Raw genomic sequence first — 228,065 nt, forward strand, 5'->3', positions numbered from 1 at the left:
GCGCGATGGGCATCTCCACCACCAGCATGTACGCGGCCTTCGGCAACAAGGAGGAGCTGTTCCGCAAGGTCCTGGAGCGCTACAGCGAGGGCCCGAGCGCCTACTTCACCCGGGCCCTGGAGGAGCCGACGGCGTTCGGCGTCGCGACCGGTGTCCTGACCGGCACCATCCGCACCACCACGCGCCCCTCCCATCCGCAGGGGTGCCTGGGCGTACAGGGCGCCCTGACGGCGAGCGACGGCGGGCGCGAGGTCCGCGACCTGCTGGCCGCCTGGCGCAACGACAGCCACACGTCGATCCGGGACCGCTTCCGGCGGGCCGTCGACGAGGGTGACCTGCCGCCCCGGACGGATCCGGACGTGCTGGCGCGCTGCCTCACCACGTTCGCCTTCGGCATCGCCGTGCAGGCCGCGAGCGGTGTCTGCCGCGACGAGCTGCGGGAGGCGGCCGACGCCTTCCTGCGCGGTTGGCCGCAGGCCTGACGCGCCGGGGGGCCGGCGAAGCCCGACGCCGGATCAGTTCGTGAAGCGGTTCACCTTTTCCGGGTGGATGACCAGGCGCACCTGTTCCACCGCCAGCATCCCGGCGAGGTCCTCGGCCCGGCCCGGGTCGTCGACGTCCCAGTAGCGGGCGGCCAGCCGGGCCGCCAACTCGTGGGCTCCGCCCGTCTCCAGCGTGGTGCGTCCGGCGACCGAGACCCAGCGCTCGCGCTCGCCGACCGGGGAGGCGACGAGGAGGGAGGCCCGGGGATCCCGGCGCAGGCGCCGCACCTTGACCGTCTCCGGGCCCGTGAACAGCTGGACGGTGCCCTCGTCGGTGACCTCGAACCACACCGGGCGCGGCTGGGGCGGGACCGGGCCGGCGGCCACGGTGAGGAACCCGTACAGGGGGCGCCGGAGGAAGTCGAGGTCCTCGGGGGTCAGCAGACCGGTGCCGGTGCTCATCACTTCCCCTTCGGCCGGTCGCGGCCATCGCGGCCGGGAGCGGGCGACGCGTGCGATTCCACGATGCCCTCGACGATGCCCAGCAGCCGTTCCCCCACCCGGTCGATGCTTCCGTTCTGCGTGCTGACCTGCGCGCCTTCCAGGAGGAAGGTGATGTGGGCCGCGGTCTGTTCGGGGTCCGCCATACCGGCCTCCACACACATGGCGGTCAGCCTGCACGTCTGCCGGGCCTTGTGCTCCTCGATCACCTGCCGTGCGGGGTGGGCGCGGTCGGGGAGTTCGGCGAGGGAGTTGATGAAGGGGCAGCCCCGGTGCGAGATCGCCGGGAGTCCCTCGGCGATGAAGCGGGCCAGGCCCATGATCTGCTCCTTCGGCCGGCCGGGACGGTCGGCCTCGACGCGGTCGAAGGCGGCCTGGTAGTCGGCGGCGACGATCCGCAGCCACTCCGCCACCAGGGCGTCCTTGGTCGCGAAGTGCCGGTAGACCGCCATCTTGGTGGTCTCGGCCTTGTCGGCGATGGCCTGGACGCTCACGCGACGGATCCCCTCGCTCTGGAAGAGCTCCTCGGCCGCGTCGAGGATGCGCTCGCGAGGGGGCAGCTTCGCCACCCTGCTCGGCCTTCTGACGGTCGATGTCATGACTCCTCCGCGGCGTCCGTTCGGCTGGGAACCCTCTCACCTCCTGCTACGGTACCAGTCCGTCCCGGACGATACCGTTGGGTATCGTCCGGGACTGTCCGGTACCGAACTCTCCTGTGGAGTGACGATGGAAGTGAACGAGTACGCGCGTCTCGACGCGGTCGGCCTCGCGCGGCTGGTGGCCCGCGGCGAGGTCACCCCCGCCGAACTCGAGGCGGCCGCCCGCGAGGCCACGATCGAGGTCAACGGGCGGCTCAACGCCGTCGTGGAGACCTGGCCCACCGACGACGAGCCGGTTCCGGGAGGTACGACGCTGGCCGGGGTGCCCTTCCTGATCAAGGACATCGGGGTCACCATGGCCGGGAGGCGCTCGGAACTGGGCAGCCGGCTCGCGGCCGGGAACGTCGCCCCCGCCGACTCCTTCCTGATGCGGCGCTTCCGCCGCGCCGGCCTCGTGACGTTCGGCCGTACCGCGACGCCGGAACTGGCCTACAGCATCACCACGGAGCCCGCGCTGTACGGTCCGACCCGCAACCCGTGGGACCTGGAGCGCAGCGCGGGCGGCTCCAGCGGGGGTGCGGGCGCGGCCGTCGCCGCCGGGATCGTGCCGCTCGCCCACGCCACCGACGCCGCCGGCTCGCTGCGGATTCCCGCCGCCTGCAACGGGCTCTTCGGCCTGAAGCCCACCCGCGGCCGCGTCTCCCTGGGCCCCGACGCCGACGAGACCTTCAACGGCCTCGCCGTGCAGGGCGGCGTGAGCCGGACCGTCCGTGACAGCGCGGCGCTGCTCGACCGCATCCTCGGACCGGAACCCGGCGACCCCTACGCCGCCCGACAGCCCTCCCGCCCCTACCTGGAGGAAGTGACCCGCGCACCGGGCGTGCTGCGGATCGGCGTCCTCACCCAGGCCTGGGGCGGCCGTCGCACCGCCCCGCCGGTGACCGACGCGCTCACCCGCACCGTGCGGCTGCTCGAATCGCTCGGCCACAAGGTGGAGGAGGCCACGGTCGGTCTCGGAGCGGACTGGGAGGAGTTCCTGTCGGCCACCGCCCGGCTGTTCACGGCCAACCTCGCCGCCACGGTCTCCGCCGTGGCCACCGCCTTCGGACGCCCGGCCGACACCTCCACCCTCGAGCCGGCCACCCTCACGGGTTACCACCACGGACAGCGGGTCAGCGGCCCCGAACTCGTCGCCGCCCTCGCGATACGCAACGCGGTCGCTCGGAGCCTGGGGCGGTACTTCGCCGGCCACGACGTCCTCCTCACCCCCACCCTCCCGGAGCTTCCGATGCCGCTGGGCACGTACGCCGAGGGTGGGGCGGCGCTGGACGGAGCCGGCTGGATCGACCGGCTCAACGACCGTTCGCCGTTCACCCTGGCCTTCAACGTGTCCGGCAACCCGGCCATGTCCGTGCCGCTGACCGCCGACCCCGTCACGGGGCTGCCGATCGGCATGCAGTTCGCCGCCGATCACGGACGCGAGGACCTGCTCTTCCGCCTCGCGGGGCAACTCGAACGGGCCCGGCCGTGGGCGGACCGCACCCCCGCGGTCCGGGCCGGACGCCGTCCCGGAGGCGGCACCTCCCTGTGACCCCGACCGCCCCGCGGGCTACGGGCGGCCCGGGGCCCGCCGCACCCGGTTCCCGGCGTGCCGGAGGCAGGAGGCGACCACGACCAACGGCCACAGCGACTGGACGCCGGTCACGACCCGCTCCGCGATGCCGACGTCGCCCTGCCGGTGCATCTCGATCAGGAACCACGCCCCACCGACCGCCATCAGGGCCGTCACCGTGATCGAGGGCATGAGACGCAGCGCCCACGGGGCGGCCGAACCACCGTTGGCGGCGAGGACCGGCCACACCGCCAGCAGGGTGAATCCGACGACCGCCACCGCGCCGTGACGCAGGGATCCCCCGCTGCTCGGCGCGGGAAGCACCACCACACCCAGGGCGGCGAGACCACCGCCGGCCAGTGCCACCCGGCCGGCGGTGGCGGCGGCCCGCAGCCCCCAGGCGGTCAGCAGATGGCAGGCCCCCAGGGCGAGGAACGCCGCCGACATCACCCAGAATCCCGGGGCTCCGTAGGCTCCCAGGACGCTGATCGTCTGGGAGACGGGGTCGTAGGCGGGCCCTTCGAACAGCGCCGCGCCCGTCCAGCCTCCGATCAGCAGGACGGGCGCGCACCCTGAGGTGAGCAGGACCCATCTGGGGACAACTCGCATCAAACAAGATTAAAGCGGAACCTGGAGGCATGGCCAGGCGTCCCGTGGTGGTGGGCCGGCCGTCGCCCGGCGGCGGTCGGCGGGTCCGTGCGGACGGCGAGATACTCGGACTGGCGTACGGCCTGCGGGATGTCGAGGAGTTTCTGCGGCGGGCCGGTCTGGAGGACGTCGACGCGGAGACCTCGGACCTGATCGAATGGCGCGGCGGTGGTCCGGAGGTCTGGTCGGTACGGACGTAGCGACCCTCACGGCGAGGAGAGAGCCATCACCACACACGCGGGCAAGGTGATCTGCGACATCACGGTCACGGCCGACGGGTACTCGGCCGGGCACGGCCAGAGTGAGGAACGCCCGTTCGGTGACGACGGCGGGGACGGCACGGGCGAGAGGCTGCACGCCTGGATGTTCGACACGCCCGACGAGAACAGGGCCGAGCTGGACCGGATGGCCGCCGCCAGGGCGTTCATCATGGGACGCAACATGTTCGGGCCCGTGCGGGGCGAGTGGGACCGGCCGTGGAACGGCTGGTGGGGCGACGATCCGCCGTTCCACGCCCCGGTGTTCGTCCTCACCCACCACGCGCGCGAGCCGCAGGCGATGGCCGGGGGCACGACGTACCACTTCGTCACCGACGGGATCGAGTCGGCGCTGGCCCGGGCGCGGGCGGCGGCGGACGGCGGCGACGTGCAGGTCCAGGGCGGGGCCACCACCGTCAACCAGTACCTCGCGGCCGGCCTGATCGAGGAGTTGAGGCTGCACGTCGTGCCGTTCACGCTCGGCGCCGGCACCCGGCTCTTCGAAGGTGTCCCGCCGCTCCGGCTGGAGCAGGTGGCCGCGCGCGCGGCGACCCAGGTCACGCACGTGACCTACCGCGTGCGCTCCTGACGCGGAGGGCCTCCGGCCGGGTGGGGTTCCCGGCCGGAGGCGTGGCGCTCGGCCCCGTCCGGTCCCGCGTCGCACACCGGCCGGCGACGGGGCGTCAGTCCTCGCCCTCCAGATCGCCCTCGGTCTCCAGGTACACCTGCCGCAGGGCTTCCAGGACGGCCGGGTCGGGCTTCTCCCACATGCCGCGCGACTCCGCCTCCAGCAGGCGCTCGGCGATACCGTGCAGGGCCCAGGGGTTGGCCTGCTGGAGGAACTCGCGGTTGGCGGGGTCCAGGACGTACGCCTCGGTGAGCTTGTCGTACATCCAGTCCGCGATCACGCCCGTGGTGGCGTCGTAGCCGAAGAGGTAGTCGACGGTGGCGGCGAGTTCGAAGGCTCCCTTGTAACCGTGGCGGCGCATCGCCTCGATCCACTTGGGGTTGACCACGCGGGCGCGGAAGACGCGGGAGGTCTCCTCCACCAGGGTGCGGGTGCGGACCGTCTCCGGGCGGGTGGAGTCGCCGATGTACGCCTCGGGCGCGGTGCCGCGCAGGGCGCGGACGGTGGCGACCATGCCTCCGTGGTACTGGAAGTAGTCGTCGGAGTCGGCGATGTCGTGCTCGCGGGTGTCCGTGTTCTTGGCCGCCACCGCGATCCGCTTGTACGCCGTCTCCATCTCGTCGCGCGCCGGGCGGCCGTCGAGTTCACGGCCGTAGGCGTAGCCGCCCCAGACGCTGTAGACCTCGGCGAGGTCGGCGTCGGTGCGCCAGTCGCGGGAGTCGATGAGCTGGAGCAGCCCCGCCCCGTAGGTGCCGGGGCGGGAGCCGAAGATACGGGTGGTGGCGCGGCGTTCGTCGCCGTGTTCGGCGAGGTCGGCCTGGACGTGGGCGCGGACGTGGTTGGCCTCGGCCGGTTCGTCCAGGGAGGCGGCGAGGCGCACCGCGTCGTCGAGGAGGCCCACGGTGTGCGGGAACGCGTCGCGGAAGAAGCCGGAGATGCGCAGGGTGACGTCGATGCGCGGCCGGCCCAGTTCCTCGTGGGGGATGGCTTCGAGGCCGGTGACGCGGCGGGAGGCGTCGTCCCAGACGGGGCGCACGCCGAGCAGCGCGAGGACCTCGGCGACGTCGTCGCCGGCGGTGCGCATGGCGCTGGTGCCCCACAGGGACAGGCCGACGGAGGTGGGCCATTCGCCGTTGTCGGTGCGGTAGCGCTCCAGGAGGCTGTCGGCGAGGGCCTGGCCGGTCTCCCACGCGAGGCGGGAGGGTACGGCCTTGGGGTCGACGGAGTAGAAGTTGCGGCCGGTCGGCAGGACGTTGACCAGGCCGCGCAGGGGTGAGCCGGACGGTCCCGCGGGGACGAAGCCGCCGTTCAGGGCGTGCACGGCGTGGTCGATCTCGGCGGTGGTGGCGGCGAGCCGGGGGACGACCTCGCGGGCGGCGAACTCCAGTACCGCGGCGACCTGTTCGCCGTGCTCGGACGGTACGGCGGCGGGGTCCCAGCCGGCGTCGTCCATGGCCTGCACGAGTGCGCGGGCCTGCTCCTCGGCGGCGTCGGCCGTGGTGCGGGTGGCGGCGGACTCGTCGAGGCCGAGGGCTTCGCGCAGGCCGGGCAGGGCGGTGGTGCCGCCCCAGATCTGGCGGGCGCGCAGGATGGCGAGGACGAGGTTGACGCGGTCGGCGCCGGCCGGCGGGTTGCCGAGGACGTGCAGGCCGTCCCGGATCTGGGCGTCCTTGACCTCGCAGAGCCAGCCGTCGACGTGCAGCAGGAAGTCGTCGAAGCCGTCGTCGTCCGGGCGGTCCTGCATGCCGAGGTCGTGGTCGAGCTTGGCGGCCTGGATCAGGGTCCAGATCTGGGCGCGGATCGCCGGGAGCTTCGCCGGGTCCATGGAGGCGATCTGGGCGTACTCGTCGAGGAGTTGCTCCAGGCGCGCGATGTCGCCGTAGGAGTCGGCGCGGGCCATCGGCGGCACGAGGTGGTCGACGAGGGTGGCGTGGACGCGGCGCTTGGCCTGGGTGCCCTCGCCGGGGTCGTTGACGAGGAAGGGGTAGATCAGCGGCAGGTCGCCGAGGGCGGCGTCGGGGCCGCAGGCGGCGGAGAGGCCGGCGTTCTTGCCGGGCAGCCACTCCAGGTTGCCGTGCTTGCCCAGGTGGATCATCGCGTCGGCGCCGAAGCCGCCGTCCTCGGCCCGTGCGGCGATCCAGCGGTAGGCGGCGAGGTAGTGGTGGGAGGGCGGCAGGTCGGGGTCGTGGTAGATGGCGATGGGGTTCTCGCCGAAGCCGCGGGGCGGCTGGATGAGGATCAGCAGGTTGCCGCGGCGCAGTGCCGCGAGCACGATGTCGCCCTCCGGGTTGCGGCTGCGGTCGACGAACATCTCGCCCGGCGCCGGGCCCCAGTGCTCCTCGACGGCGGTGCGCAGTTCCCCGGGCAGGGTGGCGTACCAGCGCTTGTAGTCGGCGGCCGGGATGCGGACCGGGTTGCGGGCGAGCTGTTCCTCGGTGAGCCAGTCCTGGTCGTGGCCGCCGGCCTCGATGAGCGCGCGGATCAGTTCGTCGCCGTCGCCGGACGCGAGGCCCGGGACCTCGGCGTCGGCGCCGAAGTCGTAGCCCTCCTCGCGCAGTCGGCGCAGCAGGGCGACGGCGCTGGCGGGGGTGTCCAGGCCGACGGCGTTGCCGATGCGGGAGTGCTTGGTCGGGTAGGCGGACAGGACCAGGGCCAGGCGCTTGTCGGCGGCCGGGATGTGCCGCAGGCGGGCGTGGCGTACGGCGATGCCGGCGACGCGGGCGGCGCGTTCGGGGTCGGCGACGTAGGCGGGGAGGCCGTCCTCGTCGATCTCCTTGAAGGAGAACGGCACGGTGATCAGGCGGCCGTCGAACTCGGGGACGGCGATCTGGCTGGCGGCGTCCAGCGGGGAGACGCCCTCGTCGTTGGCCTCCCAGTCGGCGCGGGAGCCGGTCAGGCACAGGGCCTGGAGGATGGGGACGTCGAGGGTGGTGAGCGCGCCGGCGTCCCAGGACTCGTCGTCACCGCCCGCGGACGCCTCGGCGGGCTTGGTGCCGCCGGCCGCGAGGACGGTGGTGACGATCACGTCGGCGGCCCGCAGGTCCTCGATCAATTCGGGCTCGGGGGCGCGCAGAGAGGCCACGTACCGGGGCAGCGGCCGTCCGCCCGCGTTCTCGACGGCGTCGCACAGGGCGTGCACGAAGTCCGTGTTGCCGCTCATGTGGTGGGCGCGGTAGTAGAGCACGGCCACGGTCGGGCCGTCCGCGTCCGGGCGCGGCGCACGCTCCAGCGGGCCCCAGGTGGGGGCGGGCGTCGGCGGGTCGAAGCCGTGACCGGTGAGCAGCACGGTGTCGGACAGGAACCGGGCGAGCTGCTCCAGGTTGGCGGGGCCGCCGTGGGCGAGGTAGGCGTGCGCCTCCGCGGCGAGGCCGACGGGGACGGTGGAGGCCTCCATCAGCTGGGCGTCCGGGGCCTGTTCGCCGCTGAGCACCACGACGGGGCGGCCGTCGGCGAGGAGCAGGTCGAGACCCTCGCGCCAGGCACGCACTCCGCCGAGGAGGCGCACGACGACCAGTCCGACGCCGTCCAGCAGGGCGGGCAGGTCGTCGAGCGGGAGGCGGGCGGGGTTGGCGAACCGGTAGGTGACCGGACCGGTGGCGGCGCGGGCGCTCAGCAGGTCGGTGTCGGACGTCGACAGGAGCAGGATGCTGGGGTGCGAGGCGCGCTCCCCGGACGAATGCGGCATGCGGCGTCTGCCCTTCCTCGGGGTCCGCGCCCCGGGCGGTGAGAGACGGCGGGAGTTCCTGACTCGTCCGGCCCCTCAGGGTGGCCGGACTCACAGTGGCGGGACCGCGCCGGATTCACACCGGCTTCCTCCCCTGTCGCCGTCTGGCGGTGGGCCGATCGGGTGATCGGTCCAGGAGCATAGTAAGGGTCCGGCCGGGAAGGGCGGGGGCTGCCACCGGTGTGATGGTCGGTATGCTCGCCGCCATGTCCTCGGCGCTCCCTTCCACGTCCTCCCAGGCCACAGCGGTCTCACGGGACCGGGGTGACGCCTGCCCGGGGACGCTGAGGCTGCACGCCGCCGACGACGGTGCCCTCGCCCGGGTACGGATACCCGGCGGGGTGCTGAACATCGTCCAGGCCGAGGCGCTGGCGGACGCGGCCCGGCGGCTGGGCGACGGGGACCTGCATCTGACGTCCCGGGGCAACGTGCAGCTGCGGGGGCTGCGCGACGGCTGCGGCGGTGAGCTCGCCGGCTTGCTGGACGCGGCCGGGCTGTTGCCCTCGCCGGGGCACGAACGGGTGCGCAACGTCGTCGCGTCACCGCTGTCCGGCCTCGACGGGCGCGGTCTGCGGGACGTACGGCCCTGGCTGTCGGCCCTGGACGCCGCGTTGTGCGCGAGCGACCGGGCGCGGGAGCTGTCGGGCCGGTTCCTGTTCGCGCTCGACGACGGGCGCGGGGACGTGACCGGGCTCGGCGCCGACGTCACCGTGCGGGCGGCCGGCGACGACGACGCGCTGGTCTCGCTGGGCTCGGTGGACGACGCCTGGCGGGTGGCCTCGGGCGAGGCGCCCCGGGTGGCGCTGCTGGCGGCCGAGGCCTTCCTCGACGTCGCGCGCGAGTCCGGGGCGCGGGTGTGGCGGGTGGACGAACTCGCCGTACCGGCCCGTGTCCTGACGCGTGTGCTGGACCGCCGTCTGTCCGAGGCGGGAGTCGCCCACGTCAAGGAGCGGACGGACACGACCCGTACGGACGGGCCTCCTCCCGGGCTCGTCGGGGACGCCCTGTGCGTGCACGTCCCGCTGGGCCGTCTCACCGCCCCGCAGTGGCGGGAGTTGGCCCGCGTCGCCGCCCCGACGCGGGACGCCGAACTGCGGTTGACGCCGTGGCGCGGCGTCGTCGTACCCGTCCGGGGCCTGGGCACGACGGACACCGCCGACGCCCTCGGCCGCCTCTCCGCCGCCGGCCTCGTGACCGACGCCGCCTCCCCCTGGCCGCGCGTCGGTGCCTGCATCGGCCGTCCGGGGTGCGGGAAGTCCCACGCCGACGTGCGGGCGGACGCGGCCGACGGCCTGTCCGCCGCGGGCCGTTCCCCGCTCCCCCTGTACTGGTCCGGCTGCGAACGCCGTTGCGGACACCCGCGGGGCGAGCGGATCGACCTGGTCGCCGTCCCCGAGGGCGGCTACCGCCTCACCGCCGGCGCACCTGGCGGACCGACACGCACCACGGTCCTGACGGACCCCTCCCATCTCGCCACCGCACTGGCGGCGATCACCCCATGAGCCGTACGACGACCGAGAGCAGCGGGAAGAGCACCGTGACCACGCACGCATACGAGAAGGACGGAGCGGCCATCTACCGCCAGTCCTTCGCCACGATCCGGGCGGAGGCGGACCTCACGGGCCTGCCCGCCGACGTCAGCCGGGTCGCCGTCCGGATGATCCACGCCTGCGGCATGGTCGACCTGGTGCGCGACATCGGCCACACGCCCACGGTCGTGGCCCGCGCCCGCGAGGCCCTGCTGGCCGGTGCGCCGATCCTCTGCGACGTGCAGATGGTGGCCAGCGGTGTGACCCGCAAGCGGCTGCCCGCGGACAACGAGGTGCTGTGCACCCTCTCCGACCCGGCCGTCCCGAAGCTGGCGGCGGAGCTGGGCACCACGCGCAGCGCCGCCGCGCTGGAGCTGTGGCGCGACCGTCTGGAGGGCTCCGTGGTCGCCGTCGGCAACGCGCCCACCGCCCTCTTCCGGCTCCTGGAGATGATCGAGGAGGGGGCGCCGAGGCCCGCGGCCGTCATCGGCGTGCCCGTCGGCTTCATCGGCGCCGCCGAGTCCAAGGACGCCTTGGCCGCCCACCCCTCGGGCCTGGAGCACCTGGTCGTCCGGGGCCGTCGCGGAGGCAGCGCCATCGCCGCCGCCGCACTCAACGCGATCGCGAGCGAGGAAGAATGAGCGGCAAGCTGTACGGGGTCGGACTCGGTCCCGGCGACCCGTCCCTGATGACCGTGCGCGCGGTCGAGGCCATCGCCGAGGCGGACGTGATCGCGTATCACAGCGCCCGGCACGGACGCTCCATCGCCCGTTCCATCGCGGAGCGGCACCTGCGCGCCGACCACGTCGAGGAACGGCTGGTCTACCCGCTCACCGTCGAGACCACCGACCACCCGGGCGGCTACCAGGGCGCCATGGACGACTTCTACGCCGAGGCCTCGGCGCGGCTCGCCGCCCACCTCGACGCGGGCCGCACGGTCGCCGTCCTCGCGGAGGGCGACCCGCTCTTCTACGGCTCCTACATGCACATGCACAAGCGGCTCGCCGACCGGTACGACACCGAGGTGATCCCCGGTGTGACGTCCGTGTCCGCCGCCGCGGCCCGGCTGGGCACGCCGCTCGTCGAGGGCGAGGAGGTGCTGACCATCCTGCCGGGCACGTTGCCCGAGGAGGAGCTGACGGCCCGGCTCGCCTCGACGGATTCGGCCGTGGTGATGAAGCTGGGCCGTACCTTCTCCAAGGTGCGCCGCGCGCTGGAGGGGTCGGGCCGGCTCCCGGAGGCGCGGTACGTCGAGCGGGCCACGATGGCGGGAGAGCGTCTCGCGGAGCTGGCCGACGTCGAGGCCGAGTCGGTGCCCTACTTCTCGGTGGCCGTGCTGCCGAGCCAGGTGGACGCCGAGCCGCCGGTGCCGGAGCCGGGTGCCGTCGGGGAGGTCGTGGTCGTGGGGACCGGACCGGCCGGCCCGTTGTGGCTGACGCCCGAGACGCGGGGCGCGCTCGCCGCCGCCGACGACCTGGTCGGGTACACCACCTACCTGGACCGTGTCCCGGTCCGGACGGGTCAGCGGCGCCACGGATCGGACAACAAGGTGGAGGCCGAGCGCGCGGAGTTCGCGCTGGGGCTCGCCCGGCGGGGGCGCCGGGTCGCCGTCGTGTCCGGCGGCGATCCCGGGGTGTTCGCCATGGCCACGGCCGTGCTGGAGGCCGCCTCGGCCGAGGAGCACGCGGACGTTCCGGTGCGGGTGCTGCCCGGCGTGACCGCGGCCAACGCCGCCGCCGCCCGTGCGGGGGCGCCGCTCGGGCACGACTACGCCGCCCTCTCGCTGTCCGACCGGCTCAAGCCCTGGGAGGTCATCGCCGAGCGGCTGCGGGCCGCGGCCGGGGCCGACCTGGTGCTGGCGCTGTACAACCCGGGTTCCGGCAGCCGGACCTGGCAGGTCGGCAAGGCCCGCGAGCTGCTCCTCGAGCACCGGGCGCCGGACACGCCCGTCGTGGTCGCCCGGGACGTGGGCGGCTCCGGCGAGCGGGTGCGGATCGTACGGCTGGCGGAGCTGGACCCGGCCGAGGTCGACATGCGCACGATCCTGCTGGTCGGCTCGTCCCAGACGCGGGTGGTGCGGCGCGGCGACGGCGAAGAGGTCGTGTGGACGCCCCGCCGCTACCCGGAGACGTGAGGGGCGCCCGGCGGCCGGCGCCTCGCGTGTGCCTCCCGGACCCACCGCGCCGCCTCCCCGGGCCCGCTCACGACCGGCACGCCCTCGGGCACCGGGGGCCTGCGCACCACGACCACCGGCACCCCGGCCTCACGGGCGGCCGCCAGCTTCGGCGCGGTGGCCTCTCCCCCGCTGTCCTTGGTGACGAGGACGTCGATCCGGTGCCGGCGCAGCAGCTCGCGTTCGCCGTCGAGGGTGAACGGGCCGCGGTCGAGCAGTACCTCCGTGCGGGGCGGACGCGGTGCGCCGGGCGCGTCGACCGACCGCACGAGGAACCACAGGTCGCGCAGACCGGCGAAGGCGGCGAGACCCATGCGGCCGGTGGTGAGGAAGACCCTGCCGCCGAGCGCGGGGAGCAGCGCGGCGGCCTCCGCGAGGGAGCCGGCCTCGTGCCAGTCGTCCCCGGCCACCGGCGCCCAGCCTGGGCGGCGCAGGGCGAGCAGGGGAACCCCGGCGGTGGCGGCGGCCCGCGCGGCGTTGAAGCTGATGGTGCCGGCGAACGGGTGGGTGGCGTCGACGAGCAGGTCGACGGTGTGCTCGCCGAGCCAGACGGCGAGTCCTTCGGCTCCGCCGTAGCCGCCGACGCGCACCTCGCCGGGCGGCATCCGGGGTGCGGCCACCCGTCCGGCAAGGGAGTTCGTCACCCGGAGCCCCGGCAGGTGTTCGGCCGCCAGGAGTTCGGCGAGCCCGCGGGCCTCCGTGGTGCCGCCGAGGATCAGTACGTGCACGGCAGGGTCGTTCCCTTTCTGCGGTTTCGTCCCTCTATCGGGACACGAGTGAGCGGGACATGAGCGGCGAGGCCAGGGGCGGTCGCGGCGCCCAACTCAAGCACACCGGTCTGCGGCCCGGCTGGACCACGGGTGCCTGCGCGACGGCGGCGACGACCGCCGCGTACACGGCGCTGCTGGCGGGTGACTTCCCCGACCCGGTGACCATCACGCTGCCCAGGGGCCAGACGCCGTCCTTCGCCCTCGCGGCCGAGGAGCTGACGGAAGGCTGTGCGATGGCGGGGATCGTGAAGGACGCGGGCGACGATCCGGACGTCACGCACGGGGCGCTGGTCCGGGCGACGGTGCGGCATCTGCCCGCCGGGTCCGGAGTCGTCTTCCGCGCCGGGCCGGGCGTGGGCACGGTCACCCGCCCCGGCCTGCCGCTGCCGGTCGGCGAACCCGCCGTCAACCCCGTGCCCCGGCAGATGATGCGCGAGCACGTCGCACGCGTCGCCGAGCGGTACGGCGCCGGCGGCGACGTCGAGGTCACCGTCTCCGTCGACGACGGCGAGGAGATCGCCCGCTCCACCTGGAACCCCCGGCTCGGCATCCTCGGCGGCCTCTCCGTCCTGGGCACCACCGGAATCGTCGTGCCGTACTCGTGCTCGGCGTGGATCGACTCGATCCGGCGCGGGGTGGACGTGGCCCGTGCGGCGGGGCGTACGCATGTCGCGGGGTGCACCGGCTCCACCTCGGAGCGGACGGTCGTCGAGGAGTACGGGCTGCCCGAGGACGCGCTGCTGGACATGGGCGACTTCGCGGGCGCGGTACTGAAGTACGTGCGCCGTCATCCCGTGGACCGCCTGACGGTGTGCGGCGGTTTCGCGAAGCTCTCCAAGCTCGCCGCCGGCCACCTCGATCTGCACTCCGGGCGCTCCCAGGTCGACAAGGGCTTCCTCGCCGGGCTCGCCCGGCGCGGCGGCGCCGACGAGGCCCTGGCCGCCGAGGTGGCGGCGGCCAACACCGGGCTCGCCGCCCTCCAGCTGTGCCGGGCGGCCGGGGTTCCGCTGGGCGACCTGGTCGCGAGGGCGGCCCGGGACCAGGCGCTGGCCGTGCTGCGCGGGGCGCCGGTCGCGGTCGACGTGATCTGCGTCGACCGCGCGGGGACGGTGGTCGGCCGCAGCGGGGTGGCCTGAACGCGGGGCAGGGGGCTACCCGTCCGCGTGGCCGGTCGCGTCCCGCACCGGGCCGACCCGCAGGCGGTTGCCGTCCGGGTCCCGGAGGGCGAGTTCACGTCCCCAGGGCTGCTCCTCGGGCACGACGCCGAACTCGGCGGCGACCGCGTCGAGGCCGGCGACTCGCAGGTACACCAGGGTGTCCGGGCGCGCGTCGCCCTCGTGCTCCGACAGATGGAGCCGGACCCGCCCGCGGGCGACCTCCGTGTACACGGGGAATCCCGGTTCGAAGCGGTGCTCCCACTGCTGGACGAAGCCCAGCCGGGCGTACCAGCGCACCGCCGCGGCGGCGTCGCGCACCCGCAGGACCGGGATGACCTCTTCGGAGGGTGCCGCGGACTCAGCAGACATGCCGGTCCCGCTCCGTCGAGTACAGGTGGCTGTCGCGGAACTGCTCCGCGCCGAGCGTCCGCCCGACCATGATGACGGCCGTGCGCAGCACCCCCGCCTCCTTCACCTTCCCGGCGATCTCGTCGAGCGTGCCGCGCAGGACCAGCTCGTCGGGGCGGGAGGCGTACGCGACGACGGCGGCGGGGCAGTCGGCGCCGTAGTGCGGCAGCAGCTCGTCCACCACGCGGTCCACGTACCGGGCGGCGAGGTGCAGCACGATCAGCGCTCCGCTGCGGCCCAGGGTGGCGAGGTCCTCGCCCTCGGGCATGGCCGTGGCCTGCTGGGCGACGCGGGTCAGGATGACCGTCTGCCCGACCGTCGGCACGGTCAGCTCCCGCTTCAGGGCGGCCGCCGCCGCGGCGAAGGCGGGAACGCCCGGGACCACCTCGTACGGCACCCCGGCCGCGTCCAGCCGCCGCATCTGCTCCGCGACCGCGCTGAACACGGAGGGGTCCCCGGAGTGCAGCCGGGCGACGTCGTGGCCCTCCGCGTGCGCGCGGACCAGTTCGGCCGTGATCTCGTCCAGGGTGAGCTGCGCGGTGTCCACCAGCCTCGCGTCCGCGGGGCACTCCGCGAGCAGTTCGCGCGGCACCAGGCTGCCCGCGTACAGGCAGACCCGGCAGGCGGCGAGCGTCCGGGCGCCGCGCACCGTGATCAGGTCGGCGGCGCCGGGGCCGGCACCGATGAAGTACACGGTCATGTGTCTGCTCCTGCGGATGGTTCGACGGTCTTCTCCACGGTCCACTGGGTGACCGGCATCGCCTGCCGCCACCCGGTGAAGCCGCCCACGGGGACGGCGTGCGCCACGGCCAGGCGGACCAGTTCGCCGCCGTGGCGGCGGTGGGCGTCGGCGAGCAGCGCCTCGGATTCCAGCGTCACGGTGTTGGCCACCATGCGGCCGCCGTCCGGCAGCGCGTCCCAGCAGGCGGCCAGCAGTCCGGGGGCGGTGAGGCCGCCGCCGACGAAGACCGCGTCCGGCCGGGGCAGCCCGGCCAGCGCCTCGGGGGCGGCTCCGGTGACCACTTGGAGGCCCGGCACGCCGAGCCGTTCGGCGTTGCGGGTGATGCGCTCGGCGCGGGCCGGGTCCCGTTCGACGGTGATCGCCCGGCAGGAGGGGTGCGTGCGCATCCACTCGACGGCGATCGAGCCGGAGCCGCCGCCGACGTCCCACAGGAGTTCGCCGGGTGCGGGGGCCAGCGCGCCGAGGGTGGCGGCCCGGATGTGCCGTTTGGTGAGCTGCCCGTCGTGCTCGTAGGCCGCGTCCGGCAGGCCCGGCACCGCGCCCAGGCGCAGGGCGTCCGGGGCCCGGCGGCACTCGACGGCGACGATGTTGAGGGGGTCGCCCGGAGGGTGCGGCGGGGACCAGTCCTCGGCGGTGGCCGGCGTCGTCGTGCGCTCCCGCGCGCCGCCGAGCTGTTCCAGCACCCGCATCCGGCTCGGGCCGAAGCCGCGGTCCCTGAGCAGGGCGGCGACCTCGTCCGGGGTGGTGGCGTCCGCGCTGAGCACGAGGAGGCGCCGGCCGTCGTGCAGGGCGGCGGCGAGGCGGGCCGCGGGCCGTCCCACGAGCGTGACGACCTCGACGTCCTCCAGGGGCCAGCCGAGACGGGCGCAGGCGTGGGAGACGGACGAGGGGTGCGGCAGGACGCGCACGGCGCCGGGCCCGAGTTCTTCGGTGAGGGCGCGGCCGATGCCGTAGAACATGGGGTCGCCGCTGGCCAGGACGGCGATGCGCCGGCCGGCGTGCGCGGCGAGGAGGCCGGGGACCGCGGGCCGCAGCGGGGAGGGCCAGGCGACCCGTTCCCCGGTGCACTCCGGGGGCAGCAGATCGAGTTGGCGTGCGCCGCCGATCACGACGTCCGCGTCGAGCAGGGTCCCTCGCGCGGCGTCCGCGAGCCCTTCCCAGCCGTCGGCGCCGATCCCGACGACGGCCGGTGCGGGGGTCTGGGCGGTGGTCACTGCTGAGTACCTCGGGGTCCGGGAGAGGCGGCAGACGCGCTCTGCCGAGGAGGCACTCTACGGGGCGCCCACCTGCGCCGGGCCGCTCGGGTGCACATCACCCGTGCACATCGGCCCCTTCTTATTGCACAATGTTCGCAACAGCTTGTTCAACGCAGGAAGGGGTGGGTGCCGTGCTCGTCCCCATACGTGCCGGCCGGGTGCCGGCCGTCGACCGGGCGGCGCGAGCGGGGGATCCTCGCGCCGCCCTCCTCCCCCTCCACCGCCGGTGACCGCCCGATGACCTCCGGCATCCGTGTCCACCGCGGACCCGGCGTGCTCGCCCACACCGAAGCGCTCCGTTCGGTGTACGTCGACGCGTTCTGCGCGCCGCCCTGGAACGAGGACGAGGAGAGGGCGACGGGGTTCGCGGCGCGGCTGCGGGTGGACGTGGGCCGGCCCGGGTTCACCGCGGCGACCGCCGTGCGGGGCGGGGAGGTCGTCGGTTTCGCCACCGCGTGGACGACCCCGGCGCCCTTCCCCACCGACCGCTGCCACCCGCAGGCCGCCGCGGCCCTGGGCGCCGGCCGCACCGCCGACTGGCTGTGCGGCGCCCGGGGGATCGACGAACTGGCCGTCCGCCGAACCGACCGCGGCTCCGGTCTCGCGGGCCGCCTGCTCGACGCGGTGACCGAGGACGCGCCCGGGGGACGCGCCTGGCTGCTGACGTCGGTCCGCGGCGGACGGGCCCTCGCCTTCTACCGCCGCCGGGGCTGGACCCGGGTGACCCACCCCTCCCCCGACGGCCGGGGCATCGTCGTGCTCCTCGGCCCGCGCCATCCGGCCCGTTTCTCGGCGCCGCTTCCCCTCTGAGCAACCCGGCCACACGTCGGTCCAGGCGCCGCCTGACTGGTCGCACATGCGTGAGTGATGAAAACTGACGCTATGGACCGCTCGCCACGGCGGAGCATCGCCGGCCAGGTCTTTCTGCTGCAGGTCGGCACAGCGGTGCTGCTCATCGTCACCGCGGTGGTGCTCCTTGTGTTCCAGGCGCAGCGCGACAGCACCGACGACGCCCGCCGCACCGCCCTGGGCGTCGCGGAGTCCTTCGCCAGGGCCCCGGGCACGGCGGCGGCCATCACCGGGGCCGGCCCCACGGCGGTGCTCCAGCCCCGTACCGAGGCCGTCGCCGAGTCCTCCGACGTCGACTACGTCGTGGTCTTCGACGACGAGGGCATCCGCCTGACCCACCCCGACCCGGGACTGATCGGCAAGCGCGTCACCGGCCCGCCCGGACTGCTGGAGGAAGTCCTCGGCGGTGGGTCGGTCACCCGTACGTTCGACACGGTGGTGGGCCCGACGGTGAACGCCGACGCCCCCGTGCGGGACGCGGACGGCCGCGTGGTGGGCGGTGTGGCCGTGGGCATCACGATCACGAACGTCAACGAGTCGGCCAACCGGCAACTGCCCGCTCTGCTGATCGCGGGCGCCGCCTCCCTCGCGCTGGCCCTCGGTGCCGGAGCCCTCGTGAGCCGGCGGCTGCGGCGGCAGACCCACGGTCTCGGACCGGTCGAGATCACCCGCATGTACGAACACCACGACACCGTGCTGCACACCATTCGGGAGGGTGTGCTGATCGTCGACGGCGACCGTCTGGTACTCGCCAACGACGAGGCCCGGCGCCTCCTCGGCCTTCCCGAGACGTGCGAGGGGCTCCCCCTCGACCGCCTCGGACTGGAGCCGGGGATCGTCGAGCTGCTCACCTCGGGCGCCACCCGCACGGACGAGATGCACACGGCCGGGGACCGGCTCCTGGCGGTCAGCCTGCGCCGGTTGGACCGGGACGGCGCGGCCTCCGGATCCGTGGCCACGCTGAGGGACACGACCGAGTTGCACCGGGAGCGGAGCAGGGCGGAGCGCGCCCACAAGCGGCTGGAACTCCTGTACGACGCGAGTGCCCGGATCGGCACCACACTCGACGTGGTGCGCACCGCCGAGGAACTGGCGGAGGCGTCGACGCCCCGGTGCGCCGACTTCGTCACCGTCGAACTGCTGGAAGCGGTGACGCGGGGCGAGGAGGCCGCCCCGGGCGACCTGATCATGCACCGCGTGGTCCTGCACGGCGTCCGCGACGACGCACCGCTGATCCCGGTCGGCGAGGCGATGACCATTCGCCCCGGTACTCCCGCGACGACGGGCCTCGCCTCCGGACACGCCGTTCTCGTCGCGGACCTGAGCGCGCAGGCCGGCTGGCAGCTACAGGATCCCGACCGCGCGCCCAGGGTCCTGGCCTACGGCATCCACTCACTGATCTCCGTTCCCCTGCGCGCCCGGGGCGTCGCGCTCGGCGTGGCCAACTTCTGGCGCGGTGCGGGCTCCGAGCCGTTCACCCGGGAGGACCTGTCCATCACCGAGGAACTGGCGTCGCGGGCCGCGGTCGCCATCGACAACGCGAGGCGCTACCACCGCGAGCACACCGTCGCGGTGGCTCTCCAGCGCAGCCTGCTGCCGCACGGACTGCCGGTGCAGAACGCCGTCGACATCGCCTACCGCTACCTGCCGGCGCAGGCGGGCGTGGGCGGCGACTGGTTCGACGTGATCCCGCTGTCCGGCGCGCGGATCGCCCTCGTGGTGGGCGATGTCGCCGGTCACGGCCTGCACGCCGCGGCCACCATGGGCCGGCTGCGGACCGCCGTGCAGAACTTCGCCGGTCTGGACATGGCTCCCGACGAACTCCTCGGCCACCTCGACGAACTGGTGACCGGCCTCGACCGGGACCGCGCCGAGACGAGCAGCGGTTCGGACATCGTCGGTGCCACCTGTCTCTACGCCGTGTACGACCCGGTCTCCGGTGACTGCACCATGGCCCGCGCCGGGCATCCGCCGCCGGCCGTCGTCCGCCCGGACGGCAGCGTGGACTTCCCCGAGCTGCCGCCCGGCCCTCCGCTGGGCCTCGGCGGCCTGCCCTTCACCCCGGCCGAGTTCCGGCTCCCCGAGGGCAGCCGGCTAGTCCTGTTCACCAACGGGCTGGTGACGGGCCGGGGCCGGGACATCGAGGCGGGCCTCGACCAGCTCCGCGGGCGGCTCGCCGGTGCGGACCGGACGCCGGACGAGACCTGTGCCGTGCTGCTGGACGCGCTGCTCCCCGACCGCCCCGACGACGACATCGTCCTCCTGGTGGCCCGGACCCGGGCCTTCCCCGCCGACCGGGTCGCCGAGTGGCACGTGCCGCGCGACCCCGCGGCCGTCGCCGGCGTCCGGGCCGACGCGACGCGCCGGCTCGCCGAGTGGGGCCTCGAGGAGACGGCGTTCACCACCGAGCTGATCCTCAGCGAGCTGGTCACCAACGCCATCCGGCACGCGGCCGAACCGGTGCGCGTCCGGCTGCTGTTGGACCGCAGCCTGATCTGCGAGGTCTCCGACGGCAGCAGCACGGCACCCCACCTGCGCATGGCCGCCACCACCGACGAGGGAGGCCGCGGCCTGTTCCTCGTCGCCCAGTGCGCCACGCGCTGGGGCACCCGGTACCACGCGCAGGGCAAGGTCATCTGGACCGAACAGTCCCTGAACGCCCTCGACCCGGACGGCCCCTGACCGCCCCCCCTCAGTCCGCCAGGCAGCAGTCGCCGCACTTCGAGCCGTTCGGCGCGCGGTAGTAGAGACAGCAACTACGGCGCCGGAACGTGAGATCCGGTCCGGTGATCTCTCCAGTGCCCACGAGCCGTCCGGTGTTCAGCAGCTCCGTGGTGAGGCCGGTGAGCGGCTCGCGCAGCGCGGGGTGCGCCGCCAGCAGCGCGCGGGCCGCCTCGACGAGCGCCGAGGCGGCGTTGCCGTCCAGCAGCCGTGGCGCGACCTTGACGCGGAGCCCTTCGGCCAGCGCTTCCAGGTGGGCCGTCACCTGCCGGTACACCGCGAGGGCGGCGGACGGACGTGCCGTCCTGCCGCGCAGGCCGGCGGGACGGGGCATGCGCAGGGCCGGGCCGTCGTCGGCCCGCTCCAGCCGGCTCAGGTCGAGGACGATGCCGTGCAGGAGTACGCAGGCCAGGGCGGGCGACCAGAGGCGTGCCGCGTGACCCAGGTGGGCGATGGACACGCCAATCCGCGCTTCGGGCGCCCGGTGGCGGTGCGCGACGGCCTCGGCGAGGTCGGTGAAACCCCGCGCGTAGGAGTGGCCGACCGGATGCCAGCCCGCATCCGCACCGCCGACGCGCAGGACGAAGAAGCCCCCGAGGGCGGCCACGTCGTGCAGGGCGGCGGTGACATCGGCGGGTGAGGCCTGAACGTTTCGGGACACCGGTCGCTCCTCGTGAGCGCCGAGTCAGGCGGCCGGGCCGCGGCGCGGGGGCGTGATGGCGTACAGGTCGAGGATGTCGGGCCGCGGTGCGACACCGGGGCCGCCGGCGCGGACCCAGTCGGCGATGTCCTCGGTGGCGTCGGGGTCGTTGACCAGTCCCAGCCAGACCGGACGGGCGCCGGCGGCGCGGCCCGCCGCGGAGGGCTGGACGACGATCACGTTGGCCTGTTCGCACACGTCGAGGCAGTCCGACACCCGCACGGGCACCAGGGCCCGCAGACGCGCCGTCTGCGCCGCGTGATCGACGCCGATGATCTTGGGGGTGCCGCAGCAGCAGTCCCGGCAGACGACGACGCGGGCGGGCGTCGGGTCCGCGGGTGCGCCGGGCGTCGCTCCGGCCGGGCCGGTGTGGGCGGGCATACGGCATCGTCCCTCTCCCCGGGGAGATCCGCCCCGGTGGTCCGTCGAGGAGGCGACCGCGTGAGTCTCCTGGCTCTCGGGTCGTCGCTCGCCCCACCCCTTCCCACCCGGTACGGGCAGTGGTCGTGTGGGGGCTCGCTCGCCGATCACAGTGGCGGGACCGCGCCGGATTCACACCGGCTTCCTCGGGCCGCCGTCGCCCAATTGCTCCGGGCATCCTCGCATCCCGGCCCCGGAGCTGTCAGCGGGGCCCCGCTCCGCGCACGGGCACCGCGTGCCCGCTGAACACCCGCGCTTTGCGCCCTGCCCAAAGGAACGTAATATCGCCAGGTCATAGCCGCGACGGGAGACAGGAAGCCGGTGCGAATCCGGCACGGTCCCGCCACTGTGACCGGGCGTCACGCCCTCGACCTGCCCCGCGCCCACCGGCCGGGCAGCCGGGGGCCGAAGGCCCGGGAGTCAGGACACTGACCTGTCGCGGGCCCGATCCGAGGAGCGCGGACTCCCCAGGAGGCTTACGTGTCAGCCCTGTTCTCCCCTGCCCGACGCCGCCGGAGCCTGCGCGGCACGGCCGCGGCGCTCGCCCTGTCGGCGGCCCTGGTGACCGCCGGATGCGGCTCGTCCGGCGGCGCCGACGACTCCGGCCACGACGGTTCGGCATCGGCGTCGTCCCCCGCGGGATTCCCCGTCACCATCGACAACTGCGGTGTGAGGACGACGTACGACAAGCCGCCGTCCCGGGTGGTCACCATCCATCAGCACCCCGCGGAGCTGATGCTCGCGCTCGGTCTGAAGGACCGCATGGCCGGCACCGCCTTCCCCGACTCGGCCGTCCTGCCGGAGCTGCGGAAGGACTACGAGGCGATACCCGAACTCGCCGAGCGGGAACCGTCGTTCGAGAAGATCCTCGACACCGAGCCCGACTTGGTCTACGGCGGCTACGGCAGCGCCTTCGCCGAGAACGAGGGCCGCTCCCGCAAGGCCTTCGCCGACGCGGGCATCGACACCTACCTCAACCGCGAGTACTGCGGCAAGCAGAGGGTGACGATGAAGGACACCTACGCCGAGATCCGTACCGTCGCGAGCATCTTCGGCGTCCCCGACCGGGCCGACAAGCTGATCGCGGACCTGAAGAGCCGCGTCGCCAAGGCGTCCGCCGCGGTGAAGGGCGAACCGGAGGTGCCGGTCTTCGTCTACGACAGCGGCGACAAGAGCGCCTTCACCGCGGGCGGCAAGGGCCTGGGCACCGACCTGATCCGGCTGGCCGGCGGCAAGAACGTCTTCGGCGACCTCGACGAGGTGTTCGGCGACGTCTCCTGGGAACAGGTCGTCGAGCGCAGGCCCGAGGTCATCGCGATCTACGACTACGCCGGAGCCGGCAGCGTCGAGCAGAAGAAGAAGTTCCTGCTCTCCCAGCCGGCCCTCGCCGACGTCCCCGCCGTCAGGAACAAGCGGTTCGTCGTCCTGCCGCTGACCGCGACCCTGGTCGGCATCCGGTCGGCGTACGCGGTCGGTGACCTCGCCCGCGGACTGCACCGCGAGAGCTTCCGGTGACGGGCACCGCCACCAAGGCGGTAGCCGAACCGGATCCCTCGGCCGCCCGGTCGCGCCGGGCGGGGCGTACGACGATGGCGGGGACGTCACTCGCGCTGGCGGCCCTGCTGTTGGCGTCCGTGACGGCCGGACTGGCCATCGGCTCGGTCCAGGTGCCACCCGGCCAGGTGTGGGGAATCGTGACGCACGCCCTGGGCGCCGACTTCACCCACCCGGACTGGTCCCGCGCGCGGGAGACCATCGTCCTCGACGTACGGGCGCCGCGCGTCCTGCTGGGAGCGGTGACCGGTGCGGGTCTCGCGATGGTGGGCACCGCCCTTCAGGCGCTGGTCCGCAACCCGCTCGCCGAGCCGTACCTGCTCGGCGTCTCCTCCGGCGCCTCCCTCGGCGCGGTCTCGGTCATCGTCTTCGGCGTCGGCTTCCTCGGCCCCCTGTCGCTGTCCGCCGCCGCGTTCGCCGGCGCCCTCGGCGCACTGGTGCTCGTGTACGCCACCGCCCGCACCGGCGGGCGCATCACCTCGACGCGCCTGGTCCTGTCCGGGGTGGCGGTCGCGGCGGTGCTCACGGCCGTCCTCGACCTGCTGCTGCTCACCACCGACCGCGGCAACGAGGCCCGGGCGGTGCTCGCCTGGACCCTGGGCGGTCTCGGCGGCGTCACCTGGCAGACCCTGTGGTTGCCGGGACTGGCGGTGCTGCTGGGCATCGGCGTGCTCCTGGTGCAGGCCCGCAACCTCAACCTGCTGCTGGCCGGTGAGGAGGCGGCGACGACGATGGGCCTGGACGTCGCCCGCTTCCGGGCCCGCATGTTCGTGCTGCTGTCCCTGGTCACCGGCGTACTCGTCGCGGCGTCCGGCCCGATCGGCTTCGTCGGCCTGATCCTCCCGCACGTGGTACGGCTGTTCGTCGGCGGCGACCACCGCAGGGTGCTGCCCACGGCCGCGCTCGCCGGAGCGGTCTTCCTGATCTGGGCCGACATCGCCGCACGCACCGTCGCCGCGCCCATGGAGATCCCGGTCGGCGTGCTCACCGCGCTGTGCGGCGGGCCGTTCTTCCTGTGGCTGATGCGCCGGGACGCCCGGCGCGGCACCGACCGAGGAGGGGCATGAGCGCCGCCACCGACCTGTCCGTCGAGGGCGTCACCCTCACCGCCGGAGCCCGCCTCCTGGTGCGCGACGTCTCGCTGACCGCCTCGGCGGGCGAGGTGATCGGCCTGGTCGGTCCCAACGGCAGCGGCAAGTCCAGCCTGCTGAGGGCCGTCTACCGCGTCCTGCGCCCGGACACCGGCACGGTCCGCGTCGACGGCGCCGATACCTGGTCGATGCCCGCGCGGCGACTCGCGCGCACGGTGGCGGCGGTGGTGCAGGACTCGGCCGCGGACTTCGACCTCGCCGTCCGGGAGGTCGTGGCCATGGGCCGCACGCCGCACAAGCGGATGCTGGCCGGCGACACGGCGGAGGACGCCGCCGTCATCGACGACGCCCTCGCCGCGGTGGACGCCGGCCGGCTGGCCGACCGCCCCTTCGACCGGCTCTCCGGCGGCGAGCGCCAGCGGGTCCTCATCGCCCGCGCCCTCGCCCAGCGGCCCGCCCTGCTGGTCCTCGACGAGCCGACCAACCACCTCGACATCCGCCATCAGCTGGACGTCCTCGGCGTGCTGCGCCGGCTGCCGGCGACCGTGCTGCTCGCCCTGCACGACCTCAACCTGGCCGCGTACTACTGCGACCGCCTCCACGTCCTGTGCGAGGGGGAGGTCGTGGCCTCGGGACCGCCGGCCGAGGTGCTCACGCCGTCGCTGCTCGCCGACGTGTACGGGGTCGTGGGAGAGGTGAGCGTGCATCCGCGTACGGGCGCGCCCCAGGTGACGTTCGTGCCCGGCGAGCGTCCGCGCTGACGCGCCGGGCCTCGTCGCGGGCGGGCCGCGTCAGTTGTTCACGTCCTGCTCGAAGTCGTCGGCGCAGGCGTCCCGTTCGCTCTGCGAATCGGCGTGCTGGACGCAGTCGTCGAAGTCCTTGAACTCGTCCGAGTTGAGGATGGACGCACCGATCGCGATGATCACCACGGAGGCGATCAGACCGAGTCCGCCGAGTACGGCTCCGACGATGGACATCCCACGGCGCGGCGCCCGTCCGCCGCGTGCCCGGCGCGCGCCGATGATGCCGAAGATCAGGGCCAGCAGGCCGAGCAGGGCCCCGCCTATGACGGTCCAGAAGAGCAGGACGGCCAGGATGCCGAGGGCGAGGGCGGCGACCGCCATGCCGTTGGAGCGTCTCATGCCGGCGTCGTGGTGCGTCTGGTGGGCGTCGCCGGAGGATGCGGGGTGTTGGGGAAACGACATGTCGTCACTCTCATCTCTGGTTCCGTCCGGTTGAGTTGCCGTACGTGCCGGATGCCCCGATGTCGGTGGCGGATGCCTTCGAGCCCGGCTTGGGGCGTCACACGGTCGGGTGACACCGCCGCGGGCGGCCGGTGGTCCGTGGCCGAAGGCCTCTTCCGAAGCGGACCGGCACGCCAGACTGGATACGTGCTGAGCAATCTCCCTGAGATACCGACCGGTTTCGTCGGCCGCGCGAACGAACTGGACCGCCTGGACGAGGCGTTGCGTGAGCCGCGCCTGGTGACCCTCACGGGGGTGGGCGGGGTCGGCAAGAGCCGGCTCGCCCTCCAGGCCGCGGACCGCGTGCGCGACGCGGGCGGCCGGGCGGTCGCGTGGGCCGACCTCTGGCCGCTGCCCGACGACCGGCTGCTCACCGCGACCGTCGCGGACGCCCTCGACTTCTCCGACCACACGGCGATCGACCCGGTCGACGCGCTGGGCCGATGGCTGGCCGACCAGCAGCGCCTGCTCGTGCTGGACTCCTGTGAGCACGTCACGAGCGGCTGCCGCGACCTGGTCGACCGGCTGCTGCGGGCCAGTCCGGGGCTGACGGTGCTGGCGACCAGCCGGGAGCCGCTCGGGCTGACCGGTGAGCGGGTCATGGAGGTCGACCCGCTCCCCGCCGAGACGGACGCGGTGCGACTCCTGTGCGACCGGGCCGCCGCGCTCGGCGTCGCCCTGGACGGCACGACGGATCTGCTCGCCGCGGGCCGCCTGTGCCGGTGGCTGCAAGGCATCCCGCTCGCCGTGGAGCTGGTGGCGGGCCAGTTGGCCGGCCAGAGCATCGAACAGGTCGAGGAGACGCTGCTCTCGCGCCTGGACCTCGCCGCGGACCGGAGTGCCGGACCGCCCCGGCACCGCGCGGTGCGCACCACCGTGGGCTGGAGCCACGAGCTGTGCACCCCGGCGGAGCGCCTGCTGTGGGCGCGGCTGTCGGTGTTCCGCGGCCCGGTCGACGGCGACACCGTGCTCGCCGTCTGCGGCGGCGGGCCGCTCACGCCGCCGCTGCTGGCGTCGGCACTCCAGGGCCTGGAGCGCAGGTCGGTCGTGACCGTGCGGGGCGGCCGGCACCGCATGCTCGACACGGTCCGCGAGTACGGGCGGATGTGGCTCGACGAACTGGGCGAGGCACGGCAGGTGTCCGAGCGGCACGCCCGGTTCTTCCTGGAGCAGGCGCGCCTCGCCGACGCGGGCTGGCTGGGCCCGGACCAGACCCACTGGTACCGGTGGACGGAGGACGCTCACGCCGATCTGTGTGCCGCGCTCGACCACTACCTCGCCACGCGCTCCCGCGCGGCCGTCGAACTGACCGGCCTGCTCGGGTTCTTCTGGAGCTGCTGCGGCCATCTCCCGGAGGCCGCCGGCTATCTGGAGGACGCCCTCGCCCTGCCCGGGGCGCCCGGCCCGGCGCGGGTCCGGGCGCTGTGGGCGCTGGGCGTCGCCCAGGTCCTGCGCGGGGACATCCGGGCCGCCGTCGACCTGGCGGAGGCCTGCGGCCGGGAGGCCGAGCAGGTGGAGGACGCGGACGGCCGGCTGCGGGCGGCGTACCTGGTGGGCCTCATCCATCTGCTCACGGGGCGCCCCATGGCCGCCGGGCACACGGCGGACCTGACGCTGGGGCGGTCGGCGGGGGTCACGACCCCGGGCGCGATGATGTGCCGCCTGGTCCGGGTCTTCGCCCTCACCGGCCAGGGCTTCCTGGACCGGGCGCGGGAGGAGGCCGAGTCCCTGCGCGCGCACTGCGTCGCGCTCGGGGAGTGGTGGACCCGCGCCTACACCGACTACCAGCTGGCCCTCATCTCGCTCTTCCAGGACCGTGCGCCGCAGGCGGTCGCATACGCCCGTTCGATGCTGGACGGCAAGCGGCGCATCGGTGACGGCTTCGGGCTGGCACTGGGCCTGGACGTGCTGGCGGCGGCACTCGCGGCCGCCGGCTCCGCCGAGCCCGCGGCGCGGGCCTACGCGGTCGGCGAGACCCTCTGGAGTTCGGTCGGGCACCCCCAGCGCGGCACGCCGGAACTGGGCGCGGTGCGCGACCACTACGAGAGCACGGTCCGCTCGGTGCTCGGCGACGAGGGGTACGAGACCGTGATGCAGCGCAGCGTGGGCCGCGAACCGCAGGAGGTGCTGGCCGAACTCCTGGGGTCGTCCTTCCGGGGGTGACGGCGGCCGGTCCGTGCGGTCGACCGGCATCCGAGGGGGCGGCGGCTACGAACCATGGGTGAGGGCCGTGCGGCCCCACGGCTCCCGTCGTCCGGCCAGGCGGTGAACGCGTCAGGCGGACGGCTCCCGACCGCGTGCGCTCCCCGCTGGGATGCCCCAGTGTCGTGCAGAGCGCGGAGGAGCGGGAATGGACGACGGAGCCGAGACGGGCGCGGGACGGTCATCCGGCGAGAGCCGGGCGGACGAGCTGCTCACCCGTGCCGCCGCCGGCGACGAACAGGCGTTCGCCGGGGTCTACGACGCCCTGGCGCCGGCGGTGATGGGACTGGTCTTCCGGGTTCTGAGAGACGAGGCGCAGGCGGAGGAGGTGACCCAGGACGTGATGGTGGAGGTGTGGCGTACCGCCGACCGCTTCCGCCCGGAACGGGGCGCCGCCCGGAACTGGGTGCTGACCGTCGCGCACCGGCGGGCCGTGGACCGGGTGCGGTCCGTGGTCTCGGGCCGTGCCCGCGAACTGCGCACCGGCGCCGCGGAACTCGACCGGCCCTTCGACGCCGTCGCCGAGGAGGTCGAGGAGCGGGAGGAGCACCGCACGGTCTTCCGCTGCCTGGCGGAGCTGTCCCGGAAGCTGCGGCTGCCCCTGGTGCTGGCCTACTACGAGGGCCTGACCTACGCGGAGGTGGCCGATTCCCTCGCCGCCCCCGCCGGCACCATCAAGTCACGGATGCGTGAGGGGCTGCGGCGCCTGCGCGAGTGTGTGGAGACGGGAACATGACCGCGGGCGGCGGCGACCCGCATCTCGACGTCGGTGCCTACACGCTGCACGCCCTGCCTCCCGGCGAGGAGGCCGCGTTCGAGAACCACCTGGCGAGCTGCGCGGCCTGCCGGGAGGAGGCCGCCGAACTGGCGGCGACGGCGGCACTGCTGGCCGCGGCGGAGCTGCGCGCGCCCTCCCCGGAGGTGCGGCGGCGCGTGCTCGCGCAGATCGGGACCGTACGTCAGGAGGGACGTGTCGCCCCCGACCGCGACCTGACCGAGACCGAGGCCGAGGCTCCGGCGGCGCGGCGGCGACGCAGGGGGCAACGCGTGCTGGGGTTCGCCCTCGCGGCGTCCGTCGCGGCCGCCGCGGCGCTCGGGGGGATCGCCTGGTGGCAGCACTCGGAAGCGGACACGGCCCGAGAACAGGTCCACGAGGCCGAGGCCGGCGCCGAGGCTCTCGCCAGTGTGCTGGCCGCTTCCGACGCCACCATCAGCACGACGACGCTGTCGGACGGCGCGACGGCGAGCGTGGTGACCTCGCGCGGCGAGGGCGAGGCCGCGTTCATCGCGGCCGGCCTCCCGCCGCTCAGCGGCGACCAGGTCTACGAACTCTGGTACGGAAGGGGGGACGAGCACTGGCCCGCCGGTCTGCTGCCCGGCACGGGCGGGGACGTGGCGCACGTGATGGAGGGGCCGCTCCGCCAGGCGACCGCGGTCGGTATCACGGTGGAACCCGCGGGCGGCTCACCACAGCCCACCACCAAGCCTCTCGGCGTCATCGCCCTCCCCGCGTGACCCGCGTGACCCGCGACGACGTCTGCTCCGGGGAGAGGGCGTCGTCGCCGTAGAGGGCCTGTACCCAGTTGCTCTGGTAGACGGTGTCGAGGTAGCGCTCACCGAGGTCCGGTGCGATGGCCACGGGGGTGACGCCGGGCGTCCCGTGCCGGGCGAGCCAGTTCGCCGCGCCGCTGACCACGGTGCCGGTGGAACCGCCGAAGAGGAAACCGCGCCGCGCCAGACTCCGGCAGGTGCGGATGGTGTCGACCTCGTCGACGCGCACCGCCTCGTCCACGTACGCCTCGTCGAGGAGCGGCGGCCGGGTGCTCATGCCCAGGCCCGGGATCATCCGGCGGCCCGGCGGGTCCCCGAAGATGGCGGAGCCGACACTGTCCACGGCGACGATCCGCACCGGCCGGTGCCAGGAGCGGAACCAGCGGGCGCACCCCATGAGGGTGCCGGTGGTCCCGACGCCGATGAAGAGCACGTCCAGACGCGGGAACCGGCGGGCGATGGCGGGAGCGGTCCGGAAGTAGTGGGCCCGCCAGTTGTCGGCGTTGGTGTACTGACTCAGCCAGACGTAGTGCGCGTCCGCGGCGCACAGGGCCCGCACGTGGGCCAGCCGCGCGCCCAGCAGGCCCCCGGTGGCGTGCTCGTCGGAGACCACGTGCACCTGGCTGCCCAGGGCTTCCATCATCAGCCGGGTGGTCAGGTTGCAGCGGGAGTCCGTCACGCAGACGAAGCGGTATCCCTTGCTCGCCGCGATCATGCTCAGCGCCACGCCGAGATTGCCGGAGGAGGACTCCACCAGGACGGAGTCCGGGGAGAGCGTTCCGCTGCGTTCGGCGGACTCCACCATCTCGGTGGCGGCCTTCAGCTTGATGGAGCCGGCGAAATTGAAGCCTTCGCACTTGAGGAAGAGCCGGTGCCCGAGCATCGGGGCGAGGTCGACGTAGAGGTCTTCCTCGTTGAAGGACTGGGGGGCGGTGATGACTGGCACGATGCTCTCCTCGGAGGTGTCCGTGGGTCGGCGGGACGGCCTCAGCCGTGCCGCCTCAGTTCGTGGAAGAAGTCGTCGATGATCCGCAGCTCCCCGGACCGCGCCACCTCGTCGTAGACGAACTTGCCGACGGCCAGGTCGAGCACTCCGAGACCGAACGGCGAGAAGACCACCGGCCGGTCGGCCGGAACGGTGACCCGGCCGGCCATCACGTCGTCGAGCGTGCCGTGCAGGAAGGCGCGGCTGCCGGTGAGACGTTCGGTCAGGTGGGGCGAGGTCGAGGCCCGGAGGCAGTGGTCGATGTCGTCGACGACGTTGGTGGCGGAGAGGAGCACCTGGGGGGCCAGGTCGCGCAGGGAGACGTGGAGCACCACCGGGTTGTGGCGGAACCAGGACGGCTCGTCGATGTGCGGCCGGTCGGCGACGGTGGCGAAGACGATCAGGTCGCTGGTGCGGACGAGTTCCTCGGCGCCGCGGTGCACCGTGACCCGGCCGGCGGCGCCGGACTGCTCCAGGTAGGTCCGGAAGCCGGCGGCGCTCTCGGCCGACACGTCGTGCACGCCGACGGCGTCGAACGACCAGCCCGTGGCCGCGAGGTAGGTGTGGATGTACCGGGCGATCAGGCCCGCTCCGACGAAGCCCACCCGGGCGGGGCGGACTCGTCCCCGGCTCAGCCGGTCGGCGGCCGACGCGGCGGACGCGGCGGTCCGGGAGGCGCTGATGATCGAACTCTCCAGACAGGCCAAGGGGTAGCCGGTGTCGTGGTCGTTGAGGACCAGGACGGCCGACGCCCTGGGGAAGCCGGAGGGGACGTTGGTGGGGAAGCTCGATATCCACTTGATGCCGTCCACGCCGTGGTCGCCGCCCAGGGAGGCGGGCAGCGCGATGATCCGCGCGGTGGGCCGGTCGGTGAACCGGAGGAAGGAGGACGGCGGGTTGACGGTGCGGCCGGCGCCGTGCAGGCGGTAGGTCTCCTCCACGACGTCCACCACGGCCTTCTCCTGTCCCCGCAGGGCCTCCTGGACCTGACGGCCGGGGATGACGGCGAAGGGCGGCACGGACGGTGTGTCCGTGAGCGCGGTCGCGGCTGTGCCGGGTCGTACGGTGGTCATGACGCTGTCCCTTCGGATCCTCGGGCGTCCGGCGCTACGGGGTCGCCCATCGCCACCAGCACCTCGCGCGGTCCCTCGTACGCCTCCCGGCTGTGCGCGGTACGGATGTTGTCCACGACCATCAGGTCCCCGGCCTGCCAGGGCCGGCGTACCGTGTGCGCCTCGTAGGTCTTGTTGATCTGCTCCACGACGTCCGGGGGCACCGGCTCGCCGTTGCCGTACAGGGTGTTGAAGGGGAGACCGTCGGGCCCGTACTCCTCCACGAGGAACTCCCGGACCTCGGAGGCCATGGTCCACTCGTTGAGGAACGCGATCTGGTTGAACCAGCAGCGCAGACCGGAGACCGGGTGGCGGACCACGGCGCCGCGGTGCTGCCGGGTGCGCAGCGAACCGTCCGGCTGCCAGGACCAGTCGATGGCGTGGGCGCGGCAGTACGCCTCGACCCCGGCCCGGTCGTCGGTGCCGAAGGACTGCTCGGGCGAGGTGCCGATCTCGTCGTGGTAGGCCCGGGTGAGCATCCAGCCCTCGCGCTCGAACCGGTCGGCCACCTCGGGTGGCAGCGACCGCAGTACGGCGGCCGAGTCGGCCACGGCGGTGGCCCCGCCCGCGGTGGGCGGCCGGAGGCAGGCGAACAGCAGGAGTCCGGGGCAGCGGACCGCGTAGCTCATCTCGTGGTGCATGCACATCGGTTGGTTCTGCGGCCATGCCGACGACGAGTAGACGCCCTCCGCGTGGCGTTCGCGGGCGGCGAAGCCCTCCCGTTCGGTCGTCGGACGGGCGGCCAGCCGGCCGAGGACCGCCTCGACACCGGCCGGGTCGCGCAGGCCGAGACCGCGGACGGTGAGCGCGCCGTGCTCGGCAACGAGGCCGCGCAGGGTGTCCCGGTGCTCGGCCACCCAGGACGCGGGGTCGGCCGAGTCCGGGGCCTGAAGGACCGGCGGTGCGTCGCTGTCCGGCACCGGGGGGACCCCGGTGGGCGGGGCCTGCGTCGGGGCGGCCGGGTGCTTGCGGAACAGGGCGGACAGCATGGGTTCCTCCTTCGGAGGTGTCTCTTCAGGTCCCGGCCGCCGGTGCGGCGGATCCCGCGCCGGTCCGGGTGTCGAGCAGGCGGGCCAGCTCGGCGAGTGCCGGGTGGCCGGTGAGGTCGCGCAGGGAGATCGCCCGGTCGAGGGCGACGGCGAGCCGCACCGCGGACAGGGAGGTGCCGCCCAGCGCGAAGAAGTCGTCGCCCCGGCCGATCCGGTCGGGTGGCAGGCCGAGCACGTCGGCCCAGGCCGCCGCGAGCCGTTCCTCGGTGGGGGTGCGCGGGGTCCGGTCGTCGTGGCCCGGGGCGCCGGGTTCCTCGGCGAGTGCGGCCAGCGCCTTGCGGTCGGTCTTGCCGTTGGGGGTGAGCGGCAGGCTCTCCACCAGGTGGAAGGAGGCCGGGACCATGTACGCGGGCAGCAGGTTCGCGAGCCGCTCGCGCAGGCCGTCGGCGGACACGCGCTGGTCGCCCGCGCAGAAGGCCGCCAGCTGACGGCCGTGCCCCTCGGCGCCGGTCACGACGACGGCGCAGTCCCGGACCCCGGCAACCCGCAGCAGCGCGTTCTCCACCTCGCCGGGTTCGACGCGGAATCCGCGGATCTTCACCTGCGCGTCCGCACGGCCGAGGAATTCCAGCTTTCCGTCGGGCCGCCAGCGGCCGATGTCGCCGCCCAGGTAGAGGCGTTCACCCGGGCGGTGCGGGTCGGGCAGGTAGGCGGCGCGGGTGCGCTCCGGGTCGTTGACGTAGCCGCGGCCGACGCACACGCCGGAGAAGGCGATGGTGCCGGGGGCTCCGAGCGGGACGGGGTCGAGGTGGTCGTCGACGACGTAGACGCGCACGTTCTGGACGGGGCGGCCCAGGGGGGTCCGGCCGGTGGCGGGCGGCTCGTCCATCACCTCGTGGTTGGTGTCGTCCGACGTCTCGGTCAGTCCGTAGGCGTTGACCAGGCGGACACCGGGCCCGGAGCCGAACCACCGCCGGACGAGTCCGCCCTTCAGCTCCTCGCCGGTGACCGACACGCACCGCAGGTCGGGCAGTTCGCGGGGGCGGCGTTCCAGCGCGCTCAGGACGACGTCGAGGTAGGAGGGGACGAGCTGGAGGACGCCGACCCGGCCCTCGGCGATCGTGTCGAGGAAGCGGTCGGCGTCCAGGATCGCGTCCTGGCCGACCAGCAGCGTGCGTCCACCGGTCAGCAGACCGGCCAGCAGTTGCCACAGGGAGATGTCGAAGCACTGCGACGCCGTCTGCGCCACCACCGTGCCCTCGCCGATGCCCAGGTCGTCGATCTTGGCGTGGAGATGGTTGAGCAGGCCCGCGTGCTCGCACATCGCGCCCTTGGGTTCCCCGGTGGAGCCCGATGTGAAGAAGACGTAGGCGAGCCCGTCGGCCGGTACGCGCACGCCGGGGGCGGTCCCGTCGGCGGGCCGCTCGATGACGTCCGGGACGAGCAGGGCGCGGGTGCGGGGCAGGCCGGTGAGGGCCCGGTCCAGGTGGGCCGTGCTGTCCGGTTCGGTGAGGACGAGGCGGCAGCCGGCGCGGCCGAGCACGGTGGTCATGCGGTCGGGCGGGTGGTGCGGGTCGACGGGCAGGTAGGCGGCCCCGGCCTTGAGGACGGCGAGGACGGCGGCGGCCCAGTTCAGGTCGCGCTCGGTCGCCACCGCGACCACGTCCTCGGGGCGCACCCCCTCCGCGAGCAGGGCGTGTGCCAGCCGGTTGGCGCGGGTGTCCAGCTCCCGGTACGTCCAGTGCCGGTCGCGGTGCACGACGGCGACGGCCTCGGGGTGGATCCGTGCGCGCTCCTCGAACAGTTCGTGGACGCGGCGGTCGGGCAGGTCCCTGCGCGGCCCGGCGAGTCCGTCGAACTGGCGGCGGACCTCGTCCGGGGAGAGCAGGGTCCGCCGGTCGTGGGGGGTGCCGGGGTCGGCGGCGATCTGTTCGAGGGCGGCCAGGTGGTAGCCGCCGATCCGGTCGGCGCAGTCCGCGTCCAGCGCGTCGGTGCGGTACCGCAGGCGCAGTACGCGCCGGCCGTCCCGCTCCCCCGCCGTGACGGCGAGGACGGTGCCGTCGGGGAGGGCCGTGGACGCGTCGCCGGCCGGGTCGAGGACGACCTCGAAGCCGGGCGCGGGCGCCGGCCGGGTGGTGGGCGTCGGCGCCGCCCGCCGGGCCGCGTGCACGAGGTCGCCCCAGGTGCCGGGGCGGATCGTCAGTTCCCAGGGCAGCGGTCCGGAGCCGGACGTCAGGTGCCCGGCACGGACGGTGCGGTCGCCGGAGAGCAGCGACAGCACCTTGGCGTGCGCGGCCAGCACGATCGCAGTGAGCGGTACGCCGAGTTCACCGGCCCGCCGGCGCAGCGCCGCCGTCAGGGCGTCGGGGAGGGTGACGGTGTGCTCGGCCGTGCCGGGCACGGGCGTGCGCGTCCAGCGCGGCAGGGACGTTGTGCCGGTGCCGGCCTGCGCCTCGGGGACGGGGGCGTGCCGTTCGGTCGTCGCGGTCGCCATCACGTTTCGCCTCCGTCGCCGTGGGCCGCCGGGCGGGCCGGATTGCCCGTCCAGCGGGCGTGGGCGGGCACGGTCTCGCCCTTCATCAGGAACACGTCCGCCGCCAGTTCCGCGCCGTCGCCGACCGTCACGCCGTAGTGCACGAAGGCGCCGACGCCGAGGGTGCAGCCGGAACCGATCGCGCTGCGGTCCGACTTGAAGGTGCCGTCCTCCTGCGAGTGGCACTGCACGACGCTTCCGGCGTTGAGGGTGCAGTCGTCGCCGATGGTGACCATCTGGCGTTCGGTCAGGCTGCAACCGTCGTCGAAGACCCGGGCGCCGACCCGGACACCGAGCATGCGCCACAGGACGCTCTTGAACGGGGTGCCGTTGAGGATCCGGAAGTACGTCTCCGAGGGGATCTTCCAGTAGCGTTCCCGCAGCCAGAACCGGGGGTCGTAGATCGAGCAGAACAGCGGTCCCGGGGGATGCAGGGCGACGACGGCCCGCTCCACCAGGACGAAGTACACGAGGGCGAAGGGCAGCAGGAGGGCGTTGGCCAGCGCGACGACCACCGTGCCCCACTGCGGGTACAGGCTCGCCGCCGAGGCGTAGAGCAGGCTGACGCAGAAGAAGAACAGCCAGCCCGTGAACAGGTGACAGGCCATCGTCGTCGCGTTGTGGCGGTTCTTGGCCGCCAGGCGGCGGCGCAGCCCGTCGCCCTCCTTCAGCTCGTCGAAGGTGCTGTCCCGCGGCACCGAACGCGGGATCTCGAAGGAGGGGGAGCCGAGCAGGCCGACGTCGTGCCGCAGCGGCCCGTCGAGGGGGATGTTCACCTTGGTCGCCAGGAGGCAGTTGTCGCCGGTCCTGCCGTCCGGCGGGTAGGCGATCCGGTTGCCGAGGAAGTTGTGCGCGCCGACGGCGGTCCGCCTCAGCCGGAACGAGGAGCCGGAGTACTCGGCGTTCATCAGCGAGAGGCCGTCGGCGACCATGGTGCCGGTGCCGACCACGCTGACGAAGGGGCTCTCGTGCTTGACCTGGGTGCCGAAGTTCGAGCCGGTCTGCTCGATCCGGCACAGGTCGTACCCGATCCAGCGCAGGTAGTGCACGATGCTCGTGCTGTCGCCGAACAGCCGGGTGAGTGACTTCCGGTTGCTGATCAGGGCCGTCGCCCGGTGCAGGCCGTGGTGCATGCCGTAGAGCGGGTACGTCCGGCCGGGGACGACCCACCGGCTCACCAGGCGCGGGACGGTCCCCACGACCAGGATCGCGAGGAGCACGGCACCGAAGAAGGCCGCGGACGTGACCACCAGCAGGTCGGCGTAGAACACCCAGTTGACCGGTGTCACCGGTCCCTGGCCCGGCACCGAGGCACCCTCCAGGACGCGGGAGCCCAGTACGTCGACCAGCCCCACCGCGACCGGCAGGTAGACCAGCAGCGCGGTCAGGAGGAGGACGGTTCCGTAGCCGGCGCGCCGTGCGGTGCCGCAGGGGGCGGGCTCCACCCGGCGGAAGTCCGGTCCGCCGGGCTGCGCGGGTGACCCGTACCAGCGCTCGCCGTCCGGGACCGCCTGGCCGGTGTGGAGCGAGGAGGCGTGGCCCAGCTGGGAGCCGCGCCCGAGTGAGGTGCCGATGTCCAGCACGGTCGCCTCACCGACGACCGCGTCGGGGCCGAGGGCGACGGGACCCGTCTCGATCACGCCGTCGGTGGCGCGGTAGCAGCTGAGCAGCGAGTCCTTGCGGACGACCGTGCCGGCGCCGATCGTCAGCAGATCGGTGCACACGGGCAGGCCGCGCGAAAGGAACGTCACTCCTTTGCCGACGCGCGCCCCGAGCGCCCTCAGGTACAGGGGGAACAGCGGCGTGCCGGCGAACAGGGCGAGGGGGCTCGTCCGGATCAGCGTCCTGACCAGCCAGAAGCGGACGTAGACGAGGCTCCAGACCCGGAACCGGGTCGGCTGCCACCGGCCGACGAGCAGCCACTTCGCGATCACCGGGAGGGCGGACAGGACGACGAGGAGCACGGCGCCGAACGCCACGGACCTCAGGTACGTGTCGAGCAGACCACTTCCGGCGGAGATCCAGTCGTAGCCGAGAGTGGTGACGACCGCGAGCAGCCCCGCGTAGCCGAAGTAGCTCAGGACCTGGAGTACGCCGCAGAGCAGGTGGTGGGGCCGGCCGGCCGGTGGCGGCTCCGGTGCCACCGGCGCCTCGGACACGGTCGTCGCCGGCTCGGGAGCCGGCGTCGGCGGGTGCGCGAGCGCCGCGGTCAGGGCGCCGACGCTCGGGTGCCGGTAGATGTCGCGCATCGACACGGACGGCAGGTCCGGCCGCTTCCTGACCCGGGCGCAGAAGTGGGCCATCACCAGGGAGTCGGCGCCGAGGTCGTTGAAGAAGTGACTGTCGGGGTGCACCTCCGCGACGTGCACCACGTCGGCGAGCAGCCTGGCGAACGTCTCCTGTGTACGGTCGGCCGAGGAATCCGCGGACTCTCCGGGAAGGTGGGCGGGGGCCGTCCCCCGCACCTCTAGCCGCTGTCCCGTCATGAGGGCTCCCTGGGCCGCTGCCTGTCGGACGTCTTGCCGTCTGCCAGGTATTCGTCGCCGGGAGGGAGAGGTATGAGGGGAGCGCGGGTTTTCTTGCCCGGAGAGGTCCGCGGTCGCTCGGTGCGCGTTCGGTCAGGGTGCCCAGGGGGCCGCGATGCTCCACGTCGCGTCGGCCGTGAGGGTCTGCGGGCGGTTGTAGGTGCCCGGGGCGCCGCTTCCGGAGGCGATGTACACCGCGGACTCGAAGTGCCGTAGATAGGAGCCCGGGATGTTGATCGATTCGAAGGTGACGCCCGGACCGCCGATTCCGGGGCGGGCGCAGAAGGTGGCGTCCTGCCGGAAGAGGGCCGAGCCGTCGTCGGTCGCGGTGCGGGCCCGGCTGTCGGCGTGGCGCAGGAACCGGCCCGGGTAGTTCACCGACTCGAAGGAGTAGCACGACGAGTCAGCGAGCCCGCGCCGCAGGGTCCAGGTGGCGTCCTGTTTGAGCAGGCCGGAGCTGTTGGCGTCGACGATCTCCGTGTGGGCGAGGCTGTCGGCGTGCCTGAGGTACCGGTTGGTGTGGCCCCACGTGGTCACCCGCAGGGACTGGCGCCGGTCGGTGGGCAGCAGGACGGAGCTGCGCCACAGTGCCGGCTCCCCGGCGTTCCAGGTGGCGTCCGCGGCGAAGGACGTGCTGGTGTCCCACGGGTTCGGGCCGCCGCCGCGGGCCAGGTACACCTGGTCGGCGTAGTGGCGCAGGTAGCTGCCCGGCTGGTTGGACGCCTCGAAGGAGACGCCGCCCGCGGCCAGGCCCGGCCGGGAGCACCAGGTGGCGTCGGCGGCGAACGGGCCGCCGGTGTCGGAGTCGATGCGGACCCTGCTGTCGGCGTGCCGCAGATAGCGGCCCGGCTGGTTGACCGACTCGAAGGAGAAGCAGCGCGGGTCGGCCAGCCCCGCGACGGTGCGGAAGGAAGCGTCCTGGCGCGCGCCGTCCGCGGAACCGGTGCTCAGCACGTCGGTGCGGGCCACCGAGTCGGCGTGCCGCAGGTAGCGGTCGGTGTGGCCGGACGTGGTCACCCTGAACGAGCGGACGTGGCCGAGGGTGAGTCCGGCCGGGGCGTTGAGGTTGCGGGAGGCGTCGAGGAGCGCCGTGTGGGCCTGGCGCACCTGCCCGGTGTCGACCTTCTGCACGCGCCGGTCGTAGGTGAGCAGGCCGTTGTACTCGCCCTCCACGTCGGTGATCTCGGTGTAGACGTAGGCGGACAGCCCCTTGGTGGTCATGAGCTGCCGGACGTCGCGGACCATGCCGGTGTAGCGGTCGTTGAGCTGCTCGCTGCTGCCGACCTGCTCGTAGGCGAAGAACTGGCCGTTGGGGCTGTACTCGTGGCCGGGCGTGCGCAGTCCGATGCCGCCGAACTCGCCGAGCACCGAGACGCGGGTGTCGGAGGGGCGCGGTGCGTCGGGGCCGGTGTAGACGTGCCAGTCGATGATGTCGCCGGTGCCCGGGTCGCCCCTGGAGTCGCAGCAGTTGTAGCCGCTGTGCGGGTTCATCAGCCGGGCCGGGTCCTGGTTCTCCAGAGCGGTGGTGACGCGCCGGGTGGCGGCGAGGTCCCATTCGCCCCAGCCCTCGTTGAACGGGACGTAGGTGACGACGGCCGGTGAGAAGCGGTGTTCGTCGACGATCTCGCGCGCCTCGGTCTCGAACTGCGCGGTCTGCGCCGGGGTCCGGGCGTGGTCGAAGGCCGGTGTGGACGGGATGTCCTGCCACACCAGCAGCCCGAGCCGGTCGGCGTGGTAGTACCAGCGGGCCGGCTCGACCTTGATGTGCTTGCGGACCATGTTGAAGCCGAGTTCCTTGTGCTTGCGCAGGTCGAAGGCGAGAGCGTCGTCGGTGGGCGCGGTGTAGAGACCGTCGGGCCAGAAGCCCTGGTCGAGGGTGCCGATCTGGAAGACGAACTCACCGTTGAGCGTGGGGCGCATGACCCCGTCGATCTTCTTGGTGCCGATCTCGCGCATGCCGAAGTAGCTGGTGACGGTGTCCACCGCGGCGCCCGAGGCATTGCGCAGGGTGACCCGCAGGTCGTACAGGAAGGGGTCGTCGGGCGACCAGCGGCGGGCGTCGGGGACGGGTACGGAGAACTCGGTGAAGCCGCCGGTGGCGCGGCCCACGACGGCCGTGCCGTTCATCGCCTCGGCCAGCACGGTGTGGCCGTCGACGTTGCCCCGGGTGAAGACGCGGACCCGGGCGGTGTTGTCCGACAGGCTGGGCCGGATGTCGACGGAGTAGACCGACGACACGGGTGTGGGCTCCATCCAGACGGTCTGCCAAATCCCGGAGGTGGGCGTGTAGAAGATGCCGCCGGGGTTGTTCACCTGCTTGCCGACGGTCTGCTTCTCGCCGCGCCCGTCGGTCGGGTCGTAGACGCGCACGATCAGTTCGTTGGCGCCGCTCCTGAGCTGCGGGGTGATGTCGGCCTCGAAGCGGTCGTAGCCGCCCTTGTGGGAGGTGACCCGGGTGCCGTTGACCCAGACGGTGGCCTCGTGGTCGACGGCCCCGAAGTGGAGTTGCACCCGTCTCCCGTTCCAGCTCTGCGGGACGGTGAAGGACCGCTTGTAGAACATCAGGTCCCGGTTGTCGTTGCGCATGATGCCGGACAGGGCCGACTCCACCGGGTAGGGCACCAGGATGCGTTCGGGCAGGGTCTGGCCGATCGGCGGTGCGGCGTCGCGGTCGACGTTGCCCGCGCCGTCGGCCGGCGGGTTGAGGAACTCCCACTCCCCGTTGAGCGACTGCCACTCGGGCCGCGTCATCTGGGGTCTCGGGTACTCGGGCAGGGGGTTGGTGGTGGACACCTGGCCGGTCCACGGAGTCGAGAGCGGAGGTGTCTTGGGCATGACAACCGCAGAAGCGGTGCCGCCGAGCAGTACGGCACTTCCGGTCAACATCAGCAGAGCCGCCAGACAGGCGATGAGACGTCGCATCGAACTCCTCCTGAGCGCAGGGGCACACGTGGGTGAGCGACTGAGACGCGGGGAACGTAGCACGGAAACAGACTTCAACGAAGTCCCTCAGTAAGAGCTAGAAACAAACATTTTCCTTCAGCGAGAGCCAGGGCGTCACTCCTGTTTACATCGATGTACACGCGGCTCTACCCTGGCGCGGATTTCGTCCTCGCGGGAAGGAAGACCGTCGTGATCCTCCGCCTGTACCACCTCCTCCGGCGCGCCCGTACCCGGGCCGCGCTCTGTCTGATGACCGGCGTCCTCGGCCTGTCCCTGGCCGTTCCCGCCACCGCCGGCACACCGCAGGTGTCCGGCCGGTCCCCGGCCGCCTCCCCCGCCGCCACGGGAACGCCGTTGCGTGACGGCACCGGTCTCTACCCGCGCGCCGTCCGGCTCGGGCACAACGGCGCGGCCAACGGGCGCGTCCTCGCGAGCGTCGTCACCTTCGACGGCAACAACGGCGTCGGCGCCATCCACGAGAGCACCGACCAGGGTGCGAGCTTCCGCGAGGTCGGCCGGGTCGTCGACCCGGACTCCGCGGCGGGCCAGGGCCTGTGCTGCGCCACGCTCTTCGAACTGCCCCGGCAGGTGGGCGGGTTGCGGGCCGGCACGCTGCTGTGGGCCTCGTCGGCCGGTCAGGACGAGCAGGACCGCCGGATGGCGCTCAGAATCTGGCGGAGCGACGACGTGGGGCGCACCTGGTCCTACCTCTCCTCCTGTGCCGTCGCCGGCGGCACCGGCGGCCTGTGGGAACCCGAGTTCTCGGTGGCCGCGGACGGCGCGCTGGTCTGCCACTACGCGGACGAGACGGACCCCGGGCACAGTCAGAAGCTGGTCGCCGCGCGCAGCTACGACGGCGTCCACTGGCAGGGCCACCACGACACCGTGGCGAGCGGAGTGTCAGCGGACCGGCCGGGCATGCCGATGGTGCGGCAACTGCCCGACGGCAGCTACTTCATGAGCTTCGAGATCTGCAACCCCGGCGGCCAGTACCAGTGCGTGGTCCACTTCCGGACCTCGGCGGACGGGTGGAACTGGGGCGACCCCGCCTTCCTCGGGTACCGGCCGGAGACGGTGGACGGCAAGTACCTCCGCGCCGCGCCCACCGTCGCCTGGGCACCCTCCCCGGACGGCGCTCCGAACGGACGGCTGCTGCTGATCGCGCAGCGGCTGCTCAACAAGGACGGTACGCCCGCGGCGGACAGCGGCCGCACCATCCTCGCCAACACGGAGAACGGCAGCGGGCCCTGGTACGAGATCGAGGCGCCGGTCGCGGTGGAGGCGCCGGAGGTCAACTACTGCCAGAACTACAGCTCGCCGCTGCTGCCCTCGGCGGACGGCCGGCGGGTGCTGGAGATCGCCACCGACTGGGACGGCTCGGTGTGCAAGCCGTACTTCGCCACCGGGAGTCTCACCGGCACCGGTGACGCGGCGGGCGTCGTGGACGGCGCGCTCCACCGGCTGGTGAACGCGAACAGCGGGCACTGCCTCGACGTCGCGGCCGACTCGCGGGAGCCCGGGGGCAACGTCCAGCAGTGGACGTGCAACGGGCTCGGTCCGCAGGACTGGACCCTGCGCGCCCGCGGCGGCGGCCACTTCACGCTGACCGGCCGGAACAGCGGCCACTGCCTGGACGTGGAGAACGGCTCCACCGCACCGGGCGCGAACGTCCGGCAGTGGCACTGCAACGGGTCGGCCGCCCAGGACTGGCGGCTGGAGAACGCGGGCCGGGGCTACTACCGGCTGGTCGCCCGCGCGGGCGGCCGGTGCCTGGACGTGGCCGAGGGCTCCCGGGCACCGGGCGGCAACGTCCAGCAGTGGACCTGCAACGGCCTCCAGCCGCAGCTCTGGCGGCTGCTGCGGGTCTGACCGGCGCGGATCACGGTGTGGCCCGCCGGGCGGTGCTGCCCCGCACCACCAGTTGGGTGGGGAGTTCGAGCCGGAGCCGCTCGGCGGGCTCGCCGTCGATGATGCGCAGCAGGGTGTGGGCGGCCATCGAGGCCATGTCCTGCAACGGCTGGCGGACCGTGGTCAGCGGCGGGTGGGTCCAGCGGGCCACGGGGAGGTCGTCGAAGCCGACGAGCCCGACGTCGTCCGGGATGGCGTAACCGCGTTCGCGCAGCGCCTCGAAGGCGCCGAGGGCCTGGAGGTCGCTGGCGGCGAAGAGGGCGGTGGGCGGCTCCTCCCCGGCGGCCACGGCCGCGTCCAGCAGGCGGGCCGTCTCGGCGCGGCCGGAGGTGTCGTTGAACTCCCCGTGCGGCACCCAGCCCGCCGGCACCGGGAGTTCGGCCGACTCCATGGTGGCGCGGAAGCCGTCGGCGCGCGCCCTGCTGCACAGCACGTGCCGAGGGCCGGCCAGGTGGGCGATCCGGGTGTGGCCGAGGTCGATGAGGTGCCGGGTGGCGCTCACCGCGCCCGCCCAGTTGGTGGCGCCGACGGTGGGGACCAGCGCGTCCACGCTGCCGACGGGGTCGAGCAGGACGAACGGGACCTCCAGCGCGGCCAGCCGTTTGCGCTGCTGCGGGGTGAGGTCGGAGACGACGAGGATCGCCCCGTTGCTGCGTCGGGCGGCGAGCTGGTCGATCCACTCCCGGGTGTCGGAGCTGCGTCCGTGCACCGCCGACAGGACCATGCTCGCCCCGGCCTCATGGAGCACCTCGTCGACCCCGCGGATGATCTCCACCGACCAGAGGCTGTCGAGTTCGTTGAGGACGAGGTCGACGACGGCGCCACGGCGGCGGGTGGGACGGCGCTGGTATCCGAGGTGTTCCATGACCGCCTCGACGCGGTCCTTGGTGTCCGTGGAGATGTCGGAGCGCCCGTGCAGGACCTTGGAGACGGTGGACACGGACACCCCCGCCTCGGACGCGATCATGCTCAGGGTGACCCGGGCCCGGGCGTCGGGCTTCTCCGCCGTCATGCGAGTGTCATTCGAGGTGTCCGTTCCGCTGGGTGGTGCGTACTCCGCCACTCCGGGGGCCGCCACGCAGGAGTCTGCCACGGTCCCTCCGCCGGGCTCACCTCGCCTCGTCGGGGCCGGGCGGGGTGTGCCGGTACTCCGCCCAGGCGAAGTCGGCGGTCATCCGGGCACCGGTGAGGTCCTGGGCGCACAGCCCGGCGAAGGCTCCGGTGAACCCCCACGCCGTGAAGTGTCCGGTCGACGGGTCGCCGAGGGTCGCGCTCTCGTCGGAGAGCCGGGTGACGTCGAGGTCGGGACCGGTCCGGCGCCAGCCCGTCGCCCGGCTGCCGCGCCAGGCGAAGGCGCCCTGCGCCCCGCGGACCGTCAGCCGCAGGTCCACGGCGCCGGGCGGTACCGCCACCGGGGGTGCGGGCTCGAAGTACCGGCCGTGGGCGCACAGTCCGACGCGCAGCACCCGGCCGAGGTTCTCGTCCCAGGTCAGGTGCAGATAGTGCCAGAGGGTCGAGTTGTAGTAGTGGACGATGCCCGCCATCTGGAGCGGTGAGCGCGGTGCGGCCTCGAGTCGGGCCGAGAAGACGAAGTCCTTGGCCTGCTGGCGCCGCGCCACCAGGCTCTGGCCGTGGGTGGAGCCGAGTGACTGGCCGCCGCGCAGCCGCAGGTGGCCCGGGCGTTGGGTCAGGTTCAGCCAGGAGGGGTCCGGATGGCGGCGCAGGGTTGCCCAGGGGACGGCGAGACGCGGCCGGTCGAAGTCGTCCCGGACGGGTGGGCGGGGTGCGGGGGCCGGGGGCAGGGCGGGTCCGGGCACGACGGTGCGCGGCAGTGGGCCGCCCCGGTCTCCGGTGGGCGGTTCGCCGTCCAGGCGCGGCCAGCCGTCGGCCGTCCACACGACACGCTGGATGGCCGTCTCCCGGCCGAGTACGCACGGGCCGAGCGGGCCGAGCGGCCGCGCCAGGAGGTGGGCGAGGTACCACTCGCCGTCCGGGGTCGTGACGAGGCTGCCGTGTCCGGCCTTCTGGAGGGGCAGCCGGTCGTGTCCGGCGGAGGTGAGGAGAGGGCCGGCCGGGTCGGCCTCGTAGGGGCCGGTCAGGTTTCTGGCGCGGGCGACGGTCACGGCGTGCGACCAGGAGGTGCCGCCCTCCGCGGTCATCAGGTAGTACCAGCCGTCCCGTCGGTAGACGTGCGGGCCCTCGGTGTGGGCGAGCCGGGTGCCGCCGAAGATCCGGTGCAGCGGGCCGGTGACCCGGCGCTCCCCGCGGTCCCACTCCTGGAGGAGGATGCCCGCGAAGGGGTGGCGGCCGGGACGGTGGTCCCACTCCATCCACAGCGCCCAGCTGCGTCCGTCGCCGTCCGGGCCGTCGTCGTGGAAGAGGGACGGGTCGAAGCCGTGCGAGGGGAAGGGCGCCGGGTCGGACCAGGGTCCGTCGAGGGCGGGGGCGGTGATGACATGGTTGCGTACGTCCTTGAAGGCACCGGAGAGGTTGGTGACGTCGCTGTAGACGAGGTGGAAGAGTCCGTCGCTGTGGGTCAGGCAGGGCGCCCAGACGCCGCCGGAGTCGGGCCGGCCGGCCAGGTCGATCAGGCGTTCCTCGCGCAGGATGCCGCCGAGCGAACGCCAGTTGACGAGGTCGCGGGAGTGGTGGACGGCGACCCCGGGGAGCCATTCGAAGGTGGAGGTGGCGATGTAGTAGTCGTCGCCGACGCGCAGGATCGACGGGTCGGGGTGGAAGCCGGGCAGGACGGGGTTGACGATGTCGGGGCCTCGCCGCCCGTCGGGCGTTCGGCTCTCGGACCGGTCCTGGCCGGGAGCGGTGGGCACGGCAGTCATGTGTTCTCCGGGGATGAGGGGTGCGTCAGCCCTTGACGGCGCCGGCCATCACGCCGGAGACGATGCGCCGGGCGAGCAGGGTGAAGGCCGCGAGGACGGGCAGGACGGAGACGACGACGCCGGCGAGCATCAGGGTGTAGTCCGTGTAGTAGCCGGCGGCCAGCTGGTTGAGGGCGATCTGCACGGTGCCGTTCTCCGGCGGCAGGGCGATCAGCGGCCAGAAGTAGTCGTTCCAGGCGAACATGAAGGTGAACATGGCGAGGACCGTCGCCGTCGTCCGCACCCCGGGCACCACCACGTGCCAGTACGTGCGCAGGAGTCCGGCGCCGTCCATGCGGGCGGCCTCGATCAGTTCGTCGGGGATGTTCTCCTCGACGGCCTGGCGCATCCAGAAGACGCCCACGGCGGAGACCAGCGCGGGCACGATCAGCGCGGACAGCTTGCCGTACAGGCCCATGTCGGTGACGAGCATGTACAGCGGGATGATGCCGAGCTGGGTCGGGACCATGACGGTGATCACCACACAGACCAGCAACGGGTTGCGGCCCCGGAAGCGGAGCTTGGCGAAGGCGAAGCCGGCCAGGGAGGAGAGCAGGACGTTGCTGACGGCGGTGGTGCCGGCGACGGCGAAGGAGTTGCCGAGGGCCTGCCAGAAGGCGGACAGCTCGAAGACGCGCTGGATGTTCTCGATCAGGTGGCCGCCGGGCACCAGGGGCGGTGTGGAGCCGGCGAGGACGGAGTTGTCGTCGTGCGAGGCGACGACGACGCTCCAGTAGAGGGGGAAGACGGAGGCGGCGGTGATCGCCGCCAGGAGGGCGTAGGCGAGGGGTCCGGCCTTGTCGAGCCTGCCCGGTCCGCGCTTCGGGACGGTCCGCAGGGCGCGGCGGCGGGCGGTGGCACCCGGACCGGGTGCCGGGACTCGGGGTGGGGTGGTGACGGCCATTGGGTCTCCAGGTTGCCGGGGCGGCGGTCAGCCGCGCTCGGAGCGGCGTGCCAGCAGGAAGTTCACGGCGGCGACGACCGCGATGACGAGGAAGAGCACCCAGGAGACGGCCGAGGCGTATCCGGCGTCGTTGTTGATGAAGCCGTACTTGTACAGCATCAGCGTGAGCGTCTGGAACTGGTGCTCGGCGCCGCCCTCCGCGTTGCCCTGCTGGTCGAACAGGAAGGGCTCGGCGAAGAGTTGCAGGCCGCCGATGGTGGAGATGACGACGGTGAAGACGACGGTCGGCCGGATGGCCGGCAGGGTGACCTTCCGGAAGGTGAGCAGGCGGCCGGCGCCGTCGATCTGCGCGGACTCGTACAGGTCGCGCGGTACGGCCTGCATGGCCGCGAGGTAGATCAGGGCGTTGTAGCCCGTCCAGCGCCACATGACCATGAAACTGATGGCGAGGTGCGAACTCCACGTGTCCGCGGTCCAGTCGATCGGGTCGCCGATCAGTCCCGTGCCCTCCAGGACCCAGTTGACGATGCCGAAGTCCCGCCCGAAGAGCTGCGAGAACACCAGGGCGACGGCCACCACGGAGACGTACTGGGGCACCAGGACCAGGGCCCGCCACACGCTCTGTGCGCGCAGGTGGCGGTCGAGGAGCCAGGCGACGCCCAGGGCCGCGAGCAGCTGCGGCACCGTGGAGAGCACGAAGATGCTGAGCGTGTTGAAGGTGGCCGTGTAGAAGTCCGAGTCCTCCAGCAGCCGGCTGAAGTTCGCGAGACCGACCCACTCCCCCGCGCCGGCGAGGCGGTCCCAGTCGTGCAGGGACACCCAGAACGTCTGGAGCAGCGGATAGAGCCCGAAGACACCGAAGACGAGGAAGAAGGGGGCGATGAACAGGTAGGGGAGCAGATGGCGCTCGGGGCGGATGCGACGAGAGGGCTTCGCCCTGGCGGGCGGGTCTGTGGTGGTGGTGGCCTGGAGCGCCATGCTGGTCTCCGAAACGGGGAGGGGCTGGAGGGCTGGGGAGGAAGGTGGCGGCGCGCTGGGGGCGGCGCCGCCCGTCCGACGTCAGCGGATGTTCTTGGCGGCTTCGTCGAGCGCCTTCTCCCACGCCTCCTCCGGGTCCGCCTTGCCCTGTTCGACGAGCTGGAGTGCGTTGCCGAACGGGATGCGGGCCTGCTGGTCCTTGGTGCCGCGGTAGTTGGGCTTGAGGCTCTTGGCGGACGACGCGAAGATCTCGCCCGTCGGGGCTTCGTTGAAGTACTCGGACTTCGTGCCCCGCACCTCGGGGTCCTCCAGGACGGGGACGAGTGAGGGCAGCGCGCCGACCGGGCCGGTGAAGATCTTCTTCTGTGCGGCGGCCGAGGTGAGGAAGCCGGCCAGTTCGGCGGCCTCCTCGGCGTGCTTGCTCTGCTTGGGCACGGTCAGGAAGGAGCCTCCCCAGTTGCCGCCGCCGCCCGGCACCGCGGCGATGTCCCACTTCCCGGCGCCCGCCTCGCCGGCCGCGGTCGCGATCTGTCCGGTCATCCAGGCGGGACAGGTCATGGTGGCCATCCGGCCCTGCTTGATGCCTGCGTTCCACTGCTGGCTGAAGGGCTGGAGGTTGGCCGACTGCTCGTCCGCCGTCGCCTCGGCGCTCGCCATGAAGAACTCACGGACCTTGGGGTTCGTCTCCCCCACGTACTGGTCCCGGGCGTCGAAGAAACCGAACTCGGTCTGGTTCATCATCGCCGTGAAGATGTTGCCCGAACTGTCGAACCAGGCCTTGTCCTTCACCCGGTCCTGGAACTTCTCCCCGGTGGCGAAGTAGGCGTCCCAGGTGGGCCAGAGCTTCCCGACCTCCGTGCGGTCCGTGGGCAGCCCGGCCTTCTCGAACAGGTCCTTGCGGTAGCAGATGGCGAGGCTGCCGACGTCGGTGCCGTACCCCATGACGAAGCCGGGCGTGCCGAGCGTGCCCTGCTCCCACTTCCAGTCCAGGTACTCGTCCTCGCGGTCCAGGGCGCCGAAGTCGGCGAGGTTGGTGAACTTGTCCTTCACCGCCCGGAACTTGGGCAGGTAGCCCTCCTCGATCGCGACCACGTCGGCGGCACCGCTGCCGGAGGCGATCTGGGTCGAGAGCTGGTTGTGGTGCTGGTCGAACTGGGAGATGCGTTCCTTGACGTCGACGTCGGGGTGGGTGCGCTCGTACTCCTCGATGAGGGGCTTGTAGCCGAAGTCGCTGAACGTGGCGACGGTCAGGGTGAGTTTGCCGTCGGCCGTGTCGGAGCCCGAGCCGCAGGCGGAGAGGGCGAGGAGAGCGGTGGCGGCGGAGAGCGCGGCGGCGGTTCTGCGGGCACGCGTACGGCCCATGGTGGTCCTCCGGAGCAGGGGGCGTGGATGAGTGGCAACAAGGTCGCCGCCCCCGAAAACAAAGTCAATAGTTTCGCGAAAACTTTAGTACTGGTCCGGTCGACCTGCGAGTTTTCCCCAACTGCGGTGGTGTTCTGCAAAGTTTCGTAGCGCCAGGCCCGCGAGCTGCCCGGTTCTACGAAAATTTCGCAGCCGGTTGACCCGGCCCCGCGCCCACCGCACCATGCGAGCGCCGTGACCCTACGAAGCGGAGACACACATGACACACAAGAGACGGGCGTTCGGCGCGGGAGTCGCCGCCGCCGTCCTGCTCGCCCTGACCGGGCTGCCCTCGGCCGCCGCGGCGGATCCGGCCCCGTCGGCCCGCGCCGACGGCAAGGTCATGCTGGTGATGGGCCAGGACAGCGACACGCTCAGCGACTACCGCGCGGACGTGCTGGACGACCCGGCGCTCGGGGCACCGGATCCCGGTGGCGTGACGCTGTACACCAACCTGGTCCTGGGCGGCTCCCCCGAAGCGCTGGCCGGGATGACCGGACCGGCCGACTGGGGCGCCGGGACGGTCGACTTCGCCCGGACGATGCGTGAGTACCCGGACGCGACCGTCGCCGTCGGCCTGTACCTCTCCGACGCCACCTCCGGCTGCACCAACCAGCCGCTGCGCGCCATCATCGGCCGCGACGACGCGGACGTCACCGCCGGGAACCCGAACCTCGTCACGCGGTACCGCGCCAAGGTCGACGAGATGATCAACCGGTTCAAGGGCTACGACCGGGACATCCTGCTGCGCATCGGCTACGAGTTCGACGGCCCCTGGAACTGCTACAACTCCGAGTTCTACAAGGACGCCTTCCGCTACATCAAGGGACGCGTCGACTCCCTCGGCGCCACCCGGGTCGCCACCGTGTGGCAGAGCGCCGCATGGCCGGTGAACACCCACCCGGACCATCCCGAGTGGAACTACGTCGTGACCGACCCCGGCCACCTGGACGACTGGTATCCCGGTGACCAGTACGTCGACTGGGTCGGACTGTCCTCGTTCTACAACTCCCGTTCAGTGCGCACCCAGTGGGGCTGCGGGACGTACGACACCGATCCGGTCGGCCTCCAGGACCGGCTCCTCGACTTCGCCCGCGCGCACGGCAAGCCCGCCATGGTGTCGGAGGCCGCGCCGCAGGGCGCCCGCACCGGCGCCGGGACCACGAGCTGCATCTTCCGCAACAGCCCGGCGCCTTCCAGTGGCCAGGCGATCTGGGACGGCTGGCACGCCGGCTACTTCGACTGGGTGGAACGCAACAAGGACGTCATCCGCGCCGCGGCCTACATCAACACCGACTGGGACGCGCAGACCCAGTGGCAGTGCGCGAGCGGCGCGCAGGCCGGCGGTCCCGGCTGCGTCAACGGCAACTGGGGCGACTCGCGCGTGCAGGCCGACCCCACCGTGCTCGCCCGATTCCTCGACGAGATCAGGAAGCCGACATGGACGCACAACGAGTGAGAACCGTCCTGCGGTCCCTGACCGCCGCCGCGCTCGCGGGCCTTCTGTTCCTGCCCGTGGGCACCGGATCCGCCCGGGCCGCGGAGGCAGCACCCACCGCGGCCGCGCCGCCCGAACTGCTCCTCGGCCAGTCCACCCGGGGTGCCTGGGACGACTTCCACACCTTCGGGCAGAACGCCGACGGCGGCTCCGTCTACTACGAGCTGCGCGGCGGCGACTGGGTGAACCCCGCCCACCGCGCGTACGCCACCCTCCTCGCCGAGCAGGGGAAGACCGTCCAGGTCGGCATCAGCTGGAAGGACAACCCACCCGGCTTCGAGGGCGGCGACGAGAACGCGAAGGCGGCACGGTCCCGGGCGGTCACCGCCGAGCTGGCCGCCGGCGGCCACACGGCCTCCCTCGACCGTCTGCTGGCCTTCACCGACGCCCACCCCGGGGCCCGCTTCAAGCTGCGGCTGGACTACGAGGTGAGCAGCTTCTACCACTGCACCGACGCGAGCTGCTCCTCGTACAAGAACGCCTTCAACCGCCTCGCGGCCCATCTCGACAGCCGGTCCACCGCGCACAACCTGGAGTACGTCTTCCACCCGGTGCGCGGCGAGTTCGAGACGATGTACCCGGGGGACGCCGCGGTCGACTGGATGGGCGTCTCGGTCTTCGCCCACGAACTGTGCCTGCCCATCTACGACCGGGGCCCCCTGTACAACGGCACTCCGCCGCAGAACTACGACGTGGCCGCCAAGCAGTGCCGCAACGCGTACATCGGCACCGACACGCACGGCAACCCGGCCGCCGTGTGGCGGAACTTCGACCACGACGCCAACGTGCTGAAGCTGCTGAAGTTCGCCAAGGACCACGGCAGGCCGGTCGTGGTCTCCGAGGCGGGCCTGATGAACTTCACGGCCGACGGCACCTCCACCGACGGCCTGGAGCAGCAGACCGGTGACCTGTGGGTGAAACGCCTGTTCTCCCTCATGAACTACCGGGGCCCGATCCCCAACATGTCCGGGACGCACGACCTGACCGGGGTGATCCGCTCGATCGCCTACATCGACCTGGACTTCCGTTACGGCTGGGACGGCATCGACGACGGGAGTTTCGACTTCCCGCCGGACACCACCTGGTTCGTCGACGGGAGGCTCTCCCGGTACGGCGCGGCGAAGGCCTCGTTCTGCCAGGGCCTGGCCGCGAACGGGTTCACCGCGCGCTGCCGGTGACGCGGTGACCGGGCGGGTGGGCCGCGGTCCGCCCGCCTTCGCCCGGGGTCACCGCCTCCCGCGGCGGGGAGCCTTCGCCGCCGCGGGCAGCACCCGGGCGCCGTCCGCCGTACTCGGCAGGGCGCTCCGCGCGGCCGCCTCCTCCCTGGCCGCCTGCTCGGGGTGTCTCGCCGCCCAGTAGGGGTTGTCGTGCGAGAGCTTGCTGGAGACCCGGCCGTACATGCCGAACGTGGCGATGAACAGTCCCATGACGAAACTGAAGATCACGTTGCTCATGCCGAAGCCCAGGACGTTGGCCGGACGGTCCAGCACGAAGATGTGCGCGAAGCCGCTCAGGAAGAAGAGCGCGCCAACCACGATGTTGAGGGTGGAGGCGACGTTGCCGCCGATCACCGCCCCGCCGAGCAGCGCAAGTCCCACCACGGTGGAGATGACGCTGAGGGCGACGTTCGTGGTCATTCCGGCGACCATGCCGCCCCCCGTGTCGAAGGGGCTGAGCGCGTCGGCGAAACCGAGGGCGGCGAAGGCCAGCAGGACGAGACCGCAGAATCCGGCACCGTAGCGGTAGACGCTCGCGAGGTGGTGATCGACGGGCAGTTCCTCTCGTAGCTTCATGCACCTGTTTCGCCGCCCGCGCCCGGGTCGGATGCGCCGGCGCGCCGTTCACCCGGGTGGAGCAGAGGGCTCGCCGCGTCCGCCCGTCGCGACGGGCGCGGTCGTGCCGATGCCCCCATGATCTCGTATCAGGGACGAATCGGAGTGAGCGCCGGAAGGAAGCGGTCATGGGAAGCACCGTGCACTGGCTCTTCGGGGACCAGCTCGGGCCGCACTTCCTCGCGCCGGGCGAACACGGGCCCGGCCGGGACACACCGCTGCTGATGGTGGAGGCCCGGTCGGTGTTCCGGCGGCGCCGCTTCCACCGGGCCAAGGCGCACCTGGTGCTCTCCGCCATGCGGCACCGGGCCGCCGAGCTGGGCGACCGGGTGGCCTATGTGCGGGCCGACACCTACCGGGAGGGTCTCGACCGGGCCGCCCGCGGCCGACCGGTCACCGTCCACCACCCGACCTCGTACGCCGCCCTCCGGCTGGTGCGCTCCCTCTCCCGGGTCACCGTCGGCCCGGCACGGGGCTTCCTGGTCCCGGCGGACGACTTCGCCGCGTGGGCGGACGGGCACGGTGGCGGGCGGCTGCGGCAGGAGGACTTCTACCGCTGGGTGCGCCGGCGGCACGAGCTGCTGATGGACGCCGACAGCCCGGCGGGCGGTCGCTGGAACTTCGACCACGACAACCGGCGGCCGCCCCCGCGCGAGGCCGACACCCTGCCGGTTCCCGCGCCCTACCGGCCGCGCGAGGACGAGATCGACGAGGAGGTCCGCCACGACCTCGACCGGTGGGAGAAGGACGGCGACGTCTCCTTCGTCGGCCGCGACGGGCCGCGGCTGTTCCCCGCCACCCGTACCGAGGCCCGGGCGGCGCTCAAACGCTTCCTGGCGCGTCGGCTGGGCAGCTTCGGGCCGTACGAGGACGCCATGCTCGCCGCCGACCCCGTGATGAGCCACAGCCTGCTGTCGTCCTCGCTCAACCTCGGCCTGCTCGACCCCGTGGAATGCGTGGAGCGCGCGGAGGCGGAGTGGCGCGCCGGCCGGGCGCCGCTGGGCAGCGTGGAGGGATTCGTCCGGCAGATCGCCGGCTGGCGCGAGTACGTGTGGCAGCTGTACTGGTACTTCGGTGAGGAGTACCGGCGGTCCAACGAACTGCGCCACACCGCCCCGCTCCCCGACTGGTGGAACGAGCTGGACGCGGACGCGGTGCGGGCGCGCTGCCTGCACACGGTGCTGGCGCAGGTACGGGACACGGGGTGGACCCACCACATCCCCCGGCTGATGGTCCTCGGCAGCCACGCCCTCCAGCGCGGCTGGGATCCCGCCGCGGTGACGGACTGGTTCCACCGCTGCTTCGTGGACGGCTACGACTGGGTCATGGTGCCCAACGTCGTCGGCATGTCCCAGTACGCCGACGGCGGCCGGATGACGACCAAGCCCTACACGTCGGGCGGCGCCTACCTGCACCGGATGAGCGACCTGTGCGGACCGTGCCGCTACCGGCCGGGCGACCGGACCGGCGAGCACGCCTGCCCCTACACCGCGGGCTACTGGACCTTCCTCGACCGGCACCGGGAGCGGCTCGGCCACAACCACCGCACCGCCCGTCCGGTGCGACAGCTGGACCGGCTCACCGACCTGGCCGACGTGCGCCGCCAGGAACGGGCCCGCGGCGACGCGCCTCCCTGAGCGACGGCCGTGAGCGACGGGCGGGAGTCCGGCGCATCCGTTCGGGCCCGCCCGGCGGAAGCATGGGTGTGCAAATGACCGAGAGCGACAAGGGGTTGTGCATGCTGGGACCGCCGTCCACGGTGACCGAGCCGGTCAGACCGGCCGACGGCCCGCTCACGGCTCGTGACGCCGTCCGGGCGGCCGAGGCGGAACTCGGCACCGTCCTCGACGCCAGGCTGCGGCAGGCACGCGAGGTCGATCCGGTGTACGCCCGCGACGTCGCCGAGCGCGTCGCCGCCTTCGTGCGGCGCGGCGGCAAGCGGCTGCGCACGGCGTTCGCGTGGTGCGGGTGGCGGGCCGTCGGCGGAGCCGGGGACGTCACGCCGGTCCTGCGCACGGGCGCGGCCCTGGAACTCGTCCAGGCGTGCGCGCTCGTCCACGACGACGTGATGGACGGATCACCGCTGCGCCGCGGCGCGCCCGCCGTGCACGTCGACCTCGCCCGCACGCACCTCGCCGCGGGGATGAGCGGTTCCGCCGACGCCTTCGGCGCGTCCGCCGCCGTGCTCGTCGGCGATCTGGCCCTGGCGTGGGCGGACGACCTGCTGACCGAGACGGCGCTCCGCTCGCCCCACGGTTCACGGCTGCACCAGGAGTGGCAGGAGATGCGCGGCGAGATGGTCGCCGGCCAGTACCGGGACCTGCACGCGCAGGCCACCGGGGCGTCGGGCGTCGACACGGCGCTGAGCGTCGCCACCCTCAAGAGCGCCCTGTACACGGTCGAGCGCCCGCTGGCGCTGGGTGCGGTCCTCAACGGTGCCGAGGGGCCCGCCCTGGACGCGCTGCGGGCGGCCGGACGGTGTGCCGGGCTCGCCTTCCAGCTCCGTGACGACCTGCTCGGCGCCTTTGGCGACCCGGCGGTGACCGGCAAACCGGCCGACGAGGACCTGCGCACGCGCAAGCTGACGTGTCTGCTCGCGGTCGGCCGCAGGGCCGCCGAGACCGGCGGCGATTCGGACGCAGCCGACGCGCTCGCCCCGGGGGCGCGGCCCGGCCCGGACGACGAGGTGCGCCGGATGCGCGACGCGCTGGAGCGGACCGGGGCGCGGGCCGTCGTCGAGGCGACCATCGCGGAGCTGGCGGCGAGGAGTCTGCGGCACTTCGCCCGGACCGGCGCCGAGCCCGCCGTGCGCCGTGAGTTCACCGCCCTGGTCGAGCGGGCGTCCGGCGTCGTCGCGGGGCGCACCACCGGGGAGGCCGCGTGAGGACGGTGACAGGCCCGACGGATCACGTGGTCGTGGTGGGCGCCGGCCTCTCCGGGCTGGCCTGCGCCCTGCACCTGCTGGGCGCGGGTCGCCGGGTGACGGTCGTCGAACGGGACGACCTGCCGGGCGGCCGGGCGGGACGGGTGAGCCTGGGCGGCTACGAGATCGACACGGGGCCCACGGTGCTGACCATGCCGCACCTGGCCGACGAGGCGTTCGCCGCCGTGGGCGACCGCCTCGACCGCCATGTCGAGCTGACGCCGCTGCATCCGGCGTACCGGGCGGCCTTCGCCGACGGGAGCGCCCTCGACGTCCACACCGACGGCGACGCGATGGAGGCGGAGGTCAGGCGGTTCGCGGGTCCGGCCGAGGCGGCCGGCTACCGCGGGCTGCGGGACTGGCTGGAGCGGCTGTACCGGGCGCAGATGCGGCGCTTCATCGACACGAACTTCGACTCGCCCTTCCAGCTGCTCCACCCCGACCTGGCCCGGCTGGCGGCGCTGGGCGGCTTCGGGCGGCTGGACCGGCGGATCGGCCGGTTCATCGCCGACCCGCGGCTGCGCCGGGTCTTCTCCTTCCAGGCGCTGTACGCCGGTGTGGCCCCGGCCCGGGCCCTCGCGGCGTACGCGGTGATCGCCTACATGGACACCGTGGCCGGCGTCTGGTTCCCCAAGGGCGGCATGCACGCGCTGCCCCGCGGGATGGCGGACGCGGCGGGCGCGGCGGGGGCCGGGTTCCGCTGGTCGTCCGAGGTGACGTCGCTGGAGCGGTCGGCGGGCCGGGTGCGGGCGGTGCGGCTGGCCTCCGGGGAACGGATCCCGTGCGACGCCGTGGTGCTGACCTGCGAACTGCCCGCCGCGCACCGGCTGCTGGGGCGCACGCCGAGGCGTCCGGTGCGGCTGCGGCACTCCCCCTCGGCGGTCGTCCTGCACGCCGGAACCGACCGGACGTGGCCCGGTCTCGCCCACCACACGCTGTCCTTCGGCGGCGCCTGGGAGGCCACCTTCGACGAACTGACGCGCACGGGGCGGCTGATGAGCGACCCGTCCCTGCTGATCACCCGGCCGACGACGCACGACCCGGGCCTCGCACCGCCGGGCCGGCACCTCCACTACGTCCTCGCACCGTGCCCGAACACCGACGTCGGGCCCTCGGCCGCCGAGTGGCGGGACCTGGGGCCCCGCTACCGGGACGGCCTGGTCGCCGAGCTGGAGCGGCGGGGACTGGACGGCTTCGCGGCCGGTGTCCAGGAGGAGTTGCTGGTCACCCCGCTGGACTGGGCGGCGCGGGGGCACGCGGCGGGCAGCCCCTTCTCGGTCTCCCACACCTTCGCCCAGACCGGCCCGTTCCGCCCCCGCAACCTGGTGCGCGGCGTGGACAACGTCGTACTGGCGGGCTGCGGTACCACCCCGGGCGTCGGCGTGCCGACCGTGCTGATCAGCGGCAAGCTCGCCGCAGCGCGGGTCACCGGCGGGGCCCGTACCGCCGCCCGTACCGTGCGCCCCCGTCCGGCGCCACGAGCCGAGCGTTCCGATGCCACCCCGACCGCGGAAGGCTCCCATGGCCCGTCGTGAACTGGATGCCGCGCACATCACCGATCCCGGGCTGCGCGCCGACTACACCCTGTGCAGACGGCTCAACGCCCGCCACGGCAAGACCTACTTCCTGGCCACCCGGCTGCTTCCGCTGGAGCGCCGCGCCCGCGTGCACGCGCTGTACGGCTTCGCCCGGTGGGCCGACGACATCGTCGACGACCTGGACCGGCACCGCACACCGGCGGAGCGCGACCGGCTGCTGCGGGTGCTGGAGAGCGACCTCGCGCACGGGCTGCGGACCGGTGAGGGGACCGAGCCCGTGGTCCGCGCGGTCGCCGACACCGCCGCTCGGCACGGCATCGAGCACTCGCTGTTCGCCGACTTCCTCGTGTCGATGCGCAGCGATCTGCACGTCACGGACTACCCGACCTACGCCGACCTGCGGGCCTACATGCACGGCTCGGCCGCGGTGATCGGCCTCCAGATGCTGCCGGTGCTGGGCACGGTCGTCCCCCGCGAGGAGGCCGCCCCGCACGCGGCCGACCTCGGGGTCGCCTTCCAGCTCACCAACTTCCTGCGGGACGTCGGCGAGGACCTGGACCGGGGCCGCGTGTACCTGCCGGCCGACCTGCTCGCCGCGCACGGTGTGGACCGGCCGCTGCTGGAGTGGAGCCGCCGCACGGGACGCCGGGACCCGCGGGTCCGCGCGGCGCTCGTCGCCGCCGAGGCCATGACGCGGCAGGTGTACCGGGCGGCGGAGCCGGGCATCGCCATGCTCGATCCACGGGTGCGCCCCTGCATCCGCACCGCGTTCACGCTCTACGGCGGGATTCTCGACGCGATCGCGGAGCAGGACTACACCGTGGTGCACCGCCGTGCCGTGGTCTCGCGCGGGCGTCGCGCGGCCACGGCCGCCGCCGGAGTGGTGGGCGTCGTACGCGCCCGCCGACGTGCCCGCGGCACGCACCCGGCGCCGCGGACGGGCGACGCGTCGCCCCGGACGAAAGGACCCGTGCAGTGAGTGACCGAGCGGACCGGGCGGGCTGGACCCCGCCGCTGCGGCGGCGCGGCCGGTCGGCCTGGGCGGCCCAGACGCCGACCTGGCGGGAGGCGCGCCCGGCACTGATCGACGACGCCCTCAAACGGGCCTCGGCGCGTCCCTCGGGCAACTGGTTCGTCGTCGGTGCCTCCCGGGACGTGCGCACCGGTGGCCGCCCCTGTGGCCGAACCGTGGGCGGCACCGAGGTGGTGCTGTGGCGGTCGGACACCGGTGAGCTGCGCGCGGGGCCCGGGGCGTGCCCGCATCTGGGCGCGCCGCTGCGGGAGAGCCGCGTGGTGTGCGGGACGCTGGTGTGCCACTGGCACGGACTGGCCCTGGACGGCGGGCCGTTCGCGGGGTGGGAGCCGTTCCCGGTCCACGACGACGGTGTCCTGGTGTGGGTCCGGCTGGACGCGGTCGGCGGCGAGGAGCCGACGGAACGTCCCGTGGTCCCGGAGCGGCCCGCGCCGGGTGGCGGGGTGGACGCCGTCTTCACGGCCGTCGGGGGGTGCGAGCCGCAGGACGTGGTCGCCAACCGGCTCGATCCGTGGCACGGCTCGTGGTTCCACCCGTACTCGTTCGTGGATCTGACGGTGGCCCGGCCGCCGCTGGGCGACGCGGACGACGCCTTCGTGGTGGACGTGTCGTTCCGGGTGACGGGCCGTCTGGTGGTGCCGGTCCGGGCGGAGTTCACCGCACCGGAGCCGCGTACGGTCGTCATGCGGATCACGGAGGGTGAGGGGTCCACGTCCGTCGTGGAGACCCATGCCACGCCACTGACCGCCGAGGGGGCCGCGCGTCCGCGGACCGCCGTCGTCGAAGCGGTCGTCGCGGCCTCCGGTCGGCGGGGCTTCGCACTCGCCCGGGCCGCCGCGCCGGTGCTGCGGCCCTTGATGCGCCGGACGGCCGGGCGGCTGTGGCGCGACGACCTCGCCTACGCGGAGCGGCGGTGGGCGCTGCGCAGCACGGGCCGGTTCCCGGGCTGAGCGCGGCGGTTCCCGGCCCGGCCCAGTGCCCGCAGTACGGGTGACCGGCCGGCCCGGGGCACCGTCCACAGCACCTGACCCCCCACTCCCCAGCCGGCGAGGAGCGCTCCGGCCGCCAGGAACCCGGTGGTGGCCGCGCGTTCCATCAGGGCGACGGGCAGGTCGCAGCGGATGGCGTCGCCCGCCAGCGTCACGTTCGGGTGGGGGGTCACGACGGTGGGCCGCCGGGAGTGGGAACCGACCGGGAACAGGGGGCAGTCCGCGCGCCATTCGTGCCGGGCGTCGACGATCCGGGCCCTCCGTGTCTCGGGGTAGACCCGGCGGAGGCTGTCGAGGAGGCGGTCCTGCACGGTCTCGCGGTGTGCGTGGGCGGGGACCGCGTAGGCGTGCAGTTCCACCACCGAGCCTCCGGTCCGGGCGGCCCAGCGGGCGGCCTCGCCCTCGTAGCGCTCCAGCACGCTGATGTTGTCCAGTCCGTCGTAGCCGCTGGTGCCGAGGAACCCGGCGCGGTCGGCGTGGACCGGCCGGTCCAGCCAGAGCCGGGAGACGAGGAAGGGCGGTGCGGTGCCGAGCGAGGCGATGTCCTCGCGCCAGGCCGGGGTGCCGAGCCCGGATGACGCGGCGGTCAGTCCGCGCAGGGCTCCGGGGTCGAGGGCGAGCACGGCGGCGTCGTACCGGTCCAGGGCGTCGTCGGTGCGCACCTCCACTCCCCCGTCGTCGTCCGGGTGGACGCCGCGCACGGGGGTGCCGGTGCGGAGGTCGGTCCCGAGGCGCTGGAGGTAGTCGCCGAGCGGGTCCCACAGCGCCTGGGGGAAGGGCTCGTCCGGCACGTCGAAGAGCAGGCCCTCGGCCGAGCCGAGGAAGTAGATGTGGAACATCAGCAGCAGTTCCGCGGCGGACAGTTCCCGCGGGTCCGCGAAGAAGCTGCGGGAGAACACCTCGAAGGCCAGATGGTGCGCGGCCTCGGGGAAGCGGACGCGTTCGAGGAACTCCGTGGCGCTCGTGGAGTCGAAACGGTCGTAGACCTCGGGCACGCGGACGTCGAGGAGCGGCAGGGCGGCCCCGGCGTCCATGGCGGCGAGGTCGCGCCAGCCGAAGGTGGGGCTCAGGGCGACGAAGCCGAGCGCGCTGAGCGGCGGGGTGCGCGGGACACGGGCGAAGCTGTCGGTCAGCCCGCCGCTGTGCCGCAGCGGGTAGTCGGGCAGGGGGCGCAGCCGGTCGAGTCCGGGGTCGGTCCGGCGCAGCAGGCCACGCAGGTTGTAGTACTGGCGGAAGAAGGCGTGGAAGCCGCGGCTCATGGTGGCCCCGGACCCGTCGGCGAGGCGGGTGGGCCGGCCCGCGAGCCGTCCGCCGAGTGTGTCCTCGCGTTCGTACAGGGTCACGCGGGCGCCGCGTTCGGCCAGCAGGGTGGCGGCGGCCAGTCCGGCGATTCCCCCGCCCACCACGGCGACCGCCGGGGCGTCCCCGGGGTCGAGGCGGTCCCGGCCCGGCGCGGGCATCACGATCTCGGCCTTGCGGTCGCGTCCGCGCCGGGCCGCCGGCCGGCCGGCGCTCATCGGGCCACCTCCACCGGTGGGGCGGCGGCACCGTTGCGGGCCAGGAAGGTGTGCACGAGGCCGGTCTGCCACCCGGCGACCGGGGCCGCGCGCACGCCGGTGAACCCGGCGTCGGTGAGGCGCGCCGTGAAGGCGGGAGCGGTGTCGAAGTGGACGACGCTGTGCCACAGGTGCCGGTACAGGGCGCGGTCGCCGCTCAGGGTGCCCGCGGGAATGATCATGCCCTGGCAGACGGCGTTCCACAGGGCGTGGTGGGTGGCCGAACCGCTGAGGCTGTACTCGTGCACGGCGAGCCGGCCGCCCGGCCGCAACAGGGTGCGGACCGCTGCCAGGACAGCGTCCGGGTCGGTGACGTTACGGAAGAGGTAGGCGGCGAAGACCGCGTCGTACGGTCCCTCGTCGGTCGTGACGACTTCCTCGGCGGTCAGGTGCCGGAAGCGGACGCGGGCCGGCCAGGGTTTGGCGAGGGCGCGCCGCAGCATCCCCGCCGAGGCGTCGACGGCGGTGATCCGGGCGCGGGGTGCGGCCCGCAGCAGGGCCCGGGTGGAGGTGCCGGTGCCGCAGCCGAGGTCCAGGACGTGCAGGCCGGCGCCGGCGCGGGGCAGCCGGAGCCGGCGCGCGGAGCGCAGGAGGTCGGTGCGGTAGCCGGGGTTGAGGGCGGTGAGCCGGTCGTAGGTGCGCGAGGCGTGGTCGAAGGCGCGTGCCAGGTCGTGGTCGCGCAGGAGTGTCATGGGTGGTTGTCTCCGGTTCGTGGGGTGCCGTGCCGGCGCCGGGGCAGGAAGGGGAGTTCGAGGGCGGTGCGGAGCATCGGACCCACGGGGGTGCGCAGGCCGATGCCCCATTCCTCCCACGGGGTGGTGTCGCCGTCGAGGAAGCGCAGCAGCCGGTGCGGCGGGATTCGCCGGAAGAGGCCGGTGAAGAAGTCGGGGCCGTTGATCCGGCCGGTGTCCAGGGCCCGCAGCAGCACCGCGTCCATGGCGAGGGCGCGCCGCCCGTGCGGAGGCGGCACCAGGGCGCGGCCCTGGTGCAGGGCCGCGGCGATCGCGCGGCTCTGCCGTTGGACGGCGGCGAAGGTGTATCCGGTCGCGGGCCGGGTGGCGCCGCCCGCGGTGCCGATCCGGAACACGGCGGGGCCCACCCGGCGGGCGAAGCGCGCGTCGGTCATCGGGATGACCCCCTGCTCCGCCGACTCCACGGTGAACACCCCGAGTTTCAGGACGTCGTGGGTGTAGTGGGCCAGCGCCGCCTCGTACGCCCCGGTGGTCAGCGGGGTCCGGGAGAACTCGGTGTACTCGACGAGCGCGCGGTCCGGTGCCAGGGGCAGTACGTAGCCGAAGGCGAGGCCGTGCGGGGGTTGCGGGACGCGGAAGTCCATGAGGTCGGCCACGCCGGGGTCGAACCGGTGCGCGTCGGTGCGCACGAACCAGCCCCGGAAGTGCTGCGCCAGCCGGGTCCGGGCCGGGGGCAGGGCGGGCCGGGGGCGGGAGTCGAACACATGGCGTGCGCGGAGCAGCCGGGATCCGCCGCCGGGGGTGGTGCAGCGTACCTCCGCCGTGCCGTCGGCGGCGTTGCGCACCGTGTCGGCCGTCGCGCGCAGGACGCGTACGCCGGGAGAACGCGCCAGCCGCGCGTGCACCAGCCGTTCGAAGTCCGTGGAGCGGAGCATGCGGTAGCGCAGGGGTGCCGGGTCGACGGTGACGGCGCGGCCGTCGCCGCCGTGGACGCGCAGGTGGGACCAGGAGGCGCCGACCGCCGCGCCGAAGTCGCCGGCTCCGTGGGTGCCATGAGGGTCGTCGGTGTCCTGATCCCAGTAGCACCAGGTCCGTTCGGGGGGTCGCAGCGGGCCGTCCGGGGCCTCCACGAGGGTGACGGTCGGGGAGGCGGGGGCCGTCAGCCGGAGCGCGAGGCTGAGTCCGGCCGCACCGCCGCCGACGATGACGACGTCCGACGTCAGGTCGGGCGCGGGGGCGGGCCGGCTCACCTGGTGCGCCGTTCGACGACGGGCGTTCCGTCCGGGTCGGTGCGGACCAGTTCGGCGTCCGCCTCCAGCGCGTCGGCGACGGCCGCCACGACCCGGTGCGGGTCGCCTCCGGCCGGCAACGGCGGGGCCGTGCCCGCGACGGGCCGGTCGGCGAAGCCCGTGTCGAGGTGCCCCGGCCGGACCTCCAGGACCGTGATGCCGCCGGTCCGCACCTCGCGGCGGGCCGCGTCGAGCCAGGTGCTCAGCGCCGCCTTGGAGGCGCTGTAGTCGGCCATGCCCGCCTGAGGGCGCCGCGCGACGACTCCGGTGAAGGCGGCGATCGCCGAGCCGGGACCCAGGACGGTGAACGATGCGCGGAAGAAGGCGGCGGGCGCGAGGACGTTGACGGCCGTCAGGTGCTCCGCGATCTCGTCGCCGACCTCCGCCGCCGGACCGAAGGCCACCGACCCGAAGGCGGTGACGACGGCGTCCAGTCCGCCCAGTTCCTTCGCCGCGCCGTCGACCGCGCGGGCGCAGGACGCGGGGTCGTAGGCGTCGAACGTGACGGTCGGGGCGCCCGGATGGGCCCGGGCGGCCGACGCGAGCCGCGCGGGGTCGCGTCCCGCCAGTGCCGGCCGCGCTCCCCGGGCCCGGAGTTCGGCGGTGAGGGCACCGCCGAGGACGCCGGTGGCACCGGCCACCAGCACGCGCGCGCCGTCGAGGTTCACTGTCCACTTCCGATCGCAGGGTCGGGGCGGCGGTCCCGCCCCTCGTCGGTGTCGTCCGGGTATTCCGTGTCACGGCCCGTGATGGATGCGGCGGGTGCCGTCCGGTCGGCGCTCAGTCGCCGGCCCGGTCGGCGAGCAGTTCCCGGGCGGCCCGGGTGCCCGAGGCGAGGGCGCCCTGCACGCTGCCGGTCGCGCGGTGGTCGCCGCAGACGTAGCGGCCGTCGGTCGCACGCGTCGTACGGCTCGTCGGCCACGGCGGCGTCATCGCGGGCAGTGCTCCCCGGACGGTGTACGTGGCGACCGGTGTCCAGTCGCCGGTGTCGGTGCCGTACAGCTCGGCCAGGCGGCGCAGCACGGTCCCGTCCGCTCCGGGGCGGTCGGGGCCGAGCACGGAGGTGGAGACCAGCGAGGTGCCCGGGGGTGCGTAGGCGGGCGCGGCCTCGGTCAGCACGCAGGTGTTCAGTACCGCGCCGGTGCCGTCCACCACCAGGGTGGGTTCGGCCAGGGGGGTGCGGGGCGCGGCGTGGTAGTAGGTGGTGACGGTACGGGTCTCCGGGACCTCCTGGCCCGGCAGCAGACGTGCCGCCGTGGCCGCGTCGGTCGCCACCACCACGGAGGGCGCCCGCAGTTCCCGTCCGTCCGCCAGGAGTACTCCGGACGCGGTGACCGCCTCGACGGGCGTCTCCAGCCGGAGGACCCCTTCGGGCAGGCCGTCGGCCAACTGCGCGGGGACGGCGCCGATCCCACCGGCGGGCAGACAGAGGGTCCCCCTGACCATGCTGCGCCAGACCAGGTGGAAGAAGCGTGCGGAGGTCTCCAGCCGGTCCTCCAGGAACACCCCGGACAGGAAGGGCCGCAGGATGTCGGTGACCACCGCGTCGGAGACTCCGGCGCGGGACAGGGCGTCGGCGGTGGACCGGTCGGCGCCCCGTTTCAGCAGACCGGCGGGGAGCAGGGTGTCCCGGGCGGTGAGCGCGGCGAGGGCGGCCAGGTCACGGGCGTCCAGCACCCTCCCGGGCAGCAGCGTTCCCGCCGCCCGGGGACGCCGGGTCGGATCGGCGAGGCGGACGGCGCCCGCCGGGGTGTGCGCGAGGATGCCGGGGGTGAACGGCCCCAGGCGCAGGGCGCGCAGGTCGAGGCGCCTCTTGACCTGCGGGTATGAGGTGTTGAACACCTGGAACCCGCGGTCGAGCAGGAACCCGTCCCGCCGGTCCGTGCGCATCCGTCCGCCGACCGCGTCGGAAGCCTCCAGCAGCGCCACCCGCCGGCCGGCCCGGCACAGGTCGAGGGCGCAGGCCAGACCGGCGAGCCCCGCTCCGACGACGACCGTGTCCGGGGTCCCGTGGTGGTGAGTCGTCATGCGCGCCCCTCCTTCGACAGCGGCCTCCGCCGGCCGGGAGACCGGATCCACCCGAGCACGTTCCGCCCGGTGAGGCCAGGCGGCACCGCCGTCGGGTACCCGAGAGGACGAGCGACGTCACCTGTGTACGACCGACTCCACCACCGCGACGGCCTCCGACAGGCCCGGCGGGTGCGGCAGCCCCGGTGAGGTCTGCCCGGCCCAGCCGGGGCCGAGCGTCAGCACCACGGGTTTCCTGCGGGCGCCGCGCACGCCCCACTCGATCGCCGAGACGTGCTGGGCGAGCGGCCGGCTGGCCGTGGTGCGGGACTGCGCCCACAGCCCCACCGCGGCCGGGCCGGTCCTGCGGACGGCGGTCACGAGCGACTCGACGGGCAGGGCGCCGCCGAACATGCGGACCGGCAGGCCCCGTTCGGCCAGCGCGGCGGCCAGGACCTCCAGGGGCAGCGTGTGGTTCTCCGCGGGCACGCAGGCGAGCACCGTGGTGGCGCCGGGCCGGTCGGCGACCACGGGCGGTGCGTGGCGGCGCAGGGCGCCGGAGACGTGCCAGGACAGGAAGTGCTCGACCTCGACGTACCGCTCGCCCGCGGTCTCCCACTTGCGTCCGACGGCCTGGAGCGTCGGCATGATCACCTCCGTCCAGGCGGCGACCAGGCCGTGCTCCTCGATCGCGTCCTCCAGCAGTTTGTCGAGGGCGGCGGCGTCGAGTCGCAGGGCCGAGCGGGCGATGCCCTTGCACTCCTGGCGTACGTCGCCGAGCCGCATGCCGGTGCCGGCGCGGCTGCGTTCCGGAGACGGCGGCCGGGGAGCGGGCCGGCGCGGGGGCGTGTCGGGGGCGGCTTCGCCGAGGGCCAGGCGGGCGGCTTCGGCGGGCGGCAGCCCGGTCGCGGTCAGCGCGCACATCCGTTCCAGCCGGGCGAGGTCGCCGGCGGTCCAGCGGCGGTGCCGGCCGCCGGTGTGCGCGGCGGGACCGAGCCCGTAGCGGCGGTCCCACGACCGGACGGTGGTCGGCGCCACCCCGAGGCGCCGTGCCACCTCGCCGGTGGTCAGCCCGCCACCGCTCCGGGCATCCGCCCCGGCATCCGTCTCATCGTCCCTGTCCAGACCCACATCTCCACCTTACGACGCACAAACGACGCATGTTGTGTGCGTCGTTCGCTCTCACAAGACTGCTTTCCAAGCGCTGCTGCCAACGAATCCCACACCGTCCGGAACCCGCCGCGCGGGTGGCTCTCCGCCTCGGACAGCGCAGACGGCAGGAGGAACAGATCATGAGCACGAAAGCGCGACACTCCGACGCCCCCGCCGGTCCGCCGGCGAGCCCGCCGGACGAGGAGGAGCTGGCCCGTGGTCTGTGCGCGTCCGACGAGGTCGCCTTCGCGGCCGTCTACCGGCGCTGGGGCTCCCTCGTCCACACCCTGGCCAGCCGCTCGCTCGGCGACCCCCACGAGGCCGAGGACGTGACGCAGCAGGTGTTCATCGGCGCCTGGCGCGGACGAGCGGGTTACCGCCCGGAGCGGGGGCCGCTCGGCGGCTGGCTGGTCGGCATCACGCGCCGCAAGATCGTCGACGCCCTGGCGGCCAGGACGCGCCGCCTCGCCCTGGTCGAATCGGTGGCGTACGACGCCGACGGGCACCGCCACGACGCGGGCGTGGACGAGGTCCTGGACCGGGTGCTGCTGGTCGACGCGTTGTCGCGGCTGCCCCGCGGCCAGCGCGAGGTCCTGTGCATGGCCTTCTACGAGGACCTCACCCAGGCCCAGATCGCCGAGCGCACCGGCACGCCGCTGGGCACCGTCAAGAGCCACACCCGCCGCGGTCTGCACCGGCTGCGCGAGGGGATCGAGCAGGGCCGCGCCGACGAGCGGGCGGCGGCCCGCGAAGAGAAACCGCACCCCATGGCGCATCCGTCGTGACGCCCGTGCCCGAACCAGATACGAGCCATCGACGAGACCGCCCAGAAGGGCGCCACTCGAAGAAGGGATGATCCTCATGGCTTCCCGAATCCCGCTCATCCTCGGCGCGTCGGCCGGAGCCTGCGCCCTGGCCCTCACCGCCGCCGCACCCGCCCTGTCCGCACCCGCGGGCGGCGGTGACGACTCGGCCATGGTGTCCGTCTTCCACGGCGTCCCGGGACTCGACGTCGACGTCTACGCCAACGGTGACAAGCTGCTCAGCGACTTCAAGCCCGGCACGGTGACCGACCCGCAGTCCTTGAAGGCGGGCACCTACGACATCCAGGTCTTCGAGGCCGGCCAGGGCCCCGACGGCACCCCGGCCATCGAGAAGGAGGTCAACGTACCCGCCGGCGGGAACGCCACCATCGCCGCGCACCTGTCCGCCGACGGCACACCCCAGCTGACGGCCTTCACCAACGACGTCTCCGCGGTCGACGACGGCCAGTCGCGGCTGACGGTACGCCACGTCGCCGCCGCGCCCGCCGTGGACGTCCGCGCGGACGGTCAGCCCGTGTTCAAGGGGTTGGAGAACCCGAAGCAGGACACCGCCGTGGTCGACGCCGGCACGGTCTCCGCCGATGTGGTGCTCGCCGGCACCGACACCGTGGCGATCGGCCCGGCCGACCTGAACCTCAAGAGCGGCACGAGCAACGTCGCCTACGCCTGGGGCAGCGCGGCCGACAAGAACCTGGCACTGGCGACCCAGACGCTCGACACCACGGGGGCCTCACCGAGCGCCGGCTCCTCGGGCGCCAACGCCGCCGGCCTCGGCCCGAACTCCTCGGAGCAGTGGCTGGCCTGGGCGGGCGTGACGGGCCTGGTCACCCTGACCGGCGTCCTGGTGATCCGCCGGGCCGCGGAGCACCGTGGGTGAACCGGCCCCGGCACACCGGCAGGAGGGCAGCGGTGCCACATGTGGACCCCGCGCATCTGGTGGAACTGGCACTCGGAAACGACGTCACGCACGACGACGTCGGCGCCCTCCGGCACCTCGCCGCGTGCGGGCGCTGCCGGGAGGAACTGCACCTCATGACCCGGGTCGTCATGGCGGCCCGCGGAGTCGAGGAGCCGGACCTCCCGAGCGCCCCTCCGGCACATGTGTGGCAGCGGATCACCCAGGGCCTGTCCGAGCCGGACGAACCCACCTCACCGGCACCCGCGGACGAGGGACGTCACCCGCACACGGCATCGGCCACGCCGCACCGCGACCGACCCCGCACCCACGGGCGCCGCGCGGCCGGAGCCGCACTCGGGCTCCTCGCCGGGGCGGCGGCCGTTCGGTGGTGGCGCAAGCGGTGAGCGCGCCTCCGCGGCCGGGGCCACGCGCCCGCCGGTCATCAGCCGAGCAGCAGCGCGTCATCGATGTCTCCCGCGTCCCCACCCCGCGCAGGGGCAGGCCGACGGAACCGGTGCACCGCCCCTGAGCGAGCGGTTCGCGAGCGCCCGGAGAACGTACTCCGGGCAGGCACTCGCCGGGACCGGGAAACGTCGGAGATCATGAAGCATGCGACCGGACGACTGGCACGTCACCGAAGACCTCGACGAATTCCTCGCCCGCGCCGGAGACTTCCTGCGCTCACGCCCCGCCCTGCACACCACTCCGCTGACCACGCTGGAGAAGATGCGCACCCGGGAAGCGAAGGTGTTCGGCACCGAACCCGTCGTGTTCGGCCTGCTGGAGGCGGCGGGCGAGGTCCACGCGGCCTTCTACCGCCTCCCGTCCCGGCGCCTCACCCTCACCGCCCTCTCCCCCGAGCAGGCCGAGGTCCTCGCCTCCCACCTGGCGGGCCTCGGTCTCTCCGTCACCGGTGTCACCGCGGACCACGACACCGCCACCGCGTTCGCCGAGGCCTGGCAGCGGCACACCGGCGCCGCGTCCGCGCACAGCTGGCGGGGCCGGCTCCACCGCCTCGGCACGCTCACCCCACCGGAGCCGCCGCCGGCGGGCCGGGGCCGGGCGGTGGACGAGGCGGAGCACGAGCACCTCATGGGCTGGTGCCGCGAGTTCGCCGCGGACGTCGGGGAAACCGTCTCCATAGACGCCGCCTCCTGGGCCGGCACCCGCTTCGCCGAGAAGCGGTACACCTACTGGGAGGCACCGGACGGCACACCCGTCTCCATGGCGGGCGTCAACCCGCTGGTCGGCGGCCAGGTCCGCATCGACCCCGTCTACACCCCGGCCCGGCTCCGGGGCCGCGGCTACGCCGGCGCCGTGACCGTCGAGGTCACCCGGGCCGCGCTGACCGCGGGCGCGACGGACGTCGTCCTGTTCACCAACCCCGCCAACCTCACCAGCAACGCCCTCTACCGGCGCATCGGATACCTGCCGTACGCCGACTTCACCAGCTACGACCTCTCCCTCCCGGACGCCCCCGCACCCCGCCTCCGCCGGGACGGGTGAACGCACGACCATTGACACACCTCTCCGGGCCGTTCAAGGATGACCTTCGTTGACAACGTTGTCGCCTGGTGAAGAAGGACCATGATGGGCCCCGTTTCCCTCCCTGTCGGCCGCAGGCTCCTGCTCCAACTGCTCGGCGCGAGCGGCGCCGCGGCCGCGCTCCAGCCGGTGCTGAGCACGTCCCCGGCCGCCGCCGCCTCCGGCCCGGCCGCGGCCAGGTCCGTCGATCCGCCCGACGAGGTCGCCGCCACGTACCACCGCGTCCTGCTGAGGCACACCCGCTGGTCCGAGACGCAGTGGGACGAGGCCAAGGGGACCTACACGGACGAGTACTTCGGCTTCGCCGTCGTCCTCGGACACGCCGTGCTGCTGACGCACGGGAGCTTCGACGAGCACGAGGCCGGCGTCGACCGGGAGACCCTCAGGCGCCGGACCCTGGCGACCCTGCGCCACTTCGCCGCCTCCAACCGGCTCACCGGCGGCACCGAGTGGGGCCGCACCCTGTTCTTCGACACCACGTTCCAGTCGTACTTCATCCTCGCCGCGCGCCTGCTCTGGGACGAGCTGGACGCGGGCACCCGCGCCGCCGTCGACACCATCACCCGCGAACAGGCGGCGTACACCCACTCCCTGGGCACCGGCGACGACCCGGCCTCCGGGGACTGGACGCCCAACGGCCTCCAGGGCGGCCACGTCGGTGACACCAAGCTGGAGGAGATGGGCCTGTACGCGCAGACCCTCGCCCCGGCACTGGCCTGGGCACCGGACGACCGGCGCCGGGCCGACTGGGCCACCGACTACGGAACCTGGTCGCGCAACGAGGGCGGGCTGCCCGCCGCCGACCTGGCCAACCCGGCGCGCGTGGACGGCGTCCCGGTCTCGCGCAACACCGCGCACAACACGTACGACACGTTCATCGTGGAGAACCACGGCTCGTTCGGGCCGCACTACCAGGCGGAGATGTGGCGCACCTCGGGCCGCAACGCCGCGCACTTCCTCGCGGCGGGCCAGCCGCTGCCCGAGGTCCTGACCAGGCAGCCCAACGCGGAACCGCTGTGGCGCACGCTGCTGGGTGTCATGTCGAACGCGGGCGAGCCGCTGATGCCCATGGTGAACGACCGGGAGCACCTGTACGGCAGGGACGTGATCCCGCTCGCCTTCCTCTCCCGGGTGGCCGGGGACCGGGCGGCGGCCCGCGCGGAGGCGGACCTGGCCGAGCGGCTGGAGGCGTACCAGAAGTATCCGCCGGAGTACCGGCTCGCGAAGTTCTCGGGCGAGCCCAAGTACGAGCCGGAGGCACGCGCGGAACTCGCGATCAGCTACCTGTTGCACGTGTGGCCGACCGCCGGCCGCGGGGTGCGCCCGATGTCGCGCGAGGAGCTGTTCGCGCACGCGGCGGGCGTCACCGACTTCGGGACCGGACCGGGTCTGGTCTCCCACCAGTCCCCCGCCGCCTGGGCGGGCGTGGTGACGAAGCCCGGGTTCGTCAAGTTCGGCTGGCAGCCGGGGCACGACGACTGGCTGTTCCGGCTCAGCGGCGCCACCCCGATGTTCCTGCCCTCGACGGCCGCGCAGGTCACCGGCAGGCAGGTGCGGGTGCACACCGCCCTGCGCGACGGGTTCGACGGCAGCGCCACGGTGCTGCGGCTGGGCGAGGGCTTCGCGGGGTACACGACACTCCCTTCGGGCGCTGTCGTCTACGCCTCCGACGGGGCGGGAGCGGGCGGTTCGCGGCTGGAGGTGCACAACCTCACGATGCCCGGTGTGGCCGGCCTGGACGGCAGCCGCACCTACCGGTTCGCGGAGGGTTCGGCCACGGTCCGCGCGCAGGACGCCTCGCCCGAGGCGAAGGGACGCGTGGACGAACTGGCCTTCCCGGCCGCGACGGTGCGCCACGTCAGGATGCTGGGCGTGCGGCCCGACCCGACGTACGGGTACTCGCTGTACGCCGTCGAGGTCCGCGCCGGTGACGGCACCGACGACCTCGCGCGCGGCAGGGCCGCGACGGCCTCCTCCCAGTCGGCCGGCATGACCGCCGACCTGGCGGCGGACGGCGACGCCGGCACCCGCTGGGCGGTCTCCCGCGAGGACAGGAAGCGCGCGGACAGCTGGTGGGCGGTGGACCTCGGCGCCGCCCGCGCGGTCGACCGGGTCACCCTGCGCTGGGAGGCGGCCGCCGGACGCTCCTACCTGATACAGGGCTCGTCCGACGGCGAGCGGTGGACGGACCTGGCCACCGGACCGGCCCCGGCGCTGCGCAGCGAGGGCGGCTGGCTCGACATCGACGGCCGCGCCGGTCTGGTCGTCCGTGGCGGCGACGGCGGGCACACGGTGGCGGTGTACGGCGACACGATCGTGCCGGCCGAAGGGGCGCGGGACGCCGTCGTGATCGAGGGGCACTGCGGTGCGTCCCCCGCCGAGTTGCGCGCGCTGGCGGGCCGGCCGGCCCCCGTCGCCGAGGACGCCCGGGTCCGCGCGGCCCTCGTGGACGATCACCTGAGCCTGTTCAACCTCTCGGCGGACCCGGTCGACACCGGGGTCGAGGTGCCGCAGGAGGGGCGCCACCGGCACGTGTACGAGGGCGAGCAGACGATCACCCGGCAGGGCATCGGCTACACGGCGCACCTGGACGCGGCCTCCGCGCTGCTGCTCCCGCCCCGGTTCACGCTCGTCCCGCTCTCCGGCGGGAGCCTGCCGCCCGGGCTGCGGGTCAGGGTGAGTGACGGGGCGACCCTGCACCTGTCGGGCCCCCGCTGCCGGGTGCGGATCGAGGCCCAGGGGCGCAGCACCGTCACGTCCGTGCGCACCGGGCACGAGGTCCGTGTCACGCTACGCGGCGCGCGGCCCTTCCCCCACGACGACCACGCCCTGGGCCGGAACACCTTCCCGACCAATCCGCTGCCGCCGGGGATGTCCGGCCCGGGTGCCGCCGTGGACGGTGCCCCCGACACGGTGTGGCGGCCGGGCCGGGACGGCCGCATGGTGGTCGACCTCGGCGCGAACACCGAGGTGCGCCGGGTGGAGGCGGAGTGGACGACCGGTTCGGCCCCGGCGGCCCGCGTGGAGTTCAGCACCGACGGTGTGCGGTACCGGCGGGTGGGGACGCTGACCGGTCACGGGCGGGTGCGCGCGGTCGCGTACCGGGGCTCGGCCCGCTACGTCGCGGTGACGGTGGACGGCACGCCCCGCGCCGACGAAGGGCTGGTGCGGCTCTCCGTGAACTGAGGAGGACCGGGTGACGGAATGACGCCCGGCAAGGCCGTGCCGACCCCCTTCGGGTGAAGCCTGGCCACGACCGTCGTGTGACCATCACGCGATTCACTCGTTTGAGAGATCAGCAACAGCAGATCCTCGGTCGTGGAGGGCACCGCTTATGCCCGTCAGTCGGTTCCGTGAGAGAAGTCGCTCGGTTCAAGGGCGTGTGCAGAGAGCCGAGTCCGTGCTGGTCGAGCAGTACGGCGGCCTGGTACGCCTGGCGTACCTGGTGCTGCCGGCCTCGTTGGGCAGGCACCGCAGGGTCCTCAGGGCCCACTCCCTCGCCCAGCGGGCACTGCCCCGGACCGGCGGCGGAGCACGGCCGGCGCCCGCTGTGCCTGCTCCGCGCGACGGTGCCGAGCGGGTCGCGGCCCACATCGGCAACGATCTGCGCGTCGCGGTCCTGCGCGCCGCGCTCAAGGACGGGCGGCGCGCGGACAGCTGGGCGGGCCGGGCGACGGCGGTGTGGCCGCCGCGCCGGCTGCCCATCGTGCTGGGGCTGCGGCTGTTCCCCCGGTCGGGCAACGCCGACGACATGGCCCTGGGCCGGGTTCTGTCCGGCGCGGAACCGGCCGCCCGGGGCGCGTTCGTCCTGCGGCACGTGGACGGGCTGTCCGAGCCGGAGGTCCTGGAGGTGCTGCGGGCCGCCGGCGTCGGGGATCCGGCCGGGGCCCTGGACGCCGCGGACCGGCTCGGCCCCGGCAACGGTGCGGCGGCGCGTGCGCTGTCGGCCGCGGGACCCAGCGAGTTCGACGCGTGCACGGTGCGGGCGCAGCCGACGGACCTGCTGCGCCGCAGGCGGCGGACGCGGCTGGCGGGCGCGGTGGTGCTCGCCGCACTCGTCACCGCGACGGCGCTCGTCGCCACCGGCCAGGACACCGAGGGCTCCGCCGTGGCGGGGTCCGACGCCGCACGGTCCGCCCACGCGCCCGCCGCACAGGACCTGCGCCGCACGGACCCCGCGCTGTGGGCGGACACCTCACGGGTGGACTTCACCGCCTGGCCGGCCCGCGGCGACCGGACCGACGACACGGCGCTGCTCACCCGGGCCCTGGAGACCTGGTCGAACCCGTCACGCGGGGACACGGACGTGTCCTTCGCTCCGGGCACACCTGCGGACCCTCCGCCCGGCGCCCCGCAACTGCTCTACGCGGGCGAGGTGGACGCCCGCACGGTCGTCCTCCTCCACGACGGCCGACGGCTGGCCCGGTACACGGAGCCGGACGCCTCCGGTGGTGAGCCCGCCGCCCTCTCCGTGGCGCGGGCCGACGACGCGGACGTCACCACCGCCGCCGCGGTCGCCGTGACGGAACGCGACGGAGCGGCCCGGTACCTGCTGGCCCCGTGGATCGCCGAGGCCGGCACCCGTGACCTGCTGCGCCCCGACGACGCCGCCCGCGACCTCGACGTCTCGGCCGCCGGTGTCACCGAGCCCGTGCCGGCGACACCGGCGGGCGGGTCCTGCGAGCGGCGCACGGTGCTGCAACTGCGGTCGTCCTCCCGCATCGTCGAGGACCACTCGTTCCTCCTGGCCGACCGGGGCGGCCTCTCCCCCGTGCACCTCACCTACACGCCGCTGCCCGGTGCCGGCACACCCCCGGCCCGACAGCCCAGGGAGGCCACCGGGAGCGCCGCCCTGGTGGCCTGGTCCCGGCTGGCGTGCGGCCTGGACGGCCTCTCCGGCGAGGGCGAGCCGGTCCGCGCCGTCAACCTCTGGGACTTCGCCGACCAGCGACTCCCCCAGGACGCCGGACGTGCCGTGTGGTCCTGCGCCCGCGCCGTCACCTGGCGCGGCACCGACGAGGTCTCCGTGGACCTGCGCACCCGCGACGCCGCCCAGCCGGTGGTACGGGCCCGGGGGACGGCGGCGTGCAGCCGGTTCGGCCAGCACGTCGTGGCCGACACCCGCTGGCGTTCCCCCGACGGCGACTGGTACGTCCTCGCCGCCGGCAGCCGCGCCGTGACGGGCCTGCGGGTGACGGGTGAGGTCACGGCCGAGAGCGACGACCGGACCCTGGCGGTCCGGGCGCCCCGGGAGGCCGAGGCCGAGGTCACGGGCCGGCTGCGGACCGGCGAGGACCTGGCCGCCCTGACCGGCGACGGCCGCCGATGAGTTCCGCCGGCGGCGCGGGTCCACCCTGACATGACGCACATCATCGCGGACATCTCGGTCTCCCTCGACGGCTTCGTCACCGGACCCGACCCCGGCCCGGAGAACGGGCTGGGCACGGGCGGCGAGCCGCTGCACACCTGGGCGTTCTCCGACGACCCCGACGACCGCCGCATCCTGCGCGAGGCCACCGCCCGGTCGGGTGCGGTCGTCCTCGGCCGCCACCTCTTCGACGTGGTCGACGGACCGGGCGGCTGGGACGACACGACCGGCTACGGCGCGGGCGAGGTCGGCAAACCGGCCTTCGTCGTCGTGACCGGCTCACGACCGGACTCGGTGCGCCTCACCGGCCTCGACTGGACCTTCGTCACGACCGGCCTGGCCGACGCGGTCGCCACCGCGCGCGAGCGTGCCGAGGCGGCCTCGGCGGCCGCCGGCCGGGACCTCGACGTCGTCCTCATGGGCGGCGGCTCCCTGATCGGTTCGGCGCTCGACGCGGGACTGGTCGACTCGCTGACGCTCCACCTGGCACCCGTCGTGCTGGGCACCGGGACGCCGCTGTTCCCGGGCCGGGCTCCCCGCTCGCTGGTACAGCGGAGCGTGACCCCGACGTCGACCGCCACCCACCTGACCTACGACGTGCTCTGACGCCGGGCGGCACCTCCTTCGGCCGTCCCGCGGATCTCGGCCGGCCCGCGGATCTCGGCCGGCCCGCGGATATTCGCGTGCGCCGAGCGGCGGCGGGCGCTAGCTTCGTCCGCATGAACGTCATCGGCCGAAGCACCTTCGCGACCGCGCGAGCGACCAGCTCGCCGGCCGCCGCCGCCTGACCTTCTCCCTTTCCCACCGGCGACCGGAAACGGCCCGTCGGTGGTCTCGTGGCGTTCCGGCCCCTCGCCCCGCCGCCCCGCTCGCACGGACCGTTCTCCGGTGCCTCCCGCCACGCAGCGAAGGAGTCACCCCCATGGACACCGAGCAGATCGTCCGCACGTTCACCGAGTACTACGAGGAGCACGGTCACCGCCGGATCACCGGCTCGACCCTGCTGCCCCCGCCGGGCGACGCCGTGCTGTTCACCACCTCCGGCATGCATCCGCTCACCCCGTACCTGGAGGGCCGTCCGCACCCGCTGGGCCGGCGGCTGGTCAACGTCCAGCGCTGTCTGCGCACCACGGACCTGGAGGAGGTCGGCGACAGCACCCATCTCACCGTCTTCGAGATGCTCGGCACCTGGTCCCTGGGTGACTACGAGAGCCGGCAGAGCCTCGACTGGGCCCACCGGCTGCTCACCGAGGGCCTGGGGATCGATCCTGGGCTGCTGCACGCCACGGTGTACGGCGGCGGGGACCAGGTGGGACCGGACACCGAATCGCTCCGGCTCTGGCAGGAGCGGGGTGTGCCGGTGGAGCTGACGGTGGAGGACAACTGGTGGTCCAACGGTCCGGTCGGCCCGTGCGGACCCGATTCGGAGATCTTCCTGTGGACCGGTGACACCCCGCCCCGGTCGACACCCACCCGCGACGACCGCTGGGTGGAGGTGTGGAACCACGTGATGATGCGTCACCGCCGTCTGGACGACGGCAGCCTGGTGCCGCTCCCGCAGCGCAACATCGACACCGGCCTCGGCCTGGAGCGCCTCTTCTCGCTGCTCCAGGGCAGGTCGTCGGTGTTCGAGTGCGACGTGTTCGACCCGTGGCGGCGGCTGGTGCCGTCCCTGTGGCCGCTGGACGAACCGTCGCTGCGGCTGGTCGTCGACCATCTGCGCTCGGCCGTCGTCATCATCGGTGACGGGGTCCGCCCGGCCAACACCGGCCGCGGGTACGTGCTGCGCCGCCTCGTGCGGCGCGTCCTCACCGTGCTGTGGCGGGACGACCCGTCGCGCGCCCTCGGCGACCTGCCGCAGGAGCTGGTCTCCCACACCCTGGACCACTTCCGGCAGGAAGGGGACCCGGAGACCGTACGGCGACTGCTGCTGGAGGAGGAACGCCGGTTCCGCGGGCTCCTGGAGCGCGGCCGGAGCGTGCTCTCCAGGCCCCGTTTCCGCGGCCCGCTGGGAGAGGACGACTTCCACTACCTCCACGACACCCACGGACTCCCGCGCGACCTGGTGACGAGCCTGCGCGAGGAACGGGTCCCGGGCGGCCATAATCGCCCGCGTGAGCGAGACTGAGTCCCACGAGACAGCGCAGGAGATGTCCACCAGGGGCGGCACCCGCTGGCGCACCTTCGTGCAGACGGAGACCGGCAGCGCGGTCCTGCTCCTGGTGGCCGTCGTCGCGGCACTGATCTGGGCCAACATCGACGTCCACTCCTACGAGGCCGTGTGGCAGGCCCACTTCACGGTCGGCTTCGACACCCGCCACCTGTCGCTGACGGTCCACGAGTGGATCAACGCGGGGCTGATGAGCCTGTTCTTCTTCGTCGTCGGGCTGGAGGCGCGACGCGAGTTCGACATGGGGGAACTGCGGGACCGGCGGTGGGTGCTGCTCAGCGCGGTGGCCGGCCTCGGCAGCATGGTGGTCCCCGCCGTGATCTACGTCGTGATCAACGCGGGGCACGACTCGGTGCACGGCTGGGGCACGGCCATGTCGACCGACACCGCGTTCGCGCTGGGCATCCTGGCCGTCCTGCGCCGTCGGCTGCCGGCCTCGCTGCGGGCACTCATGCTGTCCATCTCGGTCGTCGACGACGTGGTGGCGCTGCTCGTCATCGCCGTCTTCTACAGCGACGAGATCCACCTCCCGGCGCTCCTCGTCGCCCTGGGCGCGCTGCTCGCCCTCGTCGTCGTGCTGCGGCTGGCGGACGCCGGTCGCGGTCTGTTCTGCGCCCTCCTCGCCGTGGTGGTGTGGGTGGCGCTGCACGAGGCCGGGGTCGATCCGGTCGTGACGGGTCTGGCGGTCGGGGCCCTGGTCATCGCCTACCCCGCGCCCCGTGGTGATCTGGAGCGGGCGAGCCGTCTCTTCCGGCTGTTCCGGGAGCAGCCGACGCCCGAGCTCCAGCGTTCGGCGGCGCGGGGCCTGGCCTCGGCGATCTCGCCGAACGAGCGGCTGGAACAGCGGTTCCTGCCCTGGGTGAGCTTCGGCATCGTGCCGTTGTTCGCCCTGGCCAACGCGGGGATCGAACTGAGCGGCGCGCGGCTGGCCGACGCGTTCACCTCGCCCGTCACGCTGGGCATCCTGTGCGGCTGCGTGGTGGGGAAGATCGTCGGTGTGGTGGGTTCCATGGCGGGCGCGCAGCTGTTGTCGGGGCGGCGGCTGCGGCCCAACGTGGGCTGGGGCTCGGTCACCGCCGCCGGATCGATCGCGGGGGCGGCCTTCACCGTGTCGCTGCTGATCGCCGCCATCGCCTTCGAGGGGGAGGAGCTGAACCAGGCGCGCATCGGCATCATCGCCACACTGATCGGCTCGTTCGCGGTCAGCTGGGCGGTCTCCGGGGTGATCGGCCTCCTGCCCGCGGCACGGCGGACGCGGGCCCTGCTCGGCACGTCCGAACCGCTGACGGATCTCGGGGTGGCGGTCGACGAGCGCCACGACCATGTGCGCGGTCCCGCGGACGCCGCCGTGACCCTGGTGGAGTACGGCGACTTCGAGTGCCCGTACTGCGGCCAGGCCGAGGGCGTGGTGCGCGACCTGCTGGGCAGTGAGACCGACGTCCGCTACGTGTGGCGCCATCTGCCGCTGACCGACGTGCATCCCAACGCCCAGGCGGCGGCCGAGGCGTCGGAGGCGGCCGCGCGGCAGGGCAGGTTCTGGGACATGCACGACCTGCTGATGGACCGCCAGGACGAGCTGGGCGAGCGGGATCTGCTGCGGTACGCGCGCGAACTGGGCCTGGACATGGAGGTGTTCCGTGAGGACCTGGCGCGGCGCCGGGGTGCCCGGCGGGTCGCCGAGGACGTGGACTCGGCGGACCTGAGCGGCGTGTCGGGCACGCCGACCTTCTTCGTCAACGGCAGGCGCCACCGTGGCGCCTTCGACATCGACGCCCTGAAGCGGGCGGTCGAACAGGCCAGGCGGCGGGCCCTGGCCGGCGGATGAGGTGACGTACGGTCAGGTGCCGCGGCGGGCCGCCGGGCGGCGGCGCTGGACGGCGCCGTAGGTCTTCTCCAGTGCGGCGGTCGACGCGTCGTAGGAGCGCTGGGCCACGCCGACGAAGAGGCAGTCGACGACGGCGAGCTGGGCGATGCGGCTGACGGTCGCGCCGGAGCGGAACGGCGTCTCCCGGGCGCAGGTGGTCAGTACGAGGTCGGCGCCGGTGGCGAGCGTGGAGCCGGGGTCGTTGGTCAGGGCGATGGTGGTGGCGCCGCGTTCGGCGGCGGCCTGGAGGGGTTCGGTGGTGTCCTCGGTCTCGCCGGAGTGGGAGACGGCCAGCGCCACGTCGCCGGGCCCCAGGAGCGCCGCCGCGGTGAGCGCGGCGTGCCGGTCGCTCCAGATGAAGGCCATGCGGCCTATGCGGTGCAGCTTCTGATGCAGGTCCTGGCCGACGAACGCGCTGGCCCCGACTCCGAAGATGTCGACCCTGCGGGCCCCCGCCACCGCGTCGACCGCCCGGCCCAGCGCCTCGATGTCGAGTCCGGCGCCGGAGTCCTCCAGGGCCCGGACCTCGTTGTAGATGATCTTGCCGACTATGCGGTCCAGCGTGTCCGTCGGGCTGATGTCGGTGCCGCCGTGCTCGGGAGGCTCACCGCCCAGGGCGTGTTCGCGTGCGGCGGCGGCGGCCAGTGCGAGGCGCAGCTGGGGGTAGTTGCCGGTGCCGATCGTGCGGCAGAACCTCATCACGGTGGCGGCCGACGTGTCCGCCCGCTCCCCCAGCGCGTTGATGGACAGTTCGGCGACCTGTCCCGGGGCGGCCAGGACGGCGTCGGCCACACGGCGTTCGGAGGGGGCGAGGGAGGGCCGGGCGGCACGGACTCGCGTGAGGATGTCGGCGAGCGGGGCGTCCTGTGCGGACTGCTCCGGCGTGCCGGACGAGGACTGGCGGACCATGGCCCCTCCTGAGTGTGGTGGACACAGGCTAGTGGGGCCACCCGGGTTGGTCAAAAATTTACGTACGGTCCGAACAGTCGTCACTTATTGACATCCGGAGTGCGGCATTCCCATACTCGGACGGCCCTCTCCCCACGCCGGCGACCCCACCGGCCAGTGTCTAGGAGCACGCGTGCGCCAGCTCGACCTCGTGGTGATCGTGGTCTATCTGATCGGGATCGCCTGGATCGGCCTGCGGAAGGCCGGCAAGCAGAAGTCGGCGAAGGACTACTTCGTCGGTGAAGGCCACATGCCGTGGTGGACGGTGTCCTTCTCCGTCGTCGCCACCGAGACCAGCGTCCTGACCGTGATCAGCGTTCCCGGCGGCGCCTACAGCGGCCAGGGCTTCGGCAACGTCGAACTCGCCCTGGGCTACGTCATCGGACGGGTCGTCGTCGCCACCGTACTGATTCCCCTCTACAAGCGCGGCGGGTTCGTCAGCGCCTACCAGTACCTGGGCGACCGGTTCGGGCTGAAGCTCCAGGGGCTCGCCTCGGTGACGTTCGTCTTCACCCGGCTGCTGGCCGAGGGCGTCCGGCTGTTCGCCTCCGCCATCCCCATCAAGCTGCTGCTCGACGAGTTCGGCGTGCACGCGAGCTACCGCGTGATCATCATCGTGCTCACGCTGATCACCGTGGTGTACACCTACCTGGGCGGCATCAAGGCGGTCATCTGGACCGACGCCATCCAGATGGGCCTCTACCTCGGCGGCGCGATCCTCGCCGTCGCGGTGCTCTCCGCCCACGTCGGCGGTGACGGCTACGCCCGCGCCTGGGACGCCGGACGGTTCACGCTCTTCGACACCGACTTCAACCTGGCGCACGTCCTCACCAGCCCGTTCGCCCTGCCCACCGCCATCATCGGCGGCGCCATCTTCGCCATGGCCAGCCACGGCTCCGACCAGCTCATCGTGCAGCGGGTGCTGGCCACCCGGACTCTGCGCGAGGGCCAGAAGGCCATGATCGCCTCGGGTGTCTTCGTCGTCATCCAGTTCGCCGCGTTCTCGCTCGTCGGCGCGCTGCTGTGGTCGTACAACCAGGGCCGGTCGTTCTCGGAGCTGGGTCTGTCCAGCTCGGACAACCTCTACCCCGAGTTCATCCTGAACGGGCTGCCCGTCGTCGTCTCCGGGCTGCTGGTGGCCGGCATCCTGGGCGCCGCGATGGGCTCGCTGTCCTCGGCGCTCAACTCCATGTCGAACTCGACGGTCGCCGACATCATCCACAGCTTCTTCCGCAGCACCCCGTCCGAGGAGTCGCTGCTGCGGCTCGCCCGCTGGATGACGCTGGTGTGGGCGACCCTGATGGCCGTCTTCGCGTGCGCGTTCAGCGCGAGCACCGGCAACGTCTACCTGACCGGACTGACCATCGCCGGCTACACCTACGGCGCGCTGCTCGGCGCGTTCCTGCTCGGGCGGCTGGTGACCCGCGCCAACGAGGTGGACTCCGTCGTGGCCTTCCTGGTCACCATCGGGGTGATGACGTACATCGTGCGCGTGGTCAAGATCGACGTCACAACGGGCGGGACGACGGTGTCGCAGGCGATCGCGGCCCAGTGGCTGGTGCCCATCGGGGTGGTGATCACCCTGGTCGTCGGCGGCGTGCTGAGCCTGTTCCACCCGGCACCGGCGGCCGGCGAAGGCGCCCTGGCGGGCGCCGAGCCGGGTACCGGCCCCGACCGGCTCACCGCGGCCGGCCGGAAGTGAGCGGGCCGCCCGCCAGCCCGGCCCTCTCCGGTCCGGACCCCTTCGCACAGGAGACGTCTTGCGTGTGATCGGCCTGATGTCAGGCACCTCCTACGACGCCGTCGAGGCGGCCGCCGCGGATCTCGTCCTCCAGGACGACGTCCTGGTGATGCGGCCCCTCGGGCATCTCTCGGCCCCCTACCCCGACGGACTGCGCGAGCTGATCGCGGGGTTCCTGCCGCCGTCGGAGACGACCGCCCGTACCGCCGCCGTGCTCGACACCGGCATCGGGCGCGCCTTCGCCGACGTGGCCGTCCGCGCCCTCGGCGAACTGTGCGACGGGACCGCGGACCTGGTGGTCTCGCACGGGCAGACCGTCTACCACTGGGTCGAGGACGGCGCCGTCCGCGGCACCCTGCAACTGGGCCAGCCCGCCTGGATCGCCGAGGCCACCGGTCTACCCGTCGTCTCCGACCTGCGCTCCCGGGACGTCGCGGCCGGCGGCCAGGGCGCCCCCTTGGTGGCCATGACCGACACCCTCGCCCTGGCCGCGCTGCCCGGCACCCCGGCCGCGCTCAACCTGGGCGGCATCGCCAACCTCACCGTCGTCGCCCCCGGCGCCGACCCGCTGGCCTTCGACACCGGGCCCGCCAACGCCCTGATGGACGCCGCCGTACGGCACTTCACCGAGGGCGCCCTCGGGTACGACGAGGACGGGCGGCGGGCCGGCGCGGGGCGGGTCGACGCGGCGCTGCTTCGGGTGCTGCTGGACGACCCGTACTACGCCAGGCCGGCCCCGAAGAGCACCGGCAAGGAGCGCTTCCACCTGCCCCACCTGCTGGACGCGCTGGCCCTGGCGCCGGTGCCGGAGCCGGACGACGTACTGGCGACCCTGGCCCGGCTCACCGCGGTCACCGTGGCCGACGCCTGCCGGGCGCACGGGGTCACCCGGCTCGTCGTCTCCGGCGGCGGGGCGCACAACCCGGTGCTGATGGGCATGCTCACCGACGAACTGCCCGGTGTGCCGCTCGGCCCCAGCGACGCGCTCGGGCTGCCGTCCGACGCGAAGGAGGCCCTCGCCTTCGCGCTCCTGGGCTTCCTCACGGTGCACGGCCTGCCCGGCGCGATCCCGTCGGGAACCGGTGCGCGCCGGGCGACGCTCCTCGGCAGCATCACCCCGGGCCGGGAGCCCCTGCGCCTGCCCGAGCCGGCGGCCCGACCGCCCCGTTCGCTGCGCGTCACGGACGAGCCGGTGTCGTGACCGCCGGCCCGGGCGGGGCCGGCCTCAGCCCATCTCTCCGGTACGGGCCTGGCGCCACAGGTCGACGCTGCCGTCGGCGACCGCGTACTTGTCGATCTCGGCGAGTTCGTCAGCGGTGAAGGTGAGGTTGTCCAGCGCGGCCACGTTCTGCTCCAGCTGATCGGTGCGGGAGGCACCGATCACCAGCGAGGTGACGCGCGGATCGCGCAGCGCCCAGGCGAGCGCCATCTGGGCCAGGGTCTGGTCCCGGCGGGCGGCGATGTCGTTCAGCGCGCGCAGCCGCTGGAGGGTGTCCTCGTTCAGCCAGTCGGCCGCGAAGGACTTGCCCTGGGTGGCGCGGGAGCCCTCCGGGACGCCGTCGAGGTAGCGGCCGGTGAGCAGGCCCTGGGCGAGCGCGGTGAACCCGATGACGCCGAAGCCCTCGTCGCCCGCGGCGTCGAGCAGGCCCTCGGTCTCGATCCACCGGTTGAGCATGTTGTACGAGGGCTGGTGGATCAGCAGCGGCGTGCCGAGGTCGCGGAGGATCGCCGCGGCCGCACGGGAGCGTTCGGCGTCGTAGGAGGAGATCCCGACGTAGAGGGCCTTGCCCTGCCGCACCGCGGTGTCCAGCGCGGTCATGGTCTCCTCCAGCGGTGTGGAGGCGTCCAGGCGGTGGGAGTAGAAGATGTCGACGTACTCAAGGCCCATGCGCTTCAGGGACTGGTCGAGGGAGGCGAGCACGTACTTGCGGGAGCCTCCGCCCTGGCCGTAGGGGCCGGGCCACATGTCGTATCCGGCCTTGGTGGAGATCACCATCTCGTCCCGGTACGGTGCCAGGTCCTGGCGCATGATCCGGCCGAAGTTGATCTCCGCGGATCCGTAGGGCGGGCCGTAGTTGTTGGCCAGGTCGTGGTGGGTGATGCCGAGGTCGAAGGCGCGCAGGGCGATCTCCCGCTGCGACTCGAACGGCTTGTCGTCGCCGAAGTTGTGCCAGTAGCCCAGCGACAGGACGGGCAGGTCGAGACCGGAGCGACCGGTGCGGCGGTACCGCATGGTGCCGTCGTAGCGGTGGGGGTCGGCGACGTGGTTCATGGTGGCTCTCCGGTGGGGAAGCGGGGGCGGGCGGCCCGTGACGGTCGGGTCAGCCGGTGGCGGCACCGAACCACCGGGGCAACCGGTCGAACAGGTCCTGCTGGTCGTCACCGGCCCATGCCACATGGCCGTCCGGCCGCAGCAGCATCGCGGGCACCTCCAGTCTCGCACCGACGTCCACGACGTGATCGATCCGGTCCGACCAGCCCGTCACCGACAGCCGGCCCGTCCGGTCGAGGAGCAGCCCGCGACCGGTGTGCGTCAGCTCGTACAGGCGCCCCTGCCGCAGTTCGACGTCCCGCATCCTCCGGCCGACGAGTTCGTGTCCGGCGCCGAGGTCGTAGCGGACGTTCAGCGCGGTGACCTTCTCGGTCAGGTGGCGGCTGACGTCCTCGAACCGCGTCAGTTCCGCCAGCAGGCGGCGCACCGCCCGCGGGCCGGGTTCGGTGGAGAGCAGTTCCATCTGGGCGCGGGTGTTGTCCAGCACGTCTGCGGCCACCGGGTGCCGTTCCGTGTGGTAGCTGTCCAGCAGCCCGTCCGGGGCCCAGCCGTTCACCTCTGCGGCGAGTTTCCAGCCCAGGTTGAAGGCGTCCTGGATGCCGAGGTTGAGGCCCTGCCCGCCGACGGGCGGGTGGATGTGCGCGGCGTCGCCGGCGAGCAGCACCCGTCCGGTGCGGTAGCGCTCGGCCAGCCGGGTGGCGTCGCCGAAACGGGACAGCCAGCGCGGCGAGTGCACGCCGAAGTCGGTGCCCGCGCACGCCTTGAGCTGCCGTCTGAACTCGTCCAGGGTCGGCGGGAGCGAGCGGTCCTCGGCCACGCCCGCGGCGGGCACGCCGACGCGGTAGAAGCCGTCCCCCAGCGGTCCGGCGCCGAACCGCTTCTGGGTCTCCCGGACCTCGGCCACGACGGCGGCCACCTCCTCGGGCTCCGCACCGACGCGCATCTCGCCGATCAGCGTCTCGGTGCGGGAGGGTTCTCCGGGGAAGCCGACGCCGAGCAGTTTGCGGACGGTGCTGCGGCCGCCGTCGCAGCCCACGAGGTAGCGGGCGCGCAGCCGGGTGCCGTCGGCCAGCTCAGCGGTCACGCCCTGGTCGTCCTGGCCCAGTCCGGCCAGTTCGCGGCCTCGCTCGACCTCGGCGCCGAGTTCGACGGCGCGCTCCGCCAGCAGGCGGTCGGTGACGGGCTGCGGGATGCCGAGGACGTAGGGGTGCGTGGTGTCCAGCTCGACGGGCGCGGACTTGGCGATGCCGGCGAAGAAGCCGCCGACCGGATACCTCGTGCCGTGTTCGAGGAACCGCTCCAGCAGGCCGCGCTGGTCCATCACCTCGATGCTGCGCACGTGCAGCCCGAGCGAGCGCACCACTCGGGTCGGCTCGGTCTCCCTGTCCAGCACCCGTACCTGTACGCCGTGCAGGCGCAGTTCGCCGGCCAGCATCATGCCGGTCGGTCCGGCGCCGACGACGAGCACGTCGATCATGAGTCCCCCATGGTGAGAAAGCGTCCGATCGGCCCGGCTGCCTCACGTGGGCCGCGGCCGAGGGCGCCGATTCTGCGCCACGGAGGGGCCCTTGCCGCAAGGCCCCCCATGCGCTATAGGTTGAGAGAGGCAGGCGGGATCGATGCGCCTGCCTTTTCGCTGCCCCGGATCGGAGTGCCCCGGATCAGAGTGCCTCGGATCAGGGCTGCGCCAGCACCAGGGAGGAGCCGCCGGCCCGGATACCCTCGGCCGCCGCACCGGTCAGGTCGGTGTCCGTGACGATGGTGTCGAAGTCCGTCAGCGGTGCCACCCGGTAGCGGCCGAAGGTGCCGTACTTGGACGAGCCCGCCACCAGGACGGAGTGCGCGGCCGAGGCCATGGCCGCCTGCTTCACGTCCACCTTGGCCTCCGAGGGCGTCGTCGTGCCCCGCAGCAGGTCCCAGGAGCTGGTGCTGATGAAGGCGACGTCCAGCGCGAGCTGCCGCAGGGTGTCGGCGGCGAGGCGGCCGACGCTGGAGCGGTTGGAGACGTCGACGCGGCCGCCGACGTGGACCAACTCCACGTTCTCGGCGTCCATGAGCCGTCCGATGGTCGTGAAGTCGTTGGTGACCACGGTCAGGTCCGACAGCGCGCTCAGCGCGGGGGCCATGGCGAGGAGCGTGGTGCCCGCGTCCAGGTAGACGGTCATGCCGTCCTGGACCAGGCGGGCCGCCTCGGCCGCCATCGCCCGCTTCTGGGGCTGTTCGACCTGGGACTTGTCGAGGAAGCCGGGTTCGCTGCTGATGGTGCTGGCGATGCGGACACCGCCGGGCACCGAGAACACCAGCCCACTCCGCTCGAGTTCGGCGATGTCGCGGCGGACCGTCATGTGGGAGACCCCGAGCAGCCGCGTGATCTGCTGCACGCTGAGCACGCCGTCCCGCCGCAGGTGCTTGAGCAGTTGTTCGCGGCGCTGGTCCGGGATGAGCGGAGGGTGCTCGCCGTCCGAGGTCATGGTCTGGTCTCCCTTCGACCGTGCTGACGTTAGCCGATGATCATGCCGGTGACGGCCGGGCCCGCCACCGGCAGGCGCCGTCAGCCGTGCACCACCGTGCTGAGCAGCATCACCCCGCCGAGGCTGAGGAGTGACTGGAGGGACAGCATCAGCGTCCAGGTGCGGAAGGTCTGCGCCACCGACAACTGGAAGTACTCCTTGAAGAGCCAGAACCCGGAGTCGTTGACGTGCGAGAGCATCACCGCCCCCGAGGCCGTGGCCAGCACCATCAGCTCGGGCGAGGTGCCGGGCGAGGCGCTCAGCAGGGGCGCGACGATGGCCGTGGCCGCTGCGGTCGCGACGGTGGCCGAGCCGAGGCACACCCGCAGCAGCGCGGCGACCAGCCAGCCCAGCAGCAGCGGGGGTATCGCCCAGTCGACGGCGTAGTCGGAGATGAGCTGGTCGATCCCGGTCTCCGTCAGCATCGCCTTGAAGCCGCCGCCCGCCCCCAGGATCAGGATGATGGCGCCGACCGGTGCGAGACCCTTGGACGCCATCTTCTGCAACTGGCCGAAGCCGAAGCCGGACCGGACGCCGAGCGCGAAGAAGGCGAAGACCACGGCCGCCAGCAGCGACAGCACTGCGGAATTGCAGGCGTCGAAGAACTGGTACGGCAGCGTGCCCTCGGCCGTGTTGGCCGTGCCGAGGGTGCCGACGAGCATCAGGCCCGGCGGCAGGAGCACGGTGATGAGCGCGAGCGTGAAGGAGGCCGGCTTGCGCCGGTGCTCGGGCTCGGTGGTGGCGGACTGGACCGGCCCCCGGTCGAGGTCGGGCGCGGGACCGAACCAGCGGCTGACGATACGGGTCAGCACCGGGCCGGTGAGCACGGCCATCGGGATGCCGATGATCAGTCCCCACAGAATGGTGAGGCCGGTGTTCGCCCCGTACGCGGAGACCGCCAGGGTCGGTGAGGGGTGCGGCGGGAGCAGGCCGTGCGACACGTACAGGCCCGCGGCCATCGGCAGGCCCACCCACAGCAGGTGGGTGTTGCTGCGCTTGGCGACGGTGTACACCAGCGGCACCAGCATGACGAAGCTGACGTCGAACAGGTGCGGCATGCCGATCAGCAGCGCGGCGGCGGTGATGGCGGCCGGGATCCACTGCACGGGCCGGGACCCGATGAACACGGTGGCGATGCGGTCGGCGCCGCCGGAGCCCAGCAGGATGCCGCCGAGCAGGGTGCCGAGACCGATCGTCGGGCCGCTGCCCGCGAGGGTGTCGCCGAAGCCCTCCTGGAAGGCCTCGACGGCCCGCACCGGGGCGATGCCCGCCGCGACGCCCAGACCGAGGGCGGAGAGGGCGAGCGCGAGGAACGGGTGCAGTTTCGCCTTGGTGATCAGCAGGACCAGGACGACGACGGCGACGACCCCGAGGAGGAGATGCTGGAGGTCGGTGCTCATGCGGCCGGCGTTCCTTCCGTGCCGTCGGGGCAGCCGCGCGAGGCGCGTCCGGAGCGCCAGGCGCGCAGCAGAGCGGCGTCGGGGTCGGCGAGGTCGGCCACGCGGACCGGTTCCCCGGCGGCCACCGGCCGGGCGAGGGTGGTGTGGGCGGCGAGGTAGAGCGGGGCGATGTCGTCGTCCGCCTCGTCGCCACGCAGGAGGACCGCCTGGACACCGGTGACGTCGTGGTGGTGGCCGCCCATGGTGAGGACGGTCCCGGCGGCCAGGTCGGTGCGGGCACGGCCGGCGAGCACGGCGTACGAGCGGGGGTCGGTGGAGCCGGAGGGGCGGTGGTGCAGTACCGCGGACAGCAGGCTCACGGGGGTCTCCACGCCCATGAGGTGGTACGGCAGGTAGATCGCGGCGTAGCGGCCGTCCTTGCTGAGGACGTGGCCCTTCTCCCGCAGCGTCTGCCAGGTCACCGGATCACCGGTGCGCACGACGACGAAGACGCCGCCGGCGAAGGATGCCTCACCGGGCAGGCGCAGCGCGCTGAAGACGTCGACGACACCGGTGCGGTGCAGCACGCCGCCGTCCTCGCGGGGGCGGTAGACGTCGGCGAGTTCGGCGATGCGGGCGACGGGGTAGTGCAGGCGCTCCGTGTCGGGACCGAATCCGGTGTTGTTGGCCACGACGGCCATCTCGCAGTAGTCGGCGGTGGCGCCGGTGGGCAGGGCCGCGACGGCGGCGGCGCGGGCGTCGAGTGTGGCGCGTACGTCGTCACCGAGGTCCAGCAGGCCGGCGAGGGCGGGTGCCGGCACGGTGGTGTCCAGCTGGGTCACGGTGCCGGCGCCGGGGTCGAGGACGAGGTCGTACTCGGTGGACTTGCCGATCGCCACGATGTCGAGGCCGAGCAGTTCGGCCCAGGTGACCAGGCCGATGAGGTTGGCGGGCTGGTCGCCGTCGGCGGTGGTGTAGACGAGGCCGCGCTCGGCGGCGAGGCCGGCCAGGTGCAGCCCGGCGACGGAGTCGACCTCCTTGCTGACCATCGCGACGTGCCGGCCGTCGCTCAGGGCGCGCTCGGCCATGGCGAGGCCGTCCGCGGGGCTGCCGGTGGCTTCGACCAGGATGTCCCAGGGGGCCGCGGTGAGCAGGGCGGCGTCGGCGACGAGGGCGATGCCCCCACCGGCGACGGCCGCCGCTACGCCGTCGGCGTCGTCGCACTCGGCCACGGTGCCGGAGTACGACAGCTCCTCCAGTACGGAGCGCAGTGCGGGCAGGTCGCGGTCGCACAGGACGGCGGGCACGAGGCCCGGCATCCCGCGTGTCTGGGCCAGCAGGGTCCGCGCGAACCCGCCGCCGGCTCCGGTCAGTGCGTACCGCACCGTCCGGCCGCCGCTGTCGGCGAACAAGTGGTGCAGGTTCATGAGGCCCTCCTGGATTGAGCGCGCAAGGCTGTGACGGGGGCTTCTCGCGCGGTCGGCGGGGCGACGGGGTGCTGTGGGGCGCGCGTTCTAGAAGCAGCGAATGAACAACGTGTATCACCAGATCCCATCTGCGTAAAGTCTGGTAACATAATTTCACAGATCATCACGGGTGGCCGTCGGCCGCACCACGAACCCGGACACCAGCAGGAGCACCAGATGCCGACCCTCGGGGCCATCGCAGACGATTTCACCGGCGCGACCGACCTCGCGACCATGCTGGTCGCCCGCGGTTTCCGGACCGTGGTCGCCGTCGGCCCCGAGGCGGTCGCCTCCCCGGGGCCGGACGAGGCGGACCCGTGGCAAGGGACGGACGCCGTCGTCGTGGCCCTCAAGTCGAGAACGGCCCCCGTGGCGGAGGCGGTGGACGCCTCGCTGCGAGCCCTGCGCGCCCTGCGGGCGATCGGCTGCCGGCGCTTCTACTTCAAGTACTGCTCGACCTTCGACTCCACCCCGCGCGGCAACATCGGCCCGGTGACCGACGCCCTGCTGGCGGAGACCGGCGAGCGGCGCACCGTGGTGGTCCCCTCGTTCCCGGCGACCGGGCGCACGGTGCACGGGGGCCGCCTCTTCGTCCACGGCGAACCGCTCGACGAGAGCCCCATGCGCCACCATCCGCTCACCCCGATGCTGGACTCGCGCGTCGACCGGCTGCTCCGCCCCCAGACGCGGCACCCCGTCGCCCGCCTCGGACTCGACACGGTCCGGGAGGGGACCGCCGCCCTGCGCGCGGCCCTCGACGACACCGCCCTCGCCGACGCGCTCACCGTCGTGGACGCGGTCGACGACGGTGACCTGCGGACCATCGCGGCGGCCACCGCGGACTTCGGCCTGGTGACCGGTGCGGCGGGGCTCGCCCTGGGCCTGGGCGGTCCGCATCCGGACGAGGCCCGCGCCGCCCCCGCGTCCCGTCCGGGGGATCCGGGGGTCGTCCTGGCGGGCAGCGCCTCCGCGGCCACACGCGCCCAGGTCGCCCACGCCCTGCATCGCCTGCCGCACCGGCGGCTGGACCTCGCCCGGCTCCGCGCCGACTTCGACGCGGAACTCGCGGGCCTCACGGCGTTCGTGCGCGACCGCTGGGCCGAAAGCCCCGGCCTGCCGCCCCTGATCTACGCCGTCGCCGCGCCCGAGGACGTGGAGACCGATGCCCCGCCCGGCACCGAGCCGGCCTCGTCCCTCGTGGAGAGGACCCTGGCCGCCTGCGCGACGGCTCTCGTCGAGGCGGGGGCCCGTCGGCTGCTCGTGGCCGGCGGCGAGACGTCCGGCGCCGTCGTCACGGCGCTGCGGGCCCGCACGCTCGCGATCGGCGCGCCCATCGCGCCGGGGGTGACCTGGGCGCGCACCGGGGTACGGCCCGCGGGGGCCGACCACACGATCGACCTCGCCCTCAAGTCGGGCAACTTCGGCGGCACCGACATCTTCACGCAGGCATGGGAGCGGCTGGCATGAACGCCCTCGCACACGAACTCGTCGCGGCGGCCGCCCACCTCGCGGGTCTCGGGCTGAGCCCCGGCTCCTCGGGCAACGTCAGCGTCCGCGACGGCGACCGCGTCCTCACCACGCCGACCGGGGCCGACCTCGCGGCACTGGACCCCCACGGGCTGTCCGTGCTCGACCTCGGCGGCCGCCACCTCGACGGGCCGGCGCCTTCCAAGGAGTACCCCCTCCACCTGGCCTTCTACCGGCGGGAGCACGCCACGCGGGCCGTCGTCCACCTGCACTCCCGGCACGCCGCCGCGGCCTCGTGCCGCAGCCCCTGGTCCGAGCGGAGCGCGCTGCCGCCGCTGACGCCGTACTTCGTCATGCGGGTGGGGCAGATACCGCTCCTGCCCTACGCGCCGCCCGGCGATCCGGCGCAGGCCGCCGGTCTGGAGCGGATCGCCTTCCCCTGCCGGGCCGCGCTCCTGCAGAACCACGGCCCGGTGGTCGCGGGGACGAGCCTGCGCGCGGCCACCGAGGCCGCGATCGAGGTGGAGGAGGCCTGCGCGCTCCACCTGCTCCTCGGCGACCGGCCGGTGCGCCTCCTGACGCCGGAGGAGGCGACCGCGCTGGCCACGAAGTACGGCACCTACTGGGAGCCCGCCCGCTGAGCGGACCACCGGTCAGGTGCTGATGGTGGTGACCGCGTCGACGCCGTACGTGCGGGCGTAGCCGTTCTCGGTGCCGACGAGGAGGTCGACGACCTCGAAGTACCGGTCCCAGAAGGGTGTTTCCCGCAGGGCGTCGACGAGCAGCTGGTAGGCGTGGTGGTCGTCCGCCTCCCAGACCCAGACGTCGGTGACGCGCGCGGAGTAGAACTCCGTGTCGTAGAAGCGTGACCGTACGCCGGTGGTCTTCGCCCTGACGGCGGGGACGACCCGGGTGGTGAAGGCGTCGATCCGTTCCTCGACGGTCATGGCGAGCCATTCGGGTGTGGTCTTGACGAGCATGAACGCGGTGACCGGGGGTTCGGTCGTCTCGGCGGTGGTCATGGCTGCCTCCGGGCTCGGGGTGTGTTCGGGAGTGTCAGGAGAGGACGGCGGGCTCGAGGGTCTGCGCGCACCACTGTTCGAAGGTGGTCGGGGAGGCGGTGTCCGGGGTCCGGGCCACGCCGGCGTCGAGGCCGTCGTCCTTGGCGCGCTTCATGTCGACGATGCCCTCGACGAAGGCCGGGTCGAGGCCGTGTCCGACGAGGGTGGTGCGCACCTCTTCGGGGGCCTGGCGTTCGTAGCGGACGGGCAGGCCCAGCCGCTCGGTCATGATGCGGGCCAGGTCGTTGGGCGACAGGTCCCGCGGGCCGAGGACCGGGACGCTGCCGGTGCCGGTCCAGGAGCGGTCGAGGAGGAGGCCGGCGGCCACGGCGGCGATGTCGGCGACGGCCACCATCGGTGCCTTGCGGTCGGCGTCCACGAGGTCGCTGAAGACGCCCTTCTCCCGGATCGAGCCGGCCTCCTCCAGGACGTTCTCGAAGAAGGAGGGGTTGGCCAGCGCCCGGTAGGCCACTCCGGTCCCGGCGATGAGGTCGTCCATGGCGAGGGACGCGGTGACGAGTCCGGCGCGGCCGGCGACCGGGGTGCCCCGGCCGAGGGCCGAGACGCCGACGACATGGCCGACGCCGTGCGCGGCGAGCGCGTTCGCGGCGGGGCGGGTGAAGCCGCGGTAGGCGTCCTCGGGGGTGCGGGAGGCGTCCGGCGGGACGAGCCAGAAGACGGCGTCGGCGCCCGCGAAGGCCCGGTCGACGACCGCGGGGTCGCCGTGCGAGCCGGTGACCACCTCGACCCGCTCGCGCACCGCCTCGGGCAGCCGCGCGGGGTCGCGCACGATCACGCGCAGTTCCTCGCCCCGGGCGGGGGCCGAATCCAGGAGCCGGGAGACCAGGTGGCGGCCGATGTTCCCGGTGGGGGCAGTGATGACGATCATGAATACCTCGTGGGGTCGTGCCGGTTCGGTACGCCCCATCCTGCGAAGCCACCGGGTGTTGCCACAATGGGAACTTCAGCAAGGGATCATTGCCCGGAACGGAATAACCCAGGTGAACACCACAGATCCGGTGGCGCCGGTCCTCGACGCCAACCTCGTCGTCGCCCTCGACGCCCTGCTGGCCGAGCAGAGCGTCACCCGCGCCGCCGCCCGCATGCACACCTCCCCCGCCGCCATGAGCCGCACCCTCGCCCGGCTGCGCCGCGTGCTCCAGGACCCCCTCCTGGTCCGGGCCGGCCAGGCCATGGTGCCCACGCCCAGGGCGCTGGCCCTGCGGGACGAGGCCGCCACGCTGGTGCGCCGGGTGGGCGCGCTCCTGACCCCGGCCACCGGCGTGGACCCCGCCGTCCTGCGCGGCACCTTCACGCTTCAGGCCGCCGACCTGGTCGGTGCGGCGCTCGCCGCCGGACTGCTGGATCTGGCCGGCCGGGAGGCGCCGGGGGTCTCGCTGCGGTTCCGGGCCGAGGAGTTGGAGGCCGGGCCGGCCCTCCGCGACGGCCGGATCGACCTGGAGGTCGGGGCCATCGACCACGCGGACCCGGAGACCCACGTCGAGGAGCTGGTCACCCTCCGGATGACGGCGGCCGTCCGGCCGGGCCACCCGCTCACCGACGGTCCCCTGACGCCGCGGCGGTTCGCCGCGGCCGAGCATGTCGCGGTCAGCCGCCGCGGACGCTTCACCGGCCCCGTCGACACCGCCCTCGCCGAGCACGGGCTGAGCCGCCGGGTCGCCGTCGTCCTGCCCGGCCATCTGGCCGCGATGACCCTGGCCGCCCGCAGTGACGCCGTCGCCCTGGTCCCCGCCGCGGCGCCGGGCGCCGCGCCCTCGCCCCTCACCGAGCAGGCCGCGGTCCTGGGCCTGCGGCTCCTCGACATCCCGCTGGCCCTGCCGCCCGTGACCATCGGCATGGCCTGGCACCCCCGGCACACCTCCGACGGAGCCCACCACTGGCTGCGCGGGGCCGTCCGCCGGGTCCTCCGGGTGGCCCATTGACGCCGACAGGGACCCACCCCCGGGCGAAAAGGGCGCAAACGCGCGATTGAGGATGCGATACGTGGGCACGCGTCCGGCCTGTCGTCTCCGCTTGCGCGCCCTCGGCGGCGGCGGAGACTGATACGGACGACGGCACTCCGGAAGGCCTGGACGGATGGGTGAGCACGCGGCGCGTCCCGGCGCCGGGACGCGGCACGGGAGCGGGAGCGGCGGTGCCCCCTGCCCGGGCCCGGAGTCGTTCCGCGAGAGGCGCCGCGAGACGCGTGAGGCCCCCGTCCGGGCGTACCCGGACCGGATTGGCGTGGCCACTGCGGGGCACCCCTCCCCCGCGATCGTGTCGCGCGGCGCCTGGGCGTCACCCCCTCCACGACGAAAGGCAGTCTCATGACGGACATCACGCCTGCCACCACCACGGACTCCGGCGCGCCGGTGGAAAGCGACGAACACTCGCTCACCGTCGGCCCGGGAGGCCCGGTCCTCCTCCAGGACGCCTACCTCATCGAGCAGATGGCGCAGTTCAACCGGGAGCGGATCCCCGAACGCCAGCCGCACGCCAAGGGCAGCGGCGCCTTCGGCCACTTCGAGGTGACGCACGACGTGAGCGCCTACACCAAGGCGGCCGTCTTCCAGCCGGGGACGACGACCGACCTGGTCATCCGCTTCTCCACGGTGGCGGGTGAGCGCGGCAGCCCCGACACCTGGCGCGACCCGCGCGGCTTCGCGGTGAAGTTCTACACCAGCCAGGGCAACTACGACATGGTCGGCAACAACACGCCGGTGTTCTTCGTCAAGGACCCGATGAAGTTCCAGCACTTCATCCGGTCGCAGAAACGCCGGGCGGACAACAACCTGCGCGACCACGACATGCAGTGGGACTTCTGGACGCTGTCACCGGAGTCCGCCCACCAGGTCACCTGGCTCATGGGGGATCGCGGTATCCCCCGGACCTGGCGCCACATGAACGGCTACACCTCCCACACGTACATGTGGATCAACGCGGCCGGCGAGCGGTTCTGGGTGAAGTACACCTTCAAGACGGACCAGGGCATCGAGTTCTTCACGCAGCACGAGGCCGACCAGATGGCGGCGGCCGACACGGATTACCACATGCGGGACCTGTTCGAGCACATCCGCGACGGCGAGTTCCCGAGCTGGACCCTGTACGTGCAGGTCATGCCGTACGAGGACGCCGCGGGCTACCGGTTCAACCCGTTCGACCTGACGAAGGTGTGGCCGCACGGCGACTACCCGCTCATCCCGGTCGGCCGCATGACGCTGGACCGCAACCCGACCGACAACCACGCCGAGATCGAGCAGGCCGCCTTCCAGCCCAACAACCTGGTTCCCGGCATCGGCCCGAGCCCGGACCGCATGCTGCTGGCCCGGCTCTTCTCCTACGCCGACGCCCATCGGCACCGGATCGGCGCGAACTACCAGCAACTCCCCGTGAACGCCCCGGTCGTCGACGTCCACACGTACTCCAAGGACGGGGCGATGGCCTATCGGAAGACGAGTGACCCGGTCTACGCGCCGAACTCCAAGGGCGGTCCCGCCGCCGACACCGAGCGGTTCGGCACCCCGCCCAGCTGGGAGGCGGACGGGGCCATCACCCGCGCCGCCTACGTCGACCACCCCGAGGACGACGACTGGGGTCAGCCGGGCACGCTGGTCCGCGAGGTGATGGACGACGCGGCCCGGGACCGGCTGGTGGACAACGTGGTCGGTCACCTCCTCAACGGGGTGAGCGAACCCGTCCTCCAGCGGGCCTTCGAGTACTGGTCGAACATCGACAAGACCATCGGCGACCGCATCGCCAAGGGTGTGCGGGCCAAGGCCGACGAGAAGGACCCGAAGGCCGCCGAGCAGGGCAACCCGGCCCGACGGTCCATGCAGGAAAAGGCCTGACAGCAGGGCACGACCCGATCCAGGGAGGCGCTCCGTGACACCACGGGGCGCCTCCGCCGCTCTGCTCGGACGGCGCTCGGTCGAGGACGTCCGGCGGCGGACAAACGCGTTGCCGGACGCGGTGATCGGCCGCTAGCGTGCCGGGCGTGCGTTGAGCCGCGGGGCGACGGTCACGGCCGTCGCGGACGGATTCACCGCCCTCGGGTCGGCAGGACTTCGAGGGTGGCTTCCCATGCCCCCGTAGAGCTGTCCGGAGACGGTCGGATGTCCGCACAACACCCCATGACCTACGAGGCGTTCGTCGCCCGAGCCACCGCCGACCCCGATGTGGCCGGACTCGTCCTCAAGGGATCCCACGCCCACGACGGCATGGCCACCCGCCACTCCGACCACGACCTGTACGTCGTGCTGGCCGACTCGGCCGACGGCGCTCTCGCCCGTCTCGACGGATTCCGCTCGGCCGGGCTGGACCTCGTCGTGGTGACGGTCGCGGAATTCCGCCGGCTCGGCGGCTTCGAGCGGTACGCGCTCGCCCGGGCCCGGGTCGTGCTCGACCGGCTCGACGGGGGTGTCGCCGCGATGGTGGCCGCGAAGGGGCGGCTCGACGCCGGGGAGGCGTCGCGGGTGGCGGCCGACCGGCTGGACGCCTACGCGAACTCCCTCTACCGGTCGGTGAAGAACGCCCGGGACGGACAACCGCTCGCGGCGCGCCTCGACGCGGGTGACAGCGTCGGCTTCCTGCTGGAGCTGCTGTTCGCCCTCGACCGCCGGCCGCGTCCCTACAACAAGTACCTGGCGTGGGAACTGGACCGCTTCCCCCTTCCGGGATGGGACACGCGGGCGCTGCTGTCCGCGCTGGCGCGCGTCGCGGAGACCGGTGACGCGGACGTGCAGCGGGAGCTGTTCGGCCGGGTGGAGCCCGCGGTGCGCGCGGCCGGCCACGCGGCGGTGCTGGACGCGTGGGGCGAGGACCTCGGGCTGATGCGCCTCCCGTAGCGAGGGGCGGCCGTCCCTCAGGTCGCCGTCGCGGCGGCCGCCGCGCGTCCGGCCTCGCGGCCGGAGAACAGGCAGCCGCCGAGGAAGGTGCCCTCCAGCGAACGGTAGCCGTGCACCCCGCCACCCCCGAAGCCCGCCACCTCTCCGGCCGCGTACAGACCCGGCACCGGGTCGCCCGCGGCGTTCAGGACCCGGCCGGAGAGGTCGGTCTGGAGGCCGCCGAGGGTCTTGCGGGTGAGGATGTTGAGACGGACCGCGATCAGCGGGCCCGCGCCGGAGTCCAGGATCCGGTGGACCGAGGCGGTCCGGCTGAGCGTGTCGCCGGGGTAGGCCAGTGCGTTGCGGATGCCCATGACCTGGACGTCCTTGGTGTACGGGTTGTCGATCTCGCGGTCGCGGGCCTCGATCTGGCGTTGGAGGCCGTCCAGCGCGATCAGGTTGTCGCCGGTCAGCTTGTTCATGCCGCGGACCAGTTCGGGCAGGGTCGTCGCGACCACGAAGTCCACGCCGTTCTTCTTGAACTTCTCGATCGGCTCCGGCGTCTGCCAGATGCGGGAGAGGAGCTTCCAGACGTTCTTCTCCGTGAGGTCCGGGTTCTGCTCGGAGCCGGAGAGCGCGAACTCCTTGGCGATGATCTTCTGTGTGGTGACGAACCAGGAGTAGTCGTAGCCGGTGCCGGTGATGGACTTGAGGGTGTGCAGGGTGTCGTAGCCGGGGATGTCGGGCGTGCCGAAGCGCTTGCCGGTGGCGTCGAACCACATGGACGACGGTCCGGGCAGGATGCGGATGCCGTGGCCGGGCCAGATCGGGTCGTAGTTTCTGAGGCCCTCGGTGTAGTGCCACATGCGGTCCGGGTTCACGATCCGGCCGCCCGCCTCCTCGGTGATCGCCAGCATGCGGCCGTCCACGTGCGCGGGCACACCGGTGATCATGGACGTGGGCGGGGTGCCGAGCCGGGCCGGCCAGTTCCGCCGGACGAGTTCGTGGTTCGCGCCGATGCCGCCGGAGGTCACCACGACGACCGGGGCGCGCAGTTCGAACTCGCCGACCACGGTGCGGGAGCTGGGTTTGCCGCGCTGTGCCGTGCTCGGTTCGAGGACGGCGCCGCGTACGCCGGTGACGGCGCCGCCGGTCGTCACGAGGCCGTCGACCCGGTGCCGGAACTTGAAGGTGACCTTGCCGTCGGCGCGCGCCGCCCGCACCTTCTTCTCGAACGGCTCGACGACCGCGGGGCCGGTCCCCCAGGTGACGTGGAAGCGCGGCACCGAGTTGCCGTGCCCGTCCGCGAGACCGCCGCCGCGCTCGGCCCAGCCGACGACAGGGAACCACTGCACGCCCAGCCCGGCGAGCCAGGAGCGCTTCTCGCCGGCGGCGAAGTCCACGTACGCCTCGGCCCACTTGTACGCCCAGTGGTCCTGGCCAACGGGGTCGCCGACGCCCCGGTCGAAGCCGGCCGTTCCGAGCCAGTCCTGCCAGGCCAGTTCGCGCGAGTCCTTGATGCCCATCAGGCGCTGTTCGGCGGAGTCCACGAAGAAGAGACCGCCGAAGGACCAGAACGCCTGGCCGCCCAGGCTCGCCTCGGGTTCCTGGTCGAGGAGCAGCACCTTGCGGCCCGCCGCGGCGAGTTCGGCGGTGGCCACCAGCCCCGCGAGACCGTGCCCGACCACGATCGCGTCCGCCGCCTGCTCCCCGGCCGCGAAGGCGGGCACCGCCTGGGCCAGGGTCGCCGCCGCGAGCACTCCCCCGGTCACGGTCAGGGCGTTGCGGCGAGTGATCCCGGCAGGTGACGTGTTCTGCATGGGCTGCCTTCCGACGGTGTGCGGAGGGGCGGAGGGACACGGGAGTCACTCCTGCGCCGACAGGGTGTTACCGACGGTAGCCCAGCGAGTCTCCGACGACCAGAGCGCTGCGTCGTTTTCGTGAACCGCCCGACCCCGCAGGCCGGTTGGCCTGCGGGGGGCACGGAATCAGACGAGTTCGGGCTGCGGCTCGGCGGGCCTCGGCGGATCCGGCTGCCGCGCCGGCTCGGGCTCCGGCTCCCACGCCCTGGTGGTCCGCAGGTACCCGAACACCACCGAGGCCGTCGCGAGGAGGAGCAGCGGTCCGGCCACCCACGGGTACGCGGCCATCTCCTCCGCGAGGAGGCGGTACGAGACCAGCAGCACCGTGAACACCGTCGCTCCGTGGGCGACCAGCCGGACGGCCGACCGGTCCCAGCCGCGGGCGAACGCGCGCATCGCCGCCTCGACCGTCAGCGCGAAGACCACGCCGGCGACGAGGTCCACCCCGTAGTGGTAGCCGAAGCCCAGCGTCGCGGTCAGGGTGGCGACCAGCCAGAAGGCCCCGGCGTACCGCATCGGGCGCGATCCCTTGCGCGAGTGGACGAAGAGCGTCGTCGCCCACGCCGTGTGCAGACTGGGCATGCAGTTGCGCGGGGTGATCTCGTCGAACGGCACCGCGTGCGGGGCACCGATCGACGGCAGGGTGTCCGGCCACAGGTTGGCCACCGCCCACTGTCCGCCCTCGGCTCCGTAGGCGTACACGGGCCCGACGACCGGGAAGATCATGTAGACGACGGGCCCGAGCAGGCCGATGACGAGGAAGGTGCGGACGAGGTGGTGGCTCGGGAAGCGCCGCTCGAGGGCCACGTGGCGCAGTTGGTACAGGCCGACCAGGGCCGCCGCCAGCGGGAGCTGGCCGTAGACGACGTGCAGGATGCCGCCGCCCACCGGCGAGGTGGCCTCCACCAGCCGGCCGACCAGCCAGGAGGGATCGCCCAGCGCGTGGTCGGCGGTCGCCAGATAGGGGTCGAGCACCGCCGGGCGGGTCTCCGACGTGATGAGGAGCCAGGTGTCCCCCGTCTTGTGCCCGGCCACCAGCAACAGTCCCAGCCCGACACCCTTCAGCAGCAGCGCCCGTTCCCGGCCGGTACGGCGCGTGACGGCGACGACCGCGCAGCCCAGGACCACCCACAGGGCGCCGTTGCCGAAGTTCATGTCCGCGCCGACCGCCCAGCGCACCGGCCAGAGCACGAGGTCGACGCCGATCGCCACACCGGCCGCGACGAACCGCTGCCGCCAGGTGAGTACCACCATCGTCAGCGCGAGCCCCGCGTAGAGCAGCGGCCCGGAATCCGGGGCGAAGACCACCTCGCGGGCCTGCTGGGTGATCGGTCCCGGCTCGCCGTAATGGCGCGCGGCGAACTCCAGCGCGATGAGGAACCCGAGGGTCGCCACACCCGCCGCGGCCCAGAGCGTCGTTCGCGCGGATATTCGTGTCGGTATGGTCTTCAATTATTTGGCCTGATTGCTAGTGATCGGACAAACGGGTCACTCATGGCGATCGTCACGAGTTCGAACATGCTAACGGCAGGCTGTGCGGGACCTGATCGCCCGTTGTGCGTCCGGCGGCCCGCCGCGTTCGGCCTCGCCGAGGGACCGGACCAGCGCCTCGCGGGCGCGGGCCACGCGGGAGCGGACCGTGCCGACCGGGCAGCCGACGAGTTCGGCGGCCTCCGCGTAGGAGACACCGACGAGTTGGGTGAGGACGAAGGCCTCGCGCCGGTCGTGCGGCAGCGCGTCCAGCAGTTCGGCCAGGGCGATGCCGTCGTCGAATCCCGGCAGACCGTGTTCCTGGGCACACTCGACGGCGGTCTCCCAGTCCTCCGTGGCCAGCAGCCGGGGCCGGGCGGACGCGTGCCGGTAGCTGTCGATCACCGCACGGCGGGCGATGGCCAGCAGCCAGGTGCGGGCGGAGGAGCGGCCCTCGAAGCGGTGCAGGCTGCCGAGCGCCCGCAGGAAGGTGTCCTGGGCGAGGTCGTCGGCGGACTGGGGGTCGGCGCCGAGATGGGTGACGAAGCGGCGGACGTCCCGCTGGAGGGCGCGGACGAGGTTCTCCACGGCCCGCGGATCGCCGCCGCGGGCGGCCAGCGCCCAGAGCGTCGCCGCCTCGTCGGCGGACGTCCGTTCCTGACGTGCTCTCGCGGCGCGCGCCGTCCGGTCGTGGACGGCGGAGGGGGCAGGACTGATCACGTGCTGTCCTTCTCGTGAGTCCGGATCTCCGGCACACGACGCGCGGCATGCGGGCACCGCGTGCGCGGACGTCCGGATTCCGGACCCGGCGGCGCGGAAGCGCGGCGGGGCCCGGTGACGGGGTGGGAGTGGCGGACGCACCCGCGCGGCGGTGTACGTCCGACGCCCGGCCCGGCCCGGCGTGGAACGCCCGGCGCGGTCGGGGGACCGGCTGTCTCAGACGACAGCGGTTCCCGCGGGCGGACCCCGAGAAGTGATCGCGTGGACGAGGAGCAGCTGCGGCGGCCGGTGGGCCGCGTGGCGGCGGCGGGGGGCGAGACGCGGCCGGTGCGGTGGCACCGGGAGCGTGAGGACCAGGCGCAGCGGGGCGGCCAGCCATCCGGCGACGGCCCGCAGGATGCGGAAGACCGCGCGCTCGCCGTACGCCAGCCACAGGCCGCTCAGCAGCGCGGCCAGCAGGTGGGCGGCGAGCATGCCCGACGAGGACATCGCCTCCATGACCGGGCCGAAGCCGGTCATCGAGTCCATGGCGCCCGCCGGTCCCGCGGCGGAGCCGCCGTGCGCGGCGGGATGCATGGCGTGGCCCAGGTGGGCCACGCCGGCCGTGTGATCGGGGACGGACGCGCCGGCGCCCGTCGGGGACGCGGGCGGCGCAGTGAGCCGCTGGGCGTAGGAGAACCACTCGTGCAGTGCCGTCTGGGCGACCACCACGACGGACGACACGAGGAGGACCCCTCGCTCCCGGCCGGCCAGACACCATCCCGCGCCGCCGGTCACGGTGACCGCGGTGACGAGTGCCCACCAGGGCACGGCGGTGTCCGACATCAGGACGTGCCCGAGGGTGGCGAGCAGCACGCAGACGGCCGCGAACACCGCGGCCCGCGTCGTGCGGCAGCACCACCCAGCAGTCATGGCGGCTCATCCTCGCATTCACAGCACCGCTGTCATGAGAGGGATACGAAACTTCCCCGCCCGGCAACCGCGCGCCGGTGCGTGATTCACGTCACACACCGGCGTCCGAGCGGTCGTCAGGCGGTGTGCTGATAGGCCGAGTAGGTCAGGTAGCCGGCGTCGCCGCCCTGGTAGTAGGTGTCCTCGTCCACCGGGGCGACCGGAAGCCCGGTGCGCAGCCGCTCGACCAGGTCGGGGTTGGCGATGAACCCGCGGCCGAAGCTGATGAGGTCCGCGCCGAGCCCGAGCCAGTGGTCGGCCTCGTCCCGGCCGGCCTGCTTCGGCCCCATCGGCAGCACCGGGTTCATGATGAGCGTGCCCGGCCAGGCGCGGCGCAGACCGACGAGCATCTCCTCCTCGGCGGTGGCCTCGACGTGGACGTAGGCGAGACCGAGGCGCGCCAGTTCGGTCAGCAGCTCGGCGTACAGCTCGGGGACGTCGGTCTCCTCGACGCCCCAGAAGGTTCCGGCCGGGGAGAGTCGGATGCCGGTCCGGTGGGCGCCCACGGCCTCGGCGGTCGCGGACACCGCCTCGACGGCGAAGCGGATCCGGTTGGCCACCGGGCCCCCGTAGCGGTCGGTGCGGAGGTTCGCGTTGGAGGAGAGGAACTGCGAGATGAGGTAGCCGTTGGCGCCGTGCAGTTCGACCCCGTCGAAGCCGGCGTCGATCGCGCGGCGGGCGGCATGGGCGTAGGAGAGGGCGTGTTCGGGCACCTCGGCGGTCTCCAGGGCGCGCGGAGTCGGCGCCGCCTGGGGGCCGGTCGGGGTGAACACCTGTCCGACGGCGGGGACGGCCGAGGGGCCGACGGGCCGCATGCCCGTGGTGTCCGGGTGCGAGACGCGCCCCCCGTGCATGATCTGGGCGAAGATCCGTCCGCCGTTGGCGTGCAGGGCGCCGGTCACCGGGCGCCAGGCGGCCACCTGTTCGTCGGTGTACAGCCCGGGCGTACCGGGGTTGGACTGTCCGACGAGGCTCGGCTGCACGCCTTCGGAGACGATCAGCCCGGCCGAGGCGCGCTGGGCGTAGTACGTCGCCATCGAGGGCGTGGCCAGCCCTCCCTCCGCGGCACGGACCCGGGTCATCGGGGCCATCACCATCCGGTTGGGCAGGGTCAGTTCACCGAGCGGGTAGCTGTCGAAGAGGGACGTCACGTCGGAACTCCTTGGTCGCGCGGGGCCCGGATGTCAGGCTCGGCGGCTACGCTAAAACCTGACACTGACGTCAGAGGCAAGGGCCTGTGTCGCGGATCACAGCGAGCAGTGGGGAGTACGGCATGCGCATCGGGGAGCTGGCGTCACGGGCCGGGGTCAGCGTGCGGTCCGTCCGCTACTACGAGGACCAGGGGCTGCTCGCCAGCACCCGCAGCCCGAGCGGCCAGCGCCACTACACGGACCACGAGGTCGAACGGGTCAGGTTCCTCCAGCGGCTCTACGCGGCGGGGCTGTCCAGCCGCACCATCGCCGAACTGCTGCCGTGCGTCGACTCGCCCAGCGAGGACAACTCCGACGCCGCCCTGGAGCGCATGGCGCAGGAGCGCGACCGGCTGTCCGAGCACATCGCGGACCTCATCAGCACCCGGGACGCGCTCAACGTGCTGATGGCCGCGGCGCGAGAGGACCGGGAGACCCGCTGGGCGGCGGCGACGCACCACTGACTCCCCAGGTTGCCTAATCATGTTAGGCACACACATAATCTTCTACGGTTGCTCGGCACGTGACGTGGAGGACGAGTGTGGCGCGGGCGGGACTGACGACGGAGACCCTGTTCAGGGCGGGGGCCGAGCTGGCCGACGAGATCGGGTTCGAGCACACCACGCCCACGGAGCTGGCCCGGCGCTTCGGGGTACGCACGGCGAGCCTCTACTCGCACGTGCGGAACGCGCACGAACTCAAGACCGGCATCGCCCTGTTCGCTCTCGAAGAGCTGGCCGACCTGGTCTCCGAGGCGGTGGCCGGCCGGGCGGGCAAGGACGCGCTGACCGCCTTCGCCAACGCCTACCGCGACTACGCGCGCCGGCACCCGGGCCGTTTCGCCGCCGCGCGGTTCCGCCTCGATCCCGAGGCGGCGGCGTCGAGCGCCGGCGCGCGGCACGCCCAGATGTCGCGAGCCGTCCTGCGCGGGTACGACCTGGCCGAACCCCAGCAGACGCACGCCGTACGCCTGCTGGGCAGCGTCTTCAGCGGATTCGTCGGCCTGGAGTCCGCCGGGGGTTTCAGCCACAGCGCACCCGACTCGCAGGAGAGCTGGACGGAGATCCTCAACGCACTGGACTCCCTGCTCCGCACCTGGCCGGCCGGCGGTGAAGAAGGGCGCCCACAGCGCCCGTCGGCCTGAAGCCGTCCGCGTCGCAGGCGTCCGGATCACTCGGCGCGGCGCCGGATAGGCTCCGACCTGCCAGCCCCCGGACGTGACAGGCAAGGAGTCGGCGATGGGCCCACGGGACGCGCGAGACCATGTGGCCGCTCCCGGCGTGCAGGACGACGTCCTGGACACCGCCCGGCGACTCCGTGCGATCGGCGAGGAGGTGTCGGACCGCTTCTACGAACGGGCCGACGTGGTGCGGACGCTGCTGGTGACACTGCTGGCGGGCCGGCACTCCCTGATACTGGGCCCGCCCGGGACGGCGAAGTCCGAGCTGGCCCGGGAACTCACGGGCAGGATCGAGGGGGCGTCGTACTGGGAGATCCTGCTGTCGAAGTTCACGGCGCCGACGCGGATGTTCGGCCCGATCGACGTCGCCGCGCTGTCCCGGGGCGAGTACCGCCAGGTCTACGAGGGTCGCGCCACGACCGCGCACGTCGCGTTCATCGACGAGATCTTCAAGTGCTCCACGGCGGCGCTGAACGAGACGCTGGGCTACCTCAACGAACGGATCTACCATCCCGAGAGCGGCGGAGAACCCGTCCGCTGCCCGCTCATCGGGGCCATCACGGCGAGCAACGAGCTGCCAACCGGAGAGGACTCGGCCGCCATCTACGACCGGCTCCTGGTGCGGATCGAAGTCTCGTACCTCGAGGACCCCTCGAACTTCGCCGCGCTGGTCCGCTCCGCCGTCGGCCGCCCGGCCCCGCCGCCGCGGACCACGGTGGAACTGGCCGCGTTACAGCACGCCGTGACCGGGACCGTCCCCGCCGTCGACGTCCCCGACGCGATCGTGGACGCGGTGTGCACGCTGCGCGCGGCCCTGCGCCGCAAGGAACTTGTCGCCTCCGACCGGCGCTGGCGGCAGGCGGTGGGCCTGCTCCAGGCCTCCGCCTACCTCGACGGCCGCGGCGCGGTCGGCGAGAGCGACCTGTCGGTGCTGACCCATGTGCTGTGGCACTCCCCCGCCGAACGCCCGACGGTCGAACGCGAGGTGCTGCACCTGGTGAACCCCGACGCCCGCGAGGCCCTGGACCTCGCCGACACCATCGACGAACTGGAGACCCAGCTCGACGCCATGGCCGGGCAGTCCCGCGAGGCGCTGAGCGAATGGGTCATCAAGAAGGCCCACAACCAGCTCGCCACCGCCGGGACCCGGCTGGAGAAGCTGCGGGAGGAAGCGGTGGTGGCCGGCCGCTCCACCGCCGCCATCGACCGGGTCACCGGCCGCCAGCGCGCCGTCCGCGCCCGGGTACTCACCGAGGCCCTCGGCGTGGACGCGAGCACGGTGCAGTCCCGGCTCTGAGCACGAGGGGCGATCAGGAACATGGACGAGATCCCGGCCCTGCTGGAGGCTCTGGCGGCCCGGGCCGCGCCATGGCTGGCCGGGTCGGCCTCCGCTCCCGCACGCCACACCACGGCCGTGGTCGCCGACCGTTTCGACCGGATCGCCTGGCGCGACACCTACGAGCAGTCGCCCGCCCTGCGCGACCTGGCCGCGGAACTGGGCGAGCGCCACGCGTACGCCACCGACCTGCTGACCGACGCGTTCCTGGCCGCCTACCGAGTCGGCCCCCGACTGCGCGAACCCGGCGAGATGGACCCCACCCGGCTGGTCAACCACCGTGTCGTCGAGGCCATGCTGGAGTCGCCGCACTTCGCCGAACTGCACCGCGAGACGGCCGGCGACCCGTACGCCGCCGCCATGGCCGTACTCGCCCAAGCCGGTGCGCTGCGCCGGATGCTGGACGACTCCGGGGACGCCCAGGACCGCGCGGAGCGGGCGGGCCGGGCCCGCGGGGCCGCCGAGGACGCGGCCACCGCCGTCGCCGAGGCGCTGCGGCAGGCCGCCGACGAGGCCGGCGAGGACGGCTCCGTGCCCGGTCCGGCCGCCGGCGCCGTGGAACGAGCGATGGAGAACGCTCGGGCCCAAGCCCGGCAGAGCGCCCAAGTGGCTGGTGAGGCGCTCGCGGTGCCGCTGCCCGGGATGCCCGCCGCCGCCCGCGGCGGAGTGGCGAAGGCCGCGGCGGCCGCCCGGGAGGAGGCGGCGCTGATGCGGGCCTGGGGCGTCGGTTCCGGCGAGCTGGAGCGGATGCCCTTCGAGCGGCGCGCCCGGCTCGCCGAGCGGCTGCGCACCGGCCGGCTCGCGCGGTGGGCCGAACTGATCGGCCGTTTCCGGCAGATGGCCGAAGGCGAGCGCGCCCGCAAGGTGGAGAACGCGACCGGCGAGCTGATCGGTGTCACGCTCGGCGACGACCTCTCCCGTGTCATCCCCTCCGAACTGGCTCATCTCGGACTCGCGGAACTGCGTGCGGTGTTCGCCGCACGCTACGCCGCCGGGGAGCTGATGCTCTACGACAGCCAGGGTGAACAGGCCACCGGCCGGGGCGCGGTCATCGCCTGCGTGGACACCTCGCACTCCATGTACGAGGCCGGGCCCGGCGGCATCACCCGGGAGGCGTGGGCGAAGGCGTGCGCCCTGGCGCTGCTGGACCAGGCCCGCCGGGCGGGGCGCGACTTCGTCGGCATCCTCTTCTCCGCCGCCGACAAGCTCCAGGTCTTCCACTTCCCCGCCGACGAGCCCGCCGACCTCGGCCGGACCCTCGACTTCGCGGAGACCTTCCTCGGCGGCGGCACCAGCTACCAGCGGCCCCTGGCGGCGGCGGGCGAGCTGCTGCGGGAGGAGTTCGACGACGCCGCCCGCAGGCGCGGGGACATCGTGATGCTCACCGACGACGACTGCGGCGTCACCGAGGAGTGGATGCGCGACTGGAACGAGGCCAAGCGCCTGCTGGGCTTCCGGGTCTTCGGTGTCGCCATCGGCACCCCGCGGGCCGCCGAGGCCGGGTCGGTCCTGGAGGCCCTGTGCGACAACCTCCGCTCGGTCGAGGACTTCACCGACGTGCACGCCGCCGCCGACCTCTTCCGCGTGATCTGACGCCCCAGGGCCTCCGGTCCCGCCCGCTCCCGCGCGCCGTTACGGTTTGCGGGCCACCGCGCCGTACATCGCGATGTCCTCGTCGCGGATGCCCTGCTCCCCCGCGCCGTCCGGGTGCCACTTGTGCACCTGGACGATGCCGGGTTCGACCAGGTCCAGGCCGTCGAAGAACTCGTGCGCCTCGTCCAGGGTGCGCAGCCGCATCGGCATGTCGCGGGCCGCGTACTCGCGTGCGACCCGGCCGACCTCGTCCGGTGCGAACTCGGCGGTGCCGATGGTCATCGCCAGGTAGCTGCCCGACGGCAGGGGCTCCAGGAGGCGGCGGACGATACCGACCGCGTCGTCCTCGTCGAGGACGAAGTGCACGATCGCGATCACGGTCAGCGCGACCGGCCTGCCCAGGTCCAGCGTCTTGCGGAACTCGGCGGATTCGAGGACGTCCTCGGGATGCTGGAAGTCCGCCTCGATGTACGTCGTCCGGCCCTCGGCCGTGCTGGACAGCAGCCCCTGGGACAGGGTGAGGACGATCGGGTCGTTGTCCACGTAGACCACGCGCGACTCGGGTGCCACCGACTGCGCGATCTCGTGCAGGTTGGGTGAGGTCGGGATGCCGGTGCCGATGTCGAGGAACTGGCGTATGCCCGCCTCCTCCGCCAGCCAGCGCACCGCGCGGTTCATCCAGTCCCTGTTGGCGCGCATGTGCACGGGCAGCGCGGGCCACTCCGCGGCCATCGCGTCGCCGGCCTCCCGGTCGGCCGGGTAGTAGTCCTTGCCTCCCAGGATGTAGTCGTAGATCCGGGCCGAGTGCGCGTGCTCGGTGTCGATCCGGTCGGCCGGCCATCCGCTGTCGGACAACGTCCGCCCCTCTCCGTCAAGTCGTGCGGTACCAGTGGTCTCTCGGTGGAACCTACGGCAACCGGCGCGTTCAGTAGAGGAAGTCGGCCTGTCCCGCCTTCACACCGTCCAGGAAACGCGTCATCTCGTGCGGGGTGAAGACGAGCGCGGGGCCGTCCGGGTCCGAGGACTGGCGCAACGCGATCCGTCCGTCGCCCAGCCTGCGCACCTCGACGCAGGCGCCGCCCGCGTCGTCGCTCCACGGCTTGACCCACTCGTGCGGGCCCGGTTCCGGGGACGGTGTCCCGGAGCCGGCGAAGTGCTGCGGGTGCTGGTCCATTCACAGCTCCTTGCGTAGCGCGCCGAGGAGTTCCTCGGTGCTTCGGGCCGGTACGGCCTGGGCGCCCAGGCGGTCCAGCGCCTCGCGGTAGACCACCACGTCGTCGCCCTTGTCCAGGTAGACGGCGCCCACGAGACCGCTGAGGTAGACGATGTCGGGGAGTTCGGGAGCCCGGAAGCGGAAGACGTGGAACGCGCCGGCCCGCATCGCGGGGTGCGGGCCCTGGGCGAACGGCATGATCTGGAGCGTGACGTTGGGCAGCCGGCCCACCTCGATCAGGTGGTCCACCTGCTCCCGCATCACCTCGGCGCCACCGACGGGCCAGCGCAGGACCGTTTCGTCCATGACGACCCACAGCCGGGGCGGCTCGGGGCGGGTGAGGATCTCCTGGCGCCGCATGCGCAGGGCGACCCGGCGCTCGGTGGCGACCGAGGAGGCGTGCGGATTGCCGGCGCTCAGCAGGGCCCGCGCGTAGGCCGGGGTCTGGAGCAGCCCGTGCACGAACTCGGGCTCGTAGGCGCGGATGTGCAGGGCCGCCTGCTCCAGGCTGAGGTAGGCGGCGAACCAGTCCGGCATGACGTCGCGGTAGGTGTGCCACCAGCCCCGCTTGTTCGCCTCGCGGGCCGACTTCAGGAAGGTGTCGATCTCCTGCTGGTCGCGGACGCCGTAGTACTGGAGCAGCTTCTCCACGTCCGGCAGCCGCAGGCGGGCCACCTTCGCCGCCTCCATGCGCCGGATCGTGGAGTGGCTCACTCCGATCGACTCGGCGGCCTGTTCGAAGGACAGACCGGCCCGGGTGCGCAACTCCTCCAGCTGTCTGCCGAGGATCATGCGCAGCACGGAGGGGGCACCGCCCCAATCGGTCTCCGAGGTCACACCATCTCCTTCTTCGCGGCCGCGCGCCAAGCCTCGGGTGCGCAGTCTGCCACGGCGGGCGTCCCCGTCCGAGGAGCATGCATCCACTCAACTGCAAATTTCAACTTGCCGGTTGCGTACGGTTGCTGACGGATGACACAGTGGTTCCACCGCCCCATTTCTTCACGTCCGGGTCGGTCTCGCATGACAACGTTCTCCTGGTGCACCGCCGGTTGTGCGCGTCGGCAGACCGCGCTCCCCTCCCGGCCAAAGGACACCCCCCATGGACCTGCAGCACACCCGTGATCCACGTCCGTCCACGGCCCCCGCCCCGCTGCCCCTGCCCGCCGGACTGCGCACCGGCCTCGGGCACGACGCGGTGGGCACCTCGCCGGACCACGGCGAGCGCATCCTGGCCCGCCTGCCCCGGGCGGGCTGCGTCTTCGCCGACCGGGGGCGCTGGTGGTGGATCGTGCCGTCGGGCTCCGACATCGGGGTCGCCTGGCCGCACGGCGCCCTCTACGTGAGCGGCGACCCTTCCTGGACCCGCGCGCGGGCACAGACCCCGCCCTCGGGCCCCCGCATGGTCCACGGACCCGACGGCGACTCGCCGTACACCGCGCCCATACCGCTGTACTTCCTCGTCTGCCGGCTCGCCGGGGTGACGCCGCGCTGGTCCCTGACCCCCTGAGGGAGCGCGGACCACCGGGCCGGACCCCGGTTCATCTTCCGAAGCTGGAGCGCCTCCCTCCGATTCATTTCGTTCATCTTATTGACATGTACAGGGGAGCACTACAACGTTGCAAGTCCCCCCACACCAAGGAGGACCGTGTGCTTTCCCCACGCAAGCTGACGGCGTCCCTGGCCGTCGCGGCGTCCCTCGGCGCCGTCGCCGTCGTCACAGGGCCGGCCGAACCGGCCTCGGCCGTGCCGGACACGATCCCGCTCACCCTGAAGAACGACTCGGGCAGCGGCGAACAGGTCTACGTGTACGTGATCGGCACCGAACTGGCCTCCGGCAAGCAGGGCTACGCCGACGAGAACGGAACCTTCCACGCCTGGCCGGCCGGGGGCGCCCCGCCGGTCCCGGCCCCCGACGCGTCCTTCACCGGCCCGGCAAACGGCGGGTCAAAGACCGTTCGGCTTCCGAAGTTCTCGGGCCGCGTCTACTTCTCCTACGGCCAGAAGCTGGACTTCCGGCTCGCCGACGGCGGGCTCGTCCAGCCCGCCGTGCAGAACGCCGACGATCCCAACCACGACATCCTGTTCAACTGGACGGAGTACACGCTCAACGACTCCGGTCTGTGGATCAACTCCACCCAGGTGGACATGTTCTCGGCCCCCTACTCCGTCGGTCTCACCGCGGGTGACGGCTCCACGAAGCACACCGGTTCGCTGAAGCCCGGCGGCTACAAGGCCGTGGCCGACGGACTCGCCCAGCAGGGCGGCGGCTGGGAGGGCCTGGTCCAGAACCGCGCCGACGGAACGCCGCTGCGCGTGCTGGCCCCCGGGCACGGCATCGGCTCCGGCGACCTGCCCGCCGGGGTGCTGGACGGCTACATCGACCGTGTCTGGAGCAAGTACGCCACCGACACGCTGACGGTCACGCCGTTCAAGGACCAGCCGGACACGAAGTTCTTCGGCAAGGTCAACGGGGACCGGATGGACTTCACCGACGGCTCCGGGGCCGTGGTGACCTCCTTCGAGAAGCCGGACTCCGACTCCGTCTTCGGCTGCTACAACAAGCTCGACGCGCCCAACGACCAGGTGCGCGGACCCATCTCGCGGACCCTGTGCGCCGCGTACAACCGGTCGACGCTGCTCACCAACCCCGAGCAGCCGGACGCCGACGCCTCCGGCTTCTACCAGGACGGCGTCACCAACCACTACGCCCGCCTGGTCCACGCGCAGATGCAGGACGGGAAGGCGTACGCCTTCGCGTTCGACGACGTCGGGGCCCACGAGTCGCTGGTGCACGACGGCGACCCCAAGGACGCGTCGATCACCCTGGAGTCCTTCGGCTGACCGGCCGGCCCCACCCGCGCCCGGACAGTCCGCACCGCACCACCTTCCCCCCACCCGAGTGCCCGCCCCCGCGTCGTGGGAGCGGGCCCACGAAAGGGAGAGACATGAACTCCCCACGCTTGATCCGCAGTTGCCTGCTCACCACCCTGTCGGTCGGCCTGGTGGCCGCCGCCGCGGTCGCGCCCGCGCACGCGGACCGCCCGGCGGAGACGGCCGCCGCGGCCGTGACGTTCTCCGACACCTTCGACGGACCCGCCGGGTCCGGCGTCGACTCCGCCAAGTGGCAGCTGGAGACCGGCGACAACGTCAGCAACCACGAGCGGCAGTACTACACGCCCGGCACCGACAACGCGAAGCTCGACGGCCAGGGGAACCTGGTGATCGAGGCCCGCCGCGAGAACCCGGGCAACTACCAGTGCTGGTACGGGTCGTGCGAGTACACCTCCGCGCGACTCAACACCTCGGGCAAGTTCACCGCCACCTACGGGCACGTCGAGGCCCGGATGAAGATCCCGCGCGGGCAGGGCATCTGGCCCGCGTTCTGGATGCTGGGCCAGGACATCGGCGAGGTCGGCTGGCCGAACTCGGGCGAGATCGACATCATGGAGAACGTCGGCTTCGAGCCCTCGACCGTCCACGGCACCATCCACGGCCCCGGCTACTCGGGCTCGGGCGGCATCGGCGCGGGTTACACCCTGCCGAACGGCGAGGCCTTCGCGGACGCCTTCCACACCTTCGCGGTGGACTGGGCCCCGGACAGGATCACCTGGTCGGTCGACGGCAACGTGTATCAGACGCGCACGCCGGCCGATCTGAACGGCAACCAGTGGGTCTTCGACAAGCCGTTCTTCCTCATCCTGAACCTCGCGGTCGGCGGCTACTGGCCGGGCGACCCCGACGGCTCGACCACCTTCCCGCAGCAGCTGATCGTCGACGAGGTGAAGGTGACCACGAGCGACGGCTGACGGTTCCCTTCTTCCGGGACCGGCGTTGAGTCGATCGCCGCGCGCGCACGTAGGGAGTACGGGAGGAGTCTCGTACTCCCCACGGCCGCGTCGTGCGCGGCCGGACGCCGCACGACCCGAGGGAGCGCCCACCGATGAGCACCGCACGCCTGAACGACCGGCTGACCAGGCAGCAGCCCCTGGTGCTCGGCCTGTTCCGCATCGTCCTGGGCCTGCTGTTCACCAGTGAGGGCGCCGCGACGGTCTTCGGGCTGCTGGACCGGCCGGCCAGTCCCGTGGGTGACTGGCCGTTCTGGTACGCCGGGGTGATCGAGCTGGTGACCGGCGCCCTCGTCCTCGTCGGCGTGGCCACGCGCGGCGCGGCGTTCGTCGGCTCGGGGATCATGGCGTTCGCCTACTTCACCGAGCACCAGCCGGACGGACTCTTCCCGCTCCAGAACGGCGGGCTGTCCCCGGCGCTGTTCTGCTGGGGCTTCCTGCTGCTGGTCTTCTTCGGGCCGGGCGCCCTGTCCCTGTCAGGGCGAGGTGGTCGTCGCCCCGGCGGCGCCTGAGGCGTCGTCCTCCTGGGCCGCCGGGGGCGGGAAGATCAGGTCCTCGAGCGCGTCGGCGGCGAAGAGGAAGGCCATCATCACGACCGGTAGGAGAAGCGCGAGCAGAATCACAGGACCTCCCGGTAGGTCGGTCTGTGGGCTCCGTGGCCCGGCTACCAGGATGACCCCGAATGGCGGAACGCGCACGGCGGGACCGGGCCCACAGCGATCCCGCTCCATTTCGAACATACGTTCCGAGGGTGGCCGGAGCCCCTTCTCGCGCACCGCACCGCGACCCTCACCTGCACCTCAGGTGACCCTTTGGCCAACCGTTCATGCATATGCAGAACGAATGTGCGGCGCAACCTCTGCCCAGGACATCGCCGTTGGGTGCGTATGGAACCCCCGATCGAGATCAACTACAGCGATGTCGGCGGCTGGACCGTCGTGGAGATCCGCGGTGAGGTCGACGTGTACACCGTGCCCACGATCAAGCAGCACATGATCGAGCGGCTCGCGGACGGACTCCGCCGGTTCGTCATCGACCTGCGCGGGGTGGCGTTCATCGACTCCATGGGCCTGGGCGTCCTGGTCGGCGCCCTCAAACGGGTCCAGGCAGTCCGCGGCGAGCTGAAACTGGTCATCACCGACGCCCACACCAAGCAGCTCTTCGCGCTGACCGGGCTGCGCCACGTCTTCCCCATCTACGACTCGGTGTACCAGGCGAGACGTACGTCGTGACCGGATGTCTTCTTGACGGTGGGCTCCCCCGGCCCCATATTCACCAGCATCCCCTCGACAACCCCCCACAGAGGTGACCTGTGAGAGGCCTCAGACCCTGGGCTGCCGCCCACGCAGCCACCGCTCTCCTCCTTCTCACCACGGCTCTCACCCCCGGCACCTCTTCCGCGGCCTCCTCCCCACCCAACGGGCCCGCCTTCGCCACGCACCCCGCGAGGGCGGCCCTGGCCCGCCTGCTCCCCCGCCATGTCTCGCAGTTCAGCCTCGTCCCGGCGGCCCGCCCCGCCTCGGGCGACTACTTCAGCGTCTCCGGCGAAGCGGGCCGTGTGCGCGTCCGGGGCACCAGTCCGGCGGTGATCCTCAGCGGCGTCAACTGGTACCTCAAGCACACGGCGAAGGTGGACCTCGGGTGGCCCGGGCGGAGTACGGAGAAGCTGCCGCGCACGCTCCCGGCGCCCACCGGGACCGTCCACCGGCAGGCGTCGGTGCCGCACCGCTTCGGGCTCAACGACACCGACGACGGCTACTCCGGCGCCTACCGCGACTGGGCCTCGTACGAAAGGCAGATCGACCTGCTCGCCCTGCACGGGGTGAACGAGGTCTTCGTGCAGATGGGCGCCGACGCCGTCTACCACGAGACGTTCCAGGAGTTCGGGTACTCCGGCAAGGAGCTGAGGTCCTGGATCCCCGGTCCGGCGCACCAGCCGTGGTGGCTGATGCAGAACATGTCCGGCTTCGCCGGTCCGGTCTCCGAGCGGCTCCTCCAGGACCGCGCCGACCTCGGACGCCGGATCGCGGACCGGCTGCGGCAGCTCGGCATGACCCCGGTGCTGCCCGGCTACTTCGGCACGGTGCCCCCGGGATTCACGGAACGGAACCCCACCGGGCCGGTCGTCCCGCAGGGCGACTGGGTCGGCTTCCAGCGGCCCGACTGGCTGGACCCGCGCAGCGAGGTCTTCCGCCGGGTCGCCGCCTCCTTCTACCGCCACCAGCGTGCGCTGTTCGGCGACTCGTCGATGTTCAAGATGGACCTGCTGCACGAGGGCGGCCGACCGGGGAACGTGCCGGTCGGGGACGCCGCCCGTGCGGTGATGAACGCTCTTCAGACCGCCCGTCCCGGTGCCGTCTGGACCCTGATCGGCTGGCAGAAGAACCCCTCGCCGGAGATCATCGACGCCGTCGACAAGAGCAGGCTGCTCATCGTCGACGGGCTGTCCGACCGCTACAACGGGCTCGACCGGGAGACCACCTGGCACGGCGCGCCCTACGCGTTCGGCACCATCCCCAACTTCGGCGGCCACACCACCATCGGCGCCAACACATCCGTCTGGGCGGAGCGTTTCGACCAGTGGCGCACCAAGCCCGGCAGCACCCTCGCGGGCATCGCCTACCTGCCCGAGGGCACCGGCGGCAACCCGGTCGCCTACGAGCTGTTCACCGAACTGGCCTGGCGGACGGCCCCGGTGGACCAGCGGGCCTGGTTCGCCGCCTACGCGTCACGGCGCTACGGCGGCCCCGACCCGCACGCGTCCCGCGCCTGGGAGCTGCTGCGCACGGGCCCGTACAGCACGCCCTCCGGCACCTGGAGCGAGTCCCAGGACAGCCTGTTCACCGCCCGTCCCCGGCTGAACGCGACCACGGCGGCCAGTTGGAGCCCCGGCGCGATGCGCTACGACCCGGCCACCGTGCGGGAGGCGCTGGCCGAGTTGCTGAAGGTCGCGCCGGCGCTGCGGGCGACCGACGCCTACCGCTTCGACCTGGTGGACGTCGCCCGTCAGGCGCTGGCCAACCGCAGCAGGTCCCTGCTCCCGGAGATCAAGACGGCCTACGACGCCAAGGACCTGTCCCGCTTCCGTGCGCTGGCCGCGGAGTGGAAGGGCGACCTGGCGCTCCTCGACCGGCTGCTGGCGACCGACACCCGGTTCCTCCTCGGGCCGTGGCTGGAGGACGCCAAGTCCTGGGGCCGTACGCCGGCCGAGCGGGCCGCCGCCGAGTTCGACGCCCGGTCGATCCTCACCACCTGGGGGCACCGCTCCGGCAGCGACACCGGCGGGCTGCGGGACTACGCCAACCGTGAGTGGTCGGGGCTCGTCCGCGACTTCTACGCGATGCGGTGGACGACGTACCTCGACTCCCTCGACACGGCGCTGGTCACCGGCGGCCCTCCGGCCGCCATCGACTGGTTCGCGCTGGAGAACGCCTGGAACCAGGAGCGCGACCGCTACCCCGTCCATCCCTCCGGCGACCCCGTGGCCGCGGCCACCGCGGTCCTCGCCGCCCTGCCCGCCCCCGCGGGCGGCTGACGGTACGTCACGTTCGTCACGAACAGTCCCGCACCGAGCTACGAGGGAAGGACCGCGCATGCGCTTCACCGTGCTCTCGGAACCCGACGGCAGACGCTCGGCCAGACGTGCGGGTGCCGTCGTGGCCGCACTGGGCGGTCTGGCCCTGGCCCTGACGACGACCACCGCACACGCCGCACCCGCCGACCCCGACGTCATCGCCCACCGCGGCTCCTCCGGCATGGCACCCGAGAACACCGCCGCCGCCATCGACCTCGCCATCACCCAACGCGCCGACTTCGTCGAAATCGACGTCCAGCAAACCAAAGACGGCAAACTCGTCAACTTCCACGACTGCACCATGGAACGCACCACCAACATCGAAGACCTCTACCCCGACCGCCCCCGCTACCGCGTCTCCGACTTCACCTGGAACGAACTGCGCCGCCTCGACGCAGGCACCTGGTTCCACAAGAAATACACCGGCGAACCCCTCATCACCGTCGACGACGTCATCCGCCACATCGACCACACCCGCACCGGACTCCTCGCCGAAATCAGCCCCTGCGGCCACTACACCGACATCGCCACCGACCTCGCCGACCACCTCCACACGAAACCCGCCTACCTCCGCCGCGCCCTCGCCCGCCACCAACTCGCCGTCCAGTCCTTCCAGACCGACGACGCCCGCCAATTCCACACCCGCCTGCCCGACATACCCATCGGCATCCTCGACGCCGACCGCCCCACCGACACCGAACTCCAGCAACTCAGCGGGTGGGCCGACCAGATCAACCCCCAGCACACCGTCACCGACCAGACCCTCGTCGACCGCATCCACCAACTCGGCATGGACATCAACGTCTGGACCGTCGACGAACCCGGCGCCATCCGCAAGATGACCGGCCTCGGCGTCGACGGCATCATCACCGACTACCCCCAGACCCTCACCCAGCGCTGAGTCAGGGCCGGGTCGCCCGGTCCAGTTCGATCAGGACGGAGTGGTACGAGCGCCCCGTCGCCCGGTCCATGCCGATCTCGCACATCCGGTTGGCGGACAGGTGGGCGTCGTAGGCGCGCGAGGTGACCTCGGCGGCCTCCTTCTCCGTCGCCGACGCCGTCAGCTCCTTGTGCAGCATGCCCCGGTCACCGGCGAAGGCGCAGCATCCGGCGTCGTCCGGGACGACGACCTCGTCGGCGACCGCCTCGGCGACCTCACGCAGTTGACCGACGTCGCCGAGGTGCTGCATCGAGCAGGTGGGGTGCAGTACCGCCGAGCGGGCGGTGCGCCGGATCGTGAGCCCGGGCAGGAGTTCCTCGGCGGCCCAGACGACGGAGTCGACCACCGTGAGGTGCCGGTGCAGTTCCCGGTTGGCCTCGGTGAGGTGGGGGACGACCTCGTCGGCGATGCCCAGGGTGCAGGAGGAGGCGTCGACGACCAGCGGGAGCCGTCCGCCGTCGGTCCAGGCCCAGGCGGCCTCGACGACGCGGTTGGCCATCACGGTGTTGGCGTCCTCGTAGCCCTTGGAGTGCCAGATCGTCGAGCAGCAGGTGCCGGCGACGTCGTCCGGGATCCAGACCGGTTTGCCGGCGCGGGCCGAGACGTCGACCACGGCCTGCTGGAGCGAGGGGGTGTCGTCGCTTCCGGCGCCGCCGAAGATGCGGTTGACGCAGGCGGGGTAGTAGACGGCCCGCGCGTCCGTCTTCGTGGTGCGGGGCACGGCGCGGGCGGCGGCACCGGGGATCTCCGGCAGCCACTCGGGCACCAGGTCGGGGCTTACGGCCTTGCGGGCGAGGCCGGTGGCGGCCGTCAGCAGCCGGTCGGCGATCCGGTCGGCCGCGCCCACCGCCAGCCGCGCCGACGCCTCGACGGCCTTGAACCGCCTGGCGGTGAGCGCGGCGATCCGCTCCTCTCGGGGGGAGTGCCGCTGGTGCCGGAAGTCCTTCATCATGGCGCCGGTGTCGATGCCGACGGGGCACGCGATCCGGCAGGTGGAGTCGCCCGCGCAGGTGTCGACGGCGTCGTAGCCGTAGGAGGCGAGGAGTTGTTCCTCCACCGGTGAGCCGTCCGGCTGGCGCATCATCTCCCGGCGCAGCACGATCCGCTGGCGTGGCGTGGTCGTCAGGTCGTGGCTGGGGCAGGTGGGTTCGCAGAAGCCGCACTCGATGCAGGGGTCGGCGACGGCTTCGATGCCGGGGATCGTCTTGAGGCCGCGCAGGTGGGCCCTGGGGTCCCGGTCCAGGACGATCCGGGGTGCCAGGACGCCGTCGGGGTCGACGAGTTGCTTCGTGCGCCACATCAGGTCGGTCGCCCTCGGGCCCCACTCCAGCTCCAGGAACGGGGCGATGTTGCGTCCGGTGGCGTGCTCGGCCTTCAGCGACCCGTCGAAGCGCTCCACGGTCATCCGGCAGAAGTCGTCCATGAAGGCGGCGTACCGGTCGACGTCGGCCGCCTTCGACGCGTCGAAGGCGAGCAGGAAGTGCAGGTTGCCGTGGGCGGCGTGACCGGCGACGGCCGCGTCGAAACCGTGGCCGGCCTGGAGCCGGAGCAGGGCCTCGCAGGCATCGGCCAGCCGGGACGGCGGGACCGCGAAGTCCTCCGTGATCAGCGTGGTGCCCGCCGGCCGGGAGCCGCCGACCGCGGTGACGAACGCCTTGCGGGCCTTCCAGTACCCCGAGATGACCTTGGCGTCGCGGGTGAACTCGTTGGTCACGGAGGCGACGGGGGCGACGAGGCTCAGCCGTTCCAGGACGTCGGCCGCCGCCCGTTCGTACGCCTCCTGGCCCGCCTCGTCCGGTGCCCGGAACTCCACCAGCAGCGCGGCCGTCTCGCGCGGCAGTCCTGCCCAGTCCGCCGGCACGCCCCGCACGCTGACCGAGGCGCGCAGGGTGTTGCCGTCCATCAGTTCGACGGCCAGGGCCCCGGCCTCGTTGAAGAGGGGCACGGCCGCCGCGGCGGCGGTCAGCGACGGGAAGAAGAGCAGGCCACTGGTGACCCGGCGGTCCAAGGGCAGGGTGTCGAAGACGACGTCGGAGATGAACCCGAAGGTGCCCTGGGAGCCGACCATCAGACCGCGCAGGATCTCCACGGGCGTGGTGCCGTCCAGGAAGGCGTCGAGCCGGTAGCCGTTGGTGTTCTTGATCTCGTACTTGGCCCGGATGCGGTCGGTGAGTGCCGCGTCCGCCTCGATCTCCGCCTTGAGGGCGAGCAGACCCGCGCACAGGTCCGGCTCGGTGCGGGCCAGCTCCTCGTCCGCGTCCGGGGCGGCCGTGTCGACGACGGTGCCGCTCGGCAGCACGAAGGTCAGCGAGGCGAGGGTGCGGTACGAGTTGCGGCTGGTGCCCGCGGTCATGCCGGAGGCGTTGTTGGCGACGACCCCTCCGACGGTGCAGGCGATGGCGCTGGCCGGGTCGGGGCCCAGGACCCTGCCGTACCGGGCGAGGGTCGCGTTGGCCCGCATCACGGTGGTGCCGGGACGGATGCGGGCCCGCGCGCCGTCGTCCAGGACCTGCACGCCGGTGAAGTGGCGGCGGACGTCGACGAGGATGTCCTCGCCCTGGGCCTGGCCGTTCAGGCTGGTGCCGGCGGCGCGGAAGACGAGATCGCGGCCGTGGGAGCGCGCGTACCCCATGATCGCGGAGATGTCCTCGGTGGTCTCGGGCAGGACGACGACCTGCGGGACGAACCGGTAGGGGCTGGCGTCGGAGGCGTACTTGACCAGGTCGGAGACCTTCCAGCGGACCTTCTCGGGACCGAGCAGTGCGGTCAGCTCCGCGCGGAGCCGCTCGGGTGTGCCCGAGGCACCCCGGTCGGGGACCCGGTCGGCCGCGGCGGCGCGGGCCGATCCCGGGCGGAGGCTGTCCGGCTTGGGCTCCAGCAGGGGCATGACGTTCGTCTCCCACACGGTCTCGTTCGGTGCTGATCAGCGTACGACTGCGAAGGGCTCGCGTGCCCCGGGGTGTGCCGGGGCACGCGAGCGCGGAAGGGTGGTCACTCCGGCGTGGGAGGGCCGGGCAGGGCGGCCACCACGTCGATCTCCACGAGGATGTCCATCAGGTCCGACCCGACGGTGGTGCGCACCGGGCAGGGCTCGTCGAAGAACTCGCGGTAGGCGGCGTCGTAGGCGGCGAAGTCCCGCTTCAGGTGTTGCAGGTGCGTGGTCACCTTCACGACGTCCCCCAGGGAGAGCCCTTCCTCGGCGAGGACCGCGCTGACGTTGCGCAGCACCTGTGCGGTCTGCGCGCCGACGCCTTCGGGCACCTCGCCGGTGGCCGGGTCCTGCGGGCCGAACCCGGCCGTGAACAGCAGTCCGCCGGCCACCACGCCCTGCGCGTACGCGCCCGCCGGCCGGGGAGCCCCGGTCGTGCGCACGGCTCGCTTTCCGGTCCGCCCGCTCATCCGGTGAGGTCTCCGTCCCGCTCGTTGACCCCGGCGTAGTGCCGGAGCTTGTCCTCGTCCACCCGCACGCCCAGGCCCGGTCCTGACGGCACCCGCAGCCTGCCGTTCTCCAGGTGCAGCGGCTCGATGATGTCGTCCGCGTGCAGGTAGTACATGCTGTCGATCGCCCGGGAGAGGACGGGTGTGCTCGACACGACGGCCAGGTGCGCGGCCGTGGCGATGCCGAGTTCACCGCCGCTGTGCAGGTTCATGCCGAGGCCGAAGGTCTCGCAGTGCGCGGCGAGCGCCTTGGTCGCGGCGATGCCGCCCCACTTGTAGACGTCACCGTGGATGACGTCCACGGCGTTCAGCCGCATGGCGGGCGCGAAGTCCTCGAAGCGGACGACGCACATGTTGGTGCACAGCGGGATGCGCACCTTCGCCTTCACCTGGCTCATGCCCTCGATGCCGACGCACGGGTCCTCCAGGTACTCCAGGTCGAGTTCCTCCAGCGCGATCCCGGCGCGCACCGAGTCGGGGACGGACCAGGCGGCGTTCGGGTCGACGCGCAGGTTCACCCCGGGCAGCGCCTCGCGGACCGCGCGCAGGATGGCGACGTCGCCCGCGCAGTCCTTGGTGCCCTTGAGCTTGACGGCGTCGAAGCCGCCCTCGGCGACGACGCGCACGGTGTGCTCCGCCAGGGCCCTGGGCAGGTCCGCCGGCGTGGCGCCCGGCGCGTCGGCGCGGGTGATGAGCGCGGTGATCGGGACCTCGTCCCGCACGGGGCCGCCCAGCAGGTCGGTGAGGGACTGGCCGGTCGCCTTGCCCATCGCGTCCCAGCAGGCGACGTCGACGGCGGCGAGCGCCGCGTAGCCGAGGTAGCCGTAGAAGAACGGCACCATGTGCTGCTTGCGGTGGAAGCTCTCCAGGGCGAAGGGGCTGGTCCCGATCAGGTCGGGGGCCAGTTGCCGGACGATCGCGGCGACCGGGGCGCCCCACATCGTCTCGCCCCAGCCCTCGACGCCGTCGTCGGTGCGGATGCGGACGACGGTGCGGGTCTCGCCGGTCTTGGTCTCGAACGAACTCGTGAAGGGGTTGACCAGCGGGAGGTTGACGACCCACACGTCCACGTCAGTGATCTTCATTGCTTCTCCTTGTCGCAGCTTCATCAGGACGGCCGGCTCGCCGTGTCGAACGCCCGGATCGCGTCGGCGAGGCCGCGCGCCCGGTCGTCCAGCAGCAGGCCGCCCCGGACGGCGTCGGCGCCGGACGCGTCGTCCGTGGCTCCGTCGACCCGCTCCCACTCGCCGTGGCGTTCCACGGTCAGGCCGGGGTGCGGCGGGTTGTCGAACAGGGGCGGCGGCTCCACCGGGGCGCGGGCGGGCACGGGTGTGCGCACCAGACGGGGGTGGGCGGCGAGCATCAGTGAGGTCTCGAACCATCCGGCGTGCCCCGGGGTGACGTCCGGCCGGCCCGCCCCGTCCTCGCCCGCGGTGAGGGTCCAGTACGAGCAGGCGGCGACGGTCACCCGGGCGCGCAGCGCGAACCGCTTCACGGCGAGCCGCATGATCTCGTCGTTGCCGCCGTGGCCGTTCACGACCATCACCCGGTGGTGTCCGCTGGTCACGAGCGAGTCGAGGACGTCGTCGAGGACCGCGCCCAGGGTGGCGGCGGAGAGCGAGACGGCGGCGGCGAACAGGTGGTGCGGGCTGTGGCCGAAGGGCAGCGCCGGCAGGCGTACGACCTCGGGTGCGGCCGCCTCCCGGGAGAGGAGGTCCAGCGCCCGGTCCACTACCTCCTCGACCAGGAGGGTGTCGGTGCCCATGGGCAGGTGCCCGGCGTGCTGCTCCTGCGAGCCGATGGGCAGCAGGGCGATGCCCCGCTCACCGGCCCGGCGGACCTCGCGCCAGGTGAGTTCGGTCAGTCTCGATTGGCTCACGGTGCTACCTCTCCGAAACGGGGCCGTGGCAGAGTCGGCGCATGGTCCACAAAAGTTCTCCGTTGCGACTGGTCCCCGCGGCCGTGCCGCGACCGGCCGCGCCGCCCGCGCCGCGGCGGCTGGGCGCCGTCGAGCTGGTGCCCGGCCGGGTCAGGGCGGCCGTGCTGTCCGTGGCGGGCCGGGTGCTGGACCGCGCCGAGTCGTCGTACGACGCGGCCGGTGCGACGCCGGCGGACATCGACGCCGCGCTGGAGGAGGCCGCCGGTGTCTTCGCCGCGCACGACCTCCAGGGGATCGGCGTGGCCGCGGCGGGGCTGGTGGACCCCCGCGCGGGGCTGATCCTGGAGGTGAACGACGTGCCCGCCCTGCACGGCTATCCGGTGACGGAGCGGCTCGGCGCGCTCACCGGCGCCGGGGTGCGGGTGGAGCACCGGGCGCGGCTCCAGGTGCTCGGCGACCGCTGGTTCGGCGCGGGCCGCGGGCGGCGCACCTTCGCCTCGGTGTCGACGGGCGAGGTGCTCGGGGTCGGTGTCCTGTACGACGGCGAGGTGATGGCCCCGCCCGGCGGGCGCAGCGGCGCGCACATGACCGTGTCGGCCAGTGGCGAGCGCTGCACGTGCGGCAGCCGGGGCTGCTGGAAGACGGTGGCCACGACCGGCTGGCTGCGCGCCCGGGCGCGGGATGCGGGCCTCGGTCCGGCGGTGTCGCTGGAGGCGCTGGTGAACGGCGGGGACGCGCTCGCCGGACGGGTGGTGGAGGAGTACGCGCACAACCTCGCGCTGGGTCTGGTGAACGTGCAGCAGCTGTTCGCGCCCGGTCTCTTCATCCTGCACGGTGAGGCGCGTGAGGGCGGTGAGCGCTTCCGGACCGTGGTGGAGGAGCGGCTGCGCGAGGCCGTCGCCTTCACCGAGGCCGAGCAGCCCCGGGTGCTGGTGGGCACCGCCGCCGTCGACGACGTCGCGCTGCTCGGCGGTGCGGGTCTGGTGCTGTCGCACTTGTAGGGCGGTGCGGGTCATCGGCTCGCCTCGGCCGTCGGCGAGGCGGCGGCGCGCTGTGCCGCGCGGCGCCCCTTGCGCGGGTCGAGGACGGGTACGGCGTCCAGGAGTTGCCGCGTGTAGGGGTGGCGCGGTGAGCGCAGTACCTCCGCCGTGTCGCCGACCTCGACCAGGCTCCCCCGGCGCATGACGGCGACCCGGTCGGCGACCTGTCCGACGACGGCGAGGTTGTGGGAGACGAACACGTAGGTCAGCCCGAGCCGTTGCTGGAGGTCGGCCAGGAGGTCGAGGACCGTCGCCTGCACGGAGACGTCCAGGGCGCTGGTCGGTTCGTCCAGGACGAGGAGGCGGGGGCGCAGGGCCAGGGCACGCGCTATCGAGACGCGCTGGCGCTGTCCGCCGGAGAACTCGTGCGGGTAGCGGTCCTGGACACCGGCGTCCAGGCCCACCGCCTCCAGGAGTTCGCCGACGCGTTCGCGGGTGCGGGGCCGTGCGCGCCGTCCGCGCGCCTCGGGGTCGTGGGTGACGAGGGGTTCGGCGACGATGTCCGTGATGCGCATGCGCGGGTTCATGCTGGAGTAGGGGTCCTGGAGGACGACCTGCATCTGCCGGCGCACGGCGCGCAGTTCGGGCGCGGAGAGGGCGGCGAGGTCCTGCCCGTCGAAGCGGACGCTGCCGGCGGTGGGTTCCAGGAGCCGCAGCAGCAGCCGGGTCAGGGTGGTCTTGCCGCAGCCGGATTCGCCGACGAGGGCGAGGGTCTCGCCCTCGTGGACTTCGAGCGACACGTCGTCGACGGCGGTGGTCGTGGCGTGCGTGCCGAACTCCTTGCGCAGTCCGACGAGTTCGAGGAGGACCTTGGCGGCCGCGGGTGTTGGTCCGGTGGCCTCGGTGGTTTCCGTGGTCATGCCGCCTCCAGTCGCGGGGTGGCCGCCAGCAGCTTGCGGGTGTAGTCGTCGGCCGGACGGTCGAAGACGTCGAGGACGTCGCCGGTCTCGACGACGCGGCCCTTGTTCATGACCACGACGCGGTCGGCGGTCTCCGCGACGACGGCGAGGTCGTGGGTGATCAGCACGACGGCCATGTCGTGCTTGTGCTGGAGGGTGACGAGCAGGTCGAGGATCTGGCGCTGCACGGTGACGTCCAGGGCCGTGGTCGGCTCGTCGGCGATGAGCACGCGGGGCCGTGCGACCAGCGCCGTCGCGATCATCACGCGCTGGCGCAGGCCTCCGGAGAGTTCGTGCGGGTACTGGCGGTAGCGCAGGGCGGGGTCGGGGATGCCGACCTCGTCCAGGGCGGCCAGCGCGGCCTCCTTCGCCTCGGCGCGGGACATGCCGGTGTGGTGCCCGAGTACCTCGGCGACCTGGGCGCCGACCCGCTGGAGGGGGTCGAGGCAGGTCATCGGGTCCTGGAAGACCATGGCGATGTCGCGGCCGCGGACCCGCCCGAGGTCCTTCTCGGTGAGTTTCAGCAGGTCGCGTCCGTCGAAGCGGATCTCACCGCTCGCGTAGACGCACGGCGGGCTCGGGTTGAGGCGCAGGACGGAGAGGGCGGTGGCGCTCTTGCCGCTGCCCGACTCCCCCACGACGGCGAGGGTTTCACCGGCGTGGACGTGCAGGGAGACGTCCTTGACGGCGTGGACGACGGAGGTCTCCAGGCGGAAGTCGACGCTGAGGCCGTCTATCTCCAGCAGCGGCTGCGGGGTCGGTCGGTCGTGGGTCATCGGCGGTAGGCCTTCGGGTCCGCGACGTCCCTGAGGGCGTCGCCGGTGATGTTGATGGCGAGGGAGGTGAGCATCAGGGCGATGCCGGGGAAGACGGCGACCCACCAGGAGGTGCCCAGGTAGAGCTGGCCGTCGGAGAGCATGCCGCCCCAGGTGACCGTCTCCTTGGGCACACCCAGGCCGAGGTAGCTCAGGGAGGCCTCGGCGACGATGGCGGCGGCGACGTGCAGGGTGCCGATGGTGGCCAGCGGTGCCATCACGTTGGGCAGCAGGTGGCGGCGCATGATGGTGACGTCGGTGACGCCGATCGCGCGGGCCTCGGTGACGAAGTCTCGGGTGCGCAGGGACATCACCTCGGAGCGCACGACGCGGGCGTAGGAGACCCAGCCGGTGAAGCCGAGCACCAGGATCACGTACCACAGGCCCGAGCCGAGGAAGCCGACGATGGCGAGGGCCAGCAGCAGCGACGGGAAGGCGAGCTGGACGTCGGCGAGCCGCATGAGGGTGCGGTCGGCCCAGCCGCCGAAGTACCCGGCGGACAGTCCCACGACGGTGCCGATGACTCCGGCGAGGAGCGCCGCGCCGGCGCCGACGAGCAGGGAGACCCGGGCGCCGTAGATGACGCGGGAGAGCATGTCGCGTCCGAGCTGGTCGGTGCCCAGGAGGTGGGCGCCGCTGCCGCCGTCCTGCCAGGCGGGGGGACGCAGCCTCAGGAGGAGGTTCTGCGTGTTGGGGTCGTAGGGGGCGATCAGGGGTGCGAACAGGGCGGCGAGCAGCAGCAGCGCGAGTACGGCCAGGGCCGCGACGGCGAGCTTGTTGCGCAGCAGGGCCCGCAGGACGGCGGAGCCCGAGCCGCCGGACGGTGCCGCGGCCGGGGTCCGGTCGGTGGCGGCCGGTGACATGACGGTCATCGTGACGTCCTCACCCTCGGGTCGAGGAAGCTGTAGGAGAGGTCGACGAGCAGGTTCACCACGACGAAGGTGGCTGCGAAGAACAGGACGGTGGCCTGGACGAGCGGGAAGTCGCGGTTGGAGATCGCCTCGACGGTCAGCTGGCCGACTCCGGGCCAGGAGAAGACCCGTTCGGTGAGGATCGCCCCGCCGAGCAGGTTGCCGACCTCCAGGCCGACGACGGTCACCACCGGCAGCGAGGCGTTGCGCAGTCCGTGCCTGAGAACCACCTTGAGGGGGCCGAAGCCCTTGGCGCGGGCGCTGCGGATGTGGTCGGAGGACAGGACGTCGATCAGCGAGGAGCGCAGCAGGCGCGCGACGACGGCGACGGAGTAGACGGCGAGGGTGACGGCCGGCAGGACGAGGTTGGCGAAGGTGCCGTAGCCGGAGGCGGGCAGGGCGCGCAGCCAGACGGCGAAGACCAGGATGAGCAGGATGCCGACCCAGAACGGCGGGGTGGACTGGCCCAGCAGGACGCCGGTCATCACGGTGTGGTCGGAGCCGCGCCCGCGGCGCATGGCGGCGAAGATGCCCGCCGGGACGGCGACGACGAGGGTCACCGCGAGGGCGGCGGCGGCCAGTTCGATGGTGGCGGGCAGCCGGTCGGCGAGGATCTCGCTCACGGGCTGGCCGTAGACCAGGGAGTCGCCGAAGTCGAGGCGGAGCAGTCCCCAGAGGTAGTCGAGGTACTGCGCGAACAGCGGCTGGTCCAGGCCGAGGGAGGCGCGCAGCACGTTCTCCTGCTCGGCGGTGGCGTCGGGCGGCAGCAGGATCTTCACGGGGTCGCCGGAGAGCCGTACCAGGAAGAAGGAGACCGTCGCGGTGCACAGCAGGACGAACAGCGCGGTGGCCAGGCGCCTGAGCACCGTGCGCAGCAGCCCGGTCCGGTCCGGGCGGCGGGGTGTGGTCTGCGCGGGGGCGGGGGGTTTGTCGAGGGTGGGGGCGCTCATCGGGACACCTCCGCGCTCTCCATGGCGAGGACGCCCGCGGAGCCGGGTGTCCAGCGGGGGCGGTCGTTGCGGGCGAAGATGTTGTCGATCTGGTAGAGGAAGACGAAGGGCGCCTCCTGGCGCATCAGCCGTTGCAGGTCGGAGAAGGCCCGTTCGCGTTCGGCGGGGTCCTCGGAGAGTTCCTCGAGGTCGATGAGGCGGTCGGCCTCCTCGGAGTGCCAGCGGCTCTGGCGCCGGTCGCTGCGCACGTTGGACTGGACGATGCTCGCGCCGTCCATCGTCCAGACGGTGCTCGCCGCGAGGTAGATCGGGCCGAGCGCTCCCCGGTTGTCGGAGGTGAGCCGGGCCGAGTAGGTGCCGGGGTCGAGGAGGTTCACGCGTGCGTCCACCCCCGCCTCGGCCAGCAGTCCGGACAGGGCCTCGGCGACGTTGGCGTCGACGTTGGAGGCGGTGATCGTCGTGGCGAAGCCGCGCGGGTGCCCGGCGTCGGCGAGGAGGGCGCGCGCGGTCTCGACGGACCGCTCGAACGGCTTGACGGTGGGGTCGAAGCCGAAGGCGCCGCGCGGGACGAGGGCGGGTGTCTCGGTCGCCTTGCCGCCGAGCACCGCCTTGATCAGCAGGGGTACGTCGATGGCGTGGTTGAGGGCCTGGCGGACCCGGCGGTCCTGGAGCGGGCCGCGTTCCAGGGTGTTCAGGGACAGGTAGGCGGTGCGGATGCCGGTGTGGCCGTCCAGCGAGACGCCGCCGTAGCCCTCCAGTTGCTGGGCGGCGTCCGGGGTGAGTCCGGCGACGAGGTCGACGCCTCCGCTCTGGAGCGCGGCCAGGGAGGAGGAGGCGTTCGGCGCGGGACTGAAGACGAGGCCGTCGACGGCGGGCCGTCCGTTCCAGTGGCCGGCGTGGGCCCGCATGCGCAGTTCGTGGTCGCGCTGCCAGCTGACGTAGGTGAAGGGGCCGGTGCCGACGGGGTGGTCGGCGAACTCGGCGTCGCCCACCTCGGCCAGGTGGCGGGGCGGCACGACCACACCGCCGAAGAGGGAGAGCTTCGCGGGCAGGATCGGGTCGTGCACGGTGGTGTGGAAGTCCACGGTGAGGCGGTCGACCACGGTGACGCCCTTGACGAAGCGCAGTTCGACGATCGGGGACTTGGTGGCGGGGTCGAGCAGCCGCTCGATGCTGAAGGCGACGGCCCGCGCGTCGCACGCCTCACCGTTGTGGAAGGTCACGCCGGGTCGGAGGGTGAAGCGCCAGGTGCGCGCGTCGGTGGCCTTCCAGGAGAGGGCGAGCCTGGGGTGCAGCCGGTTGTCCCGGCCCCGGGTGGTGAGCGTGTCGAACATGTTGATCAGGACGTTCATCGACACCATGTCGCCCTGCTTCTGCGGGTCCAGCGTCTTGGGGTCCCCGGGCTGGGAGACCCGCAGGACGTTGCCGGCCCGGTCCGCGGCGGCCGTCGTGCCGCACGCGGTCAGGAGCGCCGGGGCGCCGAGGGCTCCCAGGAGCAGACCGCCGGTCCGCAGGACGTGACGTCGGGTGGGACGGCTGCGGTCCATCGTGCGCCCCTGATGAATTCGTTCCATTGAACAACACCTCCGTTCCGTCAGATGGAATGCGGTTGGGTTAAGCTAAGCGACATGGTGAAAGCGGTCAACACCCGGTCGGTCGATCAGGAACTCGTGAAGGGCCCCGTCGACAAGGCGATGGAGGTCCTCGACGCGCTCGTGCAGCCCGGCGGTCCCCACCGGTTGGGCGAGATCGCGCGCCGCACGGGACTGACCAAGCCCACCGTCCACCGGCACCTGCGGACGATGGCGGAGTACGGTTTCGCGGAGGCGGCGGAGAACGGCAGCTACCGCCCGGGCCCGCGCCTGCTGGGCCTGGCCGCGGCGGCCCTGAACGACAGCCGCGTCCTCGAACTCACCCGGCCCGTCCTCGCCGACCTTCGGCGGCGCACCGGACACGTGGCGTTCTACGCGGTGCGGCACGCGGCCGACGCGGTGTACCTGGAGGGGTCCGAGCAGGCCCGGGAGTACCGGATGAGCACGGCGCCCGGCCTGCGCTCCCCGCTGTACGCGTGCGGTGTGGGGCTCGCCATGCTCTCGGCCCTGCCTCCGGAGGAGGTCGACGCCGTGCTGGACGTAGGCGGCCTGGAGGCCCGCACGCCCAGCACGCCCACCGAGCCCGCCGCCGTCCGGGCGGTGCTGGCGCGCGCCGCACTGTGCGGGTATGCCGTGGACGACGAGTACGACGAGCCGGACGTGCGCTCGGTGGCGGCCCCCGTCCTGGACGCGGAGGGCAGGGTCGTGGGCGCGATCGGCATCCTGGGCCTGACCTTCACCCTGGATCCCGACAGCGTGGAGGTGTTCGGGCCGATGGTGCGGGCCGCGGCGCGCACGGTGTCGGCCGGGCTCGGCGCGCGCACGCCGGTCCTCGGCGTGGTGGACGACGCCTCGCGGGGTGAGCGGTCGTGAGCGCCCTGGCCGAACTGCTCGCCGAGGGGCGGGAACGACGGGTGTTCTCGGGGGCCGCCTGGTCCGTCGGAGACCCGGAGGGCCCGCTGGACCGCGGCTGGACCGGCACCCGGTCCTGGGACGGGCCGCCGCTGGACGGCGACGACCTGTGGGACCTCGCCTCGGTGACGAAACCGGTCGCGGGGCTCGCGGTGATGGCCCTGGTCGAACGCGGTGTGCTGGGGCTCGACGCGACGGTGGGCACGTATCTGCCCGACTACCGAGGGGGCGACAAGGCCGACCTGACGGTACGCCAACTCCTCGCGCACACCTCGGGGATCCCCGGTCAGGTGCCGCTCTACCGCGACCGTCCCACCCGTGCGTCCCTGCTGGAGGCGGTACGGCTGCTGCCGCTGACCGCGGAGCCCGGCACCCGGGTCCAGTACTCCTCGCAGGGCTTCATCGTCCTGGGCCTGATCGCCGAGGCGGCGACGGGACGGCCGCTGGACGCGCTGGTGGAAGAGCTGGTGTGCGCGCCGGCCGGGATGCGGGACACCGTGTTCCGGCCGGACGCCGGGCGGCGGGCGCGGGCGGTCGCCACCGAGGACTGCCCCTGGCGCGGGCGCACCGTCGTGGGCGAGGTCCACGACGAGAACGCGGTGGTGCTCGGCGGCGTCGGCGGCCACGCGGGCCTGTTCTCCACCCTGGCGGACATGGAACGCCTCGGCACCGCACTCGCCGACGGTGGCCGCGGACTCCTGCGCCCCGGCACCTTCGCCGTCATGACGGCGGGCCACACCGACCACTTGGCGCTGCGGCGCGCTCTCGCCTGGCAGGGCCGCGATCCCGTCGGCTCCCCCGCCGGGGACGTGTTCGGCCCCGCCTCGTACGGCCACACGGGCTTCACCGGCACCAGCCTCTGGGTCGACCCGGACACGGGGCGCTATGCCGTGCTGCTCACCAACCGGGTGCACCCCACCAGGGCCGGGGACGGGATCGTCGCCCTGCGCCGGGCGTTCCACGACGCGGCCGCGGGACTGCCCCGCGATGGCGCGAGGCCGGCCCCGCCGTGTGGAATGGCCGGATGAACCCTGCCGAGCCCGAGCCGCACCCCGGACACGCGCCCGCACCCGGCGCCGAGCGCCCCGAACGCGCGCGCCCCGCCCCGCACAGCCTCACCGGAGTCGGTCTCGCCGTCCTCGATCCCGCCGGACGGGTCCTGCTCGGCCTCGGCCATGACGGACGCTGGGAGCTGCCCGGCGGCAAGGTGGACCCGGGCGAGGACTTCGAGGCGGCCGCCGCCCGGGAACTGGCGGAGGAGACCGGACTCACGGTGGCCGCCATGGACGTAGGCGTGCTGGCCGTGTTCGTCGACGGCCTGGCCGGGCTGACCCGGGTGACGGCGGCGGCCGTGACCGAGCGGGCCTCGGGCACGCCCCGGGTCACCGAGCCCGACAAGATCGAACGCTGGGAGTGGTTCGCCCGGGACGCGGTCCCGTCCGCCCTCTTCGCCCCGTCCGCCTCGGTCCTGGACTGCCTGTGGCCCGAGGCGGAACACCGGGGCGTCGCCGGGGTGCGTCACTACACGCTGGCCGGCTCCCCGTCCGCCCCGACCGTCGTGAACGGCAGCACCAGCCGGGACGGGTGCGCGGCGTCGCGGTAGATCTTGTGGGTGACGGGCCGCCCCACCGGCAGGTGGAAGGCGTCCGGTGGCAGCAGCGCGTTGTGCTCGTCGGCCAGGGGTTCGTCGTTGGACAGCTCCACGACCAGCTTGTGGCCCGGCAGGAACGTCGCCGCGAACGGGTGGATCCGCAGCACGTACTCCTCGATCGTCCCCGGCTCCACCGGCACCGCGCGGGTGTGCGGGTGGTGCGGGTCGCCCTCGGTGGTGCGCTCCTCGTCCAGCTCGCGGTGCGAGGCCTTGAGGTAGGCGGTGGTGACGAGCTGCCGCCCGCCCGTCGGGGCCTGGTCCCACAGGCGCAGGATGAAGTTCGTGTCGGGCTGGTCGATCTCCGCGAAGAGGTGCGCGGCGCCCTGCCCGATCAGCTCGGTGGGCTCGGTGAACGCGGCCGTGCTCCAGCCGATGATCTCGACCTTGTCGGTCACCGTGAGCGGTGCCTGGTAGAAGCCGTCGGGCGCGGCGTATTCGGTGCCCATCGGCTCGGGCTCGAAGGAGAGCGCCCGGCGCGGGCGCAGGTAGAGGGACTTGTACTCCACGTCCTTCGGCGGCCACCGCGTCCCGGTGACGTACTCGCGCGAGCCCTCCACGTGGACGGTGACGGCGGGCTCGTCCATGATCCCGTTGTCGACGCCCTTGAGCCAGTACTCGTACCAGCGGAACATCTTGTCGTGCTCCTCGACGAAGGGGCGCGACTGCATCGGCGGGTAGGGGCCGATGTCGAGCTTCTTGGGGCCCTTCAGCGACTGGTACAGCTCGATGGTGCCGTCCACCGTCCAGCCTCGGCCCTGGTCGATCTGGAGCCAGACCGGGATGTCGACGGCGGGGGCGAGGGTGATCGGGTTGCGCTCCTCGTACCAGTCCCCGTCGACCTCGTTCATCACGATGTCGAACCACGCCTCGTGGTTCTTGGGGTAGTTGAGCACATGGACCAGGTTGGGCCACGCGGCCACGTCCGGGTCCCGGAGCCGGCGGGCGACCTTCTCCCTGATCTCCTCGGGCGAGAACGTCTCCAGCATGCGGGACCTGACGCCGTCGGTGAAGGCCCAGCCGGAGTCGCCGCCCCGGCCCTCACGGGCGGCGCGGGGCATGAGCCACATGATGCCGCCGTGGTAGGTGGTCTCGTAGAAGTCGTAGTGGCCGCCGCTGACGAAGACCGCCTTGAGGCTCGGCGGCCGCTCGGCCGCGGCCAGCACCTGCATCGAGCCGAAGTAGGAGATGCCGATCATGCCGACGTTGCCGTCGCACCACGGCTGGGCCGCGACCCACTCGATGAAGTCGTGGGCGTCCTCGCCGAGCGGGACACCACCGGCGTTGTAGTTGCCTATGTGCTCGCCCTCGGAGGCGCCGGATCCGCGCAGGTCGCCGATGACATGGACGTAGCCCTCGTGGACGACGCGCGCGATGTCCCCCGCCTCGATGCAGCCGTCCCACATGGGGCTGGGCCTGCGCTGCGGCGGCGTGGTGAGCGCGAGGGCCTGGAGTTCCTTGCCGTACGGGCTCAGCGCGACCAGCGCGGGGCGCGGTGTGTCGTCCGTGCCGCCGTAGGCGTCGGCCGCCAGGGTGACGCCGTCGCGCATCGGGACACGGAGGTCCTTGTGGACGGTGATGCTCTGGCCGCCCGCCTGGATGGTGTGGAAGTCGGTCATGGGTGCGAAACTCCTGTGCTACGCGTTCTGGTTGCGCATGCGGTAACCGTGCATCGAGGTGAAGAACGGCGACGGTTCGAGGGTGGGGTCGCCGCTGTATCCGAGGGCGTCGGCCGCGCCGGCGAACGGGGAGTACGGCGACCGGGTCTCCTCCAGGCCGGCTTCGAGACAGGTGCACGCGGCGTCGGCCACACGGCTCTCGACGGCGAGGCTCTGCTCCAGGGCCTCGCGGGCCTCGGCGGCGTCGAGCTCGACGCCGTAGGGCGTGCCGTCGGCACGGCGGTAGGGGTGTCCCAGGTACAGGCGTTCGGGACGGACCCGGTCGCGCAGGTGGGTCAGGCCGGCCCGGTAGCCGGCCGGGTCCACGTAACCGGGGAAGCCGTTGGCCGCCCCGTGGACCTGCACGGCGTCGCCGACGAAGGCCGCGCGCTGCCCGTCCAGGACGTAGGCGACCGACCCCGGGGTGTGCCCCGGGACCGCGTGCACCGAGACGGTGACTCCGCCGCCGAGGGACAGGGTCTCGCCGCCCCTGACGAGCAGGGTGGGCTCCATCTCGCCGGAGATGACGGCCTCCGCGGCCGCCGTCACCTTGGCCTCTCCCTCGTGGTCGCCCAGGTAGCGGCCCCGCCCCGCGCGGTACTCCGCCACGTGGGCCCGCCGTGAGCGGAGCATCGGCGCGTCGGCCTCGTGGATGACGACCTGTGCGCGCCCGCCGGTCAGTTCCCACAGGGCGTGGGCCCCGCCGACGTGGTCGATGTGACCGTGGGTCAGCAGGATCCAGCGCACGTCCTCGACGCGGCGTCCGATCGCCCGGAGTGCGGGAGCCATCCCCTCGGCGGGCGAGGAGGCGATGCCGGTGTCCACGATCGCGGGCTCCGGTGCGTCGATGAAGAAGCTGTACAGACCGAACCGGCCCCAGGGCGAGACCAGGGGGTGGACGGTGGCGGAGTGCGTCATGGCCCTCCTTCCGGGTGGATGTCGCGTGGGACCTGGTCAGCGGCGGGCGAGGAAGTCGCGCGTCTCCTCGAAGACCCGGTGGTACTCGGGGATCCAGGAGAAGTGCTGGACGAATCCGTGGCCCGCGCCCCGGTACCGGCTCACCGTCGCCCGGACGCCGGCCTCCCCGAGCCGCCGGCCGTACAGCTCGCCCTCGTCGCGCATCGGGTCGTACTCCCCCGTGACGACCAGTGCGGGCGGCAGCCCGGTGAGGTCGGCGCGCTTCACCGGTGAGACGAGCGGGTCGGCGGGATCGGCGCCGCTGTCCAGGTAGAAGGCGTTGAAGGGCTTCAGCCCCGCCGTCTCCAGGCCGTAGCCCACGGCGTTCTCCCGCAGCGACGGGTATCGGTCGACGTCGAATTCCAGGTCGAGTGAGGGGTAGTAGAGGACCTGGTGGGTGATCCGGTCGAAGCCGTCGTCGTGGGCGCGGGCCGCGACCGCGGCGGCGAGGGTGCCGCCGGAGCTGTCACCTGCGACGGCGAGGGTGCCGCCGTCCCAGGCGAGACCCGTACCCTCCCCGGCTGCCCAGCGGACGACCGCGTAGCAGTCGTCGAGCCCGGCGGGGAAGGCGGCCTCGGGTGCCAGGCGGTAGCCGACGGAGACCACCTTGAGCCCGGTCTCCTTCGCCAGGGAGCGCGCGACGTGGTCGTGGGTCTCCGGGCTGCCGAGGAAGAAGGCGCCGCCGTGGAAGTAGACCAGCAGGCCGTGGCGGTCGGCCTCGGCCGGCGTGTAGATCCGCACCGGTACCTCGCCGGACGCCGTTCGGGCGGTCGCGTCCTCGACGGCGTGCAGCGGGAGGCGTTTCTCGGGCGGCACGACGTGCGCCTCGTCCGCGGCACGCATGGCGACGGGGTCGAGCGGGCCCTGGGGCGGGGTCGGCAGGCCGGCGAGGAACGCGGCGATCTCGGGATGCAAGGGCATGACGTGTCACTCCTGTCCGGCAGCGGCGGCGGGCTTCTGACCGGGGAAGACGTCGCTGATCTCTTCCTCGGTCCAGCCCTGGCGGGAGATGCGCTGCAACTCGTCGGTGACCGGCTTGCGGACGGCCTGGAACAGGGCCAGCGCCTCCTGGACGGAGTCCGCCTCCCGCAGGGCGTCGGCGAGCGCGCCGCCGTCCTCGATGGCCGAGTTGGCGCCCTGGCCCTGGTGGTGCAGCATCGAGTGGGCCGCGTCGCCGACGAGGACGACGGAGCCGGTGTGCCAGGTGTCGACCGGGTCGATGTCGTAGACCGCGCGGATGTTCACGGTGTCCAGGTCGAGGTCGCGGGTGATGCTCACCAGGCGCTCGTCGAAGCCGGCCACCGTGGCGAGCAGGTCGTCCTTGGTGACCTCGGGTGTCCAGGTGGCGTCGGGGCACAGGGCGGTGATGTCGAACGACACCTGGTCGCGGTGGCGCAGCGGCAGCAGGTAGACCTTGGTGCCGCGGCCGATGTACATGCGGAGGTTGTCGTCGGTGACCATCCCGTGGGCGGCGTCGACGGGGATGACCGCGCGGTAGGCGTGCTCGCCGGAGAAGACCGGACCCTTGTAGCCGAACAGCTCCCGGCGCACGGCCGACTTGATGCCGTCGGCGCCGACGACGAGGTCGGCCTCCACGGTCCTGCCGTTCGCGAAGGAGAGGACGGCGCTGTCGCCCTTGTCCCGCACGGCCTCCAGCTTGTGCCCGAGGTGCACCATGCCCTCGGGGAGCACACCCATCAGGGCGTCGATGAAGTCCCCGCGGTGGATCAGGTGGGTGTGGGTCTGCTCGCCGTCGGCCGGCCAGGTCTCCTTCATGATCGGGTCGCCGGTGGCGGTGAGGATCTCGAAGTACTCGCTGGGCGAGCTGACGTCGGCGATGGCGTCGAAGACCCCCCACTGGCGGAAGCGGTTCATGGTGGCGGGGCGCAGGCCGATGCCGGCGCCGACCTCCCGGATCCGGCCCGCCTGCTCGTAGACGTCCACGTGCGCGCCGAGCAGGCTCAGCGCCTTGGCGGCCGCGGCGCCGCCGTATCCCGCTCCGACGACGGCGATCTTGAGTTTCTTCAGGTCCGATGGCTGCATGGATGGTTCTCGCTATTTCTGGAGGGTCAGGAAGTCGGCCGGGTTGTCGACGAAGATCGTCCGGATCGCCGCCTCGTCGAGGCCGGCGGCCCGGAGGTCCGGCACGAGGTCCTCGAAGATGTAGTTGACGGTGTGGCCCTTCACGCCCGGCCAGCCCAGCGGGCTGCAGTTGGCGTCGGCCGAGGCGAGGACCTGCCCCAGCCGGCCGTCGCCGATGAACCGGAGGAAGTGGTCCAGCCGTTCCTGGCGGGGACGGGCCCAGAACGGCGGGTCCGGCAGTTCGGTCTCGTAGCCGAAGGTGTCGAAGCCGACGCGGCCGCCCTGCTCCGCGATCCACAGGTCGCGCGTCTTGTCGGCGTTGACGCCGTCGTCGACGTGCCCGAACAGCACGCGGTGCAGGGGCAGGCCCTCCTCCTCGAAGATCGCGACGGCGTTCTCCGCGTCGATCGCGAGGTGGGTGAGGATCGGTACGCCCGTGGTGAGGGCGGCGCGGGCCGCGGCCCGGTAGATCCGCTTGTCCAGGTCCGTCATCCGGCCGCCGCGGCTCACGCCGACCTTGATGACGCCGGCGAGGCTGCCGGTGTCGCCGATGCCGACGGTGATCTCGTGCACGAACTGCCGCATCAGGTAGTCCACGTCGGCGCCCGCGAAGTGCGGCAGCGCGGTGTCGCCGCCGACGAATCCGGTGCAGGCCACGATGTGCACGCCGGTCTTCGCGGAGAGCGACTTGTAGTAGTCGACGTCGCGGCCGTTGCAGATGCCGGTCGCGTCGACGAACGTGCCGCCGCCGTACTCGTGGAACCTGCGCAGCTTCGGGACGGTCTCCTCGTACCGCTGCTCGGGGGTCTTCCACCACTTGGTGTCCAGTTCGGACCCGGGCATGCCGTAGCCGACGTGTTCGTGGACGGCCACGACACGCAGCTCCTCGGCGGGGACCGGCCCGAGGACCGTGTTCACTCTCGACACAACACTCACCTTTGAGAGAAAGAGACTTGATGGTCGTCGGCGGCGGCGCGGTCAGCGCACCGACAGCAGCTCGCGCGGGTTGTCCACGAGGATCCGCCGGGTCTCCTCGTCGCTGAGACCCTGCTTCCTCAGCAACGGGACGAACGTGGTCAGCACGTTGCTGTACGGCAGGTCGTTGCCGGGGTGGCCCTTCGCCACGCCGGTCGCGCCGCTGGAGAGCAGGACCCGGCCGCCGAGCCCCGCCCGCACGAGGTCGGCGACCAGGACGGCGCGCTCGGCGTCGGTGATGTGGTCCCGGTCCGCCACGCCGACGTGGTCGAGTGCGGCGTAGGCCCCCCGGCGGGCGATCTCCAGGGGTGCGCCGGCGGCGACGGCGTCCCTGCGGTCGAGTCCGCCGACGACGACGCGGTCGGCGGGGAGCCGCTCGTCCAGGACGACGCCGAGGTCGTGGACGGCGTCGCTCCCGTGGCGGACGGAGAGCGCGACGCCGGTGCGCAGGGCGGTGCGCGCCGCGCCGCGGAACAGGCTCTCGTCGGTGGCGGTCATGCCCGTACGGGTCGCGGTGGTGGCCACCAGTCCCGCGGGGCCGCGGCGCTCCACACGGGGAACGACCATGCCCTCGGTGACCTCCTTGGTGAAGAGGTCGGCGAACCGGTCGGCGGGCCAGGGCGTCGGCGGGTTGGTCTGGGGGGTGAGGAAGTAGCCGCCGAGCATCTCCTCCGGGCCCTGCCCCGTCGAGGCGACGATGTGCACCCCGGTGGTCCGGGCCAGGGCCTCGTACAGCCGGACGTCCCGGCCGTGGAACATGCCGGTGCTGTCGACGACCGTGCCCCCGCCGTGTGCGCGGAAGTCCTTCAGGCGGGCGGCGAGGGTCTCGAAGATCTCCGCGCGGTCGAGGGTGACGTCGAAGGCGTACTCGGCGCCGGGCACCACCGACAGCAGCGCCTCGTGGACCGAGACGACGCCCAGCTCCTCGGCCGGCACCGGGCCCAGGACGGTGTTCACGGTGTTGTTCTCGACGCTCATGCCTGCCCTCACGTGACCGGTGGGGGTGCGCTGCACCCGGTGGATGACACGCACACTAGCCATTCGCTTTACATAGCGTCAATCAATTGGACATGAGGAAAAGACAACGAACGGTGCGCATTACGAGAGGGCGGTCCGCCCCGTCGGCACGGTTCCGGGCATGCGAAAAGGCGCCGTCGCGGACGACGGCGCCTTCGGTCGGGAGGAGGGTCAGGTCAGCAGGGACACCCAGCCGGCACTCAGCTCGTCGAGCATCTGGCCGTCGGTGAGCTTCCAGTCGACCCGGTCCCAGTTCTGGGCGACGTAGTCGAGCTGGGCCATGGCCAGCACACCGCGGAAGTGGCGCTGGTGCGGTTCGAAGCGTCCGGCCAGCGTGAGGCCGTCCTCGATGTCGCCGACGGCCTCCTCCATCCACCGCTCGACCAGGTCGGTGAGGTCCGGTTCGATCACCGCGGCGTCGCGGCCGAGGCGGATGATCGGCCGGATGGCCGGCCAGGCGTCGGTGGTCCGCCGCAGCCACGCCGTGATCGCCTCCGGCGTGCCCTCGGCGACGGTGGCGACCAGGTCCCGCGCGGTGGAGCCGTGCTCGGGAGACCGGACGCGCTGCAACTCCTCGTTGAGCTGCTCGTCGATGAGCGCCTTCATCAGTTCACCGCGGGACGGGAAGTAGGCGTAGAAGGTCACCCGCGTGGTGCCGGCGGCGGTCGCGATGTCGTCGACCGTGGTGGCGGCGTACCCCTTCGCCTTGAAGAGTTCGAGTCCCGACTCCAGCAGCAGGCGGCGGGTCATCCGCTTCTGCGCCTCACGAAGGTTCGCCATGGGCCGGATCCTATCGCGCGCGCCCAGGTCCGGCATACAGGCCGACTTAACGTAGGACGTTCCGTATACACCCTTGACGCACCGTAAAGCGAGTGTCATTCTCCACGGCATCACGCCCGCCTCGCGTCGTGCCCCTCTCCCCCACCGCGTACGCCGGCCGGCACCTTCCACGCTCCTTCCGGGCCTCCGGCCTTCCCCGGGGACGCCCGCCCTTCCCAGCCAGGGAGATCGGCAATGACGCTCAACAACGGGACGACGACGTCCCCGGGCCCCGCCGCGGGGGCCGCCCGGACACCGGGCTACGCGGGAACACTGGCTGCCGCCTGCGGCGCGGTCTTCGTGGCCCAGGTCGCGAACGCCCTGCCGGCCTCGCTGAACGGACTGCTCCAGGAGGACCTCCACACCCACGGGTCGCAGCTCACGTGGATCACCGCCGCCTTCATGATCGCCGTGGTCTGCTTCGAGTTCACCTTCGGCGTCCTCGGTGACCTGTTCGGCCGGCGCCGGCTCGTCGTCGCGGGCACGCTCCTGGTCGCCGCGGGCAGCACCGTGGCCGCCCTCGCGCCGACCGTCCAGGTGCTCTGGGCCGGCGCCGCCCTGAACGGCCTGGGCGCCGGAGCCATGTTCCCCGGCTCGCTCACCGCGATCACGGCCGTCACCCGCACCGCGCGGGAGCGGGCGCACGCGGTGGCGGTCTGGAGCGGGTTCCTGTCCGCGGGCGCCGCGGTCTCGCCGCTGCTCGGCGGCATGTTCGCCAAGCTCGGGTCCTGGCGCGGTTCGTTCTGGGTCCTCGTCGGACTCGCCCTCGCCAGCGCGGTGCTCACCCTGGCCCTCGCCAAGGAGTCGAAGGCACCGGAGGGCCGCAGGCTCGACGTACCCGGGCAGATCACCTTCGCGGTCGGCCTCGTCCTGGTGCTGTACGGCGCCGTCGAGGGGCCCGAGTCGGGGTGGGCCACGCTGCCCGTCATGCTCGCCTTCACCCTGGGCGCGTGCTTCCTCGCAGCGTTCGTGCTGGTGGAACTTGGCGCCGAGGCCCCGATTCTCGACCTGCGGCTGTTCCGCAACCGGGCGTTCGCCGTGTCGTCCGTCGTCGCGGTGATCGGCATGCTGGCCTTCCTCGGCGCCTGCTTCGCGACGAGCATGTGGCTGGGCCCGGTGCAGCATCAGGACCCGATCCGGGTCGCGATCCCGTTCCTGCTCCTCCAGGGTCCGGCCTTCCTGCTCATCCCGGTGATCTCGCGACTCCTGCACCGGGTCGCCGCGTCCCGGCTGCTCACCTCGGGGTTCGTGCTGATGGCGGCCGGCTGCCTGCTGTGCGCCCGGCTGGACGTGACCGACCCGCGGCTCGGCGCGTTCGTGGCGCCCGCCCTGCTGATCGGCGTCGGTTTCGCGCTGACGGTCAGCTCGGTGACGGCCGTGGCACTCGACAGCGTGCCGCGCCGCCTGGCGGGGATGGCCAGCGCCACCACCAACATGCTGCGCGACCTGGGCTTCGCCCTCGGGCCCGTGGTGGTCGGCGCGGTCGCCCTCAGCAACGCCGGGCCGGCCTTCGCCACCGGCCTCGCGGGGGCGGACCTGCCGGCCGGCGAGGAGGCGGCGGCGCGGGCCGTCGCCGAGTCCGCGGGGCCCATCGCCGTGAACAGCCTGCCGCCGGGCACTCCGGGATCCGCGGCACACGGCCTGGCGCTGGACGCCCTGGGCAGCGGCTTCGGGACGGCGTTCCTGGTGTGCGGGGTCGCGGCCGCCGTCGCCGCGGCTCTGACCGCCTTCGGCATGACCGGACTCGCCGCCCACCGCACCTCCAAGGACGAGGAGTCCGTCCCGGCGCCCCCGCGGCACGACGGCAGCCCGGAATCGGCGCTCGCCGAATAGCACCGGGGGCAGCGGGGGCCGCCCTTTCCCGCGCGAGCCGCGCAATGCCCCCGGCGGGCACCGGTGCGCCACGGCCGGTGCCCGCCCCGCCCCCTCCCCACCGAGCCGCGTGACTTCGCGGCATCCCGCCCCGCGCATTGACATGCACGCGTCCCGGCGCAACGCTGAGAGCGCTCTCAGAATCGGTACGGACCAATTCCCCCACACCCGCACGGAGGTGGAGAGTGCTCTCAAGAATCAGACGCCGTCTGCTCGCCGTGGCCACGGCAGCGGGCCTGGCCGGCACCCTGCTCACGTTCGGTGCCTCGGCACCCGCGGACGCCGCGGTGCCCGCCACCATCCCCCTGAAGATCACCAACAACTCCAGCCGCGGCGAAGCCGTGCACATCTACACCCTCGGCACCTCTCTGACGACCGGTCAGCAGGGCTGGGCCGACGCCAACGGCACCTTCCACGCCTGGCCCGCCGGCGGCAATCCGCCCACCCCCGCACCGGACGCGTCCATCCCCGGACCGGCCGCCGGGCAGACCAAGACGATCCGGATCCCCAAGCTGTCGGGGCGCATCTACTTCTCGTACGGCCAGAAGCTCGACTTCCGGCTGACGACGGGCGGTCTGGTGCAGCCGGCCGTGCAGAACCCGAGCGACCCGAACCGCAACATCCTCTTCAACTGGTCCGAGTACACGCTCAACGACGCCGGGATCTGGCTCAACAGCACGCAGGTCGACATGTTCTCCGCGCCCTACACGGTCGGCGTGCAGCGCGGCGACGGGAGTGTGACCAGCGCCGGGAAGCTCAAGGCCGGCGGCTACAACGCGGTGTTCAACGCGCTGCGGGCGCAGTCCGGCTGGGGCGGGCTGATCCAGACCCGGCCCGACGGCACCGTGCTGCGGGCGCTGTCGCCGCTGTACGGGCTGGAGACCGGGGCGCTGCCCGCATCCGTGCTGAACGACTACATCAACCGGGTCTGGCAGAAGTACTCGACGAGCACGCTGACCGTCACGCCGTTCGGCGACCAGCCGAACACCAAGTACTTCGGGCGCGTCTCCGGCAACGTCATGAACTTCACCAACGGCTCCGGCACGGTCGTCACCAGCTTCCAGAAGCCGGACGCCTCCAGCGTCTTCGGCTGCCACCGGCTCCTGGACGCGCCCAACGACCTGGTGCGCGGGCCGATCTCGCGCACGCTGTGCGCCGGGTTCAACCGTTCGACGCTGCTGAGCAACCCCAACCAGCCCGACCCCTCGGCGGCGAACTTCTACAAGGACTCCGTCACCAACCACTACGCCCGGATCATCCACGACCGGATGGCGGACGGAAAGGCGTACGCCTTCGCCTTCGACGACGTCGGCAACCACGAGTCCCTGGTGCACGACGGCAATCCGGTCCAGGCCCAGCTCACCCTCGACCCGCTCAACTGACCAGGCGCCCGGCCCCGGTCCGCCCCCGTCCTCCGCTCGCGCGGCAGGGCGGGGGCGGCACGCGGTCAGGTGCCGGGCAGGACTCCGGTGCGGGCGATCTCGGAGTACCAGCGGGCGCTCGCCTTCGGGATGCGGGTGCCGGTCGGGTAGTCGACGTAGACGGCACCGAAGCGCTTGCTGTAGCCGTGCGCCCACTCGAAGTTGTCCAGCAGCGACCAGAGGAAGTAGCCGCGGACGTCCGCGCCGTCCAGGATGGCCTGGTGGACGGCGGCGAGGTGGCCCCGCACATAGGCGATCCGGGCGGGGTCGTTGACCTGGCCGGCAGGGTCGGCGTAGTCGTCGAACGCGGCGCCGTTCTCGGTGATGACCAGCGGCAGCGCCGGGAAGTCGGCGGCCAGCCGGCGCAGCAGGTCGTACAGCCCGGTGGGGTCGACGGCCCAGCCCATCGCGGTCCGGTCGCCGGGCGGCTGGTGGAAGGCGACCCGGTCGGCTCCCGGCCACGGGCTGTGGGAGCTGTTGCCGTGCCCGTCGGAGCTGTGGGTGCCGCTGCCGTCGGTCTCGGAGACGACGGTGGGGGTGTAGTAGTTGACGCCGAGGAAGTCCAGCCGCTGGTGGATCTGCCGCAGGTCGCCGTCCTGGACGAAGGACCAGTCGGTCAGCCCGGCGGTGTCCTTGAGCAGGTCCTCCGGGTAGGCGCCCTGGAGCATGGGGCCGGTGAAGACCCGGTTGGCGAGGGCGTCGATCCGGCGGACCGCGTCGGCGTCCCCGTCGGTGCCGGTGAGCGGGCGGACGTGGTGGATGTTGAGGGTGACCGAGCAGCGGGCGTCGGCGCGGAGGCGGTCGCGCAGCGCCTGGACGGCCAGGCCGTGCCCCAGGTTGAGGTGGTGGGCGGCGCGCAGGGCGGCCACGGGGTCGGTGCGGCCGGGGGCGTGCACGCCGGAGCCGTAGCCGAGGAAGGCGCTGCACCAGGGCTCGTTGAGGGTGGTCCAGGTCTTCACCCGGTCACCGAGGGCGTCCGCGGCGAGGGCCGCGTACTCGGCGAACCGCTCGGCGGTGGCCCGCTCGGGCCAGCCGCCGGCGTCCTCCAGTTCCTGCGGCAGGTCCCAGTGGTAGAGGGTGGCGACGGGCTCGATGCCCTTCTCCAGGAGGTCGTCGACGAGCCGCCGGTAGAAGTCCAGGCCCCGCTGCACGGCCGGACCGCGCCCGGTGGGCTGGATCCGGGGCCAGGCGAGGGAGAACCGGTAGGCGCCCAGGCCGAGTTCGGCCATCAGGGCGACGTCCTCGGCACTGCGGTGGTAGTGGTCGGTGGCGACGTCACCGGTGTCGCCGTTGCGGACGCGGCCGGGGGTACGGGCGTAGGTGTCCCAGATGGACGGCGTGCGGCCGTCCTCCGCGGCGGCCCCCTCGACCTGGTAGGAGGCGGTGGCGGAACCCCAGAGGAAACCCTTGGGGAAGGTACGGGAGGCGTCCGGGCCGGAACCGGTCTGGTGTGCTGCGGTGACCACGTAAGTCCTTTCTGGATGGGGATGTTCGCGAGGCGGCGGGTCAGCCCTTGACCGCGCCCGCCATGATGCCGCTGACGATCTGACGGCCGAAGACGATGAACATGGCCAGCAGCGGCAGCGTGCCGAGCAGTGCGCCCGCCATGATCAGCGACTGGTCGCGGACGTAGCCGGCGCTGAGCTGGGTGAGCGCGACGGGCACCGTCGGGTTGGTCATGTCGAGGACCACGAACGGCCAGAAGAAGTCGTTCCACGCGTGCACGAACGTGATCATGAACAGGACCGCCATCGCGGGCCGGGCGACCGGCAGCACGATGCTCCAGAAGATCCGCAGCGAGTGCGCCCCGTCCACCCGTCCGGCCTCGACGAGTTCGTCCGGCAGCGCCTCCGAGAGGTACTGCCGCATGAAGAAGACACCGACCGCGCTGACCAGGGTGGGGAAGATGACGGCGGGCAGCTGCTGCGACCAGCCCAGCTCGGCCATCATCATGAACAGCGGTACGACGCCGAGCTGCGGCGGCACCAGCATGGTGCCGATCACCAGCATGAGCAGGGCGTTGCGCCCCTTGAACCGCAGTTTGGCGAAGGCGAACCCGGCGAGCGTCGCGAACATCACCGTGGACAGGGCGATCACCCCGGCCACGATCAGGCTGTTGACCATCGCCTTGCCCATCGCCGCCTCGTCCCAGGCGCGGGCGAGGTTGCTGAACAGGTTCGGGCCGGGCAGGAACGGCGGCGGCGTCTGGCTGACCCGCGTGTTGTCGGTGGAGGCGGCGACCATCGTCCAGTACAGCGGGAAGATCGACAGCACCGCCATGACGGCGAGCAGGACGTAGGCGAGGGGCCCGGCGTGATGCTGGCGGCCCGCCCGCTGGCGCAGCAGCCGGCGCCCGCCGGGGCTGCCCGCCCGGGCGGCGGGGGTGCGGTCCGGGCTGTCCGTCCGGGCCGGGAGGCTCTGTGTGGTCATGGCGACTCCAGGTCAGGACGTACGGGAGCGCAGGCGCTTGGTCAGGCGCTGCACGACGAAGACGAGGACGAGCAGCAGGAACATCGCCCAGGCGACGGTCGCCGAGCGGCCCATCTGGTAGTTCTTCCAGCCCTCCTCGTACAGCAGGAGGCCCAGCGTCTGGTACTGGTTGTCCGCGCCGCCGGTGACCCCGTTGGGCCCCTGCCCGAAGATGAGCGGCTCACCGAACAGCTGGGTGGCGCCGATCGTGGAGAGCACGATGGTGAAGACGATGGTGGAGCGGATCCCGGGCACGGTGACGTGGGTGAACTGCTGCCAGCGCGAAGCCCCGTCGAGCGAGGCCGCCTCGTACCGGTCGGCGGGGATGGCCTGCATGGCCGCCAGGTAGAGCAGCGCGTTGTAGCCGGTCCAGCGCCAGATCACGATGGTGGAGATCGCGACCTGGGCGGGCCACTTGTCGGCCTCCCAGTCCACCGGGTCGATGCCGACCGAGCCCAGCGCCCAGTTGATCATGCCGAAGTCGCGCTCGAAGATCATGGTGAAGACGAGGGCGGCCGCCGCGACCGAGGTGGCGTAGGGGACGAGCGAGGCGACCCGGAAGAACAGCGAGGCGCGCATCCGGTAGTTGAGCAGGTGCGCCAGCCCGAGCGCCATCATCAGCTGCGGCACCGTGGAGATGACGCCGATGGTGATCGTGTTCTGCAGCGCGTTCCAGAACCTGGAGTCACCCCACAGGTCGACGTAGTTGTCGAACGCCACCCACTCCATGACATCGAGGGTGGCCAGCTCCACGTCGTGCAGGGAGATCCACGAGGTGTAGACGAGGGGGTAGAAGCTGAACGCGGCGAAGACCACGAAGAACGGCGCGACGAAGACGTACGGGGCGCCCTTGATGTCCAGCCGGTGCAGGAGCGCGCCGCGCCGCGCCGGGGCCTTGGTGGTGGAGGTGGCCACCGGGATTCCTTCCTGAGTTCGGAGGTGTGCGACCGTGCGCCGGGCCCGCCGGAGTGACGCGGGCGGGCCCGGACGGCCGCGGGGCGGGGCGGAAGGTCAGCCGACCGCCTTCTCGATGCGCTCCGCGGTGGTCTTCCACGCCTCGTCACGGGCGGTGCCCTGCTGCTCGATCAGGGTGAGGCCCTGGGAGAAGGTGTCCTTGATCGTGCCGTCCTTGCGGCCGAGGACCTGCTTGTCCGGGATCTCCTGGGCGGCGGCACCGAAGATCTGCCCGATCGGCGCGTCGCTGAAGTAGGCGGACTTGGCGTTCTTCACGTCGGCGCTCTCCAGCGCGGTGCGCGAGGACGGGATGTTGCCGATCTCCTTGAAGATGTGGGCCTGCTGCTCGGGCGCGGTCAGCCAGGCGACGAGCTTCTGCGCCTCCTCCTTCACCGGGCTCTGCTCGACCACGCCGAGGAAGGATCCGCCCCAGTTCGCGCCCTTGGGGGCCTTGGCCACGTCCCACTTGCCCTTGTTCGCCGCGCCGGCTTTCTCGCTGATGTGGCTGAGCATCCACGCTGGGCAGACCGCCGTGGCGAACGTGCCGTTGGCCAGACCGGGGTCCCAACCCGGCTGGAACTGACGGAGCTTGGCCGTCAGGCCGTCCTCCGCCGCGTCGGCGGCCAGACCCCACGCCTCCTTGACGGCCGGGTTCGTGTCGTAGATCAGCTCGCCCTTGTCGTCGTAGTACTGCTCGGGGTAGCCGTAGACCATGGCGTTGAACAGGCCGCTGGCCGCGTCCATGTAGGCGACGTCGTCACCCTTGAAGCCCTTCTTGAAGTCGCGGCCGACCTCGACGTACTTCGCCCAGTCGCCCTCCCACAGCTTGGCGACCTCCTCGCGGTCGGTGGGCAGGCCCGCCTGCTCGAAGTAGTCCTTGCGGTAGCAGACGGCCATCGGGCCGATGTCCGTGCCCAGTCCCAGCACCTTGCCGTCCCCGGTGCTGATCTGGGACTCCTTCCAGGGCAGGAAGTGCTCGGTGCCCGAAGTCCCGGAGAAGTCCGCGAACTTGTCCGCCTGGGTCTCGGTGATCTCCTTGGCCCGGCCGATCTCGATGCCCTGGATGTCCTTCAGCCCCTTGCCGGCGGCGAGCCTGGTCTGGAGCGCGGTGTAGTACGTCTGCTCGTCGCCGGCGATCTCGGCCTTGATGTCGACGTCCGGGTTCTCCTTCTCGTACTGCTCCAGGAGGCCCGTCTCCTTGATGCCCATCACCCCGTACAGGCCCATGGTGATGACGGTCTTGCCGTCCTTCTCACCGCCACCGGTGACGGAGTCGTCGCCGCTGCTGCATCCGACGACGAGCGCCAGCGCGCCGACGGCCGCGACCGTCGCCACCGCCTTCCCGCGCAACGAACCGAGAGTGCCCATGGATCTCCTCCTAGCGACGGCTCAGACAAGGTGGGAACGTGCCCAATTTTGGTGGGCACGTTCCCACCGGCGCATCGAAGACTCGTGGGAGCGCGCCCATATGTCAATGACTTGAAAGCAACTCGCTCCCCTTCCCGGTCCGGGAACGGGCCTCCCGGCCGCCGGGGGGTGCGCCGACGGCGACCGGGTCTGCAAGAATTGCCGCAGGTCACCTCCGCGGCCGGCACGTCCGCCGCGGCCGCCGAGGGGGGAGTGCATGACCGGCAACCGCCGTCCCACGATCAAAACGGTCGCCGCCCGCGCCGGCGTGGGCCGCACCACCGTCTCCCGCGTCGTCAACGGCTCGGAGCTGGTGAGCGCCGACGCCCGCGCCAGGGTCCTCGCTGCGATCAAGGAACTGAACTACGTTCCCAACTCCGTGGCCCGCGGGCTCGTCACCAACCGCACCGACGCCGTGGCCCTGGTGATCCCGGAGTCCGAGAGCAGGCTCGGCTCGGAACCGTTCTTCGCCGCGCTGATCCGCGGCGTCAGCGGCGCTCTGGCCGAGAGCCGGACGCAGCTCCAGCTGATGCTCGTCCGCGACCAGGCGGAGCGGGACCAGCTGACCGAGTCGGTCGCGGCCCGCCGGGTCGACGGCGTCCTCCTGGTCTCGGTGCACTCCGAGGACCGGCTGCCCGGCATGCTGGAGGAGATGGGCCTGCCCACCGTCCTGGCCGGCCGCCGGGACGCGGGCGAGCGGCTGAGCTACGTGAACGCGGACAACGCCGGCGGGGCCGGCGCGGCGGTGCGGCACCTGCTGAGCGGCGGGCGGGAGCGGATCGCGACCATCACCGGGCCGCTGGACATGGACGTCGGCCGCAGCCGGCTCGCGGGCTGGCGGGACGCGCACCTGGAGGCGGGGGTGCCCGCCGCGGAAGTCCTGGTGGAGGCGGGCGACTTCACCGAGGAGGGCGGGGCGCGCGCGATGCGTTTGCTTCTTGAACGCGCCCCCGACCTGGACGCCGTCTTCGCGGCCTCGGACCTCATGGCGGTCGGCGCCCTGGCCGAACTCCGCCGGCACGGGCGGCGGGTACCCGGCGATGTCGCCGTGGTCGGATTCGAGGACTCCGTCCTCGCCCGGCACACGGACCCACCGCTCACGACGGTGCGCCAGCCGGTGGAGGAGCTGGGTCGGACCATGGCCCGCATCCTCACCGGCATCACCCGGCACGGCGCGCCACGGCAGCAGTTGACGCTTCCGACGGAGCTGGTGGTGCGCGAGTCGTCCTGACCGTGGTGCGCGAGTCGTTGTGACCGTGGTGCGCGAGTCGGCCTAACCTCGGCCGCGCGTCATCGACATCAGCAGTTCGTGGGTCCCGGCGTCCGCGGCGACCACGAGACCGCGGCCCGCCTCACCGATCGGGGCGCCGTCGATCCCGGTGACGGTGCAGCCGGCGGCCCGGCACAGGGCGATGCCCGCCGCGAAGTGCACGCTCCGGGAGAGGTCGCCGCCATCGGTGACGTAGGCGGCGCGCCTGCCCGCCGCGACCCAGGCCAGTGCCAGGGTCGAGGAGACGACGCGCGGCCGGAAGCGGCCGACGAACTCGGGGTGGGCGAGCAGATCCACGGCCCGGAATCCCGGCGCGCTCGGAAACGGCGGATCCAGGTTGACGTCCACCAGCCGGCTCGCGGACGTGGGCGTCAGCGGTGCGTCGCCGGCTCCGTCACGCCGCACCAGGGCGGTCTCCCCGTCGGTGACGAAGGCCTCGCCGCTGAACGGGTCGGCCACCGCTGCCGCCCCGTCGCGCAGGGCCACGTTGACGGCCACCAGCATGGTGCCGGCGGCGTAGTTCAGCGTGCCGCACAGGGGGTCCACCAGCCACTGGCGCACCGCGTCGCCGTTGCCCCGCAGCCCGCCTTCCTCTCCGAGCACCGCGTCGTCGGGCCGTCGGGCACGGATCACGCCGAGGATCGCCTTCTCGGCCTCCACGTCGGCGTCGGTGGCGAAGTCCCCGGCGCCCTTGTCGATGCGGTTGAGCCGTCGGCCGTACAGGTTGCGGACCACGTCCGCGCCGGCCAGCGCCCCCGCTGTCGCGACGGCCGCATCGTCGGATCCTTCGTATGAGTCGATCACGTCGCGCAGACTATCGAGGCGGGCCGCCACGACGCCGCGTGCCGGGTAGCGTCGGCGGCGAGCGAGCCGTTGGGGTGCATCCACCAGCGGTGACCGACCGGAATCGGGCATCGACGAGCGGTGGTGGTCATGGCAGTCGGGTGGGAGTGGGACGACACCCTCTTCGCGGGTACCGCCGCCCACTACCGGCGCGGACGGCTTCCCTACGCCCCCGGGCTGGTGGACCTGCTCGCCGAGGTGCTGTGCCTCGACGGGCAAGGCCGGCTGATCGATCTGGGGTGCGGGCCGGGGACGGTTGCCCTGAGTCTCGTGCCGCTGTTCTCCGAGGTCGTCGGCGTGGACCCGGATCCCGGAATGGTCGCCGAGGCCGAACGGGAGGCCGCGGCCCGGGGCGTGCGCGGGAGGGTGCGATGGGTGCGGGCCCGCGCCGAGGAACTCCCCCCGGGAATCGGTGACTTCACGGTCGCGACCCTGGCGCAGTCCTTCCACTGGATGGATCGTGAGCAGGTGGCCGCGAGCGTCAGGGGCATCCTCCGGCCGGGCGGCGCCCTGGTGCACATCTCGGATCTCAAGGGCGGGACGACGAGCGTTGCGGGGTTGCCGTACCCGGCGGTTCCGTACGCGGCGATCGGGGAGCTGGTCCGGCACTGGCTGGGGCCGGTCCGCCGGGCCGGGCGCGGGGTGCTGCCCGCGGGAACGCCGTCCGGTGAGGCGGCGGTGCTGGCCGGGGCGGGGTTCGCCGGCCCGTACCGTCATGTGGTGCTCGGCGGGCAGGCGTTGGTACGTACGGGGGACGACGTCGTCGCCGGGGTGTTCTCCATGTCGTTCTCGGCGCCGCACCTGTTCGGCGATCGCCTGGACGCCTTCGAGGCGGAGCTGCGCGGGCTGCTGCGGGAGGTCTCGCCCTCGGGCCGGTTCTCCGAGCGCCAACCGGGCACCGAGGTGTTCGTCTGGCCGCGCGACGCGACGTGACCACGGCCGAGGGCGGCCCCCGGCGCTCCCGCCGTCCGTTCCTCACCAACGTCCGCTCCCTCAGCCGGCCGGGGTGCACGCCTCGGCGATCGACAGGCTGTTCTCGTAGAGGTGGTGCCGGGTGATCCGGCCGTCCTCGACGGTCAGGCGCAGGGCGAACGGTCCCTCGAAGCTCCGTCCCGTCGCGCGTACCGTCCCCGACACGTGGCCCATCAGCACGGCGTCCGCGCCGTCGACGAGGAAGGTGTCGACCGAGGCCCGCGCGTCCTCGGGCACGGTGTGCTCCATCAACTCGGTGAACTGCGCCGCGCATTCCGCACCCGTGGAGCGGGGCCGGATCCAGGGGACGGCGGGGTTCTCGGCGAGCCGCCAGTCGACCTCGTCGGCGAACAGCTCGATCAGCCGCCCGGTGTCCCCCGCCACCCGCGCGGCCAGGAAGTCGCTCACGACGCTCCGGGTGGCCTCGGTGACCTGCTCCCCCGCGCCTGCGGTGTGCTCGACGGACATCGTGTTCTCCTCGCGGCGGTGTTCCGGTCCGGCGGGGGTTCCCGCCGACGTGTCCGATCCTGCCGGGCGGAACGGGGGGCGGTCGATTACCTCTCGGGTAACGGCACTGGGCCAGTCGGCCTATCGCGAGCGTTTCCCCCCGGGCCGCCGTTCGTTGGGGCGCACATGATCAAGAAACTCGTCTGTGTCTCCGTCCTGGCCGCCGCTGTCCTGGGGTCGGCCCCCGCCGCCGTGGCCGCCCCCGCGCCGGACCCGTCCGCCGGGGTGCCCGGTGCTCCGCTCCTGAGCGGTCTCCTCGGAACGCTGGAGGTGGGGCACCCCGCCACCTCACCGCGTTCGCTGCTGCCCGCGGGCATCCTCGGCGGGTGACGTTCCGGCCGGAAGGGCGGCGAATGCGCGCGTTCGCCGCCCTTCCGCCGCGATTGAGCGATTCGGCGTCGCGCTCCACCGGTCGATCCCGGCGGCGCCAGCCGTCGGCAGGGTTCCCGTAACCGTGCTCCGCCAGCCTCCAGGGAGTCATCCAACGCGGGAGGTTGCAGTGAAGCATGCGAGCAAGAGGCACGCCGGTGCCGTCGTGGCCGTGCTGAGCGGTCTGGCCCTGGCCCTGACGACGACCACCGCACACGCCGCACCCGCCGACCCCGACGCCATCGCCCACCGCGGCTCCTCCGGCATGGCACCCGAGAACACCGCCGCCGCCATCGACCTCGCCATCACCCAACGCGCCGACTTCGTCGAAATCGACGTCCAGCAAACCAAAGACGGCAAACTCGTCAACTTCCACGACTGCACCATGGAACGCACCACCAACATCGAAGACCTCTACCCCGACCGCCCCCGCTACCGCGTCTCCGACTTCACCTGGAACGAACTCCGCCGCCTCGACGCAGGCACCTGGTTCCACAAGAAATACACCGGCGAACCCCTCATCACCGTCGACGACGTCATCCGCCACATCGACCACACCCGCACCGGACTCCTCGCCGAAATCAGCCCCTGCGGCCACTACACCGACATCGCCACCGACCTCGCCGACCACCTCCACACCAAACCCGCCTACCTCCGCCGCGCCCTCGCCCGCCACCAACTCGCCGTCCAGTCCTTCCAGACCGACGACGCCCGCCAATTCCACACCCGCCTCCCCGACATACCCATCGGCATCCTCGACGCCGACCGCCCCACCGACACCGAACTCCAGCAACTCAGCGGGTGGGCCGACCAGATCAACCCCCAGCACACCGTCACCGACCAGACCCTCGTCGACCGCGTCCACCAACTCGGCATGGACATCAACGTCTGGACCGTCGACGAACCCGGCGCCATCCGCAAGATGACCGGACTCGGCGTCGACGGCATCATCACCGACTACCCCCAGACCCTCACCCAGCGCTGACCGGTGGGGTGCTGGGCAGGGCCGTGCCCCTCCGGGGAATCCGGTGACCCGAGCAACCCACGAAAGCGGCACACGACGATGTACGACCAGACACGCGCACAGCAGCCGTCGAACCAGCCCCCGCACCGCCCCGAGCACCACTCCACGGCACCGGACGCGCTCGTGCCGCCGGACGAGCGGGACGCGGTCCTGGCCCGCCTCCGCATGGCGATCAACAGCTTCGCGGACACTCCGCGCGAAGCGCTGCAAGAGGCGGAGGGTGCCTACGACGAGGCCGTCGCCCATCTCGCACAGGCGCTGGCGGAGCGGCGCCGGGTCCTGCACGAGAGCTGGCAGGACCGGGACCCCGGCTCGGCTGCGGAGGAACTCCGGGTCGCGCTGAGGCAGTACCGGGAGATCACCCAGCGACTGCTGCGCACGTAGCGGAACGGCGCGACGGTCAGACGAACTGCTGGAGGACGAGGAGCACGGCACCCGCGACCGCGAGTGCCGTGGCCGCCGCGCGGGTGCGCCGGACGTTCAGCCGCCGGGTCAGCGGCCCCGCGAGCAGTACGCCGGCCACGGCGGCGGGGGTGAGCAGGGCGGTGCCGCGCAGCGCGTGTGCGCCGACCGCGCCGGCCGCCGTCAGCGCGGCGAGGCTCATCAGGGAACCGGCGAGGAAGAACGCGCTCATCGTGGCGCGCAGTTCCGGTCCGCCGAGCCGCTGCCACACCATCGCCATGGGCGGCCCGCCGATCGAGGTCGCCGTGCCCATCAGGCCCGAGGCCATCCCGGCCAGGACCACCGAGGAGCGCCGCTGCCGCGGCACGTAGCCCGCCACGCTCACCGTGGCGCCGGCGAGGACCACCGCGGCGACGAGCAGGGCGAGGTGGCGGGCTGGGAGGGCCACCACGAGCAGGGCGCCGGCCAGGACGCCCGGCAGCCGGCCGGCCAGCGCCCAGCCGCAGCCGCGCAGGTCGGCCCGGCCGCGCTCGCGCACGAGCACCGCGGCGGTGACGCCGGTGGCGAGCAGCAGGACCGCCGTGGGGGCCAGCTCGGGGTCCACGAGGGAGAAGACCGGTGCGGCGATCATGCCGAGGCCGAAGCCGACGGAGACCTGGAGGAGGGCGCCGAGCCCCACCGTGACCGAGAGCAGGACGAACTCCGGGCCGGTCAGGCCCACGTCGTCGCCGCCTCCAGGGGGAAGTGGCACAGGGCCGTGTGGGGTTCGGCCCCGTCGGCCGTGTCCCGGGTCACGACGGGTGGGGCCCCGGTCGCGCACCGGTCCTCGGCCCGCCCGCACCGGGTACGGAAGCGGCAGCCGGAGGGGATGTCGAAGGGCGAGGGGATCTCGCCCCGGAGCTGGATCTCCCGGCGGCGGGCGTCGCGGCCGGGGTCGAGGGCGGGCGCCGCCGACATCAGCGCGGCCGTGTAGGGGTGCTGCGGGTTCTCGAAGACGTCGTCCGTGTCCCCGTGTTCGACGACCTTGCCCAGGTACATCACCGACACCCGGTCGGAGATGTAGCGCACCACGGAGAGGTCGTGGGAGATGAACACGTAGGTGACGCCGAGGCGGGTCCGCAGGTCGGAGAGTACGTTCAGGACCTGCGCCTGCACCGACAGGTCGAGCGCGGAGACGGGTTCGTCGCACACGATGAGGTCGGGGTCCAGGGCCAGCGCGCGTGCGATCCCGATGCGCTGGCGCTGTCCCCCGGAGAATTCGTTGGGGTAGCGGTGCGCGTCGCTCGCCCGCAGTCCGACCAGGGAGAGCAGTTCGCGGATCCGCCGCTCCCGGGCCTTGGCGTCCGGGAGCACGTCCCGGTGGGTGCGCCAGGGTTCGCCGATCAGGTCGGCCGCCGACATGCGCGCGTTGAGCGAGGCGAACGGGTCCTGGAAGACCATCTGCACCCGGCGCCGCCAGGCCAGCAGTTCCCTGCCGCGCAGGGCGAAGGGATCGGTGCCGTCGAACCGGACGGTGCCCGCGTCCGGGCGCTCCAGTCCGAGCAGCACCCTGGCCAGGGTGGACTTGCCGCACCCCGACTCGCCGACGAGTCCGAGGGTCTGGCCCCGGCCGATCCGTACGTCCACCCCGTCCAGTGCGGTCAGCCGGCGCCGTCCGCCGCCGAAGGTCTTGGTGACCCCTCGTACCTCCAGCAGCGGCGCGGCCTCCTGCGGGACGGGCCCGGGCGTGGCGGTGGTGGCGCGGGAGTCAGGCACGGTCGAGCTCCTCGGAGAAGTGGCAGGCGGCCGCACGGCCGTCGCCGGACGGGCGCAGGGACGGCCGCTCCCGGACGCAGCGCTCCCGTACCAGCGGGCAGCGGGCCTGGAAGACGCAGCCGGAGGGCACCGCGCTCAGTTCGGGCGGGCTGCCGGGGACGGCGGGCAGCGGGCGTCCGCGCACGCTGTCCTCGGGCACCGAGTCGAGCAGGCCCCGCGTGTAGGGGTGGCGGGGTGCGGCGAAGACGTCGCGCACGGGTCCGTTCTCCACGACCGTGCCCGCGTACATCACGACCACGTCGTCGGCGCGCTGGGCGACCACGGCGAGGTCGTGGGTGATCAGGACGACGGCCATGTCCCGTTCGTCCTGGAGGTCGCGCAGCAGCCGCATGATCTGGGCCTGCACGGTCACGTCGAGGGCCGTGGTGGGTTCGTCGGCGATGAGCACGTCGGGCGCGAGGGCGACGGCCATCGCGATGAGCAGCCGCTGCCGCATGCCGCCGGAGAACTGGTGGGGGTAGGACCGGGCCCGCTCCCTCGGTTCGGGGATGCCCACCCGGGTCATCAGCTCGATCGCCTTCTCCCGCGCCTGGCGGCGGGAGAGCTTCTGATGGATGCGGAAGGGTTCGCCGATCTGACGGCCCACGGGCTGCACCGGGTTGAGGGCGGTGAGGGCGTCCTGGAAGACGATGGAGAGGACGGGGCCGGCCAGCCTGCGGCGTTCCGCGGGGCTCATGCGGAGCGTGTCGTCGCCCCGGACGCGTACGGCTCCGCCGGTCACCTCCGCCGCCGGGTCCAGCAGTCCGACGACGGAGAGGGCGGTCATGGACTTGCCGCAGCCGGACTCGCCCAGCAGGGCCAGGGTGCGGCCGCGGTGGACGCTGAAGCTGACGCCGTCGACGGCTCGTACGGTCCCCGTGGGTGTGGTCAGGTCCACGCACAGGCCCTCGACGTCGAGGGCGGGGGTGCGGGTGCCGGTCGGTGCGGCACTGGCGGTGGTCGTCACGGGATCATCTCCGGCGGTACGGGGGCCTGGACGGGGCGGCGCTTCCTGGGGAGCGTCAGCCGCCAGCGCTGGGCCGGGTCGGTGGCGATGCGGGCCCAGGCGGCGAGCACCGTCGCGGAGACGGTCGTCAGGACGATGGCGAGGCCGGGCAGCACGGTGATCCACCAGGCGGTCTGGAGGTACTGCCGGCCCTGGGCCACCATGAGGCCCCAACTGACGTCCGGGGGCTGGATTCCGATGCCGAGGAAACTCAGCGACGACTCGGTGAGCATCACGAAGCAGAAGTCGAGGGTGGCCACGGTCAGCAGCGTGGGCAGGGCGATCGGCAGGACGTGCCGGTAGATGATCAGGTGGCTGGGGGTGCCGAAGGTCCGGGCGGCGTCGACGAACAGCCGGCTGCGCAGTTCCGCCGCCTCCGCCCGCGCGGTGCGCAGGTACACCGGGATGCGGGTCACGACCAGGATCAGCACGAGGTTGAGCGCGCTGGGCGAGAAGACGTACAGCACCACCACCGCGATCAGCAGGGAGGGGAAGCTGAGGATCACGTCGGCGACCCGCATGGCGACGCTCTCGCGGCGGCCTCCGTGGTATCCGGCCCACAGGCCGAGGGCGGAGCCGATCGCGAGGGAGCACACGACGGCGGGGACGGCGACGGACAGGGTGGTCGCCGCGGCCTCGATCAGCCGGGCCACCATGCTGCGGCCGAGGACGTCGGTGCCGAGCAGCCCGTACACGCCGTCGCTCAGGGACGGTGGCCGCAGTGAGGCGTCGAGGTCCTGGCGTTGGGCGCGGTCGCCGATGAACAGCCGGCCGAAGAGGGCCACGATGGCGACCAGGGTGAGGACGACGGCGCCGACGGCCGCGGCCCGGTCCCGGCCCAGCATCCGCCAGCGGCTGGGCCGGTGGTCGCGGGCCGAGGGGCTCTCGTCCGTGCCGGCGGCGGCGTCGGTCTCTGCCTGGGTCATGGTGCTTCCTTCGCTCACGCCGGCACCGCCTGACGCACTCGGGGGTCGGTCAGCGCGTGGCAGACGTCGACGAGGATGTTCAGCGCGAAGATCGTCACGGCGGTCATCAGCACGGCCGCCTGGAGGACCGCGAAGTCGCGCTGGAGGATGGAGTCGATCATGAGCTTGCCGATTCCGGGCCAGCCGAAGATCGTCTCGACGATGACGGCCCCGTTGACCAGGCCCACCGCCAGGTCGCCGGCCACGGTCAGTACGGGCGTCACGGCGTTGCGCAGGGCGTGGCCGAAGACGACGCGCCGGGGCGTGGCTCCCTTGCTCCGGGCGATCTTGACATAGGGCGCGGACAGCGCGGTGACCATGCTGCCGCGGACCACCTGGACCAGGACGCCGAAGGGGCGGATGAGCAGCGTCACGATGGGCAGCACCCAGATCTCGGGGCCGCCGAGCGTGCCGGAGGTCGGGAGCAGGCCGAGGCTCACGCCGAAGACCAGGACGCCCATGACGGCGAACCAGAAGTCGGGGATGCTGGCGGCCGTCATGGAGAGCAGGCTGGCGACCCGGTCGATCAGGGAGTTGGGGCGGTAGGCCGCGAGGCTGCCGACCAGGACGGCTCCGGTGAGGGCCAGCAGCATGGTGACACCGGCGAGTTGCAGGGTGACGGGGAAGGCGTCGAGGACCATCGAGCCGGCCGGCTGCCCCGTCCGCAGGGAGGTGCCGAAGTCGAAGTGGGCTGCGTCGACGAGGTAGTTCCACAGTTGCGTGGGGATGGACAGGTCGAAGCCCTGCGCGGCGGAGAACTCCGCGCGCTGCTCGGGGGTGGCGCTCAGGGGGAGGTAGAGGTCGACGGGGTTGCCGGTCATCCGGGCCAGGAAGAACACGCCGAGGACGACGCAGACCAGGGGGACGGCGCTGGAGAGGACGCGTTTGCGCAGGAACGGGATCATGTCAGTGCTTCGCCCCCTCGGCCGGGCGGACCTCGGCCAGCCGCAGTTCGTCTCCGGTGGCGGAGTCGGGTCGGTAGCGGATCGACCGGGACAGGCCGAGCAGGCCGCTCATGTGGGCGAGATGGGCGTACTGGACGACGCTCTCGTTCTGCTCGGCGAGCAGGTCGGCGAAGGCCTTCTGCCGTGCGGCGCCGGACAGGGCGCCGGCGTCGGCGACGCGTTCGTCCAGCGCCTCGGTGCCGAACGTGGACTGGGGGCCGTCGCCGAGCAGGTACTGGCTGGTGGTGAAGCCCGCGTCACCCGCCTGGTTGCCGTGCATGATCAGCAGGGCGATGGGGCCGACGTCCTCGGGCAGCGGGCGGAGCTGGTACTGGAGGTGGGTTGCGGTGTCGGCCATGCGCACCTTCACGTTCAGCCCGATCTGCTGCATCTGGTACTGGAGGGCCTCGGCCGTCTCCGACACCCCTGAGAACATGCCGTTGCGGGCGACCAGGGTGATCCGGCGGTCGGTGGGCACTCCGTCGGCCGCCGCCTCGCGGACCAGGGCGCGGGCCCGGGTGACGTTCTGCCGGGTCGGTTCGATCGCGTCGTTGTGACCCACCACGCCGGGCGGCACGAGTTGGCCGGCCGGTTCGGCGAGTGAGCCGAGGAGCGCGTCGACGATGCCCTCGCGGTCCACGGCCAGGTCGATCGCCCGGCGCACCCGGATGTCGTCGAGCGGGGCCTCGCGGCCGTCCAGCCGCAGCGCGGTCGTCTCGTTGTTGGGATAGGCGGCCGTCGTGTCCTTCTCCGCCTCCATCGGGTCGAGTGCCACGGCGATCTCCGCCTCGCCCTTGTCGATCATGGCGGCGCGGACACTGGCGTCGCTGCGCCAGACGTAGCGGGCCCGTGCGAAGGCGGGGGCCTCGCCCCAGTAGCGGTCGTTGCGGTCGAGGGAGATGGCCGCCCCGGGCTTCCAGGACGCCACCGTGTAGGGGCCGGTGCCGACCGGGACGCGGACCTTGGCCTTCGGGTCGGTCGTGCGGGGCACCACCTCCACGAAGCTGAGGCGCAGCGGCAGGATGGGGTCCGGCCGTTCGGTGGTGACGGTCAGTCTGCCGTCGTCCACCGCCTCCACTTCGAGGTCGTCGTCGCCGAAGACGTAGCCCTCGACGTTGCAGGCGAGGTCGGAGTTGACCGCCCGGTCGATGGAGAAGGCGGCGTCCTCGGCGGTGAAGGGCGCGCCGTTCTGGAAGGTCACCCCGGAGCGGATGCCGAAGGTCCAGGTGCGGGGGGCGGTCTGCTTCCAGCCGGTCGCCAGCAGGGGGTTCAGGTCACCGGAGGTGGGATCCCGTTCCACCAGCGGTTCGGTGATGTTGGACCGGACCACCACGCCGGTGCCGGTCAGTGATGCCTCGCAGGGTTCCAGGGTCGGCGGTTCCTGGGTGAGCACCACCCGCAGGGTGCGGCCGTCGGCGCGGCCGGTGTCGCCGCCCGCGCTGCCTGCCACTGCGCACCCGCTGGACAGGAGCACGACGCCCGCCAGCAGCATCGCGCTCTTCGTGCGGGGCCGCCGCGGTGCGGGGCTCCGGGTGGATGAAACGGAGGACTTCATCGTCGCGTGTCTCCGGGGAAGTGCTGATGTGTCACGTTCCGAACTCGGGGGTGTGGGGCGGACCTCCACGACTGTCTACACTTGCGTACTCGGTCTGCATCTGTGAACGCGAAGCTAAACCGGTGCCGAGGCAGCGTCAAGACATGCGGAGGATCGGACATTCTCCGAGCGGCCCGCGTCCCGGCACCCCACCCGACGGGAGCGTCCCTTGCCGAATTCCCCCACCCACCCCAGCGCCCCGGACACCGTCCTCCAGGTGTCCCCGCTGCTCCCCGCCCTGGAGAGTGCGCTCGGCGAGCGGTTCCGCACGGTCCGCCTCTTCGAACTCCCGGACCCCGGCGCGTACTTGCGCGCGCACGGCGGCGAGGTGGCGGCCGCGGTGACGAGCTCGCGGACCGGGGTGGGCAACGCGCTGATGGACGCGTTGCCGCGCCTCGGGGCCATCGTCCACTTCGGCGTCGGCCACGAGACCACCGACGTGGTGCGCGCCCGCGCCCGGGGCATCGACGTGAGCAACACCCCGGACGTGCTCACCGACTGCGTGGCGGACCTCGCCGTCGGTGCGCTGATCGACGTCGTGCGGCGCCTGTCGGCGGCCGACCGGTACGTCCGCGCGGGGGCCTGGACGGCAGCGCCCTTCCCACTGGCGGACCGGGTGAGCGGGAAGCGGGTCGGCATCCTGGGTCTCGGCCGGATCGGCCGGGCAGTCGCCCGCCGGCTGGAGGGCTTCGGCGCGGACCTCGCGTACTGCACGCGCACGCCGGTGCCCGGCGTCACCCACCGCCATCTGCCCAGCGCCGAGGCGCTGGCCGAGGCGTGCGACGCGCTCGTCGTCACCGTCGCCGGGGGCCGGGGCACCCGGGGCCTGGTCTCGGCGAAGGTCCTGGACGCGCTCGGGCCCGCGGGGTACCTGGTCAACGTCGCCCGGGGCAGCGTGGTCGACGAACCGGCGCTCGTGGCGGCGGTGACGGAGGGCCGGATCGCGGGGGCCGCGCTGGACGTCTTCGCCGACGAGCCCCACGTGCCGGCGGCGCTGCTGGCGTCGGACCGGGTGGTGCTGCTCCCCCACATCGCCAGCGCCACCCACGAGACCCGGGCGGCCATGGGCGACCTGGCGCTGCGCAACCTCCAGCGGTTCATGACCGAGGGCACCCTCCTGACACCGGTCCCGGACCGGCCGGCCCATTGACAGGGCCGTGCGGCCGTGCCTACAACTAGTTGTCCACACATGCGAACGACGACTACATATGAGGATGGTATGCGGGCAGGCACCTCCGAACGCATCGTCGACGTCACCGTGACCCCCGTGGCCTTCCGCGACCCTCCCCTGCTCAACTCGGTGGGTGTGCACGAGCCCTACGCCCTGCGCACCGTCGTGGAGATCACCACGGAGAGCGGCGTCAGCGGCGTCGGGGAGACCTACGGCGGCACCCTGCACCTGGAACGGCTCCGCCGCACCGCCGGTGAACTGGGCGGCATGGAGGTCTGGAGCCTCAACGACCTGATCGCCCGCACCACCCGGGCGCTGGGCACCGACACCGCGGGCGGCGACGGCATGGCCGGGATGGTCACCGGCAGCAGCGCCGTGGACCGGGTCGTGTCGCCCTTCGACGTCGCGTGCCTGGACATCCAGGGCAAGCTCGCGGGCCGGCCGGTCAGCGACCTGCTGGGCGGCGCCGTACGCCCGGCGGTCCCCTACAGCGCGTACCTCTTCTACAAGTGGGCCGGACACCCCGGCCAGGAGGACGACGAGTGGGGCGCGGCGCTCGATCCGGCGGGCCTGGTCGAGCAGGCCCGCCGGATGATCGACACCTACGGCTTCTCCTCCATCAAGCTCAAGGGCGGAGTCTTCCCGCCGGACGAGGAGATCGAGGCGGTCAGGGCGCTGCGCGCCGCCTTCCCGGACCATCCGCTGCGCCTCGACCCCAACGCCGTGTGGAGCCCGGAGACCTCGCTGCGCGTCGCCCGCGAACTGGACGGCGTACTGGAGTACCTGGAGGACCCGACGGCCGGGATCGACGGCATGGGGTCGGTGGCGGCACGCACGGACACGCCGCTGGCGACCAACATGTGTGTGGTCTCCTTCGACGACCTGGCGCCGGCCGTGGCCCGGGACGCGGTGGGCATCGTGCTCTGCGACCACCACTTCTGGGGCGGCCTGCGGCGCTGCGGCCGGCTCTCCGCGATCTGCGACGCCTTCGGGCTCGGACTGTCCATGCACTCCAACTCGCACCTCGGCATCAGCCTCGCCGCGATGACCCACCTCGCGGCGGCCACACCGCGGCTCACCTACGCGTGCGACACCCACTGGCCGTGGAAACGCCCCGACGAGGACGTGGTCGACCCGACGCCGCTGCGGTTCGCCGAGGGCTCCCTCGCGGTGCCCACGGGCCCCGGCCTGGGCGTGGAGCTGGACCGGGACGCGCTCGCCCGGCTGCACCGCCAGTACCTCGACTGCGGACTGCGCGACCGGGACGACACCGGATACATGCGCCGCGTCGACCCGTCCTCCTCGACCAAGAACCCCAGGTGGTGACCGCCTCGTGCGCATCATGCTCGCCCACCGCATCCTCAGCCGCTTCCACGAACCCCTCAAAGCCCGGACCGAGGGCGGCCACGAGTGGCTCGACGCCTGCGACTGGGACGCGGCGCGGATCTCCGGGGCCATGCCGGAGGTGGAGGTGTTCGTCGGCTCCGGGCTGCGGGCCGAGGACGCCCGCCGGGCCGCCCGGCTGCGCCTGGTCCACGTGGTCGGCGCGGGCTACGACGGCATCGCGCTCAACGCGCTGGGCCCCGGCGTCACCGTCGCCACCACCCACCACCACGGCCGCTCCATCGCGGAGCACGTGCTGATGTCCGTCCTGATGCTCTCCCGCGACGTGCTCGGCGCCGACCGCGCCCTGCGCGCCGGGCGGTGGCGCAACGTGGCCGTGGACCCCGGGCTGCCGTTCGGTACCACGCTGCGGGGCCGCCGGGTGGGTGTCGTCGGGTTCGGCGAGACGGGCACCGAGGTCGCCCGGCTCTGCCAGGCGGTGGGCCTGCGCGTGAGCGCCGTGCGGCGCGATCCGTCGGCCCCGTTCCCCGTCGACCTGCGGCCGGACTGGGTCGGCGGCCACGAGCGGCTGCCCGAGCTGCTCGCCCAGTCCGACGTCGTGGTGGTCACGGTGCCGCTCGGCCCCGCCACCCGCGGTCTGATCGGCGCGGCCGAACTGGCCGCCATGGGACCCGGATCGCTGCTGGTCAACGTGGCGCGAGGACCCGTCGTACGGGAAGACGCGCTCTACGAGGCGCTGCGCGGCGGCACCATCGGCGGCGCGGCGCTGGACGTGTGGTGGTCCGGCCCGCCCGAGGCGCCGAGCCGGCTGCCCTTCCACGAACTGCCCAACGTCCTCATGACCCCGCACCACTCGGGGCACACCGCCGACACCTTCGCCGCGCGTGCGGCGGAGATCGCCGACAACATCGGCCGGCTTCGCCGCGGGGAACCTCTCACGGGCGTCGTGCACCGGGGCGCCGACGCGGCCCCGGGCCCCGGCCGCCCGGCAGACCGCTCCACCGACTCTCCGAACCGTTAGGAAACCACTCGTGCTCGAAGGCGTTCTCTTCTTCCCCGTCACCCCCTTCACCGCCACCGGCGAGATCGACCTCGATGTCCTGCACCAGCACGTGGCGGCCGGTGTGGCCGCCGGGCCCGGCGGGGTGTTCGTCGCGTGCGGAACCGGCGAGTTCCACGCGCTGGACCGCGAGGAGTACGCGGCCGTCACCCGTACCGCCGTCGAGGCGGCCGCGGGGCGCGTCCCGGTGTACGCCGGTGTGGGCGGCGCGCTGGGTCTCGCCCGGCAGTTCGCCCGCGACGCGGCCGAGGCCGGCGTGGACGGACTGCTGCTCATGCCGCCCTACCTCGTCGAGTCGCCCGCCGCCGGACTCGTCGCCTACGCCCGTGCCGTCGGCGCGGAGACGGACCTCCCGCTGATCGTCTACAGCCGGGCCAACGCCCGCTTCGACGAGCACGCGGCGGCAGAGGTCGCGCAGTTGCCGACCGTGACCGGTCTCAAGGACGGCACCGGCGACCTCGATCTGGTCGCGCGCATCGTGCCCGCCGTGCGCGAGGCGCTCGCCGGGTCGGGCAAGGACTTCCAGTTCTTCAACGGCATGCCCACCGCCGAGGCCAGTCAACTGGCCTACCGCGCACTGGGCGTCGAGCTGTACTCGTCGGCCGCTTTCGCGTTCGCGCCGGACCTCTCGCTCGCCTTCCACCGCGCGGTCGAGGCAGGCGACACCGCGACGGTCGACACACTTCAGCGGACGTTCTTCCATCCCCTGGTGCGGCTGCGGCGGCGTGTTCCGGGGTACGCGGTGTCGCTGGTGAAGGCCGGGGTGACGCTGTCCGGGCTCAAGGCGGGTCCGGTCCGTCCGCCGCTGACCCCGCTCACCGCCGACGAGACCGAGGAACTGGCGGGTCTCATCGAGGGGGCACGGGCCGCCATCGCCTAGGAGGACGGCGGGGCGCCGTCGTTGGCGCAGCGGAAGCCGAGGTTGCCGGACGAGGACTCCGGGGTGTTGGAGGACCGTGCGGCGACCCGGTAGCGGTTGCAGTAGGAGTCGTGGCACAGGTAGGAGCCGCCGCGCAGAACCCGCGTGGTCCCGGTCTCCGGGCCGTGCGGGTCCGACGCGGGCGACCGGGAGTAGTAGGCCGGCGAGAACCAGTCGGCGCACCACTCCCACACGTTGCCCGCGGTGTTCCACAGCCCGAAACCGTTGGCGCGGTAGGACCTGACCGGGGCCGTGGTCAGGTGGCCGTCCTCCTCGGTGTTGACGTGCGGGAACCGGCCCTGCCAGATGTTGCAGCGCCAGTGGCCGCCGGGATTCAGGTCGTCGCCCCAGGGGTAGCGCCGGCCGGCCTGCCCGCCGCGCGCGGCGTACTCCCACTCGGCCTCGGTGGGCAGGCGTTTGCCGGCCCACCGGGCGTAGGCGGTGGCGTCGTTCCAGGAGATGTGGACGACGGGATGGTTCTGCCGGGTGCCGATGCTTGACCGGGCGCCCTCGGGGCGGCGCCAGTGCGCGCCCCGCACGTTGATCCACCAGGGGGCTCCCGCGGCGTTGCCGAGCACGTCCGCGGACGCGGCGTCGACCACGAGGTGGAAGACCGCGGAGGAGCCGTGGTGTTCCGCGTCGGTCACGTACCCGGTCGCCTTGACGAAGGCGGCGAAGCGGGCGTTGGTGACGGCGGTCTCGTCGATGTGGAAGGGCCGCAGACGCACGGTGTGCACCGGTGTCTCGCCGTCGGCCGGATATCCCTCGCCGAAGGCGTCCCCCATCGCGAACCCACCGCCCGGCAGCAGCACCTGCCCCCGCGTCGAGCGCGCCCGGCCGGCCGGCCCGGACAGGGGTGGGGCGACCGGGGCGGCGGCGGGTGCCGCGGCAGGGGTGCAGCACGGGCGGTGATCGCTGGTCATGGTTCCTCGAAGGGGTCGCGGGCCCGCTAGGCCCGGTACGTGGACTCGTCGAGCCCGCTCAGGGTGGGGTCGTACGCGACCTCGCCGACGTCGTACATCGACGTCATCCAGTGGTGGAAGTTGTCACCGCGCTCGCGCAGCACGCCGTACAGCCGGCGCATCATGCGGGTGCGGACCTCCGCCCGCTCGGGATGGGCGTAGACGTTCTGGAGTTCGTCCGGGTCGGTGCGCAGGTCGTACAGCTCGTTGACGGAGTCGGGGTTGACGACGAGTTTGTACCGGTCCTCACGGAGCATGCGCTGCGGATACGGGAAGTGGTGGCCGTGGAACTCGCAGACGATGTCCTCGTCCCAGTCCACCGCCTCGCCCCGTACCAGGGGCAGCAGGCTGCGGGAGTCGACGGCGGGTTCCGGGTCGGCGCCCGCCAGTTCGAGGATGGTCGCGGTGCAGTCGAGGAGGCTGACGAACTCGTCGCGGACCTGGCCGCCGGGCGCGCCCGGCACTCGGACCAGGCCGGGCGTGCGGTAGATGTCCTCGTACATCGCCGGGCCCTTGTCGTGCAGCCGGTGGGCGCCGGTGAACTCCCCGTGGTCGCAGGTGAAGAACACCGCGGTGTCGTCCACCAGCCCGAGCCGCTCCATGGCCGCCATGACCCGGCCGATCTCCATGTCGATGAGCGCCACGTAACCCCAGTAGACCGCGATGAGTTTGCGGGTGGTCTCGATCGGCATCGTGTCGAAGGTCCAGTGCGCGCTGTAGTTGCGCTGGACCGGGGGTTTGCCCTCGAACGTCTCGGCCACGGACCGCGGCAGCTCCACGTCGGCGGGGTCGACCAGGTCGAAGTACTCGTCCGGCAGGATGTACGGCAGGTGGGGGCCGAAGAAGTGCAGGGCGAGGAAGAACGGCCGGTCGTGTGCGCGGGTGTCCGCCGCGTACCGTTCCAGCGTCTCGATGGCACGGGTGGCCAGGTAGTGCTCGAAGGTGGCCTCGACCGGCTGGTGGAGCCGGGCCGCCAGCAGGTTGCCGGGGCCTCCGTTGGGCAGGGTGCCGCGGATCCGGTCGCCGATCCCGTACGGCGGCAGTCCGCGTTCGGCGAGGTACGCGAGGTAGTCGGGGTGGTCGACGGGGTTGTGCCAGCCGGGGAGTTCGGGGCCGTCGAAGCCGTAGTCGGCGGCGGTGCGCCGGCTGCCGGCGTGCCACTTGCCGATGAGGCCACAGTTGTAGCCCCGCTCGCGCAGCGCCCCGGAGAAGGTGAACTGCTCCTCGGCCAGGTCCTCCAGGTAGCCGACGTTGCGTTCGTGGTTGGCGAGGAGCTTGTGGCGGAAGGGTGCCTGGCCGGTCAGCAGACTGGCCCGGGCCGGGGTGCAGATCGCGGTGGGTGTGTACCAGCGGTCGAACCGGGTTCCCGTGGCGGCCAGTTCGTCCAGCACCGGAGTGTGGGCCAGAGCGTTGCCGTAGGCGCCGAGGGTGTCCGTCCGGTGCTGGTCGGTCATCAGGAAGAGGATGTTCTTCCGGGACGTGCCCGCCCGCGTCACCGGCCCGCTCCCGTGAAGAGGTCACCGGTGTAGTAGGTCTTCGGGTCGACGGGCTTCTTGAGCTTGCCGGTGCCGACGAAGTAGTCGTTCATGCCCTCCAGCCATGTGTCGACGGTGCCGTCCCGGGTCAGCTTGTCGAGTTCCGCGACGCCGAGCACCTTGTTGTTCGCGGCGTCGGCCTCGACCTGGTCGGCGGGGATCTTCAGTTTGTCCGCGGTGAGCCGGATCGCCTCGTCGGTGTGGTCGGCGCGGAAGGCCATGGCCTCGCGCAGCACCGCGAGGACCTTCTTGGTCCTGTCCGGGTCCTGGGCGACCAGCTTGTTGTTCGCCACGAACGCGGTGGGGAAGGAGATGTCCTGCTCGAAGTCGGCGTTCTTGGCGAGTTCCACCATGCCGGGCACCTGCTTCTTGATGGTCGCGGCGGCGGGGTACCAGAAGCCCGCCGCGTCGACCTGCTTGGAGGAGAAGGCGGAGACGATGGTGGACGGGTCCATCGGGACGACCTTCAGGTCCTTCTTGGTCATCCCGGCCTTCTCCAGGGCGAGGGAGAGGATCATGTCGCCGGAGGTGCCCTCGGGCACGGCGACGGTCTTGCCCTCGAGCTGTCGCATCGAGGTGATGCCCGGCTGGGCGAGGACCCGGTCGGAGTTGCCGAGCGTGTTGATGGCGACGACCTTGGCCTGGCCGGAGGCGGGCAGCCACATGGCGCCGGGGCCTATGTAGCCGAAGTCGAGGTTGTCCGTGCCGAGGGCCTGGATCTGGAGGGGCCCGTTGGTGAAGACCTTGCTCTCCGCGGACAGGCCGTGCTTCTTCCACAGGCCCTTGGCCTCGGCGATGGCGATCAGGCTGGCGCCGTTGAAGTCGTTGATGTAGCCGAAGCGGACCTTGTCGCCGGAGGCGCCGGAGGACGATCCGTCGCCGCACGCGGCGAGCAGCGCCAGCGCTGCCGCGCCGGCCAGGGCGGCGGTGAGGCGCCTGCGGGTGGGCGTGGTGGGCATGGAGGTGCGTCCCTTCCGGGTCATGACGTCGGGGAGTGGGTACCGGAAAGGGCGGCGGTGCGGCCTTCCTGGTGGTAGACGGAGTGCCACACCCGGTTGCGCAGTGCGGCGAACTCGGGGCTGAGCCGGAACGCCTCGTCGCGCACGAGGGCGGGGTCGACCTCGATGACGTCGTAGACCCGCCCGGGACGGGCCGCCATGACGATCACGCGGTTGGCCAGGAACACGGCCTCGTCGACGTCGTGGGTGATGAACAGCACCGTGCGCCGGTCCTGGCTCCAGGTCCGCAGCAGCTGCTCCTGGAGGGTGACCCGGGTGAGCGCGTCGAGGGCGCCGAAGGGTTCGTCCATCAGCAGGATCGAGGGGTCGACGGCGTAGGCGCGGGCGATGGCGCAGCGCTGGCGCATGCCTCCGGACAGCGTCTTGGGCAGGGCGTCGGCGAAGCGTTCCAGCCCGACCAGTTCGATGAAGTGCTCGGCGCGGGCGCGCCGTTCGCGTTTGGGGACGCCCGTGGTGCGGAGGCCGAACTCGACGTTCTGCCGCACGGTCAGCCAGGGGAAGAGGGCGTACTGCTGGAAGATGACCCCGCGTTCGGGTCCGGGGCCCCGGACGGGCACACCGTCGACCAGCGCGCGGCCCGCCGTGGGGGTCTCCAGACCGGCGAGGATGTTCATCAGGGTGCTCTTGCCGCAGCCCGAGGGGCCGACGACGGTGACGAACTCGTGGTCGGCGATGTCGATCGAGACGTCGTCCAGGGCGGTGAAGGTCTCCCGGCCCAGCGCGAAGGTCTTGGTGACGCCCTGGACGGATATCTTGGCCGGTTTGCTGGTCATCGGCGTTCCTGCCATCGGGTGAGCCTGCGTTCGGCGAGGAGGAGGACGCGGTCCATGAGGAGACCGAGGATCCCGATCGAGATGAGTCCGACGAAGATGGTCGGCAGGTCGTAGTAGAGCTGGGCGTTCTGCATGCGGTAGCCGAGGCCCTGCTGGGCGGCGATGAGTTCCGCGGCGACCAGGGTGGCCCAGGCGGAGCCGAGGCCGACCCGCATGCCGACGAGGATGAAGGGCGTCGAGGCGGGCACGACGACGCGGGCGAAGATGGTGGCGTCCCTGGCGCCCAGCACCCGGGCGGCGTCGATCAGCGTGCGGTCGACGTTCACCACGCCCTGGAAGGTCGAGATCACACAGGCCAGGAACGCGGCGAGGAAGATGACGAAGATCTTCGGGGTCTCGTCGATGCCCATGGCGACCACGGCCAGCGGGATGATGGCCAGGGGCGGGATGGTGCGGAAGAACTGGATCCAGGGTTCGACCAGACCCCGCACGATCCCGTACCAGCCCATCAGGAAGCCCACGGGGACGGCCACGGCCGTGCCGAGGGCGAAGCCGGTCAGGACCCGGGTGAGGCTGGCCAGGGCGTCGTCGGCCAGGGTTCCGTCGCCGATCAGCGTCCCGGCCCGGGAGACGACCTCCGGCGGGGTGGGCAGTTTGAACCCGGCCGACGCGGCGGCCCACCAGAGGGCGATGCCGGCCGCGACGGACACGGTGTTCAGGACGAGGGTCAGCCCGCGCCCGCCGGTCCGCGCACGTCCGGGCGCGGCTCCGGTGGCCTCCCCGCCGGCGGCGGGCGGGGCTCCGGGCCGGGGGTGCCCCGGGTCGGCGCCCCGCTTGTCAAGGACGGACATGGGCGGCTCCTTCGGTGGCGGAGTCGGGTGCATCAAAACGGCCCTTCACTTCGGCGGTTTCGGGATACCTCGCCAGGAGGGGGGAGCTGTGGAAGACCGCCGCCAGCGCGCCCAGGGCGCCGTCGTCGTCCGACAGCCGCGCCGCGGCGACGACGGGACCGGCCGAGGCGGTCGGGAAGATCTCGGCGGCGAGGGTGGCGGCGACCTGTTCGACGATCACGGGCGCCAGCCGGGTGATCTCACCGCCGATGACGACCTTCGCCGGGTTGAGCATCATGGTGGCCGCGCCGACGACCCGGCCCAGCGCGCCGGCGGCCTCCCGCAGCACCCGGTCCACGACCGGGTGGGCGCGGCGCACGGCGGCCGCCAGATCGTCGAGGTCCTCCAGCCGCAGGCCGAACTCCCAGCAGGCGGCGAGGATCCCGGGCACCGAGGCCACCGTCTCCAGACAGCCCCGCTTGCCGCACCGGCAGGGCCGGCCCGCCGGTTCCACGGTCACGTGTCCCAGCTCGCCGGCCAGCCCGGAGGAGCCGGTCACCAGCTGGCCGCCGACGACCAGGCCGCCGCCGACGCCGTCCGACAGACGGACGTACACCAGGTCGCCGACGCTGTCGGCGCCGCTGATCGCCTCGGCGAGGGCGGCGAGCCGGGTGTTGTTGTCGACGATCACCGGTGCGTCGAAGCGTTCGGCGAAGGCCACGTCGACGCCCTCCGGGGCGGGCCGGAGCACGGTGGTGCCGGCGGTGGCGCGCGGCCAGGCGGCCCCGTCGGGCGCCGGGTAGGGGCCCGGCACGCCGATGCCGATGCCCTGCAACGCGCCGTAGTGCACCCCGGCCTCGCTGCTCAGCCGGTCGACCAGCCCGAGGGCCAGTTCGGTCCGGGTCCGCCAGGTCGCGGTGTCGTCGTACCGGACGGAGCCCGAGACCATGATCTCGTGCGAGGCGTCGGCGACGACGACGTGCACCCGCCGGTGCCCGAAGTCGACCCCCATGAACTGGGCCGACGCCGGATCGAGGGCTAGGCGCTCGGCCGGCCGCCCGCTGCCCTCGCGCCGGGAGGCGTCGGTGTCCACGACGACGATCGCCCCCCGTTGCAGGAGGTGGCCGGTGATCTCGGACAGAGTGGTGCGGGAGAGGCCCACGACCCGGGCGATCTCGCCGCGGCTCATGGCGCCGTTCTCCTGAAGCGCACGCATCACGCGCTCTTCGTGGGTCCGCCTGACCAGTGCGTGCACTCCGCTGGGCATCTGCATGCCGGTCAACGTAGGGAGGGTCGATTATTCCGTCAACACTCCGACAGAAAGACGAAATGAAGCGTTCACAATGCCAGGTCGGAGCAGTCCTGCATGGGCGCCACTTCTTCGTTTATTCGTCCGCCCTGTTGACGTAAATGCACCGACGTTCGCATGCTGTGCCGCACCCCTCGGACGGACACGACGAAGGAGAGCGCCACTGATGACCCCTGCCGAGAACGGCCCGAACCGACGTTCCCTGCTGGCCGGCGCCGCCGGGCTAGGGGCGGCGTTCGCCCTGCCCGCCGGCGCCGCGCAGGCCGCCCCGGGCACGGCGCACGGCGCGGCGCGCAGACATCCGCCGAACTGGCCCGACCCCGCGCCGTACGGCCTCGCGGACACCAGGGAGGACCTGTGGCCGCGGGAGGACAACTCGTTCGTCCTCCCGCTGGAGCTGCGGCCCCGCGACGAGGAGCGCGGCACGGTCTGGATGCGGGACACGTACGTCAACTGCTTCGACGTCGGCGGCCGTACGGTCTACGTGGCCACCGGCACCACCCGGGTGCCCGGGCTCGAGGCCGCCGCCCCGTGGAACGACGGGATTTTCGTGTGGCTGGCGCCGTCCCTCAGGGGCCCGTGGCGCCTCGCCGACACGACCGGCATCCGGCCGGGCGCCGAGAAGGGCAAGGTGTGGTCGCCCGAGTTCGCCGGGGAGAACCGGCCCGGGCGCACCGTCGTGGCGCCGTGGCAGGAGTACTGGCACGACGACCGGTTCGGCAAGCGCGGCCAGGCCTGGGCCCCGGAGCTGCACTACTTCCGCGGCACCTGGTACATCGTCGCCTGCATGGGCGACCACTCCCGCAAGGTCGGCTCGTTCATGCTGGTCAGCGAGGGTGGCGTGGAGGGTCCGTACCGGCTGGTCGAGGGCAACCGGGAGAAGCCCTTCGGCGACTCGTTCATCGGCGGCCCCTCGTTCATCGAGCCCGGCGCCTACCACCACATCGACGGCAGCCTCTACTCCGAGGGCGACGACGCGTGGCTGGTCCTCCACAACGACCTGTACGCCAGGTTCCGCGACGACATGGAGGACATCGTCCCGGCCACGGACCTGCCGCGGTTCCGGCAGACGCCCTACTCCCCCGAGCCGTACCTGGAGGGCGCGTACGTCTTCAAGCACCGCGGCAGGTACTACCTGGTCCACGCCGCGTGGGACCGTACGTCACGCAACGCCGACGGCAGCACGCGGTACGCCTACGACCCGCCCGGCACGGGCCGCACGCAGTACCAGTACGACGCGGTCGTCGCCGTCTCGGACCACTTCGAGGGGCCGTACTCCGAGCGGTGGACAGCGGGGGTGGGCGCGGGGCACAACAACTTCTTCACCGACCGCCACGGAGACCTGTGGGCGACGTTCTTCCGCAATCCCAACTTCGGGTACTGGGCCGACCCGTCGCGCGTCGACGACGCCGCCGTGCCCGGGGTGGTGCGCCTGGAGTGGACCGGGCCGAGGGAGGGCCGCCTGTACGTGAAGCGCCGGTCCCGGGGTCACGGGCACGGCCACTGACCCTCTCGCATGCCGTCGCGGCGGTACGGGCGTAGTGTCCTCATATGCGTGATGTGCGGTCCGGCCGGCGCCGGGCGGTCCCGCGGCGGTGGGGCCGGGCGGTCGGCTGATGGATTCCGCGATGGCCGCAGTGGTGCGGGACAGCGGGGCCTACGGGGGACTGCTGTACGTACTGCCACCTGGTGACGACGCCCTGTGGCAGGTCTTGGTGGCGGGGGTGCCCCGGGAGATGGCGGCTCCGTGGCGGCGGGTGGGACTGACCGATCCGACGCCCGTGGCGGACGCCGTCCGCGAGCGCCGTCTGGTATGGGGCAGCGGGCGGGAGGACATCGCCCGCCAGTACCCGCGGGTCGCCCTCGTCCTGCCCTACGACTTCGCGCTGGCGGCCGCCCCGCTCGTCTCGGAGACCGCCGTCCGGGGCGGGCTGGTGCTGCTGTGGCCCGGGGATCACGGGGCACGGCTGACCACGGCTGAACGCGAGGTCGTCGAGGCGGGCTGCCGCCGTCTGGGCGGCATCGTCCAGGATGTGCTGGACCGCGACGGGCCGCTGGTGACCGCGGACCGGCCCCGGGTGCTCAGGCCGCCCACCCCCCGCACCCCGGCCCCGTTCGAGGCGGCGGCGCGGTCCGCGTTCGTGGACCGCCTGCCGGGCGGGTCCTGCGCGTTGGACCTGGAAGGGCGCGTCACCTTCGTCACCCCGGGCGCGGCCGCGCTCCTCGGCGCCGACCGGGGTGACCTGGTGGGGGCCCTCCCGTGGGAGGCGCTGCCCTGGATGGACGTCCCGCACGTCGAGGACCGCTACCGGGCCGCGCTGGTCAGCCGCCGTCCACACGCCTTCACCGTACTGCGGCCGCCGGACACCTGGCTGGCCTTCGAGCTGTACCCGGACGCCACCGGGCTCAGCGTCCGCATCGCCCCGGGCGCACCGGGCGAGGAGGGCCCCTCGGCCCGGTCGGTGCCGGCCGCGGGACCCAGCCGGGCCACCGTGCTGTACCACCTGATGCACCTGGCCTCCACCCTGACCGAGGCCGTGGCCGTGCAGGACGTGGTCGAGCAGACCGCGGACCAGTTGCTTCCGGCTCTCGGCGCCCAGGCCATGGTGGTGATGGTCCCGGAGGACGGCCGGCTGAGGATCGTCGGTCAGCGCGGGTTCCGTGCCGAACTCCTGGAGCGGTACGACGGTGCCCCTCTCGACTCCGCCAATCCCGGCGTCGACGTCATGGCCACCGGTGTCCCGGGGTTCTGGACGACCTTCGACGAACTCCGCGAGGCCTACCCGGCCACCGTGCACGAGGACGGCATGGCCGCGTGGGCGGTACTGCCGCTGATCGCGTCCGGCCGCCCCATCGGGTCCCTGCTCCTCGCCTACGCGCGGCCGCACGTCTTCCCGCCCGCTGAGCGGGCCGCGCTCACCTCGCTCGCGGGGCTGGTCGGCCAGGCCCTGGAGCGCGCCCGTCTCTACGACGCCAAGCACCACCTCGCCCACCGCCTCCAGTCCGCCCTGCTGCCGCACACGCTGCCCCGCGTGCCCCGGCTGGACGTCGCCGCCCGCTATCTTCCGGCCGCCAGTGGCCTGGGCGTCGGCGGCGACTTCTACGACCTCATCCGCCTCGACGAGCACACGGCGGGCGCCGCCATCGGCGACGTGCAGGGCCACAACGTGGACGCCGCCGCGCTCATGGGACAGGTCCGCACGGCCGTGCACGCCCACGCCACCGCGGGGGTGCCCCCCGACGACGTACTGGCCCGCACCAACCGGCTGCTCACCGACCTGGACCCCGGCCTGTTCACCAGCTGCGCCTACGTCCACCTCGACCTCGCCACGCACCGCGCCTGCGTGGCCCTGGCCGGTCACCCACCGCCCCTGATACGCCACGCCGACGGGCGCATGGAACCCCTGCGGGCGTCTCCCGGCCTGCTGCTCGGCATCGAACCGGACACCCGCTACTCGTCGCTGGAGTTCCCGCTCCCGCCGGGGAGTGTGCTCGCGCTCTACACGGACGGGCTCGTCGAGGCTCCCGGGGTCGACCTCGACGACGCGACAGCCGCCCTCGCCGGGCTCCTGGAGGCCGGTGACCCGGCCGACCTCGACGAGATGGCCGACACCCTCATCCGGCACGCGCCGGCCCCCGACGACGACATCGCGCTGCTCCTGATCAGTCCCCGTGCCTGAGGGGAGGGCACTCGGGGGGCGGGCGGCACGTTCGCACAGGTAAGAAGGACGGACGCCGGTCGACTCGGGCCGGCAGCGGAGGAGAAGACCCTTCATGAAACACCAGAAGGTGCGCGACCTGATGAGCGACGCCGTGATCCGCGTCCAGCACGGCACACCGTTCAAGGAGATCGCCCACCTGCTGCTGGAGTACGACATCACGGCCGTCCCGGTGGTCGACGAGGAGAACCGCCCCGTGGGGGTGGTGTCGGAGGCGGACCTCCTCCAGAAGATGTGGGGCGCGGAGCCCGACGGTTCCGCCGGGTACGAGGAGTGGTCCCGGTCGGCGGGGCGCAAGGCGTCCGCCACCGACGCGGCGGGGCTGATGACCTCTCCCCCGCTGTGCGCGCAGGAGGACTGGAGCGTCGTCGACGCCGCCCGGCTGATGGCGCGGCACGGCATCAAGCGGCTGCTGGTCGTCGACGCCGACGGGCGGCTGATCGGCGTGGTCAGCAGGAGCGACCTGCTGCGGGTCTTCCTGCGCGCGGACCGGGCCATCCGCACCGAGATCATCGAGGAGGCACTGGTCAAGACGCTCGGCCTGGCCCCGTCGTCGGTGCAGGTGGACGTGGCCCACGGGCACGTCGTGCTCAGCGGCCGGCTGCCGGGCGACGTGTCGGCGCCGGCGCTGCTGGAGCACTGCCGGAGCGTCGACGGCGTCGTCGCCGTGGAGTTCCGGCAGGCCGGGGAGGCCGGTGCCGAGGGGGCCGCTTCCGCGGGCTCCTGAGCGGGCATCCGGACCTTGGGGCGTGAGATCTCCCTGACAGTGTTCGGATTCCTGATGTGCCATCAGGTACCGGCGCCATAGGGTCGCCCCATGCCCACAGAGCGACCCACACCGCCCTCCCCCTCACTGCGCGAGCGACGCCGGGCCGCGGCGGCCCGGGAGATCCTGGACGCCGCCGAGGAACACATCGGCCTGCACGGACCCGCGGCCCTGTCCCTGCGGGCGGTCGCCCGCAGTCTCGGGATGACGGTGCAGGCGCTCTACCACTACTTCCCGAACCGGGACGCCCTCGTGACGGCCCTCGTCGCCAAGGCCTACGACGATCTGGCCGACGCGTTGCAGGCAGCCGCCGACGGCGCGGCCCAGGACCCGTCCACCCCGCGCCTGCTGCCGGTGACCCGGACGTACCGCGACTGGGGTGTCGCCCATCCCGAGCGGTTCCAGCTCCTCTACGGGACGCCGCTCAGGTACTACGCGGCACCGGCGGAAGGACCGACCACCCAGGCCGTCCGCCGCATGGGCGCGATCTTCCAGCGCGAGCTGTTCGACGGCTTCACCACGCCGCAGCTGGCCGCGGCCGAGGTCCCGCCGCTCTCGTCCCCGTTCCAGGAGCGGCTGGCCCTCCTCCCCGCGAACGCCCAGGGGGGCCTGCCGCCCGCCGCGACGTCGCTCTTCCTGAGCGCGTGGGGCCACCTGCACGGCCTGGTCGTCCTGGAGGTGTTCGGGCACACCGGCTTCCTGGGCGAGCATCAGGCCGAGGTCTTCGAATCCTCGGTGCGGATGATGATCGAGGACATCCACCGGCGGATACCCGCCGCGTGAGCCCGTGGGGGCGCGGCCTTCACGGGCGGTCGTCGCGTCGCTCGGGGACGGATCGCGGGGCGGCGAGGGCGGGGATCTCGGGGTGGTCGCGGAGCGCGGCGATGACCGCGCCGACCGCCGCGCGCCGGGGAGTGCCCCGGCGTACCACGACGACGACGTTGCGGTGCACCGCCGGACTGAGCCGCCGGGTGAGGACGGCGTGTTCCGGTGTGACGGCCAGGGCGGGCAGCAGGGCGATCGATCCCGTCGTCTCGACGTGCCGCAGCAGCATCAGGTAGTTGCCGAAGCGGCAGGCCACCCGGGGTTCGAACCCCGCCTCGCGGCACAGCCGCAGGGTCAGGTCCGCCATGTACGACTGGGGCCGGTCGCACGCCCAGGTCTCCTCCTCGCAGGCCGCGAGGTTCACCGCCGCGCGGGAGGCCAGCGGGTGGCCCACGGGCAGGACCAGCACGACCGAGTCGCTGCCCAGCGAGACGATGTCGAGGTCCGCGCCCCAGGAGAGGCCGGTGTAGTCGGTGGTGGTGACGATGATGTCGGCCTCGCCCGAGCGCAGGGCGGGGCCGCTCTCGTGCGGCTCCATCTCGATGAGTTCGACGTGCAGGTGCGGGTGGGTGGTGGCCAGGCGGGTCACCGCCGGGACCGCGAGGCTGTAGATCGCGCTCTGGAACACGCCGAGCCGGACGGTGCCGATCGGCTCGTCGTTCAGGGCCCGCAGTTCCGCCTCGGCCTCGGCCATCCGGTCGAGGATCTCTCGGCCCCGGCGGGCCAGCAGGAGCCCGGCCGGTGTGAGCCGCACCCGCCGCCCGGTCCGCTCGATCAGCCGGCACCGGGTCTCCGTCTCCAGCACCGCCAGCTGCTGGGAGACCGTCGACGCGCTCAGATGCAGTGTGTCGGCGACCGCGCGGACGGTACCGAGCGTGTCCAGCAGGCCGAGGAGATGCAGCCGTCCCGAGTTGAGCACCCCGCGATTGTACGGTGATGACGTACAGCAGCGTCGAAACTGTGCGATGGACACGCGCAGCGGTGCGTCCCTACCGTCGGCCGCATGCCTTCCGAGACTCCCGGCACCGATCCGGGGCGCCACCTCATCCGCTACTCCGGCCACGCACCGTTCTCGCCGGAGGTCGTCGTCCGGGCCGCCGGCACCTCCGTCTTCACGGAGAGCGGCCGTGAACTGCTCGACTTCACCTCGGGTCAGATGAGTGCCATCCTCGGCCACTCCCACCCGGCGATCGTCTCGACCGTGCGCGAGCAGGTCGCCCACCTCGACCACCTGCACAGCGGCATGCTCAGCCGGCCGGTCGTCGAGCTGGCCCGGCGGCTGGCGGGCACGCTGCCCGAGCCGTTGGACAAGGCGCTGCTCCTGACCACCGGGGCGGAGGCGAACGAGGCCGCCGTGCGGATGGCGAAGCTGGTCACCGGCCGGCACGAGATCGTCTCCTTCGCCCGGTCCTGGCACGGCATGACCCAGGCCGCCGCGAACGCCACCTACAGCGCCGGGCGCAAGGGCTACGGCCCCGCGGCACCCGGCAACTTCGCGCTGCCGGTGCCGGACCGCCACCGCCCCTCCGTCGTCGGCGCGGACGGCGAGCTGGACTGGCGCCGCCAGCTCGACCTGGGCTTCGAGATGATCGACGCCCAGTCGGTCGGGAGTCTCGCGGCGTGCCTGGTCGAGCCGATCCTCTCCTCGGGCGGCGTCGTCGAACTCCCGCCGGGCTATCTCGCCGCGCTGGCGGAGAAGTGCCGGGAGCGCGGCATGCTGCTGATCCTCGACGAGGCACAGACCGGGCTGTGCCGCACCGGCGACTGGTACGCCTTCCAGCACGACGGCGTGGTGCCGGACATCCTGACGCTGTCCAAGACGCTCGGCGCGGGACTGCCGCTGGCCGCCGTGCTGACCGGCGCGGAGATCGAGCGGCGGGCGCACGAGCGCGGATTCCTGTTCTTCACCACCCACGTCAACGACCCGCTGCCGGCCGCTGTCGGCAACACCGTCCTCGACATCCTGGTGCGCGACCGGCTCGACGAGCGTGCGCGGCGGCTCGGCGGCGCACTGCGGGACGGCCTCGACCGACTGGCCGAGCGGCACGAGGTGGTCGGCGACGTCCGCGGCCGGGGGCTGCTGCTCGGCATGGAACTGGTCGGGGACGACGTGCTCGGTGACGGCGGAGCCGACCGGCTGGGCGCCGCCGTCACCCGGCGCTGCTACGAGCTGGGGCTGCACATGAACATCGTGCAACTCCCGGGAATGGGCGGGATCTTCCGTATCGCGCCGCCGCTGACGGCGAGCGACGAGGAGATCGCGCGCGGGGTGGCCGTTCTCGACGAGGCGCTCACCGACGCCGCCCGCGACCTCTGAGGCGACGCGTGCGGCCCCGGTGTCCGGACGTCCGGGCACCGGGGCCGCACGCGTGATGCGCGGCGCGCGCGGGGTCAGACCCCGGCCGTCTCCGGCTCGCGCGCGGGCTCCGCGGGCGGCGGTGTGTCGCCCAGTTCCTTGTGCAGCTTCTCGCCCTCCACGTCGACGTTCGGCAGGAGGCGGTCCAGCCACTTGGGCAGCCACCACGCCTTGGTGCCGAGCAGGGCGAGCACCGCGGGCACGATGGCCATGCGGACCACGAAGGCGTCGAAGAGCACGGCGACGGCGAGACCGAAGCCCATCATCTTGATCATGTCGTCGTTCTCCATGATGAAGCCGGAGAAGACGCTGATCATGATGATCGCGGCCGCCGCGACCACCCTGCCGCCGTGGGTGAAGCCGGTGGTGACGGAGTCGGCGGCGGACGATCCGTGGACGTACGCCTCGCGCATGCGGGTCACGAGGAAGACCTCGTAGTCCATGGCGAGGCCGAAGACCACGCCGATCATGAAGATGGGCATCATCGACATGATCGGGCCCGGCTGGTCCACGCCGAAGACGTCCGCGAGCCAGCCCCACTGGAAGACCGCGACCACCGCGCCGAGCGCCGCGGCGACCGACAGCAGGAAGCCCAGGGCGGCCTTGAGCGGGACGAGGATCGAGCGGAACACCAGCATCAGCAGCAGGAAGGCGAGGCCGACGACCAGCGCCAGGTACGGGATGAGCGCGTCGTCCAGGGTCTGCGAGAAGTCGATCGTCATCGCGGTGGCGCCGGTGACGAGCATGGTCGCGCCGGTGTCGGCCTTGATGTCGCCGGAGAGTGCGCGGATGTCCCGGACCAGCGACTCCGTGGCGGCGTCGCTCGGGCCGGTCTTGGGCACCACGGTGAGGACGGCGGTGTCGCCCTGCTCGTTGAACCTGGCCGGAGTGACGGCCGCGGCCTCGCCGAGGCCGGTGATCCGGTCCGCGACGCTGTCGGCGGCGGCCTTCGGGGCGTCGGCGTCCTTGGCGTCGACGGTGACCATCAGCGGACCGTTGAACCCGGCGCCGAACGAGTCGGACAGCATGTCGTACGCCTTGCGCTGCGTGGTGTCCGGTGCCGAACTGCCCTCGTCGGGCAGGCCGAGCTCCATGCCGGCGGCCGGCACGGCGATCACGCCGAGGCCGAGGACGGCGGTCAGCAGCACGGTCACCGGGCGCCGCAGGACGAACCGGGCCCAGCGGGTGCCGAGCTTGGGCTTGGCGGGGGCGGTCCGCTCCGTGGCGGCCGCCTTGCGGTCCTTGCGGCTGAGCGCCTTGCGGCCGGCGAAGCCGAGCAGCGCCGGGGTGAGGGTGAGCGCGATCAGGACGGCGATGCCGACGGTGCCGGCGGCGGCCAGGCCCATTTTGGTGAGGATCGGGATGTTGACGACCGCGAGGCCGGCCAGGGCCACGACGACGGTGAGTCCGGCGAAGACCACGGCGGAGCCCGCGGTGCCGACGGCGCGTCCCGCGGCGTCCTCGGGGGTGCGGCCCTCGGCGATCTCCGCGCGGTAGCGGGAGACGATGAACAGGGCGTAGTCGATGGCGACCGCGAGGCCGATCATCATGGCCAGGGTGGAGGTGGTGGCGGACAGCTCCAGCGTGCTGCCGAGCGCCCCGATGGCGGAGATGCCGATCCCGACCCCGATGATCGCCGAGAGCAGCGGCATGCCGGCCGCGACGAGTGAGCCGAAGGTCAGCAGGAGCACGACCGCGGCGACGCCGATGCCGATCAGTTCGGCGGTGCCGCCCATCTCCTGCTCGGCCATGACCGCGTCGCCGCCGGTCTCGACGGTGAACCCGCCCTCCCGCGCGTCGTCGGTGGCGCTGGTGAGCGCGTCCCGGGCCTCGTCGGTCAGCTCCATGGCGTTGACCTTGTAGGTCACGGAGGCGTACGCCGTGGTGCCGTCCTCGCTGACGGCGTTCGCCTTGAACGGGTCGTCGACCGAGGCGACCTGCGGGCCGTTCCCGAGAGCGGCGACCAGCTCCTCGACCTGGTCCTTGCCGGCCGGGCCGGATATCTTCTCGCCGTCGGGGGCGCGGATCACGACCCGCGCGGTGGCGCCCTCGGCACTGGCGGCCGGGAACTGCTCGTCGAGCAGGTCGAACGCCTTCTGCGACTCGGTGCCGGGCATGGAGAAGGAGTCTTCGGGCGGGGCGGGCGCGGTGGACGCGGCGACACCGGCGCCCACGAGTATGGCCACCCACAGCAGGGCGACGAGGCCGCGGCGCCGGAACGCCCTCCGGCCGAGTCGATAGAGAAACGTAGCCACCTGAGACCAATCCGTCGGGTTACGAGCAGGACGAAGACCCGGCACATGGGGGGAAGGCCGAGGCGCTGACCGGGGTACTCATCCATGCTCGCCCGGGGATTTTCGAAATTGATCCGACCCTGGGTCTGGACCGGCGTACTGCGACGGGTGTAGTGCTCCCCCGTTCCCCTCTCCCCCGGGTGTAGATCACGAAGATCGGTGTACGCCGCATTCCGTTGCCGCGGGCAGCCGAAGTCCGTGACCATCGAGGGGGCGGCGGCGGTTGACCTTCGGTTCGGGGGGAGGCCACGGCATCGGTGGAGCCGGGCGCGGCACCGGCCGCCGGCCGATCAGGGCGGTGCCGCGCCGACGCGGACGCGGTCGCCGTCCCCGTCGGAGAGGAAGGCGGCCAGGGCCCGTCCCTCCTCGGCGACCTCCGCGCGGTCCGCCCGGGAGAGGCGGCGCAGCGGGGTGACGCTCACCGTGCCGTCCTCGACGGTCCAGGTCGCGGCGACCCGGCCGTCGACCAGGACGACGCGGGTTCCGGCGACGGACAGGCCCCGGTGCTCGTCGTCGATGATCCGGCTCCGGTCCTGGTAGCCGAGGATGGCGTTGTCGAACGCCGGCAGGAACCGCACCGGGGCGGGGGTGCCGGGATCGGGGCGCGGGGCCTCGGGGAGGTCCAGCAGTTCCCGGCCCCGTTCGTCGCGGAAGGCGACCAGTTCGCCGCGTACGGCGGCGACCGCGGCCGGAAGTCCGGCGAGGCCGCACCAGGCGCGCAGGTCCGCCGAGGCGGCGGGGCCGAACGCCGCGAGGTAGCGCCGTACCAGCGTCTCCCCGACCGGGTCGGTGCCCGGCGGGGCCGGCGGGTCGGCGTCGCGGCCGAGCCAGGCGGTGAACGGGGCGTTGCGCACGCCGGCCCGGGTCCGCCACAGTCCCCGCGGGGGCAGCTGCACCATCGGGATCAGCGCGGCGACCAGCATCTCCCCCAGGGCCCGGTGTCCCGGTTCCGGCCAGCGGTCGGCGAGCGCCCGCGCCAGGTCACCCATCGAACGGGGCTCGCCGTCGGACATCACGGCCCGCCCCGCCGCCTCCAGTTCGGCCAGGTCGACCCCTTCGAGTTCGCGGCGGTAGGTGCCGAGGACGCGGCCACGCAGCATGGCGTCGTGGCGGGGCCGCCAGGCAAGGGCGTCCACGGCGGTGACGAGGTGGACGGTGCGCCGCATGAGGTGGGTGCGCACCACCCGACGCCCGGTCAGCAGGTCGGAGAGCTCCGCGGGCCGGAAGCCGCGCAGCCGCGACCAGAGCCCCACGAAAGGTTCCTGCGGCTCCTGCGCCTGGAGGCCGCCGAGGTGCGCGACGGTGTCCAGGACCGGGGCGTCCGCACGGTCGAGCAGCAGTTGCCGGGCGAGGGTCGCACGGCCCAGTGCCCGGGCGTCGAGCACGCTCACGCCTGGTACCCGCCCACGACGTCCAGGACCCAGGTGACGCCGAAGCGGTCGCGCAGCATGCCGTAGAGCGGCGCCCACTCGGCGGGTGCCAGGGGACGCAGCACGGTCGCGCCCTCGGCCAGCTTCTCCCAGTACGCACCGATCTCGTCGGCACCGTCGGGGCCGTCGCCCCGGAGCGAGACGAAGAAGGCGTTCTCGCCCTGGTTCCACGGCAGGCCGGAGGGCACGTCGTAGGCCATCACACACGGGCCGTCCGCGGTGGACACCTGGCCCCACATCACCTGGTCCGCCTCGGCGGGGTCCTGGACGCTTCCGGCGTCCTTGTACGTCACCACGGCCACGTCGCCGCCGAAGGCGGACGCGTAGAAGGTGAGGGCCGCGCGGGCGTCGCCCCGGAAGTTGAGGTGGGTCACTGCTCCGACGGACACGATGGGCTCCTCGCCTGTCGCCATCACGGTCGGACGCCCCACGTCGGTGGGCCGCCCGGGGGACCCGTTCGGCCCCCGTGGTTCCCACTCTGGACCAGGTAGCGGTCAGGTTGTGGCCGCTACCTGCGGCAGCATGGCGGACATGCGGAAGACCTCGGCCCGGCTGCTCTCACTGCTCTCGCTGCTCCAGGCGCGCCGGGACTGGCCCGGTGCGCTGCTGGCGGAGCGGCTGGACATCAGCCCGCGCACCCTGCGCCGCGACGTGGACCGGCTCCGTGAGCTGGGCTATGCCGTCAGGGCGGTCAAGGGTCCCGACGGCGGCTACCGGCTGGACGCCGGCACACAGCTGCCTCCGCTGCTGTTCGACGACGAGCAGGCGGTCGCGCTCGCCGTCGCGCTGCGCACCGCCGCCGTCACGGGGGCCGGCATCGAGGAGGGTGCGGCACGCGCCCTGACCACCCTGCGCCAGATCATGCCCGCGCGGCTGCGGCACCGGATCGACGACTTCCACGTCACGGCCGTAGAGCGGTCCGCGACCGTGCCGGATCCCCGCGCGGGCACCGGGGTCCTCCTCGCGATCGGCGCCGCCGTGCGGGCCCGGGAGGTGCTGCGCTTCGACCACACCCCGGCGTATACGGCCCACCCCGCGGACACCGGTGACGCCGTGGTGGCGCCGCGCCGGGTGGAGCCCCACCATCTCGTCGTCCGTGGTGGCCGCTGGTACCTGGTCGCCTGGGACCTCGACCGGGAGGACTGGCGCGTCTTCCGGGCCGACCGGATCACCCCGCGGACGCCCATCGGTCCCCGCTTCACACCGAGGCGGCTGCCCGGCGACGACGTGGCCGCGTTCGTGACGGGCAGATTCCGGGGTTTGGAGACCTCCCCCGAGTGGCCCTGCCGGGGAGAGGCCGTCCTCCTCCTGCCCGCCTCCGCCGTGGCCCCGCACGTCGCCGAGGGCACCGTGGAGGAACTCGGCCCGGACCGCTGCCGGGTCGCCCTGGGATCCTGGTCGTGGCCCGCCCTCGCCGCCGCGTTCAGCGCCTTCGACGCGGACGTCGAGGCCGTCGGGCCGCCGGCGCTCCGGGCGGCCTTCGCCCGCCTCGCCGACCGCTGCGCACGGGCCGCGGACGACCCCGCGGTCCCACGGGACGGGAACCCCTGAACCCCCCGGCGGGTCAGGCCTCCTGCCGGCTCAGCTCCGCGCCCGCGGGCTCGGCGGCCGGGGAGCCCGCCACGACCCGCGACCTGCTGTGCAGGCGCAGCGAGACGGCGACGAAGCCGATCGCGACGACGGTCATGGCCGCGCCGGCCCAGGCGGTGGCGGCGTATCCGAAGTCGGCGTCGATCACGGTGCCGCCCAGCCAGGGGCCGCCCGTGTTGCCGAGGTTGAAGGCGGCGGTGGTGGTCGCGCCCGCGAGGGTGGGCGCGGCGCCGGCGACGTTGAACATGCGCGCGTTGAGGGCCGGCGCCGTGTAGAACGCGGAGACGCCGAGCAGCAGCGAAAGGACGATCACGGCGGCCGGGCTGGACGCGAACAGGGCCAGCGCGGCCAGCAGTACGGTCGAGGCCGTGATGCCGGAGAGCAGGACGCCGAAGAGGTGCGCGTCGGCGACCCGGCCGCCGATCGTGGTGCCGATCAGCGCGCCGACCCCGAACAGCGCCAGCACCGTGGGCACCCACCCCTCCGCCAGCCCGGCCACGTCGGTGAGCAGCGGCGACAGGTAGGAGAAGGCGCAGAACACGCCGCCGGCGGCGAGCGCCGTCACCACGATGGACAGCCAGACCTGGCGGTCCCGGTAGATCGCCAGCTCGCCCTTGAGCCGGGGGCGGCGCTCGGGCAGCGGGATGCGCGGGATGAGGGTCACCACACCGACGAGGGCGACGGCGGAGGCGGCGCCGACCGCCCAGAACGCGGACCGCCAACCGAGGTGCTCGCCGAGGAAGGCGCCCGCGGGGACGCCGAGGACGTTGGCGATCGACAGTCCGCCGATCATCACGGCCATCGCGCGGGCCCGGCTGGTGACCGGCACCATCGCGATGGCGACGGCGGCGCCCACGGCCCAGAAACCGGCGCAGGCGAGCGCGCTCACCACCCGGGAGACGAACAGGACCTCGTACGACGTCGCGAGCGCGCCGGCGACCTGGCCGAGGCCGAACACCGAGATCAGCGCGACCAGCGTGGTCTTCCGGGGCAGCCGCAGGGTCGCGACCGCGAGCAGGGGCGCGCCGACCACCATGCCGATCGCGAACGCCGATATCAGCAGACCGGCCTGCGGGATCGACACGTCCATGTCGTCGGCGATGGGCGGCAGCAGCCCGGAGAGCATGAACTCGCTGGTACCGAGCGCGAAGACGGAGAGGCCGAGGATGTAGACGGCGAGCGGCATGCGGGCGGCCGCGGTCCGTGCGGAAGATACGGGCATGACAGGTGCCAACGAAGTGGTCGATCATGTCATTCCCGCACGGGCGGCCGTCTCAGCATGCGGCGGTCAGGTCCCCGTGGGCGCCGCCCGTTCCAGTCTGACCAGGACCGCCTTGGAGGTGGGCTGGTTGCTGATGTCGGCCACGCTGTCCAGCGGGACGAGGACCTGGGTCTCCGGGTAGTACGCGGCGGCGGAGCCGCGTGCCGTCGGGTACGGGACCACCTCGAACCCCTCGGCGCGGCGCTCGGCGTCGTCGTGCCAGACGCTCACCAGGTCGACCCGGTCCTTCTCGGCCAGGCCGAGGGCGGTCAGGTCCGCCGGGTTGACGAGCACCACGCGGCGGCTGCCGTGAATGCCCCGGTAGCGGTCGTTGGGCGTGTAGGGGACGGTGTTCCACTGGTCGTGGGAGCGCAGGGTCTGGAGCAGCAGGTGGCCCTCGGGCACGTACGGCATCTGGCAGGCGTTGACGGTGAAGCGTGCCTTGCCGGTGCTCGTGCGGAACACGCCCTCGTTGACCGGGTTCGGCAGCCTGATACCGCCGGGGCGCGCCACACGCCGGTTGAAGTCGTGCAGGCCCGGCACGATCCGGGAGATCCGGTCGCGGACGGCGCCGTAGTCGGCCTCGAACTCCTCCCACGGCAGGCCGGCGCGGCCGTCGTCGAGGGTGCGGCGGGCGAGCCGGCACAGGATGGCGACCTCGCTGAGCAGCAGCGGGGACGCGGGCTTCAGCCGTCCCCGGGAGGTGTGCACCTCGCTCATCGAGTTCTCCACGGTGACGAACTGCTCGCCGCCGGCCTGGTGGTCGCGTTCGGTCCGGCCGAGGGTGGGCAGGATGAGCGCGGTGTCGCCGCAGACCGCGTGGGACCGGTTGAGCTTGGTGGAGATGTGGGCGGTCAGGCGGCAGCGCCGCATCGCCTCCTCGGTGACCGCGCTGTCCGGGGCGGCGCGGACGAAGTTGCCGGCGACGCCCAGGAAGACCTTGACGCGGCCCTCGCGCATCGCCCTGATGGTGTTCACCGAGTCCAGGCCGTGGGCGCGCGGCGGGTCGAAGCCGAACTCGTCACGCAGGGCGTCGAGGAAGGAGTCGGGCATCTGCTCCCAGATGCCCATGGTGCGGTCGCCCTGGACGTTGCTGTGTCCGCGCACCGGGCAGGCGCCGGCTCCGGCCCGGCCCAGGTTGCCGCGCAGGAGCAGGAAGTTGACGATCTCCCGGATGGTGGGAACGCCGTGCTTGTGCTGGGTGACGCCCATCGCCCAGCAGACGACGACCCGTTCGCTGCGCAGGACGTCGTCGCGGACGTCCTCGATCTCGCCGCGGGTCAGCCCGGTCGCGGTGAGCACGTCCGCCCAGGAGACGCCGCGCGCGTGCTCGGCGAACTCCTCGAAGCCGCTGGTGCTGTCGCGGATGAAGTCGTGGGCGAGGATTTCGCCCGGGCGGGCGTCCTCGGCCTCCAGGAGCAGCCGGTTCAGGGCCTGGAAGAGGGCCAGGTCGCCGCCGGCGCGGATGTGGAGGAAGCGGTCGGCGATCTCGACGCCGCGTCCGATCACCCCGCTCGCCTTCTGCGGGTTCTTGAACCGCATCAGGCCGGCCTCGGGCAGCGTGTTGACTGCGACGACGCGGGCGCCGTTGCGCTTCGCCTCCTCCAGCGCGGACAGCTGCCGTGGGTGGTTGGTGCCGGGGTTCTGCCCCACCAGGAAGATCAGGTCGGCGTGGTGGAGGTCCTGGAGGCTGACCGTGCCCTTGCCGGTGCCGAGGGTCTCGTGCAGGGCGAAGCCGCTGGACTCGTGGCACATGTTGGAGCAGTCGGGCAGGTTGTTGGTGCCGAAAGCGCGGGCGAACAGCTGGAGGACGAAGGCGGCTTCGTTGCTGACCCGGCCCGAGGTGTAGAAGACCGCCTCGTCGGGGGTGCCGAGCGTCTTCAGCTCGTCGGCCAGCAGGCCGAGGGCGTCGAACCAGCTGATCGGCTCGTAGTGGTCGGAGCCGGGCCGCTTGACCATCGGCTCGGTGAGCCGTCCCTGCTGGTTCAGCCACAGGTCGGAGCGCCCGGCCAGGTCGGAGACGGGGTGCTCGCGGAAGAACTCGGCGGTGATCCGCCGGGTCGTCGCCTCGTCGTTGATGTGCTTGGCGCCGTTCTCGCAGTACTCGTTGCGGTGCCGGTGGCCCGGGGCGGGATCCGCCCAGGCGCAGCCCGGGCAGTCGATGCCGCCGACCTGGTTCATCGTCAGCAGGTCCACCGCGGTCTCCCGCGGGCCGGCCTGCTCCAGGGAGTACTCCAGCGCGTGCACCACGGCGGGGACACCCGCGGCCCACGTCTTGGGGGGCGTGACCTTCAGGTCGTCCCTGGGGTCTTCCCTGGGGGGCTTCTTCATCCGAGGATCGCCTCTCGTTCCCTGTTCGTCCTGTGTCCTGCGACGTTCAGCCCACCGGCCAGCCCGCGACCCGGCTCCTGGGCGGTTCCGGCTCCTGCGGCCGGACCTGGCCGCCCCGGATGGTTCCCCGCCAGCCCCCGCCGGCCTGTCCGTGGCCCTCGATGAACGTCCCGAAGTTCGCCAGCTCCCGGCGCACCACCCGGCGCGCCGCCCCGGGCACGGCGGCGAGCAGGCCGAGGGGGCCGCGCGGCTCGATCCACAGGCGCACCGTGATCGCCGTGCGCCCGTCACCGGCGGCCCGGAAGCGCACCTCGCCCCGGTGGCGGGGCCGGCGCCCGAGTCCGCGCCAGACGAGGTGCGAGTCGGGCACCTGCTCGACGATCTCGGTGGCGAACTCTCGGCGCACCGGACCGCGGCCGACGACCCACTGGATCAGGGCGGGCCTGACCTGCTCGACCCGGAGCACGGTGGCCGTGAACCTCGGGAAGCTCTTGAACTGGGTCCACTGGTCGTAGGCGGCCCGCACCGGTACCGCGACCTCGATCGTCTCGTCTACGGCGGTCATGCCTGGTCCGCCTTCCCGGCCCCGGCGGCGTCGCCCTTGGTGACCGTGCAGTGGAGGGAGTCCTGGACCACGTCGGCGACGATGGTGTCGCCGGGGTCGGCCTCGCCGCCCAGCAGCAGGTCGGCGATGCGGTTGTCGAGTTCGGTCTGGATGGTGCGGCGCAGCGGGCGGGCGCCGAACTCCGGCTGGTGGCCGTGGGCGATCAGCAGCTTCTTGGCGGCCTCCGTGACCTTCAGGGTCATGCCCTGCGCGTGCACCCGCCGCTCGCTCTGGGCGAGCAGGTGGTCGACGATCCGGGAGAGGTCCTGCTCGGTGAGGCCGTGGAAGACGATGATGTCGTCGATGCGGTTGAGGAACTCCGGCAGGAACCTGGTCCGCAACTCCTCCATCAGCTCGTCCTTGAGGTCGGAGACGTCGCCCTTGTGGTCGAGGATGCGGTGGGCGCCGATGTTGGAGGTCATGATGACGACGCAGTGCCGGAAGTCGACGGTGCGGCCCTGGGCGTCGGTGAGGCGCCCGTCGTCGAGGATCTGGAGCAGCGTGTTGAAGACATCGGGGTGGGCCTTCTCGACCTCGTCGAACAGGACCACGCTGTAGGGCTGCCGGCGGACCTTCTCGGTGAGCTGGCCCGCCTCCTCGTAGCCGACGTATCCGGGCGGCGCGCCGACGAGGCGGGCGACGGTGTGCTTCTCCTGGAACTCGCTCATGTCGAAGCGGACCATGCGGCTCTCCTCGCCGAACAGCAGCTCGGCGAGGGTCTTGGCCAGCTCCGTCTTGCCCACGCCGGTGGGGCCGAGGAAGAGGAAGGAGCCCACGGGGCGGTTCGGGTCGCCCATGCCGGCCCGGTTGCGTCGCACGGCCCGGGAGACGGCGCCGACGGCCTCGTCCTGGCCGACGATCCGGGCGTGCATCTCCTCCTCCAGCTTGAGCAGCCGCTCCTTCTCGCCGGCCGTCAGCTGGGAGACGGGGATGCCGGTGCGCCGGGAGATCACGTCGGCGATGTCGTCGGCGGTGACCGAGACGACGCCCTCGCGCCGCTCCTCGATGCCGGCGAGTTCGCCCTGTGCCTCGGCGATCTCCTGCTTGAGGGTGCCGGCCCGGTCGTAGTCCTCGGCGGCGACGGCCTGCTCCTGTTCCCGGCGCAGCTCGGCGATGCGGTCCTCGCGGCCGACGACCTCGGTGGAGCGGGCGGCGCTGCGCAGCCGCACCCGGGCGCCCGCCTGGTCCATGACGTCGATGGCCTTGTCGGGCAGGAAGCGGTCGCTGACGTAGCGGTCGGAGAGTTCCGCCGCGGCCGCCAGGGCGCCGTCGGCGAAGCGGACCTGGTGGTGCGCCTCGTACGCGTCCCGCAGGCCCTCCAGGATCTGCACCGTCTCCTCGACGCTGGGCTCCGGCACCATCACGGGCTGGAAGCGGCGTTCGAGGGCCGCGTCCTTCTCGACGTACTTGCGGTACTCGTCGATGGTGGTCGCGCCCACCACGTGCAGCTCACCGCGCGCGAGGGCGGGCTTGAGCATGTTGCCGGCGTCCATCGAGCCCTCGCCGGTCGCGCCGGCCCCGACCACGGTGTGGAGTTCGTCGATGAACAGGATGATCTCGCCGCGGGCCTGCTGGACGTCCTCGATGACCTTCTTCAGCCGCTCCTCGAACTGTCCGCGGTACTGTGCCCCCGCCACCATGGCGGACAGGTCGAGCACGACGACCCGCTTGTCCTTGAGGGTGTCCGGCACCTCCCCGGCGACGATGCGCTGGGCGAGGCCCTCGACGATCGCGGTCTTGCCGACGCCCGGTTCGCCGATCAGCACGGGGTTGTTCTTGGAGCGGCGGGAGAGGATCTCTACGGTCTCCTCGATCTCCTCGGCCCGTCCGACGACCGGGTCGAGCTTCCCGGCCTTCGCCTCCTCCGTCAGGTCCCGCCCGAACTCGTCGAGGGTCGTGGCCGGCTGCCGGGTGCCGTTCTCGCCGGGGGCGGCCTCCGCGCGACCGGCCTGCTCCGTCAGCCCCGCCAGTTTCGTGACGTCCTGGCCCTCCGCGCTCAGCAGCCGGGCCGCGCCGCTGTCGCCGCCGTCGAGCAGCGCGCCGAGGATGTGCTCGGGGCCGATGTAGGAGACGCCGGCCGCCTGGGAGCGGGCGTAGGCGGTGGCGAGGGTCCGTTTGGCGGCCGGGGTGAGGCCCGGTTCCGCGGACGGCTCGACCGCCTCGCGGGGCAGCACCTCGGCGATCTGGGACCCGAGGGCGTCGGGGTCGGCGCCGGCCCGGGCGAGCAGGCCGCGGGCGGGCTCGACCTGCGTGGCCGCCCACAGCAGGTGCTCGGTGTCCAGGTCGGACGTCCCGTCCTCCAGGGCCCGCCGTCCGGCCAGGTTGAGCAGTTCCCGGGAGGACTCGGTGAGCAGCCGGCCGATCGGCACGCGCTGGACCGCCGGCGGCGACGAGGCGGGGGACATGCCGAAGAAGCGGTTCAGCAGGTCACTGAAGGGATCGGACGAGCCGAAACCGAACGACGACATCGACATGACAGCTCCCGGGACGGGCGACGCGACCCCTCCACGAAAACCCGATGCCGGTGGCTCCGCAAACGGAGCGGCGGCGCCGGAGGGGCTGCCCGCTGGGTGCCGGCCTCTTCGCGCAGACGGGGCGCGCGGTCATCCACGCCCGTCGCGCGGAGCCGCCGCCTCCAGGTCCTCGATGGTGCCGGACATGATCGTCCGGACGTGCTCGGTGATGAGTGAGGCGGGCCAGTCCCACCAGGCCACCGCGAGCAGCCGGGCCACGTCCTCGTCGCTGAAGCGGGTGCGCACCAGCCGGGCCGGGTTGCCGCCGACGATGCCGTAGTCGGGCACGTCCCGGGTGACCACGGAGCCCGCCCCGACGATCGCGCCGTGGCCGATGCGGACCCCGGGCATGACGGTGGCGCCGTGGCCGAACCAGACGTCGTTGCCGACGACGGTGTCCCCCCGGCCGGGCAGGCCGGTGAGCAGGTCGAAGTGCTCGGACCAGGAGCCGCCCATGCTGGGGAAGGGGAAGGTCGAGGGGCCGTCCATCCGGTGGTTGGCGCCGTTCATGAGGAACCGGGTGCCGGTGCCCAGCGCGCAGAACCGGCCGATCACGAGCTTCTCCGGGCCGTAGTGGTAGAGCACGTTGCGGGTCTCGAAGGCCGTCGCGTCGTCGGGGTCGTCGTAGTAAGAGTACTCCCCCACCTCGATGAGCGGGGACTTCACCAGCGGTCTGAGGAGCACCACTCGCGGGTGCTCGGGCATCGGGTGGAGCACCGTCGGGTCTGCGGGCACGGGCATGGCGGTGGGTTCCTCACGGTCGGGGCGGCACGGGTCGGTCCCATGATCGCCGCGACGGCCCCGGCACGACATCGGTTTTCGGCAGGGTCCGGGAGCGGAGTGTACGTTCGTACGCTCACACCTGTAGGCTCCCCGCATGACTGTCGACGTACTGCGCCGGGCCGCGCCGGCCGACCGGCGGGCCCGGGTGGCCGTCGCCGTGCTCTTCTTCACCAACGGGGCGTTGTTCGCCAACCTGCTGCCGCGTTATCCGCAGATCAAGGCCGATCTCGGGATCGGCAACGCCGCCTACGGGCTGGCCGTGGCCGCGTTCCCGGCGGGCGCGATCGCGGCCGGACTAGCGGCCGGGATACTCGTCCGCCGGTTCGGCTCGGCGCGGGTGGCGGTCGGCGGCACGCTGCTGACCGGCGTGGGGATCCTGGCCGCCGGACTGGCGGATTCGGTCGTGGTGTTCGCCGGGGCGCTGTTCCTGGCGGGCGCGATGGACGCGTTCACCGACGTCGCGCAGAACGCGCACGGCCTGCGGGTGCAGCGGCGCTACGGACGCTCCATCATCAACTCCTTCCACGCCATCTGGTCCATCGGCGCCGTCACCGGCGGTTCCATGGCCGCCGGCGCGATCGCGCTCGGCGTGCCCCGGGGCCAGCATCTGCTCTTCTCCGGCGTGGTGTTCGCGGTGGCGGCCTGCGTGGCACTGCGGTTCTGCCTGCCGGGCCCGGAGACCGAGGCGGCCGAGGAGGAGGACGGCGGGGACGGCGCGCGACGGACGGCGCCGGCCCCGGCCACGGGCGCGCGGATCCGCTACGTGCTGGCGGCGCTCGTCCTCATCGCCACGGCCGGCACCCTGGTCGAGGACGCGGGCAGTTCGTGGGCCACCCTCTACCTCTCCGACTCGCTGCACGCGTCGGTGGCGCTGGCCGCCTCCGGCTATGTCGCCCTGGTCGGGGCGCAGTTCGTCGGGCGGCTCATCGGGGACCGGCTCGTGGACCGGTTCGGCCAGCGCGCCGTGGCCCGATCCGGCGCGCTGATCGCCGCGGTCGGCATGGGTCTGGCGCTGGCCGTGCCCACGGTGCCCGGGACGGTGCTCGGGTTCGCCGCGGCCGGTTTCGGGGTGGCGACCCTGGTCCCGGCGGCGATGCACGAGGCCGACGAACTACCCGGCCTGAAGCCCGGTTCGGGGCTGACGATCGTCTCCTGGCTCATGCGCCTGGGCTTCCTGCTCTCCCCGCCGGTCGTGGGCCTCGTCGCCGACGCGACGAGTCTGCGGGTGGGGCTGCTGGTCGTGCCGCTCGCCGGACTCCTGGTGCTGCTGCTCGCCGGAGTGCTCCAGCCCCGGCGCCGCTGAGCGGTGCCGCCGTACGGGTCGGCCCGGGGCTCCGCGCGCACGGGAGTGTACGTTCGTACGCTCCAGGGGTACGATCGTGCGCATGCCGAAGGACCACTTCGCGGGCGACTCCCGCACGAACCTCGAACGCATGCAGGCGGGCGACCTCTACATCGCCGACGACCCGGAGATCGCCCGCAGGCAGCAGGAGGCCGTACGGCTGGCCGCCCGCTACCAGGCGGCGTACGCGGAGGACGCCACGGCCGCGCGGCCGGTCCTCGCCGAGCTGCTCGGCTCGCTGGGCGCCGAGGCGCACGTACGGCCTCCGCTGTACGTCGACTACGGCAGCAACATCACGATCGGCGCGCGCACCTTCGTCAACTACAACCTCACCGCGCTGGACGTCGCGGCGATCACCATCGGGGAGGACTGCCAGATCGGCCCGAACGTGCAGTTGCTGACCCCCACCCACCCGCTGGAGCCGGAGCCCCGGCGGGACAAGCTGGAGGCGGCGCTGCCCATCACCATCGGAGACAACGTCTGGCTGGGCGGCGGTGCCGTCGTGCTGCCCGGCGTGACCATCGGGGACAACTCCGTCATCGGCGCGGGCGCGGTCGTCACCAAGGACGTGCCCGCGAACGTCGTCGCCGTCGGCAACCCTGCCCGGCCGGTGCGGAACGTGTAAGCCTGCTCCCATGGCAACCGGACACACGGACCCGCAGCGCCGCGAGCGCATCATCGCCGCCACCCTCGACCTGATCGCCGAGGAAGGCATCGCACGCGTCTCCCACCGGAAGATCGCGACGCGCGCGGGGGTCCCCCTGGGCTCGATGACGTACCACTTCAGCGGCATCGAGGAGCTGCTCCGGGAGGCGTTCGGCCGTTTCACCGACCACATCGTCGCCGTCTTCGACGCGTATCTCGGCGCCGCGGCCGACCGCGACGAGGCCCGCGCGGCGGTGGCCGACCTGGTGCACGAGCTGTCGGAGGGCAGCCAGCGGGACCTGATCCTCACCCAGGAGCTGTACACGCTCGCCGCGCGGCAGCCCGCCTACCGCGAGCTGACCCACGAGTGGATGCGGCGCAGCCGGGTGCACCTGGAGAAGCACTTCGACCCGGACACGGCCCGCCAGCTCGACGCGCTGATCGAGGGACTGACACTGCACCGCGCCCTGGCCCGCGAGCCGCACGGCCGCGCCCTCACCCTGGAGGCCGTCGCCCGCGTCACCACCACGGACCGGCGCACCCCCTAGCCGCCCGTGCGGCACAGGCCTGACCCCTGTGCCGCACGGGCTTCCCCGTTCAGCAGACGCCGTCGCCCGGCTTGGGGTTGCCCAGGCCGAACAGGGGGCGCAGCTTCAGACCCACCCAGGTGCCCGCCAGGGCGAAGGCGCCCCAGAGCCAGCCGCTGAGGCTGCCCGAGGCGATGCCCGCCAGGTAGGCGCCGATGTTGCAGCCGCCGGCCAGCCGGGCGCCGACGCCCATCAGCAGGCCGCCGAGCACCGCGGCGACCGCCGTGCGCCAGGGGACGCCCCGGTGCAGCGCCCAGGTGCCGCCGACCGCGGCGGCGACGGCCGCGCCGATCATGATGCCGATGTCGGTGAGGCTGGTCTTGTCGGCGAGGACCGGGCCCGCGAGCATCTCGGCGTTGCCGGGCTGCCGCCACCAGGTCCAGTTCTCCGGGTGCCCGCCGAGCGCGCCCACCAGTTCCGAGCCCCAGAGGCTGAAAGCGCTGGTGACGCCCCAGGCGCCGCCGGAGACCAGCAGGACGCCCGCGCCGAGCACCGCAAGTACGAGGGCACCGGCGGCCAGCGGCCAGGAGCCCCGGACGGCCCGCAGCGCGGCGCCGCGCGCCGAGGGCACGGTGCCGAGGGGCGGCGGGTTGCGGCGGGCCTGGACGCGCCGGGTGACCAGCACCACGAGGAGCAGCGCCCCGATGGTCACGGCCCAGGAGCCGAGCCAGCCGATGTGGTCGGAGAGCACGACGGGTTCCCAGGCCGGGAGGTCCTTCCACAGGTCGAACTGCCAGGCCGCCAGCGTGGCGCCCGCGACGAAGCCGCCGAGGGTCAGCACGATCGACGTCTGTCCCGAGCCGACCGCGAAGAGGGTGCCCGAGGCGCAGGCGCCGCCGAGCTGCATGCCGATCGCGAAGAGCGCCGAGCCGGCGAACAGACCGACGCCGATCGGTCCCGCGGACGGGGCCGGCTGGGAGCCGAACAGTCCGGTCCCGGTGCCGATGAGCAGGGCGAACAGGGTGGCCGTGGTGCCCAGCAGCAGGGCGTGGGCGCGCAGCCCGGCGCCGTTGCCGACGGCGACCAGCTGCCGCCAGGCCGACGTGAAGCCGAACCGGGAGTGGAAGAGGGCCACACCCAGACCGAGGCCCAGCAGGAGCAGCACGCCGGGCTTGGCGCCGTGCGCGGCCCACACGTAGGCCGTCAGGGCGGCGGCGAGCAGCCCGGACACCACGAGGGGCGTTCGCCGCACCGGCGGCAGGGGCGGCGCCTCGGGCCGGGCGGATGAGGTGGGAGCGGGGGCGAAGAGGGAGGAGGACGCGCGCGGCGGCGCGGCCGGGGGCGACCCGGCAGGGGGTGCGGTGGTCACGGAAGATCTCCGGTGTGGTGCACGGGGACGGCGGACGGGCTGGCGGACCGGCGGCGCGGATCGTCCGGCCGGTCCGGTCTCAGCGGCGACAGAGGCCGTCGTCGACGCACCACGCCGAGCACGCGAAGAGCGCGAGGCACAGCAGCGGAGCCGAGGCAGACATGCGTGCGAATATACGGACCGGGGCGCTCCGGATGCCATGCCGTCTCGCCATGCGGATGGCGGGCGGCGGGCGTGCCGGAGCGCCCCGGGCCGGGTGCGCCGCTAGACGGTGCGCTCCAGGCGGTCCGCCATCAGCTGCACGAAGCGGGCGGGTTCCTTCGGCCGGCCGCCCTCGGCCAGCACCGCGAGGGTGTGCAGCAGCTCCGCGGTCTCGGTGAGTTCCGTACGGTCCTGCCGGTCGGCGTAGGCCCGGTTGAGGGTCTTCACCAGCTGGTGCTCGGGGTTGAGCTCCAGGATCCGCTTGGCCTCGGGGACCTCCTGGCCCATCGCCCGGTACATGTTCTCCAGGGCGGGCGTGAGTTCGCCCGAGTCGGAGACGACGCAGGCCGGCGACACCGTCAGCCGGGAGGAGAGGCGGACCTCCTTGACGTCCTCGCCCAGGTGCTCCGTCATCCAGCCGAGCAGCCCGGCGTACTCCTCGCCCTGCTTCTCCTTCTCGGCCCCGCTCTTCTCCTCCTCGGTGCCGGACAGGTCGATGTCGCCCTTGGCGACCGAGCGCAGCGCCTTCCCCTCGTACTCCCCCACCGCGTCGACCCAGACCTCGTCGACGGGGTCGGTGAGCAGCAGGACCTCGACGCCCTTGGCCCGGAACGCCTCCATGTGCGGGGAGTTCTCGATGGCCCGCCGGGACTCGCCCGTCATGAAGTAGATGTCGTCCTGGCCGTCCTTCATCCGCTCCACGTAGCTCTTCAGCGTGGTCGGCGCGTCGGCGTCGTGCGTGGTCTCGAACGAGCAGGCGGCGAGGATCGCGTCCCGGTTGTCGGAGTCGGTGACCAGCCCCTCCTTCAGCACCGCGCCGAACTCCCGCCAGAACGTGGTGTAGCGGTCCGGCGCGGAGGTCCCGAGGTCCTTGACGGTGGCGAGGACCTTCTTGGTCAGCCGCCGCTGGATCATGCGGATGTGGCGGTCCTGCTGGAGGATCTCGCGCGAGACGTTGAGCGAGAGGTCCTGCGCGTCGACGACGCCCTTGACGAAGCGGAGGTAGGGCGGCAGCAGTTCCTCGCAGTCCTCCATGATGAAGACGCGCTTCACATAGAGCTGGACGCCGCGCTGGTAGCCCCGGGTGGACAGGTCGTGCGGGGCGTGCGAGGGGATGAAGAGGAGGGCCTGGTACTCGAAGGTGCCCTCGGCCTGGAGCCGGATCGTCTCCAGCGGGTCCCGCCAGTCGTGGCCGATGTGCTTGTACAGCTCGTGGTACTCCTCGTCGGAGACCTCGTCGCGCGGGCGCGCCCACAGGGCCTTCATCGAGTTGAGCGTCTCCGGCTCGCGGTCCTCGGCGCCGTCCGCGGCGCCGTCCTCGGCGGCGTTCTCGCCCGGCTCCGGCAGCAGGCGGACCGGCCAGGTGATGAAGTCCGAGTACCGCTTGACGATCTCCCTGATCTTCCAGGCGGAGGTGTAGTCGTGGAGCTGGTCGTCGGAGTCGGCCGGCTTCAGGTGCAGGGTGACGGCGGTCCCCTGCGGGGCCTCGTCGAGCCGCTCCAGGGTGTACGTGCCCTCGCCGCGCGAGGTCCACCGGGTGCCCTGGGTCTCTCCGGCGTGCCGGGTGACGAGGGTGACCTCGTCCGCGACCATGAAGCCCGAGTAGAAGCCGACGCCGAACTGCCCGATCAGCCCGTCGGCCCCGGCGGCGTCCTGGGCGTCGCGCAGCTCCTGGAGGAACTTGGCGGTGCCCGAGTTGGCGATGGTGCCGATCAGCTGGGTGACCTCGTCGTACGACATGCCGATGCCGTTGTCCCGCACGGTCAGCGTGCGGGCGTCCTTGTCGATCTCCAACTCGACGTGCAGGTCGCTCACGTCGGCGCCGGGGGCGTCGTCGCGCAGCGCGGCGAGGCGCAGCTTGTCCAGCGCGTCCGAGGCGTTGGAGACGAGCTCGCGCAGGAAGACATCCTTGTTCGAGTAGACGGAGTGAATCATCAGCTGGAGAAGCTGACGTGCCTCTACCTGGAACTCAAACGTTTCGGTCGTCATGGCTGGTGAGTACCTCACAGGTCCGTCGTGCCACTGGCGGAAGTCACTCTAGAACAGCGCGGGGCCCGTGTCGGGGCCGCTCACACGTCCTCCGCCACGGCGGCCTCCTCGCGCCACTCCGTCAGGGCCCGGGGCGGGTTCAGCCGGAGCACCCGCTCGTCGTTGCCCGGCTCGGAGGGCACCTCGACGGTGACGACGACGGAGTGACGGTCGGCGCCGGTACCGAAGAGCCCTTCGGCGTCCAGCCGGGCCATGGCCGTCTCCATCGCCCGCAGCCGCAGGTCGAATTCCGCGTCGGCCTCGTCGTCGGGCAGGTCGAACAGCTCGCCACGGGCCTCGAACAGGGGGCGTACGGGCTCCAGGTGCCGTTCGCCGTAGCAGCAGAACGGGGAGTCGGCGTAGGACCACTTGAGGTCGAGCGGCGCGCAGCCCTGCCGTGCCGCCTCCGCCGCCAGGGCCTCCACGGACCATGCGGACAGTGCCGGGCCGTAGGCCTCGCCGGAGGTGACCAGGGTGCAGTAGTAGAAGCGGTCGTCGGGGTGTTCCCGGAAGAGGTCGAGGAGGGCGGCGCGGGCCGCGCGGTGGACGGCGTCGGCGAGTTCGGCCTCGGTGGGCGGCATGGGGGCGGCTCCCGGTGCGGAGGGTGCGAAGGGTGGGAAGGGTGCGGGCGGCGGTGCGGTCGTGGCTCCGGGGAGCGTAACGACCGGCACCGACAACGGATCCGCGCCGTCAGCCGTGCAACGCCCGGTACGCCGCCACCGCCCCCTCGTGCAGCGGCACACCCCCCGTGCCGATCAGGCTGCGCACGTCCAGGAACTGCGCGCCGACGGCGTGGTCGGGCACGAACTCGGGGGCGCGCCGGACCAGGAGGCGGGTGAGGGCGCCGGCCACGGCGGGGTCCAGGTCGGGGCGGCACACCAGCAGGTTGGAGACGCCGACGGTGGCGACGCCGGCCGAGGAGCGGTACGCGCTCTGCGGCAGGGTCACCTCCTCCAGCCCCGAGGCGGCCATGCCGTCCCGGCCGCCGAGGCCGGGCAGGAGGCCGGCGAGCGGGAGGAAGCGCAGGCCCGGGTCCCGGTCCAGGTCGGTGAGGGTGGGCAGCGGCACGCCGCCGGCCACGAGCAGGCCGACGACGGAACCGGTCCGCAGCGCCTCGGCCGCGTCGGCCAGCCGCAGGTGCCGTACCGGGACGTCGGTGCCGGGCGACAGACCGGCGGCGCGCAGCAGACGGTCGCCGAGCAGGGCCGCGCCGGAGCCGACGGCGCCGAGCGAGACCGGGTGCCCGGCGAGGTCGGCCACGCCACGCACCGGGGCGTCGGCGCGCACGGCCAGCTGGAGGTAGGTCTCGTAGACCCGGCCGATCGCCCTCAGGGGCACGGGGCGCGGGAAGAGACCGGTGCCCTGGGCGGCCCGCGCGGTGTCGGTGAGGACGAGGCCGAGGTCGGCGTGGCCGTCCCGGAGCAGTTCGATGTTGGTGATGCTCCCGGCGGTGGTGCGGACGCGGCAGCGCAGACCGGAGCCGGCCGCTTCCACCTGGGTGGCGAGGAGGCGGCCGAAGGCGGCGTAGAAGGCCGTCGGCTCCCCCGTGGCCAGTCGCAGCACCCCCCTCGGACCGGACGCGCCGACCGCGCCGTCCCCCGCGACCAGCCCACCGAGCGCCCCGGCGGCGGCCGTGCCGAGGGCGGCCCGCAGGACGGCACGCCGGTTCACCGGGGACCTCCTTCGGACCGGGCGCGCGACACGACGGCCCGCGCCCGCCGCTCCCTGAGCCGTAGGACCGCCCACCACGGGTGGCCGTCCACCAGCGGATCCCGGTTCACTGCGGGCCTCCCTCGGTGTCCGCCCGGGGTACGACCGCACGGGCCCGCAGGCCACGGGGCTGGGCGGGGGTCAGTTCCAGGCGGCCGGTGCGGCCCGTGAGGAGTTGCTCGGCGATGGGGAGTCCGAGGCCCGTGCCGGATGTCCCGGTCTGCCGGGCCGAGCGCCAGAAGCGGGTGGTGGCGCGGGCGATCTCCTCGTCGCGCAGGCCGGGGCCGTCGTCCGTGACGGTGACGGCCGCGTACGGGCCCTGTGCGGCGCAGCGCAGCCGGACCCGGGCGCCGTCGCCCGCGTACTTGATCGCGTTGTCCAGCAGGATGTCCGTCACCTGGGCCAGCTCCCGGTCCGTGCAGGCCGCCGGCACGGGTTCGGGGGCCTCGGCGGTCAGCCGGACCCCGGCCCGCCGTGCCACCGGCTCCCACAGCCGGTACTGGGTCAGCGTGACCTCGGCCGCGTCGCACCGGGCGCCGGAGCCGTCGGTCACGGTGAGTTCCCCGGCCTGGTGCTCGGCGGTGGCGAGGGCCAGCATGTCGTCTAGGAGGTCCTGGAGCCGGTCCAGTTCGGTGTTGACGCCGGTGTAGGTGCGCTCGCCCGAGGGCCGCAGGTGGGTGTGGAGGGCGTCGACCCGCAGCCGGAGCGCGGCCATGGGGTTGCGCATCTGGTGCGAGGTGTCGGCGACGAGCCGCCCCTGCTGTTCGAGGGCCGCGGTGACGGTGCGGGCCATGCGGTTGAACCCGGTCGCCAGTTGGCGCAGCTCGGGCGGCCCGCCGACGGAGGCGGAGCCGCGCCGGCCCGGCGGGGCGACGGGTGGGGTGTGCTCGGGCGGGAGTCCCGCGGCCAGTTCGCCGACGGCCCGGTCGAGGCGGCGCAGCGGACTGACCACCCACCGGGTCGCGGCGCGGGCCAGGACCGTGCAGCCGAGGGCGACCAGCGCCGTACCGGCCAGCACGGCCGCCCAGCGCCGGGTGACGTCCTCCGCGGCCGCGGTGACGTCGGCGCGCAGCACCACGGCGCCGGAGACCTGGGTCCCGGTCCCCGCCGGCTCCGCGAACATCCGGGGCCTCCGGGACCAGGGGCGCAGGGCACTGCCCGGGTGGGCGGTCTGGTTGCGCAGGGCGGCGTCGACCATCCGGGCCACGGCGGGGTCGGCGGCGCGCATGCCGCCGGTCTGCACGACGGGGTGCCCGCGGGTGTCGGTGACGACGAGGGGCTCGCCGTAGAGCCGGGTGTAGCGCACGGCCTCGGCGGTGACGGCCGAGGTGTCGCCGGTGCCCGCCGCCCGGTCCATGAGCGAGGCGAAGCGGTCCAGGTCGGAGCTGCGGGCGAGGACCAGCTGCTGGGTGCGGTCGGAGGCGGTGAACAGCAGCAGCGGCACGGCGAACGCGGCCACCGCGAGCACGCCGAACAGCAGCAGCACCGTCTGCACGCGGGTCCGCACGGGCCGGCCCCGTCAGTCGCCGAGCCGGAAGCCGAAGCCCCGGATCGTGCTGAGCAGCCGCGGGCGGCCGAGCTTGGCGCGCAGCTGGGTGAGGTGGACGTCCAGGGAACGGGAGACGGCGTGGTAGGCGTCGCCCCACACCTCGTCCAGGACCTGCTCGCGGCTGACCGCGGTCCCGGCCCGGCGGGCCAGTACGGCGAGGATGTCGAACTCCTTGGCGGTCAGCTCGACCTCCTCGCCGCCGACCCGGACCTGCCGGGCGTCGAGAGCGACCTCCAGGTCGCCGACGCGCACGGTCCTGGCGGCGGGCGGCGCCTGTGCGGCGGCGCGCCGCGTGACGGCCTCGATGCGGGCGAGCAGCTCGGTGAGGCGCACCGGCTTGACGAGGTAGTCGTCGGCGCCGAGCCGCAGCCCGCGCACCACCGAGCGCTCGTCGCCGCGCGCGGTCAGCACCACCACGGACAGGTCGCTGACCGCCCGCAGCCTGCGCAGCACCTCCAGGCCGTCGACGTCGGGCAGGCCGAGGTCGAGGAGGAGCAGGTCGGAGCTGCGGTGGTAGGTCAGCACGTCCTGGCCGCGGGTGACCCGCCGGGTGATGTGGCCGTGGTCGTACAGGACCTCCACGAGCGCGCCCGCGACCCCGTCGTCGTCCTCGGCCAGCAGTATGTGCATCCTGCCGTCTCCCTCCGGCGGCGTCGGCGCCGATGCCGCCCGCGTCCGGGAACTGGTGTCGGAATATCCCGGTCCGAATGTAGACCACGCCCGGCGGTGCGTTTCGCCTGGTCCGCAGGGTGGACGGCGGTGGCGTCCGGCTTTGTTAAGGCGAGGTTAGTTCTGTGTCCGGTCGTCTCCCGGCCCCCGCGCGGCCGGGGAGAGGCTGCCGCGGTCGACGACGACCCGACCCGGAGGACCCAGCCCATGATCATCGACTGTCACGGTCACTACACCACGGCTCCGCCGGCGCTGGCCGCGTGGCGGGAGCGGCAGATCGCCGGTCTCGCCGGCCCGGCGGCGCCGTCGCCGCCGGACCCGCGGATCGGCGACGACGAGCTGCGCGAGAGCGTCGGGCCGAACCAGTTGCGGGCGATGGACGAGCGCGGCATCGACGTGACCGTCTTCTCCCCCAGGGCGTCGTTCATGGCGCACCACGTGGGTGACTTCCGCACGTCCGCCGCGTGGGCGGCGCTCTGCAACGAGCTGTGCCACCGCGTCGCCGCGCTCTACCCCGGCCGCTTCGCGCCCGCCGCCATGCTGCCGCAGTCGCCCGGCGTCGACCCGGCCACCTGCGTCCCCGAGCTGACGCGCTGCGTGGAGGAGTACGGCGCCGTCGCGGTGAACCTCAACCCCGACCCGTCCGGCGGCCACTGGTCCGCTCCCCCGCTCACCGACCGCTCCTGGTACCCGCTCTACGAGAAGCTGGCCGAGTACGACGTACCGGCGATGATCCACGTCAGCACCAGCGTGAACCCGGCCTTCCACACCACCGGCGCGCACTACCTCAACGCGGACACCACGGCGTTCATGCAGCTGGTGCAGGGCGACCTGTTCGCGGACTTCCCGACCCTCAAGCTGGTGATCCCGCACGGCGGCGGGTCCGTGCCCTACCACTGGGGCCGGTTCCGGGGTCTGGCCATGGCGCTCGGCAAGCCGCCCCTGGAGGAGCACGTCCTCGGCAACGTCTTCTTCGACACCTGCGTCTACCACCAGGCGGGCGTCGACCTGCTGCTGGACGTGGTGCCCGCCCGCAACGTGCTGTTCGCCTCCGAGATGATCGGCGCGGTGCGGGACGTCGACCCGCGCACCGGCCACCACTTCGACGACACCCGCCGCTACGTCGAGGCGTCCGCGCTGTCCGCGGAGCAGGTCGCCGCCGTCCAGGAGCACAACGCGCGTTCCGTCTACCCGCGCCTCGACGCGCTGCTGAAGCGGCAGGGGCGCTGACATGGCCGATCTCGCCCCGAAGACCCCGGGCTGGCTGGACTGGCACCCCAACCCGTCCGCGCCCGCCTTCCGGCTGCCGCCCGGCACGGTCGACGCGCACTGCCATGTCTTCGGCCCGCAGGCCGAGTTCCCCTTCGCCCCGGGCCGCAAGTACACCCCCTGCGACGCCGGCAAGGACCGGCTCTTCGCGCTCCGCGACCACCTGGGCATCGACCGTACGGTGATCGTGCAGGCCACCTGCCACGGCGCGGACAACAGCGCCATGCTGGACGCCGTGCGGGCGGGCGGCGGACGGGCCCGCGGGGTCGCGACCGTCCGGCCGGACGTCGGGGACGCCGAGTTGCGGGCGCTGCACGCGGCGGGCGTGCGCGGGGTGCGGTTCAACTTCGTGCGCCGCCTGGTCGACACCTCGCCGAAGGACGAACTGCGCGCGATCGCCCGGCGGATCGCCCCGCTGGGCTGGCACGTCGTCCTCTACTTCGAGGCCGCCGACCTGCCCGAGCTGGAGGGCTTCTTCGCGTCGCTGCCCACGCCGCTGGTGGTGGACCACATGGGCCGCCCGGACGTGACGCGGCCGGTGGACGGGCCCGGGTTCGCGCGCTTCCTGCGCTTCACCGAGCGCAACGACGTGTGGGTCAAGGTCTCCTGCCCGGAGCGGTTGAGCGTGACCGGGCCGCCCGCCCTCGACGGCGAGCGGGAGCCGTACGCCGACGTCGTGCCCCACGCCCGGCGCGTCGTCGAGGAGTTCGGCGACCGCGTGCTGTGGGGCACCGACTGGCCGCACCCGAACCTCACCGGCCACATGCCCGACGACGGGCTCCTCGTCGACCACGTGCGGCGGGTGGCCGTCACCGAGGAGCAGCGGCACCGGCTGCTGGTCGACAACCCGACCCGCCTGTACTGGCCCGGCGAGCGGTGAACCGCCCCGTGTCCTCCCCGACCTCCTCGACAAGGACCCCGCCATGCGGCACGCCAACGCCCTGAACCGCCTGGACCGGCTGCCGGTCTCCCGGTTCCACAAAGTCACCCTGCTCGCCGTGTCGTTCGCGTACTTCTTCGAGTTCGCGGACATCAACACCTTCGCCACCACCGCCCCGAAACTCGTCGACCTGTGGGGCATCACGGTCGATCAGATCGCCTACGTCACCTCGTTGTCGTTCGTCGGCATGTTCCTCGGCTCGATCGTCGCCGGGACGGTCGCCGACCGCCTGGGCCGGAAACGGACCCTGCTGCTGACGACGCTGTTCTTCGGCGTCTTCTCCTTCGCCTCGGCGTTCGCCTGGGACCTGGTGTCGCTGACCGTCTTCCGGGTCCTGACCTCGGCCGGCCTGGCGGCGATGACCGTGGTCGCGGTCATCTACGTCAACGAGATGTACCCGTCGGCCGTCCGCGGCAAGTACCAGGCCTACGCCATCGTCATCGGCATCTGCGGCACCCCGGTCACCAATCTCGTCGCCAGCGCGGTGGTGCCGCTCGGCGACTGGACCTGGCGCCTGGTCTACCTGTGGGGTTCCCTCGGCATCCTGCTCGTCCTGTTCACCCGGCACCTGGCCGAGTCGCCCCGCTGGCTCGAGAGCCGGGGCGACCACGAGGGCGCGGAGGCGGTGCTGCGCGACATCGAGTCCCGGGTCGCCGCCGAGCACGGTCCGCTGCCCGAGCCCGAGCCCCCGGTCGAGGAGGAGCCGGTGACCAGGGCACCGCTGCGGCTGCTGCTCCAGCGCAAGTACCTGTACCCGACGCTGCTGCTCACGGTCCTGTGGGTCACCCAGACCATCGGCTTCTTCGGCTACTCGAGCTGGGCGCCGACCCTGCTGGCCAAGGAGGGCTTCAGTGTCGAGAAGTCCGTCTTCTACGTGGCGCTGACCACCGTCGGCGCCCCGCTCGGCTCCTATCTGGCGGCGCTGGTGACCGACCGGTTCGAGCGCAAGTGGTGCCTGGCGGCCTTCGGCACGCTGATCGCGCTGTGCGGGCTGCTGTACGGCCTGACGTTCAACCCGGTGCTCATCATCGTCTTCGGCTTCCTGGTGAACCTCTTCGAACGCGGCTACACCGCCCTCGGGTACGCCTACTCGCCCGAGCTGTTCGACACGCGCGGCCGGTCGCTCGGGACGAGTGTCTCCTACGGTCTGGGCCGGCTGTCGAACGCGGCGGGGCCGCTGATCGTGGCGGCCCTCTACAACGCCCACGGCTACCGGAGCGTCTTCTACTTCATCGCCGGCACCTGGCTGGTCGGCGCCGTGGCGCTGAGCGTCTTCGGACCGCGGACACGGCGGGCCCGGCTCACGGCGCCGGACCGGAAGCGGGACGCCGTGCCCGGCTGAGGCGGCGTCAGACCACTGCGGCCATCTCGGTCTGCAACCGCGTCGCCTTGCGCAGGAGGCCGCGCATGACGACGACGAGCATCGCGAAGGCGGCAGCGATCCCCACGCCCACGACGGCGGCGCCCAGCGCGCCGATCAGCTCCATGCCGTCGTCGGGCGAGGGGATCTCGGCCACGGCCAGGTGGACGGCGACCCCGACCGCCAGCAGCGTGGCGACGGCCGCGGCGCCGATGACGGTGTCGACCCAACGGAACGCCCGCCGGGTGAAGATGGCATCGCGCTCGACCATGCCGAGCAGCATCCACACCGCGGCCAGCGCGACCTGGACGCAGAGGACGCCGACGACCGCCACCGCCACGTAGGCCGCGGCGAAGGGTGCGTAGGGCGGGAAGCGTTCGACCTCGTCGGAGGCGGTCGTGGGTATGACGACGAGCTGTCCGAAGAGGCCGAGCAGGAACGCGGCGGCGATGCCGGCCCGGAGCGCGGCGATGAAGAGACGGTGCATCCATCGATTCTCGATGGGAATCGATCGAAAATCAATCGACCGCGCCGAACGACGGTTGCACTGCAAGAAGTTCCGTCAGCAACGTTGACTTGGAGTCAACGGCACTGCACATTACTTAAAAGTAGAACCGACCAGTAACCACCGACCGCACCCCGCACCCCGCACTCCAGAAGAGGGAGCACATGCCGAAGCATGCTCTGCGCCGTGTCATGACCGCGACAACCGCTGCGGTCGGTGTGCTGGCCCTCGGCCTCGCCGACGCCACCGCGCACGCCACGACCCCGACCCTCGACTACGTCGCCCTCGGCGACAGTTACAGCGCCGGCTCGGGAGTCCTGCCGGTCGACCCCACCAATCTGCTCTGCCTGCGCTCGACGGCGAACTACCCCCACGTCATCGCCGACGCGACCGGCGCCCGCCTCAAGGACGTCACCTGCGGCGCCGCCCAGACCTCCCACTTCACCCAGTCCCAGTACCCCGGTGTCGCCCCCCAGGTGAACGCGCTGAGCGCCGGCACGGACCTGGTCACCCTGACCATCGGCGGCAACGACAACAGCACGTTCATCAACGCCATCACGGCCTGCGGCTCCGCGGGCGTCCTCAGCGGCGGCAAGGGCAGCCCCTGCAAGGACAAGAACGGCACGTCCTTCGACGACCAGATCGAGAACAACACCTACCCCGCGCTCAAGGCCGCCCTGCGTGCCGTCATGGAGGCGGCGCCCAACGCCCGGGTCGCCGCCCTGGGTTACCCCTGGATCACACCGGCCGCCGCCGATCCGTCCTGCTTCGTGAAGCTGCCGATCGCCGCCGGGGACGTGCCCTACCTGCGGGGCATCCAGGCCCACCTCAACGACGTGGTCGAGCGCGCCGCCGAGGAGACCGGCGCGACCTTCGTGGACTTCGCCGGGGTCTCCGAGGGCCACGACGCCTGCGAGGCACCCGGCACCCGGTGGATCGAGCCGCTCCTCTTCGGCCACAGCCTGGTCCCCGTGCACCCCAACGCGCTCGGTGAGCGGCGGATGGCCGAGCACACGATGGACGCCCTCGGCCTGGGCTGATTCCACCCGCGCCCCGCGTACGCTGGGCGCGTGCCGTCCTCCCGCCTGCGCCGCGTCGCCGTCCTCGTGCTCGAAGGCGCGAAGCCGCTCGACGTCGGCATCCCGGCGCAGGTGTTCACGACGCGCGCGAGCATGCCGTACGAGGTCCGGGTGTGCGGCGCGGCGCCCGGCCTCGTCACCGGCGGCGACGGCCTGTCGTACCACGTGGCCCACGGCCTGGACGCGCTGGCCTGGGCCGACGTGGTCTTCATCCCCGGCTACCGTTCGCCCGACCGCGACGACCCGCCGCCGGCCGTCGTCGAGGCGCTGGCCCGGGCCCACGGCGGGGGCGCGCGGCTGGCCGCCATCTCCACCGGCGCCTTCGCGCTGGCCGCCACCGGACTGCTCGACGGCCGGCGTGCCACGACGCACTGGCACTACACCCGGGCACTCGCCCGCAAGCATCCCCGGGTGCGGGTCGACGAGAACGTGCTCTTCGTGGACGAGGGCAGTGTGCTCACCTCCGCCGGCGCCGCCTCCGGCATCGACCTGTGCCTGCACATCCTGCGCGGCGATCTCGGCGTGGCCGCGTCGAACCACGCCGCCCGGCGCCTCGTCGCCGCTCCCTACCGCAGCGGCGGCCAGGCGCAGTACGTGCCGCGCAGCGTGCCCGAGCCGCTGGGCGAGCGGTTCGCGGCGACCCGCGAGTGGGCGCTGCGCCGCCTCGGCGAGCCGCTCACCCTGGAGGCCCTGGCCCGGCACGCGACGGTGTCGGCACGCACCCTGTCCCGGCGCTTCGTCGAGGACACGGGCTACACGCCGATGCAGTGGGTGCTGCGGGCCCGCATCGACATGGCCCGTGAGCTGCTGGAACGCTCGGAGCGCGGGGTGGAGCAGATCGCCGTGGACGTCGGCCTCGGGACCGGTGCCAATCTGCGCCTGCACTTCCAGCACATCCTCGGCACCACGCCCAGCGAGTACCGCCGCACCTTCGCCCGGGGCGACTGACCGCCCCCGCTCTCGTGCCCTGGCGCGATCCTTGCGAACCGTGGCACTCACGCCGCTGCCGTCGGCGGACGCGGCGCGCGAGCCTGGTGGCGAAGGACCTGGCCGCGCAACGAAGGGACAGCGCTCATGACGCGCATCGGCATCAACGGATTCGGCCGCATCGGACGGAACGTGCTGCGCGCACTGCTCGAACGCGACTCCAAGATCGAGGTCGTCGCCGTCAACGACCTCACGGAGCCGGCCGCGCTGGCCCGGCTGCTCGCGTTCGACTCGACGTCCGGCCGGCTCGGGCGCCCCGTGAGCGTGGACGGGGACACCCTCGTCGTCGACGGCCGCCGGATCAAGGTGCTGGCCGAGCGGGAGCCCGCCCGGCTGCCGTGGGCCGAACTGGACGTCGACATCGTGCTGGAGGCCACCGGCCGCTTCACCTCGGCCGCCGCCGCGGGCGGCCACCTCACCGCGGGCGCGAGGAAGGTCCTGGTCAGCGCGCCGTCGGACGGCGCCGACGTGACGCTCGCGTACGGCGTGAACACCGACGCGTACGACCCGGCCGCCCACACGATCGTCTCGAACGCGTCCTGCACCACCAACGCCCTCGCGCCGCTGGCCGCGGTGCTCGACGAGCTGGCCGGCATCGAGCACGGCTTCATGACGACGGTGCACGCCTACACGCAGGAGCAGAACCTCCAGGACGGCCCGCACCGCGACCCGCGCCGCGCCCGCGCCGCCGGGGTCAACATCGTGCCGACCACCACCGGCGCCGCCAAGGCGATCGGCCTGGTGCTGCCGAACCTGGACGGCAGGCTGTCGGGCGACTCGATCCGCGTGCCGGTCCCGGTGGGTTCGATCGTCGAGCTGAACACGACCGTCGCCCGCGACGTGACCCGCGAGGACGTGCTGGCGGCCTACCGCACCGCCGCCGAGGGCCCGCTCGCGGGCGTTCTCGAGTACTCCGAGGACGCCCTGGTCTCCTCCGACATCACCGGCAACCCGGCGTCCTCGATCTTCGACTCGGCGCTGACCCGCGTCGACGGCCGGCACGTCAAGGTCGTCGCCTGGTACGACAACGAATGGGGCTTCTCGAACCGTGTGATCGACACGCTGGAACTGCTCGCCACACGCTGAACGGGTAGCCGGTTCGGCATCGCGGGGGGTCGCACGTCACAATGGTCCGATGAGCAATTCCAAGGTTTACTTCGACATCGACATCGACGGCCAGGATGCGGGCCGCATCGTCTTCGAACTCTTCGAGGACGTCACCCCCAAGACCGCCAAGAACTTCATCGAGCTGGCCACCGGCGAGCACGGCTTCGGCTACGCGGGCTCCCCGTTCCACCGCGTGATCCCGCAGTTCATGCTCCAGGGCGGTGACTTCACCCGCGGCGACGGCACCGGTGGCAAGAGCATCTACGGCGAGAAGTTCGCGGACGAGAACTTCCAGCTGAAGCACACCGGCCCCTACCTGCTCTCCATGGCGAACGCGGGTCCGAACACCAACGGCTCGCAGTTCTTCGTCACCACCGTTCCCACCCCCTGGCTGGACGGCAAGCACGTCGTCTTCGGCAAGGTCGTGGACGGCACGGACCTGGTCGACCGGATCGAGACCTACGGCTCCTCGCCGTCGGGCCGCACCTCCGCGAAGATCACCGTGCGGGAGTCCGGCCTCTTCAAGGGCTGATCGTCCGCAGCAGACCCGCAGGGACGGGGCCCACCGCGTACGCCGCGGTGGGCCCCGTCCCCGTCTGGTGGGGTGGGCCGGGTGGTGCGACGCTGGGGTGGAGAGGTGTCCGACGACGGCAACCCCGGGAGGGCCGATGGGACGGGACGTCCCGGCGGTGGTCTTCACCCGCGAGGACCGCCGCCGGTACCGGATCAAGATGCAGGAGTGCCTGGAGGCCTTCGCGCAGATGCTGCGCGAGTCGCGGTTCGAGACCGAGCGTCCCCAGGTGGGCCTGGAGATCGAGCTGAACCTGGTCGACGACCGGGGTGAGCCGGCGATGCGCAACAGCGACGCGCTCGAGGCGATCGCCGACCCCGCCTGGGCCACCGAGCTGGGCCGTTTCAACCTGGAGATCAACATCCCGCCCCGCCGGCTGACGGCGGGCGGTCCCGACGCCTGGGAGACCGAGATCCGGGCCGCCCTGAACCACGCCGAGGACCGCGCCGCGTCGGTCGGCGCCCACCTGATCATGATCGGCATCCTGCCCACGCTGCGCCAGTCGGACGTGGGCGAGGCGGCCCTGTCGGAGAACCCGCGCTACCGGCTCCTCAACGACCAGGTGTTCGCCGCCCGGGGCGAGGACCTGCACATCGAGGTGGACGGCGTGGACCGCCTGCGCACCTACGCCGACACCATCACGCCCGAGGCAGCGTGCACCAGCACGCAGTTCCACCTCCAGGTGGCGCCCGAGGAGTTCGCCGACTACTGGAACGCCGCCCAGGCGATCGCCGGGGTCCAGGTCGCCCTCGCGGCGAACTCGCCCTTCCTGCTCGGCAAGGAACTCTGGCACGAGAGCCGTATCCCCCTGTTCGAGCAGGCCACCGACACCCGGCCGCAGGAGATCAAGGCACAGGGGGTGCGGCCACGGGTGTGGTTCGGGGAGCGGTGGATCAACAGCGTCTTCGACCTCTTCGAGGAGAACCTCCGCTACTTCCCCGCCCTGCTGCCGCTCTGCGACGAGCAGAACCCCGCCGACACGCTGGACCGCGGCGACGTCCCCGACCTGGGCGAGCTGACCCTGCACAACGGCACCATCTACCGCTGGAACCGGCCCGTCTACGCCGTCGCCCACGACAAGCCGCACGTCCGGGTGGAGAACCGCGTCCTGCCCGCCGGTCCCACGGTGGCCGACACCCTCGCCAACGGGGCCTTCTACTACGGCCTGACCCGTGCCCTGGTGGAGGAGGAGCGGCCGGTGTGGTCGCGGATGTCCTTCTCGGTCGCCGAGGACAACCTGCACACCGCCGCCCGGCAGGGCATCGAGGCCCATCTCTACTGGCCCGGCATGGGCGAGGTCACCGTGCCCGAGCTGGTGCTGCGGCGGCTGCTGCCGCTGGCGCACCGGGGGCTGGAGCTGTCCGGCATGGACTCGGCGTGGCGGGAGCCGCTGCTCGGGATCATCGAGCAGCGCTGCGTCACCGGCCGCAACGGCGCGGTGTGGCAGAAGGAGATGTTCCACCACATCGACGCCACCGCCCGGCCGAGCCGCCACGAGGCGCTGCGCCGCATGACGCAGCAGTACATGGACTACATGCATCTCAACGCCCCGGTCCACACCTGGCCGGTCGACTGACGACGCCAGGGAGGCGGCGGACGATGTGCCGATGGCTCGCCTACTCGGGGACCCCCGTGCTGCTGGAGACGATCCTCTACGAGCCGCAGCACTCGCTGATCGACCAGAGCCTGCACTCCCGGATGGGGGTGGAGACGACGAACGGGGACGGGTTCGGCGTCGGCTGGTTCGGCCCCGAGATGGGGACGCCCGCGATCGTCCGGGAGATCGGGCCCGCGTGGAGCAACCGCAACCTGCGGGAGATCGCCGGGCATGTCCGCTCGCCGCTGTTCTTCGCGCACATCCGGGCGTCGACGGGCAGCGCGGTGCAGCAGACCAACTGCCATCCGTTCCGCCACGGACGCTGGATATGGATGCACAACGGTGCGATCGCCGACTTCCACAAGCTCCGCCGGGACCTGGCGCTGGCCGTCGACCCGCGTCTCTACCCGGACATCGAGGGGTCGACGGACTCGGAGATGATGTTCTTCCTGGCCCTCACCTTCGGCCTGGAGGAGGACCCGCCGGGAGCCGTGGCGCGGATGGCGGGGCTGGTGGAGGAGGTCGGTCACGAGCACGGGGTGGAGTACCCGGTGCAGATGACCGTCGCGGTGACCGAGGGGCGGCGCCTGTGGGCGTTCCGCTACTCCACCCAGGCCGACTCCCGGTCGCTCTACTACAGCTCGCGGGTGGAGAGCGTGCGCGCCCTCCATCCCGACGTGCCGTTCCTGCGGGAGGCGTCCGACGAGACCCGCCTGATCGTCTCGGAGCCCCTGGGCGACCTGCCCGGCGTCTGGAACAAGGTGCCCGAGGGCAGCTACGGCGTGGTGCGGCCCGAGGGCGACGACATGCTCCCGTTCGCGCCCCGGCCGGTCCGGCGCCGTTGACAGGGACGAGCGGAGATCACACAATCGGGGCCATGACCACATACCGGTTCGGCACCACGGCGGAGTGTCCCCGCGTGCCCGAACGAACCGGATGTGAGCGCTCCGGCCGATAACGGCCGTCCCCCGCACCGCAGGCACGACGCGCGACGCGTCGGGGCCCGGTCGGTTCTTCTTCCGGCGAAGCGTTCTTGGGCGATACGCCGACACGCTCCGGAACCCTCACATTTTCCCGGCCGTCGGGCGACGACGTCGTACCGCCATGGCCCGGTAACGCCCAGACCACCGCACCAGGGGAGGACTCCCATGACCGTCACGGCCGCAGACCCGAGCACCGTCCTGCGCGAAGCGCGCATCCCGGGGGACGGAATGTACGAGGGCCGGCGCGTCCTGCGCCGGCTGCCCGAGGGGTGGCGGGAGCGGCCCTACGAGCACTTCGAGGTCGTTCCGCAGGCGCGCACCATCGGCGCCGAGATCCGGGGCGTCGACCTCTCGCGCCCGCTCGGCGCCACCCTGCGCGAGGAGTTGAACCACGCCCTGCTGGAGTGGAAGGTGCTCTTCTTCCGCGGCCAGCACCTCACCTCGGGCCAGCAGCGGGACTTCGCGGGACACTGGGGCGAGCTGGAGACCAATCCCCTGCTCAGCGCAGGTGCCAGTGCGGACGTCGTCCGGTTCGACAAGGGCGCCGGGGGTGCGCCGACGTACGAGAACGTGTGGCACACCGACGTCACCTTCCGGGAGCGGCCCGCGCTCGGCGCCGTGCTCCAGCTGCGCGAGGTCCCGCCGTTCGGCGGGGACACGATGTGGGCGGACATGGCGGCGGCCTACGACAACCTGCCGCCGGAGGTGAAGGAGCGCGTCGACGGCGCCCGCGCCGTGCACGACTTCATCCCCGGGTTCGCCAGGTTCTACGGGCCCGAGCGGCTGGCCCCGCACCAGAACCTCTTCCCGCCCGTGGAGCACCCCGTGGTGCGCACCCACCCCGAGACGGGGCGGCGCATGCTGTTCGTGAACACGTCGTTCACCACCCGTATCACCGGCATGGACCGGGCCGAGAGCGACCGGCTGCTGCGTTTCCTCTTCCAGCAGGCGCACGTGCCCGAGTACCAGGTGCGCTTCCGCTGGCAGGCCGGCGACGTCGCCTTCTGGGACAACCGGGCCACCCAGCACTACGCGGTGGGCGACTACGGCTCCGAGCGCCGGGTCGCCGAACGCGTCGCCATCGCGGGTGACCGGCCCTTCTGACAGGAGGGGAAGGGGGCCGGAAGCGGTGTCCGCTCCCGGCCCCCTCCGGGTCGCGTCACGCCTGGTCCTGCTCCTCGATCGCGGCCGGGCGGAGCTGCGCGGCCCGCACGCGGGCGACGTCGAGCTTCTCCCCGCGGTCGAACCGGTAGATGCCGTTCTGCTCCTGGAAGACGTCGGTCAGCTGCGTGTAGCAGTAGCCGAACATGTCCCGGTCCTCCAGCAGCACCCCGGTGAGGCCGGCGAACCGCTCGTGGAACTCGTCCTCGTTGCGGACGCGTTCCCCGTAGCCCCAGGAGACCGTGCGGTCCTCGCCGGAGAGTTCGGCGGCGGCCTCGGGGTCCCACCAGACGCCGCCGAACTCGCTGACGAAGTACGGCTGTCCCCGGTAGGGCTGGGAGTAGGGCGCGCCGTTCTCGTAGGCGTTGACGAAGGGCGCGTCCTTGGCGAGGCCGGACATCAGCTCCCGGAAGGCGGCCGGGTCCTGCTCGTAGTTGTGGGAGTCGTAGATGTCGGTCTCGGCGACCCGGTGGGCGTAGCCGGACGCGTCCACGACCGGCCGGGTGGTGTCCATGGCCTTGGTCGCCAGGAACATCGCCCGGGTCACGTCGTCGAGCTGGGTCATCCGGTCGTGCAGCTTCTGGTAGGTCTCGTTCAGCGGGCACCAGCCGATGATCGAGGGGTGCGAGTAGTCGCGCTCCAGCGCCTCCAGCCACTGGGCGACGTAGGAGGCGTCGGGCTTCTGGTTGTCGCCCGAGGAGCCGCCCGTCTCGCAGCCCCAGTCGCCGAACTCGCCCCAGACCAGGTAGCCGAGGCGGTCGGCGTGGTAGAGGAAGCGCTCCTCGAACACCTTCTGGTGCAGCCGGGCTCCGTTGAACCCGGCCGCCAGGCCCAGCTCGATGTCCTTGACCAGTGCCTCGTCGGTCGGGGCGGTCATCAGCCCGTCCGGGTACCAGCCCTGGTCGAGGACGAGACGCTGGAAGAGCGGACGCCCGTTGATGAGGACGGCCTTGCCGCGCAGACCGACGGCGCGCAGACCGGCGTAGCTCTCGGCGCTGTCGACCACCTCGCCCGCCGCGTCGAGGAGTTCGAGACGCAGGTCGTACAGGTGCGGGTCCTCGGGGCCCCACTCGCGGCGCCGGTCGTCCGGCACCGGCAGGTGCAGGCGCGGGGCGAGGTCCAGGTCGGCGCGCGCCTCGGCGCGGCTCACCTCGCCGGCGGCGTCGCTGAGCACGGCGCGTACCTTGTGGCCGGGCCGGTTGCCGGACAGGGGCAGTTCGAGGTGGAACGCGGAGCCGGCCAGGTCGGGGGTGATCCGGGGGCGGCGCAGGTGGACGTCGGGGACGGGCTCCAGCCAGACGGTCTGCCAGATGCCGGTCACCCGGGTGTAGTTGCAGTCGTGGTTGGCGTACTTGACGGCCTGCTTGCCCCGGGCCTGCGGGCCGGACTTGGGGTCGCGGGCCCGGACGGTGATCACGACCTCCTCGCCCGCTCCGGCGATGTCGCCGAGGTCGGCGGTGAAGGGGGTGAAGCCGCCGCGGTGCCGGACGACCTCCTTGCCGTCGGCCCACACGGTGGTGTCGTGGTCGACGGCGCCGAAGTGCAGGAGCACGCGGCGTCCCGCCCAGGCGGCGGGGAGGGTGAGGGCCTTCCGGTACCAGACGGCCTCCAGGAAGTCGGTGTCGCCGATGCCGGACAGCTCGGACTCGGGCGGGAAGGGGACGAGGATCTCGTCGCGCAGCTCGCGGTCGAGGAGCCCGCGGTCGAGGCCGCTGTCCCCCCGGTCGGTCTCGAACTGCCAGGCGCCGTTCAGGTTGAGCCAGTCGCGGCGCACGAACTGCGGTCGCGGGTACTCCGGGCGCGGTACGGAGTGAGTGGACACACATGCTCCAGTCGATCGGTGGGGCGGCGCTCGGACGCCGGACCCGGGTGTACAGCTGTGAGGGGATGAGGAAGGAGGGTCAGGAACCGCCGAGGCCGGTGGTGGCCACGGAGTTGACGATGCGGCGCTGGAAGAGGAGGAAGACGACGATCAGCGGCAGCGCGGCCAGCAGGGCGGACGCCATGGACTGCGCGTACTGGATGCCGTAGGCGTCCTTCACGGTGGCCAGTCCCACCGGGAGGGTCATCAGGTCGGGGTCGTTGGTGACGATGAACGGCCACATGAAGTTGTTCCAGGCCCCGATGAAGACGAAGATCGCGACCGCCGCCACGATCGGCCGCGACAGCGGCAGCACGATCGACCGGAAGACCCGGAACTCGGAGGCGCCGTCGATCCGGGCCGCCTCCTCCAGCTCCTTGGGGATGCCGTCGAAGAACCGCTTGAGGATGAACACCATCATCGGCGCGACGACCTGGGGCAGGATGACCGCCGCGTAGGTGTCGACCATGTTGAAGAGCAACATCTGGTCGAACAGCGGCACGACGAGCAGCTGCGGCGGGATCATGATGGCGGCGACGGTGACGGCGAGCAGTGCCCGCCGGCCGCGGAACGTGCCGCGCGAGAAGCCGTACGCCGCCAGCGTGGAGACCACCACGGTGATCAGGGTGACCAGCCCGGCGATCAGGAAGCTGTTGAAGGCCCAGACGGAGACGTTCCCGCGTTCCAGGATCTCCTGGTAGGCGTCCAGGGTGAAGGCGCCCTTGAACGGGGACAGCCCGGTGGTGGCGACGTCCTTCTCGCTCTGCACGGAGGTGGCGATCGCCCACAGGAAGGGCACCAGCCAGACGACCGCGAGGACGACGAGCGCCGTGCCGGCCAGGATCCGGGGCAGCCGGCCGTGGCCGAGGAGCAGGGGGGCGCCGGACGCCTCACGGGGTGGACGCCGCCGTGCGCGGACGGGGGTGGCGGTTGCGGACACGGTCAGTCCTCCCGGCGGAAGAGACGGAACTGCACGAGCGAGACGACGATGATCAGGGCGAAGAAGAGGTACGAGATGGCGGAGGCGTAGCCGAGGCGGTAGCCGGTGAAGCCGACGTCGTAGACGTACTCCAGGACGGGGCGGGTGGAGCCGTTGGGGCCGCCCTTGGTGAGGATGTAGATCTGGTCGAACACCTTGAGGGAGGCCAGGATCTGGAGCATGGCCACCAGCCCGGTGGTCCTGCGCAGCTGCGGCAGGGTGATGGACCACAGCCGCCGCCACGCGCCGGCCCCGTCGAGTGCCGCCGCCTCGTCGAAGGTGGTGGGCAGGGACTGGAGCGCGGCGAGATAGAGCAGGAAGTTGAAGCCGACCGTCCACCAGACGGTGAGGCCGGCGATGGACCACATGGCGACGGACTCGTCGGACAGCCAGCCGACGGGCGCCATGCCGAAGCTGTCGAGGAGCTGGTTGCCCAGGCCCAGCTCCGGCTGGTAGAGCCAGGTCCAGATGAGGGTCACCACGGTGACCGGCAGCAGGTAGGGGGCGAAGAACGCCAGCCGCCAGGCCCACTGTCCGGCGAGCCCGCTGTGCACGAGCAGCGCCATGGCCAGGGCGACCAGCACGAGCGGGACGCTGGAGATGGCGGTGAAGAAGACGGTGTTGCCGAGGCTGCTCCAGACGTCCGGATCGCCGAAGGCCTCGGTGTAGTTGTCGAAGCCGACGAAGGCGGTGTCGCGCAGGGCGAGCGAGCTGTCGGTGAAGCTCATCCAGAGCCCCTGCACGATCGGCCAGACCATGAAGAGGCCGAAGACGAGCAGGAAGGGCAGGACGAAGACGAATCCGTTGCCGGGGCGTATCCGGCGCAGGACGGCACGGCGGCCGTCCGCGGGGCCGGTGGCGGGGTCGGTCCGCTCCTCGGCGCCGAGCGGTGCGGTGGTGGTCACGTCGGTCACTCCTTCTGCTGGGTCAGGCCACCGGGTTGGGCTGCTGGAGCAGCGAGTCCGCCTCGCGGACCATCTGCCGCACCGCCTTCTCGGGGGAGGTGTTGCCCAGCAGCGCCGACTGGAGCGGCTGGCACATCCGGTTCTGGAAGTTCGAACCGGCTCCGACGAACCAGTTGGGCGGGTCGAGCACCGCCACCTTCGCGGCGTCGGCGTAGGACGACTGCGGTTCGAGGGCCGCGTACTCGGGCTCCGCGAGGACGGGCTGGTACGCGGGGATGTGACCGGCGCTCGCCCAGGTGAGGCTCTGCTTGAGGATCGCCGCGATGTACCGGTGGGCCTCGCGGCGCCGGGCCGGGTCGGGGTGCTCCTGGTGCGGGAGGACGAAGCTGTGGCTGTCGGTGTAGACGGCCGGCTTGTCGAAGACCTGCGGGAAGGGCGCGGCGCCCAGGTCGATGCCGGACTCCTTCAGCGTCGGCAGCTCCCACTCGCCGAGCATGGCCATGCCGCCGCGACCGCCGGTGAAGGCGGCCAGCGCGCCGTTGTAGTCCAGGTTGTTGGGGTTGGTCTTCCCGTCGAAGAGCCGCGTCATGAGGGTCACGACGCGGACGGCGGCGTCGACGTCGATCCGGGCGGGCCCGCCGTCCGGCAGGTCGAACTCGGCTCCGGTCTGCGCGTACAGGCCGGCGAAGAGGCGCCAGTTCTGCGCGGTGTCGGTGACGTGGCCGAAGAGGATGCCGGACTGCCCGGTGGCCTCGGCGAGGGCCTTGCCCGCCTCCAGCAGGGCCTCGGGCGAGCCCATGGGGGCGAGCGCGCCGGAGGAGTCCAGGAGCCCGGCCTTCTCCGCGGCCTTCCTGTCGTAGAAGACGATGAAGGGGTGGACGTCCAGCGGGATCGCGTAGACGGTGCCCTCGTGCCGCGTCCGCGACCACACCGCCGGTGTGAAGTCCTTCTCGGTGACGCCGAACTCGGCGAGCAGGTCCAGGTCGACGGGGTCGACCAGGCCGCCGGGCGCGTAGCCGGCCAGCCGGGACAGGTGCATGGCGGCCACGTCGGAGGCGCGGCCGCCGGCGGCGGACATGGCCAGCTTGGTGTAGTACGAGGGGCCCCAGTCCAGGATGGTGCGGTCCACGTCGAAGCCGTCGTCGCCCTTGGACACGGCGTCGATCATCTCGTCCATGAGCATGCCGTCGCCGCCCTGGAACAGGTCCCAGACGCTCAGCGCGGACGCCCCGGAGGCCGAGGCCGGTGAGGCGCAGCCGGACAGCGGCCCGGCGGCGAGGAGGGCCCCCGTCCCGGCCATGGCGTGGCGCAACAGCCGTCGGCGGCTGAGGCGGCGTAGCGGGTCGGACACGGCCGGCACCCCCTGGAGGGGCGAACGAGAACTCATCGCGGACCTTTCGACGGCCGGAGCTCATGCGGTGGCTAGTTTTTACATCGATGTACATTGGCTGTAAAGAGCTGAGGCCGGGGAGCGGCGACCGTGACCGTGAGATCGGCGTCCCGGCGGCCCGCACGGAGACCGTCCGGGCCGCCGGGACATAGACTCATGCACCGCACGAGAGGCAGGGAGGTCTCGGTGGCACGGCCCAGGATCAAGGACGTCGCACGTCACGCGGGCGTTTCGGAGAAGACGGTGTCCAACGTCATCAACGACTACGCCCACGTCTCGGACCGGACGAGGCGGGTCGTGCGGGACTCCATCGAACAGCTCGGATACCGGGTGAACCTGGCGGGCCGCCACTTGCGCAAGGGCCGAACCGGCATCATCGCACTCGTCGTCCCGGAACTGGACATACCGTACTTCGCCGAACTGGCCCGGCATGTGATCCGCGAGGCCGAGGAGCGCTCCCTGACCGTCCTGATCCACCAGTCCGGGGCGGACCGCGCCCACGAGCTGGCGGCGCTGGCCGGGTTCGGCTCCACCTTCGTGGACGGGATCATCCTCAGCCCGCTCGCCCTGACCGCCGACGACCTGCGCGACCGCTCGGGCTTCCCGCCGACCGTCCTGCTCGGGGAGCTGCTGGAGGAGGGCGCCGACCACGTGGCCATCGACAACGAGCGTGCCGCGCGCGAGGCGACCAGGCATCTGATCGGCCTCGGCCGCCGCACCGTGCTGGCCGTCGGCGGGGTCGACGCCCCGGGCCTGGGCACGGCGGAGGCCCGCACCCGCGGGTACCGCGCCGCCCTGACGGAAGCGGGCATCGCCTACGACCCGTCCCTGGTGGTCCCGGTCGACTCCTTCCGGATGCCCGCCGGAGCACGGGCGGTTGCGCGGCTGCTTCACGACGGGGTTCGGCCCGACGCGCTGCTCTGCCTCAACGACCAGTTGGCGCTGGGCGCGTTGCGCGCGCTGCACGAGCACGGGGTGGACGTGCCCGGTGAGGTCGCCGTGATCGGCTTCGACGACGTGGAGGGCGGGCGGTTCAGCGTGCCGACGCTCAGCACGGTGGCCCCGGACAAGGCGGCGGTGGCGAAGGTCGCCGTGGAGCTGCTGCAACGCCGCATCGAGGACGCGACCGACCCGGACGGCGTGCGGGCCGACGCGGAGCCGGGGGTGCAGTCGCCCCAGGACCGCATCGTGGCCCACCGGCTCGTCCTGAGGGAGAGCACGGAGGGCCACGATCGGCGCTGACGGGCGGTCCGCCCCGGCGGGTCAGTTCGTGTAGACCTCGGCGCGGTCGACGCTCACGAAGGACGCCCCCGACTGGGAGTTGTGCTCCCCCGTGACCCGGACGCGCAAGGTGTGCCTGCCGTTCGCGAGCCGTGGGCTGATGTACTGCACCGCCTCACCGACGCGGATCGGGTTGTGGAAGTCCACCCGCTGTTCGGGACCGCCGTCGACGCTGATGGCCGCGTACCCGTTGCCGGTGTCCTTGACCGAGAGCAGCGCGATGCGGGTGCCGGTGAAGGAGAAGGTGGCCGTGGCGCCGGCCCGGTCGCTCCAGTGGTCGTCGCCCCAGAAGCACTGCGTGGCGCAGCCCGAACCGGAGTTCCAGGCACCGGTGTAGGTGACGCTCCCGGCACCGCTGGAGCGGCCGTCGTCGTTGATCCAGTAGTTGCCCGAGCCGGGGTCGCCGGAGGGCAGGTCCTGGGTGGCGCCCATGGCGAGCGGACGGCCGAAGTCGGGGCTGCCGTCGGCCCGCCAGGTGAACTTCTGGGCCCGGGTGGTGCGGTTGCTGTAGGTGTTCACCGACGTCGTCTTGGCGTGGTAGACGATCCAGTCCTCGGTCCCGTCCGGGGACTGGAAGAAGGCGTGGTGGCCCGGCCCGAACACGCCCCGGTCGTCGGCCCGGGAGAAGACCGCGCCCTGGTGCTGCCGCCAGTTGCCCGGCACCAGCGGGTCGGAGGTCAGCGGCATCGACATCATCCAGACCTGGTAGTCCGGCTTGCCCGTGTCACAGGCCGAGTAGGTCATCCACACCCGCCCGTTGCGGTAGAGGAACTCCGGCCCCTCCCGCACCTCGGGGCAGCCGCCGGCCGCGTTGATCGCGACGGCGTCGCCGGAGACGGTGTACGGGTTGGACATCGGCGCGATGTTCAGCCCGTTGTGCTGGTACTGGTTGATGCCGCTGTAGGCGAGGTAGAGGCGCCCGCCGAGCTGGAGGACGCCGGCGTCGATGGCGAAGTCGTCGGCGTGGTTGGGCGGGGCGAGCTTGGCCTTGAAGTGATACGGGCCGGTCGGGTCGTCGCGCTCCGACTCCAGGACGTACAGCCGGTGGTGCTCGTCGACGCCGTCGTCGGCGGTGTAGTACAGGTACCAGCGGTCGCCGAAGCGGTAGAACTCCGGCGCCCAGATGTTGCGGTTGCGCGAGGGGTCGGTGTCCGTCCAGACGGTGACGGGGTCGGCCGCGGCCAGGGTGCCCAGGAACGGCGAGCGCCACATCTTGATGCTGCCGCCCTGGGTGGTGGTCAGGTAGTAGTTGCCCTTCCAGTTGGTCATGAAGGGGTCGGGCCCGCTGTTGAGCGGGTTGCGGAAGGCGCCGGCCGCGGCGGCGGCGCCGGCACCGGGTTCGGGTGCGGACGGCGCGGCGCCGGCCTGGGCGGTGAGTCCGGGGAGCAGACCGACGAGCAGCCCGAGGAGGGCGGCGACGAGCAGGCCGGCGTGCGTGCGGGGATGGCGTGAGGGGCTGGGGGGCACGGTGGGGTCCCTTTCCGCAGCTTTACATCGATGTAATGGCGGGGCGTCAGGTTAGGGAGACGCCGCAGGGCTGTCAACAGGGCGAGAAATGGTATTCCATTTGCCGTAGACCTCTTGACGGTGCGGTTTGGCGAAAACTACGTTCTGTTCATCGGAAAGCCGCTTCCGCTTTGTGGAACTCTCCAACTCCCCGCATCCTGATCCCAGGAGTCCCGTATGACTGCCCTGGAAGACCGCCGCTCGTCCGCGGAGTCCAGCGACACCGCCACCAGCTCCGGCCTCTACACGTACGACCTGGCCCCGACCAAGCGTGAAGGGCGCCGCTGGGGCGCGTACAACGTCTTCACCCTCTGGGCCAACGACGTGCACAGCCTGGGCAATTACGCCTTCGCCATCGGACTGTTCGCCCTCGGGCTCAACGTGTGGGGCATCCTCGCCGCCTTCGCGCTCGCCTCGGTCCTGCTCTTCCTCCTGCTCACCCTGTCCGGATTCATGGGCCACAAGACGGGCGTACCGTTCCCGGTGATGAGCCGGATCGCGTTCGGCATCAAGGGGGCGAAGATTCCGGCGGTCGTCCGGGGCGTCGTGGCGATCGCCTGGTTTGGTATCCAGACCTATCTCGCGGCGGCGGTGCTGAGCGCCCTCCTGGTGGCCATGTTCCCCGGGCTGGCCCGCCTGGACACGAACTCCCTGCTCGGGCAGTCGACGCTCGGCTGGATCACCTTCCTGGTCCTGTGGGCCCTCCAGGTGCTCATCGTGAGCTACGGCATGCAGATGATCCGCCGGTACATGGCCTTCGCGGCGCCCACCACACTGCTCACCATGTGCGCCCTGGCGGTGTGGATGTTCGTCCGGGCGGACGGCTCGATCTCCGTGTCCGTCGACGATCCGCTCACCGGCGGCGCCATGTGGCTCCAGGTGTTGCAGGCCGCCGCGCTGTGGGTGGTGATCTACGGGACGTTCGTGCTGAACTTCTGCGACTTCACCCGCTCCGCGCGCAGCCGGGGCTCGATCGTCCGCGGGAACGTGATCGGCATCCCGGTGAACATGCTCTTCTTCGCCGTGATCGTGGCGGTGCTCAGCGGCGCCCAGTTCAGCCTCGACGGGCACGTCATCACCAGTCCGACGGACATCGTGCGGACCATCCCCAACATGTTCCTGCTGGCCGTCGCCTCGCTCTGCCTGATCGCCCTCACGGTGGCGGTGAACCTGCTCGCCAACTTCGTCGCGCCGATCTACGCGCTGGTCAACCTCTTCCCGCACCGGCTCGACTTCCGCCGCGCCGGTCTGGTCAGCGCGGTGCTTGGCCTGGTGATCACGCCCTGGAACCTCTACAACAGCCCGGTCGTCGTCAACTACTTCCTCGGCGGGCTCGGCGCGCTGCTCGGCCCGCTGTTCGGCGTGATCATGGCGGACTACTGGCTGCTGCGGAAGTCACGGGTGAACGTGCCGGCCCTCTACACGGAGGACGCGGGCGCCGAGTACCACTACCGCCGCGGCTACAACCCGCGCGCCGTCGCCGCGTTCGTCCCCAGCGCCGCCGTCGCCGTCGTGGTCGCCCTCGTCCCCTACTTCCACGCCGCGGCCGGGTTCTCCTGGTTCGTCGGAGCGATCGTCGCCGCCTCGCTGTACGCGGTCATCGCGGACCGCGCCTCACCGATCCGCGACGTGGACGGCGAGGCCATCGCCGTGGCGGCGGAGTAGCCACGGCGCGGTTGCGGCGGGGCGCTTGCGGCGGGGCGGGCCCGCCGTGGCGCCCCGGGTCCGCGGTCGCCGCGGAGCGGTCCCGCCGCAGGGCCGTCGGCCCGCCGTCGCCGGGAACCGATGTCGTCGCGCGGCAGCGGCCCGCCGTCGCCACGCAACACCCGCCACAGCGACCCGCCCCCGCCACGCAACACCCGCCGCAAGTCCGCCGTCGCCGCGAAGCAACTCCGCCGTAGCGGCACGGCCCCACCGTCGCCGCGAACCGGCCCCGCCGCCGCGCGGCGACCCGCGGAACCTCCCGCCCGAGCAGAAGGCCCACCCATGCGCATCCTCGTGGTCAACGTCAACACCACGCAGTCCATCACCGACGCGATCGGCAAGCAGGCCGCCGCCGCGGCCACCGAGGGCACCGAGATCGTGCCGCTGACCCCGGCCTTCGGCGCGGAGTCCGTCGAGGGCAACTACGAGAGCTACCTCGCCGCCGTCGCCGTCATGGAGACCGTCCGGGCCCACCCGGAGCCGTTCGACGCGGTGATCCAGGCGGGCTACGGGGAGCACGGCCGCGAAGGGCTCCAGGAACTGCTCGACGTACCCGTCGTCGACATCACCGAGGCCGCCGCGAGCACCGCCCAGTTCCTGGGCCGCCGCTACTCCGTCGTCACCACCCTGGACCGTACGGTCCCGCTGATCGAGGAGCGGCTGGAGGTGGCGGGCCTGAGCGCGAGGTGCGCCTCGGTGCGCGCCAGCGGACTGCCGGTGCTCGAACTGGAACGGGACGAACAGGCCGCCGTGGACGCCATCACCGAACAGGCCGCCCGCGCGGTCGAGGACGACCGGGCCGAGGTGATCTGCCTGGGCTGCGGAGGCATGGCCGGGCTCGCCGAACGCGTGGTGGAACGGACCGGTGTCCCCGTGGTCGACGGCGTCACGGCAGCCGTGACGGTCGCCGAGTCCCTGGTCCGGCTCGGCCTGTCCACGTCCAAGGTGCGCACCTACGCGCCCCCGCGTGCCAAGCGGATCGTCAACTGGCCCCCACGGGTGGGCTGACCCCGCACCAAGTCCTCCCGCGCCCCGGCCGGCGGCCGGCTCCGGGGTATTCTGACGGGCCGCCCGACCGCCGCTCCGCACGGCGCGGTCGTGCGGCTCGGAACGGGAAGAGGGACGAAGGACGGCGATGGCTGCGTCACAGGGCTTCATGCCCGAGTCCGAGCGGGTCACGCGACGGCTGCGCGACGAGATCGTGGACGGCGTGCGGCGACCGGGGAGCCGCCTGGTCGAGCGGGAGCTGGCCGAGGCGCTGGGCGTGAGCCGGCTGCCCGTCAGGGAGGCCCTGAGGACACTGGTGTCGGAGGGGCTGGTGACGCCGCGGCCGCGGTCCTGGGCGGTGGTGCGGGAGTTCACCACGAGCGACATCGCCGACCTGGACGAGGTCCGCTCGGGCCTGGAGACCCTGGCCTTCCGGCTCGCCGCCGGGCGGCACACCCGCGACGGTCTTGAACGGCTCCGGGCGACGGTGGACGCCGAACTCGACGCGGCCCGCGCCGACGACGCGGTGGGGGCCCGCCGCGCGGCCGCCGACTTCCACCAGACGGTGATCTCGCTGGCCGCCAACGAGTTGCTCAACGAACTCGAACGGGTCCTGCACAGCCGCCTGCGCTGGCTCATGGGCCAGCACGACGACCTGATGGCCGTGGCCCTGGAACACGAGGCCCTCTACCAGGCCATCGCGGAACGCGACGTGGAGCGCGTCCAGGAACTGGTCCTGCACCATCTGTCGACGAGCCGCAGCGCGGCCCTGGGCCACCATGCCCGGGAACAGGCGCGGCGCGACGAGCGGCAGCAGACCTAGGAATGCGGTCCACGTTCGTCAGGAGTTCCGCAGATCGGCGTCGCCCCACTCCCGGACGACCACCTCGTCGCCCACCGACAGCTTCCCCGGCGTGACCACGGAGAACTTCGCACCGAACACCACGCCGCCGCCCGAGGCCCGTCGGTAGCTCGCGAGGGTGCGCAGCGGCTCAGGCCCTCGCCTTGCTCCGGTCTCCTGCTCGACCAGCGTGACGGCACAGCGCACCGCGAGCTTGGCGAAGCCCAACTCGGCATCGCCGACGGTGATGCGGCGTGCGCGGTCCTCGCCGTGCGGTGGGGCGGCCCAGTCGACGCCGTCGTGGCCGTGACCGCCGCGGCTGCCGACGACGATGTTCGGGCGGAATCGGTTCATCGGCAGGATCGGGGCGCCGCGCTCGGCCATCCGCTGGTTGAGGAGGGCGAGGGAGGCGCGGGACAGCAGGTGCACCGCACTGCTGTCGGCAAAGCCGGACGGGCCAGGGGTCAGGCCGTCGGTGATTCGGTCGTGCTCCGGCGGCACACGGACCAGACGGCTGGGGGTGCCGAGGAACTCCGACAGCCAGGTGGCGGCTTCGCCGCCCTGGTCGATCCCCTGGAAGGGGGTGCCGAACAGGTCGACGTCGCGGGGCGGCGCGGTCGTCGTCACGTCGAGGCACAGCGTGCCGAAATGGCCGGTGCCGTCGGCCGCTTCAAGCGTGAGCCGAGAGCCGTCGCCGCTGACGGCGGGCCGGATCAGGGCCAGGCGGGGGTGCCGGCGTTGCGTGCGGAAGGTTCCGTCCTCGCTGATGACCATGAAGGTGCGGTCGTGGGCAAGGCCCGCCGGTGTCAGGAGCGCATCGTTCGTCGAGGTGCCCGCGCACCCCTTGACGGGATAGCAGATCAGTTCCACGACGTCGGCCATGTGCCGCCCCTTCGGTCCGCGACCACCGTAAACGCATGTCGTCAACGTATGCCGTCGTGAGGTGACGTCATCAGCCGTACCGCGCTCCGAGTGGCTAGGCCGGTCGGCGTTGCACGGCATCGGCGATGACCGCTGTCACGAGCTTGTTGACGGCTTCGGTGGCCGGCGGGCCGGGGCCGCGGTCCGTGAACACGAGGTGCCCGCCACCGACCAGGGAGAGGGTGAGTGAGTCGATGTCGGCGTCGGCCGCGATGCGGCCCAATGCACGCTCGTCGGCCAGATAGGCGGAGATCGCGGCCGTGGCCTGACCAAGGATGGCGGTTCCGCCGCCGGGTCTGGCTTGCCGTAGTCGTGCGCGCAGCTCGTCGCGGAAGGTGATGAGCGGAATGATTGCCATGGGAACGGGGCCGAACAGGGTGACCAGCGCGTCGGTGAGGTTCTCGGCCACCGTTTCGGTGCCACTGGACTCGCGCAGCGCACTGGCCTGCGTCTCGAGCCGCGCGGCCCGGTCGAGCACGAGGTCGGTGAGGAAGGCGTCGAAGTCGATGAAGTGCCGGTGCAGGACCCCCTTGGCGTAGCCCGCTTCCTCAGTGACGGCCCGGCTGGTCAGCCCGCTCGGTCCGTCCCGCAGAAGCACGCGTTCGGCGGCGTCGAACAGTTGCTGCCGCGCGTCGCGAAGGTGCACCCCAGTCGGCATGTACGGATCCCCTCGTGTCCCCTCGTGCCTTTCCGGCCGGCACCGATTGTTGAGTGGGCATGCGCCCACTAAGGTGGGCGCATGCCCACTTTACCGCGCGAGCAACCAGAACCGTCCGCCGCCGAGTCCCATGAGGCCCGGCGCATGGCCGAGTCGTTCGGCGTGGACGCCCAACGCTACGATCAGGCCCGCCCCGACTACCCCGCCGCGCTGGTGACGCGGATCGTCGCCGATGCTCCCGGGCCCGACGTGCTCGACGTCGGCTGCGGTACCGGCATCGCGGCACGCCAGTTCCAGGCCGCCGGTTGCGCTGTACTCGGCGTCGAGCCCGATGCGCGGATGGCCGACTTCGCGCGGGCCCGTGGCCTGCGGGTCGAGGTGGCGACGTTCGAAGCCTGGCAACCGGGCGACCGGAGATTCGACGCGGTCGTCGCCGCCCAGTCGTGGCACTGGGTGGATCCGCTCGCCGGCGCGGCAAAGGCGGCACGGGTGCTGCGCCCAGGGGGGCGTCTGGCGATTTTCGGGCACGTGTACGAGCCGCCCTCCGAGGTGGCTGAACCGTTCGCGGCTGCCTACCGGCGGGCAGTGCCTGCCTCCCCGCTCAACGGACAACCGGCCCGACGTCCGCTCAGTCTCTACCAGGCGGGGTACGCGAAGCTCGCCGACAAGATCCGCGAGACCGGGCAGTTCGAAGAATCCGAACAGTGGCGGTTCGACTGGGAGCAGACGTACACGCGCGACCAATGGCTGGCCCTGCTGCCCACCACCGGCGCTCTCACCCAACTCCGCCCCGGTCAACTGGCCCAAGTGCTGGACGCAGTCGGTAGCGCCATCGACTCCCTCGGCGGGGCCTTCACCATGCACTACACGACCCTCGCCACAACCGCCGTACGCACCGACGCCTCCTGAGCCTCCCCGAGGTGGCCGCGCAGTTTCACCCCGTCGTGGACGAGGACCGCGACCCGGTGTGCGGCGGAGTTCACCGGGCGGGCTCGCGGTGACTGGATTCGGGTGATTCAGGGCCGGACCGAGGCGGCGCCGGGTGGCAGGGGGCCGACACCGTGGAGATTGGACGCACGGTCCACGCGCAGCACGGTGCATCGGGAAGGACGGATTTCATGACGGACATCATCGCGGGGGTGGAATTGCCCGCGACTCCGGCCGTGGCGCAGGCCACGGAATTCATCAGGGAGACCACCAATCCCTTGATCTTCCATCACTCCCGGCGGGTTTTCCTTTTCGGTTCCCTGCACGCGCAGAGGCTGGGCGTCGAACCCGATCCCGAACTGCTCTACATCTCGGCGATGTTCCACGATGCGGGCCTTCTGGTCCCGTTCTCGAAGACGCCGCAGCGTTTCGAGCTGGACGGGGCCGACCATGCGCGGGCGTTCCTGCTGGCGCGCGGGTTCTCCCCCAGCGCCGCCGAGGCTGTCTGGCTGGCCGTCGCCCTGCACACGACGCCGGGGGTCCCCGGCCGGATGGGCCCCGAGATCGCCGCCACGAACTACGGCGTCCTGACCGACGCGATCGGCTGGGGACTGGACGAGGTCGAGGGCGACCGGCTGGAGGAGATCGTCGCCGCTCATCCTCGCGGGGATTTCAAGAAGGAGTTCCTGGACGCGTTCGTCGAGGGCCTCAAGGACCGCCCCGACACCACCTACGGGACCATCAACGCGGACGTCCTGGAGCACTTCGTCCCCGGATTCCAGCGGCCTTCCATGGTCGAGCGGGTCAGGAACGCGCCGTGGCCGCAATGACGCGCCGGGGCCGGATCGCACCGGTAGTGCTCCACTCCGTTCCGACATGGCTGTGAAAACCGTCGGCCTAGCGGCGGGCCCGGTGACTCGTCGTGAAGCGGGACGGGGGGAGGCCGAAGGTGCGGGTGAAGGCGGCGGTGAACGCCGCGGGTGAGGCGTAGCCGAGACGGCCGGAGACCTCGGTCACCGACGCCGTGCGCAGCATTGGGACGGCCGCGAGCAGGCGGGCCCGGGCCCGCCAGACGGCGGGGCTGTCGCCCGTCTCGGAGCGGAAGCGCCGGGTGAAGGCCCGTTCGCTCATGGCCGTCCGCGCCGCCCACTCGGCGTTGGTCGCGCCGGCGTCCGGGTCGGCCAGATAGGACCGGCAGAGCGCCGCGAGGTCGGCGGAGGCGGGGATCCCGACGTGGAACGGCAGCGGGGTCCGCGCCGCGATCTCGTGCAGCAGCAGGGCCGCGATACCGCCCTCCCGTCCGGAGAGGCTGTAATCGGCCTCGAACTCGACCGCCGCGAGCAGCAGTTCACACAACAGGGGCGGCACGTCCACGACCGTGCAGCTGTCCGGCCACCAGGGCACCGCGTCCGGCTCGATGTACAGGCTGCGGGTGCTCACGCCCAGCATGCGCACCCGGTGCCGGGTGGCGGCCGGGATCAGTACGGCGCGCTCGGGCGGCACGGTCCAGGTGCCGTCGGCGGTGTCCACGACCATGACCCCGGTGGCGCCGTACAGGAACTGCGCCCGCCGGTGCCGGTGCCAGTCCAGGACGTGGCCGGGCGGGTAGTCGGTGCCGATCGGCAGCACCGCCCGGTCCACGTGGTCGACGTCGGCCAGGGGGACGTTCTTCACGCCGTCACCCTACGGGCCGGGACGCGAAGGAATCGTGCCGGGCTTCGCATGCGGGCACCTGTCGGCGGCTGGTGGGGTGGTCGTCGTGGATCTCTTGGCGCTGCTCGGTATCGGGCTTCTCACGGGTGTGACGACCGTGCTGTTCGGGTTCGGCGGCGGGTTCGTGGCCGTGCCGGTCGTGGTGTGGGCGGACTCCGCCCTCGGCGCGGACGCGATCCGGGTGGCCACGGCCACCTCGGCCGTGGTCATGGTGGTGAACGCCGGGTTCGCGACGGCCGTCACGCCGCGCCGGGTGCTGGCCGCGCTGCGCGGCAGCGGTCCGTTGCTCGCGCTGCTCGCGGCCGGCTCCTCGGCCGGCGCGCTCGCCGCGCGGATGGCACCGGCCGCCCTCATCCGCTGGGCGTTCGTCGCCTACGTCGCCCTCACCGTCGTGGACCTGCTGCTGCGCCCCGGTTTCCTGCGCCCGCGCGCACCGGCCCGGGTGGCGGCAGACGGCGCGCCCCGTCCGCTGCCCGCCGTCGTCGGCGTTCCGGTCGGTGCGGTGGCGGCCTTCCTCGGGGTGGGCGGCAGCGTGCTGACCGTCCCGGCGATGCGGCGGGCCGGGCACAGCATGCGGGTGGCGACCGCGCTGGCCAACCCGCTGACGCTCGCCGTCGCGCTGCCGGCCGCCGCGGTCTTCCTGGCCGGTGCCCAGGGCCTGGCCGGCGCCCACGCCCACTTGGTGGGTCTCGTCGACCTCCGTGCCGCCGCCGGACTGCTCCTGGGCGCCCTGCCGGTGATCGCGGTGCTGCGGCGCCGCCCGCCCCGCATCCCGGACCGCGCCCACGCGTGGACGTACGTGGCGCTGCTCGGCGCGGTGACGGTCGCGATGGTTGTCTGACGCGCCGGGCCGACGCCGCGGACCGCCGCCCGGTGCCGCACCGGGCGTCAGCCGATGACTGCCTCCCAGGTGTCGACCGCGAAGTGGACGGTCATGCCGTTGCGGCCGTAGAGGCGCGGAGCGCCGGTGGCGTTGGCCGTGTCGACCCCGAGCCCCACCGTGTCCCGGCCCCGCGCGGCGAAGTGCGCGAAGGCGTGCCGCAGGAGGAATCCGCCCAGGCCCCTCCCCCGTGCCGCGTCCAGCACGCCGAGGGCGCGGATCCAGCCCATGGCCTCGCGGTCGTCCCGGGCCAGCAGGAAACCGGCGTCCCCCAGGTCGTCGGTGGCGGCGATCCACACCAGGGACCAGTCGAGCCCCTCGGCGTCGATGTCGCTGAGCCAGAGCCGGTACGGACGCGGCTGGAAGTCGAAGTGGGAGGCGAACGCCTGCTGGTACAGCTCGTGCACCCGGACACGGTCCGCCTCCGTCGCGCAGGCGCGCACGGCCACCCCGGCCGGGGCCCGCGGCGGCAGGTCGGCCGCCGGGTCCACCGCCCGGCGCAGGACGTGGTGGGACCGGACGACCCGCCAGCCCCGTTCCGCGAGGAGCGCCGTGTCGGTCGTGGGCCGGGCGTTGAGGTGCAGGTGGACGACGGCCCGAGCGGCCCCGTTGGCCCGTGCCTTGGCGAGGGCGCGGTCCTCCATGGCGGCCAGCAGCCGCAGGCCGGTGCCCTGGTGGTCGGGGAGCACGTAGTGGTCGATGTCCACGCGCTCGCCGCCGGACTCGTCCCACAGCAGCCCGTAGGCCACCAGCCGGCCGCCGTCGAAGGCGAGCCACGAGTCGCGGGTCAGATCCGTCTCGGGATGCTTCAGGTCGGCCTCGACGGTGTGCTGGTCGGTCTCGGGGCGGCCGATCTCGATCCGGTCGATCTCGTTGAGGAGCTGGGTGATGGCGGGCGCGTCGGCAAGGGTGGCCGGCCGCAGGTCGGCGGTGGACATGAGAGCAGAATCGGGGGCACCGGCGGGCACCCGCAACGGAATTTCCGCCCCGCCACGCGGCTCGGGCCCCGCCCGGGCGCGGACCGGCGCGATTGGTGGACGTAGGTCCGCGAACCGCGGGCATACGGGGGTCCTGAGGACCTTCTCCGTCGCCGACCACGGGAGTCTCCTGTGACACCGAGCCTGCGCACCGCACGCGGGTGCCGTGCCGCCGCCGTTCTCCTGCTCGCCGCCGCCTGGTACGGGGGCAGCCACCACCCCTGGCTCGCCCTGCCCGGTCTCTACGCCGCGGCGGTCATGGCCTGGTGCGCGGCCCGGGAGGGAGCCGAGCACCGGCGGCGGACGGTCCTGGCGCGCCGGGCCGAACTCCTGGCCCGCCCGCCTCACCGGCAGCCGGTCCCTCTCGCCCCCTGCTGCGCCTTCTGGCGGCACTCCGACGGCGCCGTGCACGGCCAGGAGTGCACCCGTCCCGCCGCCGCCCGGGTCGCCGTGGGCGGCGACTGCTGCGAGGTGTGGTGGACCTCGCTGGGCTCGGCGCACGACACGGCCTGCCCGCGGCACGCCGACGCGCCGGGGCAGGACCGGAGCACCTGGGCCCAGCAGTAGTCCGCCGACGGCGTGTCCCGTCGCACCGTCCGCATGCCGGACGCGTCCGGACGATTCCGGGGTGGTCCCCGGTAGGGTGAACGGTGCAGCTGGTTCGCCCCGTCCGCCAGGCGGGGTGTCGTAAGAGGGAACCCGGTGGGAATCCGGGACTGCCCCGCAGCGGTGAGCGGGAACGACCGCCGTCATACGCACTGGGTCCGACGTACCGGGCCCGGGAAGCGACGGCCAGTAGGTGTCCTCCGGACGGAGGGCGTGCCCGCGAGTCCGAAGACCTGCCAACTGCCCGCGTGCGGACCGTTCCGCGCGCGGACATCCCGGTGACCTCGAGGGCGGGTCGGCGTGCACCAGACGGAACGGCCGTGCCTTTGCCGCGCGGGGTCGTCACCGTCCGGCCGGCCACGACCTTCGCGCTCTCGTTCCGTCCCCGGGATCTCAGGGACTCATCTCGCGAAGGAGATCTCCGTGACAGCGAAGTCCGCAGCCGCGGCAGCACGGGCCACCGTGTACGGCTACCCCCGCCAGGGTCAGAACCGTGAACTGAAGAAGGCCATCGAGGGCTACTGGAAGGGCCGCGTCAACGCCGACGCCCTCCACGCCACCGCCGCCGAACTCCGGCGCGACAACCGGCGGCAGCTCGCCGACGCCGGCATCCACGAGGTGCCCACCGGTGACTTCTCGTACTACGACCACGTCCTCGACACCACGGTCATGGTCGGCGCGATCCCCGAACGGCACCGCGCCGCCGTCGCCGCCGACGCGACGGACGGCTACTTCGCGATGGCCCGCGGCACCCAGGACGTGGCGCCGCTGGAGATGACCAAGTGGTTCGACACGAACTACCACTACCTCGTCCCCGAACTCGGTCCCGGCACCGTCTTC

The 228,065-nt window shown here is 72.8% G+C and carries 199 protein-coding genes, 1 pseudogene and 4 riboswitches (2 of these 204 running past the window's edge); of the genes and pseudogenes, 94 read left to right on the plus strand and 106 right to left on the minus strand.

Translation table 11 applies throughout. The features are described 5' to 3' along the window. Positions 1-482, plus strand: the 3' portion of a protein-coding gene (locus tag ACZ67M_RS27535; protein WP_469853262.1) for a TetR/AcrR family transcriptional regulator. 127 nt of this gene lie to the left of the window's left edge; the window shows 482 of its 609 coding nt (coding positions 128-609); its start codon lies beyond the left edge, outside the window; the stop codon is at positions 480-482. A 33-nt stretch (positions 483-515) separates the two neighbouring features. Here the strand turns inward: ACZ67M_RS27535 and ACZ67M_RS27540 are convergent, their stop codons facing one another. Then, positions 516-944, minus strand: a complete 429-nt coding sequence (locus ACZ67M_RS27540; RefSeq protein WP_469853263.1) for a pyridoxamine 5'-phosphate oxidase family protein — start codon at positions 942-944, stop codon at positions 516-518. Continuing rightward, a complete protein-coding gene (locus tag ACZ67M_RS27545; protein WP_469853264.1) occupies positions 944-1,582 on the minus strand; it encodes a TetR/AcrR family transcriptional regulator in 639 nt (212 codons plus the stop codon). The genes ACZ67M_RS27540 and ACZ67M_RS27545 overlap by 1 nt, the downstream gene beginning before the upstream one ends. Positions 1,583-1,709: 127 nt before the next feature. On the opposite strand from ACZ67M_RS27545, the gene ACZ67M_RS27550 reads away from it, so the two are divergent. Continuing rightward, positions 1,710-3,173 (plus strand): amidase, encoded by a 1,464-nt coding sequence (locus ACZ67M_RS27550; protein WP_469853266.1) that lies wholly within the window; start codon positions 1,710-1,712, stop codon positions 3,171-3,173. 18 nt (positions 3,174-3,191) lie between these two features. Here ACZ67M_RS27550 and ACZ67M_RS27555 read toward each other — a convergent pair whose 3' ends face one another. Continuing rightward, positions 3,192-3,803 (minus strand): DUF998 domain-containing protein, encoded by a 612-nt coding sequence (locus ACZ67M_RS27555; protein WP_361359944.1) that lies wholly within the window; start codon positions 3,801-3,803, stop codon positions 3,192-3,194. 29 nt (positions 3,804-3,832) lie between these two features. Between ACZ67M_RS27555 and ACZ67M_RS27560 the strand changes: the two genes are divergently transcribed. Together ACZ67M_RS27560 and ACZ67M_RS27565 are read left to right on the plus strand one after the other, a co-directional pair. Then, positions 3,833-4,042: a hypothetical protein gene (locus tag ACZ67M_RS27560; protein WP_392018088.1), complete on the plus strand. Its 210-nt coding sequence runs from the start codon at positions 3,833-3,835 to the stop codon at positions 4,040-4,042. Positions 4,043-4,067: 25 nt separating this feature from the next. Next, positions 4,068-4,688, plus strand: coding sequence for a dihydrofolate reductase family protein (locus ACZ67M_RS27565; protein WP_385798009.1), 621 nt, complete (start codon positions 4,068-4,070; stop codon positions 4,686-4,688). A gap of 94 nt (positions 4,689-4,782) precedes the next feature. On the opposite strand, the gene cobN is transcribed toward ACZ67M_RS27565, so the two are convergent. Beyond that, a complete protein-coding gene (cobN, locus tag ACZ67M_RS27570) occupies positions 4,783-8,412 on the minus strand; it encodes a cobaltochelatase subunit CobN (RefSeq protein ID WP_469853268.1) in 3,630 nt (1,209 codons plus the stop codon). A 52-nt stretch (positions 8,413-8,464) separates the two neighbouring features. Next, a riboswitch (cobalamin riboswitch) is annotated at positions 8,465-8,543 on the minus strand. Between the two features lie 102 nt (positions 8,544-8,645). Between cobN and cobG the strand changes: the two genes are divergently transcribed. Genes cobG through ACZ67M_RS27585 form a run of 3 tightly spaced genes read left to right on the plus strand, consistent with a single transcriptional unit; the run spans position 8,646 to position 12,114 of the window. Beyond that, on the plus strand, positions 8,646-9,953 hold the full coding sequence (gene cobG, locus ACZ67M_RS27575) for a precorrin-3B synthase (protein WP_469853269.1): 1,308 nt from the start codon (positions 8,646-8,648) through the stop codon (positions 9,951-9,953). Further along, positions 9,950-10,621, plus strand: coding sequence for a precorrin-8X methylmutase (locus tag ACZ67M_RS27580; RefSeq protein WP_125491399.1), 672 nt, complete (start codon positions 9,950-9,952; stop codon positions 10,619-10,621). Before cobG ends, ACZ67M_RS27580 begins: the two co-directional genes overlap by 4 nt. Next, entirely contained in the window at positions 10,618-12,114 is a 1,497-nt protein-coding gene (locus tag ACZ67M_RS27585; protein ID WP_361359931.1) for a precorrin-2 C(20)-methyltransferase, read from the plus strand. The genes ACZ67M_RS27580 and ACZ67M_RS27585 overlap by 4 nt, the downstream gene beginning before the upstream one ends. Here ACZ67M_RS27585 and ACZ67M_RS27590 read toward each other — a convergent pair. Beyond that, positions 12,099-12,881, minus strand: coding sequence for a cobalt-precorrin-6A reductase (locus ACZ67M_RS27590; protein ID WP_469853271.1), 783 nt, complete (start codon positions 12,879-12,881; stop codon positions 12,099-12,101). The genes ACZ67M_RS27585 and ACZ67M_RS27590 overlap by 16 nt on opposite strands. Before the next feature lie 59 nt (positions 12,882-12,940). Here ACZ67M_RS27590 and ACZ67M_RS27595 point away from each other — a divergent pair, with 59 nt between their 5' ends. Beyond that, positions 12,941-14,059: a cobalt-precorrin-5B (C(1))-methyltransferase gene (locus ACZ67M_RS27595; protein ID WP_469853273.1), complete on the plus strand. Its 1,119-nt coding sequence runs from the start codon at positions 12,941-12,943 to the stop codon at positions 14,057-14,059. Between the two features lie 15 nt (positions 14,060-14,074). Here the strand turns inward: ACZ67M_RS27595 and ACZ67M_RS27600 are convergent, their stop codons facing one another. The 3 genes from ACZ67M_RS27600 to cbiE are packed head-to-tail and all read right to left on the minus strand — an operon-like array spanning position 14,075 to position 16,444. After that, positions 14,075-14,449, minus strand: coding sequence for a glyoxalase superfamily protein (locus ACZ67M_RS27600; protein WP_392018077.1), 375 nt, complete (start codon positions 14,447-14,449; stop codon positions 14,075-14,077). Further along, positions 14,439-15,188: a precorrin-4 C(11)-methyltransferase gene (gene cobM, locus ACZ67M_RS27605; protein WP_469853275.1), complete on the minus strand. Its 750-nt coding sequence runs from the start codon at positions 15,186-15,188 to the stop codon at positions 14,439-14,441. The genes ACZ67M_RS27600 and cobM overlap by 11 nt, the downstream gene beginning before the upstream one ends. Continuing rightward, positions 15,185-16,444 carry a precorrin-6y C5,15-methyltransferase (decarboxylating) subunit CbiE gene (gene cbiE / locus ACZ67M_RS27610; protein ID WP_469853276.1) on the minus strand — a complete coding sequence of 420 codons (1,260 nt, stop codon included), beginning with the start codon at positions 16,442-16,444 and terminating at the stop codon, positions 15,185-15,187. The genes cobM and cbiE overlap by 4 nt, the downstream gene beginning before the upstream one ends. Positions 16,445-16,723: 279 nt before the next feature. On the opposite strand from cbiE, the gene ACZ67M_RS27615 reads away from it, so the two are divergent. Continuing rightward, entirely contained in the window at positions 16,724-17,296 is a 573-nt protein-coding gene (locus ACZ67M_RS27615; RefSeq protein WP_469853278.1) for a GNAT family N-acetyltransferase, read from the plus strand. A 72-nt stretch (positions 17,297-17,368) separates the two neighbouring features. Next, positions 17,369-20,017, plus strand: coding sequence for a SpoIIE family protein phosphatase (locus tag ACZ67M_RS27620; protein WP_469853280.1), 2,649 nt, complete (start codon positions 17,369-17,371; stop codon positions 20,015-20,017). A 10-nt stretch (positions 20,018-20,027) separates the two neighbouring features. Here the strand turns inward: ACZ67M_RS27620 and ACZ67M_RS27625 are convergent, their stop codons facing one another. Together ACZ67M_RS27625 and ACZ67M_RS27630 are read right to left on the minus strand one after the other, a co-directional pair. Next, entirely contained in the window at positions 20,028-20,717 is a 690-nt protein-coding gene (locus ACZ67M_RS27625; protein WP_469853282.1) for a (2Fe-2S)-binding protein, read from the minus strand. A gap of 24 nt (positions 20,718-20,741) precedes the next feature. Beyond that, on the minus strand, positions 20,742-21,137 hold the full coding sequence (locus ACZ67M_RS27630; protein WP_392104341.1) for a (2Fe-2S) ferredoxin domain-containing protein: 396 nt from the start codon (positions 21,135-21,137) through the stop codon (positions 20,742-20,744). Between the two features lie 62 nt (positions 21,138-21,199). Further along, a riboswitch (cobalamin riboswitch) is annotated at positions 21,200-21,324 on the minus strand. A 124-nt stretch (positions 21,325-21,448) separates the two neighbouring features. Further along, positions 21,449-21,627, plus strand: a riboswitch (cobalamin riboswitch). A gap of 29 nt (positions 21,628-21,656) precedes the next feature. Here ACZ67M_RS27630 and ACZ67M_RS27635 point away from each other — a divergent pair. The 3 genes from ACZ67M_RS27635 to ACZ67M_RS27645 are packed head-to-tail and all read left to right on the plus strand — an operon-like array spanning position 21,657 to position 24,582. Next, a complete protein-coding gene (locus ACZ67M_RS27635; RefSeq protein ID WP_469853284.1) occupies positions 21,657-22,691 on the plus strand; it encodes an ABC transporter substrate-binding protein in 1,035 nt (344 codons plus the stop codon). Further along, entirely contained in the window at positions 22,688-23,797 is a 1,110-nt protein-coding gene (locus ACZ67M_RS27640; protein WP_467321583.1) for a FecCD family ABC transporter permease, read from the plus strand. The genes ACZ67M_RS27635 and ACZ67M_RS27640 overlap by 4 nt, the downstream gene beginning before the upstream one ends. Next, positions 23,794-24,582, plus strand: coding sequence for an ABC transporter ATP-binding protein (locus ACZ67M_RS27645; protein WP_469853286.1), 789 nt, complete (start codon positions 23,794-23,796; stop codon positions 24,580-24,582). The genes ACZ67M_RS27640 and ACZ67M_RS27645 overlap by 4 nt, the downstream gene beginning before the upstream one ends. Before the next feature lie 30 nt (positions 24,583-24,612). On the opposite strand, the gene ACZ67M_RS27650 is transcribed toward ACZ67M_RS27645, so the two are convergent. Next, positions 24,613-25,026 (minus strand): DUF4190 domain-containing protein, encoded by a 414-nt coding sequence (locus ACZ67M_RS27650; RefSeq protein ID WP_469853288.1) that lies wholly within the window; start codon positions 25,024-25,026, stop codon positions 24,613-24,615. 186 nt (positions 25,027-25,212) lie between these two features. Between ACZ67M_RS27650 and ACZ67M_RS27655 the strand changes: the two genes are divergently transcribed. The 3 genes from ACZ67M_RS27655 to ACZ67M_RS27665 all read left to right on the plus strand — a co-directional run bounded on the left by ACZ67M_RS27655 (position 25,213) and on the right by ACZ67M_RS27665 (position 28,782). Then, complete coding sequence (locus ACZ67M_RS27655) at positions 25,213-27,228, plus strand: ATP-binding protein (protein WP_469853290.1); 2,016 nt, start codon at positions 25,213-25,215, stop codon at positions 27,226-27,228. A 187-nt stretch (positions 27,229-27,415) separates the two neighbouring features. Beyond that, positions 27,416-28,003 (plus strand): ECF RNA polymerase sigma factor SigK, encoded by a 588-nt coding sequence (gene sigK / locus ACZ67M_RS27660; RefSeq protein WP_469853291.1) that lies wholly within the window; start codon positions 27,416-27,418, stop codon positions 28,001-28,003. Beyond that, entirely contained in the window at positions 28,000-28,782 is a 783-nt protein-coding gene (locus ACZ67M_RS27665) for an anti-sigma factor (RefSeq protein WP_469853293.1), read from the plus strand. The genes sigK and ACZ67M_RS27665 overlap by 4 nt, the downstream gene beginning before the upstream one ends. Here the strand turns inward: ACZ67M_RS27665 and sbnA are convergent. From sbnA to ACZ67M_RS27700, 7 genes and pseudogenes are all read right to left on the minus strand, one after another. After that, entirely contained in the window at positions 28,763-29,764 is a 1,002-nt protein-coding gene (sbnA, locus tag ACZ67M_RS27670) for a 2,3-diaminopropionate biosynthesis protein SbnA (protein ID WP_361359887.1), read from the minus strand. The two genes, ACZ67M_RS27665 and sbnA, sit on opposite strands and share 20 nt — an antisense overlap. Before the next feature lie 41 nt (positions 29,765-29,805). Next, a complete protein-coding gene (gene sbnB / locus ACZ67M_RS27675) occupies positions 29,806-30,876 on the minus strand; it encodes a 2,3-diaminopropionate biosynthesis protein SbnB (RefSeq protein WP_467321577.1) in 1,071 nt (356 codons plus the stop codon). Continuing rightward, the gene (locus ACZ67M_RS27680; protein ID WP_469853295.1) at positions 30,873-31,904 is read right to left on the minus strand and encodes a TauD/TfdA family dioxygenase; all 1,032 of its coding nucleotides are present in this window, start codon (positions 31,902-31,904) and stop codon (positions 30,873-30,875) included. The genes sbnB and ACZ67M_RS27680 overlap by 4 nt, the downstream gene beginning before the upstream one ends. A 25-nt stretch (positions 31,905-31,929) precedes the next feature. After that, positions 31,930-34,398: a non-ribosomal peptide synthetase gene (locus tag ACZ67M_RS27685; protein ID WP_469853297.1), complete on the minus strand. Its 2,469-nt coding sequence runs from the start codon at positions 34,396-34,398 to the stop codon at positions 31,930-31,932. Continuing rightward, a complete protein-coding gene (locus ACZ67M_RS27690; protein WP_392236463.1) occupies positions 34,398-36,923 on the minus strand; it encodes a Pls/PosA family non-ribosomal peptide synthetase in 2,526 nt (841 codons plus the stop codon). The genes ACZ67M_RS27685 and ACZ67M_RS27690 overlap by 1 nt, the downstream gene beginning before the upstream one ends. Positions 36,924-37,055: 132 nt before the next feature. After that, a complete protein-coding gene (locus tag ACZ67M_RS27695) occupies positions 37,056-37,499 on the minus strand; it encodes an AbfB domain-containing protein (RefSeq protein ID WP_469853570.1) in 444 nt (147 codons plus the stop codon). A gap of 54 nt (positions 37,500-37,553) precedes the next feature. Further along, a pseudogene (locus ACZ67M_RS27700) lies at positions 37,554-39,884 on the minus strand (AbfB domain-containing protein); the annotation flags it as partial. Positions 39,885-40,154: 270 nt separating this feature from the next. On the opposite strand from ACZ67M_RS27700, the gene ACZ67M_RS27705 reads away from it, so the two are divergent. Next, positions 40,155-41,774 carry an RICIN domain-containing protein gene (locus tag ACZ67M_RS27705; RefSeq protein WP_469853572.1) on the plus strand — a complete coding sequence of 540 codons (1,620 nt, stop codon included), beginning with the start codon at positions 40,155-40,157 and terminating at the stop codon, positions 41,772-41,774. 10 nt (positions 41,775-41,784) lie between these two features. On the opposite strand, the gene ACZ67M_RS27710 is transcribed toward ACZ67M_RS27705, so the two are convergent. From ACZ67M_RS27710 to ACZ67M_RS27730, 5 genes are all read right to left on the minus strand, one after another. Continuing rightward, a complete protein-coding gene (locus ACZ67M_RS27710) occupies positions 41,785-42,825 on the minus strand; it encodes a LacI family DNA-binding transcriptional regulator (RefSeq protein WP_392018041.1) in 1,041 nt (346 codons plus the stop codon). Positions 42,826-42,922: 97 nt separating this feature from the next. Then, positions 42,923-44,650 carry a glycoside hydrolase family 43 protein gene (locus ACZ67M_RS27715; protein WP_361359865.1) on the minus strand — a complete coding sequence of 576 codons (1,728 nt, stop codon included), beginning with the start codon at positions 44,648-44,650 and terminating at the stop codon, positions 42,923-42,925. Positions 44,651-44,675: 25 nt separating this feature from the next. Further along, positions 44,676-45,593: a carbohydrate ABC transporter permease gene (locus ACZ67M_RS27720; protein ID WP_361359862.1), complete on the minus strand. Its 918-nt coding sequence runs from the start codon at positions 45,591-45,593 to the stop codon at positions 44,676-44,678. Between the two features lie 27 nt (positions 45,594-45,620). Beyond that, entirely contained in the window at positions 45,621-46,571 is a 951-nt protein-coding gene (locus ACZ67M_RS27725; RefSeq protein WP_469853299.1) for a carbohydrate ABC transporter permease, read from the minus strand. Between the two features lie 81 nt (positions 46,572-46,652). Continuing rightward, on the minus strand, positions 46,653-47,933 hold the full coding sequence (locus ACZ67M_RS27730; protein WP_392018032.1) for an extracellular solute-binding protein: 1,281 nt from the start codon (positions 47,931-47,933) through the stop codon (positions 46,653-46,655). A 259-nt stretch (positions 47,934-48,192) separates the two neighbouring features. Here ACZ67M_RS27730 and ACZ67M_RS27735 point away from each other — a divergent pair, with 259 nt between their 5' ends. Together ACZ67M_RS27735 and ACZ67M_RS27740 are read left to right on the plus strand one after the other, a co-directional pair. Beyond that, the gene (locus tag ACZ67M_RS27735; RefSeq protein ID WP_469853303.1) at positions 48,193-49,431 is read left to right on the plus strand and encodes a glycoside hydrolase family 26 protein; all 1,239 of its coding nucleotides are present in this window, start codon (positions 48,193-48,195) and stop codon (positions 49,429-49,431) included. After that, positions 49,413-50,648 carry a glycoside hydrolase family 26 protein gene (locus ACZ67M_RS27740; RefSeq protein WP_469853305.1) on the plus strand — a complete coding sequence of 412 codons (1,236 nt, stop codon included), beginning with the start codon at positions 49,413-49,415 and terminating at the stop codon, positions 50,646-50,648. The genes ACZ67M_RS27735 and ACZ67M_RS27740 overlap by 19 nt, the downstream gene beginning before the upstream one ends. A gap of 48 nt (positions 50,649-50,696) precedes the next feature. On the opposite strand, the gene ACZ67M_RS27745 is transcribed toward ACZ67M_RS27740, so the two are convergent. Next, positions 50,697-51,263: a DUF4383 domain-containing protein gene (locus ACZ67M_RS27745; protein WP_469853307.1), complete on the minus strand. Its 567-nt coding sequence runs from the start codon at positions 51,261-51,263 to the stop codon at positions 50,697-50,699. A 167-nt stretch (positions 51,264-51,430) separates the two neighbouring features. Here ACZ67M_RS27745 and ACZ67M_RS27750 point away from each other — a divergent pair, with 167 nt between their 5' ends. From ACZ67M_RS27750 to ACZ67M_RS27770, 5 genes are all read left to right on the plus strand, one after another. Further along, entirely contained in the window at positions 51,431-52,939 is a 1,509-nt protein-coding gene (locus tag ACZ67M_RS27750) for a cryptochrome/photolyase family protein (protein WP_392018023.1), read from the plus strand. 101 nt (positions 52,940-53,040) lie between these two features. Further along, complete coding sequence (locus ACZ67M_RS27755; RefSeq protein WP_469853574.1) at positions 53,041-54,186, plus strand: polyprenyl synthetase family protein; 1,146 nt, start codon at positions 53,041-53,043, stop codon at positions 54,184-54,186. Then, entirely contained in the window at positions 54,183-55,760 is a 1,578-nt protein-coding gene (locus tag ACZ67M_RS27760; RefSeq protein ID WP_392104354.1) for a phytoene desaturase, read from the plus strand. The genes ACZ67M_RS27755 and ACZ67M_RS27760 overlap by 4 nt, the downstream gene beginning before the upstream one ends. Next, entirely contained in the window at positions 55,747-56,742 is a 996-nt protein-coding gene (locus ACZ67M_RS27765) for a phytoene/squalene synthase family protein (protein WP_361359836.1), read from the plus strand. The genes ACZ67M_RS27760 and ACZ67M_RS27765 overlap by 14 nt, the downstream gene beginning before the upstream one ends. Next, positions 56,739-57,746, plus strand: coding sequence for a DUF5914 domain-containing protein (locus ACZ67M_RS27770; protein ID WP_361359833.1), 1,008 nt, complete (start codon positions 56,739-56,741; stop codon positions 57,744-57,746). Before ACZ67M_RS27765 ends, ACZ67M_RS27770 begins: the two co-directional genes overlap by 4 nt. Here ACZ67M_RS27770 and ACZ67M_RS27775 read toward each other — a convergent pair. From ACZ67M_RS27775 to ACZ67M_RS27800, 6 genes are all read right to left on the minus strand, one after another. Further along, positions 57,695-59,302 carry an FAD-dependent oxidoreductase gene (locus tag ACZ67M_RS27775; RefSeq protein WP_469853310.1) on the minus strand — a complete coding sequence of 536 codons (1,608 nt, stop codon included), beginning with the start codon at positions 59,300-59,302 and terminating at the stop codon, positions 57,695-57,697. The two genes, ACZ67M_RS27770 and ACZ67M_RS27775, sit on opposite strands and share 52 nt — an antisense overlap. Continuing rightward, the gene (locus ACZ67M_RS27780; protein ID WP_453437211.1) at positions 59,299-60,033 is read right to left on the minus strand and encodes a methyltransferase domain-containing protein; all 735 of its coding nucleotides are present in this window, start codon (positions 60,031-60,033) and stop codon (positions 59,299-59,301) included. Before ACZ67M_RS27780 ends, ACZ67M_RS27775 begins: the two co-directional genes overlap by 4 nt. Further along, the gene (locus ACZ67M_RS27785) at positions 60,030-61,283 is read right to left on the minus strand and encodes a lycopene cyclase family protein (RefSeq protein ID WP_469853312.1); all 1,254 of its coding nucleotides are present in this window, start codon (positions 61,281-61,283) and stop codon (positions 60,030-60,032) included. Before ACZ67M_RS27785 ends, ACZ67M_RS27780 begins: the two co-directional genes overlap by 4 nt. Next, positions 61,280-61,990, minus strand: coding sequence for an SDR family NAD(P)-dependent oxidoreductase (locus ACZ67M_RS27790; RefSeq protein WP_392104358.1), 711 nt, complete (start codon positions 61,988-61,990; stop codon positions 61,280-61,282). Before ACZ67M_RS27790 ends, ACZ67M_RS27785 begins: the two co-directional genes overlap by 4 nt. Before the next feature lie 112 nt (positions 61,991-62,102). Further along, entirely contained in the window at positions 62,103-63,350 is a 1,248-nt protein-coding gene (locus ACZ67M_RS27795; protein WP_469853315.1) for an NAD(P)/FAD-dependent oxidoreductase, read from the minus strand. Positions 63,351-63,467: 117 nt separating this feature from the next. Continuing rightward, complete coding sequence (locus ACZ67M_RS27800; protein ID WP_469853575.1) at positions 63,468-64,454, minus strand: MerR family transcriptional regulator; 987 nt, start codon at positions 64,452-64,454, stop codon at positions 63,468-63,470. 167 nt (positions 64,455-64,621) lie between these two features. Between ACZ67M_RS27800 and ACZ67M_RS27805 the strand changes: the two genes are divergently transcribed. From ACZ67M_RS27805 to ACZ67M_RS27845, 9 genes are all read left to right on the plus strand, one after another. Beyond that, positions 64,622-65,266 carry a sigma-70 family RNA polymerase sigma factor gene (locus ACZ67M_RS27805; RefSeq protein WP_361359812.1) on the plus strand — a complete coding sequence of 215 codons (645 nt, stop codon included), beginning with the start codon at positions 64,622-64,624 and terminating at the stop codon, positions 65,264-65,266. A 76-nt stretch (positions 65,267-65,342) separates the two neighbouring features. After that, a complete protein-coding gene (locus ACZ67M_RS27810; protein WP_469853317.1) occupies positions 65,343-66,182 on the plus strand; it encodes a DUF4397 domain-containing protein in 840 nt (279 codons plus the stop codon). Positions 66,183-66,214: 32 nt separating this feature from the next. Beyond that, the gene (locus tag ACZ67M_RS27815; RefSeq protein ID WP_469853319.1) at positions 66,215-66,607 is read left to right on the plus strand and encodes a hypothetical protein; all 393 of its coding nucleotides are present in this window, start codon (positions 66,215-66,217) and stop codon (positions 66,605-66,607) included. A gap of 205 nt (positions 66,608-66,812) precedes the next feature. Next, on the plus strand, positions 66,813-67,709 hold the full coding sequence (locus ACZ67M_RS27820; RefSeq protein ID WP_469853320.1) for a GNAT family N-acetyltransferase: 897 nt from the start codon (positions 66,813-66,815) through the stop codon (positions 67,707-67,709). Positions 67,710-67,793: 84 nt separating this feature from the next. After that, positions 67,794-70,934: a discoidin domain-containing protein gene (locus ACZ67M_RS27825; protein WP_469853576.1), complete on the plus strand. Its 3,141-nt coding sequence runs from the start codon at positions 67,794-67,796 to the stop codon at positions 70,932-70,934. Positions 70,935-71,082: 148 nt separating this feature from the next. Then, entirely contained in the window at positions 71,083-73,077 is a 1,995-nt protein-coding gene (locus ACZ67M_RS27830; protein ID WP_469853322.1) for a hypothetical protein, read from the plus strand. Between the two features lie 30 nt (positions 73,078-73,107). Continuing rightward, positions 73,108-73,722, plus strand: coding sequence for a dihydrofolate reductase family protein (locus ACZ67M_RS27835; RefSeq protein ID WP_469853324.1), 615 nt, complete (start codon positions 73,108-73,110; stop codon positions 73,720-73,722). A 316-nt stretch (positions 73,723-74,038) separates the two neighbouring features. Next, a complete protein-coding gene (locus ACZ67M_RS27840) occupies positions 74,039-75,244 on the plus strand; it encodes an alanine--tRNA ligase-related protein (protein WP_469853326.1) in 1,206 nt (401 codons plus the stop codon). Between the two features lie 22 nt (positions 75,245-75,266). Then, on the plus strand, positions 75,267-77,111 hold the full coding sequence (locus ACZ67M_RS27845; protein WP_469853579.1) for a Na+/H+ antiporter NhaA: 1,845 nt from the start codon (positions 75,267-75,269) through the stop codon (positions 77,109-77,111). 12 nt (positions 77,112-77,123) lie between these two features. Here ACZ67M_RS27845 and ACZ67M_RS27850 read toward each other — a convergent pair whose 3' ends face one another. After that, entirely contained in the window at positions 77,124-78,059 is a 936-nt protein-coding gene (locus ACZ67M_RS27850; RefSeq protein WP_469853328.1) for a MurR/RpiR family transcriptional regulator, read from the minus strand. A 172-nt stretch (positions 78,060-78,231) separates the two neighbouring features. Here ACZ67M_RS27850 and ACZ67M_RS27855 point away from each other — a divergent pair, with 172 nt between their 5' ends. Then, positions 78,232-79,800 (plus strand): sodium:solute symporter, encoded by a 1,569-nt coding sequence (locus ACZ67M_RS27855; protein ID WP_361359785.1) that lies wholly within the window; start codon positions 78,232-78,234, stop codon positions 79,798-79,800. A 58-nt stretch (positions 79,801-79,858) separates the two neighbouring features. Continuing rightward, the gene (locus ACZ67M_RS27860) at positions 79,859-81,040 is read left to right on the plus strand and encodes an anhydro-N-acetylmuramic acid kinase (protein WP_469853330.1); all 1,182 of its coding nucleotides are present in this window, start codon (positions 79,859-79,861) and stop codon (positions 81,038-81,040) included. A gap of 24 nt (positions 81,041-81,064) precedes the next feature. On the opposite strand, the gene mgrA is transcribed toward ACZ67M_RS27860, so the two are convergent. The 5 genes from mgrA to ACZ67M_RS27885 form a co-directional block, all read right to left on the minus strand. Beyond that, positions 81,065-82,111, minus strand: coding sequence for an L-glyceraldehyde 3-phosphate reductase (gene mgrA / locus ACZ67M_RS27865; protein ID WP_392104366.1), 1,047 nt, complete (start codon positions 82,109-82,111; stop codon positions 81,065-81,067). Between the two features lie 49 nt (positions 82,112-82,160). Then, positions 82,161-83,588, minus strand: coding sequence for a rifampin monooxygenase (gene rox, locus ACZ67M_RS27870; protein WP_469853332.1), 1,428 nt, complete (start codon positions 83,586-83,588; stop codon positions 82,161-82,163). Positions 83,589-83,787: 199 nt separating this feature from the next. Beyond that, complete coding sequence (locus ACZ67M_RS27875; RefSeq protein WP_382801327.1) at positions 83,788-84,582, minus strand: DeoR/GlpR family DNA-binding transcription regulator; 795 nt, start codon at positions 84,580-84,582, stop codon at positions 83,788-83,790. An 80-nt stretch (positions 84,583-84,662) separates the two neighbouring features. Continuing rightward, complete coding sequence (locus tag ACZ67M_RS27880; RefSeq protein ID WP_469853335.1) at positions 84,663-86,021, minus strand: GntT/GntP/DsdX family permease; 1,359 nt, start codon at positions 86,019-86,021, stop codon at positions 84,663-84,665. Beyond that, positions 86,018-87,427: a homoserine dehydrogenase gene (locus ACZ67M_RS27885; RefSeq protein WP_469853337.1), complete on the minus strand. Its 1,410-nt coding sequence runs from the start codon at positions 87,425-87,427 to the stop codon at positions 86,018-86,020. The genes ACZ67M_RS27880 and ACZ67M_RS27885 overlap by 4 nt, the downstream gene beginning before the upstream one ends. 216 nt (positions 87,428-87,643) lie before the next feature. On the opposite strand from ACZ67M_RS27885, the gene otnK reads away from it, so the two are divergent. Continuing rightward, positions 87,644-88,933 (plus strand): 3-oxo-tetronate kinase, encoded by a 1,290-nt coding sequence (gene otnK / locus ACZ67M_RS27890; RefSeq protein ID WP_469853339.1) that lies wholly within the window; start codon positions 87,644-87,646, stop codon positions 88,931-88,933. Continuing rightward, positions 88,930-89,574 carry a class II aldolase/adducin family protein gene (locus ACZ67M_RS27895; RefSeq protein ID WP_469853340.1) on the plus strand — a complete coding sequence of 215 codons (645 nt, stop codon included), beginning with the start codon at positions 88,930-88,932 and terminating at the stop codon, positions 89,572-89,574. The genes otnK and ACZ67M_RS27895 overlap by 4 nt, the downstream gene beginning before the upstream one ends. A 12-nt stretch (positions 89,575-89,586) precedes the next feature. Here ACZ67M_RS27895 and ACZ67M_RS27900 read toward each other — a convergent pair whose 3' ends face one another. Both ACZ67M_RS27900 and ACZ67M_RS27905 read right to left on the minus strand, forming a co-directional pair. Next, positions 89,587-89,955, minus strand: coding sequence for a darcynin family protein (locus ACZ67M_RS27900; RefSeq protein WP_450733145.1), 369 nt, complete (start codon positions 89,953-89,955; stop codon positions 89,587-89,589). Positions 89,956-89,989: 34 nt separating this feature from the next. Beyond that, the gene (locus ACZ67M_RS27905; RefSeq protein ID WP_392236423.1) at positions 89,990-90,883 is read right to left on the minus strand and encodes an NAD(P)H-binding protein; all 894 of its coding nucleotides are present in this window, start codon (positions 90,881-90,883) and stop codon (positions 89,990-89,992) included. 112 nt (positions 90,884-90,995) lie between these two features. On the opposite strand from ACZ67M_RS27905, the gene ACZ67M_RS27910 reads away from it, so the two are divergent. The 3 genes from ACZ67M_RS27910 (at position 90,996) to ACZ67M_RS27920 (ending at position 94,838) form a co-directional block, all read left to right on the plus strand. Beyond that, a complete protein-coding gene (locus ACZ67M_RS27910; RefSeq protein WP_392104374.1) occupies positions 90,996-91,937 on the plus strand; it encodes a LysR family transcriptional regulator in 942 nt (313 codons plus the stop codon). A 384-nt stretch (positions 91,938-92,321) separates the two neighbouring features. Further along, the gene (locus ACZ67M_RS27915; RefSeq protein ID WP_122617866.1) at positions 92,322-93,842 is read left to right on the plus strand and encodes a catalase; all 1,521 of its coding nucleotides are present in this window, start codon (positions 92,322-92,324) and stop codon (positions 93,840-93,842) included. Positions 93,843-94,106: 264 nt separating this feature from the next. Further along, positions 94,107-94,838: a hypothetical protein gene (locus ACZ67M_RS27920; protein ID WP_361359753.1), complete on the plus strand. Its 732-nt coding sequence runs from the start codon at positions 94,107-94,109 to the stop codon at positions 94,836-94,838. A gap of 17 nt (positions 94,839-94,855) precedes the next feature. Here the strand turns inward: ACZ67M_RS27920 and ACZ67M_RS27925 are convergent, their stop codons facing one another. From ACZ67M_RS27925 to ACZ67M_RS27945, 5 genes are all read right to left on the minus strand, one after another. After that, the gene (locus ACZ67M_RS27925; RefSeq protein ID WP_469853344.1) at positions 94,856-96,637 is read right to left on the minus strand and encodes an FAD-binding dehydrogenase; all 1,782 of its coding nucleotides are present in this window, start codon (positions 96,635-96,637) and stop codon (positions 94,856-94,858) included. Positions 96,638-96,805: 168 nt separating this feature from the next. Next, entirely contained in the window at positions 96,806-98,131 is a 1,326-nt protein-coding gene (locus ACZ67M_RS27930; RefSeq protein ID WP_469853345.1) for a phosphatase PAP2 family protein, read from the minus strand. Between the two features lie 69 nt (positions 98,132-98,200). Further along, positions 98,201-98,869: a sigma-70 family RNA polymerase sigma factor gene (locus ACZ67M_RS27935; protein ID WP_392104377.1), complete on the minus strand. Its 669-nt coding sequence runs from the start codon at positions 98,867-98,869 to the stop codon at positions 98,201-98,203. 216 nt (positions 98,870-99,085) lie between these two features. Continuing rightward, positions 99,086-99,781, minus strand: a complete 696-nt coding sequence (locus ACZ67M_RS27940; RefSeq protein WP_469853348.1) for a hypothetical protein — start codon at positions 99,779-99,781, stop codon at positions 99,086-99,088. Between the two features lie 116 nt (positions 99,782-99,897). Beyond that, entirely contained in the window at positions 99,898-100,971 is a 1,074-nt protein-coding gene (locus ACZ67M_RS27945) for an alkene reductase (RefSeq protein WP_392104379.1), read from the minus strand. Between the two features lie 122 nt (positions 100,972-101,093). Between ACZ67M_RS27945 and ACZ67M_RS27950 the strand changes: the two genes are divergently transcribed. The 4 genes from ACZ67M_RS27950 to ACZ67M_RS27965 all read left to right on the plus strand — a co-directional run bounded on the left by ACZ67M_RS27950 (position 101,094) and on the right by ACZ67M_RS27965 (position 105,119). Next, a complete protein-coding gene (locus ACZ67M_RS27950) occupies positions 101,094-101,474 on the plus strand; it encodes a MerR family transcriptional regulator (protein WP_361359736.1) in 381 nt (126 codons plus the stop codon). 77 nt (positions 101,475-101,551) lie between these two features. Continuing rightward, positions 101,552-102,154: a TetR/AcrR family transcriptional regulator gene (locus tag ACZ67M_RS27955; protein ID WP_392018273.1), complete on the plus strand. Its 603-nt coding sequence runs from the start codon at positions 101,552-101,554 to the stop codon at positions 102,152-102,154. Between the two features lie 94 nt (positions 102,155-102,248). Further along, positions 102,249-103,487, plus strand: a complete 1,239-nt coding sequence (locus ACZ67M_RS27960; protein ID WP_469853350.1) for an AAA family ATPase — start codon at positions 102,249-102,251, stop codon at positions 103,485-103,487. A 21-nt stretch (positions 103,488-103,508) separates the two neighbouring features. Next, positions 103,509-105,119 (plus strand): VWA domain-containing protein, encoded by a 1,611-nt coding sequence (locus tag ACZ67M_RS27965; protein ID WP_469853352.1) that lies wholly within the window; start codon positions 103,509-103,511, stop codon positions 105,117-105,119. Between the two features lie 39 nt (positions 105,120-105,158). Here ACZ67M_RS27965 and ACZ67M_RS27970 read toward each other — a convergent pair whose 3' ends face one another. The 3 genes from ACZ67M_RS27970 to ACZ67M_RS27980 all read right to left on the minus strand — a co-directional run bounded on the left by ACZ67M_RS27970 (position 105,159) and on the right by ACZ67M_RS27980 (position 107,169). Next, positions 105,159-105,974: an SAM-dependent methyltransferase gene (locus ACZ67M_RS27970; RefSeq protein WP_361359724.1), complete on the minus strand. Its 816-nt coding sequence runs from the start codon at positions 105,972-105,974 to the stop codon at positions 105,159-105,161. 70 nt (positions 105,975-106,044) lie between these two features. Continuing rightward, on the minus strand, positions 106,045-106,293 hold the full coding sequence (locus ACZ67M_RS27975; protein ID WP_361359721.1) for a DUF397 domain-containing protein: 249 nt from the start codon (positions 106,291-106,293) through the stop codon (positions 106,045-106,047). Continuing rightward, positions 106,294-107,169: a helix-turn-helix domain-containing protein gene (locus ACZ67M_RS27980; RefSeq protein WP_125491164.1), complete on the minus strand. Its 876-nt coding sequence runs from the start codon at positions 107,167-107,169 to the stop codon at positions 106,294-106,296. It abuts the gene before it with no gap. A 262-nt stretch (positions 107,170-107,431) separates the two neighbouring features. On the opposite strand from ACZ67M_RS27980, the gene ACZ67M_RS27985 reads away from it, so the two are divergent. From ACZ67M_RS27985 to ACZ67M_RS28000, 4 genes are all read left to right on the plus strand, one after another. After that, positions 107,432-107,839: a hypothetical protein gene (locus ACZ67M_RS27985; protein WP_385797994.1), complete on the plus strand. Its 408-nt coding sequence runs from the start codon at positions 107,432-107,434 to the stop codon at positions 107,837-107,839. Positions 107,840-107,979: 140 nt separating this feature from the next. Beyond that, positions 107,980-109,173: a glycoside hydrolase family 64 protein gene (locus tag ACZ67M_RS27990; protein ID WP_469853355.1), complete on the plus strand. Its 1,194-nt coding sequence runs from the start codon at positions 107,980-107,982 to the stop codon at positions 109,171-109,173. Positions 109,174-109,277: 104 nt separating this feature from the next. Then, complete coding sequence (locus ACZ67M_RS27995) at positions 109,278-110,138, plus strand: glycoside hydrolase family 16 protein (RefSeq protein WP_361359711.1); 861 nt, start codon at positions 109,278-109,280, stop codon at positions 110,136-110,138. Positions 110,139-110,272: 134 nt separating this feature from the next. Further along, positions 110,273-110,689, plus strand: a complete 417-nt coding sequence (locus tag ACZ67M_RS28000; protein ID WP_469853357.1) for a DoxX family protein — start codon at positions 110,273-110,275, stop codon at positions 110,687-110,689. On the opposite strand, the gene ACZ67M_RS28005 is transcribed toward ACZ67M_RS28000, so the two are convergent. Continuing rightward, a complete protein-coding gene (locus tag ACZ67M_RS28005; protein ID WP_469853358.1) occupies positions 110,654-110,800 on the minus strand; it encodes a hypothetical protein in 147 nt (48 codons plus the stop codon). The genes ACZ67M_RS28000 and ACZ67M_RS28005 overlap by 36 nt on opposite strands. Positions 110,801-111,064: 264 nt before the next feature. Between ACZ67M_RS28005 and ACZ67M_RS28010 the strand changes: the two genes are divergently transcribed. The 3 genes from ACZ67M_RS28010 (at position 111,065) to ACZ67M_RS28020 (ending at position 114,652) form a co-directional block, all read left to right on the plus strand. After that, positions 111,065-111,409 (plus strand): STAS domain-containing protein, encoded by a 345-nt coding sequence (locus ACZ67M_RS28010; RefSeq protein ID WP_352156618.1) that lies wholly within the window; start codon positions 111,065-111,067, stop codon positions 111,407-111,409. A gap of 80 nt (positions 111,410-111,489) precedes the next feature. Continuing rightward, positions 111,490-113,712, plus strand: coding sequence for an alpha-N-acetylglucosaminidase (locus ACZ67M_RS28015; RefSeq protein ID WP_469853360.1), 2,223 nt, complete (start codon positions 111,490-111,492; stop codon positions 113,710-113,712). Positions 113,713-113,770: 58 nt separating this feature from the next. Continuing rightward, positions 113,771-114,652, plus strand: coding sequence for a glycerophosphodiester phosphodiesterase (locus tag ACZ67M_RS28020; RefSeq protein WP_469853362.1), 882 nt, complete (start codon positions 113,771-113,773; stop codon positions 114,650-114,652). Between the two features lies 1 nt (position 114,653). Here the strand turns inward: ACZ67M_RS28020 and ACZ67M_RS28025 are convergent, their stop codons facing one another. The 4 genes from ACZ67M_RS28025 to ACZ67M_RS28040 form a co-directional block, all read right to left on the minus strand. After that, a complete protein-coding gene (locus ACZ67M_RS28025) occupies positions 114,654-117,578 on the minus strand; it encodes an FAD-binding and (Fe-S)-binding domain-containing protein (protein WP_469853364.1) in 2,925 nt (974 codons plus the stop codon). A 104-nt stretch (positions 117,579-117,682) separates the two neighbouring features. Beyond that, entirely contained in the window at positions 117,683-118,090 is a 408-nt protein-coding gene (locus tag ACZ67M_RS28030; RefSeq protein WP_392018774.1) for a RidA family protein, read from the minus strand. Further along, on the minus strand, positions 118,087-119,214 hold the full coding sequence (locus tag ACZ67M_RS28035; protein WP_450738338.1) for a mandelate racemase/muconate lactonizing enzyme family protein: 1,128 nt from the start codon (positions 119,212-119,214) through the stop codon (positions 118,087-118,089). The genes ACZ67M_RS28030 and ACZ67M_RS28035 overlap by 4 nt, the downstream gene beginning before the upstream one ends. 23 nt (positions 119,215-119,237) lie before the next feature. Next, positions 119,238-120,008, minus strand: coding sequence for a creatininase family protein (locus ACZ67M_RS28040; protein ID WP_361368208.1), 771 nt, complete (start codon positions 120,006-120,008; stop codon positions 119,238-119,240). 62 nt (positions 120,009-120,070) lie between these two features. Between ACZ67M_RS28040 and ACZ67M_RS28045 the strand changes: the two genes are divergently transcribed. Next, entirely contained in the window at positions 120,071-121,009 is a 939-nt protein-coding gene (locus ACZ67M_RS28045; protein ID WP_355827186.1) for an ROK family protein, read from the plus strand. 11 nt (positions 121,010-121,020) lie between these two features. Here ACZ67M_RS28045 and ACZ67M_RS28050 read toward each other — a convergent pair whose 3' ends face one another. The 5 genes from ACZ67M_RS28050 to ACZ67M_RS28070 are packed head-to-tail and all read right to left on the minus strand — an operon-like array spanning position 121,021 to position 126,197. After that, a complete protein-coding gene (locus tag ACZ67M_RS28050; RefSeq protein WP_392105220.1) occupies positions 121,021-121,908 on the minus strand; it encodes an ATP-binding cassette domain-containing protein in 888 nt (295 codons plus the stop codon). After that, complete coding sequence (locus ACZ67M_RS28055) at positions 121,905-122,723, minus strand: ABC transporter ATP-binding protein (protein WP_361368217.1); 819 nt, start codon at positions 122,721-122,723, stop codon at positions 121,905-121,907. Before ACZ67M_RS28055 ends, ACZ67M_RS28050 begins: the two co-directional genes overlap by 4 nt. Further along, the gene (locus ACZ67M_RS28060) at positions 122,720-123,634 is read right to left on the minus strand and encodes an ABC transporter permease (protein ID WP_392236397.1); all 915 of its coding nucleotides are present in this window, start codon (positions 123,632-123,634) and stop codon (positions 122,720-122,722) included. The genes ACZ67M_RS28055 and ACZ67M_RS28060 overlap by 4 nt, the downstream gene beginning before the upstream one ends. Further along, positions 123,631-124,623, minus strand: coding sequence for an ABC transporter permease (locus ACZ67M_RS28065; protein WP_392018767.1), 993 nt, complete (start codon positions 124,621-124,623; stop codon positions 123,631-123,633). The genes ACZ67M_RS28060 and ACZ67M_RS28065 overlap by 4 nt, the downstream gene beginning before the upstream one ends. Then, a complete protein-coding gene (locus ACZ67M_RS28070; RefSeq protein ID WP_392018766.1) occupies positions 124,620-126,197 on the minus strand; it encodes an ABC transporter substrate-binding protein in 1,578 nt (525 codons plus the stop codon). Before ACZ67M_RS28070 ends, ACZ67M_RS28065 begins: the two co-directional genes overlap by 4 nt. Positions 126,198-126,251: 54 nt before the next feature. On the opposite strand from ACZ67M_RS28070, the gene ACZ67M_RS28075 reads away from it, so the two are divergent. From ACZ67M_RS28075 to ACZ67M_RS28085, 3 genes are read left to right on the plus strand one after another with little or no spacing between them, the layout of a single operon-like run. Next, positions 126,252-127,088: an IclR family transcriptional regulator gene (locus tag ACZ67M_RS28075; RefSeq protein WP_469853368.1), complete on the plus strand. Its 837-nt coding sequence runs from the start codon at positions 126,252-126,254 to the stop codon at positions 127,086-127,088. Then, a complete protein-coding gene (locus tag ACZ67M_RS28080) occupies positions 127,085-128,155 on the plus strand; it encodes a serine hydrolase domain-containing protein (protein ID WP_467324559.1) in 1,071 nt (356 codons plus the stop codon). Before ACZ67M_RS28075 ends, ACZ67M_RS28080 begins: the two co-directional genes overlap by 4 nt. After that, positions 128,152-128,730, plus strand: coding sequence for an NUDIX domain-containing protein (locus tag ACZ67M_RS28085; RefSeq protein ID WP_392018761.1), 579 nt, complete (start codon positions 128,152-128,154; stop codon positions 128,728-128,730). Before ACZ67M_RS28080 ends, ACZ67M_RS28085 begins: the two co-directional genes overlap by 4 nt. Here ACZ67M_RS28085 and ACZ67M_RS28090 read toward each other — a convergent pair. From ACZ67M_RS28090 to ACZ67M_RS28120, 7 genes are all read right to left on the minus strand, one after another. Continuing rightward, positions 128,649-130,394, minus strand: coding sequence for a CocE/NonD family hydrolase (locus ACZ67M_RS28090; RefSeq protein WP_469853371.1), 1,746 nt, complete (start codon positions 130,392-130,394; stop codon positions 128,649-128,651). The two genes, ACZ67M_RS28085 and ACZ67M_RS28090, sit on opposite strands and share 82 nt — an antisense overlap. A gap of 18 nt (positions 130,395-130,412) precedes the next feature. Further along, positions 130,413-131,351: an MBL fold metallo-hydrolase gene (locus ACZ67M_RS28095; RefSeq protein ID WP_469853373.1), complete on the minus strand. Its 939-nt coding sequence runs from the start codon at positions 131,349-131,351 to the stop codon at positions 130,413-130,415. Between the two features lie 36 nt (positions 131,352-131,387). Further along, positions 131,388-132,311: an alpha/beta hydrolase gene (locus ACZ67M_RS28100; RefSeq protein WP_469853374.1), complete on the minus strand. Its 924-nt coding sequence runs from the start codon at positions 132,309-132,311 to the stop codon at positions 131,388-131,390. A gap of 6 nt (positions 132,312-132,317) precedes the next feature. Continuing rightward, the gene (locus ACZ67M_RS28105) at positions 132,318-133,433 is read right to left on the minus strand and encodes an FAD-dependent oxidoreductase (RefSeq protein ID WP_469853375.1); all 1,116 of its coding nucleotides are present in this window, start codon (positions 133,431-133,433) and stop codon (positions 132,318-132,320) included. A gap of 12 nt (positions 133,434-133,445) precedes the next feature. Next, a complete protein-coding gene (locus tag ACZ67M_RS28110) occupies positions 133,446-134,399 on the minus strand; it encodes a phosphotriesterase family protein (protein ID WP_469853377.1) in 954 nt (317 codons plus the stop codon). 51 nt (positions 134,400-134,450) lie between these two features. Then, complete coding sequence (locus ACZ67M_RS28115; RefSeq protein ID WP_469853378.1) at positions 134,451-135,488, minus strand: phosphotriesterase family protein; 1,038 nt, start codon at positions 135,486-135,488, stop codon at positions 134,451-134,453. 147 nt (positions 135,489-135,635) lie between these two features. Next, positions 135,636-136,244 carry a TetR/AcrR family transcriptional regulator gene (locus ACZ67M_RS28120; RefSeq protein WP_361368255.1) on the minus strand — a complete coding sequence of 203 codons (609 nt, stop codon included), beginning with the start codon at positions 136,242-136,244 and terminating at the stop codon, positions 135,636-135,638. A gap of 234 nt (positions 136,245-136,478) precedes the next feature. Here ACZ67M_RS28120 and ACZ67M_RS28125 point away from each other — a divergent pair, with 234 nt between their 5' ends. Continuing rightward, the gene (locus ACZ67M_RS28125; protein WP_469853380.1) at positions 136,479-138,116 is read left to right on the plus strand and encodes an MFS transporter; all 1,638 of its coding nucleotides are present in this window, start codon (positions 136,479-136,481) and stop codon (positions 138,114-138,116) included. A gap of 224 nt (positions 138,117-138,340) precedes the next feature. Next, entirely contained in the window at positions 138,341-139,537 is a 1,197-nt protein-coding gene (locus ACZ67M_RS28130) for a glycoside hydrolase family 64 protein (protein ID WP_392105242.1), read from the plus strand. A gap of 65 nt (positions 139,538-139,602) precedes the next feature. Here the strand turns inward: ACZ67M_RS28130 and ACZ67M_RS28135 are convergent, their stop codons facing one another. The 4 genes from ACZ67M_RS28135 to ACZ67M_RS28150 form a co-directional block, all read right to left on the minus strand. After that, positions 139,603-141,042, minus strand: a complete 1,440-nt coding sequence (locus tag ACZ67M_RS28135) for a GH1 family beta-glucosidase (RefSeq protein ID WP_469853381.1) — start codon at positions 141,040-141,042, stop codon at positions 139,603-139,605. Positions 141,043-141,082: 40 nt separating this feature from the next. Further along, positions 141,083-142,006 (minus strand): carbohydrate ABC transporter permease, encoded by a 924-nt coding sequence (locus ACZ67M_RS28140; protein ID WP_361368266.1) that lies wholly within the window; start codon positions 142,004-142,006, stop codon positions 141,083-141,085. 12 nt (positions 142,007-142,018) lie between these two features. Next, on the minus strand, positions 142,019-142,960 hold the full coding sequence (locus ACZ67M_RS28145; protein ID WP_361368269.1) for a carbohydrate ABC transporter permease: 942 nt from the start codon (positions 142,958-142,960) through the stop codon (positions 142,019-142,021). Between the two features lie 96 nt (positions 142,961-143,056). Beyond that, positions 143,057-144,367, minus strand: a complete 1,311-nt coding sequence (locus tag ACZ67M_RS28150; RefSeq protein ID WP_469853384.1) for an ABC transporter substrate-binding protein — start codon at positions 144,365-144,367, stop codon at positions 143,057-143,059. Between the two features lie 256 nt (positions 144,368-144,623). On the opposite strand from ACZ67M_RS28150, the gene ACZ67M_RS28155 reads away from it, so the two are divergent. Further along, positions 144,624-145,637 (plus strand): LacI family DNA-binding transcriptional regulator, encoded by a 1,014-nt coding sequence (locus ACZ67M_RS28155; protein ID WP_469853385.1) that lies wholly within the window; start codon positions 144,624-144,626, stop codon positions 145,635-145,637. 42 nt (positions 145,638-145,679) lie between these two features. Here the strand turns inward: ACZ67M_RS28155 and ACZ67M_RS28160 are convergent, their stop codons facing one another. Then, the gene (locus ACZ67M_RS28160; RefSeq protein WP_469853386.1) at positions 145,680-146,480 is read right to left on the minus strand and encodes an inositol monophosphatase family protein; all 801 of its coding nucleotides are present in this window, start codon (positions 146,478-146,480) and stop codon (positions 145,680-145,682) included. 129 nt (positions 146,481-146,609) lie between these two features. On the opposite strand from ACZ67M_RS28160, the gene ACZ67M_RS28165 reads away from it, so the two are divergent. Beyond that, positions 146,610-147,452: a class I SAM-dependent methyltransferase gene (locus ACZ67M_RS28165; protein ID WP_392236375.1), complete on the plus strand. Its 843-nt coding sequence runs from the start codon at positions 146,610-146,612 to the stop codon at positions 147,450-147,452. A gap of 60 nt (positions 147,453-147,512) precedes the next feature. Here ACZ67M_RS28165 and ACZ67M_RS28170 read toward each other — a convergent pair whose 3' ends face one another. Next, on the minus strand, positions 147,513-147,959 hold the full coding sequence (locus ACZ67M_RS28170) for a nuclear transport factor 2 family protein (RefSeq protein ID WP_361368284.1): 447 nt from the start codon (positions 147,957-147,959) through the stop codon (positions 147,513-147,515). 165 nt (positions 147,960-148,124) lie between these two features. On the opposite strand from ACZ67M_RS28170, the gene ACZ67M_RS28175 reads away from it, so the two are divergent. From ACZ67M_RS28175 to ACZ67M_RS28185, 3 genes are all read left to right on the plus strand, one after another. Further along, positions 148,125-148,328: a hypothetical protein gene (locus ACZ67M_RS28175; RefSeq protein ID WP_385803736.1), complete on the plus strand. Its 204-nt coding sequence runs from the start codon at positions 148,125-148,127 to the stop codon at positions 148,326-148,328. A gap of 169 nt (positions 148,329-148,497) precedes the next feature. Then, positions 148,498-149,352 (plus strand): glycerophosphodiester phosphodiesterase, encoded by an 855-nt coding sequence (locus ACZ67M_RS28180; protein WP_469853389.1) that lies wholly within the window; start codon positions 148,498-148,500, stop codon positions 149,350-149,352. Between the two features lie 78 nt (positions 149,353-149,430). After that, the gene (locus tag ACZ67M_RS28185) at positions 149,431-149,775 is read left to right on the plus strand and encodes a hypothetical protein (RefSeq protein WP_392014508.1); all 345 of its coding nucleotides are present in this window, start codon (positions 149,431-149,433) and stop codon (positions 149,773-149,775) included. A gap of 16 nt (positions 149,776-149,791) precedes the next feature. Here the strand turns inward: ACZ67M_RS28185 and ACZ67M_RS28190 are convergent, their stop codons facing one another. The 6 genes from ACZ67M_RS28190 to ACZ67M_RS28215 are packed head-to-tail and all read right to left on the minus strand — an operon-like array spanning position 149,792 to position 155,994. Continuing rightward, positions 149,792-150,514, minus strand: coding sequence for a sulfite exporter TauE/SafE family protein (locus ACZ67M_RS28190; protein ID WP_469853390.1), 723 nt, complete (start codon positions 150,512-150,514; stop codon positions 149,792-149,794). Then, positions 150,505-151,548 (minus strand): ABC transporter ATP-binding protein, encoded by a 1,044-nt coding sequence (locus ACZ67M_RS28195; RefSeq protein WP_392236369.1) that lies wholly within the window; start codon positions 151,546-151,548, stop codon positions 150,505-150,507. The genes ACZ67M_RS28190 and ACZ67M_RS28195 overlap by 10 nt, the downstream gene beginning before the upstream one ends. After that, positions 151,541-152,554 (minus strand): ABC transporter ATP-binding protein, encoded by a 1,014-nt coding sequence (locus tag ACZ67M_RS28200; protein ID WP_385803393.1) that lies wholly within the window; start codon positions 152,552-152,554, stop codon positions 151,541-151,543. The genes ACZ67M_RS28195 and ACZ67M_RS28200 overlap by 8 nt, the downstream gene beginning before the upstream one ends. Beyond that, a complete protein-coding gene (locus tag ACZ67M_RS28205) occupies positions 152,551-153,519 on the minus strand; it encodes an ABC transporter permease (RefSeq protein ID WP_469853392.1) in 969 nt (322 codons plus the stop codon). Before ACZ67M_RS28205 ends, ACZ67M_RS28200 begins: the two co-directional genes overlap by 4 nt. Positions 153,520-153,533: 14 nt before the next feature. After that, positions 153,534-154,463 (minus strand): ABC transporter permease, encoded by a 930-nt coding sequence (locus tag ACZ67M_RS28210; protein ID WP_469853393.1) that lies wholly within the window; start codon positions 154,461-154,463, stop codon positions 153,534-153,536. Position 154,464: 1 nt separating this feature from the next. After that, positions 154,465-155,994, minus strand: a complete 1,530-nt coding sequence (locus tag ACZ67M_RS28215; RefSeq protein ID WP_469853395.1) for an ABC transporter substrate-binding protein — start codon at positions 155,992-155,994, stop codon at positions 154,465-154,467. Between the two features lie 271 nt (positions 155,995-156,265). On the opposite strand from ACZ67M_RS28215, the gene ACZ67M_RS28220 reads away from it, so the two are divergent. The 4 genes from ACZ67M_RS28220 to ACZ67M_RS28235 all read left to right on the plus strand — a co-directional run bounded on the left by ACZ67M_RS28220 (position 156,266) and on the right by ACZ67M_RS28235 (position 160,551). Further along, complete coding sequence (locus ACZ67M_RS28220) at positions 156,266-157,246, plus strand: 2-hydroxyacid dehydrogenase (protein WP_469853397.1); 981 nt, start codon at positions 156,266-156,268, stop codon at positions 157,244-157,246. Positions 157,247-157,315: 69 nt separating this feature from the next. Continuing rightward, positions 157,316-158,593 carry a glucarate dehydratase family protein gene (locus ACZ67M_RS28225; protein ID WP_469853399.1) on the plus strand — a complete coding sequence of 426 codons (1,278 nt, stop codon included), beginning with the start codon at positions 157,316-157,318 and terminating at the stop codon, positions 158,591-158,593. A gap of 16 nt (positions 158,594-158,609) precedes the next feature. Next, the gene (locus tag ACZ67M_RS28230; RefSeq protein ID WP_469853582.1) at positions 158,610-159,632 is read left to right on the plus strand and encodes a 2-hydroxyacid dehydrogenase; all 1,023 of its coding nucleotides are present in this window, start codon (positions 158,610-158,612) and stop codon (positions 159,630-159,632) included. Between the two features lie 10 nt (positions 159,633-159,642). After that, positions 159,643-160,551, plus strand: a complete 909-nt coding sequence (locus tag ACZ67M_RS28235; protein WP_392236357.1) for a 5-dehydro-4-deoxyglucarate dehydratase — start codon at positions 159,643-159,645, stop codon at positions 160,549-160,551. Here ACZ67M_RS28235 and ACZ67M_RS28240 read toward each other — a convergent pair. Genes ACZ67M_RS28240 through ACZ67M_RS28265 form a run of 6 tightly spaced genes read right to left on the minus strand, consistent with a single transcriptional unit; the run spans position 160,548 to position 166,982 of the window. Then, entirely contained in the window at positions 160,548-161,513 is a 966-nt protein-coding gene (locus tag ACZ67M_RS28240; RefSeq protein WP_469853401.1) for a formylglycine-generating enzyme family protein, read from the minus strand. The genes ACZ67M_RS28235 and ACZ67M_RS28240 overlap by 4 nt on opposite strands. Before the next feature lie 26 nt (positions 161,514-161,539). Then, positions 161,540-163,048 carry a sulfatase family protein gene (locus ACZ67M_RS28245; protein ID WP_361362926.1) on the minus strand — a complete coding sequence of 503 codons (1,509 nt, stop codon included), beginning with the start codon at positions 163,046-163,048 and terminating at the stop codon, positions 161,540-161,542. Next, complete coding sequence (locus ACZ67M_RS28250; RefSeq protein WP_392236353.1) at positions 163,045-164,046, minus strand: aliphatic sulfonate ABC transporter substrate-binding protein; 1,002 nt, start codon at positions 164,044-164,046, stop codon at positions 163,045-163,047. Before ACZ67M_RS28250 ends, ACZ67M_RS28245 begins: the two co-directional genes overlap by 4 nt. A 20-nt stretch (positions 164,047-164,066) precedes the next feature. Then, the gene (locus tag ACZ67M_RS28255) at positions 164,067-164,879 is read right to left on the minus strand and encodes an ABC transporter ATP-binding protein (RefSeq protein ID WP_392104543.1); all 813 of its coding nucleotides are present in this window, start codon (positions 164,877-164,879) and stop codon (positions 164,067-164,069) included. Beyond that, positions 164,876-165,730 (minus strand): ABC transporter permease, encoded by an 855-nt coding sequence (locus ACZ67M_RS28260; RefSeq protein WP_392236351.1) that lies wholly within the window; start codon positions 165,728-165,730, stop codon positions 164,876-164,878. Before ACZ67M_RS28260 ends, ACZ67M_RS28255 begins: the two co-directional genes overlap by 4 nt. Beyond that, positions 165,717-166,982 (minus strand): ROK family transcriptional regulator, encoded by a 1,266-nt coding sequence (locus tag ACZ67M_RS28265; protein WP_469853404.1) that lies wholly within the window; start codon positions 166,980-166,982, stop codon positions 165,717-165,719. Before ACZ67M_RS28265 ends, ACZ67M_RS28260 begins: the two co-directional genes overlap by 14 nt. Before the next feature lie 202 nt (positions 166,983-167,184). Here ACZ67M_RS28265 and ACZ67M_RS28270 point away from each other — a divergent pair, with 202 nt between their 5' ends. The 4 genes from ACZ67M_RS28270 to ACZ67M_RS28285 all read left to right on the plus strand — a co-directional run bounded on the left by ACZ67M_RS28270 (position 167,185) and on the right by ACZ67M_RS28285 (position 172,286). Next, complete coding sequence (locus ACZ67M_RS28270) at positions 167,185-168,525, plus strand: family 43 glycosylhydrolase (RefSeq protein ID WP_469853406.1); 1,341 nt, start codon at positions 167,185-167,187, stop codon at positions 168,523-168,525. Between the two features lie 121 nt (positions 168,526-168,646). Then, the gene (locus ACZ67M_RS28275; protein WP_469853408.1) at positions 168,647-170,698 is read left to right on the plus strand and encodes a SpoIIE family protein phosphatase; all 2,052 of its coding nucleotides are present in this window, start codon (positions 168,647-168,649) and stop codon (positions 170,696-170,698) included. A 94-nt stretch (positions 170,699-170,792) separates the two neighbouring features. After that, a complete protein-coding gene (locus tag ACZ67M_RS28280) occupies positions 170,793-171,464 on the plus strand; it encodes a CBS domain-containing protein (protein ID WP_361362908.1) in 672 nt (223 codons plus the stop codon). Between the two features lie 90 nt (positions 171,465-171,554). Beyond that, a complete protein-coding gene (locus tag ACZ67M_RS28285; RefSeq protein WP_469853410.1) occupies positions 171,555-172,286 on the plus strand; it encodes a TetR/AcrR family transcriptional regulator in 732 nt (243 codons plus the stop codon). A 19-nt stretch (positions 172,287-172,305) separates the two neighbouring features. Here ACZ67M_RS28285 and ACZ67M_RS28290 read toward each other — a convergent pair whose 3' ends face one another. Continuing rightward, positions 172,306-173,247: a LysR substrate-binding domain-containing protein gene (locus ACZ67M_RS28290; protein WP_469853412.1), complete on the minus strand. Its 942-nt coding sequence runs from the start codon at positions 173,245-173,247 to the stop codon at positions 172,306-172,308. Between the two features lie 84 nt (positions 173,248-173,331). On the opposite strand from ACZ67M_RS28290, the gene ACZ67M_RS28295 reads away from it, so the two are divergent. Continuing rightward, complete coding sequence (locus ACZ67M_RS28295; RefSeq protein ID WP_392014552.1) at positions 173,332-174,645, plus strand: aspartate aminotransferase family protein; 1,314 nt, start codon at positions 173,332-173,334, stop codon at positions 174,643-174,645. A gap of 74 nt (positions 174,646-174,719) precedes the next feature. Here ACZ67M_RS28295 and ACZ67M_RS28300 read toward each other — a convergent pair whose 3' ends face one another. The 3 genes from ACZ67M_RS28300 to ACZ67M_RS28310 all read right to left on the minus strand — a co-directional run bounded on the left by ACZ67M_RS28300 (position 174,720) and on the right by ACZ67M_RS28310 (position 178,797). Next, a complete protein-coding gene (locus tag ACZ67M_RS28300; RefSeq protein ID WP_392104533.1) occupies positions 174,720-176,939 on the minus strand; it encodes an MMPL family transporter in 2,220 nt (739 codons plus the stop codon). A 329-nt stretch (positions 176,940-177,268) separates the two neighbouring features. Then, complete coding sequence (locus tag ACZ67M_RS28305) at positions 177,269-178,369, minus strand: winged helix DNA-binding domain-containing protein (protein ID WP_469853414.1); 1,101 nt, start codon at positions 178,367-178,369, stop codon at positions 177,269-177,271. Then, positions 178,366-178,797, minus strand: a complete 432-nt coding sequence (locus tag ACZ67M_RS28310; protein ID WP_361362890.1) for a VOC family protein — start codon at positions 178,795-178,797, stop codon at positions 178,366-178,368. The genes ACZ67M_RS28305 and ACZ67M_RS28310 overlap by 4 nt, the downstream gene beginning before the upstream one ends. Before the next feature lie 142 nt (positions 178,798-178,939). Between ACZ67M_RS28310 and ACZ67M_RS28315 the strand changes: the two genes are divergently transcribed. After that, positions 178,940-179,959 (plus strand): helix-turn-helix transcriptional regulator, encoded by a 1,020-nt coding sequence (locus tag ACZ67M_RS28315; protein WP_469853416.1) that lies wholly within the window; start codon positions 178,940-178,942, stop codon positions 179,957-179,959. A gap of 13 nt (positions 179,960-179,972) precedes the next feature. Here ACZ67M_RS28315 and ACZ67M_RS28320 read toward each other — a convergent pair whose 3' ends face one another. The 5 genes from ACZ67M_RS28320 to ACZ67M_RS28340 form a co-directional block, all read right to left on the minus strand. After that, positions 179,973-181,184, minus strand: a complete 1,212-nt coding sequence (locus ACZ67M_RS28320; RefSeq protein WP_361362981.1) for a Cmx/CmrA family chloramphenicol efflux MFS transporter — start codon at positions 181,182-181,184, stop codon at positions 179,973-179,975. A gap of 102 nt (positions 181,185-181,286) precedes the next feature. After that, positions 181,287-183,590 (minus strand): FdhF/YdeP family oxidoreductase, encoded by a 2,304-nt coding sequence (locus ACZ67M_RS28325; protein ID WP_385803425.1) that lies wholly within the window; start codon positions 183,588-183,590, stop codon positions 181,287-181,289. Positions 183,591-183,636: 46 nt separating this feature from the next. Then, the gene (locus tag ACZ67M_RS28330) at positions 183,637-184,155 is read right to left on the minus strand and encodes an SRPBCC family protein (RefSeq protein WP_161327752.1); all 519 of its coding nucleotides are present in this window, start codon (positions 184,153-184,155) and stop codon (positions 183,637-183,639) included. Next, positions 184,152-186,668, minus strand: a complete 2,517-nt coding sequence (locus ACZ67M_RS28335) for an ATP-dependent Clp protease ATP-binding subunit (protein ID WP_392014564.1) — start codon at positions 186,666-186,668, stop codon at positions 184,152-184,154. The genes ACZ67M_RS28330 and ACZ67M_RS28335 overlap by 4 nt, the downstream gene beginning before the upstream one ends. A 129-nt stretch (positions 186,669-186,797) precedes the next feature. Next, complete coding sequence (locus tag ACZ67M_RS28340; RefSeq protein ID WP_361362883.1) at positions 186,798-187,448, minus strand: CatB-related O-acetyltransferase; 651 nt, start codon at positions 187,446-187,448, stop codon at positions 186,798-186,800. A gap of 136 nt (positions 187,449-187,584) precedes the next feature. On the opposite strand from ACZ67M_RS28340, the gene ACZ67M_RS28345 reads away from it, so the two are divergent. The 3 genes from ACZ67M_RS28345 to ACZ67M_RS28355 all read left to right on the plus strand — a co-directional run bounded on the left by ACZ67M_RS28345 (position 187,585) and on the right by ACZ67M_RS28355 (position 190,025). After that, complete coding sequence (locus ACZ67M_RS28345; protein WP_385803430.1) at positions 187,585-188,793, plus strand: MFS transporter; 1,209 nt, start codon at positions 187,585-187,587, stop codon at positions 188,791-188,793. A gap of 82 nt (positions 188,794-188,875) precedes the next feature. Next, on the plus strand, positions 188,876-189,457 hold the full coding sequence (locus ACZ67M_RS28350) for a sugar O-acetyltransferase (RefSeq protein ID WP_392104522.1): 582 nt from the start codon (positions 188,876-188,878) through the stop codon (positions 189,455-189,457). 10 nt (positions 189,458-189,467) lie between these two features. Continuing rightward, entirely contained in the window at positions 189,468-190,025 is a 558-nt protein-coding gene (locus ACZ67M_RS28355; protein WP_122617821.1) for a TetR/AcrR family transcriptional regulator, read from the plus strand. A gap of 49 nt (positions 190,026-190,074) precedes the next feature. On the opposite strand, the gene ACZ67M_RS28360 is transcribed toward ACZ67M_RS28355, so the two are convergent. The 6 genes from ACZ67M_RS28360 to ACZ67M_RS28385 all read right to left on the minus strand — a co-directional run bounded on the left by ACZ67M_RS28360 (position 190,075) and on the right by ACZ67M_RS28385 (position 197,491). Beyond that, positions 190,075-191,373: a YeeE/YedE family protein gene (locus ACZ67M_RS28360; protein ID WP_469853420.1), complete on the minus strand. Its 1,299-nt coding sequence runs from the start codon at positions 191,371-191,373 to the stop codon at positions 190,075-190,077. 264 nt (positions 191,374-191,637) lie between these two features. After that, positions 191,638-193,563: a molecular chaperone HtpG gene (gene htpG / locus ACZ67M_RS28365; protein WP_469853422.1), complete on the minus strand. Its 1,926-nt coding sequence runs from the start codon at positions 193,561-193,563 to the stop codon at positions 191,638-191,640. Between the two features lie 80 nt (positions 193,564-193,643). Then, positions 193,644-194,183: a DUF4303 domain-containing protein gene (locus ACZ67M_RS28370; RefSeq protein ID WP_361362869.1), complete on the minus strand. Its 540-nt coding sequence runs from the start codon at positions 194,181-194,183 to the stop codon at positions 193,644-193,646. A gap of 109 nt (positions 194,184-194,292) precedes the next feature. Continuing rightward, positions 194,293-195,273 (minus strand): TAXI family TRAP transporter solute-binding subunit, encoded by a 981-nt coding sequence (locus ACZ67M_RS28375; RefSeq protein ID WP_469853424.1) that lies wholly within the window; start codon positions 195,271-195,273, stop codon positions 194,293-194,295. Positions 195,274-195,379: 106 nt separating this feature from the next. Then, entirely contained in the window at positions 195,380-196,819 is a 1,440-nt protein-coding gene (locus tag ACZ67M_RS28380) for a sensor histidine kinase (RefSeq protein ID WP_469853426.1), read from the minus strand. Positions 196,820-196,831: 12 nt separating this feature from the next. Beyond that, a complete protein-coding gene (locus tag ACZ67M_RS28385) occupies positions 196,832-197,491 on the minus strand; it encodes a response regulator transcription factor (RefSeq protein WP_122617815.1) in 660 nt (219 codons plus the stop codon). A 246-nt stretch (positions 197,492-197,737) separates the two neighbouring features. Here ACZ67M_RS28385 and ACZ67M_RS28390 point away from each other — a divergent pair, with 246 nt between their 5' ends. Genes ACZ67M_RS28390 through ACZ67M_RS28400 form a run of 3 tightly spaced genes read left to right on the plus strand, consistent with a single transcriptional unit; the run spans position 197,738 to position 201,081 of the window. Continuing rightward, complete coding sequence (locus ACZ67M_RS28390; protein WP_469853428.1) at positions 197,738-198,760, plus strand: amidohydrolase family protein; 1,023 nt, start codon at positions 197,738-197,740, stop codon at positions 198,758-198,760. Between the two features lies 1 nt (position 198,761). Next, positions 198,762-199,679: an amidohydrolase family protein gene (locus ACZ67M_RS28395; RefSeq protein WP_469853430.1), complete on the plus strand. Its 918-nt coding sequence runs from the start codon at positions 198,762-198,764 to the stop codon at positions 199,677-199,679. Positions 199,680-199,722: 43 nt separating this feature from the next. Continuing rightward, entirely contained in the window at positions 199,723-201,081 is a 1,359-nt protein-coding gene (locus ACZ67M_RS28400; protein ID WP_361362851.1) for an MFS transporter, read from the plus strand. A gap of 7 nt (positions 201,082-201,088) precedes the next feature. Here ACZ67M_RS28400 and ACZ67M_RS28405 read toward each other — a convergent pair whose 3' ends face one another. Next, the gene (locus tag ACZ67M_RS28405) at positions 201,089-201,586 is read right to left on the minus strand and encodes a DUF2975 domain-containing protein (protein WP_469853431.1); all 498 of its coding nucleotides are present in this window, start codon (positions 201,584-201,586) and stop codon (positions 201,089-201,091) included. A gap of 182 nt (positions 201,587-201,768) precedes the next feature. Between ACZ67M_RS28405 and ACZ67M_RS28410 the strand changes: the two genes are divergently transcribed. The 7 genes from ACZ67M_RS28410 (at position 201,769) to ACZ67M_RS28440 (ending at position 209,032) form a co-directional block, all read left to right on the plus strand. Next, positions 201,769-202,644: an SGNH/GDSL hydrolase family protein gene (locus tag ACZ67M_RS28410; RefSeq protein WP_392104508.1), complete on the plus strand. Its 876-nt coding sequence runs from the start codon at positions 201,769-201,771 to the stop codon at positions 202,642-202,644. A 30-nt stretch (positions 202,645-202,674) separates the two neighbouring features. Continuing rightward, a complete protein-coding gene (locus tag ACZ67M_RS28415) occupies positions 202,675-203,631 on the plus strand; it encodes a GlxA family transcriptional regulator (protein WP_361362842.1) in 957 nt (318 codons plus the stop codon). Positions 203,632-203,757: 126 nt separating this feature from the next. Further along, the gene (gap, locus tag ACZ67M_RS28420) at positions 203,758-204,756 is read left to right on the plus strand and encodes a type I glyceraldehyde-3-phosphate dehydrogenase (RefSeq protein ID WP_122617810.1); all 999 of its coding nucleotides are present in this window, start codon (positions 203,758-203,760) and stop codon (positions 204,754-204,756) included. A 49-nt stretch (positions 204,757-204,805) separates the two neighbouring features. Next, on the plus strand, positions 204,806-205,309 hold the full coding sequence (locus ACZ67M_RS28425; RefSeq protein WP_329469289.1) for a peptidylprolyl isomerase: 504 nt from the start codon (positions 204,806-204,808) through the stop codon (positions 205,307-205,309). 136 nt (positions 205,310-205,445) lie between these two features. Next, positions 205,446-206,924, plus strand: a complete 1,479-nt coding sequence (locus tag ACZ67M_RS28430) for a glutamate-cysteine ligase family protein (protein WP_361362837.1) — start codon at positions 205,446-205,448, stop codon at positions 206,922-206,924. 23 nt (positions 206,925-206,947) lie between these two features. Next, positions 206,948-207,790 (plus strand): class II glutamine amidotransferase, encoded by an 843-nt coding sequence (locus tag ACZ67M_RS28435; RefSeq protein ID WP_469853433.1) that lies wholly within the window; start codon positions 206,948-206,950, stop codon positions 207,788-207,790. A 303-nt stretch (positions 207,791-208,093) separates the two neighbouring features. Further along, positions 208,094-209,032: a TauD/TfdA dioxygenase family protein gene (locus ACZ67M_RS28440; RefSeq protein ID WP_469853435.1), complete on the plus strand. Its 939-nt coding sequence runs from the start codon at positions 208,094-208,096 to the stop codon at positions 209,030-209,032. Between the two features lie 55 nt (positions 209,033-209,087). Here ACZ67M_RS28440 and ACZ67M_RS28445 read toward each other — a convergent pair whose 3' ends face one another. The 4 genes from ACZ67M_RS28445 to ACZ67M_RS28460 form a co-directional block, all read right to left on the minus strand. Beyond that, on the minus strand, positions 209,088-210,911 hold the full coding sequence (locus ACZ67M_RS28445; RefSeq protein ID WP_469853437.1) for a glycoside hydrolase family 2 protein: 1,824 nt from the start codon (positions 210,909-210,911) through the stop codon (positions 209,088-209,090). Between the two features lie 79 nt (positions 210,912-210,990). Further along, positions 210,991-211,890: a carbohydrate ABC transporter permease gene (locus ACZ67M_RS28450; protein WP_355827345.1), complete on the minus strand. Its 900-nt coding sequence runs from the start codon at positions 211,888-211,890 to the stop codon at positions 210,991-210,993. A 2-nt stretch (positions 211,891-211,892) separates the two neighbouring features. Next, positions 211,893-212,834 carry a carbohydrate ABC transporter permease gene (locus ACZ67M_RS28455; protein ID WP_361362824.1) on the minus strand — a complete coding sequence of 314 codons (942 nt, stop codon included), beginning with the start codon at positions 212,832-212,834 and terminating at the stop codon, positions 211,893-211,895. A gap of 22 nt (positions 212,835-212,856) precedes the next feature. Continuing rightward, entirely contained in the window at positions 212,857-214,221 is a 1,365-nt protein-coding gene (locus ACZ67M_RS28460) for an extracellular solute-binding protein (RefSeq protein WP_392014602.1), read from the minus strand. A gap of 189 nt (positions 214,222-214,410) precedes the next feature. Between ACZ67M_RS28460 and ACZ67M_RS28465 the strand changes: the two genes are divergently transcribed. Continuing rightward, positions 214,411-215,466 carry a LacI family DNA-binding transcriptional regulator gene (locus ACZ67M_RS28465; RefSeq protein WP_385803805.1) on the plus strand — a complete coding sequence of 352 codons (1,056 nt, stop codon included), beginning with the start codon at positions 214,411-214,413 and terminating at the stop codon, positions 215,464-215,466. Positions 215,467-215,487: 21 nt separating this feature from the next. Here ACZ67M_RS28465 and ACZ67M_RS28470 read toward each other — a convergent pair whose 3' ends face one another. Further along, on the minus strand, positions 215,488-216,972 hold the full coding sequence (locus tag ACZ67M_RS28470; protein ID WP_469853440.1) for a family 43 glycosylhydrolase: 1,485 nt from the start codon (positions 216,970-216,972) through the stop codon (positions 215,488-215,490). 216 nt (positions 216,973-217,188) lie between these two features. On the opposite strand from ACZ67M_RS28470, the gene ACZ67M_RS28475 reads away from it, so the two are divergent. The 3 genes from ACZ67M_RS28475 (at position 217,189) to ACZ67M_RS28485 (ending at position 220,525) form a co-directional block, all read left to right on the plus strand. Then, positions 217,189-218,676, plus strand: coding sequence for an NCS1 family nucleobase:cation symporter-1 (locus ACZ67M_RS28475; RefSeq protein ID WP_392014609.1), 1,488 nt, complete (start codon positions 217,189-217,191; stop codon positions 218,674-218,676). 321 nt (positions 218,677-218,997) lie between these two features. Then, positions 218,998-219,723: an aspartate/glutamate racemase family protein gene (locus tag ACZ67M_RS28480; RefSeq protein ID WP_469853441.1), complete on the plus strand. Its 726-nt coding sequence runs from the start codon at positions 218,998-219,000 to the stop codon at positions 219,721-219,723. 127 nt (positions 219,724-219,850) lie between these two features. Then, positions 219,851-220,525, plus strand: coding sequence for a GntR family transcriptional regulator (locus ACZ67M_RS28485; RefSeq protein WP_361362807.1), 675 nt, complete (start codon positions 219,851-219,853; stop codon positions 220,523-220,525). Between the two features lie 18 nt (positions 220,526-220,543). Here the strand turns inward: ACZ67M_RS28485 and ACZ67M_RS28490 are convergent, their stop codons facing one another. Together ACZ67M_RS28490 and ACZ67M_RS28495 are read right to left on the minus strand one after the other, a co-directional pair. After that, positions 220,544-221,425, minus strand: coding sequence for an MOSC domain-containing protein (locus ACZ67M_RS28490; protein ID WP_469853442.1), 882 nt, complete (start codon positions 221,423-221,425; stop codon positions 220,544-220,546). A 94-nt stretch (positions 221,426-221,519) separates the two neighbouring features. Continuing rightward, positions 221,520-222,122 (minus strand): TetR/AcrR family transcriptional regulator, encoded by a 603-nt coding sequence (locus ACZ67M_RS28495; RefSeq protein ID WP_392014615.1) that lies wholly within the window; start codon positions 222,120-222,122, stop codon positions 221,520-221,522. A gap of 81 nt (positions 222,123-222,203) precedes the next feature. Here ACZ67M_RS28495 and ACZ67M_RS28500 point away from each other — a divergent pair, with 81 nt between their 5' ends. Together ACZ67M_RS28500 and ACZ67M_RS28505 are read left to right on the plus strand one after the other, a co-directional pair. Then, complete coding sequence (locus ACZ67M_RS28500) at positions 222,204-223,031, plus strand: class I SAM-dependent methyltransferase (RefSeq protein WP_469853444.1); 828 nt, start codon at positions 222,204-222,206, stop codon at positions 223,029-223,031. A gap of 209 nt (positions 223,032-223,240) precedes the next feature. Continuing rightward, positions 223,241-223,879 (plus strand): HD domain-containing protein, encoded by a 639-nt coding sequence (locus ACZ67M_RS28505; RefSeq protein WP_469853446.1) that lies wholly within the window; start codon positions 223,241-223,243, stop codon positions 223,877-223,879. A gap of 67 nt (positions 223,880-223,946) precedes the next feature. Here ACZ67M_RS28505 and ACZ67M_RS28510 read toward each other — a convergent pair whose 3' ends face one another. Then, on the minus strand, positions 223,947-224,723 hold the full coding sequence (locus tag ACZ67M_RS28510) for an AraC family transcriptional regulator (RefSeq protein WP_469853447.1): 777 nt from the start codon (positions 224,721-224,723) through the stop codon (positions 223,947-223,949). Positions 224,724-224,808: 85 nt separating this feature from the next. Here ACZ67M_RS28510 and ACZ67M_RS28515 point away from each other — a divergent pair, with 85 nt between their 5' ends. Beyond that, a complete protein-coding gene (locus tag ACZ67M_RS28515; RefSeq protein ID WP_469853584.1) occupies positions 224,809-225,603 on the plus strand; it encodes a TSUP family transporter in 795 nt (264 codons plus the stop codon). 47 nt (positions 225,604-225,650) lie between these two features. Here ACZ67M_RS28515 and ACZ67M_RS28520 read toward each other — a convergent pair whose 3' ends face one another. Further along, a complete protein-coding gene (locus tag ACZ67M_RS28520) occupies positions 225,651-226,580 on the minus strand; it encodes a GNAT family N-acetyltransferase (RefSeq protein ID WP_450736751.1) in 930 nt (309 codons plus the stop codon). A 171-nt stretch (positions 226,581-226,751) separates the two neighbouring features. Here ACZ67M_RS28520 and ACZ67M_RS28525 point away from each other — a divergent pair, with 171 nt between their 5' ends. Together ACZ67M_RS28525 and metE are read left to right on the plus strand one after the other, a co-directional pair. After that, complete coding sequence (locus ACZ67M_RS28525; RefSeq protein ID WP_392104486.1) at positions 226,752-227,186, plus strand: hypothetical protein; 435 nt, start codon at positions 226,752-226,754, stop codon at positions 227,184-227,186. A 73-nt stretch (positions 227,187-227,259) separates the two neighbouring features. Beyond that, positions 227,260-227,480, plus strand: a riboswitch (cobalamin riboswitch). A 168-nt stretch (positions 227,481-227,648) separates the two neighbouring features. Beyond that, positions 227,649-228,065, plus strand: partial view of a 5-methyltetrahydropteroyltriglutamate--homocysteine S-methyltransferase gene (gene metE, locus ACZ67M_RS28530; RefSeq protein ID WP_392014627.1) — the 5' end (the start) only. It continues 1,902 nt past the right edge of the window; 417 of the gene's 2,319 nt are visible here — the first part of the coding sequence; its start codon is at positions 227,649-227,651; the stop codon falls past the right edge of the window.

Source organism: Streptomyces sp. NPDC107500, assembly GCF_055582785.1.

Coding starts and splice junctions, on each gene's coding strand:
- ACZ67M_RS27540 (WP_469853263.1), bottom strand. CDS start 944: ATGAGCACCGGCACCGGTCTGCTGACCCCCGAGGACCTCGACTTCCTC.
- ACZ67M_RS27545 (WP_469853264.1), bottom strand. CDS start 1,582: ATGACATCGACCGTCAGAAGGCCGAGCAGGGTGGCGAAGCTGCCCCCT.
- ACZ67M_RS27550 (WP_469853266.1), top strand. CDS start 1,710: ATGGAAGTGAACGAGTACGCGCGTCTCGACGCGGTCGGCCTCGCGCGG.
- ACZ67M_RS27555 (WP_361359944.1), bottom strand. CDS start 3,803: ATGCGAGTTGTCCCCAGATGGGTCCTGCTCACCTCAGGGTGCGCGCCC.
- ACZ67M_RS27560 (WP_392018088.1), top strand. CDS start 3,833: ATGGCCAGGCGTCCCGTGGTGGTGGGCCGGCCGTCGCCCGGCGGCGGT.
- cobN (WP_469853268.1), bottom strand. CDS start 8,412: ATGCCGCATTCGTCCGGGGAGCGCGCCTCGCACCCCAGCATCCTGCTC.
- cobG (WP_469853269.1), top strand. CDS start 8,646: ATGCTCGCCGCCATGTCCTCGGCGCTCCCTTCCACGTCCTCCCAGGCC.
- ACZ67M_RS27580 (WP_125491399.1), top strand. CDS start 9,950: ATGAGCCGTACGACGACCGAGAGCAGCGGGAAGAGCACCGTGACCACG.
- ACZ67M_RS27585 (WP_361359931.1), top strand. CDS start 10,618: ATGAGCGGCAAGCTGTACGGGGTCGGACTCGGTCCCGGCGACCCGTCC.
- ACZ67M_RS27595 (WP_469853273.1), top strand. CDS start 12,941: ATGAGCGGCGAGGCCAGGGGCGGTCGCGGCGCCCAACTCAAGCACACC.
- ACZ67M_RS27600 (WP_392018077.1), bottom strand. CDS start 14,449: ATGTCTGCTGAGTCCGCGGCACCCTCCGAAGAGGTCATCCCGGTCCTG.
- cobM (WP_469853275.1), bottom strand. CDS start 15,188: ATGACCGTGTACTTCATCGGTGCCGGCCCCGGCGCCGCCGACCTGATC.
- ACZ67M_RS27615 (WP_469853278.1), top strand. CDS start 16,724: ATGACCTCCGGCATCCGTGTCCACCGCGGACCCGGCGTGCTCGCCCAC.
- ACZ67M_RS27620 (WP_469853280.1), top strand. CDS start 17,369: ATGGACCGCTCGCCACGGCGGAGCATCGCCGGCCAGGTCTTTCTGCTG.
- ACZ67M_RS27630 (WP_392104341.1), bottom strand. CDS start 21,137: ATGCCCGCCCACACCGGCCCGGCCGGAGCGACGCCCGGCGCACCCGCG.
- ACZ67M_RS27645 (WP_469853286.1), top strand. CDS start 23,794: ATGAGCGCCGCCACCGACCTGTCCGTCGAGGGCGTCACCCTCACCGCC.
- ACZ67M_RS27650 (WP_469853288.1), bottom strand. CDS start 25,026: ATGTCGTTTCCCCAACACCCCGCATCCTCCGGCGACGCCCACCAGACG.
- sigK (WP_469853291.1), top strand. CDS start 27,416: ATGGACGACGGAGCCGAGACGGGCGCGGGACGGTCATCCGGCGAGAGC.
- ACZ67M_RS27665 (WP_469853293.1), top strand. CDS start 28,000: ATGACCGCGGGCGGCGGCGACCCGCATCTCGACGTCGGTGCCTACACG.
- sbnB (WP_467321577.1), bottom strand. CDS start 30,876: ATGACCACCGTACGACCCGGCACAGCCGCGACCGCGCTCACGGACACA.
- ACZ67M_RS27680 (WP_469853295.1), bottom strand. CDS start 31,904: ATGCTGTCCGCCCTGTTCCGCAAGCACCCGGCCGCCCCGACGCAGGCC.
- ACZ67M_RS27685 (WP_469853297.1), bottom strand. CDS start 34,398: ATGGCGACCGCGACGACCGAACGGCACGCCCCCGTCCCCGAGGCGCAG.
- ACZ67M_RS27690 (WP_392236463.1), bottom strand. CDS start 36,923: ATGACGGGACAGCGGCTAGAGGTGCGGGGGACGGCCCCCGCCCACCTT.
- ACZ67M_RS27705 (WP_469853572.1), top strand. CDS start 40,155: ATGACCGGCGTCCTCGGCCTGTCCCTGGCCGTTCCCGCCACCGCCGGC.
- ACZ67M_RS27710 (WP_392018041.1), bottom strand. CDS start 42,825: ATGACGGCGGAGAAGCCCGACGCCCGGGCCCGGGTCACCCTGAGCATG.
- ACZ67M_RS27715 (WP_361359865.1), bottom strand. CDS start 44,650: ATGACTGCCGTGCCCACCGCTCCCGGCCAGGACCGGTCCGAGAGCCGA.
- ACZ67M_RS27720 (WP_361359862.1), bottom strand. CDS start 45,593: ATGGCCGTCACCACCCCACCCCGAGTCCCGGCACCCGGTCCGGGTGCC.
- ACZ67M_RS27725 (WP_469853299.1), bottom strand. CDS start 46,571: ATGGCGCTCCAGGCCACCACCACCACAGACCCGCCCGCCAGGGCGAAG.
- ACZ67M_RS27730 (WP_392018032.1), bottom strand. CDS start 47,933: ATGGGCCGTACGCGTGCCCGCAGAACCGCCGCCGCGCTCTCCGCCGCC.
- ACZ67M_RS27735 (WP_469853303.1), top strand. CDS start 48,193: ATGACACACAAGAGACGGGCGTTCGGCGCGGGAGTCGCCGCCGCCGTC.
- ACZ67M_RS27740 (WP_469853305.1), top strand. CDS start 49,413: ATGGACGCACAACGAGTGAGAACCGTCCTGCGGTCCCTGACCGCCGCC.
- ACZ67M_RS27745 (WP_469853307.1), bottom strand. CDS start 51,263: ATGAAGCTACGAGAGGAACTGCCCGTCGATCACCACCTCGCGAGCGTC.
- ACZ67M_RS27750 (WP_392018023.1), top strand. CDS start 51,431: ATGGGAAGCACCGTGCACTGGCTCTTCGGGGACCAGCTCGGGCCGCAC.
- ACZ67M_RS27755 (WP_469853574.1), top strand. CDS start 53,041: ATGCTGGGACCGCCGTCCACGGTGACCGAGCCGGTCAGACCGGCCGAC.
- ACZ67M_RS27765 (WP_361359836.1), top strand. CDS start 55,747: ATGGCCCGTCGTGAACTGGATGCCGCGCACATCACCGATCCCGGGCTG.
- ACZ67M_RS27775 (WP_469853310.1), bottom strand. CDS start 59,302: ATGAGCGCCGGCCGGCCGGCGGCCCGGCGCGGACGCGACCGCAAGGCC.
- ACZ67M_RS27780 (WP_453437211.1), bottom strand. CDS start 60,033: ATGACACTCCTGCGCGACCACGACCTGGCACGCGCCTTCGACCACGCC.
- ACZ67M_RS27795 (WP_469853315.1), bottom strand. CDS start 63,350: ATGACGACTCACCACCACGGGACCCCGGACACGGTCGTCGTCGGAGCG.
- ACZ67M_RS27805 (WP_361359812.1), top strand. CDS start 64,622: ATGAGCACGAAAGCGCGACACTCCGACGCCCCCGCCGGTCCGCCGGCG.
- ACZ67M_RS27810 (WP_469853317.1), top strand. CDS start 65,343: ATGGCTTCCCGAATCCCGCTCATCCTCGGCGCGTCGGCCGGAGCCTGC.
- ACZ67M_RS27820 (WP_469853320.1), top strand. CDS start 66,813: ATGCGACCGGACGACTGGCACGTCACCGAAGACCTCGACGAATTCCTC.
- ACZ67M_RS27825 (WP_469853576.1), top strand. CDS start 67,794: ATGGGCCCCGTTTCCCTCCCTGTCGGCCGCAGGCTCCTGCTCCAACTG.
- ACZ67M_RS27830 (WP_469853322.1), top strand. CDS start 71,083: ATGCCCGTCAGTCGGTTCCGTGAGAGAAGTCGCTCGGTTCAAGGGCGT.
- ACZ67M_RS27835 (WP_469853324.1), top strand. CDS start 73,108: ATGACGCACATCATCGCGGACATCTCGGTCTCCCTCGACGGCTTCGTC.
- ACZ67M_RS27840 (WP_469853326.1), top strand. CDS start 74,039: ATGGACACCGAGCAGATCGTCCGCACGTTCACCGAGTACTACGAGGAG.
- ACZ67M_RS27845 (WP_469853579.1), top strand. CDS start 75,267: ATGTCCACCAGGGGCGGCACCCGCTGGCGCACCTTCGTGCAGACGGAG.
- ACZ67M_RS27850 (WP_469853328.1), bottom strand. CDS start 78,059: ATGGTCCGCCAGTCCTCGTCCGGCACGCCGGAGCAGTCCGCACAGGAC.
- mgrA (WP_392104366.1), bottom strand. CDS start 82,111: ATGAACCACGTCGCCGACCCCCACCGCTACGACGGCACCATGCGGTAC.
- rox (WP_469853332.1), bottom strand. CDS start 83,588: ATGATCGACGTGCTCGTCGTCGGCGCCGGACCGACCGGCATGATGCTG.
- ACZ67M_RS27875 (WP_382801327.1), bottom strand. CDS start 84,582: ATGACCTCGGACGGCGAGCACCCTCCGCTCATCCCGGACCAGCGCCGC.
- ACZ67M_RS27880 (WP_469853335.1), bottom strand. CDS start 86,021: ATGAGCACCGACCTCCAGCATCTCCTCCTCGGGGTCGTCGCCGTCGTC.
- ACZ67M_RS27885 (WP_469853337.1), bottom strand. CDS start 87,427: ATGAACCTGCACCACTTGTTCGCCGACAGCGGCGGCCGGACGGTGCGG.
- otnK (WP_469853339.1), top strand. CDS start 87,644: ATGCCGACCCTCGGGGCCATCGCAGACGATTTCACCGGCGCGACCGAC.
- ACZ67M_RS27895 (WP_469853340.1), top strand. CDS start 88,930: ATGAACGCCCTCGCACACGAACTCGTCGCGGCGGCCGCCCACCTCGCG.
- ACZ67M_RS27900 (WP_450733145.1), bottom strand. CDS start 89,955: ATGACCACCGCCGAGACGACCGAACCCCCGGTCACCGCGTTCATGCTC.
- ACZ67M_RS27905 (WP_392236423.1), bottom strand. CDS start 90,883: ATGATCGTCATCACTGCCCCCACCGGGAACATCGGCCGCCACCTGGTC.
- ACZ67M_RS27915 (WP_122617866.1), top strand. CDS start 92,322: ATGACGGACATCACGCCTGCCACCACCACGGACTCCGGCGCGCCGGTG.
- ACZ67M_RS27920 (WP_361359753.1), top strand. CDS start 94,107: ATGTCCGCACAACACCCCATGACCTACGAGGCGTTCGTCGCCCGAGCC.
- ACZ67M_RS27925 (WP_469853344.1), bottom strand. CDS start 96,637: ATGCAGAACACGTCACCTGCCGGGATCACTCGCCGCAACGCCCTGACC.
- ACZ67M_RS27940 (WP_469853348.1), bottom strand. CDS start 99,781: ATGACTGCTGGGTGGTGCTGCCGCACGACGCGGGCCGCGGTGTTCGCG.
- ACZ67M_RS27950 (WP_361359736.1), top strand. CDS start 101,094: ATGCGCATCGGGGAGCTGGCGTCACGGGCCGGGGTCAGCGTGCGGTCC.
- ACZ67M_RS27960 (WP_469853350.1), top strand. CDS start 102,249: ATGGGCCCACGGGACGCGCGAGACCATGTGGCCGCTCCCGGCGTGCAG.
- ACZ67M_RS27965 (WP_469853352.1), top strand. CDS start 103,509: ATGGACGAGATCCCGGCCCTGCTGGAGGCTCTGGCGGCCCGGGCCGCG.
- ACZ67M_RS27975 (WP_361359721.1), bottom strand. CDS start 106,293: ATGGACCAGCACCCGCAGCACTTCGCCGGCTCCGGGACACCGTCCCCG.
- ACZ67M_RS27985 (WP_385797994.1), top strand. CDS start 107,432: ATGGACCTGCAGCACACCCGTGATCCACGTCCGTCCACGGCCCCCGCC.
- ACZ67M_RS27995 (WP_361359711.1), top strand. CDS start 109,278: ATGAACTCCCCACGCTTGATCCGCAGTTGCCTGCTCACCACCCTGTCG.
- ACZ67M_RS28000 (WP_469853357.1), top strand. CDS start 110,273: ATGAGCACCGCACGCCTGAACGACCGGCTGACCAGGCAGCAGCCCCTG.
- ACZ67M_RS28010 (WP_352156618.1), top strand. CDS start 111,065: ATGGAACCCCCGATCGAGATCAACTACAGCGATGTCGGCGGCTGGACC.
- ACZ67M_RS28020 (WP_469853362.1), top strand. CDS start 113,771: ATGCGCTTCACCGTGCTCTCGGAACCCGACGGCAGACGCTCGGCCAGA.
- ACZ67M_RS28025 (WP_469853364.1), bottom strand. CDS start 117,578: ATGCCCCTGCTGGAGCCCAAGCCGGACAGCCTCCGCCCGGGATCGGCC.
- ACZ67M_RS28030 (WP_392018774.1), bottom strand. CDS start 118,090: ATGAGCGGGCGGACCGGAAAGCGAGCCGTGCGCACGACCGGGGCTCCC.
- ACZ67M_RS28035 (WP_450738338.1), bottom strand. CDS start 119,214: ATGAAGATCACTGACGTGGACGTGTGGGTCGTCAACCTCCCGCTGGTC.
- ACZ67M_RS28050 (WP_392105220.1), bottom strand. CDS start 121,908: ATGACCACGGAAACCACCGAGGCCACCGGACCAACACCCGCGGCCGCC.
- ACZ67M_RS28055 (WP_361368217.1), bottom strand. CDS start 122,723: ATGACCCACGACCGACCGACCCCGCAGCCGCTGCTGGAGATAGACGGC.
- ACZ67M_RS28060 (WP_392236397.1), bottom strand. CDS start 123,634: ATGACCGTCATGTCACCGGCCGCCACCGACCGGACCCCGGCCGCGGCA.
- ACZ67M_RS28065 (WP_392018767.1), bottom strand. CDS start 124,623: ATGAGCGCCCCCACCCTCGACAAACCCCCCGCCCCCGCGCAGACCACA.
- ACZ67M_RS28070 (WP_392018766.1), bottom strand. CDS start 126,197: ATGGAACGAATTCATCAGGGGCGCACGATGGACCGCAGCCGTCCCACC.
- ACZ67M_RS28075 (WP_469853368.1), top strand. CDS start 126,252: ATGGTGAAAGCGGTCAACACCCGGTCGGTCGATCAGGAACTCGTGAAG.
- ACZ67M_RS28085 (WP_392018761.1), top strand. CDS start 128,152: ATGAACCCTGCCGAGCCCGAGCCGCACCCCGGACACGCGCCCGCACCC.
- ACZ67M_RS28090 (WP_469853371.1), bottom strand. CDS start 130,394: ATGACCGACTTCCACACCATCCAGGCGGGCGGCCAGAGCATCACCGTC.
- ACZ67M_RS28095 (WP_469853373.1), bottom strand. CDS start 131,351: ATGACGCACTCCGCCACCGTCCACCCCCTGGTCTCGCCCTGGGGCCGG.
- ACZ67M_RS28100 (WP_469853374.1), bottom strand. CDS start 132,311: ATGCCCTTGCATCCCGAGATCGCCGCGTTCCTCGCCGGCCTGCCGACC.
- ACZ67M_RS28105 (WP_469853375.1), bottom strand. CDS start 133,433: ATGCAGCCATCGGACCTGAAGAAACTCAAGATCGCCGTCGTCGGAGCG.
- ACZ67M_RS28115 (WP_469853378.1), bottom strand. CDS start 135,488: ATGGCTAGTGTGCGTGTCATCCACCGGGTGCAGCGCACCCCCACCGGT.
- ACZ67M_RS28120 (WP_361368255.1), bottom strand. CDS start 136,244: ATGGCGAACCTTCGTGAGGCGCAGAAGCGGATGACCCGCCGCCTGCTG.
- ACZ67M_RS28125 (WP_469853380.1), top strand. CDS start 136,479: ATGACGCTCAACAACGGGACGACGACGTCCCCGGGCCCCGCCGCGGGG.
- ACZ67M_RS28140 (WP_361368266.1), bottom strand. CDS start 142,006: ATGACCACACAGAGCCTCCCGGCCCGGACGGACAGCCCGGACCGCACC.
- ACZ67M_RS28150 (WP_469853384.1), bottom strand. CDS start 144,367: ATGGGCACTCTCGGTTCGTTGCGCGGGAAGGCGGTGGCGACGGTCGCG.
- ACZ67M_RS28155 (WP_469853385.1), top strand. CDS start 144,624: ATGACCGGCAACCGCCGTCCCACGATCAAAACGGTCGCCGCCCGCGCC.
- ACZ67M_RS28165 (WP_392236375.1), top strand. CDS start 146,610: ATGGCAGTCGGGTGGGAGTGGGACGACACCCTCTTCGCGGGTACCGCC.
- ACZ67M_RS28170 (WP_361368284.1), bottom strand. CDS start 147,959: ATGTCCGTCGAGCACACCGCAGGCGCGGGGGAGCAGGTCACCGAGGCC.
- ACZ67M_RS28175 (WP_385803736.1), top strand. CDS start 148,125: ATGATCAAGAAACTCGTCTGTGTCTCCGTCCTGGCCGCCGCTGTCCTG.
- ACZ67M_RS28185 (WP_392014508.1), top strand. CDS start 149,431: ATGTACGACCAGACACGCGCACAGCAGCCGTCGAACCAGCCCCCGCAC.
- ACZ67M_RS28205 (WP_469853392.1), bottom strand. CDS start 153,519: ATGACCCAGGCAGAGACCGACGCCGCCGCCGGCACGGACGAGAGCCCC.
- ACZ67M_RS28210 (WP_469853393.1), bottom strand. CDS start 154,463: ATGATCCCGTTCCTGCGCAAACGCGTCCTCTCCAGCGCCGTCCCCCTG.
- ACZ67M_RS28215 (WP_469853395.1), bottom strand. CDS start 155,994: ATGCTGCTGGCGGGCGTCGTGCTCCTGTCCAGCGGGTGCGCAGTGGCA.
- ACZ67M_RS28225 (WP_469853399.1), top strand. CDS start 157,316: ATGCGGGCAGGCACCTCCGAACGCATCGTCGACGTCACCGTGACCCCC.
- ACZ67M_RS28230 (WP_469853582.1), top strand. CDS start 158,610: ATGCTCGCCCACCGCATCCTCAGCCGCTTCCACGAACCCCTCAAAGCC.
- ACZ67M_RS28240 (WP_469853401.1), bottom strand. CDS start 161,513: ATGACCAGCGATCACCGCCCGTGCTGCACCCCTGCCGCGGCACCCGCC.
- ACZ67M_RS28250 (WP_392236353.1), bottom strand. CDS start 164,046: ATGCCCACCACGCCCACCCGCAGGCGCCTCACCGCCGCCCTGGCCGGC.
- ACZ67M_RS28255 (WP_392104543.1), bottom strand. CDS start 164,879: ATGACCAGCAAACCGGCCAAGATATCCGTCCAGGGCGTCACCAAGACC.
- ACZ67M_RS28260 (WP_392236351.1), bottom strand. CDS start 165,730: ATGTCCGTCCTTGACAAGCGGGGCGCCGACCCGGGGCACCCCCGGCCC.
- ACZ67M_RS28265 (WP_469853404.1), bottom strand. CDS start 166,982: ATGCAGATGCCCAGCGGAGTGCACGCACTGGTCAGGCGGACCCACGAA.
- ACZ67M_RS28270 (WP_469853406.1), top strand. CDS start 167,185: ATGACCCCTGCCGAGAACGGCCCGAACCGACGTTCCCTGCTGGCCGGC.
- ACZ67M_RS28275 (WP_469853408.1), top strand. CDS start 168,647: ATGGCCGCAGTGGTGCGGGACAGCGGGGCCTACGGGGGACTGCTGTAC.
- ACZ67M_RS28280 (WP_361362908.1), top strand. CDS start 170,793: ATGAAACACCAGAAGGTGCGCGACCTGATGAGCGACGCCGTGATCCGC.
- ACZ67M_RS28285 (WP_469853410.1), top strand. CDS start 171,555: ATGCCCACAGAGCGACCCACACCGCCCTCCCCCTCACTGCGCGAGCGA.
- ACZ67M_RS28295 (WP_392014552.1), top strand. CDS start 173,332: ATGCCTTCCGAGACTCCCGGCACCGATCCGGGGCGCCACCTCATCCGC.
- ACZ67M_RS28315 (WP_469853416.1), top strand. CDS start 178,940: ATGCGGAAGACCTCGGCCCGGCTGCTCTCACTGCTCTCGCTGCTCCAG.
- ACZ67M_RS28320 (WP_361362981.1), bottom strand. CDS start 181,184: ATGCCGCTCGCCGTCTACATCCTCGGCCTCTCCGTCTTCGCGCTCGGT.
- ACZ67M_RS28325 (WP_385803425.1), bottom strand. CDS start 183,590: ATGAAGAAGCCCCCCAGGGAAGACCCCAGGGACGACCTGAAGGTCACG.
- ACZ67M_RS28330 (WP_161327752.1), bottom strand. CDS start 184,155: ATGACCGCCGTAGACGAGACGATCGAGGTCGCGGTACCGGTGCGGGCC.
- ACZ67M_RS28335 (WP_392014564.1), bottom strand. CDS start 186,668: ATGTCGATGTCGTCGTTCGGTTTCGGCTCGTCCGATCCCTTCAGTGAC.
- ACZ67M_RS28340 (WP_361362883.1), bottom strand. CDS start 187,448: ATGCCCGTGCCCGCAGACCCGACGGTGCTCCACCCGATGCCCGAGCAC.
- ACZ67M_RS28345 (WP_385803430.1), top strand. CDS start 187,585: ATGACTGTCGACGTACTGCGCCGGGCCGCGCCGGCCGACCGGCGGGCC.
- ACZ67M_RS28350 (WP_392104522.1), top strand. CDS start 188,876: ATGCCGAAGGACCACTTCGCGGGCGACTCCCGCACGAACCTCGAACGC.
- ACZ67M_RS28355 (WP_122617821.1), top strand. CDS start 189,468: ATGGCAACCGGACACACGGACCCGCAGCGCCGCGAGCGCATCATCGCC.
- htpG (WP_469853422.1), bottom strand. CDS start 193,563: ATGACGACCGAAACGTTTGAGTTCCAGGTAGAGGCACGTCAGCTTCTC.
- ACZ67M_RS28370 (WP_361362869.1), bottom strand. CDS start 194,183: ATGCCGCCCACCGAGGCCGAACTCGCCGACGCCGTCCACCGCGCGGCC.
- ACZ67M_RS28385 (WP_122617815.1), bottom strand. CDS start 197,491: ATGCACATACTGCTGGCCGAGGACGACGACGGGGTCGCGGGCGCGCTC.
- ACZ67M_RS28390 (WP_469853428.1), top strand. CDS start 197,738: ATGATCATCGACTGTCACGGTCACTACACCACGGCTCCGCCGGCGCTG.
- ACZ67M_RS28395 (WP_469853430.1), top strand. CDS start 198,762: ATGGCCGATCTCGCCCCGAAGACCCCGGGCTGGCTGGACTGGCACCCC.
- ACZ67M_RS28400 (WP_361362851.1), top strand. CDS start 199,723: ATGCGGCACGCCAACGCCCTGAACCGCCTGGACCGGCTGCCGGTCTCC.
- ACZ67M_RS28405 (WP_469853431.1), bottom strand. CDS start 201,586: ATGCACCGTCTCTTCATCGCCGCGCTCCGGGCCGGCATCGCCGCCGCG.
- ACZ67M_RS28410 (WP_392104508.1), top strand. CDS start 201,769: ATGCCGAAGCATGCTCTGCGCCGTGTCATGACCGCGACAACCGCTGCG.
- gap (WP_122617810.1), top strand. CDS start 203,758: ATGACGCGCATCGGCATCAACGGATTCGGCCGCATCGGACGGAACGTG.
- ACZ67M_RS28425 (WP_329469289.1), top strand. CDS start 204,806: ATGAGCAATTCCAAGGTTTACTTCGACATCGACATCGACGGCCAGGAT.
- ACZ67M_RS28430 (WP_361362837.1), top strand. CDS start 205,446: ATGGGACGGGACGTCCCGGCGGTGGTCTTCACCCGCGAGGACCGCCGC.
- ACZ67M_RS28435 (WP_469853433.1), top strand. CDS start 206,948: ATGTGCCGATGGCTCGCCTACTCGGGGACCCCCGTGCTGCTGGAGACG.
- ACZ67M_RS28440 (WP_469853435.1), top strand. CDS start 208,094: ATGACCGTCACGGCCGCAGACCCGAGCACCGTCCTGCGCGAAGCGCGC.
- ACZ67M_RS28460 (WP_392014602.1), bottom strand. CDS start 214,221: ATGAGTTCTCGTTCGCCCCTCCAGGGGGTGCCGGCCGTGTCCGACCCG.
- ACZ67M_RS28475 (WP_392014609.1), top strand. CDS start 217,189: ATGACTGCCCTGGAAGACCGCCGCTCGTCCGCGGAGTCCAGCGACACC.
- ACZ67M_RS28480 (WP_469853441.1), top strand. CDS start 218,998: ATGCGCATCCTCGTGGTCAACGTCAACACCACGCAGTCCATCACCGAC.
- ACZ67M_RS28485 (WP_361362807.1), top strand. CDS start 219,851: ATGGCTGCGTCACAGGGCTTCATGCCCGAGTCCGAGCGGGTCACGCGA.
- ACZ67M_RS28490 (WP_469853442.1), bottom strand. CDS start 221,425: ATGGCCGACGTCGTGGAACTGATCTGCTATCCCGTCAAGGGGTGCGCG.
- ACZ67M_RS28495 (WP_392014615.1), bottom strand. CDS start 222,122: ATGCCGACTGGGGTGCACCTTCGCGACGCGCGGCAGCAACTGTTCGAC.
- ACZ67M_RS28500 (WP_469853444.1), top strand. CDS start 222,204: ATGCCCACTTTACCGCGCGAGCAACCAGAACCGTCCGCCGCCGAGTCC.
- ACZ67M_RS28505 (WP_469853446.1), top strand. CDS start 223,241: ATGACGGACATCATCGCGGGGGTGGAATTGCCCGCGACTCCGGCCGTG.
- ACZ67M_RS28520 (WP_450736751.1), bottom strand. CDS start 226,580: ATGTCCACCGCCGACCTGCGGCCGGCCACCCTTGCCGACGCGCCCGCC.